206 protein-coding genes, 1 tRNA gene, 3 pseudogenes and 1 riboswitch are annotated in these 198,657 nt (G+C 70.9%); of the genes and pseudogenes, 106 read left to right on the top strand and 104 right to left on the bottom strand.

The annotated features are described in order from the left end of the window. Positions 1-596: 596 nt before the first annotated feature. From ABZT06_RS24420 to ABZT06_RS24405, 4 genes are read right to left on the bottom strand one after another with little or no spacing between them, the layout of a single operon-like run. Positions 597-1,334 carry a hypothetical protein gene (locus ABZT06_RS24420; RefSeq protein ID WP_355744550.1) on the bottom strand — a complete coding sequence of 246 codons (738 nt, stop codon included), beginning with the start codon at positions 1,332-1,334 and terminating at the stop codon, positions 597-599. Further along, positions 1,331-2,293, bottom strand: a complete 963-nt coding sequence (locus tag ABZT06_RS24415) for a hypothetical protein (RefSeq protein WP_355744547.1) — start codon at positions 2,291-2,293, stop codon at positions 1,331-1,333. The genes ABZT06_RS24420 and ABZT06_RS24415 overlap by 4 nt, the downstream gene beginning before the upstream one ends. Then, the gene (locus ABZT06_RS24410; protein ID WP_355744544.1) at positions 2,290-3,207 is read right to left on the bottom strand and encodes an ABC transporter ATP-binding protein; all 918 of its coding nucleotides are present in this window, start codon (positions 3,205-3,207) and stop codon (positions 2,290-2,292) included. Before ABZT06_RS24410 ends, ABZT06_RS24415 begins: the two co-directional genes overlap by 4 nt. Next, the gene (locus tag ABZT06_RS24405; RefSeq protein WP_355744541.1) at positions 3,204-3,596 is read right to left on the bottom strand and encodes a GntR family transcriptional regulator; all 393 of its coding nucleotides are present in this window, start codon (positions 3,594-3,596) and stop codon (positions 3,204-3,206) included. The genes ABZT06_RS24410 and ABZT06_RS24405 overlap by 4 nt, the downstream gene beginning before the upstream one ends. A gap of 111 nt (positions 3,597-3,707) precedes the next feature. On the opposite strand from ABZT06_RS24405, the gene ABZT06_RS24400 reads away from it, so the two are divergent. The 11 genes from ABZT06_RS24400 to ABZT06_RS24350 all read left to right on the top strand — a co-directional run bounded on the left by ABZT06_RS24400 (position 3,708) and on the right by ABZT06_RS24350 (position 14,394). Continuing rightward, entirely contained in the window at positions 3,708-4,250 is a 543-nt protein-coding gene (locus tag ABZT06_RS24400; RefSeq protein WP_355744538.1) for an RNA polymerase sigma factor, read from the top strand. A 115-nt stretch (positions 4,251-4,365) separates the two neighbouring features. Further along, positions 4,366-5,193 (top strand): zf-HC2 domain-containing protein, encoded by an 828-nt coding sequence (locus ABZT06_RS24395; protein WP_355744535.1) that lies wholly within the window; start codon positions 4,366-4,368, stop codon positions 5,191-5,193. Beyond that, positions 5,190-5,324: a hypothetical protein gene (locus tag ABZT06_RS24390; protein WP_355744532.1), complete on the top strand. Its 135-nt coding sequence runs from the start codon at positions 5,190-5,192 to the stop codon at positions 5,322-5,324. The genes ABZT06_RS24395 and ABZT06_RS24390 overlap by 4 nt, the downstream gene beginning before the upstream one ends. Further along, positions 5,321-6,184, top strand: a complete 864-nt coding sequence (locus ABZT06_RS24385) for an ABC transporter ATP-binding protein (protein WP_355744529.1) — start codon at positions 5,321-5,323, stop codon at positions 6,182-6,184. The genes ABZT06_RS24390 and ABZT06_RS24385 overlap by 4 nt, the downstream gene beginning before the upstream one ends. Beyond that, positions 6,181-7,725 (top strand): ABC transporter permease, encoded by a 1,545-nt coding sequence (locus ABZT06_RS24380; protein WP_355744526.1) that lies wholly within the window; start codon positions 6,181-6,183, stop codon positions 7,723-7,725. Before ABZT06_RS24385 ends, ABZT06_RS24380 begins: the two co-directional genes overlap by 4 nt. After that, the gene (locus ABZT06_RS24375; RefSeq protein WP_355744523.1) at positions 7,712-8,368 is read left to right on the top strand and encodes an ABC transporter; all 657 of its coding nucleotides are present in this window, start codon (positions 7,712-7,714) and stop codon (positions 8,366-8,368) included. Before ABZT06_RS24380 ends, ABZT06_RS24375 begins: the two co-directional genes overlap by 14 nt. A gap of 252 nt (positions 8,369-8,620) precedes the next feature. Next, complete coding sequence (locus tag ABZT06_RS24370) at positions 8,621-9,088, top strand: SseB family protein (protein ID WP_355744520.1); 468 nt, start codon at positions 8,621-8,623, stop codon at positions 9,086-9,088. Continuing rightward, a complete protein-coding gene (locus ABZT06_RS24365; protein WP_355744516.1) occupies positions 9,082-9,693 on the top strand; it encodes a hypothetical protein in 612 nt (203 codons plus the stop codon). The genes ABZT06_RS24370 and ABZT06_RS24365 overlap by 7 nt, the downstream gene beginning before the upstream one ends. Then, on the top strand, positions 9,693-11,477 hold the full coding sequence (locus tag ABZT06_RS24360; protein WP_355744513.1) for a putative T7SS-secreted protein: 1,785 nt from the start codon (positions 9,693-9,695) through the stop codon (positions 11,475-11,477). The genes ABZT06_RS24365 and ABZT06_RS24360 overlap by 1 nt, the downstream gene beginning before the upstream one ends. Beyond that, entirely contained in the window at positions 11,474-11,884 is a 411-nt protein-coding gene (locus ABZT06_RS24355) for a hypothetical protein (protein WP_355744510.1), read from the top strand. The genes ABZT06_RS24360 and ABZT06_RS24355 overlap by 4 nt, the downstream gene beginning before the upstream one ends. Beyond that, a complete protein-coding gene (locus ABZT06_RS24350; RefSeq protein WP_355744507.1) occupies positions 11,881-14,394 on the top strand; it encodes a type VII secretion system-associated protein in 2,514 nt (837 codons plus the stop codon). Before ABZT06_RS24355 ends, ABZT06_RS24350 begins: the two co-directional genes overlap by 4 nt. Before the next feature lie 32 nt (positions 14,395-14,426). Here the strand turns inward: ABZT06_RS24350 and mshD are convergent, their stop codons facing one another. After that, positions 14,427-15,353: a mycothiol synthase gene (gene mshD / locus ABZT06_RS24345; protein WP_355744505.1), complete on the bottom strand. Its 927-nt coding sequence runs from the start codon at positions 15,351-15,353 to the stop codon at positions 14,427-14,429. Positions 15,354-15,508: 155 nt separating this feature from the next. Between mshD and ABZT06_RS24340 the strand changes: the two genes are divergently transcribed. The 3 genes from ABZT06_RS24340 to ABZT06_RS24330 all read left to right on the top strand — a co-directional run bounded on the left by ABZT06_RS24340 (position 15,509) and on the right by ABZT06_RS24330 (position 20,870). Beyond that, positions 15,509-17,305, top strand: coding sequence for a bifunctional metallophosphatase/5'-nucleotidase (locus ABZT06_RS24340; RefSeq protein WP_355744503.1), 1,797 nt, complete (start codon positions 15,509-15,511; stop codon positions 17,303-17,305). Between the two features lie 59 nt (positions 17,306-17,364). Continuing rightward, positions 17,365-18,489: a DUF2993 domain-containing protein gene (locus tag ABZT06_RS24335; RefSeq protein WP_355744500.1), complete on the top strand. Its 1,125-nt coding sequence runs from the start codon at positions 17,365-17,367 to the stop codon at positions 18,487-18,489. A 596-nt stretch (positions 18,490-19,085) separates the two neighbouring features. Next, positions 19,086-20,870 (top strand): ABC transporter ATP-binding protein, encoded by a 1,785-nt coding sequence (locus ABZT06_RS24330; RefSeq protein ID WP_355744497.1) that lies wholly within the window; start codon positions 19,086-19,088, stop codon positions 20,868-20,870. A 54-nt stretch (positions 20,871-20,924) separates the two neighbouring features. On the opposite strand, the gene ABZT06_RS24325 is transcribed toward ABZT06_RS24330, so the two are convergent. The 8 genes from ABZT06_RS24325 to ABZT06_RS24290 all read right to left on the bottom strand — a co-directional run bounded on the left by ABZT06_RS24325 (position 20,925) and on the right by ABZT06_RS24290 (position 30,663). Next, positions 20,925-22,688 (bottom strand): immunity 49 family protein, encoded by a 1,764-nt coding sequence (locus ABZT06_RS24325; RefSeq protein WP_355744494.1) that lies wholly within the window; start codon positions 22,686-22,688, stop codon positions 20,925-20,927. A gap of 76 nt (positions 22,689-22,764) precedes the next feature. Further along, a complete protein-coding gene (locus tag ABZT06_RS24320; protein WP_355744491.1) occupies positions 22,765-24,807 on the bottom strand; it encodes a pectinesterase family protein in 2,043 nt (680 codons plus the stop codon). A 77-nt stretch (positions 24,808-24,884) separates the two neighbouring features. Beyond that, positions 24,885-26,342, bottom strand: a complete 1,458-nt coding sequence (locus ABZT06_RS24315; protein ID WP_355744488.1) for a HAMP domain-containing sensor histidine kinase — start codon at positions 26,340-26,342, stop codon at positions 24,885-24,887. After that, positions 26,339-27,073 (bottom strand): response regulator transcription factor, encoded by a 735-nt coding sequence (locus ABZT06_RS24310; RefSeq protein WP_355744486.1) that lies wholly within the window; start codon positions 27,071-27,073, stop codon positions 26,339-26,341. Before ABZT06_RS24310 ends, ABZT06_RS24315 begins: the two co-directional genes overlap by 4 nt. 108 nt (positions 27,074-27,181) lie before the next feature. After that, positions 27,182-27,379, bottom strand: a complete 198-nt coding sequence (locus tag ABZT06_RS24305; RefSeq protein ID WP_355744483.1) for a hypothetical protein — start codon at positions 27,377-27,379, stop codon at positions 27,182-27,184. 29 nt (positions 27,380-27,408) lie between these two features. After that, entirely contained in the window at positions 27,409-28,623 is a 1,215-nt protein-coding gene (locus ABZT06_RS24300) for a trypsin-like peptidase domain-containing protein (protein ID WP_355744480.1), read from the bottom strand. Between the two features lie 130 nt (positions 28,624-28,753). Beyond that, positions 28,754-29,776 carry a LacI family DNA-binding transcriptional regulator gene (locus tag ABZT06_RS24295; protein ID WP_355744477.1) on the bottom strand — a complete coding sequence of 341 codons (1,023 nt, stop codon included), beginning with the start codon at positions 29,774-29,776 and terminating at the stop codon, positions 28,754-28,756. Positions 29,777-29,895: 119 nt separating this feature from the next. After that, positions 29,896-30,663, bottom strand: a complete 768-nt coding sequence (locus tag ABZT06_RS24290; protein ID WP_355744474.1) for a response regulator transcription factor — start codon at positions 30,661-30,663, stop codon at positions 29,896-29,898. Positions 30,664-30,781: 118 nt separating this feature from the next. On the opposite strand from ABZT06_RS24290, the gene ABZT06_RS24285 reads away from it, so the two are divergent. From ABZT06_RS24285 to ABZT06_RS24275, 3 genes are read left to right on the top strand one after another with little or no spacing between them, the layout of a single operon-like run. Beyond that, positions 30,782-31,654, top strand: coding sequence for an alpha/beta fold hydrolase (locus tag ABZT06_RS24285; protein ID WP_355744471.1), 873 nt, complete (start codon positions 30,782-30,784; stop codon positions 31,652-31,654). A gap of 38 nt (positions 31,655-31,692) precedes the next feature. Further along, entirely contained in the window at positions 31,693-31,947 is a 255-nt protein-coding gene (locus ABZT06_RS24280) for a MoaD/ThiS family protein (protein WP_007382997.1), read from the top strand. Positions 31,948-31,949: 2 nt separating this feature from the next. Then, positions 31,950-33,023, top strand: coding sequence for a hypothetical protein (locus ABZT06_RS24275; protein WP_355744468.1), 1,074 nt, complete (start codon positions 31,950-31,952; stop codon positions 33,021-33,023). A gap of 213 nt (positions 33,024-33,236) precedes the next feature. Here the strand turns inward: ABZT06_RS24275 and ABZT06_RS24270 are convergent, their stop codons facing one another. The 5 genes from ABZT06_RS24270 to ABZT06_RS24250 form a co-directional block, all read right to left on the bottom strand. Then, positions 33,237-33,497, bottom strand: a complete 261-nt coding sequence (locus ABZT06_RS24270; protein ID WP_355744465.1) for a DUF3099 domain-containing protein — start codon at positions 33,495-33,497, stop codon at positions 33,237-33,239. Positions 33,498-33,572: 75 nt separating this feature from the next. Next, positions 33,573-33,860, bottom strand: a complete 288-nt coding sequence (locus tag ABZT06_RS24265; RefSeq protein WP_020122955.1) for a DUF1416 domain-containing protein — start codon at positions 33,858-33,860, stop codon at positions 33,573-33,575. A 60-nt stretch (positions 33,861-33,920) separates the two neighbouring features. Next, the gene (locus tag ABZT06_RS24260) at positions 33,921-34,760 is read right to left on the bottom strand and encodes a sulfurtransferase (RefSeq protein WP_355744461.1); all 840 of its coding nucleotides are present in this window, start codon (positions 34,758-34,760) and stop codon (positions 33,921-33,923) included. 410 nt (positions 34,761-35,170) lie between these two features. Then, positions 35,171-35,899, bottom strand: a complete 729-nt coding sequence (locus tag ABZT06_RS24255) for a DUF2993 domain-containing protein (RefSeq protein WP_355744458.1) — start codon at positions 35,897-35,899, stop codon at positions 35,171-35,173. Positions 35,900-36,055: 156 nt separating this feature from the next. After that, positions 36,056-36,418, bottom strand: a complete 363-nt coding sequence (locus ABZT06_RS24250) for a DsrE family protein (RefSeq protein ID WP_355744455.1) — start codon at positions 36,416-36,418, stop codon at positions 36,056-36,058. Between the two features lie 109 nt (positions 36,419-36,527). Between ABZT06_RS24250 and ABZT06_RS24245 the strand changes: the two genes are divergently transcribed. The 9 genes from ABZT06_RS24245 to ABZT06_RS24205 all read left to right on the top strand — a co-directional run bounded on the left by ABZT06_RS24245 (position 36,528) and on the right by ABZT06_RS24205 (position 45,051). Further along, positions 36,528-37,340 (top strand): hypothetical protein, encoded by an 813-nt coding sequence (locus ABZT06_RS24245; RefSeq protein WP_355744452.1) that lies wholly within the window; start codon positions 36,528-36,530, stop codon positions 37,338-37,340. After that, positions 37,337-38,137, top strand: a complete 801-nt coding sequence (locus ABZT06_RS24240; protein WP_355744449.1) for a hypothetical protein — start codon at positions 37,337-37,339, stop codon at positions 38,135-38,137. Before ABZT06_RS24245 ends, ABZT06_RS24240 begins: the two co-directional genes overlap by 4 nt. 482 nt (positions 38,138-38,619) lie before the next feature. Further along, positions 38,620-39,564: a hypothetical protein gene (locus ABZT06_RS24235; RefSeq protein WP_355744656.1), complete on the top strand. Its 945-nt coding sequence runs from the start codon at positions 38,620-38,622 to the stop codon at positions 39,562-39,564. 214 nt (positions 39,565-39,778) lie between these two features. Continuing rightward, positions 39,779-40,354, top strand: a complete 576-nt coding sequence (locus ABZT06_RS24230; RefSeq protein ID WP_355744446.1) for an FABP family protein — start codon at positions 39,779-39,781, stop codon at positions 40,352-40,354. A gap of 292 nt (positions 40,355-40,646) precedes the next feature. After that, positions 40,647-41,315 (top strand): hypothetical protein, encoded by a 669-nt coding sequence (locus tag ABZT06_RS24225; RefSeq protein WP_355744443.1) that lies wholly within the window; start codon positions 40,647-40,649, stop codon positions 41,313-41,315. 14 nt (positions 41,316-41,329) lie between these two features. After that, positions 41,330-42,928: an N-6 DNA methylase gene (locus tag ABZT06_RS24220; protein ID WP_355744440.1), complete on the top strand. Its 1,599-nt coding sequence runs from the start codon at positions 41,330-41,332 to the stop codon at positions 42,926-42,928. Then, on the top strand, positions 42,925-43,605 hold the full coding sequence (locus ABZT06_RS24215) for a restriction endonuclease subunit S (protein ID WP_355744438.1): 681 nt from the start codon (positions 42,925-42,927) through the stop codon (positions 43,603-43,605). The genes ABZT06_RS24220 and ABZT06_RS24215 overlap by 4 nt, the downstream gene beginning before the upstream one ends. Before the next feature lie 32 nt (positions 43,606-43,637). Then, positions 43,638-44,075 (top strand): transcriptional repressor, encoded by a 438-nt coding sequence (locus ABZT06_RS24210; protein ID WP_355744436.1) that lies wholly within the window; start codon positions 43,638-43,640, stop codon positions 44,073-44,075. Between the two features lie 10 nt (positions 44,076-44,085). Further along, positions 44,086-45,051 (top strand): folate-binding protein, encoded by a 966-nt coding sequence (locus ABZT06_RS24205; RefSeq protein WP_355744433.1) that lies wholly within the window; start codon positions 44,086-44,088, stop codon positions 45,049-45,051. Positions 45,052-45,076: 25 nt separating this feature from the next. On the opposite strand, the gene dtd is transcribed toward ABZT06_RS24205, so the two are convergent. Beyond that, positions 45,077-45,502 (bottom strand): D-aminoacyl-tRNA deacylase, encoded by a 426-nt coding sequence (gene dtd / locus ABZT06_RS24200; RefSeq protein WP_355744430.1) that lies wholly within the window; start codon positions 45,500-45,502, stop codon positions 45,077-45,079. Positions 45,503-45,671: 169 nt separating this feature from the next. On the opposite strand from dtd, the gene ABZT06_RS24195 reads away from it, so the two are divergent. Both ABZT06_RS24195 and ABZT06_RS24190 read left to right on the top strand, forming a co-directional pair. Then, complete coding sequence (locus ABZT06_RS24195) at positions 45,672-46,295, top strand: aerial mycelium formation protein (RefSeq protein ID WP_355744427.1); 624 nt, start codon at positions 45,672-45,674, stop codon at positions 46,293-46,295. 69 nt (positions 46,296-46,364) lie between these two features. Then, the gene (locus tag ABZT06_RS24190; protein WP_355744424.1) at positions 46,365-47,615 is read left to right on the top strand and encodes a GNAT family N-acetyltransferase; all 1,251 of its coding nucleotides are present in this window, start codon (positions 46,365-46,367) and stop codon (positions 47,613-47,615) included. Positions 47,616-47,822: 207 nt separating this feature from the next. Here the strand turns inward: ABZT06_RS24190 and ABZT06_RS24185 are convergent, their stop codons facing one another. After that, positions 47,823-48,008, bottom strand: a complete 186-nt coding sequence (locus ABZT06_RS24185) for a hypothetical protein (protein WP_355744421.1) — start codon at positions 48,006-48,008, stop codon at positions 47,823-47,825. A 184-nt stretch (positions 48,009-48,192) separates the two neighbouring features. Between ABZT06_RS24185 and ABZT06_RS24180 the strand changes: the two genes are divergently transcribed. Beyond that, complete coding sequence (locus ABZT06_RS24180; RefSeq protein WP_355744418.1) at positions 48,193-49,107, top strand: GntR family transcriptional regulator; 915 nt, start codon at positions 48,193-48,195, stop codon at positions 49,105-49,107. Positions 49,108-49,142: 35 nt separating this feature from the next. On the opposite strand, the gene ABZT06_RS24175 is transcribed toward ABZT06_RS24180, so the two are convergent. Next, positions 49,143-49,331, bottom strand: coding sequence for a hypothetical protein (locus ABZT06_RS24175; RefSeq protein ID WP_053851924.1), 189 nt, complete (start codon positions 49,329-49,331; stop codon positions 49,143-49,145). Positions 49,332-49,499: 168 nt separating this feature from the next. On the opposite strand from ABZT06_RS24175, the gene ABZT06_RS24170 reads away from it, so the two are divergent. The 6 genes from ABZT06_RS24170 (at position 49,500) to ABZT06_RS24145 (ending at position 57,167) form a co-directional block, all read left to right on the top strand. After that, positions 49,500-50,378: a GntR family transcriptional regulator gene (locus ABZT06_RS24170; protein ID WP_355744415.1), complete on the top strand. Its 879-nt coding sequence runs from the start codon at positions 49,500-49,502 to the stop codon at positions 50,376-50,378. Continuing rightward, the gene (locus tag ABZT06_RS24165) at positions 50,327-51,109 is read left to right on the top strand and encodes an HAD family hydrolase (RefSeq protein WP_355744412.1); all 783 of its coding nucleotides are present in this window, start codon (positions 50,327-50,329) and stop codon (positions 51,107-51,109) included. Before ABZT06_RS24170 ends, ABZT06_RS24165 begins: the two co-directional genes overlap by 52 nt. A 141-nt stretch (positions 51,110-51,250) precedes the next feature. Next, positions 51,251-52,138: a GntR family transcriptional regulator gene (locus ABZT06_RS24160; RefSeq protein ID WP_355744409.1), complete on the top strand. Its 888-nt coding sequence runs from the start codon at positions 51,251-51,253 to the stop codon at positions 52,136-52,138. Positions 52,139-52,551: 413 nt separating this feature from the next. Continuing rightward, on the top strand, positions 52,552-54,408 hold the full coding sequence (locus ABZT06_RS24155) for a phosphotransferase (RefSeq protein WP_355744406.1): 1,857 nt from the start codon (positions 52,552-52,554) through the stop codon (positions 54,406-54,408). Positions 54,409-54,449: 41 nt separating this feature from the next. Further along, positions 54,450-55,058, top strand: a complete 609-nt coding sequence (locus ABZT06_RS24150) for a TetR family transcriptional regulator (protein WP_355744403.1) — start codon at positions 54,450-54,452, stop codon at positions 55,056-55,058. A 63-nt stretch (positions 55,059-55,121) separates the two neighbouring features. After that, positions 55,122-57,167 carry an AAA family ATPase gene (locus ABZT06_RS24145; RefSeq protein ID WP_355744400.1) on the top strand — a complete coding sequence of 682 codons (2,046 nt, stop codon included), beginning with the start codon at positions 55,122-55,124 and terminating at the stop codon, positions 57,165-57,167. Between the two features lie 27 nt (positions 57,168-57,194). Here ABZT06_RS24145 and ABZT06_RS24140 read toward each other — a convergent pair whose 3' ends face one another. Beyond that, entirely contained in the window at positions 57,195-58,049 is an 855-nt protein-coding gene (locus ABZT06_RS24140; RefSeq protein ID WP_355744397.1) for a nitroreductase/quinone reductase family protein, read from the bottom strand. A gap of 157 nt (positions 58,050-58,206) precedes the next feature. On the opposite strand from ABZT06_RS24140, the gene ABZT06_RS24135 reads away from it, so the two are divergent. The 4 genes and pseudogenes from ABZT06_RS24135 to ABZT06_RS24120 form a co-directional block, all read left to right on the top strand. Then, complete coding sequence (locus tag ABZT06_RS24135; RefSeq protein WP_355744394.1) at positions 58,207-58,830, top strand: RraA family protein; 624 nt, start codon at positions 58,207-58,209, stop codon at positions 58,828-58,830. Between the two features lie 2 nt (positions 58,831-58,832). Continuing rightward, a pseudogene (locus ABZT06_RS24130) lies at positions 58,833-59,324 on the top strand (HAD domain-containing protein). 51 nt (positions 59,325-59,375) lie between these two features. Beyond that, the gene (locus ABZT06_RS24125; RefSeq protein ID WP_355744391.1) at positions 59,376-60,101 is read left to right on the top strand and encodes a class I SAM-dependent methyltransferase; all 726 of its coding nucleotides are present in this window, start codon (positions 59,376-59,378) and stop codon (positions 60,099-60,101) included. Positions 60,102-60,167: 66 nt separating this feature from the next. After that, positions 60,168-60,459: pseudogene (locus ABZT06_RS24120) on the top strand (carboxymuconolactone decarboxylase family protein); the annotation flags it as partial. 288 nt (positions 60,460-60,747) lie between these two features. Here ABZT06_RS24120 and ABZT06_RS24115 read toward each other — a convergent pair. From ABZT06_RS24115 to ABZT06_RS24100, 4 genes are all read right to left on the bottom strand, one after another. Further along, positions 60,748-62,499 (bottom strand): ankyrin repeat domain-containing protein, encoded by a 1,752-nt coding sequence (locus ABZT06_RS24115; protein ID WP_355744388.1) that lies wholly within the window; start codon positions 62,497-62,499, stop codon positions 60,748-60,750. A 122-nt stretch (positions 62,500-62,621) separates the two neighbouring features. Beyond that, a complete protein-coding gene (locus ABZT06_RS24110; RefSeq protein ID WP_355744385.1) occupies positions 62,622-63,362 on the bottom strand; it encodes a VOC family protein in 741 nt (246 codons plus the stop codon). Between the two features lie 50 nt (positions 63,363-63,412). After that, the gene (locus ABZT06_RS24105; protein WP_355744382.1) at positions 63,413-63,949 is read right to left on the bottom strand and encodes an NUDIX domain-containing protein; all 537 of its coding nucleotides are present in this window, start codon (positions 63,947-63,949) and stop codon (positions 63,413-63,415) included. Between the two features lie 137 nt (positions 63,950-64,086). Next, positions 64,087-64,653 carry a TetR/AcrR family transcriptional regulator gene (locus ABZT06_RS24100; protein WP_355744379.1) on the bottom strand — a complete coding sequence of 189 codons (567 nt, stop codon included), beginning with the start codon at positions 64,651-64,653 and terminating at the stop codon, positions 64,087-64,089. A 145-nt stretch (positions 64,654-64,798) separates the two neighbouring features. Here ABZT06_RS24100 and ABZT06_RS24095 point away from each other — a divergent pair, with 145 nt between their 5' ends. From ABZT06_RS24095 to ABZT06_RS24080, 4 genes are all read left to right on the top strand, one after another. Continuing rightward, positions 64,799-66,253 carry an MFS transporter gene (locus ABZT06_RS24095; RefSeq protein WP_355744376.1) on the top strand — a complete coding sequence of 485 codons (1,455 nt, stop codon included), beginning with the start codon at positions 64,799-64,801 and terminating at the stop codon, positions 66,251-66,253. Positions 66,254-66,398: 145 nt separating this feature from the next. Next, positions 66,399-66,974: a helix-turn-helix transcriptional regulator gene (locus ABZT06_RS24090; RefSeq protein WP_355744373.1), complete on the top strand. Its 576-nt coding sequence runs from the start codon at positions 66,399-66,401 to the stop codon at positions 66,972-66,974. 92 nt (positions 66,975-67,066) lie between these two features. Continuing rightward, on the top strand, positions 67,067-67,750 hold the full coding sequence (locus tag ABZT06_RS24085) for a hypothetical protein (RefSeq protein WP_355744371.1): 684 nt from the start codon (positions 67,067-67,069) through the stop codon (positions 67,748-67,750). Positions 67,751-67,894: 144 nt separating this feature from the next. Continuing rightward, positions 67,895-68,233: a DUF2516 family protein gene (locus ABZT06_RS24080; RefSeq protein WP_082319565.1), complete on the top strand. Its 339-nt coding sequence runs from the start codon at positions 67,895-67,897 to the stop codon at positions 68,231-68,233. A 154-nt stretch (positions 68,234-68,387) separates the two neighbouring features. Here ABZT06_RS24080 and ABZT06_RS24075 read toward each other — a convergent pair whose 3' ends face one another. The 3 genes from ABZT06_RS24075 to ABZT06_RS24065 all read right to left on the bottom strand — a co-directional run bounded on the left by ABZT06_RS24075 (position 68,388) and on the right by ABZT06_RS24065 (position 72,949). Then, entirely contained in the window at positions 68,388-69,686 is a 1,299-nt protein-coding gene (locus ABZT06_RS24075) for a SpoIIE family protein phosphatase (RefSeq protein WP_355744368.1), read from the bottom strand. Positions 69,687-69,960: 274 nt separating this feature from the next. Next, positions 69,961-71,040 (bottom strand): NlpC/P60 family protein, encoded by a 1,080-nt coding sequence (locus tag ABZT06_RS24070; protein WP_355744365.1) that lies wholly within the window; start codon positions 71,038-71,040, stop codon positions 69,961-69,963. A gap of 1,078 nt (positions 71,041-72,118) precedes the next feature. Next, positions 72,119-72,949 carry a class I SAM-dependent methyltransferase gene (locus ABZT06_RS24065; RefSeq protein WP_355744362.1) on the bottom strand — a complete coding sequence of 277 codons (831 nt, stop codon included), beginning with the start codon at positions 72,947-72,949 and terminating at the stop codon, positions 72,119-72,121. A gap of 276 nt (positions 72,950-73,225) precedes the next feature. Between ABZT06_RS24065 and mshA the strand changes: the two genes are divergently transcribed. Both mshA and ABZT06_RS24055 read left to right on the top strand, forming a co-directional pair. Then, positions 73,226-74,563 carry a D-inositol-3-phosphate glycosyltransferase gene (gene mshA / locus ABZT06_RS24060; protein WP_355744359.1) on the top strand — a complete coding sequence of 446 codons (1,338 nt, stop codon included), beginning with the start codon at positions 73,226-73,228 and terminating at the stop codon, positions 74,561-74,563. After that, positions 74,556-75,056, top strand: coding sequence for a YbjN domain-containing protein (locus ABZT06_RS24055; RefSeq protein ID WP_355744356.1), 501 nt, complete (start codon positions 74,556-74,558; stop codon positions 75,054-75,056). The genes mshA and ABZT06_RS24055 overlap by 8 nt, the downstream gene beginning before the upstream one ends. 15 nt (positions 75,057-75,071) lie before the next feature. Here ABZT06_RS24055 and ABZT06_RS24050 read toward each other — a convergent pair whose 3' ends face one another. Together ABZT06_RS24050 and ABZT06_RS24045 are read right to left on the bottom strand one after the other, a co-directional pair. Beyond that, the gene (locus ABZT06_RS24050; RefSeq protein ID WP_355744353.1) at positions 75,072-75,557 is read right to left on the bottom strand and encodes a hypothetical protein; all 486 of its coding nucleotides are present in this window, start codon (positions 75,555-75,557) and stop codon (positions 75,072-75,074) included. A 10-nt stretch (positions 75,558-75,567) separates the two neighbouring features. Next, a complete protein-coding gene (locus tag ABZT06_RS24045) occupies positions 75,568-76,404 on the bottom strand; it encodes an AraC family transcriptional regulator (RefSeq protein ID WP_355744350.1) in 837 nt (278 codons plus the stop codon). 49 nt (positions 76,405-76,453) lie between these two features. Between ABZT06_RS24045 and ABZT06_RS24040 the strand changes: the two genes are divergently transcribed. Next, positions 76,454-76,879 (top strand): DUF2000 domain-containing protein, encoded by a 426-nt coding sequence (locus ABZT06_RS24040; RefSeq protein WP_355744347.1) that lies wholly within the window; start codon positions 76,454-76,456, stop codon positions 76,877-76,879. Positions 76,880-76,904: 25 nt separating this feature from the next. Here ABZT06_RS24040 and ABZT06_RS24035 read toward each other — a convergent pair whose 3' ends face one another. Continuing rightward, the gene (locus tag ABZT06_RS24035; RefSeq protein ID WP_355744345.1) at positions 76,905-78,191 is read right to left on the bottom strand and encodes an MFS transporter; all 1,287 of its coding nucleotides are present in this window, start codon (positions 78,189-78,191) and stop codon (positions 76,905-76,907) included. 152 nt (positions 78,192-78,343) lie between these two features. On the opposite strand from ABZT06_RS24035, the gene ABZT06_RS24030 reads away from it, so the two are divergent. Next, positions 78,344-79,105, top strand: coding sequence for a phosphoglyceromutase (locus ABZT06_RS24030; protein ID WP_355744342.1), 762 nt, complete (start codon positions 78,344-78,346; stop codon positions 79,103-79,105). Between the two features lie 118 nt (positions 79,106-79,223). Further along, entirely contained in the window at positions 79,224-79,457 is a 234-nt protein-coding gene (locus tag ABZT06_RS24025) for a YozE family protein (protein ID WP_355744339.1), read from the top strand. 117 nt (positions 79,458-79,574) lie between these two features. Here the strand turns inward: ABZT06_RS24025 and ABZT06_RS24020 are convergent, their stop codons facing one another. The 5 genes from ABZT06_RS24020 to phoU form a co-directional block, all read right to left on the bottom strand. After that, on the bottom strand, positions 79,575-80,153 hold the full coding sequence (locus ABZT06_RS24020; protein WP_355744336.1) for a GNAT family protein: 579 nt from the start codon (positions 80,151-80,153) through the stop codon (positions 79,575-79,577). Between the two features lie 25 nt (positions 80,154-80,178). Then, a complete protein-coding gene (locus ABZT06_RS24015) occupies positions 80,179-80,898 on the bottom strand; it encodes a hypothetical protein (protein WP_355744334.1) in 720 nt (239 codons plus the stop codon). Between the two features lie 69 nt (positions 80,899-80,967). Continuing rightward, positions 80,968-81,180 carry a hypothetical protein gene (locus tag ABZT06_RS24010; RefSeq protein ID WP_355744331.1) on the bottom strand — a complete coding sequence of 71 codons (213 nt, stop codon included), beginning with the start codon at positions 81,178-81,180 and terminating at the stop codon, positions 80,968-80,970. A 201-nt stretch (positions 81,181-81,381) separates the two neighbouring features. Next, positions 81,382-81,630 (bottom strand): SCO4226 family nickel-binding protein, encoded by a 249-nt coding sequence (locus ABZT06_RS24005; protein WP_355744328.1) that lies wholly within the window; start codon positions 81,628-81,630, stop codon positions 81,382-81,384. A 442-nt stretch (positions 81,631-82,072) separates the two neighbouring features. Next, positions 82,073-82,762 (bottom strand): phosphate signaling complex protein PhoU, encoded by a 690-nt coding sequence (gene phoU / locus ABZT06_RS24000; protein ID WP_355744325.1) that lies wholly within the window; start codon positions 82,760-82,762, stop codon positions 82,073-82,075. 224 nt (positions 82,763-82,986) lie between these two features. On the opposite strand from phoU, the gene ABZT06_RS23995 reads away from it, so the two are divergent. Next, on the top strand, positions 82,987-84,243 hold the full coding sequence (locus tag ABZT06_RS23995; RefSeq protein ID WP_355744322.1) for an ATP-binding protein: 1,257 nt from the start codon (positions 82,987-82,989) through the stop codon (positions 84,241-84,243). Further along, complete coding sequence (locus ABZT06_RS23990; protein WP_007382946.1) at positions 84,240-84,920, top strand: response regulator transcription factor; 681 nt, start codon at positions 84,240-84,242, stop codon at positions 84,918-84,920. Before ABZT06_RS23995 ends, ABZT06_RS23990 begins: the two co-directional genes overlap by 4 nt. 91 nt (positions 84,921-85,011) lie before the next feature. On the opposite strand, the gene ABZT06_RS23985 is transcribed toward ABZT06_RS23990, so the two are convergent. Next, positions 85,012-85,674 (bottom strand): DUF461 domain-containing protein, encoded by a 663-nt coding sequence (locus tag ABZT06_RS23985; RefSeq protein WP_355744319.1) that lies wholly within the window; start codon positions 85,672-85,674, stop codon positions 85,012-85,014. A 588-nt stretch (positions 85,675-86,262) separates the two neighbouring features. Between ABZT06_RS23985 and ABZT06_RS23980 the strand changes: the two genes are divergently transcribed. From ABZT06_RS23980 to ABZT06_RS23950, 7 genes and pseudogenes are all read left to right on the top strand, one after another. Beyond that, positions 86,263-86,745 carry a CarD family transcriptional regulator gene (locus ABZT06_RS23980; protein ID WP_003953493.1) on the top strand — a complete coding sequence of 161 codons (483 nt, stop codon included), beginning with the start codon at positions 86,263-86,265 and terminating at the stop codon, positions 86,743-86,745. A 342-nt stretch (positions 86,746-87,087) separates the two neighbouring features. After that, the gene (ispD, locus tag ABZT06_RS23975) at positions 87,088-87,852 is read left to right on the top strand and encodes a 2-C-methyl-D-erythritol 4-phosphate cytidylyltransferase (protein ID WP_355744316.1); all 765 of its coding nucleotides are present in this window, start codon (positions 87,088-87,090) and stop codon (positions 87,850-87,852) included. Continuing rightward, positions 87,842-88,339, top strand: coding sequence for a 2-C-methyl-D-erythritol 2,4-cyclodiphosphate synthase (gene ispF / locus ABZT06_RS23970; protein ID WP_355744314.1), 498 nt, complete (start codon positions 87,842-87,844; stop codon positions 88,337-88,339). Before ispD ends, ispF begins: the two co-directional genes overlap by 11 nt. Before the next feature lie 48 nt (positions 88,340-88,387). Next, entirely contained in the window at positions 88,388-89,785 is a 1,398-nt protein-coding gene (gene cysS, locus ABZT06_RS23965; protein ID WP_355744311.1) for a cysteine--tRNA ligase, read from the top strand. Between the two features lie 90 nt (positions 89,786-89,875). Beyond that, positions 89,876-90,817, top strand: a complete 942-nt coding sequence (rlmB, locus tag ABZT06_RS23960; protein ID WP_355744308.1) for a 23S rRNA (guanosine(2251)-2'-O)-methyltransferase RlmB — start codon at positions 89,876-89,878, stop codon at positions 90,815-90,817. A gap of 85 nt (positions 90,818-90,902) precedes the next feature. Continuing rightward, positions 90,903-91,016, top strand: a pseudogene (locus ABZT06_RS23955) (TrmH family RNA methyltransferase); the annotation flags it as partial. Positions 91,017-91,134: 118 nt separating this feature from the next. Further along, positions 91,135-92,796 (top strand): DoxX family membrane protein, encoded by a 1,662-nt coding sequence (locus ABZT06_RS23950; protein ID WP_355744305.1) that lies wholly within the window; start codon positions 91,135-91,137, stop codon positions 92,794-92,796. A 208-nt stretch (positions 92,797-93,004) separates the two neighbouring features. Here the strand turns inward: ABZT06_RS23950 and ABZT06_RS23945 are convergent, their stop codons facing one another. The 3 genes from ABZT06_RS23945 to ugpC all read right to left on the bottom strand — a co-directional run bounded on the left by ABZT06_RS23945 (position 93,005) and on the right by ugpC (position 95,608). Next, entirely contained in the window at positions 93,005-93,736 is a 732-nt protein-coding gene (locus tag ABZT06_RS23945; protein ID WP_355744302.1) for a nucleotidyltransferase family protein, read from the bottom strand. A 60-nt stretch (positions 93,737-93,796) separates the two neighbouring features. Beyond that, positions 93,797-94,255, bottom strand: coding sequence for a hypothetical protein (locus ABZT06_RS23940; RefSeq protein WP_355744299.1), 459 nt, complete (start codon positions 94,253-94,255; stop codon positions 93,797-93,799). Between the two features lie 216 nt (positions 94,256-94,471). After that, on the bottom strand, positions 94,472-95,608 hold the full coding sequence (gene ugpC, locus ABZT06_RS23935; protein ID WP_355744297.1) for a sn-glycerol-3-phosphate ABC transporter ATP-binding protein UgpC: 1,137 nt from the start codon (positions 95,606-95,608) through the stop codon (positions 94,472-94,474). A gap of 216 nt (positions 95,609-95,824) precedes the next feature. Between ugpC and ABZT06_RS23930 the strand changes: the two genes are divergently transcribed. After that, a tRNA-Thr gene (locus ABZT06_RS23930) sits at positions 95,825-95,898 on the top strand. A gap of 15 nt (positions 95,899-95,913) precedes the next feature. Here the strand turns inward: ABZT06_RS23930 and ABZT06_RS23925 are convergent. Beyond that, entirely contained in the window at positions 95,914-97,026 is a 1,113-nt protein-coding gene (locus ABZT06_RS23925; RefSeq protein ID WP_355744653.1) for a HAMP domain-containing sensor histidine kinase, read from the bottom strand. 10 nt (positions 97,027-97,036) lie between these two features. Beyond that, on the bottom strand, positions 97,037-97,732 hold the full coding sequence (locus ABZT06_RS23920; RefSeq protein WP_355744294.1) for a response regulator transcription factor: 696 nt from the start codon (positions 97,730-97,732) through the stop codon (positions 97,037-97,039). 178 nt (positions 97,733-97,910) lie between these two features. On the opposite strand from ABZT06_RS23920, the gene ABZT06_RS23915 reads away from it, so the two are divergent. Beyond that, the gene (locus tag ABZT06_RS23915) at positions 97,911-98,948 is read left to right on the top strand and encodes an endonuclease/exonuclease/phosphatase family protein (protein WP_355744650.1); all 1,038 of its coding nucleotides are present in this window, start codon (positions 97,911-97,913) and stop codon (positions 98,946-98,948) included. Between the two features lie 18 nt (positions 98,949-98,966). Here ABZT06_RS23915 and ABZT06_RS23910 read toward each other — a convergent pair whose 3' ends face one another. From ABZT06_RS23910 to ABZT06_RS23900, 3 genes are read right to left on the bottom strand one after another with little or no spacing between them, the layout of a single operon-like run. Next, on the bottom strand, positions 98,967-100,001 hold the full coding sequence (locus ABZT06_RS23910; protein WP_355744291.1) for a DUF4037 domain-containing protein: 1,035 nt from the start codon (positions 99,999-100,001) through the stop codon (positions 98,967-98,969). Then, positions 99,998-100,474 (bottom strand): GNAT family N-acetyltransferase, encoded by a 477-nt coding sequence (locus ABZT06_RS23905; protein ID WP_355744288.1) that lies wholly within the window; start codon positions 100,472-100,474, stop codon positions 99,998-100,000. Before ABZT06_RS23905 ends, ABZT06_RS23910 begins: the two co-directional genes overlap by 4 nt. Position 100,475: 1 nt before the next feature. Further along, the gene (locus tag ABZT06_RS23900; protein WP_355744285.1) at positions 100,476-101,366 is read right to left on the bottom strand and encodes an aminoglycoside phosphotransferase family protein; all 891 of its coding nucleotides are present in this window, start codon (positions 101,364-101,366) and stop codon (positions 100,476-100,478) included. A 34-nt stretch (positions 101,367-101,400) separates the two neighbouring features. On the opposite strand from ABZT06_RS23900, the gene ABZT06_RS23895 reads away from it, so the two are divergent. Together ABZT06_RS23895 and ABZT06_RS23890 are read left to right on the top strand one after the other, a co-directional pair. After that, on the top strand, positions 101,401-102,054 hold the full coding sequence (locus tag ABZT06_RS23895; protein WP_355744282.1) for a rhomboid-like protein: 654 nt from the start codon (positions 101,401-101,403) through the stop codon (positions 102,052-102,054). Between the two features lie 11 nt (positions 102,055-102,065). Then, on the top strand, positions 102,066-103,463 hold the full coding sequence (locus ABZT06_RS23890; protein ID WP_355744279.1) for an FAD-dependent oxidoreductase: 1,398 nt from the start codon (positions 102,066-102,068) through the stop codon (positions 103,461-103,463). Between the two features lie 18 nt (positions 103,464-103,481). On the opposite strand, the gene ABZT06_RS23885 is transcribed toward ABZT06_RS23890, so the two are convergent. The 3 genes from ABZT06_RS23885 to ABZT06_RS23875 are packed head-to-tail and all read right to left on the bottom strand — an operon-like array spanning position 103,482 to position 107,191. Then, a complete protein-coding gene (locus ABZT06_RS23885; protein WP_355744276.1) occupies positions 103,482-104,963 on the bottom strand; it encodes an MFS transporter in 1,482 nt (493 codons plus the stop codon). A 44-nt stretch (positions 104,964-105,007) separates the two neighbouring features. After that, on the bottom strand, positions 105,008-105,988 hold the full coding sequence (locus ABZT06_RS23880) for a zinc-binding dehydrogenase (protein ID WP_355744274.1): 981 nt from the start codon (positions 105,986-105,988) through the stop codon (positions 105,008-105,010). 42 nt (positions 105,989-106,030) lie between these two features. Then, the gene (locus ABZT06_RS23875) at positions 106,031-107,191 is read right to left on the bottom strand and encodes an NAD(P)-binding protein (RefSeq protein ID WP_355744271.1); all 1,161 of its coding nucleotides are present in this window, start codon (positions 107,189-107,191) and stop codon (positions 106,031-106,033) included. Positions 107,192-107,320: 129 nt separating this feature from the next. Between ABZT06_RS23875 and ABZT06_RS23870 the strand changes: the two genes are divergently transcribed. Continuing rightward, positions 107,321-107,998 carry a pentapeptide repeat-containing protein gene (locus tag ABZT06_RS23870; RefSeq protein WP_355744268.1) on the top strand — a complete coding sequence of 226 codons (678 nt, stop codon included), beginning with the start codon at positions 107,321-107,323 and terminating at the stop codon, positions 107,996-107,998. A 384-nt stretch (positions 107,999-108,382) separates the two neighbouring features. Here the strand turns inward: ABZT06_RS23870 and ABZT06_RS23865 are convergent, their stop codons facing one another. Next, a complete protein-coding gene (locus ABZT06_RS23865) occupies positions 108,383-109,282 on the bottom strand; it encodes a phosphotransferase (protein WP_355744647.1) in 900 nt (299 codons plus the stop codon). A gap of 14 nt (positions 109,283-109,296) precedes the next feature. Beyond that, on the bottom strand, positions 109,297-109,797 hold the full coding sequence (locus tag ABZT06_RS23860; RefSeq protein WP_355744265.1) for a hypothetical protein: 501 nt from the start codon (positions 109,795-109,797) through the stop codon (positions 109,297-109,299). A 41-nt stretch (positions 109,798-109,838) separates the two neighbouring features. Here ABZT06_RS23860 and ABZT06_RS23855 point away from each other — a divergent pair, with 41 nt between their 5' ends. Then, positions 109,839-111,251: a M1 family metallopeptidase gene (locus ABZT06_RS23855; protein WP_355744263.1), complete on the top strand. Its 1,413-nt coding sequence runs from the start codon at positions 109,839-109,841 to the stop codon at positions 111,249-111,251. A gap of 10 nt (positions 111,252-111,261) precedes the next feature. Here the strand turns inward: ABZT06_RS23855 and ABZT06_RS23850 are convergent, their stop codons facing one another. The 4 genes from ABZT06_RS23850 to ABZT06_RS23835 form a co-directional block, all read right to left on the bottom strand. After that, positions 111,262-111,435 (bottom strand): hypothetical protein, encoded by a 174-nt coding sequence (locus tag ABZT06_RS23850; RefSeq protein WP_355744261.1) that lies wholly within the window; start codon positions 111,433-111,435, stop codon positions 111,262-111,264. 17 nt (positions 111,436-111,452) lie between these two features. After that, a complete protein-coding gene (locus ABZT06_RS23845) occupies positions 111,453-111,728 on the bottom strand; it encodes a hypothetical protein (RefSeq protein ID WP_355744258.1) in 276 nt (91 codons plus the stop codon). 5 nt (positions 111,729-111,733) lie between these two features. Continuing rightward, positions 111,734-112,258, bottom strand: coding sequence for a GNAT family N-acetyltransferase (locus tag ABZT06_RS23840; protein WP_355744255.1), 525 nt, complete (start codon positions 112,256-112,258; stop codon positions 111,734-111,736). 237 nt (positions 112,259-112,495) lie between these two features. Next, entirely contained in the window at positions 112,496-113,086 is a 591-nt protein-coding gene (locus ABZT06_RS23835) for a TetR family transcriptional regulator (RefSeq protein ID WP_355744252.1), read from the bottom strand. Between the two features lie 129 nt (positions 113,087-113,215). Here ABZT06_RS23835 and ABZT06_RS23830 point away from each other — a divergent pair, with 129 nt between their 5' ends. Together ABZT06_RS23830 and ABZT06_RS23825 are read left to right on the top strand one after the other, a co-directional pair. Beyond that, positions 113,216-114,643: a coniferyl aldehyde dehydrogenase gene (locus ABZT06_RS23830; protein ID WP_355744249.1), complete on the top strand. Its 1,428-nt coding sequence runs from the start codon at positions 113,216-113,218 to the stop codon at positions 114,641-114,643. Between the two features lie 233 nt (positions 114,644-114,876). Continuing rightward, positions 114,877-115,686 carry an SDR family oxidoreductase gene (locus ABZT06_RS23825; RefSeq protein WP_355744246.1) on the top strand — a complete coding sequence of 270 codons (810 nt, stop codon included), beginning with the start codon at positions 114,877-114,879 and terminating at the stop codon, positions 115,684-115,686. A gap of 83 nt (positions 115,687-115,769) precedes the next feature. Here the strand turns inward: ABZT06_RS23825 and ABZT06_RS23820 are convergent, their stop codons facing one another. Continuing rightward, the gene (locus tag ABZT06_RS23820) at positions 115,770-116,630 is read right to left on the bottom strand and encodes an AraC family transcriptional regulator (RefSeq protein WP_355744243.1); all 861 of its coding nucleotides are present in this window, start codon (positions 116,628-116,630) and stop codon (positions 115,770-115,772) included. Positions 116,631-116,887: 257 nt separating this feature from the next. Here ABZT06_RS23820 and ABZT06_RS23815 point away from each other — a divergent pair, with 257 nt between their 5' ends. Next, the gene (locus ABZT06_RS23815) at positions 116,888-117,670 is read left to right on the top strand and encodes an MBL fold metallo-hydrolase (protein WP_355744241.1); all 783 of its coding nucleotides are present in this window, start codon (positions 116,888-116,890) and stop codon (positions 117,668-117,670) included. Between the two features lie 19 nt (positions 117,671-117,689). On the opposite strand, the gene ABZT06_RS23810 is transcribed toward ABZT06_RS23815, so the two are convergent. The 3 genes from ABZT06_RS23810 to ABZT06_RS23800 form a co-directional block, all read right to left on the bottom strand. After that, complete coding sequence (locus ABZT06_RS23810; protein WP_355744238.1) at positions 117,690-118,283, bottom strand: Uma2 family endonuclease; 594 nt, start codon at positions 118,281-118,283, stop codon at positions 117,690-117,692. A 49-nt stretch (positions 118,284-118,332) separates the two neighbouring features. Beyond that, positions 118,333-119,181, bottom strand: coding sequence for a helix-turn-helix domain-containing protein (locus ABZT06_RS23805; protein ID WP_355744235.1), 849 nt, complete (start codon positions 119,179-119,181; stop codon positions 118,333-118,335). Between the two features lie 172 nt (positions 119,182-119,353). Further along, positions 119,354-119,878: an ATP-binding protein gene (locus ABZT06_RS23800; RefSeq protein WP_355744232.1), complete on the bottom strand. Its 525-nt coding sequence runs from the start codon at positions 119,876-119,878 to the stop codon at positions 119,354-119,356. A 157-nt stretch (positions 119,879-120,035) separates the two neighbouring features. On the opposite strand from ABZT06_RS23800, the gene ABZT06_RS23795 reads away from it, so the two are divergent. Both ABZT06_RS23795 and ABZT06_RS23790 read left to right on the top strand, forming a co-directional pair. Continuing rightward, positions 120,036-120,860 (top strand): helix-turn-helix transcriptional regulator, encoded by an 825-nt coding sequence (locus ABZT06_RS23795; protein WP_355744229.1) that lies wholly within the window; start codon positions 120,036-120,038, stop codon positions 120,858-120,860. Then, positions 120,857-121,060, top strand: coding sequence for a DUF397 domain-containing protein (locus ABZT06_RS23790; protein ID WP_355744226.1), 204 nt, complete (start codon positions 120,857-120,859; stop codon positions 121,058-121,060). Before ABZT06_RS23795 ends, ABZT06_RS23790 begins: the two co-directional genes overlap by 4 nt. 59 nt (positions 121,061-121,119) lie before the next feature. On the opposite strand, the gene ABZT06_RS23785 is transcribed toward ABZT06_RS23790, so the two are convergent. After that, positions 121,120-121,695, bottom strand: coding sequence for a TerD family protein (locus ABZT06_RS23785; RefSeq protein WP_164431372.1), 576 nt, complete (start codon positions 121,693-121,695; stop codon positions 121,120-121,122). Positions 121,696-121,864: 169 nt separating this feature from the next. On the opposite strand from ABZT06_RS23785, the gene arfB reads away from it, so the two are divergent. Together arfB and ABZT06_RS23775 are read left to right on the top strand one after the other, a co-directional pair. Continuing rightward, the gene (gene arfB, locus ABZT06_RS23780; RefSeq protein WP_078612777.1) at positions 121,865-122,302 is read left to right on the top strand and encodes an alternative ribosome rescue aminoacyl-tRNA hydrolase ArfB; all 438 of its coding nucleotides are present in this window, start codon (positions 121,865-121,867) and stop codon (positions 122,300-122,302) included. A gap of 156 nt (positions 122,303-122,458) precedes the next feature. Beyond that, positions 122,459-123,310, top strand: a complete 852-nt coding sequence (locus ABZT06_RS23775; RefSeq protein WP_355744221.1) for a sigma-70 family RNA polymerase sigma factor — start codon at positions 122,459-122,461, stop codon at positions 123,308-123,310. On the opposite strand, the gene ABZT06_RS23770 is transcribed toward ABZT06_RS23775, so the two are convergent. Further along, positions 123,307-123,777, bottom strand: coding sequence for a GNAT family N-acetyltransferase (locus ABZT06_RS23770; protein ID WP_355744218.1), 471 nt, complete (start codon positions 123,775-123,777; stop codon positions 123,307-123,309). The genes ABZT06_RS23775 and ABZT06_RS23770 overlap by 4 nt on opposite strands. A 42-nt stretch (positions 123,778-123,819) precedes the next feature. After that, positions 123,820-124,365, bottom strand: coding sequence for a flavin reductase family protein (locus ABZT06_RS23765; protein WP_355744644.1), 546 nt, complete (start codon positions 124,363-124,365; stop codon positions 123,820-123,822). Between the two features lie 322 nt (positions 124,366-124,687). On the opposite strand from ABZT06_RS23765, the gene cdgB reads away from it, so the two are divergent. After that, positions 124,688-126,343 (top strand): diguanylate cyclase CdgB, encoded by a 1,656-nt coding sequence (cdgB, locus tag ABZT06_RS23760; protein WP_355744215.1) that lies wholly within the window; start codon positions 124,688-124,690, stop codon positions 126,341-126,343. Positions 126,344-126,464: 121 nt separating this feature from the next. Further along, positions 126,465-127,427 carry a CBM35 domain-containing protein gene (locus ABZT06_RS23755; protein WP_355744212.1) on the top strand — a complete coding sequence of 321 codons (963 nt, stop codon included), beginning with the start codon at positions 126,465-126,467 and terminating at the stop codon, positions 127,425-127,427. 10 nt (positions 127,428-127,437) lie between these two features. Here the strand turns inward: ABZT06_RS23755 and ABZT06_RS23750 are convergent, their stop codons facing one another. From ABZT06_RS23750 to ABZT06_RS23740, 3 genes are all read right to left on the bottom strand, one after another. Further along, positions 127,438-128,367 carry a 1-phosphofructokinase family hexose kinase gene (locus ABZT06_RS23750; RefSeq protein ID WP_355744210.1) on the bottom strand — a complete coding sequence of 310 codons (930 nt, stop codon included), beginning with the start codon at positions 128,365-128,367 and terminating at the stop codon, positions 127,438-127,440. Positions 128,368-128,446: 79 nt separating this feature from the next. Then, a complete protein-coding gene (gene nagA, locus ABZT06_RS23745) occupies positions 128,447-129,685 on the bottom strand; it encodes an N-acetylglucosamine-6-phosphate deacetylase (protein WP_355744207.1) in 1,239 nt (412 codons plus the stop codon). Further along, entirely contained in the window at positions 129,685-130,629 is a 945-nt protein-coding gene (locus tag ABZT06_RS23740) for an ROK family protein (RefSeq protein WP_355744204.1), read from the bottom strand. Before ABZT06_RS23740 ends, nagA begins: the two co-directional genes overlap by 1 nt. 141 nt (positions 130,630-130,770) lie before the next feature. Here ABZT06_RS23740 and ABZT06_RS23735 point away from each other — a divergent pair, with 141 nt between their 5' ends. Together ABZT06_RS23735 and ABZT06_RS23730 are read left to right on the top strand one after the other, a co-directional pair. Then, on the top strand, positions 130,771-132,009 hold the full coding sequence (locus ABZT06_RS23735) for an extracellular solute-binding protein (RefSeq protein WP_355744201.1): 1,239 nt from the start codon (positions 130,771-130,773) through the stop codon (positions 132,007-132,009). A 33-nt stretch (positions 132,010-132,042) separates the two neighbouring features. Then, the gene (locus ABZT06_RS23730; RefSeq protein ID WP_355744198.1) at positions 132,043-132,276 is read left to right on the top strand and encodes a DUF3263 domain-containing protein; all 234 of its coding nucleotides are present in this window, start codon (positions 132,043-132,045) and stop codon (positions 132,274-132,276) included. A 3-nt stretch (positions 132,277-132,279) separates the two neighbouring features. Here the strand turns inward: ABZT06_RS23730 and otsB are convergent, their stop codons facing one another. From otsB to ABZT06_RS23715, 3 genes are all read right to left on the bottom strand, one after another. Further along, complete coding sequence (gene otsB, locus ABZT06_RS23725; protein ID WP_355744195.1) at positions 132,280-133,101, bottom strand: trehalose-phosphatase; 822 nt, start codon at positions 133,099-133,101, stop codon at positions 132,280-132,282. Positions 133,102-133,103: 2 nt separating this feature from the next. Further along, entirely contained in the window at positions 133,104-134,501 is a 1,398-nt protein-coding gene (locus ABZT06_RS23720; RefSeq protein WP_355744192.1) for a trehalose-6-phosphate synthase, read from the bottom strand. A gap of 95 nt (positions 134,502-134,596) precedes the next feature. Continuing rightward, positions 134,597-135,541, bottom strand: coding sequence for a glucosyl-3-phosphoglycerate synthase (locus tag ABZT06_RS23715; RefSeq protein ID WP_355744189.1), 945 nt, complete (start codon positions 135,539-135,541; stop codon positions 134,597-134,599). A gap of 148 nt (positions 135,542-135,689) precedes the next feature. Continuing rightward, positions 135,690-135,848, top strand: a riboswitch (SAM riboswitch). 17 nt (positions 135,849-135,865) lie between these two features. On the opposite strand from ABZT06_RS23715, the gene thrC reads away from it, so the two are divergent. The 6 genes from thrC (at position 135,866) to ABZT06_RS23685 (ending at position 143,611) form a co-directional block, all read left to right on the top strand. Next, entirely contained in the window at positions 135,866-137,146 is a 1,281-nt protein-coding gene (thrC, locus tag ABZT06_RS23710) for a threonine synthase (protein ID WP_355744186.1), read from the top strand. An 89-nt stretch (positions 137,147-137,235) separates the two neighbouring features. Beyond that, positions 137,236-137,511, top strand: a complete 276-nt coding sequence (locus ABZT06_RS23705) for a MoaD/ThiS family protein (RefSeq protein WP_123990075.1) — start codon at positions 137,236-137,238, stop codon at positions 137,509-137,511. 443 nt (positions 137,512-137,954) lie between these two features. Continuing rightward, complete coding sequence (locus ABZT06_RS23700) at positions 137,955-138,161, top strand: cold-shock protein (RefSeq protein ID WP_007382895.1); 207 nt, start codon at positions 137,955-137,957, stop codon at positions 138,159-138,161. Between the two features lie 726 nt (positions 138,162-138,887). Next, a complete protein-coding gene (gene groL, locus ABZT06_RS23695; protein ID WP_355744181.1) occupies positions 138,888-140,510 on the top strand; it encodes a chaperonin GroEL in 1,623 nt (540 codons plus the stop codon). Positions 140,511-140,870: 360 nt separating this feature from the next. Continuing rightward, positions 140,871-141,992 (top strand): NADH:flavin oxidoreductase, encoded by a 1,122-nt coding sequence (locus ABZT06_RS23690; RefSeq protein ID WP_355744178.1) that lies wholly within the window; start codon positions 140,871-140,873, stop codon positions 141,990-141,992. 89 nt (positions 141,993-142,081) lie between these two features. Continuing rightward, positions 142,082-143,611, top strand: coding sequence for a carboxylesterase family protein (locus ABZT06_RS23685; protein ID WP_355744175.1), 1,530 nt, complete (start codon positions 142,082-142,084; stop codon positions 143,609-143,611). 9 nt (positions 143,612-143,620) lie between these two features. Here the strand turns inward: ABZT06_RS23685 and ABZT06_RS23680 are convergent, their stop codons facing one another. From ABZT06_RS23680 to ABZT06_RS23650, 7 genes are all read right to left on the bottom strand, one after another. Next, complete coding sequence (locus ABZT06_RS23680; protein WP_355744172.1) at positions 143,621-144,190, bottom strand: hypothetical protein; 570 nt, start codon at positions 144,188-144,190, stop codon at positions 143,621-143,623. Positions 144,191-144,221: 31 nt separating this feature from the next. Beyond that, positions 144,222-144,473, bottom strand: a complete 252-nt coding sequence (locus ABZT06_RS23675) for a type II toxin-antitoxin system RelE/ParE family toxin (RefSeq protein WP_355744169.1) — start codon at positions 144,471-144,473, stop codon at positions 144,222-144,224. An 11-nt stretch (positions 144,474-144,484) separates the two neighbouring features. After that, on the bottom strand, positions 144,485-144,745 hold the full coding sequence (locus tag ABZT06_RS23670; protein WP_355744166.1) for a type II toxin-antitoxin system Phd/YefM family antitoxin: 261 nt from the start codon (positions 144,743-144,745) through the stop codon (positions 144,485-144,487). A gap of 68 nt (positions 144,746-144,813) precedes the next feature. Beyond that, entirely contained in the window at positions 144,814-145,629 is an 816-nt protein-coding gene (locus tag ABZT06_RS23665) for a hypothetical protein (protein ID WP_355744641.1), read from the bottom strand. Positions 145,630-145,891: 262 nt separating this feature from the next. Continuing rightward, positions 145,892-146,428, bottom strand: a complete 537-nt coding sequence (locus ABZT06_RS23660; protein WP_355744163.1) for a DinB family protein — start codon at positions 146,426-146,428, stop codon at positions 145,892-145,894. Between the two features lie 109 nt (positions 146,429-146,537). Beyond that, complete coding sequence (locus tag ABZT06_RS23655; RefSeq protein WP_355744160.1) at positions 146,538-146,738, bottom strand: DUF397 domain-containing protein; 201 nt, start codon at positions 146,736-146,738, stop codon at positions 146,538-146,540. Continuing rightward, positions 146,722-147,561 (bottom strand): helix-turn-helix transcriptional regulator, encoded by an 840-nt coding sequence (locus ABZT06_RS23650; protein ID WP_355744157.1) that lies wholly within the window; start codon positions 147,559-147,561, stop codon positions 146,722-146,724. Before ABZT06_RS23650 ends, ABZT06_RS23655 begins: the two co-directional genes overlap by 17 nt. Positions 147,562-147,676: 115 nt before the next feature. On the opposite strand from ABZT06_RS23650, the gene ABZT06_RS23645 reads away from it, so the two are divergent. From ABZT06_RS23645 to ABZT06_RS23635, 3 genes are read left to right on the top strand one after another with little or no spacing between them, the layout of a single operon-like run. Further along, positions 147,677-148,069, top strand: a complete 393-nt coding sequence (locus ABZT06_RS23645) for a hypothetical protein (protein ID WP_355744154.1) — start codon at positions 147,677-147,679, stop codon at positions 148,067-148,069. Between the two features lie 9 nt (positions 148,070-148,078). Next, the gene (locus ABZT06_RS23640) at positions 148,079-148,750 is read left to right on the top strand and encodes a class I SAM-dependent methyltransferase (RefSeq protein ID WP_355744151.1); all 672 of its coding nucleotides are present in this window, start codon (positions 148,079-148,081) and stop codon (positions 148,748-148,750) included. A 55-nt stretch (positions 148,751-148,805) separates the two neighbouring features. Continuing rightward, on the top strand, positions 148,806-149,444 hold the full coding sequence (locus ABZT06_RS23635; protein WP_355744148.1) for a dihydrofolate reductase family protein: 639 nt from the start codon (positions 148,806-148,808) through the stop codon (positions 149,442-149,444). Between the two features lie 5 nt (positions 149,445-149,449). Here ABZT06_RS23635 and murQ read toward each other — a convergent pair whose 3' ends face one another. Both murQ and ABZT06_RS23625 read right to left on the bottom strand, forming a co-directional pair. After that, entirely contained in the window at positions 149,450-150,385 is a 936-nt protein-coding gene (gene murQ / locus ABZT06_RS23630) for an N-acetylmuramic acid 6-phosphate etherase (protein ID WP_355744146.1), read from the bottom strand. Positions 150,386-150,452: 67 nt separating this feature from the next. Beyond that, positions 150,453-151,340, bottom strand: a complete 888-nt coding sequence (locus ABZT06_RS23625; RefSeq protein ID WP_355744143.1) for a MurR/RpiR family transcriptional regulator — start codon at positions 151,338-151,340, stop codon at positions 150,453-150,455. A 54-nt stretch (positions 151,341-151,394) separates the two neighbouring features. On the opposite strand from ABZT06_RS23625, the gene ABZT06_RS23620 reads away from it, so the two are divergent. Beyond that, positions 151,395-151,778 (top strand): hypothetical protein, encoded by a 384-nt coding sequence (locus ABZT06_RS23620; protein WP_355744140.1) that lies wholly within the window; start codon positions 151,395-151,397, stop codon positions 151,776-151,778. Then, on the top strand, positions 151,775-152,035 hold the full coding sequence (locus tag ABZT06_RS23615) for a DUF4031 domain-containing protein (protein WP_355744138.1): 261 nt from the start codon (positions 151,775-151,777) through the stop codon (positions 152,033-152,035). Before ABZT06_RS23620 ends, ABZT06_RS23615 begins: the two co-directional genes overlap by 4 nt. Before the next feature lie 3 nt (positions 152,036-152,038). On the opposite strand, the gene ABZT06_RS23610 is transcribed toward ABZT06_RS23615, so the two are convergent. Further along, positions 152,039-153,145 (bottom strand): GNAT family N-acetyltransferase, encoded by a 1,107-nt coding sequence (locus tag ABZT06_RS23610; RefSeq protein ID WP_355744638.1) that lies wholly within the window; start codon positions 153,143-153,145, stop codon positions 152,039-152,041. 35 nt (positions 153,146-153,180) lie between these two features. Beyond that, complete coding sequence (locus ABZT06_RS23605) at positions 153,181-153,825, bottom strand: hypothetical protein (RefSeq protein ID WP_355744135.1); 645 nt, start codon at positions 153,823-153,825, stop codon at positions 153,181-153,183. Positions 153,826-154,000: 175 nt separating this feature from the next. On the opposite strand from ABZT06_RS23605, the gene ABZT06_RS23600 reads away from it, so the two are divergent. Further along, entirely contained in the window at positions 154,001-154,699 is a 699-nt protein-coding gene (locus ABZT06_RS23600) for a copper homeostasis protein CutC (protein ID WP_355744132.1), read from the top strand. Here the strand turns inward: ABZT06_RS23600 and ABZT06_RS23595 are convergent. Then, positions 154,696-155,271: a hypothetical protein gene (locus ABZT06_RS23595; protein ID WP_355744130.1), complete on the bottom strand. Its 576-nt coding sequence runs from the start codon at positions 155,269-155,271 to the stop codon at positions 154,696-154,698. The genes ABZT06_RS23600 and ABZT06_RS23595 overlap by 4 nt on opposite strands. Positions 155,272-155,547: 276 nt before the next feature. Beyond that, entirely contained in the window at positions 155,548-157,533 is a 1,986-nt protein-coding gene (locus ABZT06_RS23590) for a UvrD-helicase domain-containing protein (protein WP_355744635.1), read from the bottom strand. A 409-nt stretch (positions 157,534-157,942) separates the two neighbouring features. Between ABZT06_RS23590 and ABZT06_RS23585 the strand changes: the two genes are divergently transcribed. Continuing rightward, positions 157,943-158,125, top strand: coding sequence for a hypothetical protein (locus ABZT06_RS23585; protein WP_355744127.1), 183 nt, complete (start codon positions 157,943-157,945; stop codon positions 158,123-158,125). A 15-nt stretch (positions 158,126-158,140) separates the two neighbouring features. Here ABZT06_RS23585 and ABZT06_RS23580 read toward each other — a convergent pair whose 3' ends face one another. Continuing rightward, complete coding sequence (locus ABZT06_RS23580) at positions 158,141-159,787, bottom strand: DNA repair helicase XPB (RefSeq protein ID WP_355744124.1); 1,647 nt, start codon at positions 159,785-159,787, stop codon at positions 158,141-158,143. Between the two features lie 160 nt (positions 159,788-159,947). On the opposite strand from ABZT06_RS23580, the gene ABZT06_RS23575 reads away from it, so the two are divergent. Further along, entirely contained in the window at positions 159,948-160,493 is a 546-nt protein-coding gene (locus ABZT06_RS23575) for a hypothetical protein (RefSeq protein ID WP_355744121.1), read from the top strand. A 25-nt stretch (positions 160,494-160,518) separates the two neighbouring features. On the opposite strand, the gene ABZT06_RS23570 is transcribed toward ABZT06_RS23575, so the two are convergent. Further along, positions 160,519-163,065, bottom strand: coding sequence for a helicase C-terminal domain-containing protein (locus ABZT06_RS23570; protein WP_355744118.1), 2,547 nt, complete (start codon positions 163,063-163,065; stop codon positions 160,519-160,521). Positions 163,066-163,221: 156 nt separating this feature from the next. Here ABZT06_RS23570 and ABZT06_RS23565 point away from each other — a divergent pair, with 156 nt between their 5' ends. Beyond that, complete coding sequence (locus tag ABZT06_RS23565) at positions 163,222-164,268, top strand: hypothetical protein (protein WP_355744115.1); 1,047 nt, start codon at positions 163,222-163,224, stop codon at positions 164,266-164,268. A 48-nt stretch (positions 164,269-164,316) separates the two neighbouring features. On the opposite strand, the gene ABZT06_RS23560 is transcribed toward ABZT06_RS23565, so the two are convergent. Continuing rightward, a complete protein-coding gene (locus ABZT06_RS23560) occupies positions 164,317-165,579 on the bottom strand; it encodes an acyl-CoA thioesterase/bile acid-CoA:amino acid N-acyltransferase family protein (protein WP_355744112.1) in 1,263 nt (420 codons plus the stop codon). A 108-nt stretch (positions 165,580-165,687) separates the two neighbouring features. On the opposite strand from ABZT06_RS23560, the gene ABZT06_RS23555 reads away from it, so the two are divergent. Then, positions 165,688-166,314 (top strand): haloacid dehalogenase-like hydrolase, encoded by a 627-nt coding sequence (locus ABZT06_RS23555; RefSeq protein ID WP_355744109.1) that lies wholly within the window; start codon positions 165,688-165,690, stop codon positions 166,312-166,314. Here ABZT06_RS23555 and ABZT06_RS23550 read toward each other — a convergent pair. Continuing rightward, positions 166,299-166,559, bottom strand: a complete 261-nt coding sequence (locus tag ABZT06_RS23550; protein WP_355744106.1) for a hypothetical protein — start codon at positions 166,557-166,559, stop codon at positions 166,299-166,301. The genes ABZT06_RS23555 and ABZT06_RS23550 overlap by 16 nt on opposite strands. 163 nt (positions 166,560-166,722) lie before the next feature. Here ABZT06_RS23550 and ABZT06_RS23545 point away from each other — a divergent pair, with 163 nt between their 5' ends. Further along, positions 166,723-167,106 carry a cold-shock protein gene (locus ABZT06_RS23545; RefSeq protein WP_007382863.1) on the top strand — a complete coding sequence of 128 codons (384 nt, stop codon included), beginning with the start codon at positions 166,723-166,725 and terminating at the stop codon, positions 167,104-167,106. Beyond that, on the top strand, positions 167,106-167,561 hold the full coding sequence (locus tag ABZT06_RS23540; protein ID WP_355744103.1) for a hypothetical protein: 456 nt from the start codon (positions 167,106-167,108) through the stop codon (positions 167,559-167,561). The genes ABZT06_RS23545 and ABZT06_RS23540 overlap by 1 nt, the downstream gene beginning before the upstream one ends. On the opposite strand, the gene ABZT06_RS23535 is transcribed toward ABZT06_RS23540, so the two are convergent. The 4 genes from ABZT06_RS23535 to ABZT06_RS23520 all read right to left on the bottom strand — a co-directional run bounded on the left by ABZT06_RS23535 (position 167,554) and on the right by ABZT06_RS23520 (position 170,994). After that, on the bottom strand, positions 167,554-168,405 hold the full coding sequence (locus tag ABZT06_RS23535; RefSeq protein WP_355744100.1) for a 1,4-dihydroxy-6-naphthoate synthase: 852 nt from the start codon (positions 168,403-168,405) through the stop codon (positions 167,554-167,556). The two genes, ABZT06_RS23540 and ABZT06_RS23535, sit on opposite strands and share 8 nt — an antisense overlap. Continuing rightward, on the bottom strand, positions 168,392-169,060 hold the full coding sequence (locus ABZT06_RS23530; RefSeq protein ID WP_355744097.1) for a futalosine hydrolase: 669 nt from the start codon (positions 169,058-169,060) through the stop codon (positions 168,392-168,394). Before ABZT06_RS23530 ends, ABZT06_RS23535 begins: the two co-directional genes overlap by 14 nt. A gap of 14 nt (positions 169,061-169,074) precedes the next feature. Further along, entirely contained in the window at positions 169,075-169,578 is a 504-nt protein-coding gene (locus ABZT06_RS23525) for a hypothetical protein (protein ID WP_355744094.1), read from the bottom strand. 72 nt (positions 169,579-169,650) lie between these two features. Then, the gene (locus ABZT06_RS23520) at positions 169,651-170,994 is read right to left on the bottom strand and encodes an MFS transporter (protein ID WP_355744091.1); all 1,344 of its coding nucleotides are present in this window, start codon (positions 170,992-170,994) and stop codon (positions 169,651-169,653) included. Between the two features lie 393 nt (positions 170,995-171,387). Between ABZT06_RS23520 and ABZT06_RS23515 the strand changes: the two genes are divergently transcribed. After that, positions 171,388-172,314: a DUF3027 domain-containing protein gene (locus ABZT06_RS23515; RefSeq protein ID WP_355744088.1), complete on the top strand. Its 927-nt coding sequence runs from the start codon at positions 171,388-171,390 to the stop codon at positions 172,312-172,314. A 13-nt stretch (positions 172,315-172,327) separates the two neighbouring features. Here ABZT06_RS23515 and ABZT06_RS23510 read toward each other — a convergent pair whose 3' ends face one another. Both ABZT06_RS23510 and ABZT06_RS23505 read right to left on the bottom strand, forming a co-directional pair. Further along, entirely contained in the window at positions 172,328-173,269 is a 942-nt protein-coding gene (locus tag ABZT06_RS23510) for a CU044_5270 family protein (protein ID WP_355744085.1), read from the bottom strand. Then, positions 173,262-173,879, bottom strand: a complete 618-nt coding sequence (locus ABZT06_RS23505) for an RNA polymerase sigma factor (RefSeq protein ID WP_355744082.1) — start codon at positions 173,877-173,879, stop codon at positions 173,262-173,264. Before ABZT06_RS23505 ends, ABZT06_RS23510 begins: the two co-directional genes overlap by 8 nt. Positions 173,880-174,050: 171 nt before the next feature. On the opposite strand from ABZT06_RS23505, the gene ABZT06_RS23500 reads away from it, so the two are divergent. Next, positions 174,051-177,167 carry a molecular chaperone Hsp90 gene (locus tag ABZT06_RS23500; protein WP_355744079.1) on the top strand — a complete coding sequence of 1,039 codons (3,117 nt, stop codon included), beginning with the start codon at positions 174,051-174,053 and terminating at the stop codon, positions 177,165-177,167. Between the two features lie 5 nt (positions 177,168-177,172). Here ABZT06_RS23500 and ABZT06_RS23495 read toward each other — a convergent pair whose 3' ends face one another. Beyond that, entirely contained in the window at positions 177,173-177,403 is a 231-nt protein-coding gene (locus tag ABZT06_RS23495; RefSeq protein ID WP_355744076.1) for a hypothetical protein, read from the bottom strand. Then, positions 177,400-177,645 (bottom strand): hypothetical protein, encoded by a 246-nt coding sequence (locus tag ABZT06_RS23490; RefSeq protein WP_355744073.1) that lies wholly within the window; start codon positions 177,643-177,645, stop codon positions 177,400-177,402. Before ABZT06_RS23490 ends, ABZT06_RS23495 begins: the two co-directional genes overlap by 4 nt. 92 nt (positions 177,646-177,737) lie before the next feature. Here ABZT06_RS23490 and ABZT06_RS23485 point away from each other — a divergent pair, with 92 nt between their 5' ends. Together ABZT06_RS23485 and ABZT06_RS23480 are read left to right on the top strand one after the other, a co-directional pair. Beyond that, entirely contained in the window at positions 177,738-178,595 is an 858-nt protein-coding gene (locus ABZT06_RS23485; RefSeq protein WP_355744070.1) for a calcium-binding protein, read from the top strand. Between the two features lie 133 nt (positions 178,596-178,728). Continuing rightward, complete coding sequence (locus ABZT06_RS23480; protein WP_355744067.1) at positions 178,729-179,529, top strand: hypothetical protein; 801 nt, start codon at positions 178,729-178,731, stop codon at positions 179,527-179,529. Between the two features lie 115 nt (positions 179,530-179,644). On the opposite strand, the gene ABZT06_RS23475 is transcribed toward ABZT06_RS23480, so the two are convergent. Both ABZT06_RS23475 and ABZT06_RS23470 read right to left on the bottom strand, forming a co-directional pair. Then, entirely contained in the window at positions 179,645-182,032 is a 2,388-nt protein-coding gene (locus tag ABZT06_RS23475; protein WP_355744065.1) for a cation-translocating P-type ATPase, read from the bottom strand. Positions 182,033-182,144: 112 nt separating this feature from the next. Beyond that, positions 182,145-182,429: a DUF2530 domain-containing protein gene (locus ABZT06_RS23470; RefSeq protein ID WP_355744062.1), complete on the bottom strand. Its 285-nt coding sequence runs from the start codon at positions 182,427-182,429 to the stop codon at positions 182,145-182,147. Between the two features lie 112 nt (positions 182,430-182,541). Here ABZT06_RS23470 and ABZT06_RS23465 point away from each other — a divergent pair, with 112 nt between their 5' ends. Further along, complete coding sequence (locus ABZT06_RS23465) at positions 182,542-183,936, top strand: NCS2 family permease (protein ID WP_355744059.1); 1,395 nt, start codon at positions 182,542-182,544, stop codon at positions 183,934-183,936. Positions 183,937-183,943: 7 nt separating this feature from the next. Here the strand turns inward: ABZT06_RS23465 and ABZT06_RS23460 are convergent, their stop codons facing one another. Beyond that, on the bottom strand, positions 183,944-184,126 hold the full coding sequence (locus ABZT06_RS23460; protein ID WP_031042922.1) for a hypothetical protein: 183 nt from the start codon (positions 184,124-184,126) through the stop codon (positions 183,944-183,946). A gap of 151 nt (positions 184,127-184,277) precedes the next feature. Between ABZT06_RS23460 and ABZT06_RS23455 the strand changes: the two genes are divergently transcribed. Further along, positions 184,278-184,715: a MarR family transcriptional regulator gene (locus ABZT06_RS23455; RefSeq protein ID WP_355744055.1), complete on the top strand. Its 438-nt coding sequence runs from the start codon at positions 184,278-184,280 to the stop codon at positions 184,713-184,715. Between the two features lie 97 nt (positions 184,716-184,812). Then, positions 184,813-186,087, top strand: a complete 1,275-nt coding sequence (locus ABZT06_RS23450; protein ID WP_355744052.1) for an MFS transporter — start codon at positions 184,813-184,815, stop codon at positions 186,085-186,087. A gap of 9 nt (positions 186,088-186,096) precedes the next feature. Here ABZT06_RS23450 and ABZT06_RS23445 read toward each other — a convergent pair whose 3' ends face one another. Continuing rightward, positions 186,097-186,627, bottom strand: coding sequence for a GNAT family N-acetyltransferase (locus ABZT06_RS23445; protein ID WP_355744049.1), 531 nt, complete (start codon positions 186,625-186,627; stop codon positions 186,097-186,099). A 26-nt stretch (positions 186,628-186,653) separates the two neighbouring features. On the opposite strand from ABZT06_RS23445, the gene thpR reads away from it, so the two are divergent. Continuing rightward, positions 186,654-187,223 (top strand): RNA 2',3'-cyclic phosphodiesterase, encoded by a 570-nt coding sequence (gene thpR, locus ABZT06_RS23440; RefSeq protein ID WP_355744046.1) that lies wholly within the window; start codon positions 186,654-186,656, stop codon positions 187,221-187,223. 202 nt (positions 187,224-187,425) lie between these two features. On the opposite strand, the gene ABZT06_RS23435 is transcribed toward thpR, so the two are convergent. Continuing rightward, positions 187,426-188,418, bottom strand: a complete 993-nt coding sequence (locus ABZT06_RS23435; protein ID WP_355744043.1) for an aldo/keto reductase — start codon at positions 188,416-188,418, stop codon at positions 187,426-187,428. A 121-nt stretch (positions 188,419-188,539) separates the two neighbouring features. On the opposite strand from ABZT06_RS23435, the gene ABZT06_RS23430 reads away from it, so the two are divergent. Further along, positions 188,540-189,469, top strand: a complete 930-nt coding sequence (locus ABZT06_RS23430) for a nuclear transport factor 2 family protein (protein ID WP_355744041.1) — start codon at positions 188,540-188,542, stop codon at positions 189,467-189,469. A 57-nt stretch (positions 189,470-189,526) separates the two neighbouring features. Here ABZT06_RS23430 and ABZT06_RS23425 read toward each other — a convergent pair whose 3' ends face one another. The 4 genes from ABZT06_RS23425 to ABZT06_RS23410 all read right to left on the bottom strand — a co-directional run bounded on the left by ABZT06_RS23425 (position 189,527) and on the right by ABZT06_RS23410 (position 192,174). Further along, positions 189,527-190,441, bottom strand: a complete 915-nt coding sequence (locus tag ABZT06_RS23425) for an RNA polymerase sigma-70 factor (protein ID WP_355744038.1) — start codon at positions 190,439-190,441, stop codon at positions 189,527-189,529. Positions 190,442-190,481: 40 nt separating this feature from the next. Then, on the bottom strand, positions 190,482-190,865 hold the full coding sequence (locus tag ABZT06_RS23420) for a DoxX family protein (protein WP_355744035.1): 384 nt from the start codon (positions 190,863-190,865) through the stop codon (positions 190,482-190,484). A 74-nt stretch (positions 190,866-190,939) separates the two neighbouring features. After that, on the bottom strand, positions 190,940-191,569 hold the full coding sequence (locus tag ABZT06_RS23415) for a 1,4-alpha-glucan branching protein (RefSeq protein ID WP_355744033.1): 630 nt from the start codon (positions 191,567-191,569) through the stop codon (positions 190,940-190,942). A gap of 17 nt (positions 191,570-191,586) precedes the next feature. Next, complete coding sequence (locus tag ABZT06_RS23410; protein ID WP_355744030.1) at positions 191,587-192,174, bottom strand: Uma2 family endonuclease; 588 nt, start codon at positions 192,172-192,174, stop codon at positions 191,587-191,589. Positions 192,175-192,263: 89 nt separating this feature from the next. On the opposite strand from ABZT06_RS23410, the gene ABZT06_RS23405 reads away from it, so the two are divergent. Continuing rightward, positions 192,264-193,025, top strand: a complete 762-nt coding sequence (locus ABZT06_RS23405; protein WP_355744027.1) for an aminoglycoside adenylyltransferase family protein — start codon at positions 192,264-192,266, stop codon at positions 193,023-193,025. A gap of 6 nt (positions 193,026-193,031) precedes the next feature. Here ABZT06_RS23405 and ABZT06_RS23400 read toward each other — a convergent pair whose 3' ends face one another. Next, positions 193,032-193,766, bottom strand: a complete 735-nt coding sequence (locus tag ABZT06_RS23400; RefSeq protein ID WP_355744024.1) for a helix-turn-helix domain-containing protein — start codon at positions 193,764-193,766, stop codon at positions 193,032-193,034. A 223-nt stretch (positions 193,767-193,989) separates the two neighbouring features. On the opposite strand from ABZT06_RS23400, the gene ABZT06_RS23395 reads away from it, so the two are divergent. Genes ABZT06_RS23395 through ABZT06_RS23385 form a run of 3 tightly spaced genes read left to right on the top strand, consistent with a single transcriptional unit; the run spans position 193,990 to position 196,424 of the window. Continuing rightward, the gene (locus ABZT06_RS23395; protein ID WP_355744022.1) at positions 193,990-194,658 is read left to right on the top strand and encodes a DUF4097 family beta strand repeat-containing protein; all 669 of its coding nucleotides are present in this window, start codon (positions 193,990-193,992) and stop codon (positions 194,656-194,658) included. A 27-nt stretch (positions 194,659-194,685) separates the two neighbouring features. After that, complete coding sequence (locus ABZT06_RS23390) at positions 194,686-195,642, top strand: ATP-binding cassette domain-containing protein (RefSeq protein WP_355744019.1); 957 nt, start codon at positions 194,686-194,688, stop codon at positions 195,640-195,642. Beyond that, positions 195,639-196,424, top strand: a complete 786-nt coding sequence (locus ABZT06_RS23385) for an ABC transporter permease (protein ID WP_355744016.1) — start codon at positions 195,639-195,641, stop codon at positions 196,422-196,424. Before ABZT06_RS23390 ends, ABZT06_RS23385 begins: the two co-directional genes overlap by 4 nt. 110 nt (positions 196,425-196,534) lie before the next feature. On the opposite strand, the gene ABZT06_RS23380 is transcribed toward ABZT06_RS23385, so the two are convergent. Next, complete coding sequence (locus ABZT06_RS23380) at positions 196,535-197,212, bottom strand: SGNH/GDSL hydrolase family protein (protein WP_355744013.1); 678 nt, start codon at positions 197,210-197,212, stop codon at positions 196,535-196,537. A 133-nt stretch (positions 197,213-197,345) separates the two neighbouring features. On the opposite strand from ABZT06_RS23380, the gene ABZT06_RS23375 reads away from it, so the two are divergent. Continuing rightward, entirely contained in the window at positions 197,346-198,326 is a 981-nt protein-coding gene (locus ABZT06_RS23375) for a WD40 repeat domain-containing protein (RefSeq protein WP_355744010.1), read from the top strand. Positions 198,327-198,657: the final 331 nt, after the last annotated feature.

Here is a 198,657-nt window from a genome sequence, read left to right as displayed (position 1 = left end):
TGCGTGTCGGTGAAGAGGGCGGGGGCTGGGAGCGGGGTGTGGGCGCACCTGGACTGCCCGAGTTGCACTTGTGCCGGGGGTGCGCGGGTTGTGGGCGCGGGCCTCGCGTCCCGCGGTCCGGGGTGGGCGGTTTGGTTGGGGCCGGCCCCGGAGGTGGCGGTGGCTGTGAGGGGGTGTGCGTGTCGGTGAAGAGGGCGGGGGCTGGGAGCGGGGTGTGGGCGCACCTGGACTGCCCGAGTTGCACTTGTGCCGGGGGTGCGCGGGTTGTGGGCAGGGGCCTCGCGTCCCGCGGTCCGGGGCGGGCGGTTTGGTTGGGGCCGGCCCCGGAGGTGGCGGTGGCTGTGAGGGGGGTGTGCGTGTCGGTGAAGAGGGCGGGGGGCTGGGGGCGGGGTGTGGGCGCACCGTGGCCGCGCGGCCTGTATCCGCGCTGCTGTGGCGCAGGCGTCCGGCGGTGCCGGTCTTGGGGTGGGGCCCGGTGAGGACGCACTGGGGCCGCACGTCCCGCGCACCTGGTCCGGGGCGGGCGGTCGTCTCCGACGGCGGCGTCCGCTTCCGGGGCCGCACGTCGCTCACTGTTGCCGACGTGCGGGCACGGGTCAGGCGGTGCGGCGGTGCAGTACCCGGAAGGACGCGGCGGTCGCGAGCGCGGCGACCGTGAGGGCTAGGCCGGTTTCGGTGAGGTGGGCGGCCCAGAAGGGGGAGGTGGGGAGTGGGTCGGGGCGGTGGCTTCCCAGGGAGCGGTTGAGGAGCGTCATCACGGCGACCGAGACCGCCAGGGCGGGCAGTGTGCGGCCCAGCAGCAGGCCGGTGAGCGTGCCGACCGCGAGGGCGCACAGGCCGTAGGCCACCACCAGCGGGCCGTGTACGGCGAACACGTCCGGGTGGAAACGGTTGTCGCCCATCAGATCCCGGTGCGCCGACCAGGCCCAGCGGTACACGGGGACGAACACGGCGCCGCCGAGGACGAGGGCGAGCGCGGGCAGGGTGAGCTTGGCGGCGAGCCAGCGCGCCGGGGAGACGCCCTGCGACCAGGCCAGCCGCGCGGTGCCGCTCTCCAGCTCGCGGCCGACGAGCGCGCCGCCCGCCCAGGCCGCGACGGCCCAGAAGCTGTAGTACAAGAACGTACTGGTCCAGCCCATCCCCGTGCTGTAGGTGTACGCGGCCCCGAGTCCGCAGGCTTCGCCCCTGGGGCAGGCGTCCAGGGTCGCGTACGCCGAGTCGGCGGTGACCTCGGTCAGCCACACCAGGTAGCCCACCGAGCCGAGGACGAAGGCGCCCCACACGATCAGCGCCGTGCGGTGCAGTCGCAGCACGGTCCAGGAGAGGCCGCTCATCCCGCGGCCGCCCGCCGGCGCAGGACGGCGAACGCGAGGGCGACCGCCACGGCGGTGAGGGCGAGCAGGACGCCGGTCTCCAGGAGCTGGCGGGGCCAGTAGTCGGGGGAGGGCAGGTACGTGCGGGTGAAGCGGACGACGTCGTGCTTGGCCAGGCAGGCCTTGTCCGTGTAGCACCCCGGGTCGGAGATCTCCGACCCGGTGGAGGTGAACGCGGAGCTGCGCGAGCTGATCTCCGGTTGCTGGTAGCGGCCCTGGAAGGGCCAGTGGTTGCCGCGGAAGGCGTAGACCAGGAAGTACGCGAACCCGCTGAAGGCGAGCGCGGGCAGGGTACGGCGGACGGCGAGGCCGATCAGGGTGCCGAGGGCGAGACCCAGCAGGGGCGCGGCGACGGTGGCCGGGCCGAGGGAGAAGTAGAGGGAACGGGGGCCGATGCCGGCGATCAGCAGATTGCTGTGGGCGGACCACAGCTGCCGGTAGAGCAGGGTGAGCAGGCCCGTTCCGGCGACGACGAAGGCGGCCGGCACGGCGAGCTTGGCGGCGAGCCAGCGCGCCGGGGAGACCGACTGGGTCCAGGCGAGCTGGGCGGTGCCGCTCTCCAGTTCACGGGCGATCAGCGGGCCCCCGGCGAACAGGGCGACGGCGAAGGAGCCCAGGGTGATCAGGGTGTCGGGGTCGTAGAAGAGGTTGTTGTAGGCGCCCGAGGTGAAGTACAGGAGCGTGTCGCCGGAGTACGCGGCCTCCAGGACCCCGCCGCCGTAGCCGAACCGCTCCAGCTGCCGGGCGGTGGCGTCGGCGCCGGGGCCGGTCAGCCACAGCAGCAGGCCGGCGGTGAACGCCACGAAGGCGAGCCAGATCCACAGGGCGGTGCGGTGCAGTCGCAGGACGGTGCGGAGCAGGCCGCGGGGGGCGGCGCGCACCGCGAGGGCGGGGGCCTTGTCGAGGGTCGTGGCGCTCATGCCGTCACCGCCTCGGCGGTCGCCGTGGTGCCCGGGGTGAGCAGCGCGGGTGCCTCAGGGGCGCGGAGGTGGGCGAGCACCAGCTCCTCCAGCGAGGGGTCCTCGGTCGCCCAGCCCTCGCCCACGGGGCCGTCGCGGCGGATCAGGGCGGTGAGGCCGCGACCCGCGGCACGGGACTCGATCACTGCGTGTGGGGCCAGGTCGGCGGGGGTGCCGCGGCCGGTGACCAGGGTGTGCGCGGCGAGCAGGTCGTCGATGCCGCCGCCGAGCCGGACCCGGCCGCCGCCCAGGAGCAGCAGGTGGTCGCAGGCGTCGGCGAGCTCGGCGACGATGTGCGAGGACATCAGCACGGTGGTGCCGTGCTCGGCGGCGTCCGCCATCAGGGTGCCCATCAGTTCGTGCCGGGCGAGCGGGTCGAGGTCGGCCATCGGCTCGTCGAGGAGCATCAGGTCGGGCCGCTTGCCGAGGGCGAGGGCGAGCGCGACCCGGGTGCGCTGACCGCCGGAGAGGCCGCGGATACGGGACTTCGGGTCGAGGTCGCCCTGCTCGACGATCCGGGCGGCACGGGTGGCGTCCCAGCGGGCCGGGTTGAGTTCGGCGCCCATGCGCAGGGTCTCCGCGATGGTCAGCTGGGGGTACAGCGGCTTGTTCTGGGCGAGGTAGGCGATTTGGTCGCGGGTCTCGCCGGGCGCCCGGCCGAGGACGGTGAGCGTGCCGGAGGTGGGCCGCAGCAGGCCGGCGGCCATGGCGAGAAGGGTGGACTTCCCGGCGCCGTTGGGGCCGACCAGTGCGCTGATGCGGCCCGCGGGCAGCCGGAAGGAGCAGCCGTCGAGGGCCGCGGCCCGTCTGCCGTACCGCTTGCCCAGGCCGGACGCCTCCAGGGCGACGGCCGGGGTGGTACTGGTGGAACTCACTGGTCCCCCTTCGGGAAGTGCTCGTCGAGTACGGCGGTGAAGAGCGCGTCGACGTCCTCGCGGCCCAGGCCCGCGGACCGGGCGCGCCTGGCCCAGTCGTCGAGCTCGGCGCGCAGGGGCGTGTCGGCCGCGTGGGCGCCGGCGCCGAGCGTCCTGCGGACGAAGGTGCCGAGACCGCGGCGGGCCTCGACCAGGCCCTCGCGTTCCAGTTCGCGGTAGGCCTTGAGCACGGTGTTCGGGTTGATGGCGGTGGCCTCCACGACCTCGCGGGCCGTGGGGAGCCTGTCCCCGGGTTCGAGAAGGCCGAGCCGCAGGGCCTGCTTGGTCTGCTGGACGATCTGCACGTAGGTGGCGACGCCGGAGCGCCGGTCGATGCGGTACTCGACCACGCGGACAACCACCCTTTCACTAATTGAGTAGTGAAAGGGTGGTGGAGGATGGTCCTGAAAGTCAAGCGTGCTGGTGTGAACCGGTCGGCGGGGGCCGTCCGATGAAGGGGCGTGAGGGAAACGAGAAGCGACGGGGATCTGCTGCGGGCCATCGCGGCGGACGGTGACCGGCGCGCCTTCGAGGAGCTGTACCGGCGGTACGCGCCCTGGCTGCTCGCCCGGCTGCGCGGCCGGTGCGCGGACGCGAGCCTGGTCGACGACGTCGTACAGGAGACGTTCCTCGCGGTGTGGCGGGGGACCGCGCGCTATCGCGAGGAAGGCGATGTGGCCGGGTGGCTGTGGCGGATCGGCTCGCGGCGGCTGATCGACGCGCTGCGCGGTGACGGGGCGCGGGGCCGGCTCAGGCAGGCATTGTCCCGGCTGCGGCACCGGGACGAGGTGTCCGCTGAGGAACGCGTGCTCGCGGGGGTGGAGCACGGAGACCTCGCGGGCGCCCTCGTCCGGCTCTCGCCGGAGCTGCGGGCGGTCCTGCAGGCGACGGTCATCGACGGACTGACCACCCGCGAGGCCGCCGTCCTGCTGGGCATCCCGCCCGGCACGGTCAAGACCCGGGCGATGCGGGCCCGCAAGCAGTTGAGGGAGGCGCTGGCATGACCACCGGCCGAGGACCGTGGACGCGATCGGAAGCGGGGGCGCCGGCGCCGGAACAAGCCGCGGCGAAGCCGTCGGCAGGGACCGGAGTGCCGGTGCGAGTGAAGGAGGTGGCGGCATGACCTGGCATGTGGCCGAAGAAGATCTACGGGCTTATGCCCAGGGCGAGTTGGCCGCCCCCCTGCTCTGGTCCGCCGACACCCATCTCGCCGCGTGTGGCCCGTGCCGCGGGCTGCTCGCCGACGTCAGCGACCGGGTCGCGCTGGACGCCGGGTGGGAACGGCTGGACGCCGAGCTGGACGCGCCCCGGCCGGGGTGGTTCGAGGCGCTGCTGACGCGGGTCGGGATCGCCGACCACACGGCACGGCTGCTCGCGGCCACGCCGGTGCTCAGGCGCTCCTGGCTGGCGGCCGTGGTGTTCCTGCTGCTGGTGACCGTGGGCGCGGTGCGCACGACCGAGTCGCCGACCCTGTTCCTCGCCCTCGCCCCGCTGCTGCCGTTGGCCGGCGTGGCGTTGTCGTACGGCCCGGCACTCGACCCGACCTACGAGATGACGGTCGTCGCACCCACCCACGGCTTCCGGCTGCTGATGATCCGTACGCTCGCCGTGCTGGTAGCGGGCCTCGGCCTCAACGGGCTCGCCACCCTCGCCCTGCCCGGCTACGGCCTGCGCGCGCTGGCCTGGCTGCTGCCCGCGCTCGCCCTCACCGCGACCGGCCTCGCCCTCACCCCGAGGCTCGGCCCGGTCCTCGCCCCGTCCCTGGTCGGCGGCGCCTGGATCGCCGTACTGCTGTCCGCGCAGGCCGCGCAGCACGCGAACGCCGATGCGCTCGCGCCGTTCACGGCGGCCGGGCAGGGCGTGGCCGGCGCGCTCACCGCGCTCGGTGCCGGGCTGCTCTTCCTCGTCCGTGACCGCTTCGATCTCTTCAATGGCAGCGCCGAATGACCGCCGCCACGGTCGCCGGTCGCGGGCTGCTGTCCGCGCCGGCCGGGCAGGGCGTGGTGGCAGTGGTCGCCGTCGGGCTGCTCTTTCTTCTCCGTGACCGCTTCGATTCCTTCAACGGGAGCGCCGAATGACCGCCACCGTCTCCGCCTCCGGGCTTCATCTCCGCTACGGCGGCACCCGCGCCCTCGACGACGTGTCGTTGCGGCTGACGCCGGGGGTGACCGGGCTGCTCGGGCCCAACGGGGCCGGGAAGACCACCCTGTTGCGGGTGCTCGCCACCGCCGTGCCCGCCGACCGGGGTTCCTTCACGGTCCTCGGGCACGATCCGGTCAGCTCGCGAGGCCGGCAGCAGGTCCGTCGTTCGCTCGGCTATCTGCCGCAGACCCCGGGGTTCCACCCGGACTTCAGCGCCTTCGAGTTCGTCGACTACGTGGCGATCCTCAAGGAGCTCACCGACCGCACCGCACGCCACCGCGAGGTGCGGCGCGTGCTGGAGGAGGTCGACCTCGGGGACGTACGCGCGCAGCGCATCAAGAAGCTGTCCGGTGGGATGCGGCAGCGGGTCGCGCTGGCCGCCGCCCTCGTCGGCGACCCCGGTTTCCTCGTCCTCGACGAGCCGACCGTCGGACTCGACCCCGAACAGCGCATGCGGTTCCGGGAGTTGATCGCGCAGGCGGGGGAGGGGCGGACCGTGCTCCTGTCCACCCATCAGACCGAGGACGTGGCGATGCTCTGCCACCGGGTCCTCGTCATGGCCCGCGGCCGCATCCTCTTCGAGGGCACCCCCGCCGAACTGACCGCACGCGCGGCCGGCCGGGTGTGGAGCAGCACGGAACGCGCCCCGGACGCCAAGGCGGGCTGGCGCACCGGCACCGGCTCCTTCCGCAACGTCGGCGACCCGCCCACCGGCGCCGATCTCCTCGAACCCACCCTGGAGGACGGCTACTTGCTCACCCTGGACGACGCGGCCGCGGAGGTGGCGGCCGCATGAGCCTGATGACCGAGACGACGGCCGAGCCCGCCGCCGTCCACGAAGACGATCCGCGACGAGCCTGGGCCGCCGTGTTCGCCCTCGCCCGTTTCGAGGCACGCGACCTGCTGCGGTACATCCCGGTGCTGGTGACGCTGCTGCTGTACGTCGGCTACACCGCCTGGACGCTGTTCCACCAGCAGGACGGCATGGACGCCTTCCCGGCCCTCCAGGACGTCGACCGCGGCACCCAGACCGGGCCCCTGCTGCTGGGGATCGCCCTGTTCGTGTGCGTCAACCGGTGCACGCTGCGCTCCCGAAAGCGCGGCACCGACCGGCAGTTCGACGTCCTGGTCATGGAGCCGTGGCGGCGGACGGTCGCGCATGTGCTGTCGGTGGTGCCCTTCGCCGCCGTCACCGCGCTGGTCGTGCTCGGCGAGTTCACCCGGCAGGCCCTCAGGGCGGGTGCGGTGGGCCACGGCTCACTCGCCGAGCTCGCCGTCGGCCCCCTGTACGTGCTGCTGTGCGGCGCCTTCGGGGTGCTGCTCGCCCGGCTGGTCCCGTCCACGTTCGCGGCACCGGTCGGCGTGGTCGGACTCTTCGTCCTCAGCGTGTTCCTCACCGCGGGCACCAGCGACGCCGAATGGTCGCGGTGGCTGTCCCCGATCGTGGGGGAGGCCGCCGGCAACACGGTCCTCCCCTCTGACCTCGTCGGCCGTCCGGCGGCCTGGCACGCCCTGTATCTGACCGGGGTGATCCTGCTGCTGGCCCTCGTCGCAATCCTGGCGAGCGGCGGCCGGACGCTGTCGCTGAAGGCCGGGGCGGCGGGTGCGCTCGCGCTGACGCTGGCCGGCGCGGTGGGCCAGTCCGGGGGCGTGTCACCGGAGTTGGCCGCCGCCCGCGAACAGGTCACGGTCTCCCCGCAGCGGGACCAGTCGTGTGTGCGGCACGGCGGCTCGACGTACTGCGCCTTCCCCGAGTGGACCGGCCGGGCGGGCGCCTGGGCGGACGTCGTGGACCGCGTCCAGTCCCTGGCCGGTGGTACGGCCGCCCGGCAGCCGCTTCTCGTACGGCAGCGGGTCGAGGCCCGGTACGGCCTGAGCGGCGACTCGGCGATCGAACCGCTCACGACCCCGCACCAGGTCACCGTCGGCACGCGGTGGGGCGGCAACCGGGTTCCCGAGTTCGCCGTCGGCGTCGCCTATGTGCTGGTCGCCGGTGACGAGTCGAAGGGCGGCGAGCTGTGCGACGGGCGGGTGGTCACCGCGATGTGGCTGGCCCTGGGCGGCGACGCGCACCCGATGGCCGACCTCGCGAATGTCCGCATCGACGACAGCGTCACCGGGTCGGCGAGTGTCCTCGCCCCGACCAGCGGGCTGTCCATGACGGCCGGACAGACCGATGTCGTACGGGAGTTGCTGAGCCGGCCGCGCGGTGAGGTGACCGCCTCAGTGAAGCGGCACTGGGCCGAGCTGACGAGGTCGGGGGTTTCGACGGACCGGGTGGCGCGGGTGCTGGGGACCGAGGCGCCGAAGGGGGAGCAGGACTGTGCGCAGGAGTGACGGGGGCGCCCGAGGGGCGCTCGTGGTGGCCGTGGCGCGGACCGTGCCGTGGCGGGCTGTCGGCGCGGGGGCGGCCGTGGGCCTGCTGGTCGCCGCTCTGCCACGGCTGCTGTCCGGGTCGCCCGACGCCTGGCTCGGCCTGAACCTTCTCCGGGCCGCCGCCCTCGTCTTCGCCCTGGGCCTGGCCTTCCTCCTCGACGACCCGGCCCGCCGGCTCACCGCCCCTGTCCCCACCCGGCGTTGGGTCCGCACGGGGCTGCGGGTCGCGCTGGTCGCCCCGGTCGCCGCGCTGTGGTGGGCGGCGGCGCTGGCCCTGCTGCCGAGGCAGGCACGACCGCCCCTCGGCGCGGTCACCCTGGAGGCGGCGGCGACGGCCTTCCTCGCGCTGGCCGCGGCAGCGGTGGCCGTCCGCTTCACCGACGAACCCGAACCCGGCCCCTCGGTGGCGGCCGGCGTGCTGACCCTGGCCCTTCTCGCCCCTCTCCTGCTCCCCGCCCGCTGGGCCCTGTTCGTCGCGGCGGGAGACCCGGAGTGGGGGGCGGCGCATCTGCGGTGGGCCGTGGTGCTGGCGGGCGCGGTCCTGCTGGCAGCGGCGTGCGCGGTGGAGCCGGTGCGCGGCCTCAGGTCACGCCTGGCGTCCTGACCGTACGGCGTCGCCGTACCGGCCCACCGGGCAGCACCACGGCCCGCCCGCCGGGTCCGTCCGGACCGCGACCCCGCCCAAGGTGCCGCCGCTGGAAGGCGGGTGAGGTCCCCTTCGCTGGTGCCGCAGTCGCCGGGCTAGGCTCTTCCTGCTCATGCCGTGGGGCTGCTGTCATGCCGAGATGCCTGGTGTGCGCTGAAGTCGTGACAGGTCGAGGCGAACGGGGTGCGCAGCCGGATGGGTGGAGGCGGGATGCCGTCGACAGGGACGGCCGAACTTCGGGCGCACATGGGCGCGTTCCTGCGCGGCGAAGGGGATCCGCGGGCCCTGGTCGAGGCGGTGCGGGGCGCGGAGCTTCTGCTTCCCCTGCTCGGTGAGGGTGCCGTGTGGACATCGGATTCGGATGGCATCCGCTGGCTGTTCGCGTTCACCGGCACCCGCGAGATGCACACCTTCCTGCAGCAGAAGTGGGAGGCCGCCGAGCCGGGCGAACTGCCCGCCGAACTGGCCCGGTACGCACGCTATGTCGCCGTGAACGGTGAGGAGTTGCTGCACGAGCTGCTTCCCGCCTGGGTGGGGCGGGACCGGGTGCCGATGGGGGTCGTGGTGGACGTGTCCTCCGCATCGCGCGCCTTCCTGCCACCGGTGTCCGGGATCGTGCCGGACGGGATCGCGCTCGACCAGCAGCCCGTCGCCGACGAGGAGGTTGCCGCGTGGTGAGCGGTGGTGGTTACGGGGTCGACCCGCAGATCCTGAAGCAGGTGTCCAAGGGCATCAACGATGCGCTGGACGAGCTGAAGAAGATCACGGACGCGACCGGGGCGACCACGGGTCAGGGATTCTCCGATCTGTCCCTGCCCCCGAACGCGATGGGCCACTCCGCCGCCTCCCAGAGGCTGGACGACTTCGCCGAGCGCTGGGGCTGGGAGGTCCAGGCGCTCCTGGACGAGGGCAACGAGGTGGCCGGGACGCTGGATCTGAACGCCGGCTACTACCACGAGGCGGAGGAGTACGGCATGGGCGTCGTCAAGGACGTCGCGCTGGCCGGGACCGCGGACCCGACGCTGACCTCGCAGGACGCGGAGAAGATGTCCTGGAGCCAGGTGGGGGACAAGGCCGGTGACACCTACCGCCCCGACTACTCCATGGCCAGTTTCGAGAACGCCTCCGAGGAGAGCCGGAAGAACCTCTCCGCCACCTGGACCGACGTCACCGAGACCGGCACGGTCGGCACCGAGATCGGGGCGGTGAGGGCCGCTGCCTCCCCGGCCTTCGGCGGTGACGACGACGGGCAGGACTCCGGCGTCGCGGCGAAGGGCAAGTGATGGGCTTCCTCGACAACTTGGACGGCGCCACCCAGGGCCTCCGCGACACCTTCGCCGACGGGGCGCAGACCCTCACCCACGGCACGTCCGAGCTGCTCGACGCGGCCGGCGCACACGGCTGGGCGGACAAGGCCGACGGAGCCGGCTCCTGGGTGGCCGACCAGCTGGGCGCCGGCACCCGCGAGCTGGAGCTGGACGAGACCGACGACCCCGCCCTGCTGGTGCACGGGGACGCGGGCCGGATCCGTGCGTCCGCGGCGCAGCTGAGGAAGCTGGGGGCGGCCTTCGAGCGCACCGGTCTGGCGCTGCGGAAGATGGACCCCGCGGACTGGCACGGACAGGCCGCCGACCGCTTCCGCGAGAAGGTGCGGACCCACCCCAGGCGCTGGCTGAAGGCCGCCGACTCGTTCGAGAACGCGGCCGCCGCGCTGGACCACTACGCCCACACCGTCGAGTGGGCGCGAAGGTCGGCCCGCGAGGCGGTCGAGCGGTGGAAGCAGGCCCAGCGGCAGACCGAGGCGGCCAGGGAGCAGTACCGGCGCGAGGCCGATGACTACGCACAGCAGATCCTCGCTCTCCAGGTCGCGGGTCTGTCCGGCGGCAAGGACGGGCAGCGGCCTCCGCAGCAGCCGGGACCGTTCCACGACCCCGGGGCCGAGGGCCGCGACTCGGCGGAGCACCTGCTCAAGGCGGCCCGCAGGGAGCGCGACAGTGAGGGCGCCCAACTCGCCGAGAAGCTCGCCCGCGGCACGGACCAGGCGCCCGCAGAACCCGAGGGCCTGGACCGGCTCAAACGCGAACTCGGCAACACGCTGAAGAACCAGCTGGTCGGCGCCGAGCACAAGCTGGGCGGCGTCATCAAGACCGGCACCGGGATGCTGCGCCTGGCCCGCACGGTCAACCCCCTGGACCCGTACAACCTGACGCACCCGGCCGACTACAGCACCAACCTCACCGGTGTCGCCCGCGGCCTGGTGCACTCCGCCAACCACCCCACCGAGCTGGTCAAGGGCCTGGTCGGCGAGGGCTGGAGCACCGACCGCAACCAGGCCATGGGCGCCTTCGCGACCAACTTCATCGGCGGCGGGGGCGCCTTGGGCAAGGCCGGCGCCAGGTCGGTCGCCCACGGTATGGAGGGCGCCGTCGCCACGGACACGGCTAAGACCGTCGCCACGGACACCGCCAAGACCGTCGGCCAGGACCTCGCCGAGGACACCGCCGGAGCCGTCAAGCAGGTCGACGACGCCTCCGAGGCGGCCGGGAAGCTTGACCCGGACGACCCGCGCAGTCTGCCCGCGGCCGTCGAGAAGAACATCGACATCGACGGCATGACGCACAAGCCGGTGTGGCGCGAGACCCACGAACCGCTGTACCGCAACGACAACCGTCATCCCACGGAGATCTTCGAGCAGGGCTTCCATCCATGGGACTCGTCCAACAACGACCTGTTCGGCTACGTGGAGGGCAACCACAAGTCGGCTTTCGTGGGCACCACCACGGATCCGGACGCGAACTGGGTGAAGGCCTACCGGTACGAGATCGACGCTCCCGGCGGGATCGACGTCAACCAGACCCTGCCGAACAACAAGTACGCCGACACCGACAAGGAGATCGCCTTCGCCGGAGGCATCGACCGCAAGCACATCAAGGGAGCCTGGGAGATCGCCCGCGACGGGACCAAGGGAGAATGGGTGCCCAACCCCCACTACGAGCCGCACGTCCCCCGGACTCCCACCCCCGAACCACCGCCCGCCAGTCGACTGCCCCAAGGATGGACCCGATGAGTGGCCTTGTCCCCGACCACTTCGAGATCCTCGCCTTCAACGGCACCTGGCAGACCGACGCGGTGCTGCGCTGGGAGGGCGACGACCGCGAGCACGACTACACCGTGACCGCCGAAGGCCCCTGGGGGCGGTTCTCCGGCCGGGCGGGTGACTGCTTCGAGGCGCTCGTCCGCGTCCGTGAGCAGCTCGAACCCCTGAGGTGGTTCCTGGGGGTCAACGGTTCCCGACGCGACACCTGGCCTTCCGGGATGTGCCGTGGCATGGGCGGTTTCCTGGTGTACCGCCTCAGCCTCGTCGCGCCTCTCACCAGCGCCGACCGCATCCAGACGTTCCACCCCGCACCCCGCGAGACGCTGGCCACCATCGCCGAGCAGACCGCCTTCGAGAAGTACTGGCAGACCCTGTGACCATTCCGCCCGGTTCCGCGCCCGCCGTCCCTCCGGTCACCCCGGCCCTGCGCGCCCAGGCCGCACGGCAGCGCGGCGGCTACGTGTACGCGATCGACCCGTACTTCGACCCCGCCGGCGCGGTTCCCCCGTACGGCATCGTCGGCGGCTGGTCCGTCGACCACGCCGGGCAGCTCGTCTCCTTCACGCACAACCCGAAGTACCGTCCGTCGCCGGCCGCGCTGGAGTTCCCCGCTCCGCTCACCGCCCTGGACGCCGCCGTGCAGCGAGCGGTCACCGGATACGGCAGCGAGGCGGAACTGCTCGCGGCCTTCCGCGACGCCACGCTCCTCCTGTTCGCCCAGGAGGGGCAGGACGGGCTCTACACGGTGGTCGACGACGACGGCAGCCGCTACATCCCGGCCTTCACCCACCCCGACCACACCCCCGACGGCTGGCACCAGTGGCGGCAGGCCACCGGCCACTTCCTCGCGGCCGCCGGCCTTCCGGTCAAACTCAACCCAGGACACCGCATCAGCCTGACCATCCCGGCCGAGGCCGGGAACGCAGCCGGTGCGGAGAACGCAGGCCCCGGCTCGTCGTCTCCCACACCGTCGTCTTCCACCTCGTCCCCCGGTCTCCCCGAGGCCCTCGTGGATGCGCCGCTGCTCGCCGCCGGTCTGCTCGCGGCGCTCGGCCGCCGACGCCGTACGGCCCTGTGGGAGTCCGCGATGAGCGCCGAGGGCCACCGCACCCCGGAGCCTGCCCGGCCGACGGGTGCCGCCGCCGATACCCACGATGCGCTGATCGTCGCCGCCGACCCGCAGGCCGTACGCGATCTCGACCGTGCCCTGCGGGGACTGGCCGCCGCACTGACCGCGCAATCCCGCAGCCTGCCGACCGTTTACGCCGCCTGGCTCACCGACAGCGAGCTCAGCCTCCAGCTCGCTCAGCCGGCGCAGCAGCCCCCGGCGCCGTGGCAGCCCGGCCGGAACGACACGTTCTGGCGTGTCCGGCTGGCCGACCTCCCAGCACACGAAACGGACACCGGCGCCACCGCCCCCTACCCCGGCCTGGTCAGCCTCGGCACCCACGGCCGTGCGCGGCTGCTGCTGAACCTCGAAGCCCTGCCCGGACTCGTCTCGCTGACCGGCGCTCAGACGGACCGGACGGCAGTCCTCGCATCGGTCGCCGCGGAACTCGCCACCAGCGGCTGGGCGGACCGGATGACCCTCACCCTCGTGGGCCACGGCGCGGAACTCGCCGAGCCGGCCCCCACCCGGGTCCGCCAGGTCGACGACATCGACGAACTGCTGGAAGCCATGGCGGCCGAGACCGGCCGGCGACGTGACGCCCTCGCCATGGCAGGCCACGACTCGGTACTCACGGGCCGCACCGGTCTGTCCCGGGAAGCCTCGTGGGCACCCCACCTGGTGCTGCTCGCCGTCCGGCCGAGCGAGGACCAGGCAGCGAAACTCGCCGAACTCGCCGCGGACTCCGGTCGACTGGGCATCGGCTACCTGGCCGCCACCGGGGACAAGGGCCTGCCGGGCACCTCCTGGGAACTCGAAGCCACCTCCGACGGACGCCTCCTCGCCCCACCGCTCGGTCTGGACCTCCAGGCACAGCTCCTGCCGCAGGACCAGTACGAAGCCGTGATCCGGCTCTTCGCGGGCGCCGTGTCCGACGCCGACCGCGCCCCGGACCCCGGCCCCCCGCCGTTCCGGGTCGACCTCACCCCCAGCGGACAACCCGCGGTGTACGCACGGCTGATCGGCACCTACGAGATCATCGGCCTCGGCACACCCGACGCCGAGCACGGCCCGCTGCTCCACGAGGCCCTGGCCATGCTCCTGCTCCACCGCGAGGGAGTGCACCCGCGGGTGCTGGCCTCCGGCCTGTGGCCCCGTGGCGTGACCGAGGACGTCCGCGACGCCTTCCTCGCACGCCTGCGAACCTGGCTGGGAACCGATCCCGACGGAACCCCGCGGCTCGGCATCGGCACCACCGGGCGGCTGAGCCTCGCGCCCTCCGTCGTCTGCGATCTCGACGTCCTGCGCACGCTCCACCACGAGGCCACCGCGGGCAGCGGATCGGGCGACGCCCGGATACGGGAGCGTCTGCTCGACGACGCCCTGGCACTGGCCCGCGGCCCCCTGCTGGCCGACCGTCCGAAGGACCGCTACACCTGGCTCTCCCACGAGGTCGTGGAGACTCAGCTGTCCCTGCTGGTGGCAGACGTGGCGCTGGCCCTGTCCGACCACCACCTGGAGGCCGGCAACCCCGGACCGGCGCTCGACGCCCTCGACACGGCCTTGACCGACGCACCGGCGGACGAGCGACTCTGGAACGCACTCCTACGCGCCACGCACGCCACGGGCGACACGGCCAGGCTCCAATCGACGGCAGCAGCCCTGATCGCCCGCCATCACGAGCTCAATGGCGGCGCCCGCAGCCTCCCTCCCCGCACCGAGGCGCTGCTCGACAAGCTCCTGCCGGCCTGGCGTGAGGCCCAAAGCACCACCGACTGACTCCCCTTGCCCTCAGCCGCGGGTCCGACTCGTCACGTCTCCGTGCGGTACATCAGGTCCGTCTCGTACGTTGTGAAACCGAGCCGTTCGTAGACCGAGACCGCCGCCTTGTTGTCTGCGTCGACGTAGAGCATCGCCGTCGGCAAACCCTGGGCGGCGAGGTGGCGCAGGCCGATCGTGGTGAGGGCCTTGCCGAGGCCACCGCCCTGGGTGCCGGGGCGGACGCCGAGGACGTAGACCTCGCCGAGCTGTTCGGCCGCGTGCACCTTGGTCCAGTGGAAGCCGACCAGTTCGCCGTCCCGGAAGGCCAGGAAGAAGCCCTCGGGGGCGAACCAGGCCTCGGACTTGCGGTCGTCGAGGTCGCGCTGGGTCAGGGAGCCCTGCTCGGGGTGGTGGGCGAACGCGGCCGCGTTCACCGCGAGCCAGGCGGTGTCGTCCTCGCCGGGGACGAACGCGCGGACCGTCACGTCCGCCGGGAGCACCGGGTCGGGCAGCTCCAGGCCGGTCAGGGGGCGCCGCATCTGCCGTAGCTCACGGAAGAGGGTGAGGCCGAGGACCTGGGCGAGATGGCGCGCGGCGCTGTGGCCGCCGTGGGCCCACACCCGCAGCCGCTTGCCGGAGGCGGCGAGGAGCGCCGAGCCCAGCGCGCGGCCGTGGCCGTGGCCGCGGTGGGCGGGGTGGACGACCAGCTCCGCCGCCGGGGCCTCCACCGGGTCGGTGTCCTCCAGCTGGGCGTAACCGGCCAGTTCCTCACCGACGTACAGCAGCAGGTGGGACACGCCCTCGCGGGCGCCGCCCCGCAGCTGCAACCGGCCCTGTTCGGACACCGCTTGCTGGCCGTCGTCGTGCGCGGCCTCGGCGAGGAGCCCGAGGACCGCCTCGGTCTGTTCCGGCGAGAGTGCCGCAAGGGTCTCGATGGAGCGGGAGAAGCCGGGGCGTGCGATGTCGTCGCTGGTCATGGCTACGAGGGTAAGGGGAGGTTCGGGCAAAGCGGCGGCAAAGAAGCAACCAGGATGTAACCACGAAACCCCTGTCGCGCTACGCGCGTTGACCCTAGGCTGCGCCGGAACGGGGCCACTCCCACCACTCTCACATCCGGAACTCAGGGGGGCGTATGCCAGCCATCTCCCAGCAGCAGAGCCACAGACGCATGTACCGACTCGTGGCCGCGGCCGCCGGTCTCGCCACCGTCGGCGCCCTCGCCGCCGCGCTGCCCGCGGGCGCCCACGACAACGGGCACGGCAAGCCGCTGCCGAGCCGCTACCAGGACGTCCAGCTGCTGTCCTTCAACGACCTGCACGGCAACCTGGAGCCCCCGTCGGGCTCCTCCGGCCGGGTCACCGAGCTGCAGGCGGACGGGACGACGAAGACGATCGACGCGGGGGGCGTCGAGTACCTCGCCACCCATCTGCGAGAGGCCCGCAAGGGCAACGCGTACTCCGTCACCGCCGCCGGTGGTGACATGGTCGGTGCGTCTCCGCTCATCTCGGGTCTCTTCCACGACGAGCCCACCATCGAGGCGCTGAACAAGCTCGACCTCGATGTGACGAGCGTCGGCAACCACGAGTTCGACGAGGGTGCCAAGGAACTGGCCCGCCTCCAGAACGGCGGCTGCCACCCCACCGCCGGCTGCTACACCGACAAGAAGTTCGAGGGCGCCGACTTCCCCTACCTCGCGGCGAACGTGCTGGACGAGAAGACCGGCAAGCCGATCCTCAAGCCCTACTGGGTGTGGAAGAAGAAGGACGTCAAGATCGGCTTCATCGGCGTCACCCTGGAGGACACCCCGGGTGTCGTCTCCGCCGAGGGCGTCAAGGGCCTGAAGTTCAAGGACGAGGTCGAGACGATCAACAAGTACGCCAAGGTGCTCCAGAAGCAGGGCGTGAAGTCGATCGTGGCCCTCATCCACGAGGGCGGACAGCCCGCCTCGGGCTCGTACAACTACAACTGTGACTCCCCGGGCGCCGGCGACGGCATCTCCGGCCCGATCGTCGACATCGCCAAGAACATCTCGCCGTCCGTGGACGCGCTGGTCACCGGCCACACGCACGCCGCGTACGTCTGCACCATCCCCGACCCGTCGGGCAAGCCCCGCATGGTCACCTCGGCCGCCTCCTTCGGCCGCCTCTACACGGACACAACGCTGACGTACGACCGCTTCACCGGCGACATCGCCCGTACGGCCGTGAAGTCCGCGAACCACGTGGTCACCCGGACCGTCGCCAAGGCGCCCGACATGACCCAGCTGATCGGCAAGTGGAACACCCTCGCGGCGCCCATCGGCAACCGCGCGGTCGGCTACATCTCCGCCGACGTCCCGAACACCGGCACCGAGTCCCCGATGGGTGACCTGATCGCCGACGCGCAGCTCGCGTACGGCAAGGGGCTCGACCCGGAGACGGACCTCGCGCTGATGAACCCGGGCGGGGTCCGGGCGGGCCTGACCTACGCCGCCAAGGGGACCGAGGGCGACGGCGTGGTGACGTACGCCGAGGGCTTCACGGTGCAGCCGTTCTCCAACACCGTGAACCTCCAGGACTTCACCGGGGCCCAGCTGCTCAAGGTGCTCCAGGAGCAGGTGAGCGGCAGCAACGCGGCCTCACCGAAGGTGCTGCAGCCGTCGGCGAACCTCACCTACACGCTGGACCTGACGAAGACGGGCGCGGAGCGGATCGTCCTCGACTCCGTGAGGCTGAACGGCGCGGCCGTCGACCCGGCGGCCACCTACCGCGTCGCGACCAACAGCTTCCTCGCGGGCGGCGGCGACGGCTTCACCACACTGGGGCAGGGCACGAACGACCTCGTCGGTGGCGACGACCTCGCCGCTCTCGTGGCGTACCTGACGGCCAACTCGTCGGCCGGCAGCCCGATCGCGCCGCCGGTGGCGAACCGGATCACCGTCGTGAGCTGAGTCGCAACACCCCGGGTGGAGGTTGCGGGCGGGGGGTCCACGCATGATCGGATGGATCGATGCGTTCCCCCCACCCCATACCCACGCATCCCCACCCACATGTCGTACCCCCGGCCCCGCCGACCACCCACCGCCGCACCGGGCGGAGGCGTCGGCGGGGCCGTTTCACCGGCCTGCCCTTCGTACTGAAGACGGTCGCCTCGCTGCTGGTGCTGGCCGCCTTCCTCACGCTCGCCGACCGCTGGGCCGTCCTCTACGCCGAGCACGAGGCCGCTGACACCCTCAAGGACCGGCTGCGGCTGACCGCGGCGCCCGAGGTGGAGATCGACGGCTTCCCCTTCCTGACCCAACTCGTCGGCAAACGCCTGGACTCGGTGAAGGTGACCGTCCCGGACGTGGCCGCCGACCGGGTCACGCTGGCCGCGGTGTCGGCGACCGCCCACGACATACGGCTCGACGGCGACGGGCCGACCTCCGTGCGCGGGGCACGCGTTCCCGAGTTGCACGGTGACGTGCTGCTCTCCTTCGCCGACATGAACCGTGAACTCGGCGCGTCCCAGGTGACGTTCAGGGGCGCGAGCCGTGACCGGGTCGCCGTGCGCGGCACGCTCCCGGTCGCCGGGCACGACCTGCGGCTGCGGGCCGACGTACGCGTGGCGCGTGACGGGCAGCGGGGCGTCGACACCCGGATCGGCGGGATGCGCCTGGACATCGGGGACCTGGCGACCTACCGGCCGGGCACGCGCCCCGCGCAGGGCCTGCATCTGACCCGTACGTCCGCCGCCGCCCTGGCCCGCGAGACGCGCAGGGCCCGTGCCGTGCTGGCGGTCCCGTCGGTGGTGCGCGCGCTGGGCGTGCCCGACTCCGCCGTGCGCGAGGCACAGCGCTCCGACACGGCGCTGTCCCGTCTGACCGGCCGCCCGGAGTTCGTACGGCAGGCCATGCGCCTCAACCTCCTCGACCTCGCCCTGGCCCACCCCGAACTTCTGGACCGGTTGGGTCTGGACCCGGCGCTCCTCGGCGCGCTCTCCCGTCTGACCCGTCCGGTCCTCGCCGACCGCCTCTCCCTCGGCTTCCGGCTGCCCGAGCCACCCAGCGGCGAACTGCGCCTGCGGGACGTGCGCGTGGTGAAGGACGGCATCCGGGTGCGTGTCGAGGGCTCCGGACTGGCGGTCGGTCAGTAGATGTCCGGCCTTAAATTCTGTGTCAGCCTTTCGATTCTCAGGCGATGCACATCCAGTCTTATTGAGGTCTAAGGCGGAATGGCTTTTTCGGCCGCGGGAATGCCGTAGTGTTTTCCATGTCGACAGCGAACGACGCAAACGCAAAGGAGAACAAGATGAGCTTCCATAAGATCGTCCCCGTCAAGCCGCCCGTCAAGCCCGCTCCGGCCCCGAAGAAAAAGGCGCACAAGAAGCACACGCCGAAGCGCCGCCCGATCGCCCACAAGGACTGACACGGAATTCACTGAAGTAAATCAAATTCATTCATAAGTAATTGCAGCAGATCGGTAGAGGAACTGTTGCAGAACCAGGACAGTGAGGGATTCGGACATGAGCTTCCACAAGATCGCCCCCGTCAAGCCGCCCGTCAAGCCCGCTCCGGCCCCGAAGAAGAAGGCGCACAAGAAGCACGCGCCGAAGCGCCGCCCGATCGCCCACAAGGGCTGAGGCAGCACGCCACGAGGCGGGGCCACCGGTCAGCGAGCGCGTCTCGCGCCGGCGGCCCCGCCTCGGCCGTCTCCGCCGCCCGCCACCGCCGTACCTGAAAGGGAGTCGTCATGAGGGAAGTCCGCGAGGCCTTCCGCCGTTTCTGGCCGCTGACCCGCGGCGACCGCAAGTGGCTGGCGGCCATCGTCGCGTGCGTGGTGGTGTCCGCGCTCGCCGAGACCGCCGCGATCCTGCTGTTCGCGCAGCTCACCGACACCGCCCTCAAAGCCGGTTCGCTCGCCGCCTTCTGGGGCCCGGCCGGCGCCTGGCTCGGTGTCGCCGCGCTCGGCGCGCTCGTCGGCTACCTCGGCAACTCGCTGGCGACCTGGACCGCGGAGAGATTCGTGCTGCGGCTGCGCGCGAAGGTCTTCCGGCACATCCAGGACCTGCCCCCGCACTTCTTCCAGAGGCACCGCCAGGGCGACCTGGTCGAACGCCTCACCGGTGACGTCGAGGCCATCGAGCAGATGGTCGTGTCCGGCGTCGTCGGCACCGTCGCCGCCGCCTTCTCAGCCGTCTTCTACTCGGTGGCCGCCCTGTACCTGCGCTGGGACCTGGCGCTCGCCACCTTCGTCCTCGCGCCCCTGTTCCTGTTCGCCGCCCGCCGCTTCTCCGGCCGGATCAAGGAGGCCTCGCAGGACGAGCGGGTCGCGGACGGCGCGATCACCTCCGTCGTGGAGGAGTCACTCGGCAATGTCGTGCTGACCCAGGCGTACAACCGCCGCCGCGACGAGGAGCGGCGCCTGGACCGCGAGGCCCGCGCCTGGATGAAGGCGTCCGTGCGCGGGGCCCGGTTGAGCGAGATGTACGAGCAGTTCGTCGAGGTCGTCGAGACCCTGTGCGTCCTCGCCGTGATCGGCCTGGGCGTCTGGGAGATCTCGGCCGGCCGGATGACGCTGGGCCAACTCCTCGCCTTCGCCGCCTTCATCGGCTACCTGTACCCGCCGGTCCGCAACCTCGGCCAGCTGGGTCTGACCCTCACGGCGGCCACCGCGGGCGCCCAGCGCCTGAACGAGATCCTGGACACGCAACCGTCGGTCGGCGACCCCGCCGAACCCGTCCCCACCTGGCCCGTCCACGGCTGGGTCGGCTTCCACGGCGTGCACTTCCGCTACCCGGGCGCCCACCGCGACTCCCTCACCGACGTGTCCTTCTCGGCGGCCCCCGGCGAACTGGTGATCATCACTGGCCCGAGCGGCGCCGGCAAGTCCACCCTGGCCAAGCTCCTCACCCGCTTCTACGACCCCTCCGCGGGCGTGATCACCCTGGACGGTGTCCCGCTCACCCACATGGGCCTGGAGTTCCTGCGCCAACAGGTCGCCCTGCTCCCGCAGGAGACGCTGATCCTCAACGGCACGATCCGCGAGAACATCGAGACGGGCCGCCCCGGCGCGAGCGACCAGGAGATCGAACAGGCGGCCCGCGCGGCCGCGGCCCACGACTTCATCACGGCCCTCCCCGAGGGCTACGGCACCGAGATCGCCCCCGGCACCGCGGCCCTGTCCGGCGGCCAGCTCAAGCGGATCACCATCGCCCGCGCGATGCTCCGGGGCGCGCCCGTCCTCGTCCTCGACGAACCCACCGCCGGTCTCGACTCGGTGGCCGCCCGTCAGGTCGTCCAGCCCCTGCGCCGCCTGATGTCCGGCCGAACGACCATCATGATCACCCACGATCTGAGTCTGGCCCCGGACGCGGACCGGATCCTGGTGGTGGACGGCGGAGGCCTGGTGGAGGCGGGCACCCACGCGGAACTGGTGGCCCGCCGAGGCGCCTACGCCCGTCTGCTGGGCCCGCTCCCGGAGGACACGATGATCCTGCGGACGCTGGCGGACGACACGGTGGTGCTGCGCCGCTGACCGCACCCCCGTCCCCGTCGGCCCCGCCGGGAATTGTCGGAACCGAAGCCCTTGTCAGAACGGCACCGCCGCCTCCACGATCCGCGTCGGCAGATACGGCGACCGCACCCCGATCTCCCACCCTCGCCGCCGCGCGTGGCAGACCAGGGCCAGAATGTCGAGGCTGATCGCGGCGTCCGGGTCGGAGGGGCGGTCGGCGACGGCGTAGTGGTCGCGGTGGGCGGTGAGGGCGTCCAGGAGGGCGAGGTTGAAGCTCTCCTCGTCGCCCTCGACGAGCTGGGAGAAGAGCACGGCCGGCGGGGGCGGGAAACCCTGGTCCCGGGCCTTGCCCGCGTCCCGCAACGCCAGGTCGGTGGCGGGCTCGGGGTCCTCGCCGCGCAGGTAGTCGTGCAGGGCCCGCCGGTAGGAGGCCGACACGGAACGGTCCGGGCCGACGCGCTCAGGTCCCGCCAGGACCAGCGGCGCCAGATGCTCCCGCCGCCCCGTGATCAGCGCGAGGTGCACCGCCCGGTGCCAGGCCCCCGGCCCGGCGTCCTCGTCCCGGCAGGCGGGGTACGTCACGGTCCTGCCGTCGATCGTGACCGGTACCTCGGTGCCGGGCTCCGCCAGCGTCGTACGGAACAGCGCGGCCCCCAGCTCCGCGGCCAGCCGCAGGTTCTCCAGCTGGGCGTCGCTCGCGTCGGGTGTGTGCGCGGCACGGGTCCGGAAGAGCAGCTCCTGATAGGTGACGGCGTAGGCCAGCTCGAACGTGGTGAGCGACTTGCCTGGCATCGGGGTGACGGCGTCCCGGGTGTACCGCTCGAACTGCTCCTCACTGTCCGGGTCGAGGGGACGCGGCTCCAAGGTCCGCCCGAACTCCACGACCCCCGTGCCGAGTTCGGCCACCGCGTCCGGGCGGCGGTCCCGGCCGTACGCCCCGACCCGCGGCGGGGTGGCCTTGAACCCGGTGACCAGCGCGTCCGGCAGATAGTCGCTGTCGGCGGCCGGCGGCCAGCCCTCGTCCCGGTACGCCAGCGCCGTCAGGGCGATCGGCAGGAGCGGGAGAAGACTGCCCGGCCGCGCTCCGGGCCCGGTCGTGCCGGTCAGCGGCCTCAACAGCCGTACGACCGCCTCGCCGAACCCCTCCCGGTCGCCCGCGGTCAGCGCGCGCAGCGCCCGCAGCCCGATGCCGTACGGCTGGTCGGCGAGCCGGCGGCCGGTCTCCGTCTCCAGCGCCCGGACCCGGTCCAGCGCCGCGTCGAGCGCGGTGAGCTTCCGCTCGCGGGAGGGCGGGTAGGTGTCGTCGTCGTCCGCGGTGTCCCCGATGACGTACGCCATGAAGCCGTTGATCAGTTCGGCGTCGGGGTGTCCGGAGCGGCCCTGCTGGGGGGCCTCGCGCGCGAAGTGGAAGGCCTCGCCGTGCCATTGGGTCTTCTCGACGAGGATCGCCAGGCAGAAGGCGTCCAGCCACTTCACGGCCGTGACCGGCTCCGGGGTGCCGCCCGGCTCGCGGTCGTAGACCAGGCCCCAGTTCGGGTAGGTGAGGAAGACCTCGAAGTGGTCGCGCGGGAAGTACGCCGCGTACGCCACCGCGCCGACGGCCGCCTCGGCCGCGTCCTCCAGGACCGCCTTCGCCTCGGGGGAGTGGAGATCCGGGGTCTCCACCGAGAGTGCGCCGAGATACTCGACGAACTCCTGGGCGATCAGCCACCACTCCCACGCCGTCACCGGGCCGGCCTTGGACATGGAGTGGACCTGCGAACCGATCCTGTTCGCGAAGTCCTTCCGCACCGCCGATACGGCCGCCTCGCCGACCCGATGCCTTTCGATACGCACCATTGTTCCGCTCCCCCGTCCGACTTCCTGATCTGCGAAACCAGCCTAGATCGAGGGTCTGACAGAGGAGCGGACCAGATCAGGCCGCGCTGGGCGTCCAGTCGCCCAGCCAGTCCGCGACCTCCTGGCCGGCGGCCTGCGCGTCGCTCAGCTGGGGCCGGTTGCTCGAAGCCGCGCCCGAGCCCGCGCCGGTGTTCTTGTACTCCGCGAACCGGTCGTCCTTCCAGGAGAACCCGCTCATGTCGGTCCACGGCGTGGACCTGACCGCGGCGCTCAGCGAGGTGTTGCGGACCGTCGCCTGCGGGTCGAGGCTCGCGTCACCGCCCGCGTGCCAGGGGCGGCCCAGGTAGAAGCTCGCGGCCGAGACGTCCCCGTTCACCGTCGAGTTGGCGATGAGGATGCCCTTGCGGTTCGCGGCGGTGCTGGGGGCGGTGACGTAACCGGCCGAGCTGCCGTCCCAGCGCTTCTTCAGCGTGATGACGGACTTGTCGATCACCGCGGTGGCCCGGCCGAAGATGAAGTCGACGTTGCCGACGACGTAGGAGTTCCTCATGTAGACGCGGCCCAGTTTGTCCTTGGACGCGGTGTCCACGAGCAGTGTGTCCTGGTCGCCGGTGACGATGACCCCGTCGAGGAACACCTTGTCGGCGGCGGTGCGCAGGGCGACGGCCTGCTGGGCGATGTCCTGGTGCGCCTTCTCGTCGAAGTCGTTGGAGACCGTCAGGTTGCGGGCCTGGAAGTCGTCGGCCTCCACGGCGACGGTGGCGCTGCCGCCGGTGCCGTAGGTGCCGGAGCCGTCCGGCTTGGGCGTACCGGACGCGTTGTTGTAGACGATCACCGTGTCGCCACGGCTGGATCCCGTGCCCTGGATGGTCACGTGCGGCTTGTTGGACGGCACCTTGACCAGCTCGCGGTACGTCCCCGGCTTCACGGAGATCACCACGCGGGAGGCGTTGTTCGCCGGTACGGCGTTCACCGCGGCCTGCACGGTCGAGTACTGCCCGCTGCCGTCCTTGGCGACGGTGAGCGTCGTGGCCGCCGCCACCCTGGTGGTGGCTGTGGCCGTCGTGCCGATCGAACCGCGCGGCCCCGCGCCCGACTTCAGCAGCGCGGGCACATCGGCCGTCTTGTCGAGCGTGTAGGCGTAGTAGGTCTTCGGATCGAAGGCGGTGCCCCCGCTCTCGTTCCTGCCGCTCGTGCCCACGAAGGTGTTGCCCTTCTGGACGATGCTCGCGGTGCTGTCCTTGATGACCGGGTTCTTGAAGCCCTGGAACCAGGAGTTCTCCAGGACCATCTTCGTCGCGCCGCGCGAGTAGTTGCCGTAGGAGGAGTTGATGTCCGTCCCGGCCACGTCCTCGAGGAAGTTGTTGTAGAGGTGGGCGTGGGCCGCGTTGTCGGTCGAGGGGTTGCGCTGCTCGGTCTCGCGGATCCAGTTGTGGTGGATGGTGATGTCGGTGACGACGTTCTCCGTCCAGCCGATGCCGAACGCCTTGTTGTCCTGGCTGAGTTTGTTCCAGGAGACCGTCACATAGGTGCTGTCCTTGCGGACGTCGATGAGTCCGTCGGCCATGTGCCGCAGGTCGTTGTGGTCGATCCACACGTGGTGGGCGCCGTCCATCTGGATGGCGTCGAAGTCGTGTTCCTTGTCGTTCCAGACCCCTTGGTAAGCGTCCCGGATGGTCAGGTTCCGGATGATGACGTTGTGCACGCCCGCCCCGAGGAAGAAGCCGCCGCCGACGATCTGCCCGGAGGTGCCGGACCCGACGATGGTCTTGTTCGACTGGACCTTGATCTCTTTCCCGACCGGGTCCATGTCGATGGTGGCCGCGACGACGATGACGTACGGCGCGCTCGCGGTCGCGTACTTCTCCAGGTCGGCGAGCGTCTTCACGGTGACGATCTGACCGTCCCGGCCGCCGTAGGTCCCGTTCTGCCCGAGCGCGTCGACGGAGGCGAAGCCGTCTGCGGCGGCGGTGGCCCAGGCGGGGGCGGCGGTGGTGGCGGCGGACGCCCTGGGCTGGGCGCCGGGGAGAAAGCCGTAGGCGAGCCCTCCGGCGGCCGTCAGGGCGAGCGGAACACCGAGGGCGAGAGCGGTGGTTCGGCGTCGGCGATGCTGGGCCATGGGGTCATCCGTTCCGTGCGGGGGGTAGGGACCGCAGTGCAGTCGCCGCCCCGACGCGGAAGGTTGCCGCGCCCGTTCTACGGCGCGGGGGTCTCCGGTGGCGGAGTCGGCGCCCCCGGCAGTCGTACGGTCGCGATGGTGCCGCCGCCTTCGGCGTGGTCGAGGGTGACCTCGCCGCCGGACTGCTGGACCGTGCGGGCCACGATGGACAGGCCGAGGCCGGAGCCGGGCAGGGCGCGGGCGCTGGGGGAGCGCCAGAAGCGGTCGAAGACGTGCGGGAGTTCCTCGGCGGGGATGCCGGGGCCGTGGTCCCGGACGGTCAGAACGCCCTGGGTGAGCTGGACGTCGATCCTTCCGCCCTCGGGGCTGAACTTCACCGCGTTGTCGAGGATGTTGACCACCGCGCGCTCCAGAGCGGCCGGTTCCGCGCGGGTGTACCAGGGCTCCAGTGAGGCGTTGATGGTGAGCTCCGGGCCCCGCAGCCGTGCCCGGCGCAGGGCCGCGTCGACGGTGTCCTCCAGCGAGACGACCTGCACGCGTTCGCCGCGCTGGCCCTCCGAGCGGGACAGCTCCTGCAAGTCTCCTATGAGAGCGGCCAGTTCGGTCATCTGCGCCTTCACCGAGGCGAGCAGTGCCTTGCGGTCGGCCTCGGGGAGGGGGCGGCCGGTCTCCTCGCTGCGGGTGAGGAGTTCGATGTTGGTGCGCAGGGAGGTGAGCGGGGTGCGCAGCTCGTGCCCCGCGTCGGCGATGAGCTGCTGCTGGAGCTCGCGGGAGCTGGCGAGGGAGCTCGTCATCGAGTTGAAGGAGCGGGAGAGCCTGGCGACCTCGTCCTCGGCGTCGTCCTCGACGGGGATGCGGATGCCGAGGTCCTCCGTCCGGGCCACGTGTTCCACGGCCTCGGTGAGCTTGTCCACGGGGCGCAGGCCCGCGCGGGCGACGAAGAGACCTGCGGCACCGGCACCGAGGACTCCGACACCGGAGACGAGGAGGAGGATGAGGGCGAGGTCGTTGAGGGTCTTCTCGGTGCTGTTCAGCGGGAGGGCGATGAGAATGGCCGCCTTGGAGGTGGCGCCCGTGTCCTTTTCCGTGACCGTGTATCCGGGCAGTGCGAGGACACGTACGTTGTTGCCGTCCCCGTCGGTGCTGTTGTGGATGACACCCTGACCGGGCTGCCCGTTCTCGATCAGGTCCTTGTCGGCCTGGGTGACCTTGACCGCGCCGAGGGAGTAAGGGAAGACACAGGTCTTGCCGCTCTCCGCGACCACCTGGAAGTAGGTGTTGCGGGGGCCGTCGGTGTTCTGCGAGGAGGTCTGTGTGGTGCAGTCGCCGACCGCGGCGTTGGCCTGACCTTCCAGCGCCGGCCCCCGCACCGACTTCTGGAGGTCGTTGTCCACCTGGTCGTACAGCTTCCCCTGCACGATGAACCAGCACGTCACCGACACCGCCGCCACCGCGAACGCCACCGCCGCCGCCACGAGCAGTGCCAGCCGTGACCGGATCGGAAGGGACCGGTACCGCCGTACGACCCTGTTCACTCCGCGCCGCCCTGCCGCAGCACATACCCCACGCCCCGCACCGTGTGCACGAGCCGCGGCTCACCGCCCGCCTCGGTCTTGCGGCGCAGGTACATGACGTAGACGTCCAGCGAATTGGAGGACGGCTCGAAGTCGAAGCCCCACACCGCCTTCAGGATCTGCTCGCGGGTCAGGACCTGGCGCGGGTGAGCCATGAACATCTCGAGCAGGGTGAACTCCGTACGGGTCAGCTCCACCGGCCGCCCCGCGCGCGTGACCTCACGCGTCGCCAGGTCCATCCGCAGGTCGGCGAAGGTGAGCGCCTCGTCGTCCTCCACGGCCGCGCCGGCGGCCGCGGCGTAGGAGCTGCGCCGCAGCAGCGCGCGGACCCGGGCGAACAGCTCGTCCAGCTCGAACGGCTTGACCAGATAGTCGTCGGCGCCCGCGTCGAGCCCGGTGACCCGGTCGCCGACCGTGTCGCGGGCCGTCAGCATGAGGATGGGGGTCGTGTCGCCGGCGCCGCGGATGCGCCGGGCGGCCGTGAGTCCGTCCATGCGGGGCATCTGGATGTCGAGGACGACCAGGTCGGGCCGGTACGCCGTCGCCTTGTCGAGTGCGTCGGCGCCGTCCACGGCGACCTCCGTGTCGTAGCCCTCGAAGGCGAGGCTGCGCTGGAGTGCTTCGCGCACCGCCGGCTCGTCGTCGACGATCAGGATGCGCTGGGGGTCACGGTCGCCTTCGGCGGGGCTCATGGCTGGGGATTCCTCGGGTGCGGTGGGAAGAACACGGGACTGAAGGTGATGAACGCTTTCAGCCTCGCATGGTTCCCTGCTGGCGCTGAAGGACGTGCTCGCGCGGGCTCAGCCGCGTGCGACGCTGCGGCGGCGGCTGCGTGCGGCGCCGGCCCCGCGGCGGGCCACCGCCGTGGACGCCACCGCAGTGGACGCCACCTCGGGGGCCCGGGGCGCCGGGGCGTGCAGTGCGTACGCCACGTCGAGGGCCAGGGCGAACCCGGCCGGGTCGGTACCGGCCACCGTGTGCGAAACCTGCTTGATCATGACGTACTCCTCGCGAAGGTCAGGGGGTGTCAGCTGTCGGTGCCGCCGGCCCGCAGCGTGGCCAGGTCGGACTTGACGGTGTTGATCGGGATGGAGAAGCCGAGGCCCGCGCTGCCTGCCGTGGACGAGTCCGAAGTGGCCGAGTACATCGCCGAGTTGATGCCGATGATGTTGCCGTTCATGTCGATCAGCGCACCGCCGGAGTTGCCCGGGTTGAGGGACGCGTCCGTCTGGATCGCCTTGTACGTCGTGGTGGACGAGCCGGTGTCGCCGTTGAACTGCCGGCCGCCGAACTCGAACGGCCACTGGCCGTTGCCGCCGCTCTGGCCCTGACTCTGACTCTGGCCCTCGTCGGTCGCGACGGTCACGTCCCGGTTCAGGGCCGAGACGATGCCGCTGGTCACGGTGCCGGTCAGGCCCTCGGGAGAGCCGATCGCCACGACCTGGTCGCCGACCTGGACGCCGTCGGAGTTGCCGAGGGTGGCCACGGTCAGACCGGAGGCGTTCTCCAGCTTGATGAGGGCGAGGTCCTTCTTGCTGTCGGTGCCGACGACCTTCGCGGTGTACGTCTTGCCGTCGCTGGTGCTCACCTTGACGGAGGTGGCGCCGGAGATGACGTGGTTGTTGGTGATGATCTCGCCGTCACTGGTGATGATCACGCCGGAGCCGGTGGACTCGCCGGCGTTCGAGGTGGCGTTGATCTCGACGATGCTCGGGCTGACCGCCTTGGCGACCCCGGCGACCGTGCCCTTGGCGGAGGACGGCACCACGCTGGTGCTGGTGCTGCTGGAGGCGACCGTGTCGTTGCCGGTCAGCTCCTGGATGCCGTAGGCGGTGCCGCCGCCTATCGCCGCGGCGACGATCGCCACGGCGGCGAGCAGGGCGAGGGGGCCGCGGGCGCGCCTCTTCGGAGCGGGGGCCGGTGCCCCGGGCTCCGTGGGGGCCGCGGTGAGGAGAGCGGTTCCGCCGCCGTTGCCGTCGCCGCCGCCGTACGCGCCGGCGCCCTCGGAGGCGAAGGCGGCGGGCTGAGGCTGCGTGTGCGCCTGCTGCCGGCCCGGCCACACGGTCGTCGGCTCGACCGGCTGCTGGACGGGTGCCGCGGGCTGCGGGGGAGTGGCGGGCGGCTGGGCCGGCGGGGGCGGCCACTCGGGGTTCACGGGCGACGAAGCGTGCTGCTGCTGGGCGCCCTGGAAGGGGTTGTCGTACTGCTCGTACTCGCCGTCGCGGCGGAAGCTCTCGGTCATGACAAAGAGCTTGTCCCGCGACCATGAGAGCTTGCTGAGTGCTCCCTGAGAAGCCCGGCAGAACCTCGTATGCCCGATATAAAGCCGCCGCTGGCCTCCGGCCGGGTGTTCTCAGACGGTCCTCAGAAACTCACTCGCAGCCGCAGGACCGGCGCACGACCAGCTTCGACGGGAACACCTTCAGCCGCTCCCGTCGGGAGCCCGCCACCCGCAGCCCGTCGTCCAGCACCAGGTCCACCGCGGCCCGGGCCATCGCCGAACGGTCCGACGCCATGGTCGTCATCGGCGGGTCCGCGAGCGCGGCTTCCTTGATGTCGTCGAACCCGATGACCCCCAGCTCGCCCGGCACGTCGATGCGCAGCTCGCGCGCCGCCCGCAGCAGGCCGATCGCCTGGTCGTCGGTGGAGCAGAAGATGGCGGGCGGCCGATCGGGCCCGGAGAGCAGCCCGAGCGCCACCTGATACGCGTCGTAGCGGTTGTACGGCGCCTCGAAGAGCCGTCCCTCGGTGGGGAGCCCGGCCTCCTCCATGGCCCGCCGCCAGCCTTCGACGTGATCGGAGACCGGGTCGCCGACGGAGGGGGTGTCGGCGGTGCCGCCCATACAGGCGACGTAGGGGTAGCCGTGGCCCAGCAGATGCTCGACGGCGGTCTTCGCGCCGGAGAGGTCATCGAGGACGACGGCGACGTCGTCGATCGCCTCGGGCCGCTCGTGCAGCAGGACGACCCGGGCGTCCCAGGCGTCGATCTCGGCGGCAGCGTTGTCGTTCAGCGCGTGCGAGACCAGGATCAGCCCGGAGACCCGCATGCCGAGGAACGCCCGCAGGTAGTGGACCTCGCGCTCGCCGATGTAGTCGGAGTTCCCGACAAGGACCATCTTCCCGCGCTCGGACGCGGCCTGTTCGACCGCATGCGCCATCTCCGCGAAGAACGGCTGGCGCGCGTCCGGCACGATCAGGCCTATGAGATCGGTGCGCCGGGACGCCATCGCCTGGGCGACCCGGTCGGGCCGGTACCCCAGCTCCTTGATCGCGGCGAGGACACGCTCGCGCGTGGCCGGGGCGACCGGCCGGGGTCCGTTGTTGATGACATAGCTGACTACGGCGGTGGACGTTCCCGCCAGCCGCGCCACGTCATCCCTGGTTACCTTGGCCACGCGCGGAGTCTACGCGGATGGACCGCCTCTGGGCAGGGCGTGAAGGAGGTCCCCGTACTCCCGCGGTGGGCCATGCGGGGGTACGTCGGTGCCGGAGCCATGCCCATGTGCGGGACCCGCTATGCCTCTACGTCTTCGAGGGCGGCACTCTCGTCCGCATCCTCCGCCTTTGCCTGGTCGGCCTTGGCCTTCGCCTCGTCGGTGACCCGGTCGCCCTTCTCGGGCGTAACGAATCGATAACCGACGTTCCGGACGGTCCCGATCAGCGACTCGTGCTCGGGTCCGAGCTTCGCGCGCAGCCGTCGTACGTGCACGTCGACCGTCCGGGTGCCGCCGAAGTAGTCGTAGCCCCAGACCTCCTGCAGCAGCTGCGCGCGCGTGAAGACGCGGCCCGGGTGCTGGGCGAGGTACTTGAGGAGCTCGAACTCCTTGAAGGTGAGGTCGAGGACCCGGCCCTTGAGCTTCGCGGAGTAGGTCGCCTCGTCGACCGACAGGTCGCCGTTGCGGATCTCCATGGGGGAGTCGTCGTTGACGATCTGCTGCCGGCCCATGGCCAGCCGCAACCGCGCCTCGACCTCGGCCGGACCGGCGGTGTCGAGGAGCACGTCGTCGATGCCCCAGTCGGCGGTGACGGCGGCGAGGCCGCCCTCGGTCACGACGAGGATGAGCGGACAGCCGGGCCCGGTCGAGCGCAGCAGCTGGCACAGGCTGCGGACCTGGGGCAGGTCACGGCGTCCGTCGATGAGGATGACGTCGGCACCGGGGGTGTCGACGAGTGCGGGGCCTTCCGCCGGCGCCACGCGCACGTTGTGCAGGAGCAGGCCGAGGGCAGGCAGCACCTCCGTCGACGGCTGGAGGGCGTTGGTCAGGAGCAGCAGAGAACTCATATGTCTGGTTCCTCCTCGGTCCCGCGAGGTCATGGCTCTCGTATACAGGGGTATCCGAAAGCACAAAAGGACCCGGGGGCTGCGTTGCCCGAGTCCTCTTCCGACGAGAATAGCCCACATGAGCATGGAGCAGGCAGGTCGTGTGGTGCGTTCCACGGGGAGTCCGCACTCTGAGACGCCCACATCCCCACCTATACGGACGTTTCTGCACACTGACGACGGTGTGACGATCGATTCCGTATACGATCCGCCCTCCTTCGTATACGACGCCTCCCGGTCACCCGCGCGTGACCTGGTGTTCGTGATCGCGCACGGTTTCACCGGCGACGTGGATCGCCCTCATGTTCGCCGGGTGGTGGAGGCGCTCACGCGGTACGGCGGCGTGGTCACGTTCTCCTTCCGCGGCCACGGAGCCTCCGGCGGGCGCTCCACCGTCGGCGACCGCGAGGTGCTGGATCTCGCCGCGGCGGTGGCGTGGGCCCGCGAACTCGGCCACACGCGTGTGGCGACCATCGGCTTCTCCATGGGCGGCTCGGTGGTGCTGCGGCACGCGGCGCTGTACCGGCCAGAGACCGGCGGTGGCGCGTCCGGGCACGTGGACGCGCACGCGGACGCGGTGGTCTCGGTCAGCTCACCGGCCCGCTGGTACTACCGCGGCACGGCTCCCATGCGCAGGCTCCACTGGCTGGTGACCCGCCCCGCGGGCCGCCTGGTGGGCCGCTACGGATTCCGTACCCGCATCCACCACCGGGACTGGAACCCCGTCCCCCTCTCCCCGGTGGAGGCGGTCCCGGGGATCGCCCCCACCCCGTTGCTCATCGTCCACGGCGACCGCGACGGCTACTTCCCGCTCGACCACCCGCGGATGCTCGCGGAGGCCGCCGACGGCCACGGCGAGCTGTGGATCGAACCCATGGGCCACGCCGAGCACGCGGTCGGCGACGAGCTGCTGGGCCGTATCGGGGACTGGGCTGTCACAGCGGGCCGCTAGCCTGGCCCCTGTACACCACCGATCGATTGAGGAAGCGGATGCCAAAGGTCACGGTGCGCTACTGGGCCGCCGCGAAGGCCGCGGCCGGGATCGCCGAGGAGCCGTTCGACGCGGCCACGCTCGCCGAGGCGCTGGACGCGGCGCGCGAGCGACACCCCGGCGAACTCGTGCGCGTCCTGCGGCGATGCTCGTTCCTCGTCGACGGTGACCCCGTGGGCACCCGCGGACATGAGACGGTACGGCTGGCCGACGGCGGCACGGTCGAGGTGCTCCCGCCGTTCGCAGGAGGGTGACGATGACGAACCAGCCGTACGAGGGCTACGACCCGTACCCGCAGCAGGGCTGGCCGGCCCAGCAGGGGTACGACGACTCGCAGGCCGCCCAGCAGTACACCCAGCAGTGGCAGGGCCAGACCTGGGAGACCCAGGTCGGGACACCGGCCGCGTATCCGCCGCCCCAGCAGGCGTACGACGCGGAGCCTCAGGGGTACGGCGCGGGCGCGGGGCAGCAGGGGGGCGCCGCTCCCGGCCCCGGCGGTTACGGACCCCCGCCCGCCGCCCCCGGATCCGACTCCTCCGACTACGGCCCGGCCACCCTCGCCGGCAACGCCCGCGTCACCGACGCCCAGCGCGCCCGTCTCGAGGGCCGGTCCCCGGTCATCGAACCCGGCATCCAGCCCGCCGCGCTCACCGCGCTGCTCGGCCTGCTGCTCGCCGGTACGGCGGCGATCGGGTCGTACGCCCTCCTCGTGCCCCTCGTCGTCCTCCAGGCCGTCACCGCGGCCGGCTGGTTCCGGCTGAACGGCATGTGGCCCGCCCGCCAGGGCATCGCGCTGGCGTTCCTCGGCGCGCTGGTGGCGGACGCGGCCCTGCTGACGGCCGGCCGGGAGAACGCGCCCGCCGCGATCCTCGGCACCCTCGGCGTCTGGGTCCTGCTCAGCCTGGTGATACAGCTCCGCTCGCACGCCGACCCCGACGAGCGGATGTACGGCCTGATGGCGACCGTCGCCTCGGCGGCCCTGGCGATCGTGGCCACCGGCCACCTCGCGGCGGACCCGGACGCGGTGACGGTCGGCGCGGCCGCGGTGGCCGTGGCGGTCCTGGCCCGCGCGCTGCCCCTGCCGACCCCGGCCTCCGTCGTCGTCTCCCTGCTCGCCGCGGCGGGCGCGGGCATCGCCGTCGGCGGGATGACGGGCCTCGGCGCGAAGGGCGCCCTGCTCGGCGCGGGCGCCGCGGTGTGCGCGCTGATCGGCCACCGGGTCGCGAGCTACGACTACCCGTCCCGCTTCGTGCACTTCACAGCCGGCGTGGCCCTGCCCCTGGCCGCGGCGGCCCCGGCGGTGTACGTACTGGGCCGGGCGATCGGCTAGACCGCCGGGCCCGTGCCGGTCCACAGAGTCGGCGGGCGCGACCTCAAAGAGGCCCAGAGCCGCGTGTGCCCTGTTTGCGGTAAGGGGAGTCGGCGGTACGTGGTCGGTGCCGGGCACCTTTCAGCCCGCCCGGCGTTTGAGGGCGAGGCCGACAAGGGCCGATGGGGGGTCCGGGGCGCAGCCCCGGTTGCGGTCAGGCCAGTGCCGGGACGGTCACTGCCGCCGCTTCTTCCCGTCCAGCTCGTCCCACCACTCGTCGGACTTGGGGTCGCCGGAGGGGTCGTCCCACCAGCGGTCGTCGGGGCCGCGCCGGTTGGCGACCATCGCGGCCAGCGGCGGGATCACCATGGCTACCACGCACATCCCCACGGCCACCGGCATCGACCAGAGCCGCACGACCCCCCAGGCCAGGACGAACAGCCCGATACAGGTGCCCATCATGGCGAAGTAGACATGGCGCCGTCGTGCCAACATGCATCCAGCGTAGGACGAGAAGGCTGAAGGGCCGTACCCCGGGGGTACGGCCCTTCAGCCGGTCAGGCAGGTGCCTCAGACGGCGATCGCGACCTCGGCCAGGCCGCCCTGCTGGGCGACGACCGTGCGGTCGGCGGTGGCGCCCGGGACCAGGGCGCGGACGGTCCAGGTGCCCTCGGCCGCGTAGAAGCGGAACTGGCCCGTCGCGGAGGTCGGGACCTCCGCCGTGAACTCGCCGGTCGAGTCCAGGAGGCGGACGTAGCCCACCACAGGCTCGCCGTCACGCGTCACCTGGCCCTGGATGGTCGTCTCACCGGGCTTGATCGTCGAGGCGTCCGGGCCGCCGGCCTTCGCTCCACACATGTCTTTCTCCAAAGAGGGGTCTGACCGGAAGGAAGGCCGGTCGGGTCGGAACTGGGTTTCTTACTTGTTGGCGCCGAGCTCGATCGGAACGCCGACCAGGGAGCCGTACTCGGTCCAGGAGCCGTCGTAGTTCTTGACGTTCTCGACACCGAGCAGCTCGTGCAGCACGAACCAGGTCAGGGCCGAGCGCTCACCGATACGGCAGTACGCGATGGTGTCCTTGGCGAGGTCGACCTGCTCCTCGGCGTAGAGCTCCTTGAGCTCCTCGTCCGACTTGAAGGTGCCGTCGTCGTTGGCGTTCTTCGACCACGGGATGTTGCGCGCGGACGGGACGTGGCCCGGACGCTGCGACTGCTCCTGCGGCAGGTGGGCCGGGGCGAGCAGCTTGCCGGAGAACTCGTCGGGGGACCGCACGTCGACGAGGTTCTGCGAACCGATGGCCGCCACCACGTCGTCGCGGAAGGCGCGGATGGAAGTGTTCTGGGCCTTCGCCTTGTAGTCGGTCGTCGGGCGCTCGGGCACCTCCTCGACCAGCTCGCGGGCGTCCAGCTCCCACTTCTTGCGGCCGCCGTCGAGAAGCTTGACGTTCTCGTGGCCGTAGAGCTTGAAGTACCAGTAGGCGTAGGACGCGAACCAGTTGTTGTTGCCGCCGTACAGGACCACCAGCGTGTCGTTGGCGATGCCCTTCGCCGACAGGAGCTTCTCGAAGCCCTCCTGGTCGATGAAGTCGCGGCGGACCGGGTCCTGCAGGTCCTTGGTCCAGTCGATCCGAATGGCATTGCGAATGTGGTTCTTCTCGTAGGCGGACGTGTCTTCGTCCACCTCCACGATCGCGATGTCGGCGTTGTCGAGGTTGGCCTCGACCCAGTCGGCGTCGACCAGGACGTCGCTGCGGCTCATGCTCGTTCTCCTCCGGGGCAGTTGCGGCGGGGCGTGCGTAAGGGTGCGCGGGGCGCACGGATGCCTGAGAGTCCAGGCAGGGGGATGCGGAGGTCGGTGCCGTCCGCTCAGAAGGGGCGACAGAGCATGGCGGCGACGCGGCACAGGTCTACTGCCCGCCGCTTCGTGAGATCCGCCTGTCGCTTCATAGTGGTCGATCGTAGGGACGGACATACCGGCATGTCACCGGTGTGTCGCATGCTGAGACGCGATCGTCCGGGATGTGGGACCAGAAAGCCGCCCGGGCCGTGGTCGTACGGTTCCCGGGCGGCTGTAGCCGTCATCACATCTACGGGGCGGACGTCACCGTCTCGCCTGTCGGACGTGCGGCACACGGCGCGAGGCGTCCGGCGCCCGTCCCGACGCTCGACCTACCCGGCGAGCTTGACGTCCGAACCCTTCACCGCGATCTCCACACCGTTCGCACCCGCTTCGACCTTGTCGAGCTTGATGCCGCCCGGCAGGCCCTCGATCTTCTGGTCGAAGTCGGCGATCGAACGGAAGTCGGAGTCGGCGAGGGTGATGTTGCCGAAGCTGGGGATCGAGTCGGCGTGCACCCGGACGGTGTCCCCGTCGACGACGGAGACGGTGCTCAGCACGGTGACGGGCTTCTCCAGGGCGCTCACCTTGATGTCGACCTTGATCTTGCCGTTGCCGCCGTCGGAGAGGCCGACGACCTTGGCGGTGACGCCCAGCGGAAGCTGGGTCTCCTGCGACTTGGCCGCCTTCAGCAGCTGGTCGTAGGCGATCGCCGCGGTGCCGGCGGCGTCGGAGGCGGTGGCGGAGCTGTAGTCGCCGGAGAACGCGACGCCCTTCATGGCGGCGTTCAGGTCGTCGATGCGGATCGTGCCCCCGCTGGTGCCGGTGTCCGCGGCGTAGTCCTTCATCCCGACCTCGACGTCGTCGAGCTCACCGCCGGCCACCTGGGTCAGGAACGGGAACCCCTTGATGTCCACGCTCGGGGTCGTGGTCAGCCCCTCCTGTGTCTTCAGCCGGTCCGCGACCTCGCCCTCCGCGAAGTGGACCGCCAGACGGTCGGCGGCGACGAACAGCCCGCCGAGAATCACGGCGGTGATCAGAAGTATTCGCAGGGCGCGCATGCGGTGGATCCCCCAGAGCGGCGGTGTTGTCGACGGACGGGTGGCCGTCGAGCGTGAGACTAACCGTGCCGGGTAAGGGGACCGCCGGATTGTCGATCAGCTGTGACAGTCCTCGGGTCCTGCCGGTACCCGCCCGGTACCTGCCCCGGGATCCGCTCAGTAGACGAGCGCCTGCGTCTCGTCCCCCAGCGCCTCCTGCACGAACACCTGGGCCCCCGCGATCCGTACGCCCTCGATGACGTCCTTCTCCGTGATGTCCCGGCGGGCCGCGCACTGGGTGCACAGGGTGATCCGGCCGCCCGCGAGGAGCGACTCGAGCAGGTCGGGCAGCGGTGCCGCGTGCGGCAGCTCGAACTCCGCGGCCCGGCCGGGCAGCGCGAACCACGCCGACTCCCCGGTCAGCCACAGCGAGACGTCCACCCCACTGGCCACGGCCACCGCCGCGACGGTGAACGCCTGCGAACAGCGCTCGGGGGCGTCGGCCCCGGCGGTCACCTTGATCACGAGCTTCTTCGCCATGGCCGAATCGTAACCAGCGCGGGCACAACCGCGGCCGTTGACCATGAGTCACCTGTGCGCGTGTATATGGCATGCGCGCTTCAGGTTGGGTGTGAGGGAAGACTTGCAAGTGCCCGAAGTAGCAGAACAAACAGGGGAAGCGGCTCGGGCCGGGGAGGAGCCGGTCGAGCCGGCCGCCCCGGTCACCGAGGCCGACCCCTCGGCCGTGAGCCGGTTGCCGCGCCGCCGTGGTCGTACCACGGCACTGATCGGGGGTGCCGCCGTACTCGGCGTCCTCGCCGGCGGCTGTACCGGTTATCTGATCCAGGCCGACCGCGAGCCGACGAAGCTGTCCTCGCTCTCCCAGCCGACGCTGTCCCAGGCCGAGGGACCGGCGCCCGAACCGCTGTCCGCCGCCCAGGACCGTCGGGTGAAGACCGACGGTGACCTGCGCAAGCTGCTGCTGAAGAAGCCGGCCGGGGCCAAGGTCGCGGACTGGGCGAGCCACGACAGCTGGATGACGCTGGGCGACCTGGCGGAGCTGGGCGACAAGCCGGACGAGACGTTCAGCGACCTCGTCTCCGAGGAGTTCCGCCGCGCGGCCGACACGGGCTGGGAGATCGGCGGCACGTACAGCGTGGAGGTCCGCCTGGTCCAGTTCAGGCAGGAGGAGGCGCTGAACGCCTCCGACTCGGCCGACAGTGAAAACTCCTACCAGGAGTCCCGGGACGGAACGAAGAGCTGGGCGGTTCCGGGAAGCGACAACGGCATGGTGTACGCCGACGCGAAGCCGGAGACCAAGCCGGGCTATCTGCCGCTGTACAACGCCAAGGCCGTCGCCTGGCGCGGGGACATTCTCATGCTGATCTTCGTCTCGGACACCAAGCCCATACCGAAGGCGAAGATCATGGATCTGGCGGAGCGGCAGGTGAAGAAGCTGTGAGCGAGACCGAGCTCATCGCCTCCGGTGAACCGGCGAAGAAGCCGGTGCGGCGGGGCCGTATCGCCGCCGTGGCCGCGTCCGTGGTGCTGGCTGTGGCGGTCGTCGCGGGGGTCGGCTACACGGTGATCACCGTCGTCGGCGCGGAGCGTGACGCGGGCGCCCCCGTGTGGAAGTTCCCGAAGGGCAAGGGCGCCAAGGAGCAGGCGCAGGCGGTCGCCCTGCAGGGGCTGTCGGCGATGCTCGTGCCGTACGGCGCCGACGGGTGGAACCGGGGGCCGGACATCGGGGAGTACGGGTACGACGCCCGGCTCAGCGGTGCGCAGGCCACGGCGCTGCGCAAGGAGCCGTTCAGCAGGCTGCCCCGGACCCAGCGCAAGGCGGTGGAGAAGCAGATCGACAAGCAGCGCATCACAGGGATGGCGATGCGCAGTTACCTGAGCACCGAGGAACTGTCCTCCGTCTACACGGACCAGGCCTCCACTGTGACCATCGAGCTTTCGCAGCTGGACAACAAGGCGGCGGCGCGGGGGATCGCGGAGGCCGGGAACGAGTTCCTCGACGTCCTCGGCGATGCCGGGCGTCAAGGGCCGCGGATCCAGGGCCACAAGGACGCCCGCTGCGTCCTGCTGCCGACGGACGCCGACGAGAAGCTGGACGCGATGTTCTGCGCGGCCCGGCAGGGCAACGTCCTGGTCAGCCTCACCGCGGAAAGCGCCAAGCCCATGCAGCAGACGGCTATCGCGATGCTTCTGCGCGAACAGCTCGACCGCATCGCGGAACCGGGGGAGTCGGTATGACCGAGCAGACGGAAGAGAAGCCCACAGGCTCCGCGGCAGCGGAACCGACAGCAGGTCCCGAGAAGGCCGAGGCGACCGTCCCGCACGCCGAGACCGAGCAGCCTACGGCGCCGGGGCCGGTCGGCGAGGTCGAGGCGGTTGGGAACTCGGCGTCGGAGATTGCCGTTCCCGGCGAGACCGAGCAGGATCACCAGCCGTCCGTGCCCACGCAGGGGCCCGTCCCCGCATCCGAGCCGGAGCCCGCGGCGGCGCTCCTGTCCGAGCCCTCACCGGTCCCGGCGGCCGGACCCGCCTCGGTGTCCGTGCCCGCACCCGCGCCGGCCCCCGAGCCGCAGTACGTGCCCGAGGCCGCGGCGCTGCAGGCCCCCGTATCCGAGCCGGAGCCCGCGGCGGCGCTCCTGTCAGAGCCCACACCGGTCCCGGCCGTCGGACCCGCCTCGGTGTCCGTGCCCGCACCCGCGCCGGCCCCCGAGCCGCAGCACGTGCCCGAGGCCACGGCGCTGCAGGCCCCCGCATCCGAGCCGGAGCCCGCATCCGAGCCGGAAGCCGCGCCCGCCCCCGAGCCGCAGCACGTGCCCGAGGCCGCGACGCTGCAGGCCCCCGGACAGGGGCCCGACCCCGCAGCCGCCCCGGATCCCACCCTCACCCCTGACCCCGCCCCCAGGAATCGCCGAGCCCTCCGGGCGACCCTCCGCTGGACCGCCGCTGTCCTCACCTTCGCCGCGTTCGGTGCCGGGAGCGCGTACGGGATCGCCGGGATGGAGCGGACGGACGTGCCGGGGCTGGCGACGGTGTCGGACGGGCGGTGGGTGTATCCGACGCTGACGAAGGCGCCGTTGCCCCCCGGGAGTCCCGGGCCGCTCGACGCGGAGAACAAGGCCGGCAGCCACTACGCCGATCTGCGTGCGCTCGTGCTGCCCGCGCCCGAAGGGGCGACCGTCGACAAGGCGCTCAGCGGTACCGACGGCTGGCTGCCGACGAAGGACCTGCTCTCGGAGTACGCCGAGAAGGAGGACCGCGACGAGCTCGGGACCAAGCTCTCCGAGAACGGCCTACGGCACATCGCGGCCCGCGGCTGGACCACCCCCGACGGCACGCACACCCGGATCTACCTGCTCCAGTTCGACACCGCGGCCGTCGTGGACGACCTGTTCGGCCGGGACATCGCCCCGTACGGCAGCCCCGGTCACGAACTGCGCGACGCCCCCGACTCCGTCTCCGACGAGGCATTCCCGGACGCGGCCCGGATCCAGGACATCACCGCGTCCGTCTACGTCGAGTCGAAGCCGTACGGCAAGGAACAGGCCCGCCACGCCTACATCAGCGCCGGCGACGTACTCGCCCTGGTCGTCCAGTCCCGCGAGGGCACCGCGAACCCCGTCCCCTTCCAGCAGACCGTGACCCTCCAGAGCCAGCTGCTGGCGTGAGGAGACCCGCACGGTCCCCCGGGCCCCGGCCGCGTAAGCTGGGGCCCGGCCCGTGTACATGCACCGCACCACGCTCATCCGAGGAGCACCCCGTGGAGATCTTCTTCGAAGCCCTGCTGGTCCTGGTCTGCGTCGGCGTTCTCGCCTTCGCCGGACTGACCGTGAAGAAGCTGTACCAGGGCCAGCGCTGACCCCCCTCTAGGAACCGCCACTCATGATCGAGATCCCGTCCGAGCTCCACAAGGACCTCGTCCCGCTCGCCTTCCTGCTCGGCAACTGGGCAGGCGCCGGCGTGCACGACTTCCCGGGCTCGGAGAAGTGCAACTTCGGCCAGGAGGTGACCTTCAGCCACGACGGCCGGGACTTCCTGGAGTACGCGTCCCACACCTGGGTCCTGGACAACGACGGCAACAAGGTCCGCCCGCTGGAGTCGGAGCACGGCTTCTGGCGCATCGACGCCGACCGCAAGGTCGAGGTGACGATGGTCCGCGACGACGGTGTCGTCGAGATCTGGTACGGCGAGATGGCCGACCAGAAGCCCCAGATCGACCTGGTGACCGACGCCGTCGCGCGCACGGCCGCCTCGGGGCCGTACAGCGGTGGCAAGCGCCTGTACGGCTACGTCAAGAGCGACCTCATGTGGGTCGGCGAGAAGCAGACCCCCGAGGTCGAGCTGCGCCCCTACATGTCGGCCCACCTGAAGAAGGTCGTCACCCCGGAGGAGGTCGAGCGCTGGGCCAAGGCCCTGCCCGACGACATGCCGGACGACGGGATCGCCTTCTTCAAGTAGAGCAAGTGTTCTAACAGGGCCTCGCGGACCTCGCGGGGCCCTGTTTCGCACCCTCGGAGGGGTTAACAACTTCAGATGCACTGCAATGCGCTTGCAGTGCACTCGCGTGGTGGCTAGAGTGGCGACGTCTTCATGGGGGCGGTTTCGGCAGCATCACGAAACGCGGAACCCCGGCCGCAATACCGCTGCGGCCGGGGTTCCGGAAGCCGTGCTCTGGGCGGCATGCGAAGCAGAGGCGGACCCAGGGCGTACGCCCATGACTTTAACACAGCGCACGAGTGATGGGGGAATCGTGACCAATGACCTACCCGAGTGGCTCCTGAAGGCCTTCTCGAAGCCGCGTATGGCCGCGTACCTCGCGGCGGCGGGCGGTGACGGCATGGTGGCGATGCGTCTGTACTGGTGGAACGTGGCAGCGTCGGCAGCGCTCTTCGGACCGTTGCACTGCCTCGAGGTCACGCTGCGCAACGCCCTCCACGACGTACTGGTACGCGAGCACGGCAGGCCGGACTGGTGGGCGAGCGCACCCCTGAACCGCAACGGCCTCAGGCTCATCGATGAGGCGCGTGCGAGGGGCGAGCGCGACGGGAGGGCTCCCGCGTCGGCCGACGACATCGTCGCCGAGCTGTCCTTCGGCTTCTGGATCTCCCTGGTGAGCGGTGCGCGGGGTTACGACCGCGGATTCTGGGTGCCGACCACGAGGAAGGCCTTTCCCTGCTACTCCGGCCGACGCGCCGACCTGCACGACAGCCTGCTGTCGCTGGTCCGTTTCCGTAACCGGATCATGCATCACGAGCCGGTCTTTCACCGGCACCTGGCCGCAGACCATGCCAAGATCTACCGCGTGCTCGGCTACCTCAGCCCCGAGCTGGCCAAGGAAGTTCAGGCCATGGACCGGTTCCCGGCCGTCCTCGCAGACCGGGGCGATGTGCTGCGCGGTGTCAGGCCGCCTCAGTTCTGAAGGTGGGAGACGCCGTGATCGACAAGGAGCTCGCCGGGATCTTCGTCTCCAGGCCCGACATCGCCCGGCTGGCCGGGGTGAAACGTCCCGCTGTCAGTAACTGGGAGCGGCGCTATCCCGACTATCCCACCCCGGCGCCCCGGGCCGAGGAGAGTCCGGAGCCGGAGGTCTTCCGCGCCGACGAGGTACTGGCCTGGCTGTCCACGCGGACCGTTCCCGCGAACGCCCTGCGACCCGGCGAACCGGTGGGCACCACCTACGGCGACCGGTTCCGGGCCGGACTGACCGGGAGGAAGGCCGGGGGACTGCTCGCGGCGGTCAGGGAACTCACCGGACCGGCGGCGGAGCGCATGCGCGGGCCGATGCCGTTGCGGAGATACCTCAACTGGCTGCTGCACCATGTCTTCGTCGCTGTCGTGACACCCGATGGGGGAGCTCAGGACCGGACGGCGTGGGACGGGCTGGAACAGAACCCGGACCTCGTGTTTCGTGAGGAGACGTACCCGCGCGGCCTCACGACCGCTCTCCAGGAACTCCTCGACCGCAACCCTCCGGGCTCCGCCGAGGAAGGGCGACAGGCGTTCGACCTCGTTCACACCCGCCTGCGCGACGCCGAAGCACAGGAAGGCGGGGACTTCCTCACCCCGCCGTCCGTCAGCCGGGTCATGGCGGGCGCTCTGCACGCCGTCACGCCCCCCGGCGCGGTGCCTCTCGACCCGTACTGCCGGACCGGAGAGCTGCTGACCGCCTACCTCGACACCGTCGCCACGCACGGCGGGAACAGGACGGGGCGGGGACGGGTCCTTGGCGGGGTGCTGCACGAACGCGCGCGGCGGATCGCGTACATGAACATCCTGGTGCATGGCGGGGACGGCAAGGGACTGGGCGATGGTCCGGTCACTCCTGCCCTCTCCCAGCATTACCGGGGAGGTTTCGACGCGGTGATCACCAACCCCCCCTTCGGGGGCAAGATCCCCGGCGACCTCTCACCCCCCGACTACTGGACATACGGGCCGTCGCGCCGGACCGAGTTCGACTGGCTCCAGTACGTCGTCTCCCTCCTCGCTCCCGAGGGGCGGGCCGCGGTTCTGATGCCGGCCGGGGCGGCCTTCCAGGAAGGGGCCACCCGGAACATCCGGGAAGGCCTGATCGCCGACGGGGTGGTCGAGTGCGTGATGGCGCTGCCTCGGCAGCTGTTCGAACTGACGGCGATCCAGACGCACATCTGGTTCCTGCGCGCACCTCGAGGATCGGCACACGACGTGCTGTTCGTGGACGGTGAGCACCTCGGGCACAGCGTGACCCGTACTCGGCAGGCACTCTCCGACCATGACATCGCCGCGCTGGTGCAGGAGTTCGTCTCCTACGACCGCGCAGGGGCGCAGAGCGCGGGGCTGAGCCGTGCCGTGCCCCCCGGCGAGATCGCCGCTCAGCACCACCGGCTCGATCCGGCCCTTTACGTACGGCCCACCGGACTCGCCACGACCGCTGCCGACCCGGCGGACACACTGGTCCGGCTGGCCCGGATCGCCCAGGACGTCGAAGAACTGCACATCCGTGCCCGGGCCGCCGACGACGCGGTGGCCGAGCACCTCAGGAGGTACGGATTGTGAGGGCGAACGAACACCCACCCGCGGACCCGCGAGGTGGTTCCGCCCTGCCCCGCGGCTGGCGTCCGACCCTGCTGAAAGACCTCTGCGTGTCACTCCAGACCGGCCCGGCGGCACACGCACAGGACAAGGGGCACACCCGGGCGGACGGCGGGGTGCCGATTGTCCTTCCGCGTGACCTGCGCGGCCAACGGATCGTCTCCGTCGCAGACCCGGCCGCCGTACCCGCCATGTCCTGGGCGCGGGCGCGGGCGCGTGAGCAGTACCTGCTGACGGCGGGGGACATCCTCCTCACCCGTACCGGCACGGTCGGCCGCGTCGCCCTCGTGACCGGGGAGCACGACGGCTGGCTCTTCCACCCCAACCTGGTCAGGCTCCGGCTCCCCGACGACGGTGCCGCGCAGCCCGCGTACCTCGCGGCCTACCTGAGCTCTCGCAGCGCTCAGGCCTGGATGGACACGCGGGCGGCCGGTGCGGTGATTCCCTCCGTGAGTATCCGGACGCTGGGCGAACTGCCCGTGCCGCTCCCGCCGGCCGCCGAGCAGCGGACCATCGGCGCGACCCTCGCGGCGCTCGACGACAAGATCCGGGCGCACTCCGAGCTCGTCCAAGCGACGGGCGAGTACCGGGACGTGTTGGCCGAGGCGCTGCTGACCGGTGCGCTGGCGGCCGAGCCGTGATCCCCTCCCGCACCGGTCCTACACTGGGCCACGTGGTGAGCACCGACTGGAAGAGCGACCTCAGGCAGCGCGGCTACCGGCTGACGCCGCAGCGCCAGCTTGTCCTCGAAGCTGTGGACACCCTGGAGCACGCGACCCCCGACGACATCCTCACGGAAGTGAAGAAGACGGCGTCGGGGGTCAACATTTCCACGGTCTACCGGACCCTGGAGCTCCTGGAGGAACTCGGGCTGGTCAGCCACGCCCATCTCGGGCACGGGGCGCCGACGTACCACCTCGCCGACCGCCACCACCACATCCACCTGGTCTGCCGCGACTGCCAGAACGTCATCGAGGCGGACGTCAAGGTGGCCGCCGACTTCACCGCGAAGCTCCGGCAGGAGTTCGGCTTCGAGACCGACATGAAGCACTTCGCGATCTTCGGCCGCTGCAAGGACTGCTCTCTCAAGGCTTCAACTACCGAGTCGTAGGCTTGGTCATATGAAGAGCCCCCTGCTGTCCCTGCCCGGCGCCGTCCCCGCCGAGGGCGTGGACGAAAGCGTCGCCGCGCACTACGGCGACCTGTTCCGCGAGCAGCGTGCCCTCGCCGAAGGCACCGGATTCGTCGACCTCTCGCACCGCGGGGTCGTGTCCGTCACCGGCGAGGACCGCCTGAGCTGGCTGCACCTGCTGCTCACCCAGCACGTCAGCGACCTGCCCACGGGCCAGGCCACCGAGGCCCTCATCCTCTCCGCGCACGGGCACATCGAGCACGCGCTGTATCTCGTCGACGACGGCACGACCGTCTGGGCGCACGTCGAACCCGGCACCCAGGGCGCGCTGATCGCGTACCTGGAGTCGATGAAGTTCTTCAACCGGGTCGAGGTCGCCGACCGCACGGACGAGTTCGCGATCGTCCACCTTCCCGCCGGTTCCATCGCCGAGGTGCCGCAGTGGGTCGTCGTACGCGAGACGCCGTACGGCCGTGATCTGTTCCTGCCGCGTGCGGACCTGGAGTCGTACGCCGAGAAGTCCGGTCCCGCGGCCGGTCTGCTCGCCTACGAGGCGCTGCGCGTCGAGCACCACCGCCCCCGCCTCGGCTTCGAGACCGACCACCGCACCATCCCGCACGAGCTGGGCTGGATCGGCACCGCGGTGCACCTCCAGAAGGGCTGCTACCGCGGGCAGGAGACCGTCGCCCGCGTGCAGAACCTCGGCAAGCCCCCCCGCCGCCTGGTCTTCCTGCACCTGGACGGCAGCGAGGTGCACCTGCCGCCCGCCGGCGCCGACATTCGGCTCGCGGACGAGGGGCCCGACGGCCGCAAGATCGGTTTCGTGACGACGTCCGTACGGCACCACGAGCTCGGCCCGGTCGCGCTCGCCCTGGTCAAGCGGAACGTCCCCCTGGACGCGCGGCTGATGGCCGACAGCACGGCGGCCGCCCAGGAGGTCGTCGTCGAGCCCTAGGACCTCACCCGGTGGAGTCGGGGGCTCACATCTCCAGCAGGACCGTGAACGGGCCGTCGTTCGTCAGGGACACCCGCATCTGCGCACCGAAGCGCCCGGTGGCCACCGTCGCGCCCAGGGCACGGAGCTGGGCGACGACCTCGTCGACGAGGGGCTCGGCGATGTCGCCGGGGGCGGCGGCGTTCCAGGTGGGGCGGCGGCCCTTGCGGGCGTCGCCGTACAGGGTGAACTGGCTGATCACCAGCAGCGGGGCGTCGATGTCACTGCACGACTTCTCGTCGTGCAGCATCCGCACCGACCAGAGTTTGCGGGCCAGTTGGGCCGCCTTCTCCTTGGTGTCCTCGTGAGTGACCCCGACGAGGACGCACAGTCCCTCGCCGTCGATCCCCCCGACCGTCTCACCGTCGACGACGACGCTCGCGCCGTCCACCCTCTGCACCACTGCACGCATGCGCCCCATCATGCCGGTCCCGCGAGAAGGGGCCGTGTTCGGGTTTGTATGTGATCCTTAACCCCCCATCTGGGGCCGTTCGGGGCCGTTCGGGGGCTCTCGGTCACATAGCGGCCACTTGGGGTGGCACGATGCTTGCACACGCCGGTCGAGGGGACGGTAGAGGCGCATGAGCACACCGAGTACCGGGCAGCACTTCGGGCCCGTCCGCGTTGCCCACAGGGCGGAGCCGGAACCACCCCGGCCGCCCACGCAGCGTACGGACAGCCCCCTGCTGCCCTCCGATCCACCCGAACAGGACCTCGCCACGCTGAGCCTGCCCGAACTGCGCATCCTGCGCCGGGACGCCCAGCGGGACGAGGCCGACCTCAGCTACCTCCGACGGCTGCTGCAGGGCCGTATCGACATCCTCCGCGCGGAGCTGCTCCGCCGGTCCCCGACGGGCTCGGTGCCCGAGCGGCTTCCGGAGGCCTCGGTCTTCGAGCGGCTCCCGGAGATCCTCACCGACGCCCCGGCCCGCCACCGCTCCTCGGCCCGCCACGTCAGGCTGGGCACCCCGCACAGCGAGGAGTACCGGCTGCTGGCCGCCGAGATGCTCGCCGAGGTCGAGCTCTCGGACCTCTGCGCGCGGACCGACCTGGAACTGAGCACCGCGATGGGCCGGCTCGTGCGGTACGAGCAGCAGGTGTCGGGGCGCCGGCAGCGGCTGCAGCGCACGGCGGACGAATGCAGCGGGGAGATCGCCCGGCGGTACCGGGAGGGTGAGGCGCAGGTGGAGGACCTGCTGACCTAGCAACCGTGCGGCCGTCCGGGGTGCGGAAAACAGCGCGACACCCCCACCCCGCCCGCCTACCGTGGCCCCATGAGTGCCCCCGCCGACATAGACGTCCGCCCGATCACCGAGGCCGAGTACCCGGAGTGGCTGCGTGCCGTGCGGGCCGGATTCCTGCGGGAGCCCGTCGTGACGGCGGCGGAACTGGAGGCCCGCAGGGGGCAGTTCGAGCCCGGCCGGTTCATCGGGGCATTCGACGGGGACCGTTGTGTGGCGACCTTCCGTTCCTTCGCGCAGGAGGTGACGGCGGTCGGGGGACGACTCGTGGCCGCCGACGCGATCTCCGCCGTCACCGTGACCGCCACCCACCGCCGGCGCGGTCTCCTGACCCGCATGATGAGCCGGGACCTCGCCGCCGCGAAGGAACGCGGAGACGTCCTGGCCACGCTGATCGCCGCCGAGTACCGGATCTACGGTCGTTACGGCTTCGGCCCCGCCACCTCGGGCACGGAGTGGACGATCGACGTCCCGCGCTCCGGCCTCGACCCCCGTGGCCCGGATCTGGACGGCGGCCGTATCGACATGGTGGACCCCGACGACGTACGCAAGCTCGGTCCCGAGCTGCACGACCGGATGCGCCGGGCCACGCCGGGGGCGATCAGCCGGGACGACTGGTGGTGGCGGCTGAACACGGGTGCCGTGCGCACCGACCCGGCGTGGACCGAGCCGTTCTTCGCGGTGTACCGGTCGGCGGACGGCACGGTCGAGGGGCTGATGGCGTACGACGTCACCGACAAGTGGGCCGACACCATGCAGCCGTCGAACACGGCGAGCGTGCGGAGCCTGATCGCCTCGACCCCGGCCGCCGAGCGCGCGCTGTGGCACTACCTGTGCTCGATCGACTGGGTCATGCGGGTCAAGAGCGGCTGGCGGGCCCCCGACGACCTGCTCCCGCACCTCCTGCCGAACCCCCCGGCGGCCGGGATCACCATGCACGCGGACTGGCTGTGGGTGCGGATCCTGGATGTCGTACGGGCTCTGGAGGCGCGGACGTACGAAGGCGAGGGGGCACTGGTGCTGGAGGTCGTGGACGGGTCCGGGACGGCCGGTGGCCGCTATCGGCTGGACGCCTCGCCCGACGGGGCGTCCTGTACGACGACCACCCGGAGCGCCGATCTCACGCTGGACGTGCGGGAGTTGGCGACGCTGTGGCTCGGGGACGAGTCGGCGGTGCGGCTCGCGGCGCTGGGGCGGGTGCGGGAAGAACGAGTGGGCGCCGGCCGGGGGGCCGACGCCCTGCTGCGTACGTCCAGGCGGCCGTGGTGCCCGGACATGTTCTGACGCTCCTTTCCGGCGGGACGGTGGACGGTGTTCCGGTGGTGCTTTCGCATCCGTAGCGAGCTGTTCAGTTGTGGCTGTGCGGGTGTGTGCGGCTGACGCCGCTGTTCAGTTGTCGGTGTTCAGTTGTGGCTGTGCAGACCGACCGGGCTCCCGGCTCCCCTCCAGGGGGGAGCCCGGTCAGCCGGATCCTGGCCCGGCGGGCGGGCGTCATCCGGACTGGGCGAGCAGCATCACGAGGATGACCGCTCCGATGCCGCCGATCGCGACGTTCTTCGACTTGACACCGATGGTCAGCGCGAGGAGCGCGATGATGCCCATCGCGCCCCACTTCCACTGGACGAGCGCTTCGAAGCCGACAGCGAGGGAGGCGATGGCGACAGCGATGAACGGCATGACGGTCCCCCTTCGGGACGGTGGCTCCTGTCGACCGCCGAGGTGGCCAACCCTGTGAAGCTTTGACCATGTTTCTCAAGGTTGACCAAGTTGGCGACCAACTTCACTGTACTTATCTCCGCTTGGATGCGTCTCATAACCACCTTCCAGTGAACTGCCCAAAGATGGCGGGAAGTTGTAGTGTTTGGTCGTGGACCCGAAACACGCCTCCGTCAATGGACGGAAGAGGTCGCAGCGGCCACAGAGGACACATCGCGAGGTGGCCGACGAGCTCCGCGCCCGGATCCGGTCCGGCACGCTGCGGGCAGGTCAGCGCATGCCCACCCAGGCGCGGCTTGCCGACGAGTTCGGCGTCGAGCGGGGGGTCGTACGGCAGGCGCTGTACCTGCTGCAGACGGAACGCCTGCTCACCAACGTCTCCAAGGGAAGTCCGGCGACCGTCGCCCCCGACCTGGGGCTCAGCAGGGCGATCGCCGGCGCCGGGGCCGCGCCGCAGCCCACGATGGTCACCCTCGGCCCCCGGATCGCCGCCGCCTTCGCCGCCCCGCACGTCGAGATAGACGCCCTGTGCCTGACGTCGGTCTCCCTCAACCTCGCCATCGGGGAGGGGCTGCGTGAGATCCACGCCGGACGACTGAATCCGGCCAAGATCGACGTCCGTGTCCTGCTGCCGGGCCGGGACGTCGACCTCGCCTTCCCGGTGCGGGTGGACGGCCGCGACGGCGACCCGGTCCACGAGCGCTGGCTGGCCCATCGCAACGCACAGGGGCAGGTCCTCCAGCACAACCTCCTGGCCCTGCGGGCCACGCATGGCATCGACGTCCGCGTCTCCTTCCGCGCCCTGCCCTTCACGCCACCGGTGAAGCTGTACCTGCTGAACGGCACGGAGGCGCTCTTCGCGTACTACACGCTGACCCGCCGCAAGGAGGAGATCGACGACGAGTACATGGAGTTGTACGACTCCGAGGGCACTCAGTCGATGCTGTTCGCCTTCGAGCAGGGGGCCGGCCTGCGGGACACCACGTTCGTGGAGCAGTCCCACCTGTGGTTCAACGCACTGTGGGAGACGATCAGTTCGGAGCTCGCGCTCACGAACTGAGGTCTCCCACAGGGGTGGATCCCGGTGTGCTCGGGTCATAGGGCAGGCCCTGCGACCAGCAGAGCGAGCACCACGGCCCCGGTCGAACTGATCGCGGGGTTCTTGGCCTTGATGCCGATGGTGAGCAGGAGCATCCCGATGATGCCGCTGGCACCGTACTTCCATTGCAGGGTCTGTTCGACGCCGACGACGAAGACGGCGGAGAGGAGGGCGAGGGCCGGCATGGTGGTTCCCCCTTCGGGCATCGGGCGGGCGAGGCGGGCAGTGCGGAGGCAAAGCGTCCACCAACTCAACCAAGTTGGCAACCAACTCTAACTATGTTGTCCCCACTTGGTGGCAGTTGATAAACAACTTCGGAACAACTCCCCATAGATGGATTGGAGTTGTAACGTTTGGTCGTGACCCAGGAGAACGTGGCAGTGAACGGCAGCAGAAGCTTCTCGCCCCAGGAAATCGCCGACACCCTGCGGGAACGCATCCGCACGGGTGACCTCAAGGCCGGAGACCGCCTCCCCACGCAGGCCGAACTCGCCGAGGAGTTCGGGGTGGAACGGGGCGCGGTCCGCCAGGCGCTGCGCGCACTGCAGGAGGACGGGTTGCTCAGCAACGTGAGCAAGGGGAGCCCGCCGCGGATCGCGGAGGTGCCGGTCACTCAGGGGGGGCCGCAGCCGACAATGGTGGCCCTGGCGCCCCGCCTGGCCGAGGCGTTCGCCAGCCCGCAGGTCCGGATCGACGCGGCCTGCCTGACGGCGGAGACGCTGATGGTGGCCCTGAGCGAGCCGGTCCGCCTCATCCACGAGGGCCGGATCCACCCCGATTCCATCGACGTCCGCATCCTGCTGCCCTCCAGGGACATCAACCTCGCCTTCCCGGTCCCGGTGGAGACCCCGGACGACGACAACCCGGTCCACCAGCGCTGGCTGGAGATGCGCAACGCCCAGGGTCACGTCCTGCGCCACAACCTCCGTTCCCTGCGCTCGTCCCACGGGATCGACGTCAAGGTCACGTTCCGCGCGCTGCCGTTCACGCCGCCGGTGAAGCTGTACCTGCTCAACGGCGTGGAGGCGTTGATCGCGTACTACATGGTCGCGCGCCGGGAGGAGGCCACCGACGCGGGAATGCTCGACATGTACGACGTCCTCGGCACGGAGTCCCTGCTCTTCTCCTTCGACAAGAACGCCGGCCAACGCGACGCCGCGTTCGTGGAGCAGTCCCAGAAGTGGTTCGACGCCCTCTGGGCAACCATCACGACGGACCTGACACTCTCCTAGTGACTCCTGAGACGACGCACACTGAACCAGTGACAGCAGAGACAGCACGACTCGCATCACTGGTCGCCTCCGCTCGGTATGTGCTCTGGGACATGGACGGGCCGATCTGCCAGTTGTTCTCGGGGTATCCGGCGCACCAGATAGCCGGTGAGCTGATCCACAAGATCGACCAGTTGGGCATGGGCGGACTGCTGACCGAGCAGGAACGAATCAGCAACGACCCCCAGGAAGCCCTGCGTGGTGTTCATGAACGACACCGGGGAAGTGACCTGGTTCTCGAGTTGGAGGAGTGGCTGACTCGGCGCGAACTGACGGCTGTTGCCACGGCGATGCCCACGCCGTATGCGGATCCGTTGATCAGGACGTGGTGGTCATACGGCGTCAGGTTTGCGATCACGACCAACAACGCGGCGGTCGCGGCATCGTCGTATGTCGAGAGCCGTCAACTGACGGACTGTTTTCCTTATGTCTACGGCCGTACGCCGAACCTCGACCTGATGAAGCCGAACCCGTACTGCCTGGAACAGGCCATCAAGGCCATGGGGGCTGTGCCCTCGACCACTTTGATGATCGGTGACACTCCCACAGACCTCGAGGCAGCGCAGCGGGCCGGGGTCGCGTTCCTGGGCTACGCGCGTAATAAGGGCAGGGAACAGATTCTGAAGGAAGCGGGCGCCGAGGTCGTTGTGGGCTCGATGGCGCAGGTGCTGAACGCCTTGCGCAGCACATGACCGATCCACAGAGCCCTCATCTCCCCGTCCACTTCGATGGGCCTGAGCAGCTTGCGGTCCCATGGGACTGCTTGTTGCAGAACTGGTTGCCTCTGACTGCTTGATGGGTTTCGTGACCGATGAGGAAGGTACGGTCGCGATGTGCGCGAAGAACGCGGCAAGGGACCCACGATCCTGGCAACGCTGCGGTCCCGTATCGCCGTCAGCGAGTATCCAGTGGGCTGCAACCTGCCCCCGCAGCGTGCGCTCGCCGAGGAGTTCGAGGTCTCGCGCGACACGATCCAGCATGTCCTCAAGGAGCTGACGTCCGAGGGCCTGATCGAGTCCCGACAGGGCAGCGGCTCGAAGGTCCGGGTGAGGCTTCCCCCTCACGTGACAACGCAGTCGAAGGTGTCCCCTGGCCGTACAGCGCTCGGGCCCTTCGTCGACCGTGCCTTTGCCCGACGAGTCGTGGAACTGGACGTCTTCACGTTCACGTCGGAGAGCCTCGACACCCACATGCGGCTCCAGGCCGAGAAGATCCGCAACCGACAGATCGCCGCACCGGAGCGCATCACGCTCCGGATACTGCTGCCTTCCGACACGACCGAGCTGCCGTATCCGCGGGCCAGGACGTCGCGGGACTCCCCCGCCTCCGAAGCGCAGGAACTGGACCGGATCCTGCAGGCACGGACACGGGAGATCATTCGGAGGCACACCTCCTGCCTGCGCGATGCAGTGCGCAACCTCAAGACGGACGGACTGGTGCCCGATGTCGAGGTGCTCGTCCGTGAGGTGCCCCTCGTGCCGACGCACAAGCTGTATCTGCGCCGTGGAGTCGAGGGGCTGATCGGGCCGTACAAGATCGTGGCGCGCACGATCCTGATGGACGACGACACAGAGATCGACGCCTGGGATGTGCTGGGACTGGGCTCGACCTTGATACACCTCGTCGATGAGGAGGGTGACCCCAACGCCGTCGGCTCCGTGTTCATGCAGAGCTGGCAGGAGTGGTTCGACTCCTGCTGGCACCGGTACGACCGCGGGTGAGCATCGGGAGCTGGACCGATGGAGGCGGCCGGAAGTCCTGGGAAGTGAAGAGCGCCCTGCTCGCCGACAACTCGACGACGGAACCACTCTGGACGTCGTCGTTCGACTCGACGTGGTCACTGCCGGCGACGTAACGAAGTGGGCACGCGGGCGTTAAGAACTCCGGCACCTCACAGACATGTCCGACAGATCTCGCTCCAAAGGACGCATCTCGGCCATGTGGAGGGGCGCAAGCCGCTATCGTGTGCATCAATTTTCTCAGATGCGCACTGCTTTCGATTTCTACAACTAGCGTTTCAGGAGCACGGGTGCCGATCGGGGCTTGGCCTGACCGCGGGGGCGAAGTCCGGGATGCCGTTCTTTCGGCGTTTCGCCGGAATGGGTATGTCCGAGAGATCTTCACAGGAGTACTGGTGGAATCCCCCGGCACAGGGGGCGAAGGACTGGCCGAGAGCTGTCCCGCCGGCAAGCCCGTCGACTCCGTGGCCGTCGGCGCGCTGGCCCGGTTTCTCGCACAGCTGACGCTTGTCCGCAAAGAGGCCCTGCCCGCGCTGCCCGCCGAGTGGTCGCGCAACGAGAGGGACAGCAGGGCCTATCTGGACACCCTCGTGCGTCACGCCAAGCGGCGGATGCTCGACCCCAGCTGGACTGCGATTGGTGGGCTGTTCGCCGTACTGGGTGTGCCGGGTGACAGGCTGGTCCGGTTCGCCGAGCAGGTTCCCGCCATGTCCCGCCGGCCCTACGGTCTCCTGCTCACGAACCTTGCCCGGGACAACGTCACCGTCCTGGAGGGCCCCAAGCTCGCGACAGCCGGTCTCGACTGGACCTCGGCCTCGTACGGTGACCCGCTGCACGGTCTCGCCGGTCACGTGGTGCGGATGCGTTACCCCGAGGAGCAGGTGGACGAGGTCGTCCAGGCGTGGGCGGACGAGATGCGGCGCACCAGGCCCCTGGCCGTCAGCGGTCTCGGTCGCGACCTCCCGTACTACGTCGACTTCGAGCGCATCCACGCCGCGTACGACGAGGTGATCCGCGCGGCGAAGTCTCTCGGTGACTCGGTCGAGGACCGCCCACTGCTGGCGGCGGCCGCCGATATCGCTACGGCTCTGCAGCGTGCCGCCGGCCTGCTCGACATGTCCGAGGTCCCGCCCGAGAAGGAGATCGCGGACGCCCTGTTCCGATGGCAGGCCGCGCGCCTCGCGCGGGAGGCCGAGCGGGTGCCGGACACGCTGTTCCAGTGGCGGTGCGACGAACGAGTCGCCGAGCGGGAGGACTTTCCGCTGAGCCTGGTGCGCAGCGCCTTGGCGGTGGAGGGCCTCGCCCCCGCCGACCATGTCTTCCGCGGGACGGCTCACCTCAACACTGTCGTCCGTCTCGAGGGCTACCCGGACCCCGTGGTGGTCCGTCGCGAAACCGCGGCGGCTCCGCGCCGTGAGCAGGGGCTCCTCCCCGAACACGCCGTACTGCAGGTGATCGAGGAGTTCGGCGTGCGGGTCCGGGCGCCGCGCATCCTGGCGCTGGGGTACGACGACCGCGGGCGCCACGTCGCGATCCACACGTACGAGGGTCCCGACGGCCGGGCTCCGCAGCATCCCGTGAACGGGCTGCTGCCCGCCGAGGCGGATGAACTCGTCGACGAACTCGCCGCGCTCGCGACGGTGGATCACTCGTCCCTGCCGTCCGACGAGCCGGAGGGGGGCTTCTACCGCTGGCTGGCCGAACGGCTCGCCGACTTCGTCGCCGCTCTTCCCGCCGAGACTCTGCGGGCCGCCAACCAGCGGGGCCTGCCGGACGACGACCTGCTCCGGCAGATCCTCGGCCGCTACGAGGTGACCGAGCGCACCCCCGTTCTGCTGCACGGCGATCTCAACCCCTGGAATCTCGTGCGGGCCGGGCGCCGGGGCGGGCTGACGATCATCGACTGGGAGATGGGGATGATCGGCGATCCCCTGTACGACCTCGTACGCCATCTGCACCTGACGCCGACGCGGACGGAGATGCGGATGCGCATGTTCGACCGCTGGAGCAGGAAGCTTCCTGCCGGGTGTGTCGTGGGGTGGGATCGGGACTGGCGCGTCTACCGCTGGATCGAGCAGATCCGCTCGGCCTACGTCGACCTGGACCGGATGACGACGGGGGCCGCACTGAGCACGCCGAACGTACGGCGGGCCGTCGACACGTACGAGATGACCCTGTCCGCCGCCAAGGGCTCTCTGGGACTGCGCAGGCGGGCCGTTCCGAAGGCGCCCGCCTCACTCAAGGCGTCCTGACTCCCGAACCCGGTGCGTGGACAGGTGCGTAGGCTCACCCCATGACCGCCCCCGGCCTGCGCCAGCGCAAGAAGCAGCGGATGTACGAGACCGTGTCGGAGATCGCCATCCGGCTGTTTCTCGAGAAGGGCTTCGACGCCGTCTCCGTCGCCGAGATCGCCGCCGCCGCCGAGATCTCCAAGCCGACCCTCTTCCGGTACTTCCCGGCCAAGGAGGACCTCGTCCTCCACCGGATCGCCGATCATGAGGATGAGGCCGCGCGGGTCGTGGCCCAGTCGGACGAGGCGCCTCTTGTCGCCCTGCGCCGGCATTTCCTCGAAGGGCTGGAGCGGGACGACCCCGTCACCGGGCTCAATGATCACCCGGGTGTTCTCGCCTTCCACTCGCTGCTCTACGGCACCCCCGCCCTCGTCGCCCGGGCCCACGGTCACCTGGAACGGCAGGAGGCCGCGCTCGCCGAGGTGCTCGGGGGTGATCTCGACGCGCGGCTGGCCGCGGGGCAGATCATCGCCGTGCGGCGGATTCTCGCGATGGAGAACTGGCGGCGGATGGCCGAGGGGGAGCGGATCGAGGACGTGCGGGGGGATGCCGTGGCCGCGGCCGAGCGGGCGTTCGGGGTGTTGGCGGACGGGCTGCCCTGGCTCACCTGAGTGAGATCAGAGTCAGGGTAAAAAATTTAACCCGGTCTCAATTTTTCGCGTACCCTCGTCCCCATGACCTCAGTCGGCCCCGCTCCGCATCCCGCCCTGAAAGAGTCCCTCCGCCGCGAGCGCGTCCATCACGACCGTTGCCGTGCCGCTCTCGCCGCCATGGTCGACGGGGCCCAGGAGCGGGTCGTCGTCGGTGAGGACGTCTCCGCCTCCGGGGCCGACGCCGAAGTCCTCGGGTACCAGCTGCGCAGTCAGGCCAAGGAGATGCGGGAGCTGCCCGAAGGGCCTCTGTTCTTCGGGAAGCTGGAGTTCGACCGCGGCGACCACGCCGGGCAGGCGTATCACCTGGGCCGGCTGCGGATCACCGAGCATCCCGCCGCCCCGCCCCTCGTCGTCGACTGGCGGGCGCCCGTCTCCCGCGCCTTCTACCAGGCGAGCGCCCGCGATCCCCAGGGGGTCGCCGTGCGGCGGCGGTTCGGGTGGGCGCCGGGGAGCAAGGGGGACTCCGCCGATCTGACCGGGCTGGAGGACGAGCATCTCCGGGACGGCGGGCCGCCGCAGGTCAGCGACATCGTCACCCGGGAGATCGAACGGCCGCGCGTCGGGCCCATGCGGGACATCGCCGCGACCATTCAGCCCGAGCAGGACGAACTCGTACGGAGTGACCTCGCCGTCTCGGTGTGCGTGCAGGGCGCTCCCGGGACCGGCAAGACCGCCGTCGGGCTGCACCGGGCCGCCTATCTCCTCTACACCCACCCGCAGCGCATGCGGCGCGGCGGGCTCCTCGTCCTCGGGCCCAACCGGACCTTCCTCTCCTACATCTCCCAGGTGCTGCCCGCGCTGGGTGAGACCGGCGTTCGGCAGTCCACGCTCCAGGACGAGATCGCCCGCCACCCGGTCACCGCCGCCGACGCCCATCCCACCGCCGTCCTCAAGCACGATCCCCGGATGGCGGAGGTGCTGCGCCGGGCGCTCTACGCCCGTGTGTCGACCGCGCCGGTCGACTCCCTGGAGATCAAGGACGGTTCCTACAGCTGGCGGGTCGGCGCCGGTGAACTCACCCGGATCGTGGCGGACGTACGGCAGGAGGAACCGCCGTACGGGATCGGGCGGGAGCGGGTGCGCAGTCGGGTGGTCCGGAGTGTGCAGTTGCAGGCCGAGCGGCGGGCCGGGCCGCAGAACGGCGCCTGGGTGCAGCGGGTGTCGCGGTCCCGGGTGATCGGGGCGTTCCTCGACACCGTGTGGCCCAAGGCGCGACCGGAGGAGGTCGTGTCCGAACTGCTCGGTGACGGTGCGGGGTTGGCGGTTGCCGCCGCCGGGATTCTCGACGCCGGGGAACAGCGGAACCTGTTGTGGGCGAAGCCGCCGAGGTCGTGGAAGTCGGCGCGGTGGTCGGCGGCCGATCTGGTGCTGCTCGACGAGGTGGCCGGGCTGGTGGAGCACCCTGAGGGGTACGGCCATCTCGTCGTCGACGAGGCGCAGGACCTGTCGCCGATGGAGTGCCGGGCGATCGCCCGCCGGGCCCGTTTCGGGTCGGTCACCGTGCTCGGTGACCTGGCGCAGGGGACCACGCCCTGGGCGGCCCGCTCGTGGCACACCGTCCTGCGCCATCTCGGCAAGCCGGACGCGGCCGTTGTACCGCTGACCATCGGCTTCCGGGTGCCCCAGGCCGTCGTCGGGCTCGCCAACCGGCTGCTCGCGCAACTGGATGTGGAGGTGCCCGAGGGGCGATCCCTGCGTGGGGACGGGGAGTTGAGAATCCGGCCCACCTCCCTGGACGCCTTGCCGGGCGCGGTCGTGGACGCCGTCCGCGAATCGCTCGCGCACGAGGGGTCCGTGGGGGTCGTAGCCGCCGACACCGACGTGGACCGCGTACGGCAGGCCCTCGACGCGGCCGGGATCGCCGCCGCCGGGCCGGACGAGCTGGGGGCGCGGGTGAGTGTGGTACCGGCCGGTGTGGTCAAGGGGCTCGAGTACGACCATGTCGTGGCCGTCGAGCCGGCGGCGATCGCCGAGGCGGAGGAGCGGGGGCTGCACCGGCTGTACGTCGTGCTGACCCGGGCGGTGTCACGGCTGGTGGTGGTGCACGGGCGGCCGCTGCCGTTCTAGCGCGGTGGCGGCCGCCCGGCGGCTGGGTCAGGCGCGGTCGATGAGGGGGTCGATGAGGGGGATCAACTGCTCCTCCTCGTACGTCAGATGGGCTTCCAGCTCGGCGGTGAGGCGGTCGACCTCCGTGCGGACGGATGCGAGGTCCGTGCCGGAGAGCGCCTCCCGCAACTCCTCGACCAGCGCCGCGATGTGCTCGTGCTCGGTGCGCAGGCGGTCGATGGCCGGAGCCGCCTCGGGGTGGCGGTCGGCCAGGAAGGGGAACATCGCCACGTCCTCACCGGTGTGGTGGTTGTGCAGACCCTGGCAGAACGTCAGGCAGTTGACGCGGAGCTGGGGACCGAGGGTGCCGGCCCCGGAAGACAACTCCGTCCGGATCAGGTTGAGTTCGCGACGGAAGGCGTCGTGGACGAGACTGAGGGCCTCGCTGGGGGAGGAGGCGTTGATGTTCGGCGGGCCCGGGCGGGCGATCTCGTGCAGGGCGATCACGGGGAGGACGCGGTCGGTCTTCTCCTGGTACACGGCCCAGCCGCGGTCCGACTCCACGGCCCGTGCGAAGGCCCGGTCCCGCTCTTCGCCCGACAGGACGACCGCCTGCGCCTCGTAGGTGAACACCCCGTTCTCCACGGTCACTTGAGGGTGGGCGACGAGGTTGCGGTACCAGTCGGGGTGGCGGGGCGAGCCGCCCGCCGAGGCGATCACGAGGATGCGGTCGCCGCCGTCGGGGAGATAGCCGACGGGGGTGGTGTGCGGGGTGCCGGTGCGGGCGCCGGTGGTGGTGAGGAGGATCAGGCGGCCGCCCTCGAAGGGGCCGCCGACCCGGCCGTGGTGCGCGCGGAACTCGTCGATGATCTGCTGGTTGAAGTCCTGGACGGAGTGGGTCACTCTCTCTGCTCTCTCTGGTATCCGGTCATTTCCTGGACGACTCAGAGAAAGCGGCGGGCTTCTCGCCCGCCCTGACCTCATTCAGAGGCCGGGCACCCTACTCGCTCACGGCACAAGGCCGACCCGGCAGTCATACACGCACGGTAACGTCCGGGGCATGACCGAGACCACCGAGTTTGCGGACATTCCCACGACCACCCTGGCCGATCTGCTCGGTCGTGACCGGGTCATGGACATGGGGGTCCGGCCGTTGTGGGGGCCGGTGCCGAGGGTCGCGGGCCCGGCATTCACCGTACGGTGCCCTCCCGGCGACAACCTGATGCTGCACGCGGCGATCCACCGGGCACCCGCCGGCTCGGTCATCGTGGTCGAGTCGGGCGACCTCGACCACGCCCTGGCCGGCGGCAACGTGTGCGCGGTCGCGCAGCGGCGGGGGATCGCCGGGTTCGTCCTGGACGGGTTGATCCGCGACCTCGCCGAGGTACGCGAGGCGGCTTTCCCGGTGTTCGCCCGAGGGGTCATTCCGATCCCGGGCACGAAGAAGGCCGTCGTGCCGCTGGGCGGGGGCGTGCGGTGTGGCGGCGTGCGGGTCGAGGCCGGGGACATGGTGGTCGCCGACGAGGAGGGGGTCGTCGCGGTCCCCGCCGCGCGGCGGGCCGACGTCCTCGTCGCCGCCCGCGCCAAGCTGGCGAAGGAGGCGGCCGAGACGCTCGACGCGTGGGAGGCGGCGCATCGGGCCCGTATCGACGAGATCCTCGCGGAGGGCGGGTTCGAGGGGTGAGCGTGCTTCTCTTCCTGGACGTCGACGGGGTGCTGCTGCCGTTCGGGGCGGCGGAGGCGTATTCGCTGTAAGAGCCCGCTTTCCCGTTGCCGGACGCCGTCGCCGGCCATCCGCTGCTGACCCGTGTGGACCCCGCGCTCGGCGCCCGCCTGGCATCGCTGGGCTGTGCGCTGGTGTGGGCCACGACCTGGGGCGAGGACGCCGACGCCGTTCTGGCGCCCTGGCTCGGGCTGCCCCCGCTGCCGCGGGTGGACTGGCCCGACTCGGACGACGACGGAGCGGCCGGCCTGCACTGGAAGACCCGCCCGCTGGTCTCCTGGGCGGCCGGACGGCCGTTCGTCTGGGTCGACGACGAGATCACGGACGCCGACCGGGCCTGGGTGGCGGACCATCATCCCGAGCGGGCACTCCTGCACCGAGTGGATCACCAAGTGGGGCTCACCGAAGGGGACTTCGCTGTGCTGGAGGAGTGGCTGACGAGAGGAGAGCGGTGACCGGACGATATCGAGTGGTCCGCAGAGCCCGCTCCCTCTACGGTCGCCCGCATGGCTGACGAAGGCTTCACCCATCCGCGGCTGGCCGCGATCTACGACGTGCTCGATCCCGATCGCAGCGACCTCGACGCGTATGTCCGCATGGTGGAGGAGTTCGGGGCCCGTCAGGTGCTGGATGTCGGCTGCGGGACAGGGGTGTTCGCGCTGCTGCTCGCCGGTCGGGGCGTCGAGGTCGTCGGGGTGGATCCCGCCCTGGCCTCGCTCGACGTGGCCCGGGGGAAGCCGGGGAGCGAACGGGTGCGTTGGATCCATGGGGACGCGTCCGAACTGCCTCCCGTGCAGGTCGACTTGGTGACCATGACGGCCAACGTCGCCCAGCAGATCGTAGAGGCGGATGCCTGGCGGGACACGCTGCGGGGTGCCTGTGCGGCGCTACGGCCCGGTGGGCGACTGGTCTTCGAGACGCGGGACCCGGTGCGGCGGGCCTGGGAGGAGTGGAACCGGGAGGCGTCGTACGCCGCGACGGAGGTGCCCGGGGTCGGAGTGGTGGAGAGCTGGGTCGAAGTGACCCGCGTGGACGGCCAGTTGGCGACCTTCCGGTGGACCTATGTGTTCGCCTCGGACGGGCAGACGCTGACCTCGGACTCGACGTTGCGCTTCCGGGAGCGGGAGGAGGTCGAGGCGGAACTGGGCAGGCGGGGGTTCGTGGTGGAGGACGTCCGGGACGCGCCGGACAGGCCGGGCAAGGAGCTGGTCTTCGTGGCGCGGCGCCCCTAGGGATGTCACCTGCGCGAGCCCGCCGGTGCCTTCACGCCGAACGGGCGATCGTCCTGGGACGACACCATGGCGCTACGCGTACCGAAGGCGGTACCCCCACCGACGTCACGGAAAGCGTGATCACGGAGTTCGGTGTCGTGCCGGAGCCGGTCGAGGTGAGAGGGACTCAAGACGTTCGCTCACATGGCGGCCGCGGCCCGGGTCGGCTGCAGGTGTTCGCTCCGCTGGAGCGGGACGTGCTGGAGTACGCCGAGGTCATGACCGGCCCCCCGCCGACGAGCTCTCGGCGCGACTGCTCGACCGGCTCGGTCCGGCGGCGCTGGTCGAGCTCACCGTGGTCATCGCCGTCGCCGACCTGGGGGACTGGTGGCTGCCGCGCTCGTCCTGGTCCATGGGGTCGACGTGGTGGCGAAGCTGCTCGCGGGCCAGCCGGGTGGTGACGGCTTCGAGGCGACGGTGTGGCTCAAGGGCGCGCCCGCGGGACGGCTCGACTTCGACGGCGAAGCGGCCGCGGTGAGCCTCGCGGTGGACGGGCGGATCACTCGGATCCACGTGCTGGATGAGGCGGTCTGCCTGGTCCCTCAGGCGAGGTGGGCCATGTGGGTCGGCCAGGCAGGAACCGTCGAGCTCTCGGTAGGTCTCGTGGTCAGCGCTGGAGTCGTGTCGGCAGGGCCACCCAGCGGCGGGGGGCGCGGACGTCGACCGCGTCCCGCCCGTCGCCGATCCGCAGACCGGCCGCGGCGCAGCAGTAGGCGAGGATGTCGGCGCCGTAGGGGAACGCGTGCGCGCGCTGCCAGAAGCGGAAGGTCCAGTAGGCCGCCGGGTCCGAGTCGTGCGGCCCGATGCCGATCTCCTCGGACGCGACGACCTCGCCGTCGCGGGCCAGGGCGCCGAACGTGCCGCCCTTCGGGTTGAAGTACACCCCGTAGGCGGTGGTGCCCGGCGATATCGCCCGCAGCACGGCGTCATCGCTCGGCATGTATCCCTCCTGGGTGATCACACAGCCGCCGGGGGTGCCGTCGACGCCTGTGACGCCCACATAGTGCAGGGACTCGTCGTAGTCGTCCGCGTCGAAGGGCGCGTGGTCCAGGTCGGTCCTCGGGCAGTGCGCGGGATCGGCACCGAGGCGCCGTATCAACTCGTCCTCACCGAGGCCCTGTACGAAGCAGACGCCGAGCCCTTCGGTCCACATCGGCTGGGTGCCGAAGGCCGCGATGAGCGCGTCCGCGGCCTGCTGGGCGGCGACCTCCTCGGACGGCAACTGCACTGCCCCCGGCAGACGTTGGACCAGCGGGGCGAGTGGAGTGGTCAGCAGCAGCCGACCCGGCGACCAGGGTTCCGCCTGCGGTGTCCACACGTCCGCCCCGGCGTCGATCAGTGCGCGCACGGTGGCCTCGTCCATGCTGTGGACGGCGTACCAGAGCGGAGTGTGTCCCTCGTCGTCGCGTACGTCGACGTCCGCGACGTGAGGCAGGAGCGCGGCCACCGCTTCCGCCGAGCCCTGTTCCGCCGTGAGGTGCAGCGGGGTGGTGCCAAGCCAACCGACGCGGGCGTCGGGCGGGGCGCCTCCCGCCAACCGGGCTCCGACCAGGGCCGCGTCGCCCCATTCGCCGTATCCCATGCGCTGCCAGTCGGCCCGCGGTACGTAGCGCTGGCGGGCCTCCTCCGCACGGCGTAGTTCCTCGCGCTGACTTCGGGTGAGGGGTGGTGCCAGAAGCGCCGGCGGTCCGCTGACCTCCATGGTCGCGAACGACGCCGGTGGCGCCTCCTCCGGTGGCTCGAGTCCGGGCCAGATCTCGAACGCCCGGCGTGCGGCGGCACGCAGCGCGTCCGCGTCCACTGTGGTCCGGGTCTCGGGCACGCCCTCGTCCGGCCACTCGACCACCAACTGCGCCTCCCCGGGCGGGGGGAGCTCCGGCAGATACAGGTCGACGTCCGTCTTGAACAGGGATCTGTGGGAGTGGTGCAGGCCCGGATCCAACGGGATCAGCCCGACCGCCTGCTGGGTCGCCGCCTCCCGCACCTCACCCTGCGGTCCTGTGATCGGGATTCCCCGCGTCACCGTGCCGTCCAGCGAGGTCACCCGCCGGCCGTCGGAGAACAGCAGTCCCACCCGCAGCCCGGACTGCCGCCGCCGGCCCCCGCCCTCTCTGCGGACCTTGCGGAACACAGCCAGGTGCAACGTGACCGACCCCGACCACACGGACCACCCCGTCACCAGGACCCGCGCCTCCGCCCCCGCACCGACCACTTCCAGCTGCGGCAAGAGCGCGGGCGCGAACCGGTCGACGGGCGGCGCATACCGTCCCTCGTCCTCTCCCGGCGGCGATAACCGCAGCAGCACGGCCTGCTCGACGGCCGGTTCCTCAGCAAGCACCAGATCGTCAAAGAACCCCATGCGCCGAGCGTCGCACACGCCACTGACAACGCCCGGCGCCCCGGGATCAGCCGCTTGATGCGGAGCCGGTCGGTCCGCGGGGGGCGGCTGCTCGCGGGCCCGACCCGGCCCCATGCTTCACGTCAGGTCAGGGCGAGAACGCAGAACTCGTGGCCCTCCGGGTCGCAAAGACACGTCCACGGAACGTCACCCTGACCGAGGTCGAGGTCGGTGGCGCCCAGGGCACGCAGCCGGGCCACCTCCGCGGCCTTGTCGTCACCGGGGTACGGCAGCAGGTCGAGATGGACGCGGTCCGGCACGGTCTTCACGCCGGGAGTACGGAGGAACTCGAGATAGGGCCCGGTCCCCGCGGCGGAACGCAACACCGCCTGGTCGTCGGTCACTTCGTGCACGGTCCAGTCCATCGCCTCGCCCCAGAACCGGGCCATGGCCCGCGGATCCACGCAGTCCACCACCACGGCGGCGATCGGCCCGGTGTCCCGGTAGACCTCCCGGGGCTCCAGCACGCAGAACTCGTTGCCCTCGGGGTCGGCGAGGACCGTCCACGGCACGTCGCCCTGACCGACGTCGGCGGGCGTCGCTCCCAGCGCCTTGAGCCGCGCGACCAGCTCCGCCTGATGGGCGGTGGACGTGGTGGCGATGTCGAGATGCAGACGGTTCTTCGTCGCCGTCTTGGCTTCCGGGACGGGAACGACGTCGATCCCGAGGGCGACCGGGTCCGGCCACACGAGGCCGCCCGCGGGGCCGACGTAGGTGGTCACACCGGGACGGTAAGCACTCCAGCCGAGCGCCTCCGCCCAGAACCGTCCGACCGCCGACGCGTCAACAGCCTTGATGTTCACCTGAACCGGTCGCAGCGCCATGGCGACGATCCTATGCACCGCCCCGAAAACGGCTCCGTGTCCAAGCCACGTCAGGACTGCGCGGTCCGGAACGCGAGATACCGACTGAAGGCTTCGTGGCTGTCGGGGGTGAAGCGCCACTCCGACAGGGCCGAGCCGAGCTCCGGCTCGGTCAACCAGTCGTGCCAGGCGACCTCATCGGGACTGGGGACCACGGCGTCCGGCACCACGGCTTCGTGCACGCCGAGCCAGTGAGGGCTCAAACCGCTGCGGTTGATGAAGGTGAACAGCAGGCGCGGCAGCACCCGGATGCCCAGCTCTTCGTCCAGCTCCCGCGCGGCGGCCTGTTCATAGGACTCACCGGCGGCCGCGGCGCCACCGACCACGACCTCATGGAGCCCGGGGAAGCGCGACACCTGTTCCGACCGCCGGTGCACGAGGATCCGGTCACGGTCATCACGACACAGCGTCACGGCGACCCGATGCAGCCAGCCCTCCCGGACGGCCTGCCGACGGCTGACCACCCCCAGCACGCGATCCTGACCGTCGACACGTTCCACCCATTCATCCACGACGCACACCTTGGCAGAGCCCACCGACAACGCCATGTCCCGAGCTGGCGGGCGCCCGCCGGGAAGCACCTCACGGAGCCAAGCACCTCACGAAGCCAAGCACCTCACAGAGCCCTGGCAGGGCGTCCGAGGGTCGGCGCCTTCGTGCTCTGATCCCGTGGACCAGGTCGAGGTCACAGCAGTCGGTCGACCAGCCCGTCGACGTAGTCCGGGGTGAGCGGGCCCACGCCGAGCAGGACGCGGACATACATCGGGGCCAGGATGTGGTCCAGCACGCCGAACGCGTCGGGTGCGTGCTCGCCGCGTTCGCGGGCGCGGTCGAGCATGGACTGCAGTTGCCGGGTGCGTTCGGCGAGGAGGTCGTCACCTGCCTGCCGGCCCTGCTGACCGCTGCTCGACAGGGCGACGGCCAGGCGCAGCAGCGCCAAGCCGTCGGGTCCGGTGATCTCGCGGGCCACTTGGGCCGCGTAAGTGCGCAGGTCACCGGCCAGGCTCCCGGTGTCGGGCATCGGCGACCGTTCATTGAGGCGGGTGAGCGCCACGTCGGTGAGCAGGTTTTCCAGGCTGCCCCACCGGCGGTAGATGCTGCTGTCGGCCACGCCCGAGCGGGCCGCGACGTCGCCGACGGAGAACTTGCCGTAGCCGCGCTCGCTGATCAAGTCGGTGACGGCCTGGTGCACCGCCGCGCCGACGCGGGCGCCGCGCCCGCCGGGTCGCCGGGCTCGCTGTCGCTCCTCCATGCATTCACCTTAACGCAGTTGGGGCTTGCGTTTGCGGGAGAGTCTCCTTACAGTCACCTAACGCAGTCATTGACTGCGTTAGGGCGCCCAGGGGCTGACCGCGTCGGCCGTGGAGAGGCGCAACCACCGAGGGAGAGGAATCCGCATGGCTGCATCGCCTGCGGCCTTAGGCAGTCGACCGAACCGGGCTGTGCTGCTCACGGTGACCTGCCTGGGTCAATTCATGGTGCTGCTCGACAACACGATTGTCGGAGCAGCGCTGCCCGATATGCAGCACCGGCTGCACACTCAGCTGACCGGTCTGCAGTGGATCGTCGACGCGTACGTGCTGCTGGTCGCCATGCTGCTGCTGTCCGGCGGTATCTTCGCCGACCGGTTCGGCCGCAAGCGGGTGTACCTGACCGGCGTGACGGTGTTCACCGCCGCATCGCTGCTGTGCAGCCTCGCGCCCACGGTCGGCTGGTTGATCGCCGGCCGGATGCTGCAGGGCATCGGGGCCGCGGCGCTGAGCCCCGCCTCGCTGGCCCTGCTCGCCGCCGCGTATCCCGTGCCGCAAGAACGAATGAAGGCGATCGGGCTGTGGGCCGGATTCAGCGGAATCGGTCTGGCCGCAGGCCCCGTGGCCGGCGGCGTGCTGACGGATGCCTTCGGCTGGCCCGCCATCTTCCTGGTCAATCTGCCCATCGGCGTGGTCCTCCTGCTGGTCGGACTGCGCAGCCTTGAAGAGGCCCGCAATCCGAGCGCCCCCGCGATCGACATCCCGGGGACGGTGCTGTCCGCTCTGGGGGTGGGGGCGCTGACCTACGGGCTGATCGAGGGTGGCGCCCGCGGCTGGACGTCCCCGGTGATCCTGGGCAGCTTCACCGCCGCGGTGATCCTCCTCGCCGCCTTCGTCGCTGTCGAGGCGCGTCGTGCCGCTCCGATGCTGCCGCTGTGGCTGTTCCGGCAGCGGCTGTTCACCGTGTCGAACACCGCCATGGTCGTGGTGGGGTTCGCGCTCATGGGCTCGTCGTTCTTCTTCTCCCAGTTCTTCGTGTACGTCCAGGGCAGCTCGATCCTGCGCGCCGGCCTGCAGACCCTTCCCACCTCACTCGCCATGGTGATCGTCAGCCCGTTCGCGGGCCGGCTCGCCGCCCGGTACGGCTTCCGAGTCGTGGTGACCATCGGCCTGGCCCTGGCCGGAGGAGGGCTGCTTGCGCTGGGCATGGTGCACGCCGATACCGGTTACGGGAACGTGTGGTGGCGGCTGGGAGTCGTCGGCATCGGCTTCGCCCTGACCATGTCCCCGCTGACGGGAGCCGCCATCCAGGCAGTCAGCCCGCAGGAAGGCGGCCTCGCATCAGGCATCAGCAGCACCACTCGGCAGATCGGCGCGGTGCTCGGCGTGGCGGTACTCGGAGCCGTCGTCCGCACCCGGCAATCCGGCGGCGCCTCCTTCGAGACCGGTCTCGACAGCGCCTTCCTCGCTGCCGGCACCGTCACTTTGGCCACCGCCGTGCTCACCGGGCTGTGGCTGGCGAGGTCCGGGCCGGCGGAAGGCTCGGCGGTGCCGCACCGTTCCACCGATCCAGATGCGGTCACCACCTCGAACAGCCGTTGACGGCGACACCGACCTTGGCGGGGAGACGTCCCGCCGGATGATCCGCACCCGACAGGCAGGAGACCGCTCCGCCGTCCGAGTGGCGTGGCGCACTATTGCAAGCGGCTGCTTGCAATAGTTAGCGCGGGTGGTGCACAGTGGACGCATGGCATCGCTCAACGTCGGCAATCTCGGTGACTATCTGCGTGAGCAGCGGCGCACTGCGCAGCTGTCGCTCAGGCAGCTCGCCGATGCCGCCGGGGTGTCCAATCCGTATCTGAGCCAGATCGAGCGCGGGCTGCGCAAGCCGAGCGCGGAGGTGTTGCAGCAGGTCGCCAAGGCCCTGCGGATCTCCGCCGAGACGCTGTACGTGCGGGCCGGCATCCTCGACGCCGAGCGGGACCGGGACGACGTGGAGACGCGTGCGGTCATCCTCGCCGATCCCACGCTCAACGAGCGGCAGAAGCAGGTGCTGCTCCAGATCTACGAGTCCTTCCGCAAGGAGAACGGCTTCGAGATCGCCCCGCCGGACGCGGCTCCCGCGCCGGGCGACGGGCAGAGCGACCGCCCGGACGACCGTACGGGCGACAGTACGGCGGACGCCCCGGAGGACCTTCGGGACGGCGACGTCCCGGACGGCACCGCGATACGGGCGGCCCGCCGGCCCCGCAAACCCCGCACCACCCGCAAGCCCCCCAAGACCGACGGCAGCGACGCCGACCCGCAGCAGACGGCCAGTTGAGCCCGACACGGCTCAACCCGGCCCGGCACACGCCGAACCGCGCCGCGGGACCCAAAACCCTCATCTGAACGCGACCCGGGAGGACCATCACCATGGCCATCACCGACGACATCCGCAAGGCCGTCAAGGACCCGACCCCGCTCTACTTCCTCGCCGGCGCCGGTGACCTGGCCTTCCAGGAGGCCAAGAAGGTTCCCGGGCTGGTGGAGCAGCTGCGCGCCGAGGCGCCGGCCCGTATCGAGGCCGTACGCGGCACCGACCCCAAGGCGGTCCAGGAGAAGGCCCAGGCCCGTGCCAAGGAGGCCGGCGCCAAGGTCAAGGAGACGCAGGAGACCCTGCAGTCCAAGGTCGGCGAGTTCATCACCAGTCTCGACGGTGACCTGAAGAAGCTCGGCACCACGATCGACGCGGACCTGAAGAAGCTCGGCGAGTCCGCCCAAGACCTCGCCCTGCGCAGCGTCGGCGTCGCCGCCGAGTACGCCGTCAAGGCCCGCGAGACCTACGAGAAGGTCGCCGAGCACGGCGAGCAGGCCGTCAGGACCTGGCGTGGCGAGGCCGCCGAGGAGATCGAGGAACTGGCCATCGTCGTCGAGCCGAGCGCCGAGTCGGCCGAGGTCAAGGACCAGGCGCCCGTGACCCCGGTTGCGACCCCGGCCGCGAAGCCGGTCACGCCCGCCGCGGCGGCCCCGGCGACGAAGACGGCGACCGCCAGCACCGCCAAGAAGACCACGCCGCGCAAGACCACCACGGCGAAGAAGACCCCGCCCGCCAAGTAAGGCACCGCGGGACAGTTCACGGCGACGGGCCGGGCACTTACCGAGTGCCCGGCCCGTTGTGCGGGTAGCGACCTTGCGGGAACGGGTACGGTGACCGCGTAATCGCGAATTGACGAGCCGAGTCGGGTGGTGGACGTTGTGCTGATGCAGGGGTTCGCAGGCTTCATGTGGCTGCTGAGCATGGCCCTGATCGTTTTCAGCGGCTTCGCGCTCTTCGACGCGGCCATCCGCCGTGAGGACGCCTACCGCGCGGCCGACAAGAAGACCAAGCCCTTCTGGCTGATCATCCTCGGGCTCGCCTTCGTGGTGAACCTGATCTTCAACATCCTGTCGTTCCTGCCGATCATCGGTCTCGTCGCGACGATCGTCTACATGGTCGACGTACGCCCGGCGATCCGAGCCCTCCCGGGTGGCGGCCGCAGCGGCCGGGGCAGGGGTTCGAGCAGTGACGGCCCTTACGGCCCGTACAACGGGGGCCGCTAGAAGCGCGTCCCTCAGGGGCAGGAGTGCGGGGCCGTAGCGAGGTGCGGCTCCGCCGCGTGGGCGTGGGCGCCGTCGCCCGGGCCGCTACCACCTCCGTGGGCGGCCGACTCCGGCAGGCACCTCGGCATCCACTTCCGCGAGCCCCGCTCGACCGTCACGCCTCCCGGTCGAGGAGCAGTACCGCCACGTCGTCCGCCAACTCGCCGCCGTTGAGCGACCGCACCTCGTTCACCGCCGCCCGCAGCAGTGCCTCCCCCCGCAGCCCCTCGGACAGCTGGCGACGGATCATCGACACCATGCCGTCCTGTCCCAGCCGCTCCCCGCCGTCCCCGACACGGCCCTCGATCAGCCCGTCGGTGTAGAGCATCAGACTCCACTCGGCTCCCAGCTCCACCTGCATCCGAGGCCAGCGAGCCCCCGGCAGCAGACCCAGCGCGGGCCCGTTGTTGTCGTACGGCAGCAGTCGCGCGGGCCGCCCCGGCCGGGCCACCAGCGGTGACGGATGCCCGGCGAGACACAGCCCCGCCCGCCGTCCGTCCGGCGCGATGTCCACCGTGCACAGCGTCGCGAAGATCTCGTCGTCGGAGCGCTCGTGCTCCAGCACCTCCTGCAGCGTGCCGAGCAGCTCGTCCCCGCAGAGCCCCGCCAGGGTCAGCGCACGCCAGGCGATCCGCAGCTCCACGCCGAGCGCCGCCTCGTCGGGGCCGTGCCCGCAGACGTCACCGATCATCGCGTGCACGGTTCCGTCGGGGGTGCGTACGACGTCGTAGAAGTCACCGCCGAGCAGCGCGCGCGAGCGGCCCGGCCGGTACCGCGCGGCGAACCGCAGCGACGACCCCTCCAGCAGCGGTGTGGGCAGCAGCCCGCGCTCCAGACGCCGGTTCTCCTGCGCCCGTACCCGTCCCTCGGCGAGTCTGCGCTCCGCCGTGTCGGAACGTTTCCGCTCGACCGCGTACCGGATCGCCCGGCTCAGCAGCCGGCTGTCCAGCTCGTCCCGGAAAAGATAGTCCTGGGCACCCACCCGCACAGCCTCCGCACCGCGCTCGGCGTCGCCGGACGCGGTGAGGGCGAGGACGGCGTGCCGGGGCGCGAGCTCCAGGACATGACGGAGTACGGCGAGCTCGTCGTCGTCATCCAGGCGGCCGGACGCGGGCAGCGCGAGGTCGAGCAGGATGCAGTGCACGTCGTCCGTGAGCAGCCGCTCCGCCTCGGTGAGGTTGCGGGCGGTGCGGACGCGGATCGGCTTGCCGGCCGAGTCGAGGAGTTCGGGCACGACCGTGGACCCGCCGGGATCGTCCTCGATCACCAGCAGGCTCAGTTGGGTGGCGGCGTTGTTGTCGACCGTGGCTTCCTTGCGCGGGGCTTCCTTGGAGGGGTCGTCCTGGGGTACGGCCGGCGCCTGACCACTTTCCACGGCCGGGATCGCTCGCTGCCGCGGTATGGGTACGGGCATGGTCTCGGATTCCTTCCCTCCCCCCGAGGGCATGGTGGAGCGAGGGGTCTCGATCCACCGACGGGGACCATAGCGGGTGCCGGGCCGGGAAAGGAATGGCGTAAGACACGCTGCTTGGCCGGTAGCCGCTGTCATATGCCGCGTTATCCACCGCAGTTGGACAGGTGGCGGGTGTCGCGGGGATGACGAACGTCACGTTCCCGGCAGGTTTGCGGAGGCGTCAGGCGTGCCCCGCATCACATGCCCCAGGTCTCACTCGGTCGCCCGGCGACGCTCACGCGTCGGGCCGCACGACTCCGAGTATCGGCATCGAACCCGCCCCGGCGATCGTCACCGTCCGTCCGGGACGCGGCGCGTGCACGATCGCGCCGTCGCCGAGGTACATCGCCACATGGCTGGCGTCGTCGAAGTAGATGATGAGGTCGCCGGGCCGCATGTCCTTGACGTCGACGTGCTCGAGCTGCTTCCACTGCTCCTGCGAGGTGCGCGGAATGGGCTTGCCGGCGCTCGCCCAGGCCTGTGAGGTCAGTCCGGAGCAGTCGTACGAGTCCGGGCCCTCGGCGCCCCATTCGTACGGTTTGCCGATCTGGGACGTCGCATAGGCGACGGCGGTCTTCCCGGCCGCGCTCGCCCTGCCGCCGATCTCGTCGAGGACGCCGGAGTCCAGCCAGGCGGTCTGCGCCTGGTGGGCGGCCTGTTCCTCCAGTTCGGCGAGGCGCTTCTTCTCCTTCTCCTCCAGCTGGGACTCGAGCTTCTCGGCCGCCGCGATCTGCTGCTCGACCCTCTTCTTGGCGGTCGCCTTCGCCTTGCGGTTCGCCTCCAGCTTGGTCCACTGGGCGGAGGCGTCTTCGGCGTACTGCTTCAAGTCCTGCTGGGTTTGGGTCAGTTCCGCGATGAGCGACCTGGTGGCGCGCTGGCCCTGGAGGATGCGGCCGGTGCCGTCCAGGAACTCCTGCGGATCGTCGCTCAGCACCAGCTGGGCCCCGTCCGGCAGGCCGTTGGTGCGGTACTGGGCGGCGGCCGCGGCGCCCGCGCGGGCCTTCAGCTTCTTCAGCTTCTCCTGGCCCTTGACGATCTTCTGGGCCAGCGCGACGATCTGCGCCGACTGCCGCTCGGCCTTCTCCTCGGCGGCGTTGTAGGCGTCGGTGGCGACGGCCGCGTCGTGGTAGAGCGCGTCGAGCTGTTTGCGTACGGCTTCGATGTCCTTGTTGGTCACGGCGGTCGGCGAAGCCGTGGGGGTGGGGGTGGGGGTCGGACTCGGGGCGGCGAAGGCGGTGCCCGGTGCTGCCAGCACGGCCACCGCGCCGATCACGGTCACGGCCGTAGCGATCAGACCGCGCTTGCCCGTCCCCATACCCTTGCCCCCAAAGCTGATTTACCGTCAGTAACTTACGGCGCTCGGGGGATCGTGCCACGTCATGGCCGAAAGCGACAGAGGCAGGCCTTCCTGGCGCATCTCTTCGCGTCCTGGCACTTCCCGGTGCATCCCCCTCTCCCCGCCCCCCGAAGACGATCTCCCCGCCTTTGTGACGTACGACTCACAGAGATCGTTCCCGACGGGTGCCCCCGGAGCGGTTTCAGCCGTACGGCGGGCCGGTGTTGACGTGACCGGGGCGGGGCGGGGCGGTGATGTGAGCAGCGTTCTGTGCGGCGCGTGGGTGTTGGTGTGCGCAGCCGACGGGTGGTGATGGGGTGGCCCCGCCGCCGGGTGCACCGGCGTTCGTGCGTGCGGCATGCCGAGCGGTGCGCGGGTGTTCGTGTGAGCTGCGTTCTGCGCGGAACGGAGGTGTTGGAGCGAGTGGCACCCTGCGGGGTGCATCGGCGTTCGTGTTGGCGGTACTTCGAGCGGTGCGTGGGTGTTGGTGCGAGCGGCGCTCTGCGCGGCCGGCGCCGGTGGTGACGTGGGCGGGACCCTGCCGGGTGCACCGGAGTTGACGCGAGCGGCGTGCCGAGCGGCGCGCCGGACTTCACGGGGCCGCCGCCCCTCCCGGTGGAGACGAAGGAGGCACCGTCCGAGCCGGAGGGCAGACAGACGTCGCCGTCCCCGTGTCCACGCGACCGCACCCCCCGTGCAGCCCCGCAGTTCACATGACGCAAACCCCCTGCGGTGCCCCGGACTTCACGCGCCCGCCACCCCCTGCGGTGTCCCGGACTTCACGCGACCGAAACCCCCCGCGGTGCCCCGGACTTCATGTGCCCGCCACCCCCTGCGGTGTCCCGGACTTCACGCGACCGAAACCCCCCGCGGTGCCCCGGACTTCACGTGATGCACGCCCCCTGCGGTGCCGCGGACTTCATGTGCCCGCCACCCCCTGCGGTGCCGCGGACTTCACGCAACCGAACCCTCCGCGGTGCCGCGGACTTCACGCGACCGAACTCCCCGCGGTGCCCCGGACTTCACGCGCCCGCCACCCCCTGCGGTGTCCCGGACTTCACGCGACCGAAACCCCCCGCGGCGCCAACGCCCCCCACCCCACCGTCACTTCCCCCTGCCGCCACCGTGAAGGCCCGTCCATCACCGGCCAGTCGGTCGTCAGGTGCCGCGCGGTGCGGATCCACCGCTGTCGGGCGCCGTACGAGGCGTAGGGCGCGGCGGCCGCCCAGGCGCGGTCGAAGTCGCGGAGGAAGGAGTGCACCGGCTCGCCCGGTACGTTGCGGTGGATCAGTGCCTTCGGCAGTCGTTCGGCGAGGTCGGAGGGGCGATCCAGCGAGCCCAACCGGGTCGCGAAGGTGACCGTCCGCGGCCCCTCCGGACCGAGTGCGACCCACACATGCCGGCGTCCGATCTCGTCGCAAGTGCCCTCGACGAGCAGCCCGCCGCGCGACCCCCGCGCCGGGTCGGCCGGAGCCAGCCGGGCACACAGCCGCTCCCATACGCCGGCCACCTCGCCCTCGTCGTACTGGCGCAGCACATTGGCCGCCCGGATCAGCAGCGGTCGTCGGGGGAGCGGGATCTCGAACCCGCCGTGCCGGAAGACGAGCCCCTCGCGTTCGTACGGCTTCGCGGCCGCCACCCGGGCCGGTTCGATCTCGACGCCGACCACGCGCGTGCGGGGCGCGTTCTCGCGGAGCCGGGCGAGCAGTTCCACGGCGGTCCAGGGCGCGGCACCGTACCCGAGGTCGACGGCAACCGGGTCGGCGGCGCGGCGCAGCTCGGTGCCGTGCGTCGCCGCGATCCAGCGGTCCATGCGGCGCAACCGGTTGGGGTTGGTCGTCCCGCGCGTGACCGTGCCCACAGGGCGGGACGCGGCGCGGGATGTCATGCCTAAGAGGGTATGCGGCGGGGACCCGGCTCACCGCGGGCGAGCCGTCCCCCGCACCATCGCGCCGCCCCCGCATCGCACGGCCCTCACCACACCGCACCCTCACCCCACCCGGCACGGCTGACGCACCCACTCGTCGAACGGTTGAGCGACCCCCGGTAATACCTCGGCAAAAACCACCCCGCCCGGAATGGGAATGCCACCCTCCGGTGTTGCCTCCCTCGGAGGGGCTCCACGCCCTCCGTCCGGCATGCCCGCTGCAAGGAGGAACGCCACGTGAGCCAGTACGTCAGCAGGCTCCAGCGTCGCTCCCAGGCCGCACCGCACCGGTTGCGCCTGCACCGCCGCCCCCGCCGCGTCGCCATGCTCTCCGTGCACACCTCACCGCTCCACCAGCCCGGCACCGGCGACGCGGGCGGCATGAACGTCTACATCGTGGAGCTCGCGCAGCGCCTCGCCGCGATCAACATCGAGGTCGAGATCTTCACGCGCGCCACGACGGGCGGCCTCCCGCCCACCGTCGAGATGGCCCCCGGCGTCCTGGTCCGCCACATCGACGCGGGCCCCTACGAGGGCCTCAACAAAGAAGACCTCCCCGCCCAGCTGTGCGCCTTCACGCACGGCGTGATGCAGGCCTGGGCCGGTCACCGCCCCGGCTACTACGACCTGGTCCACTCGCACTACTGGCTCTCCGGCCACGTCGGCTGGCTCGCCGCCCAGCGCTGGGGCACCCCCCTCGTGCACGCCATGCACACCATGGCCAAGGTCAAGAACGCCAACCTCGCCGACGGCGACACCCCCGAGCCCGCCGCCCGCGTCATCGGCGAGACCCAGATCGTCGCCGCCGCCGACCGCCTCATCGCGAACACCGCCGAGGAGCGCGAGGAACTCGTGCACCACTACGCCGCCGACCCCGCCAAGGTCGCCGTCGTCCACCCCGGTGTGAACCTCGAGCGCTTCCGCCCGGCGGACGGCCGTGCGGCGGCCCGAGCCCGTCTTGGTCTGCCCCAGGACGCCCTGATCCCCCTCTTCGCGGGCCGCATCCAGCCCCTGAAGGCCCCGGACATCCTCCTGCGGGCCGTGGCGGTCCTGCTCGACCAGCGCCCCGACCTGCGCTCCCGCATCCTCGTCCCGGTCGTCGGCGGCCTCAGCGGCAGCGGCCTGGCCAAACCCGAGGGCCTGCAGAAACTGGCGTCCCGCCTCGGTATCGCGGATGTCGTACGGTTCCACCCGCCCGTCGGCCAGGAGCAGCTCGCCGACTGGTTCCGGGCCGCGTCCGTGCTGGTCATGCCCTCCTACAGCGAGTCCTTCGGTCTGGTCGCCATAGAGGCCCAGGCGGCCGGCACCCCGGTGCTCGCGGCGGCGGTCGGCGGGCTGCCGGTGGCCGTGGCCGACGAACGGACCGGGTTCCTCGTACGCGGACATGATCCGGCCGCCTACGCGCGCGTGCTGCGCGACTTCGCTGACAACCCGGCCCTCACGCCCAGCATGGGCGAGGCGGCCGCCCGGCACGCCCAGTCCTTCGGCTGGGACACCGCGGCGGCGGCGACGGCGGACGTGTACGTGGCCGCGGCGCAGTCGTACCGGCGTCACGTACGCTCGCTCCATGGCTGAGGCAGAGAAGGCAGCGCAGGTCATCGAGGGTGTCCTCAAGGACGCCGAGGTCGAGTGGGAGAGCCCCGCACCCGGCAACTACGTCGTCCAGCTCCCCGGCACCCGCAAGCTGAAGACGACCGTCTCGCTCCTCGTCGGCCGCCACTCCCTCTCCCTGAACGCCTTCGTCATCCGCCACCCCGACGAGAACGAACCCGGCGTCCACCGCTGGCTCCTGGAGCGCAACCTCAAGCTGTACGGCGTGAGTTACGCCGTCGACCGGCTCGGTGACATCTACGTCGCCGGCAAGCTCCCCCTCGCCGCGGTCACCGCCGACGAGGTCGACCGCCTCCTCGGCCAGGTCCTGGAGGCGGCCGACGGCAGCTTCAACACCCTGCTGGAGCTGGGTTTCGCCACCGCGATCCGCAAGGAGTACGAGTGGCGGGTGGCCCGGGGCGAGTCGACGCGCAACCTGGACGCGTTCGCGCACCTGACCGAGCGCTCGCAGGACTGAAGCAGCGCCCGCGGCCTACGACCCGCTGGGCGGCAGGGAGTCGGTCGGCTGCGGGTCGTCGGTCGGCTCGTGGCTCTCGCCGGGATCCCCGGGCGTGCCAGGCTTGTCCAGCTGATCCGCCATGGCCCGTAGCGCGTCGGCCAGTTCCTTCTTGGTCGGCAGCTCGTCGACCTTCCTGTCGAGCTCGGCGATACGCCGGTTGAGCTCCTCCAGCTCGCTCGGTGCGGAGGGTTGCGCGGTGGGCTCCTCGGTGGGTTCGTCCGGGGAGGTGGGGCTCAGGCTGGGGTCGATGCCCCCGGTGGTGCCGCCGTCGCCGCCACCGCTGCCGCCGACCGTGCCTTCGTCCGGCGGGACGCTGGCCGACACGCTCGGCTCGGCGCCGGGCTCGTCGTCCGAGCTCGCGGCGATGGCGCCACCCACGCTGAGGGCGACCAGGGCGGCCGCACCCGCGACGGCCACGGAGAGACGTCTGAACGGTAAGGAGTTCTGTCTGTCATCCATGCCGGGGACGCTAACCCGCGCCGATCACCGGACGGATGCCTTCCGTCGATCTCCCGACGCCGGTGCGATAGCGCCCCGGCGTCACTCCCACCAGCCGCTTGAAGTGCCGGGTGAGATGGGCCTGGTCGTGGAAACCGGTGAGCGCGGCGACCTCGGCGGGACCGCGCCCGGCGAGCAGCAGACGCCGGGCCCGGTCGACACGGCGGGAGGTGAGGTACTGGTGCGGCGCGATGCCGTAGGCGGCACTGAACGCCCGGACGAGATGCGCCGGATGAGCCTGTACGACCCCTGCCGCCTCCTCCAGCGACAGCCCCTCCACGACCCGCGCGTCGAGGAGCTCGCGCAGCCGGCGGGCGAGGACGGGGTCGCGGCGCGCGGGCCCGTCGTACAGCGGCGGCCGCAGGAGGGTCCTGAGCCGGTCGCCGATGAGCGTCAGCCTGCTCTCCGCCTCGAACTCCTCGCCGGGCCTGGTCAGCGCCGTGTGCAACTGCCCCACCCGCTGCCGCAGTACGGGATCACGCAGATCGGGACCGTCGACGGCGGGCCCGATGAGCTCGTGGCCGAGGTGGGTGTGGTCGAGGTAGAGAACCCGCTTGCGGAAGCCGCCGGGTGTGGCGGGCGAGCCGTTGTGCGGGACGTGCGGCGGCAGCAGCGACACGGTGTCGTCCGGCGTGCCGTGCTCATGCCGGTCGAGGTCGTACCGTACGGCCCCGTCGTCCACGATGAGCAGCGTCCACGCCTCGTGGACGTGCATCGGATACGCGTACTCCGTGAAGTGGGCGTGGAAGACCTCGGTGACGCCCGGGACGGTGGGACGCCACGCGGTGACGTTCTCCCGGGTGGCCATGCAAAGAACGTACAAGACGAGGTCGTACGACGCCCGGCAGTCTCATTCCATGAGTACTGAACCCATCCGCTTCGACACCAAGATCGCCGTCCTGCTGCGTGAGGACCTGGAGACCTGGCAGCGCCTGAACGTCACCGCGTTCCTCGTCAGCGGTCTGAGCACCCAGGCCCCCGAGGTGCTCGGCGAACCGTACGAGGACGCCGACGGTGTGCCCTACCTGCCGATGTTCCGGCAGCCCGTGCTGGTCTTCGAGGGCACGAAGGAGACGCTGACGGCGGCCCACGCGCGCGTGCTGTCCCGTTCGCTGCCGCGCGCGCTCTTCACGAGCGACCTCTTCGCGACGGGCAACGACCGGGACAACCGCGCGGCGGTACGGGCGGTGTCGACGGGGGACCTGGACCTGGTGGGACTCGCGGTCCACGGGCCGCGCAACGCGGTGGACAAGGTGCTCAAGGGCGCGCGGATGCATCCCTGACGGGACGGGCGGTCGACTCGACGGGTCAGGCGGGGCTGACCTCGGTGGCGGCGGACTTCTCGAACTTCTCCGACTCCTCGGACTTCTCGGTTACGGCGGTCTCGGCGGCCGTCGCCGCGGACAGGTGCCGCATCAGTGCCGCGTACCCCACCGCCGCCACCGTTCCGACGACCGCACACAGCCCCCACAGCCATTCCGCCCCGAACCGGTCGATGACGAAACCGGACATCAGGGGCGCCACGAGGGCGGCGACCGACCAGGACAGCGTGTACATGCCCTGGTAGCGGCCGCGGCCGTGGGCGGGGGAGAGGCGGACGACGAGCCCGGTCTGGGTGGGCGCGTTGATCATCTCGCCCAGGGTCCACACGCACACGGTGAGGGCGAAGAGGCCGACGGACCCGGCGAAGGCGGTGAGTCCGAAGCCGTATCCCGCGAGCAGGGACGAGACGACGAGGAGCCGTTGGGGATCCCGGTCCTGGATGAAACGGGTCACCGGGATCTGCAGCGCGACGATCAGGACGCCGTTGAGGGCGATGGCCAGTCCGTAGTCGGCGGGCGTGAACCCCGCCTCGCCCATCGCGACGGGCAGCCCGATCGACCCCTGCTGGAAGATGACGGCGACCAGGAAGGACAGCCCCACGACGCTCATGAACCGCCCGTCGCGCAGGACGGTGCCGAGGCGGACGTCGTCGGTCGTGGCGGTGGCCTTCTCCGTCCCGGGCCGGGACTCGGGCAGCTTGAGGAAGACGACGACCGCGCAGACGGCGGTCATCCCGGCCTCGATCAGGAAGCCCGCGAGATAGCTGTACTCGGCGATGAACCCGGCGCCCATGGAGGAGACGGCGAAACCGAGGTTGATGGCCCAGTAGTTGAGTGAGAAGGCCCGGATCCGGTCCTCGGGCCGCACGATGTCGGCCATCATCGCCTGCACGGCCGGCCGGGAGGCGTTGGAGGCCATGCCGACCAGGAAGGCGACGGCGGCGATGGCGACGGGGTGGTGCATGAACCCGAGCAGCGCCACGGAGGCGGCGGTGGCGGACTGCGCGACGAGGAGGGTGGGCCGCCGCCCGAGCCGGTCGGTCATCACCCCCGCCCCGATCGACGAGACCACTCCGCCCAGCCCGTGCAGCGAGGCGACGAGACCGGCGTAGGAGGCGGAGTAGCCGCGGTCGAGGGTGAGATAGAGGGCCATGAAGGTGGCCACGAAGGCACCCAGGCGGTTGACGAGGGTGCTGGTCCACAGCCACCAGAACTCGCGGGGGAGCCCGGAGACGGTTTCGCGGGTGGCGCGTCTCAGGGTGGCGAGTGGCATGGCAGGTCCCCCGTTTGTGTAAGTGGCTCGGACGGCGAGCACAACTTACGAACCCGAGGTGGCCGGGGGCCACTCAATTAACAGATCCCGTCAACCGTCCGTCTGTCGAGCGGGCACCACCCGGACCGAAGGCGTGGATTACGCTCATACGCATGGCCGACGCACCGTACAAGCTGATCCTCCTCCGCCACGGCGAGAGCGAATGGAACGCGAAGAACCTGTTCACCGGCTGGGTGGACGTCAACCTCAACGAGAAGGGCGAGAAGGAGGCAGTCCGCGGCGGCGAACTCCTGAAGGACGCCGACCTCCTCCCCGACGTGGTCCACACGTCCCTCCAGAAGCGCGCGATCCGCACCGCCCAGCTCGCGCTGGAGTCCGCGGACCGCCACTGGATCCCGGTCCACCGCAGCTGGCGCCTGAACGAGCGCCACTACGGCGCCCTCCAGGGCAAGGACAAGGCCCAGACCCTCGCGGAGTTCGGCGAGGAGCAGTTCATGCTGTGGCGCCGCTCCTACGACACCCCGCCGCCCCCGCTCGAGGACGGCACGGAGTTCTCCCAGTCGGACGACCCGCGCTACGCCACGATCCCCCCGGAGCTCCGCCCCCGCACGGAGTGCCTGAAGGACGTCGTCGTCCGCATGCTCCCGTACTGGTACGACGGCATCGTCCCGGACCTCCTCGCCGGCCGCACGGTCCTGGTCGCGGCCCACGGCAACAGCCTCCGCGCCCTGGTCAAGCACCTGGACGGCGTCTCCGACACCGACATCGCGGGCCTGAACATCCCGACGGGCATCCCCCTGTACTACGAACTCGACGCGTCCTTCAAGCCGGTGACCCCGGGCGGCAAGTACCTGGACCCCGAGGCGGCCGCGGCGGCCATCGAGGCGGTCAAGAACCAGGGCAAGAAGAAGTAGGTCTGATGATCATGCCTCCCATCTGCGCATACGGTGCGGATGGGAGGCATTTTCATGTGCTGGGACCTCACGTTCCCATTGTGGGTTAGCCCCGCTACGACGACGGAAGGATGCGGACATGCCCAAGCCGACGAGCTTTACCGCGTGGTTGCAGACCCATGCCGATCAGCGCAACGCCATCGGGGATCTCGCTCGGGATGTCTCCACTGATCCGGACTGGCCCTCCCACAAGGGAAGGCAGGGCCAGCTTGACTACCTTGAAGAGTGCGGTGCCATTGATGCGGCTATCGAGACGCTCGAACGCGCCTGGGCGCAGTACGAGGCATACCGGGCAGCGCAGGGCGATGGCTGAGCGGCCGGGAAGCTTCGTGGCCCCTGACGGGAACTCCGGGCGATAGCAGCCACGGGCCCTCCGGGCAGCCCGCATCGGGCCGCTTCCGGGGGCCGCGAGGACCAGCCGCTGTCTTTGTCAGCGGGCGGGAACCGGCTCGGACGACGGCAGCCACTCCCTCCTGATCAGCCCGTAGACCCACGAGTCGGAGACCTCGCCGTTGACGACGCAGTCTTCCCGCAACGTCCCTTCACGCACGAAGCCGAGCTTCTCCAGCACGCGGGCAGATGCCACGTTGCGGGTATCGGTCTCAGCTTGGACGCGATTCAGGTCCAGCGTGTCGAAGGCCCACCGCAGCACGGCGCGCGCGGCCTCGGTCGCGTAGCCGTGGCCCCACACCGCATCGTCGAAGCAGTAGCCCAGCGACGCGCTGCGGTAGTCCGGATTCCACCTTTTCAGGCTGCACCAGCCGATGAACGCTCCGTCGGAGACACGATCGACGGCCAGCCGCGCCCCGGTGCCCTCCCGAGCCATCTGCCCGCAAGCCGTGATGAACTGCTCGGCGCGCACGCGTTTGCTCCATGGTGGCGCGTCCCAGTAACGCAGCACGTGGGCGTTGCTGTGCAGCGCGAAGAGGGCGTTCGCGTCCGCGTCCTCGAAGGCACGCAGTCGAAGGCGAGCTGTGTGCAACGAGGGGGTGGGCAGCAACTTCGTCATGTTCCCTCTCCTGATCGGTGGCCGATCACGCCCCCGACCCCTGCCGAGGAGGCGGAGCGGGGGCGTTTTCGTTCAGCCACGTCTTCCAGACGTGCCGGGTGTTCGGGATCTCGGGGTGGTCCAGGAGCCGCAGCACGTAGGCCGCGTGGAGCCGAGCCCAGGGGGCCGGGGAGTCACGGGCCGCGGTGAGTCTGCCGCGCAGGTCGGGGCCGTCCACGGCACGGGCCACCCGTACGTACTCGCGGTCCTTGCAGCGGTATGACCGCCGTACGACCAGATCGACGAGGTCGACCAGCTTCGCCCGCGTCCCGGTGTCGTGGTCGACGGTCGCCAACTGCCGTATCAGGGACTCTTTTACGCCCCACATCTTCGCGTGCCGTGTCCACTGCTGTGGATAGCGGGCCTCCCACTCCAGGTAGAGCACCGCGTACGGCAGGCCCGGCCACCTGCGGAGGTCGGCGTCGTGTCTGGTCCACAGGGCCTCCGGCAGGGAGCGGCTCGCGGCCTCGTCGAAAGCCTGTCTCGCTGCCTTTCGTTTCCTGGGGTGCGGGCCGAACCGGCTGGCCGTTCTCCAGACCTCGTTGTAGTGGGCTATCGCCGCCTCGGTCTTCGCGCGGGCACGGTCCAGTCGGTCGAGGGCGACGGCACGTTCGGCGGGATCCGCTGCGATCAGGTGATACGCCCAGTCCAGGCGCTCGTTCCACGCGCGGGCGTCGTCGACTCCCGGGACCGTCCTCTTCGTCATGCGACCGATCATCCATGGACCGAGCCGCCGACGCGATCAAAAAAAGTCCGAGCCCGGGAGCCCGTGGCGTCATGAGAAGAAGCCGGCCCAGTACTCGTCGGGGCCGCACACGAAGTCGTCCGGGCGGTCTCTCCTCAGTGCCTCATAGCGTGCGCTGAAGACGTCCAGTGCCTCCTGGAGCGAGCAGCCGAGGTGTTCGCGGAGTGCGCTGAGGCCGAGGATGATCCGATTGTTCAGGATCTGGGCGTCGGCGATGTCCACCGCGGCGCGGTCTGCCGTCACTTCTGCTCCGCAGACCGTCGTGCGGAGTCCGTGCCACCAGGCGGCCGGGGGACGTCCCTGCCAGGGCCGCGACCTGCTGGACGTGGGCCCTGGGGCCGCCGGTGACTCGGGGCGTCGTGACGGTCGTGCCACTTCTGCCTGTCCATGTGCGGACCCTATGGCGGTCCAGTCGCCGCTCCAACCGAATTTCGTGCGGTCGCGTCAGACCGACAGCGGCACCGGGTGGATCTCGTCCGCCTTGTGACCCGTCCGTTCGTGGACGCGCTGGACCGCTTCCGGCGACGGTGCCTCCGAGAGGCAGTACACGAGGCCGGACTCGGGGTCCGCCCAGGCGCGCTCGAAGTGCACGCCCTCTTCGTTCTTTATCGCGAGGTCGGCCTGGTGGGCCTCCATCAACTGCTCCGCCGTGATGCCCTGCATCCCACGGTGTACGTCCATGAACCGTGCCATGGCCTCCACCTCCCTGCCATCCCCGAGCCGTACGGTCCCCCCGCGCCTGCGCCTCTCATGCTCCCCCTCCCCGCCCGCCCCGAGACGACGAGGGGCCCCGGGATCACCCGGGGCCCCTCGCCGTCGTACGAGAATCAGCCGCACTGGCACGGACTGCCCGACTGGCACCCGCACCCGCATCCCGAACCGCAGCCGCACGCGCCGATGACCGTCAGGGTCCTGATCGCGGCGGGCTGCTCGGTCGGGCGTTCCTGCGTGGGGTCGGGCTGGGGGGTGCTGGGGGATTCGGCCATGGGTCCCTCCTCGAGGCGAGAGCCAGAACGTGCCGACTGCCGGACCGACTGTCGGATCAGGCCCTGTGCCCATTGCATGCCCGCCTCCGTGGGCGCATCAACGGCGCACGGAGGCTCGCGCACACCCCGGATCGACCCCGGGCGCCGGTTCAGGCCCCCTCGACCCCCGTCACCGGCTGGATCTCCGACTGGAGCTCGTCCGCGTGCTCACCCGTCACCAGGTAGACCACCCGCTTGGCCACCGACACCGCGTGGTCGGCGAACCGCTCGTAGTAGCGGCCGAGGAGGGTGACATCCACCGCCGTCTCGATGCCGTGCTTCCACTTGTCGTCCAGCAGGTGCTGGAAGAGCGTGCGGTGCAGCAGGTCCATCGCGTCGTCGTCCTGCTCCAGCTGGAGCGCCAGGTCGACGTCCTTGGTGATGATGACCTCCGCGGCCTTGGCCATCAGGCGCTGCGCGAGCTGGCCCATCTCCAGGATGGTCGCGTGCAGGTCGTGCGGGATGGCCTTCTCGGGGAAGCGCAGCCGGGCCAGCTTCGCCACGTGCTGGGCGAGGTCGCCGGAGCGCTCCAGGTCGGCCGACATGCGCAGGGAGGTGACGACGATACGGAGGTCCGTCGCCACCGGCTGCTGCCGCGCGAGCAGCGCTATCGCCCTGGCCTCCAGGTCGTGCTGGAGGTCGTCGACCTTCTGGTCGGCCTCGATCACGCTCTCGGCCAGCTTCAGGTCGGAGTCGAGGATGGCCGTGGTGGCGCGTCCGATCGCCGAGCCGACCAGCCGGGCCATCTCCACCAGACCGTCGCCGATCGAATCAAGTTCCTCGTGGTACGCGTCCCGCATTGTCGGTTCCCTCTCGTACGTCATTCCTGTGGGTTCCAGGGGCCAAAACCGGCCGTGAAACCGGTGCTGCGTACCCCACGCTCCCACGTTCAGCCCCCTACGCGTCCGTTTCCGCCCTCCCAAATGAACCAACACTGGCTCCAAGGTGAACTCTGGGCGACGAGTGTTCGAGCTCGCACTCGGACGGCTGTGGCCAGGACCGATCCCATGCCTAACCTGGAGGCATGGACGTGAACGCGGCGGTCGCCGCAGCGGCAGCGATCGCCGGTGTGCTCACCGGTGTCATCGCCATGCTGGCGTTCCGCTGGAGCGAGCGGGAGCAGAAACGCCCCACCCGCACCTCCCTGCACACGGACCCGGTGCTCCCGCCGGGCGTGGACACCGTCCTCTCCGTGCTCCGCTCCTCGGCCGTCGTCCTCGACGAGGCCGACGCCGTCGTCAAGGCGAGCTCCGCCGCGTACGCCCTCGGGCTGGTCCGCGGCGGCAAGCTCTCCGTGGAGCCGATGCTCCAGATGGCGCGGGACACCAGGAGGGACGGGGAGATACGCCAGGTCGAGCTGGACCTGCCGAGGCGGGGCACCGGACGTGGGGAGGCCCTCGCGGTCTCCGCGCGCGTGGCGCCCCTCGGCTCCCGGCTGGTCCTGCTCCTGGTGGAAGACCTCACCGAGGCCCGGCGGATCGAAGCGGTACGACGCGACTTCGTCGCGAACGTCAGCCATGAGCTCAAGACCCCGGTCGGCGCTCTCTCCCTCCTGTCCGAGGCGGTCATGGACGCCTCCGAGGACCCGGAGGCCGTGGAGCGCTTCGCCGGCCGTATGCAGATCGAGGCCACCCGCCTCACCAGCCTCGTCCAGGAACTCATCGACCTCTCCCGGGTCCAGAACGACGACCCGCTGGAGGACGCCGAGCCCGTCCGCGTGGACGAGCTGGTCGCCGAGGCCATCGACCGCTGCCGGCACCAGGCCGGCACCAAACAGATCACCATGGCCGCCGCCGGCGCGGCCGACCTGCGCGTCTGGGGCAACCGCGGCCAGCTCGCCGCCGCCCTCGGCAACCTCGTCGAGAACGCCGTCAACTACTCACCCGCCCGCACTCGCGTCGGCATAGCCGCCCGCCGGGTGTCCGTTCCGGGCGGCGACCTCGTCGAGGTCGCCGTCACCGACCAGGGCATCGGCATCTCCGACAAGGACAAGGAGCGCATCTTCGAGCGCTTCTACCGCGTCGACCCGGCCCGCTCCCGCCAGACCGGCGGCACCGGTCTCGGTCTCGCGATCGTCAAGCACGTGGCCGCCTCGCACGGCGGGGAGGTCACGGTATGGAGCTCGGAAGGCCAGGGCTCCACGTTCACCCTCAGACTGCCGGAGGCGGGCGCGGCCCGCGACCGCGCGCTCCAGCACCCCGACCTCGACGACGAGGACGGGCATTCCACCCCCGAGTCGGCTTCTTACGACCCGCTTCCCGCCCCGGAGGTCCTTCCGTGACCCGAGTGCTCGTCGTCGAGGACGAGGAGTCCTTCTCCGACGCCCTTTCGTACATGCTCCGCAAGGAGGGCTTCGAGGTCGCCATCGCGGCCACCGGCCCCGACGGACTCGACGAGTTCGAGCGCAACGGCGCCGACCTCGTCCTCCTCGACCTGATGCTGCCGGGCCTGCCCGGCACGGAGGTCTGCCGCCAGCTGCGCGGCCGCTCCAACGTCCCCGTCATCATGGTGACTGCCAAGGACAGCGAGATCGACAAGGTCGTCGGCCTGGAAATAGGAGCCGATGACTATGTCACCAAGCCGTTCTCCTCGCGCGAGCTGGTCGCCCGTATCCGCGCCGTCCTGCGCCGGCGCGGCGAGCCCGAGGAGGTCACCCCGGCCGCCCTGGAGGCCGGTCCGGTCCGCATGGACGTGGACCGCCACGTGGTCACGGTCTCCGGCTCCAAGGTCGACCTGCCCCTCAAGGAGTTCGACCTGCTGGAGATGCTGCTGCGCAACGCAGGGCGCGTCCTGACCCGCATGCAGCTCATCGACCGCGTCTGGGGCGCCGACTACGTCGGTGACACCAAGACCCTCGACGTCCACGTCAAGCGCCTGCGCGCCAAGATCGAGCCCGACCCGGGCGCGCCCAGGTACCTGGTGACGGTGCGGGGCCTCGGCTACAAGTTTGAGCCGTAAAGAGCCGTAAAGAACAGCTGCCGTACGCCGAAGGGCGGGACCTCCGAGGAGGTCCCGCCCTTCGGCGTCGTACGACGTGTCGTACGGCCGCTCAGTGGCTCGCGGCCGACTCGCCGGCCGTCGCGCTCGCGGACGCCGCGTCGGTCGGCGTGGCGGAGCCGCTCGGGGTGGCCGAACCGGTCGGGGTCGCGGAACCGGCCGGCTTCGGCGAGGTCTGCGGCGCCGACGGGACGGCGCTCGGGCCCCACTGGGTGTAGTAGCTGTCGGCCGGGACCACGAAGGCGCGCAGGCTCACCGCACCGGTCGTGCTGAAGGTGAAGGTGACCTTCTGGGCGTTGCCGTTCTTGACGCTCGCGCCGAGTTCGCTCACGGCGGCGGAGGCGTTGCCCTTGCCGCCGAGGATGACGGAGCCGTGGGCCGGGACGGGCACGTCGCCCTTGCCCTTGGCGGGCGTGATCCGGGCGCTGCCGCCGCCGTCGACGCTCACGGAGTCCAGCGTCTGGGGCTTGTCACCGTTGTTGAAGACGGTGGCGGAGACCACGGCCGGGCCCTTGGTCTCGCCGGAGGCCTGGGTGGACGGCTGGGTGATCACCACGACGTTCTGGAGCTTGATGTCGCCCACGCGGGTCTCCGCGTTGTCCGGCTTGACCTCCAGGGTCTGGGCGTCGCTGCCGGCCGCACACGCGGAGAGCGCGGCGAACGAGAACGCGATGGCGGAGGCGGCGAGGGCGCCGCGTCGAAGGCTGCTGCTCACGGGGGCGGCAACTCCTTGACTTGAGCGGGGCGGCCCGTAAAGCCGCGCTAAGTGTCTGTCAGCGGCCTTAGGTTACCGAGCCGTTCCCGTGGCGCCGCACCCGACCCTCCCCAAGAGCGTGTCACTCCGTTCACAAGTGACTCGTGAGTCACTTGTGCCCCGCACCCCGGCGCTCGTCCGGCATTCACATAAGAGCCTTCGGCATCCAGTAGCAAAACTTCCGTGAAGGAATGTGCGATCATCCCCGGAATTGATCACCACCTGATCAGCCGACCGCGCGTGATCAATTCCGGATTCGACAGGGAAGTGACTCCGGACACCGAACGGAGTAGCGGAAGTCGCACACCTGGAACCGGACATTTGGGGATGTTAGCCCGCTCGGAGGAGCCTCCGGATGTGTGTAACGTACGCGTTTCACCTCGCCCGGAGAGCCGCTCCGACCTGCGAATTCCTTCTTCCGCTCGGCCTGCGCAGCACGTTCCTGTTGCTGTTGTCAAGCCCCGAGATATGCCCTGACCTGCGAAAACGCCATTCAGAACCCGCAGTTTCCGTGTTACCCTGGATAGCCACGGAAGGGGTACCTGTCACATGACGTTCAAGGTTGGCGACACCGTGGTCTATCCCCATCACGGGGCCGCGCTGATCGAGGCTATCGAAACTCGCCAGATCAAAGGCGTGGACAAGACCTACTTGGTGCTGAAGGTCGCCCAGGGTGACCTGACGGTACGTGTGCCAGCGGACAATGCGGAGTTCGTCGGCGTGCGTGATGTGGTCGGTCAGGACGGGCTGGACCGGGTCTTCGAGGTGCTGCGCGCGCCGTACGCCGAGGAGCCCACTAACTGGTCCCGTCGTTACAAGGCAAACCTGGAGAAGCTCGCCTCCGGCGATGTCATCAAGGTCGCGGAAGTCGTGCGTGACCTGTGGCGTCGTGAGCGCGAGCGCGGACTCTCCGCAGGTGAGAAGCGCATGCTCGCCAAGGCTCGGCAGATCCTGGTGAGTGAGCTCGCCCTCGCGGAGAACACCAACGAGGACAAGGCCGAGGCGCTGCTCGACGAGGTTCTCGCGTCCTGAGCGTCTCTGTGCAGGCACCTTGCCCGCTCAGCTCAGCACACTCTGAATCTGAATTGCCGCACTGAAATGCCGCGGTGCCCGATGACGCAACAGCTGTCGCCGGGCGCTGCGGCATGTCTGTCTCCGGAATCAAATGTTCTGATGCCGGACCTGTCACGCCCCGGAGTGCCGCGCGTGTGACCTCGCGCGTGTTCCTCTCGGAGAAAGATCCCCCGATACTTGGCGTGCCGGGCCCGGGCAGCAAGCTCGACCGGTGTCACGGAAGGGTCCGGTCAAGGCGTCGCGCCCGGCACGCTGTCTCCGTACCCACGTTGGCCGAGCACACAAACCTGACAGGAACCGATGTCTGACGTTTCGCGTCCTTCGCCCGCCGAAGCACGTGCGAAGGCCCGCACCGCGGTGGTGATTCCGGCCGCCGGACGGGGCGTACGCCTCGGTCCGGGCGCCCCCAAGGCGCTCCGCGCGCTGAACGGCACCCCCATGCTGATCCACGCGATCCGCGCGATGGCCGCCTCCCGTGCCGTCTCCCTGGTCGTCGTCGTGGCCCCGCCCGACGGCGCCGGCGAGGTCAAGTCCCTCCTCGACGCGCACGCGCTGCCCGAGCGGACCGACTTCGTCGTCGTCCCGGGCGGCGACTCCCGTCAGGAGTCGGTCGGCCTCGGCCTGGACGCCCTGCCCGCCGACTTCGACATCGTCCTGGTCCACGACGCGGCCCGCCCGCTCGTCCCGGTCGACACCGTCGACGCCGTCATCGAGGCCGTACGGGAGGGCGCGCCCGCCGTCGTCCCGGCGCTGCCCCTCGCGGACACCGTGAAGGAGGTCGAGCCGGCGAGTGCCCAAGGTGAGCCGGAACCGGTGGTGGCGACCCCGGTCCGCGCGCGCCTGCGTGCCGTGCAGACCCCGCAGGGTTTCGACCGGGCGACCCTGATCCGCGCCCACGAGACGGTCACCGAGGACGTCACCGACGACGCGAGCATGGTCGAGCAACTCGGGCTCACCGTCATGGTCGTGCCCGGCCACGAGGAGGCCTTCAAGGTGACCCGCCCGCTGGACCTGGTCCTCGCGGAGGCGGTCCTGGCCCGCAGGAGGCTCAACGATGGCTTCTGAACAGCCCGTGATCCTGCCCCAGGTCGGCATCGGCACCGACATCCACGCCTTCGAGGAGGGCCGCGAGCTGTGGTGCGCGGGCCTGAAGTGGGAGGGCGAGGGCACCGGCCTGGCCGGCCACTCCGACGCGGACGTCGTCGCCCACGCCGCCTGCAACGCGCTCTTCTCCGCGGCCGGCCTCGGTGACCTGGGTCAGCACTTCGGCACCGGCCGCCCGGAGTGGTCGGGCGCGTCCGGCGTCACCTTGCTGACGGAGGCGGCCCGGATCGTCCGCGAGGCGGGCTTCCGGATCGGCAACATCGCCGTACAGGTGGTGGGTCCGCGCCCGAAGATCGGCAAGCGCAGGGACGAGGCGCAGAAAATCCTGTCGGAGGCGGCGGGCGCCCCCGTGTCGGTGTCGGGGGCGACCACGGACGGCCTCGGCTTCCCCGGTCGCGGCGAGGGTCTGATGGCGGTGGCGACGGCCTTGGTCGTAAGGCAAGGGTGACAAAAGGACTGCTCCACGCACCCCCTTCGGCCCACTACGCTAGGTCCCGTGACTATTCGCCTGTACGACACCAGCGCCCGGCAGATCCGTGACTTCGCCCCGCTCACGCCGGGCTGTGTCTCGATCTACCTCTGTGGCGCCACGGTGCAGGCGGCCCCGCACATCGGCCACATCCGCTCCGGCCTGAACTTCGACATCATGCGCCGCTGGTTCGAGTACCGCGGCTACGAGGTCACGTTCATCCGCAACGTCACGGACATCGACGACAAGATCATCGCCAAGGCGGCCGAGTACAACCGCGCCTGGTGGTCGATCGGGTACGAGAACGAGCGCGCGTTCAACGACGGCTACACCGCCCTCGGCTGCCTCCCGCCCACCTACGAGCCGCGTGCCACCGGGCACGTGACCGAGATGGTCGAGATGATGCAGGGCCTCATCGAGCGCGGCCACGCCTACGAGTCCGACGGCAACGTCTACTTCGACGTGCGCTCCTTCCCGGGCTACCTGGAGCTGTCGCGGCAGGAGCTGGACAACCTGCTCCAGCCGTCCGGCGACGGCGAGACCGGCAAGCGCGACCCGCGTGACTTCGCGATGTGGAAGTCCGCCAAGCCGGGCGAGCCGACCTGGTCGACGCCGTGGGGCCCTGGCCGCCCCGGCTGGCACCTGGAGTGCTCGGCGATGGCCCACAAGTACCTGGGCACCGCCTTCGACATCCACGGCGGCGGCCTCGACCTCATCTTCCCGCACCACGAGAACGAGATCGCCCAGGCCAAGGCCTACGGCGACGACTTCGCGCAGTACTGGGTGCACAACGCCTGGGTCACCATGGCCGGCGACAAGATGTCCAAGTCGCTGGGCAACTCGGTGCTCGTGTCCGAGATGGTCAAGGAGTGGCGGCCGATCGTGCTGCGCTACTACCTCGGCACCCCGCACTACCGCTCGATGATCGAGTACAGCCAGGACGCCCTGCGCGAGGCGGAGTCGGCGTTCGCGCGGATCGAGGGCTTCGTACAGCGCGTCGTGGAGAAGGCGGGTGACGTGCAGCCGGCCGCTGAGGTGCCGCCCGCCTTCGCCGAGGCCATGGACGACGACCTGGGTGTCCCGCAGGCCCTCGCCGTCGTGCACACCACCGTCCGGCAGGGCAACAGCGCGCTCGCGGCCGACGACAAGGAAGCCGCGGTGGCCCGCCTCGCCGAGGTGCGCGCCATGCTCGGCGTCCTCGGCCTCGACCCGCTCGACCCGCACTGGGCCGGCGACGAGAGCCGCGGCGAAGACCTGCACGGCGTGGTCGACAGCCTCGTACGCCTGGTCCTCGACCAGCGGGAGGCGGCCCGCGCCCGCAAGGACTGGGCCACCGCGGACGCCATCCGCGACCAGCTCGGCCAGTCGGGACTGACCATCGAGGACGGCCCCCAGGGACCGCGCTGGACGCTGGGTCCCCGCTAGCCCCTTTCTTGATCGATTGTGCCGCCCGGCCCTCCGGGCGGCACACTGCATAGACGCACGCGTATTTCACCGACGTAGAACAGGTAGGTCATGGCAGCCAACAACCGCCGCATGTCCGGCAAGAAGGGCGCGCAGGTCGGCAGTGGCGGCCAGCGGCGCAAGGGCCTGGAGGGCAAGGGTCCGACCCCGCCCGCCGAGGCGCGCAAGGGCCACAAGAAGAACCGGATCGCGGGCGCCCAGGCGCGGCAGGCCGTACGCCGTCCCGCGCCGCGCGGCCGCGGTGGCAAGGGCACTTCGGAGATGGTCGTCGGCCGTAACCCCGTCGTCGAGGCGCTGCGCGAGGGCGTGCCCGCGGTGACGCTCTACGTCCAGCAGTTCATCGACAACGACGAGCGGGTCCGCGAGGCGCTCCAGCTCGTCGCCGACCGGGGCGGCGTCCACCTCATGGAGGCCCCCCGCCCCGAGCTCGACCGGATGACCAACGGGCTCAACCACCAGGGCCTGGTCCTCCAGGTCCCGCCGTACGAGTACGCCCACCCCGAGGACCTCGCGAACGGCGCCTACGACGAGGGCCAGGACCCGCTGATCGTCGCCCTCGACGGCGTGACCGACCCGCGCAACCTCGGTGCCGCCGTCCGCTCCGTCTCGGCCTTCGGCGGCCACGGCGTCCTCGTGCCCGAGCGGCGCGCGGCCGGCATGACCGCCGGTGCGTGGAAGTCGTCCGCCGGTACGGCCGCCCGCACCCCCGTGGCCCGCTGCACCAACCTGACGCGCGCCCTGGAGGCGTACAAGAAGCAGGGCATCGCGGTCGTCGGCCTCGCCGCCGACGGTGAGCACGAGATCGGTGACCTGGAAGCCCTCGGCGGCCCCGTCGTCATCGTCGTCGGCAGCGAGGGCAAGGGCCTGTCCCGCCTGGTCGGGGAGACCTGCGACTACCGGGTGCGGATCCCGATGCCGGGTGGCGCCGAGTCGCTGAACGCCGGTGTGGCGGCGGGGATCGTGCTGTACGAGGCGGCTCGCCGACGGGGCTGAGGGCAGTCGGCGTGGGCAGGCGGATCTCGTCGGCCGGAGGCCGGCGCAGCCGTCCGAAGCGCGAAGCTGCGAGGGCGGCGGACAAGGGGGGTCCTGCGACTACCGGGTGCGGATCCCGATGCCGGGTGGCGCCGAGTCGCTGAACGCCGGTGTGGCGGCGGGGATCGTGCTGTACGAGGCGGCTCGCCGACGGGCCTGAACGACTGTTCGGCGCGGTCACCCACACGGGGTGTTCCCGGCGTACGGGACAAGCTTGACGGGGTCCGGACAGATCCGGCCGGTCAAAGCAGTGTCCTAACCACACGTCACTCGGTTAGATGCGTGTGGACACCAGAAAACCCCGTACACCCACGGGGGGCCGCTCGTCGGGATTCGATACCGGGCTCGATGACGCTCCCGCGCTGAGCATGGTGAAGGTGCCGAGCGATCCGGCGCAGATCATCGTCAACCACGCCAGCTTCCGCGTCCAGTTGGGCGCGTCGTCCCGGCGCACCGCCCAATCCCAGCGCATCGCACGGCACTTGAGCGCCGCCGAGGACACCGCGCGCATCGCGGCCGTCGGCGCCACGGCGGTCAGAGCCGGCGTGGCCCCCGCCGCGGGGCGCCGTCGGCCCGTCGTGTGGAGCGGCAGGTCGGACCCCGACGACACCGGCGCCCACCGCCTCCTGCAGGCCGTGCGGGGCGGCAGCGTCGGCCATGCCGAGCCGCCCGCCGCCAACGCCGGAGCCACCCAGGTCATCCCCCGCGTCGATGTCGACCACGGTTACCAGGCCGACTACGGCGACGAGTCGGCCCAGACCATGGAGACCCCGGTCATCGGCGCCCAGCGCACACCCGACGGCGACGGCACCCGACTCCTGCCCCACATGCGCACAGTCGGCAGCGCGTACGACGAACCCGCCTACGACGGAGAGGAGTTCGACGACGGCTTCGACGAGGCCCGTGCCGACCGCGCCACCAAGCGACAGGGCGACGAGGCCGCCCGGCACGCCTACTACCCGAGCCGCCGCATGAACCTCGGCGTCGTCCTCCTCCCACTCCGGATCTTCCTCGGCTTCATCACCATCTACGCCGGCATGGGCAAGCTCTGCGACCCTGTCTACTTCGACGGCGGCAAGCGCGGCTCCATGGTCAAGTGGCTCAACTCCCTGCATCCGTGGGAAGTGGCCGAACCACTGCGCCAGTTCGCCCTCCAGCACCCCGTCGGCTCCGGCCTCGTCATCGCCTTCTTCCAGGTCATCGTCGGCGTCCTCACGATCCTGGGCTGCTGGCAGCGCGTCGCCGCGGTCGTCGGCGCCGGCCTCTCCGCCGCGCTCCTCGTCACCGTCAGCTGGAAGAGCGTCCCCGCCTACGACACCCCCGACATCATCTACCTCGCCGCCTGGTCCCCGCTGATCATCGCCGGCGCCCCCGTCTACTCCATCGACGGCCGCCTCGCGGGCGGCGCCTGGCGCCGCCTCGGACCCCACTCCGACATCTGGGAGCTGCGCAACTACGTCCTGCGCCGCGGTGCCCTCGTCACGGCCATCGTCACCGGCCTCACCCTCCTGATCGGCTCCGTCCTCGGCGGTGCCGTCCGGGACGCCGACCGGGTCATCGTCCCCGGCCCCGGCGAGGCCCCGCGCAACGAACTGCCCGGCTCCCCGCTCCCGCAGGACTCCGTCAAGGCCCGCAAGCAGAGCCCGTCGGCGTCCACCCGGCCCAGCCAGCGCGCCACCAGCGGCCCGTCCGCCGGCACCTCGGCCACCCCAGGCACCACCCACGACACGGGCGCCACCGCCGGCGGCTCGCCCAGCCAGACCCAGGGCACCACCGGCCAGACCTCGCCCCAGCAGTCCTTCCCGGCCCAGCAGGCCCCCAGCACCACCTCCGGCCCCACCGGCGGCGGCACGAGCACCTCCGGCGGCTCGACAGGCGGCTCCGGCACCGGGGGCTCCGCCTCCGGCCAACCGGGCCTGGTGGGCGGCCTGTTGGGGTAGGCGGGCCGGTGGGCGACGTACTGGGCAACCCCACCGGCTGAGCGACACCGCCCGTACAGACAGAAGGTCCCGCACAGAGGATGTGCGGGACCTTCTTGATGCGGGAGACCTGAAGCGCCTTCAGGGGCGGGCGCGGCGCTGTATCAATGTGCGGCTCCGCCACGCGGGCGCGACCAGCCACGACGGCCTCGCAGCCTGAACGCGACCGTCATCTCCCCAACGCGGCCAGTTCCTTCGCCGCCTCGGTCAGATCCTTCGCCGTGTCGATGGCCCGCCAGTACGCCCCCTGCGGAATCGGGAACCCGGCCAGCCGCAGCTCACGCGCCAACGTGGGGAACGTCGTCCGCTCATGATCCCCCCGCTCCGGCAGCAACTCCGCGAACGCGGGCGAGAACACGTACACACCGGCGTTGATCTCGAACGTCGACGGCGGCGCCTCGATGAAGTCCGTGATGTGCCCGAACCCGTCCGTCTGCACCGCCCCCCACGGAATCCGCGGCCGCGCCAGCGCCAGCGTCGCGACCGCGTCCCGCTCGGTGTGGAAGTCCGCCATGTCCCGCAGCGAGAACCGCGTCCAGATGTCACCGTTCGTCGCGTACCACGCCCGGTCCGGGTGCGGCAGATGCGCCGCCGCGTACTTCAGACCGCCACCCCGGCCGAGCGGCTCCGCCTCGATGACCGTCCGGACGCGCAACGGCAGGTCGGCCGTCCTCAGCCAGTCCTGGAGCACCTCCGCGAGATGCCCGCAGCTGACCACCACGTCCGTCACGCCCTCCTCGGCGAGCCAGACAAGCTGATGGCCGATGATCGGAGTCCCCGTACCGGGGATCTCGACCATCGGCTTGGGCCGGTCGTCGGTGTAGGGACGCAGCCGGGAACCCTGGCCGCCGGCCAGGATCACGGCTTGGGTGGGACGGGACGCGGCGTTCGGATCGGTCATGACCGGAACTGTACGGCGCGCCCCTCACCCGACCTCGGCGGGCATCCCCTCTCGCGGCGGTCAGCTGTGTGCCGCCGCCACACCCGTCGCGTAGGACGTGTCGCAGACGGGACGGGCGTACGACTGCGCCCGCGTGGGCCCGTACACACGGACCGCGGCGCGCCCCAGGGCCCTCGCGATGGAAGCGCAGTGTCTGGCGAGCGACGGGCGCTCGTTCACGGCCTCCTGGAGGTGCGTGAGGGCGATGCCCGGGTTCTTCTCCTGGAGCTCGGTCAGGAGCTGCTCGCGCAGGGCGTCCTGCGGGGCCAGGGGGGCGCTGCGCGGCTTGCTGTCCGAGATCGTCGCGTCCGAGGCGGTGAGCACCGAGGAGCTCGAGGGATCCCCCGACCAGTTGACTCGGGTGACCGCGAGGGTCCCGGAGAGCACCAGGACGACGGGCAGGACAAGGGCGAGGGAGCGGCCGATACGGCGGGCGGGGCCCCGGCCGCGTCGCGTCTGTTGGCAAGTGGAGTGCTTCACGCGTGTGAGGGTAGCGTGCGGTAATGATTTGGCGACATTTAGTCACCGGTTCGGGGGACGGGATGGTGCCGATTTCTGGGTAGGGGGTTGACGCACACTGCTCGAAATGACCGGTGTGCCGGGGTATTCATCGATCGCCTCCAGGTGCGAGAAGGGCCCCGCAGATGGTCTGCGGGGCCCTTCTCGTCAACCTGGGTGATTTCGTGCGGTTCGTCCTCAGTCGGTGAGGCGCTCGCCCGTGGAGGTCGAGAACACGTGGGTCTCGCCCGGACGCGGCACGACGTGCAGCGTGGCGCCCTTCTCCGGGACCGCGCGGCCGCTCACGCGGACGACCAGGTCCTTCAGCTCACCGTCGACCTTGGCGGAGCCGTAGACGTAACCGTCGGCGCCGAGCTCCTCGACCACGTTCACGGAGACCGCGAGACCGGCCGGGGCGTCCTCGGTGTCCTTGGACAGGGCCGAGGCGGCGGCGCCGTTGTGCTCGACGATGTCGAAGTGCTCGGGGCGGACACCGACGGTCACCGTGGTGTCACCCTTGTCGGAGGCGGCCTTGAGAGCCTCGCGGTTGACGGGCACCACACTGTTGCCGAACTTCACACCGCCGTCGGTGATCGGGACCTCGACGAGGTTCATCGCCGGGGAACCGATGAAGCCGGCGACGAAGAGGTTCGCCGGGCGGTCGTACATGTTGCGCGGGGAGTCGACCTGCTGGAGCAGACCGTCCTTGAGCACGGCCACACGGTCGCCCATCGTCATGGCCTCGACCTGGTCGTGGGTGACGTAGACGGTGGTGATGCCGAGACGGCGCTGCAGCGACGCGATCTGCGTACGCGTCGACACACGGAGCTTGGCGTCCAGGTTCGACAGCGGCTCGTCCATGAGGAAGACCTGGGGCTCACGCACGATGGCGCGGCCCATCGCGACACGCTGGCGCTGACCGCCGGAGAGGGCCTTCGGCTTGCGGTCCAGGTACTCGGTGAGGTCGAGGATCTTCGCGGCCTCCTCGACCTTCTGCCGGATCTCCGCCTTGTTGATGCCGGCGATCTTGAGCGCGAAGCCCATGTTGTCGGCGACCGTCATGTGCGGGTACAGCGCGTAGTTCTGGAACACCATGGCGATGTCCCGGTCCTTCGGCGGCAGGTGCGTCACGTCGCGGTCACCGATGCGGATGGCGCCGCCGTTGACGTCCTCGAGCCCCGCCAGCATGCGGAGCGAGGTGGACTTGCCACAGCCGGACGGGCCGACCAGGACGAGGAACTCGCCGTCCTCGATGTGGATGTCGAGACCGTCGACGGCGGGCTTCGTGGAACCCGGGTAAACGCGGGTCGCCTTGTCGAACGAAACAGTGGCCATGGCTCAGAGGCCCCCTTCTACCGGCAGGAACGTGCCGGACGATCCGTTGTAGGAAGGTGGTGGTGTAGTCCACACAGGTGGACAGGCTCAGGACGGTACCCGGCGTTCACGCGTATGTCAGTACCTGGAGGACTGTGAACTTCGCGGAAATTTTCGACGGGCCCCCGCAGCGACCTGGGTACACTGCTCGGGCGCACCCCCGCGGAAGCGGTGCACGCCTCCTTAGCTCAGATGGCCAGAGCAACGCACTTGTAATGCGTAGGTCGTCGGTTCGAATCCGACAGGGGGCTCCCATGAAGCCCAGGTCAGATCACGTCTGACCTGGGCTTTTGTGTTGCCGGGGGCTCTGCCGGGAGTTCCACGGTGATGCGGAGGCCGCCACCGGGGCGTGGGGTGAGCGTGAGCGTGCCGTCGTGGGCCTGGGTGATCGTCTTGACGATGGCGAGGCCCAGCCCGACGCCCGCGTGGTCGGTGTGGATGCGTTCGGTGCCGCGCTGGAAGGGTTCGGTGAGGGTCGGGATCAGTTCGGGGGTGAGCTGGTCGCCGGTGTTCTCAACGGTGAGGACCACCGTCCTGGGGCGGACGCCGGTGGTGATCCGGACCGTGCCCTGCTCGGGCAGGTTGTGGACGATCGCGTTGTGGACGAGGTTCGTGGTCAGTTGGAGCAGGAGCGCCTGGGAGCCGGTCGTCGGGGCGATGTCGCCGTGGGCCTCGAGGGTGACGCCGTTCTTCTCCGCGAGGGGCAGGAGGGTTTCGGTGGCTTCCTCCGCCAGCAGGGACAGGTCGACGGGTTCTCGGGTGAAGGACCGCTGTTCGGTGCGGTTGACCAGGAGCAGTGCCTCGGTGAGGGCGATCGCCCGGGTGTTGACGGAGTGGAGGCGGTCGAGGAGTTCGCCGGTGTCCTGGCCGGGGTCGGTGCGGGCCACGTCGATGAGGGCCTTGGTGATGGCGAGCGGGGTGCGCAGTTCGTGGGAGGCGTTGGCGGCGAACCTGCGCTGTTCGGCGACGTGGGCTTCGAGGCGGGCGAGCATCGCGTCGAAGGCGTCGGCGAGTTCGCGGAACTCGTCCTTGCGGCCCGGTAGCCGGATGCGGTGGGAGAGGGAGCCGCTGGTGGCGGTGCGGGTGGCGTCCGTGATGCGGGTCAGGGGGGCGAGCATGCGGCCGGCGAGGATCCAGCCGCCCAGGAGGCCGAACACCAGAACGAAGGCGAGTACGGCGGCTGCTCTCGGGGCGAACACGGCCAGCAGGGCGGAGCGGATGGGGAAGACGCCGTCCGTGGGGCTGTCGTCGGGGTTGTAGAGCATCGCGCGGTTGGGGACGTAGCGCAGGAGGAACACCCAGACCGCTGTGAGCAGCAGGATGCCGGCGAACATGAGGAACCCGGCGTAGCTGAGGGTGAGTTTGAGGCGAACGCTCAGACCGGGTGCCCTATCCACGTCCGCCTCCGTCATGTGCGTCGTCCGATCTCGTGGCCATGCGGTATCCGACGCCGGCGACGGTGGTGATGATCCGGGGTTCGCCGAGGCGCTTGCGCAGGGCGGAGACGGTGATGCGTACGGCGTTGGTGAAGGGGTCGGCGTTCTCGTCCCACGCGCGTTCCAGGAGTTCCTCGGCGCTGACGACTCCGCCGTCGGCGGCGACGAGGACTTCCAGTACGGCGAACTGTTTCCTGGTGAGGGCGACGTAGCGGCCGTCGCGGTAGACCTCTCTGCGGAAGGGGTCGAGGCGCAGGCCGGCGATCTCCCGTACGGGGGGCCGGTTGTGCGGGCGTCTGCGGTCGAGTGCTCTGAGTCTGAGGGCGAGTTCGCGCAGTTCGAAGGGTTTGGTGAGGTAGTCGTCGGCGCCGAGTTCGAAGCCGGAGGCCTTGTCGTCGAGGCGGTCGGCGGCGGTGAGCATGAGGATGGGCATGCCGCTGCCGGAGGCGATGATGCGTTGGGCGATGTCGTCGCCGGAGGGTCCGGGGATGTCCCGGTCGAGGACGGCGATGTCGTAGGTGTTGATGCTCAGCAGTTCCAGGGCGGTGTCGCCGTCGCCCGCGATGTCGGCGGCGATCGCTTCCAGGCGCAGGCCGTCGCGGATGGCTTCCGCCAGGTAGAGCTCGTCCTCGACGATCAGCACACGCATGTCTTCGATGCTACGAGTGGGCGCGTATCGCGGGCGTATCGAAATCCGCATACGTGCCGGCAACACCGTGCTGTCTTCACTGGTGGTGGATGTGTGCCGACCCCATTCAGGATCCGAGGACGACTCAGTGAGCAGGACAGTGACCGGCGGTGAGCGGGACCAGGCTCGAGGCCAGGTGATGGCGCGTGTGGACAGGGCGGAGTCCGGGCAGGAGGGGCCCGTCCGCCGGATCGTCCGTGTCGGCCTCCGCCCCGGCTTGTGGAAGCGCGGTCCGGTGCTCGTCGTGCTGGCGCTGCTGCTCGGCCTGCTCATGCTGTTGCACGCGCGGATCCCGGACTACGGGGGTCTCGGCAGCCTGGTGGAGACGTTCCTGCCGTGGTTCGGGCTGTTCGTGCCGGTGCTGCTGGCGGGGGCGTTGTGGCGGCGTTCCGCGTTCGCGGTGGTCGCGCTGGTGTTGCCGGTCACGGTGTGGCTGAGCCTGTTCGGGGGGCTGATCGGCGACAGGTCCGGGTCGGGCGGTGATCTCGTCGTGGTCGGCCACAATGTCGGCGCGGGCAACTCCGACCCGGTGGGCACGGCTCGCGACCTGGCGGCCTCCGGGGCGGACGTGCTGGGGCTGGAGGAGATCACCCCGCAGGCGGTGCCGGTGTACGAGAGGGCTCTGGCGAGGGCGTATCCGTATCACGTGGTGCTGGGCACGGTCGGGCTGTGGAGCAGGTTGCCGCTGTCGGACAGCCGCCCGATCGACACCGGGATGGACGCCGGGCCGCTGGGGGCCGCCAAGTCGGCCGCCGACAAGCTGCCCTCCAACCGGGCGCTGCGTGCCACGGTGGCCACCGAGCGGGGTCCGCTGGCGGTGTATGTGGCCCATCTGGGGTCCGTCCGGGTGATGCCGAGGATGGGGTTCTGGACGAGCATGCGGGACCGTAACGCCGATGCGCTCGCTCGGGCGGTAGCCGCCGAGCCGAACGGGCGGGTGGTGCTGCTCGGTGACCTGAACGGCACCACGGACGACCGCGGGTTCGCCGGCCTCACCTCGCGGCTGCGGTCGGTCCAGGACGAGGCGGGTGACGGCTTCGGTTTCACCTGGCCTGCAAAGTTCCCGGTGGCGCGGATCGACCAGATCCTGGTGCGCGGTGTGGAGCCGGTGGGTTCCTGGGTGCTGCCGGCCACGGGCAGCGATCATCGGCCGGTGGCGGCCGGAATCAGCTGGTGACCTGCACGCAAAGGCTCTCTACGGCTGCTCGGCGTCGTCCGGTTGCGGCAGCGGCAGTTCCCGGACGGCCGGGTCGGTGACACGGGCCGTCAGGGCCTGTGCGAACCGGTCCGCGCGCAGGACGCGGAAGGGGCGGGAGTGGTACGGCCTCGTCTTGGGGTCGATCCGGTCGGTGAGGTGGTGCTGGTTGTGCAGGCCGGCGACCGTTTCGTAGGCGGTGGCGAGGTGGGTCTCGCGGGTGCGCCAGTCCTTGGCGGTCAGGGCCGCGGTGAGGACCGGGGTGAGGCGGTCGCCCGCCGTGGTCCGGGCGAAGGCGCTGCCGAGCCATTTGCCGTACGGGGGGTAGCGGCGGTCCATGAGGAGGCACAGGCGCATCAGGTGGCGGGTCAGGCGGGCGGCGATGACGGCCGAGCCGAGTTCGTCGCCGACTTCTCCGCAGCGGCCGACGAAGGCCTCCTCGTGGGCGATGCGCTGCCACTGGCAGGCGAGGACGTACAGCCAGAGGTCGTGCGGGTACCAGCGCAGGGCGGCGCGGGCGGGGGTGAGGGCGTGCAGGCCGTCGTGGAAGACGGCGCCGGCGGTGACCTCGGCGAGGCGCTGGGTGGGGGTGCCGAGCCAGTGGGCGGGGGTGATCGGGCGGGTGGGGTCGAAGCCGAGCGTGTCGGTGAACCACGAGGAGACGTGGGTGATCTCGACGCGGTGGTGGACGGGGCCGTCGGTGGCGCGCATGACGCGGATGTCGCGGGTCTCGCCGGTGGGTGCGAAGTGGGTGGGGTAGCCGTGGAAGGTCTTCGGGAGGCGCTCGGCGAGGGCGTGGGCGATGCGGCCCGCGTGGTGGGGGACGTCGCTCGGGTGGAGGAAGAGCTGGAGGCGCGGGCCCCATTCGTGGTCGGCGGAGCGCGGGGTGTCGTAGCCGAGGACTTCGGAGCCGGGGCCGATGCGGGCGGCGGAGTGGGGGATCCCGGGGGCGGTCTCCGCCAGCAACGGGGCCACCGCCTCGGTGTAGAAGCGGCGGGCCAGTTCGAGGCCCGGGACGAAGGAGGGGGTGGTCACGCGGTGCCGGAGGCCTTCGTGAGGGCCTCGTCGGTGAGGCGGTAGACCGTCCATTCGTCCTGGGGGCGGGCGCCGAGGGAGTCGTAGAAGCCGATCGCGGGGGTGTTCCAGTTCAGGACGGACCATTCGAGGCGCTGGTATCCGCGTTCGACGCAGATGCGGGCGAGTTGGGTGAGCAGGGCCTTGCCGTGGCCGGCGCCGCGGGCCGTGGGGCGGACGTAGAGGTCCTCCAGGTAGATGCCGTGGACTCCGCGCCAGGTGGAGAAGTTGAGGAACCAGATGGCGTAGCCGACGACCGCTTCGGTGTCGTCGGTCGCCACGTGGGCGTGGGCGGCGGGGTCCTGGCCGAAGAGGGCTTCTTGGAGTTGTTCCTCGGTCGTGCGCACCTCGTGCAACGCCTTTTCGTAGTCGGCGAGTTCGCGGATGAGCGCGTGGATCGCGGGGATGTCGGCGGGGGTCGCGGGGCGGATCACGTCAGGCTCCTGGGGTGCGCAGGCGGTGGGCGATTTCGAGTTGGCGTTCTTGGACGGGGCGGCCGTCCTCGATGTCCCAGAGGGCGTTCTGGAGGAGCCGTCCCAGGGTCCAGGCACGCGCGCGTGCGCGGTCCAGGCCGAGGATGTCGGTCATGGCGTCGAAGCGCCAGGTGATCTCGTCGGCGTCGAAGCGGTTGTCGAGGGCGGGCCACAGTTCGAACCCGGGGTCGCCGGCGAGGGGTTTGGGGTCGATGGCGAGCCAGGGGGCGCGATCCGATGCGAGGACGTTCTCGTCGTGCAGGTCCCAGTGCAGGAGCCGGTCGCCGGGTTCGTCGGCGACCTCGCGTACGGCGGCCGCGCAGTCGGCGACGGTTCGGCGGGTCTCCGGGTCGGGGATGCGGTTGAGGGCTTCGGGGGTCCGGTCGAGCATGGCGCGCGCGATGTCGCCGAGCCGGCGCATCCCGGTGGGGGCGGGCCCCGCGGTCAGGTGGGCGAGCAGGCCGGCGATGACGAGGACCGCGTCGCGGGTGCCGGGCAGGGTGGAGAGCATGCGGGTGGAGTCGAGGCGCTCCAGGAGCATGGTGTGGGTGGCCGGGTCGTGGTCGAGGAGGCGGACCGCCCCGTCGCCGTCCCATCGGCGCAGGGCGACGGGTTCGCCGGCGCTCTCGTCGTCGAGGAGCTGGAGCTTCAGGACGGCCGGGGTGCCGTCGCTGCGGCGGACGACCGGCAGGACCAGGGCGGCGACGCCGTGCATGGGGGAGCCGTCGGGTCTGAGGTCCCAGCGCTCCAGGAAGTCCTCGATCAGTGTCGGCAGTCCGGCGATGAACTCCCGGCCCCGGTCGCCGTGGTAAAGCTCCTGTGTCGCCGCCAGTTCCTGCGGGATGTCGATCACGTGCCGGACCCTACCGGCGTGCGTGAATCGACTCATGCGAATTAACCGGGGTCTCCACAGGGTGTGGGCGTACGTCCGCAGCGCCCCCGGCACCTATGTGTGGCTGTCGGTCCTGTTCGTGTCGACGGTGGCGTTGCACCACATGTCGCCGGATTTCGAGGAGCAGTTCCTGCGGCAGCGCTCGACCAACATCCATGAGCTGTCGAGCAATCCGGTGCGGGTGCTGGTCTCCAGCGCGATGTGGATCGACGGCGGGCACTGGCTGCCGTACGTCGTCCTCTTCTCGGTCTTCCAGGCGCCGGCGGAGCGGTGGCTGGGGACCGCGCGGTGGCTGGCGGTGTGCGCGGCGGCGCACGTACTGGCCACGTTGATCAGCGAGGGGGCGCTGCTGTGGGGCATCCGGCACGCGATGGCGCCCGCGTCCGCGGTCAACACCCTGGACATCGGGGTGAGTTACTCCCTGGCCGGAGTGATCGCCGTGCTCGTGTACCGGATTCCGGCGCCCTGGCGGTACGTCTACGGCTTCGCGGTTCTCGTCGTGTACGCGGTGCCCCTGGTGACCGGGCGGACCTTCACCGATCTCGGGCACTTCACCTCGGCGCTGATCGGGTTCGGGTGTTATCCGCTGGTCAGGGGGCGGGAAAGAGTACGGATTCCGAAGGAGACAGCGGGCGCGTCGTCGGGCTAACGTCCCAGGCCATGAGCAGCAGGGTCGTGAACGGCGGCATCTCCTTCTGGTACGCGGACGACGGCTTCCCCGAGGCGCGGGAGCCGCTCGGCGGTGACGCGTCGGCGGACGTCGTGATCGTCGGCGGCGGGTACACGGGACTGTGGACGGCGTACTACCTGAAGAAGGCCGTGCCCTTTCTGCGGATCACCGTCCTGGAGCAGAAGTTCTGCGGCTACGGCGCTTCCGGTCGCAACGGCGGCTGGCTGTACAACGGCGTCGCGGGTCGCGACCGGTACGCGCAACTGCACGGCCACGAGGCCGCCGTACGTCTCCAGAAGGCCATGAACGACACCGTCGACGAGGTCGCCAGGGCCGTCGGCGAGGAGGGGTTCGACGCCGGGCTCCACAAGGGTGGCGTCCTCGAAGTCGCCCGTACGCCCGCGCAGTTGGCCCGCCTGAGGGCCTTCCACGAGCACGAACTGTCGTACGGCGAGAAGGACCGTGAGCTGTACGGCGCCCGCGAGACGGCCGAGCGGATCCGGGTCGCGGACGCGGTCGGGTCGTCGTGGACGCCGCACGGGGCGCGGGTGCATCCGGTGAAGCTGGTGAAGGGGCTGGCGGCGGCCGTCGAGGCGCTCGGCGTGACGATCCACGAGCAGACGCCGGTGACGGAGATCCGGCCCAAGCACGCGGTCACTCCGTACGGGACCGTCCGCGCGCCCTATGTCCTGCGCTGCACCGAGGGCTTCACGGCCGCGCTGAAGGGGCAGAAGCGGACCTGGCTGCCGATGAACTCGTCGATGATCGCCACCGAGCCGCTGACCGACGAGCAGTGGGCGGTGATCGGCTGGGAGGGGCGGCAGACGCTGGGGGACATGGCGCACGCCTACATGTACGCGCAGCGCACCGCCGACGGGCGGATCGCGCTGGGCGGGCGCGGGGCGCCGTACCGGTTCGGTTCGCGCACCGACAACGACGGGCGGACGCAGGCCGAGACGGTCGAGGCGCTGCGGGAGATCCTCGTCGGGTTCTTCCCGATGCTGGCCGGGACGCGGATCGAGCACGCCTGGTCGGGGGTGCTGGGCGTGCCGCGTGACTGGTGCGCGTCGGTGACGCTGGACCGTTCGACGGGGATCGGCTGGGCGGGCGGTTACGTCGGCTCCGGCGTCGCGACCGCCAACCTGGCTGCCCGGACCCTGCGGGACCTGGTCCAGCAGGACTCCGGACAGGGCGGTCGGACCGAGCTCACCGAACTCCCGTGGGTCGGCCACAAGGTACGCAGGTGGGAGCCGGAACCGCTGCGCTGGCTGGGCGTGCAGGGCATGTACGCCACGTACCGGACGGCGGACCGGCGCGAGCGCACCAGCCACAGCCCCCAGTCGTCCCGGCTGGCCCGGTGGGCGGACCGGGTGGCCGGGCGGCACTGAGCTTCCGGGAGGCCGGGTTCAGGTGACCGGCTCCGGGACCGGAGCCGCGGCGGGCGCCCCGTGTTTCGGGGGCTTCGCCGTCACCATCAGGCCCGCGATCAGGCCGGCCAGGAGCATGATGCCGGCCGCCCACCAGATGGCGACGGTGTAGCCGTGCACGACGCCCTCCTTGATGATCAGGGCCTTCTTCGACGGGTCGGTCAGGTGGGCGCTGACGTAGGCGGTGCTGCTGGTGGTGGCGATCGTGTTGAGCAGGGCCGTGCCGATCGAACCGCCCACCTGCTGCGAGGTGTTGACGGTCGCCGAGGTCACCCCGGAGTCCTGCGGGGCGACGCCCGCGGTGGCGGTGGAGAACACCGGCATGAAGGTGAGGCCCATGCCGAGGCCCATGAGGAGCAGGGCGGGCAGGATCTCGGTGGCGTAGGAGCTGTCGACCGTCATCCGGGTGAGGATCAGCATGCCGCTCGCGGCGAGGACCATGCCGGGGACCATGAGCATGCGGGGCGCGACGTGATTCATCAGCCGGGCGGAGATCTGGGTGGAGCCGATGATGATCGCGGCGGTCATCGGCAGGAAGGCGAGCCCGGTCCGCACGGGTGAGTAGGCGAGCACGACCTGCAGGTAGTAGGTCATGAACAGGAACAGCCCGAACATGCCGATGACGGCGAGTCCCATGGTCAGGAAGCAGCCCGCGCGGTTGCGGTCCTTGACGATGTGCAGCGGGAGGAGGGGGAAGGGGGCCCGGGACTGCCACCACACGAAGGCCGCGAGGAGTACGACGCCCCCCGCGATCAGGGTCAGCACCAGGGGGTCGCTCCAGCCCCGGGGCTGGGCCTCGCTGAAGCCGTAGACGATCGCGACCAGGCCGCCGCAGCCCAGCAGCACGCCGGGCACGTCGAGGCGGGCGCCCGTGTGGCCGGGGCGGTCGTGCAGCAGGGCGAGGGCGCCGAGGACGGCGGCGACGGCGATGGGCACGTTGACGTACAGGCACCAGCGCCAGTTCAGGTACTCGGTGAGCAGCCCGCCGACGATGAACCCGATCGCGGAACCGGAGCCCGCGAGGGCGCCGTAGATCCCGAAGGCCTTTCCGCGTTCCTTGGGGTCGGTGAAGGTCGTGGTGAGCAGGGACAGCGCGGAGGGGGCGAGCAAGGCCGCGAACGCGCCCTGGAGGGCGCGGGCGGCGAAGAGCATGCCGGGGCCGGTGGCGGCGCCGCCGAGTGCGGAGGCGGCGGCGAAACCGACCAGACCGATCACGAAGGTGCGCTTGCGGCCCACCAGGTCGGCGATGCGGCCGCCGAGCAGGAGGAGACCGCCGAAGGCGAGCGTGTAGGCGGTGATCACCCACTGCCTGTTCGCGTCGGACATGCCCAGGTCCTGCTGTGCGGAAGGGAGCGCGATGTTCACGATGGTCGCGTCGAGGACGACCATCAGCTGCGCGAGGGCGATGACCACCAGGCCCCACCAGCGGCGCGGATCCTCATCTGTCCGGGTGACGCTCACCTGGCCAGAGGACCATGAGTCGGTACGAGTCGCATCTGGGCGTGTCATGGCTCCAGGACCACCTTTCCGGTTGTGCCGCGGGTCTCCAGCGCCCGGTGGGCGGCGGCGGCCCCGGCGAGCGGGAAACGCTGTACGGCAGGGGTGAGTCGGCCCGCGGCGGCTTCGGCGAGGGCGCGTAGTTCGAGGGTGCGCAGGGGGTTCGGGCCGCCCGCCTTCCGGGCCATGACGGGCCCGAGGACCTGTTCGGAGACGCCCTCGACGAGGTACGGCCGGCCGTCGCGGATGCCTTCGCCGGACCAGCCGAAGACGAGGTGCTGCCCTTGGGGGCCCAGCAGGCCGACACACGCGCGGGCGACGGCTCCTCCCACCCCGTCGAAGACGACGGTGGCGGTGCGGTCGCCGAGGAAGGCGCGGACCTTCCCGGGCCATGCGGGGTCCTTGTAGTCGACGGCGAGGTCGGCGCCGTTCTTCTCGGCGAGGCCCACCTTGTGCGGGCCGCCGGCCAGGGCGACGACCGTGGCCCCGGCGTTCTTCGCGTACTGCACGAGCAGCGTGCCGATGCCTCCGGCCGCCGCCGGGATCACGGCCACGGAGTCCGGACCGAGCTCGGCGAACTGGACGATCCCCATCGCCGTACGGCCCGTGCCGATCATGGCGACGGCCTGGGCGAAGTCGAGGTTGCCGGGGATCTCGTGGACGCGGTCGACATCGGTGACGGCGAGTTCGGCGTAGCCTCCGGGGGCGAAACCGAGGTGGGCGACCACGCGCTTGCCGAGCCACAGGGCGGCGACCCCCTCGCCGAGGGATTCGACGACTCCGGCGACCTCGCGGCCGGGGACGGTGGGCAGGGCGGGCGGCCGGGGTGCCGGTCCCTGCTGCCCCTCGCGCAGGGCGGTGTCCAGGAGGTGGACTCCGGCCGCCCGTACGGCGATACGGACCTGGCCGGGGCCCGGTACCGGGTCCTCGGTCTGTTCGTAGGTGAGGTTCTCGGCGGGGCCGAAGGCGTGCAGGCGGATGGCGTGCATGAGGAGAACTCCCTGTGTCGTCAGGGGCCCCACTCTTCGACCTCAAGCATGCTTGAGGTCAAGAGCGTTCCGGCCGAGTGCCAGCGAGACGGCGGTGAGCGCGCTGTTGAAGGACACCTCCGAGAGGACCCCGGGCGCCGCGACCTGGTCGCCCGCGAGATAGACGCCGTCGCCCCGGTCGACGGCGGGCCGGTCGCGCCAGCTGGTGCCGGGCAGGTCGACGGCTCCCGTACGGCCGTTCGCGACGGACTCGCGTCGCCAGGTGACGCGCTCGCGCCAGCCGTCGAAGGCGAGGTCGAGCAACTGTTCCGCGCGCACGATCCCGTCGGCCCTGGTCTCGTGCGGGGCGATCGGGATCTGGCCCTGGAGGAGCTGTTCGCCCTCGGGTGCCAGGGTGCGGTCCTGGGCGGTGAACCGTTCGAGCCAGCCGGGGGAGTCGAGGTCGGAGACGGCGAAGGCGTCGCCGCGCCGGGTGCGCAGCGCGAGGTCGAGGAGGGCCGTACGGCCGCTCGGCCAGGCCAGCGAGTCGTCGCCGAGGAGCCGGCGGGCCGCGTCGAGGGAGGTGGCGACGACGACGGGGGTGTCGGTGGGCAGGGTGTCCACGCGGGCCAGGGTCTCCATCCGGACGCCCAGGTTCCAGGCGCGGGCGGCCATCCGGTCGACGACGCCGGCCCAGCCGCCGCGCGGGTAGTGCGCCTCGGGCGGCAGCTTGGTGGCGCGCCGGAGCCGTTCCTGCACGAACGCGGCGGACAGGGCGCCGGGGTCGTGGTGGAAGAGGGCGACGGCGGAGTAGTGGGCGGCGGCACGGGCGCCCTCCTCGCCGGCCAGCCCGGTGGCCCAGGACATGAAGTCCACGTCGATCGGGGCCTGTTGGGCAGTGCGGCGCAGCAGTTTGAGCATCGCGAAGGGCGGGGTCCGGCGCAGTGCGCCCCTGTGCCGCAGGCGCAGCCGGGCCGCCTCCAGGGGTGGCAGCGGGGCGAGCGGTCCGATGAGGTCGCGCTGCTGGAGCCAGGACCAGTGCGGGCCGCCGCTGTAGAGGGCGTGCGGGCCGTCGTTCGTGCGGTACGGCCCCTCGGCGGTCCTGGCCCGGCCGCCGAGGGTGTGATGGGCCTCGTACACGGTGACCTTGGCGCCCGCCTCGGCGGCGGTGATCGCCGCGGTCAGCCCGGCGAGGCCGCCGCCGATGACGGTGATGCGGTGCATGGCTGGGGTCTCCCTCTCCTCGGGGTGGGTTCCGTCGTCGGTATGACTGCTCGAGGGCACCGGAATGTGACATGGGGCCCGTCGGCGCAGGTCAGGGCGGTTGTCAGTGGCGGGGTGCAGGATGGGGGCATGGTGAGTCGAGGGACGGGTGCGAGCAGGGTGAAGGGGGCGCGGCGGCCCGAGCTGCGGCTGCCCCCGCTGGAGCCGCACGGGGGAGCGGAGCTGGAGCCGGACGGGGACTACGACGGCCTGGAGTTCCTGGAGACGGACTTCGTGGGGCAGGACGGGGCGGGGGCCCGTTTCATGGACTGCGCGCTGAGAAGCTGCGCGCTGGACGAGACCCGGCTGCACCACGCCCGCTTCCTCGACTCGGTCCTCACCGGCATCCGGGGCGTGGGCACCGACCTCGCGGAGTCGACCCTGCGTGACGTCGAGCTGATCGACGCCCGGCTCGGCGGAGTGCAGCTGCACGGCGCGGCGCTGGAGCGGGTCGTGATCCGGGGCGGCAAGATCGACTACCTGAACCTGCGCACGGCCGTCCTGAAGGACGTCGTCTTCGAGAGCTGCGTCCTGGTGGAACCGGACTTCGGCGGTGCCCGCCTGGAGCGCGTGGAGTTCGTGGACTGCGCCCTCAAGGGCGCGGACCTCACGGCGGCGACCCTCAAGGACGTCGACCTGCGCGGCGCCGCGTCACTGGAGATCGCCCGGGGGATCGACCGCCTCGCCGGGGCGGTGATCACCCCGTCCCAACTGCTGGATCTGGCACCGGTGCTGGCGGCGGAGGTGGGGATTAGGGTGGAGGGCTGACGGGAGGCGCCGGCCCGCGCGAGCTGTCCTGCCGAAGGGGAGTCCTGCTCTCTCGTGGCCCCGCGCGAGCGGTGGCGGCGGTCGGCCGGAGTGCGAGGTCGGTCGCGTGCGTGAGGTCGGTCGGAGGGGTGCCGGGGCTCACCGCGGGATCGGTCGCCTTCGGGGCCTTCGGGTGGGTCGGCCGGTCGGCTGGTGGTGTGAGGGCGGTTGGACGAGTGCCGGGACGTGCCGCGGGGTGCGGTCGTTCGGGTCGCCTTCGGCCGGTCGTGTGAGGTTGGTGAGCCGTCGGTCAGTGTTCGCCGTGGGGGTGCGGTCGTCCGGGTCGCCTTCGGGTCGGTCGGCCGGTCGGCCGGTCGTGTGAGGTTGCCGGTGGTGTGAGGTCGGTCAGCCGTCCGCCAGTACCCGCCGCAGTGCCGCTCTCCCCGCCGTCCCCCAGGTCGGTTTGCCGCCGGGGAGGCCCTTGTCGCCGGCCTGGCCGATGGCGAGCAGGCCGAGGGTGCTGCGGACCGCCCAGGCGCGGGCGCGCTGGATCAGGGGCTGGTCGTCGGTGCCGTAGGACTTGAAGAAGCGAGGGGCCGCGCCGTCCGGCAGGAGGAGCCAGGCGGCCGCGAGGTCTGTCGCCGGGTCACCGGCGCACAGTTCGCCGAAGTCGATCACGCCCGTGAGCGTGCCGTCCGCCACGACGACGTTCGCGGGATGCAGGTCCCCGTGCAGCCACAGCGGGGGCTCCTGCCAGGCAGCGGCGGCGAGGCCCGCCTCCCACACCCTGCGGACGTCGTCGGCGGCGAACTCGCCGAGGTCCATGGTCCGCAGCGCCTTGTCGACCCCGGCCGCGTGGGCGGCGAGCGGCACTCCCCGGTCGGGGTTCGCCGGTGCGTCGGCGGGCGCCGGGCGGTGCAGGGCACGCAGGAAGTCCGCGAGGGCGTCGGCCGCGTGGTCGGCGCGGGTGACCGGGACGCGGTCGGCCGGGTCGCCGGGGACCCAGGCGACCACGGTCCAGGGGGCGGAGAAGTGGGCGGACGGCCGGCCGAGCCGGTGCGGCGTGGGCACGGGGAGCGGGAGCAGCGGAGCGAGGGCGGGCAGCCAGCGGTGCTCCTTGAGAAGGAGGCCCGGGGCCCGGGGTGTGCGAGGCAGACGTATCGCCAACTCCTCGCCCAGGCGCCAGAGTTCGTTGTCCCAGCCCCGGACGGCCGGTCCCAGGTCCAGGTTCGCGAGATCCGGGTGCTGCTCCCGCAGCAGGGACCGCAGAAGATCCTCGTCGACCGAGATGTCGCCGCTCTCCATACTCACTTCACCGCTCACTTCATCCTCGGGAACCGCGCCTGGAGCGTCCAGATCGCCGGGTTCTCGTCCAGGTCGTCGTGCAGATCGCTCAGGTCCGCGATCAGGTCGTGCAGGAAGTCGCGGGCCTCGCGGCGCAGGTCCGCGTGGGAGAAGGTGAGCGGCGGTTCCTCCACCGGCATCCAGTCGGCCTCGATGTCCACCCACCCGAAACGGCGCTCGAAGAGCATCCGGTCGGTGGACTCGGTGAAGTCGAGCTCCGCGTACTGGGGGCGGGAGGCGCGGGAGCCCGCGGGGTCGCGGTCGAGGCGTTCCACGATGTCGCACAGCGCCCATGCGAAGTCGAGCACCGGCACCCATCCCCAGGCTGTGGACAGTTCCCGGTCCTCCTTGGTGTCCGCGAGGTAGACGTCTCCGCAGAACAGGTCGTGCCGCAGCGCGTGGACGTCCGCGCGGCGGTAGTCGGTCTGCGGGGGGTCCGGGAAGCGGTTGGAGAGGGCGTAGCCGATGTCGAGCACGTAGGCGATGGTGTCACGCGGGTCCTCATAGGATCACGGGCGTGCCCCGATCCGCGCCGCTCCTCCCCACGCCGCTCGTCCCCACCGCCCTGCTCCTGGCGGGAGCCCTCGCCCTCACCGCGTGCGACGGCGGTGTGCACGGCACCCCGGGCGGCTCCGGCCTGCGCGACCCGTACTTCCCGAAGATGGGCAACGGCGGCTACGACGTCACCCACTACGCCCTGGATCTCGCCTACGACCCGGACGCGAACCGGCTCTCCGGCACCGCGACCCTCACCGCCCGCGCCACCCAGGACCTGACCGCCTTCGACCTGGACCTCGACGGCCTGGACGTGGAGAAGGTCACCGTCGGGGGCAGAGCGGCCCGCTGGAACCGCGCCGGCCAGGAGCTGACCGTACGCCCGCACGACGACCTCGAAGAGGACCGCGTCTTCCGCGTGACCGTCGCCTACTCCGGCACGCCGAAGACGATCACCGACCCGGACGGCTCGAAGGAGGGCTGGCTGGAGACCGAGGACGGCGCGGTGGCCCTCGGCGAGCCGACCGGCTCGATGGCCTGGTTCCCCGGCAACCACCACCCCTCCGACAAGGCGTCCTACGACCTCACGATCACCGTACCCAAGGGCCTCCAGGCCGTCTCCAACGGCGAGTTGACGGCGAGCCGGACCAGCGGCGGCCGTACGACCACCACGTGGCACACCGCCGAACCCATGGCCGGCTACCTCGCCACCCTCGCGATCGGCGACTACGACGTCCACAGCTCCACGACCGCCGACGGCCTGCCCGTGTACACGGCCGTCGACCCGGCGGAGGCGGCCGCGAGCCGGAAGGTCCTGGCGCAGATCCCCGCGGTGATGAAGTGGGCGCAGGACACCTTCGGCCCGTACCCCTTCTCCTCCACCGGCGCGATCGTCGACCGCGCGGGGGACGCCGAGTATGCACTGGAGACCCAGAACCGCCCCTTCTTCCCCGGCGCCCCCGACACCGAGACCCTCGTCCACGAACTCGCCCACCAGTGGTACGGCGACTCGGTCACCCCGAAGACCTGGCGGGACATGTGGCTCAACGAGGGCTTCGCGACCTACGCCGAGTGGCTGTGGGACGAGGACCACGGCGGTGACAGCGCCCAGAAGACCTTCGACGCGCTCTACGACCACGGCGAGGACGACTACGACGACCTCTGGGACTTCCCGCCGGGTAAGCCGTCCAGCGCCGCGCACCTCTCCGACAGCCCCGTCTACCAGCGCGGCGCGATGGTCCTCCACAAGATCCGGCAGCGGCTCGGCGACACCGCCTTCCGCGCCCTCCTCCGCGACTGGCCCACCACCCACCGCCACGGCAACGCCGACACCGAGGACTTCACGTCGTACGTCGAAGACCTCGCCCCCGACGAGGACTTCGGCCCGGTCTGGGAGCAGTGGCTGTACGGGGACGGGAAACCGGCACAACCCTGAGGGGGAGAGGTCAGGACCCCTGCCCGAGATCCCGCCGCATCGCCGCCCGCGCCGCCCGGATCGCCTTCGCGTGTCTGAGCCGGTGCTCCTGCAAGGCCGGTGAGCCGAGGGGCACGTCGTCGGCGGCGAGCACGTCCTGGAGTTCGCGCAGGGTGCCGTGGACGGCCTCGATCACGTCCGACATCTCCTGCGGGGCGCAGATCAGCGCCGACTCGCGTATCTCGTCGCAGCCCGACGCCCGGAACGCCTCCCAAACGGCGACGTCGAGGGGACCCCGGCCGGGGGCCGGAGCGCCGCAGCGTACATGTCCTCGTTGGCCTGGCGGTACTTCGTCAGACAGGCCACGTAGATCTCCTTGCGTTCCTGCCGGGTCCGCTCGGTCACGTCGCGCCGCCGGCGGACCCGGTCGGCGAGCAGGGTCGAGCCGACCCCGACGATCGCGCCGAGCCCGGTTCCGGCCAGGGGCGTCCACTCCATCCCGGTCAGTCCCGCTCGGTGAGCGTTTTGCGCAACACCGCGCAAGGGCGCGCGTGTTGGCGGTCCCGGCGGTGGTCGATGACCTGATAGCCGAGGGCGGTCCAGAAGGCGAGAGCGCGGTCGTTGCCGTCGAGGACGGCGAGGCGTACGGCGGCACGGCCCTCGGTGCGGAAGCGGTCCTCGACGAGGGCGGCGAGGCGGCGGCCGTAGCCCTGCCGGTGCACCTCCGCGTCCACCATCAGCAGCCCGATCCACGGGTCCGGGTCAGCCGGGTCCGGGTGCTGGGCGAGCGTGATGGCCACCCCGACCAGCCGCCCCTCACTGCGGGCCAGCAGCACTTCCGCGTCCGGGTGAGCGAGCTCCTCGGCCAGCGCCGCCGCCACCTGCTCCGGGCGGATGTCCTCCGGGTCCGGGAAGTCACCGCTGAGCGCGAAGAACTCGCGGTTGGCGGCGTAGAGGGCGGTGAGCTCGGTCAGGAGCGGGGCCGGGATGTCGCGGTCGGGGGTGAGGGGGAGGGAGGTGAGGAGCATGCGGGGCACAGTAGTTGAAGGCCCTGCCGTGACCCCGGACGCAGTCTTGCGGAAGCCGTCGGCGTTGCAGGCGACGCTGGGCGGCCGGCCTGTACGTGCCGACGCTGAGCTGAGCGAGCGGGATCAGCGGAGGCGGTGACGACCGCGTGCCGGGTCCTGCCCGCCACACCCTCCACGACCGATGTCGCCCCCGGCGCCCCACGTCGGCGAGCGTGGTGGAGCCGGCTGCGGCCGGTTTCAGGTGGGGCGGCGGACGGCCTGTACGGCGGTGTCGTAGAGGTCGAACATGTCGGCCTGTCCGCCCAGGCGTACCCATTCCTCGTTGGCCGCCTGCATGCAGACGATCGCCGCGGCCGCGATCGCGCGGGCCTGCAGGGTGCGGTGGTCGGAGTCGGGCAGTCGCGGCTCGATGTGCGGAGCGAACAGGTCTTGCCAGCGGGCTTGTTTCTCGGCGTGGCCGGCGCGCAGGGAGTCGTTGGCGAACAGCAGCGTGATGAACTCCAGGCGTCCTTCGGCTGTTATGTCGATCTCCTCGAGCACCTGGAACGCCGCGCGCAGGGCCGTCCAGGCATCCTCGTCGGCCGGGCGCTCGGCGAGGCGTGCGGCGATCAGTTCGCCCTGTTCGTCCAGGCCGCTGAGGGCGAGGTCCTCCTTGTTGCGGAAGTAGTTGAACAGGGTCCGCCGGGACACACCCGCGGCGGCGGCGACCTCGTCGAGGGTCGTGTTGTCGAAGCCCTTGGCGCCGAACAGCTCGATGGCGGTCCGGGCCAGCAGTGATCGGACCACGGAGCGGGTCTGTTCCCGGATGGGGGCCGGTTTCTGAGTCATGCACCGATGGTACTTCACATCACACGATGCACTTACTTGCACTCAGTGCAAAGAGGTGCGTAGAGTGAATGCCATGAGCGACGTCGACTCCGTCCCCGCCGCCCTCACCAACAGTTAAGGAACCCCGTCATGACCATCACCGACGTCACCACGCAGCCCACCGACGCGGAGCGCTTCCTTCACATCCTCCAGACCCAGCGCGCCGCCTACCTCCGCGACGGAGCGCCCTCCCTGGAGGCGCGGCGCAGGGATCTGGCCCGGTTCAGGGCGGCGCTGATCGCCCGGCGTGGCGATATCGAGGAGGCGATCGACGCCGACTTCGGTCATCGCTCGCGTCACGAGAGTGCGCTGATGGAGGTGGTGGGGGTCGTGCAGGGGATCGACTACCTGCGTCGCAACCTTCGCCGGTTCATGCGCCCGACCCACCGCCACATCGAGCTGCTGCTGCGCAACGGCAGCAACCGCATCGAATACCAGCCGCTCGGCGTGGTCGGCGTCATCTCGCCGTGGAACTATCCGGTCAACCTGTCGCTCATGCCCGTCGTCACCGCGATCGCCGCCGGCAACCGCGTCATGCTCAAGCCGTCGAAGCTGACCCCGGCGACGAACGCGGTGCTCGCGTCGATGCTCAGCGAACTCTTCCCGCCGGAGCAGGTCACGATGGTCAGCGGCGACGGCTCCGCGTTCTCCTCCTTGCCGTTCGACCATCTCGTCTTCACCGGCAGCACCGAGGTCGGGCGGGCCGTGATGAAGGCGGCCGGCGACCACCTCGTCCCCGTCACGCTGGAGCTCGGCGGCAAGTCCCCGACCATCGTGGCCAAGGGGCACGTGCGGGACCAGGTGGTGTCCGACATCGTCTTCGGCAAGCTTCTCAGCGGCGGGCAGACCTGCATCGCCCCCGACTACGCGCTGGTGCACGAATCCGAGATCGACGCCTTCGTCACCGCCTACGACAGACTCGTCAAGGCCGCCTACCCCGACGGCCCCACCAGCGACGACTACACCTCGATCATCGACGACAAGCAGTACAGGATCCTCACCGACCTGATCGAGGACGCCCGTGCCCACGGGGCGCGGATCATCGAGGTCGGGCACCGGCCGGGCGACGCGGCCCGCCGTCCGCACACCCTCGCACCGACCGTCGTGCTCGGTGTCACGGACGACATGCGCATCGCCCACGAGGAGATATTCGGCCCCATCCTGCCGATCTTCGGTTACCGCGACATCGACGACGCCATCACCTACGTCAACGCACGGCCGCGGCCGCTCGCGCTCTACTACTTCGGCGACAACGGCCCCGAGCGGCGCAGGGTCCTCGACCGCACGACCTCCGGCAACGTCACCGTCAACGGCACCATCATGCACGTCGCACAGGACGACCTCCCCTTCGGCGGCGTCGGCGCCAGCGGGATGGGCAAGTACCACGGCATCGAAGGCTTCCGCACGCTCAGCCACCCCAAGGGCATCTACGTACAGGGACGCTGGAACGCCACCCGCATGCTGCGCGCCCCCTTCAACAAGCGCACCGAGGCCCTCCTCGACTTCCTGCTCCGCTGACGGAGCCATCCCCGGCGCCCGCCGGTCCCGAGCACCCTCACCCACACACGTGCGGCCGCCCGTTCGTCGACATCGAAGGCCACCGACGGCTGATCACGACCTCGACCCTCGCCCAGGCGGGCTCCGAGCCCGCCTCGGCAACACATGAGCACCAGATGACGGTCACAGACCGTCGCAAGGATGGAAAGGAGAAGGGGCGGAGGTCCCGCGAGGGCACCGTGTCCCCGACTGCCATGAACAAGATCGACTACCGCACCCAGACCACATTGATCACCGGTGCGAGTTCCGGCCTCGGCGCGGAGTTCGCCCGACAGTTCGCCGCGCGTGGCTCCAACCTCGTGCTGGTCGCCCGCCGCGCGGACCGGCTGGAAGCCCTGGCCGACGAACTGTCCGCGAAGTACCGGATCACGGCCACGGCGGTGCCTTTCGACCTCACCGTGCCCGGCGCGGGCGATGCACTGGCCCAGGAGGTGGCCCGGCGCGGGATCACCGTGACCAGCCTCGTCAATAACGCAGGCTTCGGCACCCATGCCCCGTTCCGCGAGGAGGACCCGGAACGCGTCCGGCAGGAGATCGGCCTGAACGTGACCAGCCTGGTCGACGTCACCAGGGCGTTCATCGGCCAGCTGACCGGCGTCCTGGTCAACACCGCCAGCTCACTGGGGTACCAGCCGTGGCCGAACGCCGCCGTCTACGGGGCGACCAAGGCCTTCGTGCTGAACTTCACCGAGGCGCTGTGGCAGGAATCGCGCGGGACCGGCCTGCGCGTGCTCGCCCTCTCCCCGGGCCCCACCCGCACCGAGTTCTTCGACGCGGCCGGCTCCGACGACATGGCCCGCGGTGTCCGGCTGCAGACCCCGAGCCAGGTGGTCACCACCGCACTGCGCACGCTGGACCGGCGCAACCCGCCGCCCAGCGTCGTCTCCGGCACCTTCAACTGGGTGATGACCCTGACCTCACGCTTCACCACCCGCCGAGCCAACGTTCTGGCCTTCGGCGCTGTGACCCAGTGGCAGAGGCGCTCGAGTGGGCCCGGCCACTGACCAACTACCCGAGGAGCCGGGGGTGCCGCCCGAGGGTTTCGGAGGCTGACCCGGAAGTGCCCACCTTGCAGCCGGCTGGGCGATTACGCAGGCGGCGATGGACTCTGGGAGGCGCGGAAGGCCAGGGGGGTATGGCCGGTGTGGCGTTCGAAGAACTTGCCGAAGTGGGTGGCGCTGGTGAAGCCGAGGTGGGCTGCGATGGTGGAGGCGGGTTCGGTGCCGTGGGCGAGGAGCCGCTTGGCTTCCAGGACGAGGCGCTGGTCGAGGTAGTCCTTGGCGCTGAGGCCCGCCGCGGCCTGGGTGGCGCGGGTGAGGGTGCGGGTGGAGTAGCCGAGCTCGCGGGCGTAGTCGTCGATGCGATGAGTGTGGGAGAAGCCTCGTTCGACCGCGTCGTGGAAGCGCAGGAAGGGCTCGGGGGCCGATTCAGCGGCCTGGCCGTGCTGCCGCAGGTGGGCCAGGCGCAGGAGTACGACGTCGAGCAGGCGGTGCAGCAAGGCGGTGTGGACCGGCAGCGGCTGGCGGTCGGACTGGGAGAACTCCGCGGCCAGTTGCTCGGCCGCAGCTGCCAGCGCGGGGGCCTCCGAGGGATCGGGGCTGTACAGGGGCATCGGGGCAGTGCCGGTGCCCAGTCCGGCCAGTTCCGCGGTCTCGGGGGCGACGAAGTCCTCCTGGAAGAAGATCAGGACGGCCTCGACCTGGTCAAGGTTCTGCCACTGGTGCACCTGGCCAGGCCGGATCCACAGCCAGGAACCGGGCGGCAGTACGTACCCGGTGAAGTCGACGCGGTGGCGCAGGGTGCCGGCGGTGACCAGCATCAGGGTGTGGAAGTCCTGCCGGTGCGGGGTGGCGATGTGCCAGGGCCAGTCACGGATGCGGTCGCGGAAGTCGGCCAGGGTCATGACCTCCACGCCCGCCGGGGCTCCGGCCGGAGGCTGGAAAGCCACCCTCGGCAGTCCCTGCTCCCGCCGAGCGGGCTGCGGCCGTGCTTGTCGCCTGTGGACCATCACGAGACCGCAGCGTACCTCGCGGGACCTCCGGTTCCGTCCCAGTATGGAGGTGTTCCAGGGGCGCGGGCCCGAGAGAGTGGGAAACCGGCGGTGTCCGTTGCGGCCGATGACCGGTCGTGAGCCGGTCATCAACGATCCGCCCCTTCCCGCGTCCCCTCATCACCGCTCATCCCCATTCCGACAGGAGCACAGCCATGCACGGCACCCTCACGGTCATCGACAAGGGCCACGTTCGCATCCACAGCTACGTCTCGCCCGAGGACGGCCTGGGCGTGACCACCCAGCTGATCGAGACCCCATCGCGGATCATCGCCGTCGACGCGCAGTTCGTCCTGGCCTACGCCGACGAGGTCGTCGCCTACGCCAAGAGCCTCGGCAAGCCGCTCGACCGCCTCGTCGTCAGCCATGCTCATCCGGACCACTACCAGGGCGCGGCCCGCTTCGGCGTCCCCGTGCACGCGCTGCCGGAGACAGTCGCGGAGATCGTCGCCATGGGTGCCAAGACGGATCTGCCCACCGGCGCCGCGATCCCGCTCGCCGACATGACTCCGACCGTGGAGATCACCCCGGGCACCGAGGTCATCGACGGCATCCCGTTCGTGTTCGAGAAGGTCACCGGCGGCGAGATCCACACCACCCTCGTGATCAAGCTCCCCGAGCAGGGTGTCCTGGTCGCTCAGGACGTCGTCTACAACCAGACCCACCTGTGGTTCCTGGACAAGGACTTCGACGGCTGGCAGGCCAACATCGACCGCTTCGCAGCCCAGACCGAGTACGACACCATCCTGCCCGGCCACGGCGAGCCGACCACCCCGGCCGTCTGGGCCCAGCTCACCGACTACGTCAACGCCGGCCGGGAACTGCTCGGTGACGACGGCGACGCGTACAAGAAGGCCATCACCGAGCGCTACCCCACCTACCAGGGCGCGGCTCTCATCGACGTCGCCAACGCCTACATGTTCGGCCCCGGGAACTGAAGTCCGCTCCCGACAGACCCTAGTCCTTGTAACGCGGCAGGCCGTCCGTGGAGATCGTCCAGTCGCCGATGGTGACATCCTCGCCGTAGACGAAGTCCTTGCGGGTGGCGTAGCTGGGGCCGTCGGGGGTGGGGTGGATGTCGGTGAGGACGGCGCCGGTGCCGGTCCGAGGGTCGAAGATCGCGTAGACGGGGATGCCGATCAGGGGGTAGTCGCGCATCTTGGTGACCCAGTCGTTGTCGGGGTTGGAGCGTGAGACGACCTCGATGGCGGCGACCAGGGTGCGGGGATCGAAGGACCCGGGGACGTCCATGTCCGGCATGGCGATCACCATCACGTCGGGGCGGCGCAGAATCCGTTCGGCGCCGTCCTCGACGTCGGGCTCGCCCGTATGGGCCACGATCTCTTCCGGCATCACCTTTTCCAGGCGCCTGCGAAGGTGCAGTGTGGTCAGCTCGTGCGGACCGACGGGCGCCATCATGTCGTGAACGATCCCTTCCTTGGTGACCTCGAACTTGCCGGGCAAGGTGTCTTCCACCGACTGAACGAAGTCCCGCATGGCCCGGTAGCGGTGGGAAGCACTCTGGCGCGCGTCGTCTGGTGCGATGGTCATGGCGCTCGCTCCTCGTCTGTGCCCGCGGGCAAGGATCGTCGCTTTCATGCTAGGCGGCCTCCAGGGGATCGCATCGGCAGTCGCGGCAGCGGCCTGGTTCGGGGGCACGGAAGGCGCGGTCGCAGCCGTCGCAGGTCTGGAGGGGGTGCCGGATGTCCGGGGGCGGGGTGGGCGGCCGGTACGGGGGCAGGGGTGGCAGCTGGGCGGTGAGGCGGTGGGCCAGGAGGGCCGCCGGGCGGTGCAGGGGTTCCATGGGGAGGCGCGCGGTCAGGGCGTCCCGTACGGCGGTGGGGGTCAGGTCCCGTTCCAGCCAGGCGGCGACTCCGGGGGCCAGGTGTTCCGTGTCCGTGGCCGACAGGAGCAGGCGGGGGTCGTGGCGGCTGAGGGTGGCGAGGAGCTCGATGGCCCGCTGGATGAGCGCGGGGGCCGGGTAGCCCGGCTGCGGTACGGCGGGCAGGAGCTTCTTGCGGGGAGGTTGCCGTTTCTTCGGCGGCCCGGGGGCTTGGTCCTCACCGGTCCGGCCGCGGTGACCCGGCCGGTTGCAGGAGACCGTGCGGGTGACGATACGGCCGCCGGGGACGCGTTCGCGGGTGCGGCGCAGGTAGCCGTGGGTCTCCAGGTCCCGCAGGGCGGCGGCGATACGGTCCCTGCCCTCGGGGAAGCGGGCCGCGAGCGTCTTGATGTCCACGCGGGCGCCGGCGGGGAGGGACTGGATGTACAGGGCCAGCCCTCTCGCCACGAGCGAGAGCTCGGGGTGCTGGGCGAGGTGGTTGCCGATCACCGTGAAGCGGGTGGTGTGCCGGGCGTTCTCGTGAACGAGGCCCCCCGCGTGGGAGTGGTTTTTGCCCGCGTCGCGGGACCGGGCGCGCGAGGGCGCGCTAGGGTTTTGGGGGTCCATCGGGAAGCGACTTTCTTCCTTGGTGGGCGCCACCGGGAAGGTGCTTCTTCCTTGGTGGTCAGGCCCTCGCATCGGGATGCCAGTCCCGGCGAGGGCCGTTGCATGTCTGCGGTTGTGTTGCGCCGACTGTAGGGCAGGCAACCGGGGCGAAATCCAGCTGAGTTGGCGATGTTCACCCGCCCGGGTGAGCTGCGCCGCGAGGCGGGAGGAAAGGTGGGGCTTGGTCTGGGTTCTTTCTCTTCGGGGTTCTTTGGGAAAGGCCGCCCGCGCCACCGATGTACGGGTTTCCGGGTTGCGGTGACAGGTCGATTTCCGCCCACACCGTCTTGCGCGGACGGGGCCCCGGCGCCACGCCCCAACGGTCGGCGAGCGCGTCCACCAGGACCAGGCCCCGGCCCGACTCGGCGTCCGGTGCGGGGAGTTCGGCGCGTGGCAGACGGTCACCCCGGGTGTCCGTGACCTCGATGCGCAGGGTGCCGCCGACGACGTAGAGCGTCACGCGGAAGTCGCGTCCCGAGACCCGGCCGTGTGTTGACGCGTTCGCCGCCAGCTCCGCCACGATGTGCTCCGCGGGGTGCAACGGGAGGCCCCACTCGCGGAGTTGCTCCGTCGCCAGGAGTCTGGCCAGGCGGGCGCCTCGCGGTGTCGGGGAGAGCAGGACGCTGAAATTCCTGATGACGGCGGTTTCTTGATTCACGTCACTCAGCGTGGTGGCGCTCGCTTACCGTGAACAGTGATGGAGCCGATACGTACGGTGACTGTCCGGAGCCTGTCCGGTCGTGTCCGGGCTGTCGGAGGCCGACGCAGGGATAGGGGCGACGCGGGTACGGACGTACACGGCGGAGGGGCGCGGGATGAGTGTGGATGGCGAGACGGTCGACCCGGACGACGAGTGGGGTGTCGCGGTCATCGCGACGGTCGGGAGGCAACTGAAGCTGCGACGCGAGGCCGTGGGGATGCGGGCCGCGGAGTTCGGGGAGGCGGTCGGGTACGGCGAGGACCTCGTCTACAAGATCGAGGGCGGCAAGCGGATTCCCCGGCAGGAGTATCTGGACAGGGCGGACGAGGTGTTGGGGGCCGGTGGGCTCATCTCCGCGGCTTGGGAGGACGTCAAGAAGGTCCGGTACCCCAAGAAGGTGCGGGAGCTGGCCAAGTTGGAGGGGCAGGCCGTCGAGATCGGGGTGTACGAGTGCAACATCGTCGCCGGGTTGTTGCAGACGCCGGAGCATGCGCGGACCGTCATCTCCGCCGCCCAGCCGCCCTATTCGCCGGACGACGTGGAGCGCATGGTGAACGCTCGGCTGGCCCGGCAGTCCGTCTTCGAGCGCGATCCGGCGCCGTCCATCCACTTCGTGCTGGAGGAGGCCGTCCTGCGTCGTCCCATCGGAGGCACAATGGTGTGGCGACGACAGCTCGAACACCTGCTGGAGGTGGGGCAGCTGCACAACGTGGTGCTTCAGGTGATGCCGCTGAACACCGAGGTCCACTCCGGTCTGGACGGAAGGATCGAGGTGCTGAAGTTCCCGGACGGTACGGCGGTTGGGCGTTCCGACGGTCGTGCCACGTCGGATCCGAAACAGCTGCGCATCCTGGAACTGCGGTATGGCACGATCCGCGCGCAGGCTCTCTCACCAGGGGAGTCGTTGGTCCTCATCGAACAACTGCTGGGAGCAACATGATCCGCAAGTCCGCTGCCGGGGACGTCTCCGACCTGGCGTGGTTCAAGAGCAGCTACAGCGGGGGCAACGACGGCAACTCCTGCGTCGAGATCGCGGTAGCACCCCGCGCTGTCCATGTCCGCGACTCCAAGAACGACACCATCGGTCCCCGCCTGGCCTTCACCCCGGCCAGCTGGACCGTGTTCGTGTCACAGACCTGACGCCGGAGCCCCCGGCCGGTACGGCCAGGGGCTCCCGCTCAGCTCAGCGCGGCGACACGTCAGACGTTGACGCCGAAGTCCTGGGCGATGCCCACCAGGCCGGAGGCGTAGCCCTGGCCCACCGCGCGGAACTTCCACTCCGCGCCGTTGCGGTACAGCTCGCCGAAGACCATTGCCGTCTCCGTGGCCGCGTCCTCGGAGAGGTCGTAGCGGGCGATCTCGGCGCCGCCGGCCTGGTTGACGATGCGGATGTAGGCGTTGCGGACCTGACCGAAGTTCTGCGAGCGGTTCTCCGCGTCGTAGATCGAGACCGGGAAGACGATCTTGTCGATGTCGGCCGGGAGGCCGGCCAGGTTGACGTTGATCGCCTCGTCGTCGCCGGCGCCCTCGCCGGTGCGGTTGTCACCGGTGTGGACGATGGTCTGGTCCGGGGTCTGCTTGTTGTTGAAGAACACGAAGTGGGCGTCGGAGTAGACCTTGCCCTCCGTGTTGACCGCGATCGCGGAGGCGTCGAGGTCGAAGTCCGTGCCGGTGGTGGTGCGGACGTCCCAGCCGAGGCCCACGGTGACGGCGGTCAGGCCCGGAGCCTCCTTGGTGAGCGAGACGTTGCCACCCTTGGACAGGCTTACAGCCATTGTTGGGAGTCCCTTCCCTCGTTAAGTAACGGGCACGAAGCTACAGCTACCTCTATGAACGCCGCGAGCGGTGTCGAAGGTTCCCCGCTTCTTTACTTTCTTTACCCAAGCCCGCACCGTTGGCGGCCAGGCGATATTGGGGTGACGTGGACCGGTCAGGGGCGGGAACATGGACCCCATGTCCGGTCCCCACGTCATCCGCGGCTCCGTCTCCCTTCCCGAGGCCGAGCTCATGTGGCGTTTCTCGCGCTCCTCCGGCCCCGGCGGCCAGCACGTCAACACCAGCGACTCCCAGGTGGAGCTGCGCTTCGACCTGGCCCGCACCGAGTCGCTGCCCGACGTGTGGAAGCAGCGGGCCCTGGCCAAGCTGGCCGGGCGGCTCGTCGACGGGGTCGTCACGGTCCGTTCCTCCGAGCACCGCTCGCAGTGGCGCAACCGGGAGACGGCGGCCGTGCGGTTGGCTGCGCTGCTTGCCGAAGCGACGGCGCCGCCGCCGAAGCCACGGCGGGCGACCCGGATTCCTCGCGGGATCAACGAGCGGCGGCTGCGGGAGAAGAAGGCGCGGTCGGACACGAAACGGGGGCGGTCGGGGCGCGACTGGGGGTAACCGGCCGTCTGTCGGGTGCGGGTCCGTCGTGGCTGGTCGCGCCCGCGCGGCGGAGCCGCACATTGATACAGCCCCGCGCCCCTATAGGGCGCGTCACATTCTCCCCGTCTCATCCGTCAACTCATCGACGGCGGACGACGACGAGAGCGGTGACCCATGCGTGACGACGACTTCCTGGCCGAGCGGTTCGAGGCGCACCGGGGGCGGTTGCGGGCGGTGGCGCAGCGGATGCTTGGGTCGGTCGCCGAGGCCGAGGACGCTGTCCAGGAGGCGTGGGTGCGGATGAGCCGGTCGGACACCGCACACGTCGACAACCTCGGAGGCTGGCTGACGACGGTCGTCGGGCGGGTCTGCCTCGACATGCTCCGCTCCCGCAGGTCCCGTGCCGAACAGCCCCTGGAGTCCGAGGCGCCGGTCCCGGTCACCGTCCCCGGTCCCGAGCAGGACGCCCTGCTCGCCGACTTGGTCGGCAGCGCCCTCCTCGTCGTACTCGACACCCTCACCCCCGCCGAACGGCTCGCCTTCGTCCTGCACGACCTCTTCGCCGTCCCGTTCGAGGAGATCGCCGACGTCATCGGCAAGTCCCCGGCGGCCACCCGCCAGCTCGCCAGCAGGGCCAGGCGCCGGGTGCGGGGCACGCGGAACGAGGACACCGATGCCGTCACCACCGCCCGCCGGCGTGAACTGGTCGACGCCTTCCTCGCCGCCGCGCGCGACGGCGACTTCGACGGGCTGCTGGACGTCCTCGACCCGGATGTCGTGGTGCGCACGGAGGTCGGCGTGACGACGGGGGCCCTCGCGGTGGCCAAGGGGGCGGCGAGTTACTCGCGGCACATCGCCGGTGTCGCCGTACCGGCTCTCGTCGAGGGCCGCACCGGCATCGTGCTGCTGCGGGACGGCCGGGTGGAGCGGACGCTCGCGTTCACGTTCGTACACGACCGGATCGCCGTGATCGACATCACCACGGACCCGGCGCGGGCGGCACAGGCGGACGTCACCCTGCTCTAGGCGAGGTCCAGGACTCCCACCGTCTCTCCCTCGCTCAGCTCCCCGGTGCGGCGGAAGCCGAGCTTCAGGTAGAACTCCGCCGGGCCGTCCGGACCCTCGTGCCAGGTGACGTACAACTCCTTCGTGCCCCGGCGGCGCAGCTCCGCGGCTACGGACTCGACGGCGAAACGGCCGTAGCCCCTGCCCTGGGCATCGGCCGCGATGTTCAGCCGCCACAGGCCGGAGCGGCGCACGGTGCCGCCGGGGGCGCGCCAGTCGATGTCGAGGAAGGCCATGAGGAACCCGACCGTGCGGTCGCCGTCGACGATCAGACGGGGCCAGGCGACGCCCGCGGGATGCACATAGGCCTCGGCGAGGGACTGCATGACCGGGGAGACCGCGAATTCCTGCTCGGGGCGGACGCGTATGCCCGTCGCGGTTTCGAAATTCCCGGGTGTGACCTCTTCGAGGCGCGGTGCGAATGTCATCGGGGGACCTTAGGACGAGTCAGTGGCGCGCGGCCACCGAATTCATCCCAACTGCCGGTACCGGCCGCGGAAATACGTGAGTGGCCCGCCGTCCGCACTGGGTACGTCGGCCGTCAGGACGCGGCCGATCACCAGGATGTGGTCGCCGGCCTCGACGCGCTGCTCGGTGCGGCACTCCAGGGTGGCGAGGGCGCCGCCCACCAGAGCGGCGCCGGTCGCGGAGCCGCGGACGTACGGGATGTCCTCGAACAGCAGCCGGTCGCTGATGCGGCCCTTCATGGCGAAGCGGCCGGCGATGTGCCGCTGGCTCTCCGACAGGACGGACACCGCCCACAGCGGCTGCTCGTCGAGCAGGTCGTCCATGCGGGAGCCCGTACGCAGGCTGACCAGCACCAGAGGCGGCTCCAGGGAGACGGACAGGAACGCCGTGGCCGTCATGCCGACGTCCTCGCCCCCCGGTCCCTCGGCGTCGAGCGGGGGCTCGAACGCGGTCACCAGGACCACGCCCGCGGCCAGCCGGGACATGGCGGCCCGGAACTCGTCGTTGCTCACCCCCACAGCATGCCCGGAAGCGGGCGGAGGGATCATCGGCGCGGTGGTGGGGAGAGTGTTCGGCACGCCGGAAACGCTAATGTCCGCTCCGGGCGCGCCGCATCGGGCCTTCGTCCGAGGCCGGACCTAGGTCTACCGGCGGAGATGCGCACAGCGTGCGCAAACACCCGAAGTTTGTGCTCAGTAAGCACACAGGAAAAACGCAGAAACACCGTTCAATTGCTCATCTTTCGCTGTGACTTGAGTCACAAGAGATACCAATTGTTGACCCTGTGTACCGAGCGGGCAGCGCGCTGTGATTCAGTGGCTGGACAGATGACCCTTGATTCGCTGCGAGGTCTCGGGGGGAGGGCAAGCAATGGAGAGCGAGTCGGAGCCGTACGTCCGTCTTGCGTCCCTGCGACAGCTGCACCAGGTCATGGCCGACATGAACACGGCCCGCAGCCTGGCCGACACACTGCAGACCGTCGCGAACGGCGTGGTCACCGCACTCGGCTACGAACTGGCGTGCGTCAATCTCGTGCGCCCCGACGGCGACCTCGTGGTCGCCGCCTTCTCCGGGAACCAGGCCGCCGAGGCGCTGATCACCGGCCGGGTGGGCTCCCGCGAGTCCTGGGAGCGCCGGCTGGGCATGGGGGAGACCTGGGGTGACCTGGTCTTCATACCGCACACCGAGGGCTGGGTCCTCGACGACGACGACGTCCCGCAGTGGTACACCGACGGGCCCGCGCCCCGCTTCGAGGACGAGTGGCACCCCTCCGACCGGCTGTTCGCGCCCATGTACACGCCGGGCGTGCAGGGCGGTCAGTGCGGCGAGCTGATCGGCGTGCTCTCCGTGGACCGGCCGCGCAACGGCCGCAGGCCGGGCGCATGGGGCCGCGAGGCGCTCCAGATGTACGCGTTCCAGGCCGCCATCGCGATCAGCAACGCACGCCTGCGATCGAACATGCAGCGCGCGCTGGTGAGGCTCGAAAGGGAACAGCAGGCCCTCAGAGCCAGTGAAGAGAGCTTTCGGCAGGCCTTCGAGTACGCCCCCTCGGGCATGGCCATCGCCGAGATGGGCGGCGACCAGCACGGCCGGATCCTGCGCACCAACGACGCCCTGTGCCGACTCCTCGGCCGCCCCGCCTCCGCGATGCGCCGCTACTCCTTCTCCGACCTGGTCCACCCGGAGGACATAGGCACCCTGCTGCGGACCTCGGCGGAGGGCGGCCGGGCCGAGCTGCGCCTCGGGCGCCGGGACGGCACGTACGTCTGGGTCTCCCTGCGCAACTCCGTCGTCGCCGACGCGGCCGACGGCCCGCGCTTCCTGCTCACCCACGTCGAGGACATCGAGGAGCGCAAGCGCCGCGAGCTCCAGCTCGCCCACCGCGCCTCCCACGACTCGCTGACCGGCCTGCCGAACTCCGCCGAGCTGCGCTCGCGGCTGTCCTCCCGGCTCTGCCAGCGCCCCACCCACACCGGCGCCCTGGAGTCCGTCGACGCGGCCTTCGGCCACCCGGCCTTCGACGCGGACGGCCACGGCTTCGACTTCCGGCAGGGCGGCGCCGCGGCGTTCGACGCCTTCGACCACCATGTGCACACCGTCGCCCCCGAGGGGGAGCGCGACGACGGCTCCAAGGGGCTCGCGGTGCTCTTCTGCGACCTCGACGGCTTCAAGTCGATCAACGACCGGTTCGGGCACAACGCGGGCGACGCGGTGCTCATCGAGGTCGCCCGGCGGCTGTCCCAGTGCGTCCGCGACGGCGACACCGTGGCGCGGCTCGGCGGCGACGAGTTCGTGATCCTCGCCGACGGGCTCGGCAAGGCCGACGCGGCCGACCTCGCGGTACGCCTGCGCAACGAGATCATCCAGCCGATCCGCGCCGAGGGACGGGCCGTGCGGGTCGGTGCCAGCTTCGGTATCGGCTGGGCGCACTGCGGCATGACCGCGGACGAAGTGCTGAAGTCGGCCGACGAGCGGATGTACGTCGAGAAACGATCTCGTCCCAAACAACACAGACGCGCGGGCTGAGCCCCAGGTCAGCGAGCTGATGCGATCCGAGTCACCCGTTTGGGCCATCAGGAGCGGGTAGGCTCGCCATTCTGACTCCACGTATCGCATCCGATCCGCACCTGTTGAGGAGTACCAAGGGATGACGTCCGGCAACAACGGCGCAAGCACGCCCGAGGACGAAGACCCGTTCGGCTACCTCTACGCCGACGGCCAGGCCAACGGCGCCCAGCCGCCGTCAGGCGGCGGCTACGGCTACGGCTACCCGAACTCCGTCAACCGGACGCGCTCGGTCGGCCAGCGGCAGTACGGCCAGCAGCAGGCACCGGCCGCGCCGAACGGCCCGTACGGCCAAGTCCCGCAGCAGCAGGCCCAGACCGGCTACGGCCGGCCCAGCGCCCACTACCAGGCCCCCGAGACCCTCCCGGGCGGGGCCCCCACCAGCCAGCAGCCCATGCCGGGCCACAGCGGTGGCGGCCGGTCCGGTGGCCCCAACACCAAGGGTCTGCTGATCGGCGCGATCGCGGTGGTCGCCGCGGTGGTCATCGGCATCGCCATCGCGATGGCGGGCGGCGACAAGGACAACGACAGCGGCAGCGAGGCGTCGGCAACCCCGAGCACGTCGCAGAGCTCGGAGCCGAGTCCGTCGAGCAGCGGCGAGGCGGACGTCAAGGAGCTGCCGAAGACCGACGCCAAGGCGCTGGCTCTGGGCGGCTCCGCCGCGCTGACCTCCGACGTCAAGGGGGCCAAGGCGGATGGCGGCATCTACGTGAGCGGCTTCAATCAGGTCGGATCCTCGGTCACCTGGACCGTCAACGGCATCCCCAAGAGCGGCAAGTACTCCCTGTACACGGGCTACAGCGTTCCCGGCAAGGACGCCACCGCCACCCTCACGGTCAACGGCACGGCCTCCACCACTCCGGTCGGCATGGACAACTACGCGCACGCGAAAGAGGGCGACTACGAGAAGGGCTGGACGCAGACCTACAACTACATCCAGCTCAGCAAGGGCACGAACACGATCAAGGTGTCCTGTGAGCAGGGCAACCAGTGCGACGCTCTCATCGACCAGCTGTGGCTGGTGAACGGCTGGGTGAAGTCGTAGTCGGCCGGCCCTACGCGGCACTGGCCTCCTGGGTCACGGTGACCCGGTCCAACAGGTCCTCGTAGGCCATTCGGTCGAACTCGCCCGCCACCGGGGACCGTACGGTCGCCGCCGAGAGGGCGATCGCGCGGGTCAGGCGGGCCGGCCAGGGGAGTTCTTCGACCAGGCCCGACAGCAGGGCCGCCGCCACGGAGTCGCCGGCGCCCGTCGGGTTGCCGTGGACCGCGGTGGGCGGGGCGGCGCGCCAGCGGCCCTCCGGGGTCGCGGCGAGGAGGCCCTCCTTGCCCAGGGAGGCGACGACGGCCAGGGCGCCCCGGCGCCGCGCGTCCTGGGTCGCGCGCAAGGGCTCGTGGGAGCCGGTCAGTTCGGACAGCTCGTCGGCGTTCGGCTTGACGATGTCGGGGCGGGCGGCGATCCCTCGGCGCAGTGCCTCTCCGCTGGTGTCCAGGAGCACCGGGACCCCGGCCGCCTTCGCCGTGCGGATCAGGCCCGCGTACGCCCCCACCGGCACCCCCGGCGGCAGACTCCCGCACAGGGCCACCGCCGCGGCGGACGGGACGAGATCCTCGTACGACTCCTGGAAGGCGGACCACTCCGCGGACGTCACCGTCGGGCCGGGTTCGTTGAGCTGGGTGGTGTCGCCGGACTGCTCGTCCGCCACGGCGATCGTGCGCCGGGTCGGCCCGCCGACCGGGACGAGCGCGTCCACCAGGCCCGGTACGGCGGTGAGCCGGTCCTGGACCGTGCGGCCGGTGGCGCCGCCGGTGAACCCGGTGACCGTCACCTCGTGGCCGAGCGCGGCCAGCACCCGGGCCACGTTCAGCCCCTTGCCGCCGGGGCGTTCGGTGACCTCGGTGACCCGGTGGCTGGTGTGCGGGCGCAGTGACCGTACGCGATAGGTGATGTCGAGAGCGGTGTTCAGCGTGACCGTGAGGATCACCCGGGCCGACCTCCCCCGAAAGACGAAAATGTGCCCCTCCAGTCTCCCAGGACGATCCCGGCCCCAACAGCGGGACAGATCACCCCAGTTGGGGATCGACCACCCATTCACCCCGGCGCATGACGCCCTTGAGGTCGAATTGATGGTCCAGGAGGACCAGGTCGGCGTCCTTGCCCGGCTCCAGCGAGCCGATCCGGTCGGACATGCCAAGGAGCCGGGCCGGGTTGGCGGAGATCGCCGCGACCACGTCCTCGACCGGCAGCCGGTCGACGGTCACCGCCCGCTTGAAGGCGCGGTCCAGGGTGAGCGTCGAGCCCGCGATCGAACCGCCTTCCACCAGCCGGGCTACTCCCTCGCTGACCTCCACCTCCAGGGGGCCGAGCATGTAACGCCCGTCGCCGAAGCCCGCCGCGTCCATGGCGTCCGTGATGAAGGCGACCCTCTTCGGACCCGCGTGGTGGAACGCGAGTTGCAGTGCGGCCGGGTGGAGGTGCGTGCCGTCGTCGATCAGCTCGACCGTGATCCGCTCGTCCTCCAGGAGCGCGGTGATGGGACCGGGGGTGCGGTGGCCGAGGGGAGGCATCGCGTTGAAGAGGTGGGTCGCCACGGTGGCGCCCGCCTCGATGGCCTCGACGGTCTGCTCGTAGGTCGCGTCCGTGTGGCCGACCGCCGCGATGACCCCGTGTTCGGCGAGGAGCCGTACCGAGTCGATGCCGCCGGGGAGTTCGGTGGCGAGCGTGACCATCTTCGCCTGTCCGCGAGCCGCGTCGACCAGCTTGCGGACCTCCGCCGGGTCGGGGTCGCGCAGCAGGTTCTCCGCGTGCGCGCCCTTGCGGCAGGGGGAGATGAACGGGCCCTCGAAGTGGATGCCGGCGATGTCGCCCTGCTCGGCGAGTTCGGAGAGGAGACCGGCTCGCTGGGCGAGGAAGTCCATGTCGCCGGTGACGGTGGAGGCGACGAGGGTGGTGGTGCCGTGGCTGTGGTGCGTGGCGATGCCCTTGAGTACGTCTTCGATCGTGCCTGAGGTGAAGGAGGCTCCGCCGCCGCCGTGGTTGTGGAGGTCGACGAAACCTGGGACCAGCCAATGGCCGGTTACGTCGATGACCTGGGCGTTCTCCGGGGCGGCGCCGATGATTCGGGTGCCGTCGACGATCACCCGGCCGTGATTGACGGCTCCGGTGGGCAGGACGACCGTTGCGCCGGACAGGACGAGGGGCGACGTGCCGGTTGCGGGGTGCGGGTTCGTCGTGGCTGGTCGCGCCCGCGCGGCGGTAGCCGCAAATTCAGCGCTGTCCCGCGCCCCCGGGTGGGCTGCCATCAGGGCGTTACCTCCATACCGTCGGTCTTCTTCAGGAGGTCCCAGGCCAGTAGCCCGGCACCGAGGCACCCCGCCGTGTCGCCCAGGGCCGCCGGGACGATGCTCGGCGGTTTCTGGAACGTGATCCGCCGCTGGACCGCCTCCCTCAGCGGTGTGAACAAGGTTTCCCCCGCCTCCGCCAGGCCGCCACCGATGATCAGGGTGCGGGGGTCCAGGAGGGTGAGGCCGGTGACCAGGCCGTCGGCCAGGGCTGCCACGGCGTGCTGCCAGATCTCCCGGGCCTTCGGGTCCTCGGCCTCGACCGCCTTCGCGCAGTCCGCCGCGTCCGCCTCCGGGTTTCCGGTGGCCGCGGCCCAGGCCTCGCTGACGGCCGCCGCGGAGGCGTACCGCTCCAGGCAGCCCCGCTGGCCGCAGGGGCAGGGCAGGCCGTCCGGGCGTACGACGATGTGGCCGATCTCGCCCGCGAAGCCGTGCGCGCCCGCCTCCACCCGCCCCGTGATGCCGATCGCGCCGGCGATGCCGGTGCCCAGGGCGACGAAGAGGAAGCGGTCGGCGCCCCGGCCGGCTCCGATGCGGCCCTCGGCGAGGCCCCCGGTGCGGACGTCGTGGCCGAGGGCGACCGGGATGCCGCCGAGACGCTCGGCCAGTCGTTCGCGCAGGGGGACGTCCCGCCAGCCCAGGTTGGCGGCGTAGGCGGCGATGCCCCGGTCCTCGTCGACGATGCCGGGAACGGCGACACCGGCCGCGGCCGCGGGGGCGCCGAGGTGCTCGGTGCCGTACGCGCGCAGTTCGGCGGCGAAGTCGAGGATGCCGTCGACGACCGCCTCCGGTCCGCGCTCGCGGCCGGTCGCCCGGCGGGCCCGGTGCAGGAGTGCGCCGCCCGCGCCGACCAAGGCCGCCTTCATCCCGGTGCCGCCCACGTCGAGGGCGATGACATGTCTCACGGGGACAGTGTGGCCCTTGGACCCGCAAGAGGTCTAGTCCACTCACGTGGTGTAGACCTTAGTTCTGAGATATGTATGACTTTTCGAAAGATTTCGAACGTGAGTTTGAGGCGGTTGTCGGTGCGGCGGCGTAGGACGGGAATGATCGCGGCGGTGTCCGCACTGGGTATGACGGCAGTCCTGGGTGGCTGCGGGCTGGGCGGCGGTGGGTCGGACGAGGTGACTCTGAAGCTGGTCGCCGCCGACTACGGAGACAGTTCGGCCGACAGCTCCCAGAAGTACTGGGACAAGCTCGTCAAGGAGTACGAGGCCGACCACTCCGGCGTGAAGGTCGACGTCAGCGTGTACTCGTGGACCGACGTCGACCGCAAGGTCAAGGAGCTGGTCGACGCCGGGAAGGCGCCCGACATGGCGCAGATCGGCGCGTACGCCGACTACGCGGACAAGGGGCTGCTGTACAAGGCCGACGAGCTGATCGGGATCCGGGAACAGGCCGACTTCGTCGCGCAGCTCGGCTCCGCGGGGCGGATCGACGGGATGCAGTACGGGATGCCGTTCGCCGCGTCGACCCGGCTGCTCTTCTACAACAAGACCCTCTTCGCCGACGCCGGGCTCACCCCGCCGACGACGTGGAAGCAGCTGGCCGCCGACGCCGCGGCACTCGAGGCGGACGGGGTGAAGTACCCGTACGCGCTGCCGCTCGGTCCTGAGGAGGCGCAGGCCGAGACCATGCAGTGGCTGCTGAGCGGAGGCGGCGGATACGTCGACGACGTCGGCACGTACGGCATCGACTCCACCGAGAACGTCGCCACGCTGAGCTGGCTCAAGAACGACCTCGTCGGCAAGGGCCTGACCGGTCCCGTCGCGCCCGAGAACCTGAACCGGGCCGCAGCGTTCTCGGCGTTCGCCGCCGGGGACGTCGGGATGCTCAACGGGCACCCCTCGCTGATGAAGATCGCCGCCGACAAGGGGGTGAAGTTCGGGATGGTCCCCATGCCCGGCGTCGACGGGCCGACCAGGAACTCCATGGGGGTCGCCGACTGGATGATGGCCTTCAGGCAGAACGGGCACGCCGAGCAGGTCGGCGACTTCCTCGACTTCGTCTACAGCGAGAAGAACGTCCTCGCGTTCTCCCGGGAGTACGACCTGCTGCCCGTGACGAACTCCGCGTCCGAGGTCATGAGCAGTGACTCCCGGGACGCCGACCTCAAGCCCTTCCTCGACGCGCTGCCCAGCGCGGAGCTGCCCCCGGTGGGCAAGACGTCCTGGGCCTCCGTCAGCGCGGCCGTGAAGCAGCGGATCGGCTCCGCGGTCAGTTCCGGCGGGGACCCCACCGAGGTGCTGCGCGCGTTGCAGCTGACCGCGCGGAACGCCGAGTAGTCGCTGTCGGTGGCGGGCGTTACGGTTCCGGGCATGGAGCATGCGGAACTCGACCGTCGTGAGCGGGACATCCTCGCGCTGGAGCGCCGCTCCTTCGCGGGGCCCGGCGCGAAGGAGCGGGCGATACGCGAGGAACTGGGCCTGGCCCCGGTCCGCTACTACCAGTTGCTCAACGCCCTGCTGGACGACGCACGCGCGCTGGCCTTCGACCCGGTGACGGTGAACCGGCTGCGGCGCGTGCGTCAGGCCCGGCGTTCGGAGCGCTGAGGGTCAGGCGAGGTGTTCGGCCAGGCCCCGCAGCAGGCTCACCGTGCCGGCCGGGCCGTCCACCACCAGGTCGGCCCGCTTGCGCAGCTCCGTCACCTCGTCGCTGCCGCTGCACACCAGAAGGCCGGGGGTACCGGTGGCGCGGAGGTCGTCGACCGCGGAGAAGGCGGGCAGGTCGCCCAGGTCGTCGCCGCCGTAGAGGACGGACGTGGCGGACAGTTCGCGGACGTGGGTCCGCAGGGCCACGCCCTTGTCCATGCCCGGCGGGCGCAGTTCCAGGACCAGCCGGCCCGGTTCGACGATGAGGCCGTGGCGGGTGGCCAGACCGGTCAGCGGGGCGCGGAGGGCGTCGAAGGCGGCCTGCGGGTCCGGGGCCCGTCGGGTGTGCACGGCCACCGCCCGGCCGCCCTTCTCCTCGATCCAGGCGCCGGTTCCGTCGAGGAGCCGCGGCAGCTCGGCCCGGACCGCGGCCACGCCCGGATGCGGCTCGGGCGCCGTGACCTGGCCCGTCGCCGCGTCCCAGCGCTCCGCGCCGTAGTGGCCCAGGACCGTCAGGTGCTCCAGGCCGGGTACGTCCGCGAAGCCGCCGTAGCGGACCGCGATCTCGGCCGGGCGGCCGGTGACCACCGCGACGGAGGCCACCTTCGGCGCCAGGGCGGCCAGGACGGCCACCGCCTCGGGGTGCGCCCGCGCCTGCTCCGGATCGGCCACGATCGGCGCCAGCGTCCCGTCGAAGTCGAGCCCGATCACCGCGCGGCGCGGCTCCGCGAGAATCGCCCGCAGCCCGTCCCGGCCGGCGGCGGTGGTGGGGGTGGGAAGGCTCATGGTCACCCGTTCAGTGCGTTCAGCTGGTCCAGGAACCACTGCGCCGGCGGGAGCGCCGTCGCCGCCGCGGCGAGCCGCTTCGCGCGTTCGGCCCGTTCGTGGGGCGGCAGCGTCAGGGCCTCGTGCAGGGCCGCCGCCGTCTGCTCCACGTCGTACGGGTTCACCACGATCGCGTCCTCGCCCAGCTCCTCGTACGCCCCGGCCTCCCGCGACAGCACCAGCGCGCACCCCTCGTCGGAGACCACCGGCACCTCCTTCGCGACCAGGTTCATGCCGTCCCGGATGGGGTTGACCAGCGCCACGTCGGCCAGCCGGTACGCGGCGAGGGAGCGCGCGAAGTCGTCCTCCACGTGCAGCAGGACCGGTGTCCAGCCGGGCGTGCCGAACGCGTCGTTGATCTCCTCCGCCACTCGCTGCACCTCGGCCGTGTAGTCCCGGTACACCGCCAGGTCCTGCCGCGACGGGTACGCGAACGCCACGTGCACGACCCGCTCCCGCCACTCCGGCCGCGACTCCAGCAGCCGCCGGTAGGCGTGCAGGCCCCGCACGATGTTCTTGGACAGCTCGGTGCGGTCGACCCGGACGATCGTCCTGCGGCCCTCGCCGATCTCCTCGCGGAGAGCGCCGATGCGCTCCTCGACGTCGGCCTCGTGGGAGCGCGTGCGCAGGAAATCGGCGTCCGCGCCCAGCCCGTGCACGCCGATACGCGTTTCGCCGAGCCCGCCCGCGAACTCCGTGCAGCAGGCCGTGAAGGCGTCCGCCCAGCGGCGGGTGAGGAAACCGAGCCGGTCGGCGCCCAGCATGCCGCGCAGCAGCTGCGAGGCGATGTCGTCCGGCAGCATCCGGAAGTAGTCCACCGGTGCCCACGGCGTGTGCGAGAAGTGGGCGATACGCAGGTCGGGGCGCAGCTCGCGGAGCATCCCCGGCACCAGGCACAGGTGGTAGTCCTGCACCAGGACCGCCGCCCCCTCGGCCGCCTCCTCGGCGAGCGCCTCGGCGAAGGCGCGGTTGTACGTCTCGTACGACGCCCACTGCCGCCGGAACTCCGCGTCGAAGGACGGCTCCAGGGGAGTCTGGTAGAGGAGGTGGTGGACGAACCACAGGACCGAGTTCGCGATGCCGTTGTACGCGTCCGCGTGCACGTCGGCCGGGATCGGGAGCATCCGGACGCCGTCCTCGCCGACCCCCTGCCGTACCGCCTCGCGGTCACCGTCGGACAGCGCCGAGCACACCCACAGCGCGCCCGCCTCCGGACCGATCGCCGACAGACCCGAGACCAGTCCGCCGCCACCCCGTCTGGGTTTCAGCGAACCGTCCTCCTGGACCTCGTAGGAGACCGGGCCGCGATTGGACGCGACCAGTACCTGGGCAGCACCCTGCACGGAAGACGTGGAAGCCATACGCCTCAACCTAGCCCGGCCCCCAAACGCTCAAACGTACGGATGCGCCCAGTGGGCGGACGTATACGGAACGCTCCGTTCTGTTACCTGGACCGTCACGCGACCTTCCGCTCCGCGTACTCCGCGATCTCCACCATCGGCGGCCGCTCCTCCGTGTCCACGGAGTACGTACGCGGCTCGAAGCCGTCCCGGCCCCGCTCGAACTGGGTGAGGGAGGGCCGGATCAGATGGCCGCGGGCCAGCCTCAGCTGGGCGGTGCGGTAGATCGCGGCGGACATCCGGCCCAGGGCCTGCCCGTCCTGGTGGCGGTGCTTGCGCACCCCCACGTCGACCTGGGCGAGCGCGTCCAGGCCGACCAGGTGCAGGGCGTCGACCAGCATGCCCAGCTCAACGCCGTAGCCGACGGGGAACGGCAGCTGCTCCAGCAGCGAGCGCCGGGCCGCGTACTCGCCGCCCAGCGGCTGCACGAAACCGGCCAGCTGCGGCCAGTGCATGTTCAGCAGCGGGCGCGCCATGAGCTCGGTGACCCGGCCGCCCTGTCCGGCGGCGCCGCCCAGGGGACGGTCGTACATGCCCTTGACCAGGTCGACCCCGGGGTCGGTGAGCAGCGGGCCCACGATGCCGGAGACGAAGTCCGAGGAGAACTCCTTCAGGTCGGCGTCGATGAAGCAGACGATGTCCCCGCTGGTGGCGAGCAGGGAGCGCCACAGGACCTCGCCCTTGCCGGGCACGGCGGGTATGCGCGGGAGGATGTCGTCACGGTGGACGACCCGCGCGCCGGCCGCGGCGGCGACCTCGGACGTGCGGTCGGTCGATCCCGAGTCGACGACGACGATCTCGTCGACGAGCGGGACCTGCTGCATGAGGTCATGACGTATCACGGCGACGATGTCACCGACCGTCTCCTCCTCGTTGAGCGCGGGCAGGACGACACTGACGGTCTGACCCGAGTTCCGCTTCGCGGCCATGATCCGGTGGAGCGGGCGATCGGTCACGGACCAGGAACGGGTGGCCAGCCAGCGCTCGACTTCGTTCAGCACAGTGCGCGGCTCCTCTGCGTGTGATCTGCGGGTGATCCATCTCGCGGTTCGGACGACTCTCTCAACTGTCCTGGTCGTCGGTTACAGTCTTGAACAACGCGGATGACCATCGCATGTCCAGGTTGGCCCGCCGTTCACAACTTCATACCGCTCATCCAGAGGGGCAGAGGGATACGGCCCGATGAAGCCCCGGCAACCCTCCAGTCGGTTCTCGTAGCGATCGATGACGATCGTCTCCGCGAGGCTCCCGACTCGGGAAGGTGCCAAATCCGTCTCACGGCGAAGTGCGTCGTGAGGAAGATGAGGAGAAAGGGCCTCGCCTCCATGGCTGCGCAGACTGTTGCAAGCACCACGAACTCCGTCGATCTGGGTCCCGCCGCGGCGCTGAGCTGCCGCGAATGCGGCCACCGCGTCCCGCTCGGCCCGGTCTTCGCCTGCGAGGAGTGTTTCGGCCCGCTCGAGATCGCGTACGACTTCTCGGCCTACGACACCGAGGAGCTCCGCAAGCAGATCGAGGCGGGTCCCGCGAACATCTGGCGTTACGCCCCGCTGCTGCCCGTCCCCGCGGACGTGGCGGACAAGCCCAACATCAACCCTGGCTGGACCCATCTCGTCAAGGCCGACAACCTCGCCCGTGAGCTCGGGGTGACCGGCGGCCTGTACATCAAGGACGACTCCGGCAACCCGACGCACTCCTTCAAGGACCGGGTCGTCGCGCAGGCCATCGAGGCCGCTCGCGCCTTCAACTTCACCACCCTCTCCTGCTCCTCCACCGGCAACCTCGCCGGCGCCGTGGGTGCCGCCGCCGCCCGGGCCGGCTTCCGTTCCTGCGTGTTCATCCCGCACGACCTGGAGCAGGGCAAGGTCGTCATGGCCGCGATCTACGGCGGCGAGCTCGTCGGCATCGAGGGCAACTACGACGACGTGAACCGCTTCTGCTCCGAGCTGATCGGCGACCCGGCGGGCGAGGGCTGGGGCTTCGTCAACGTCAACCTGCGGCCTTACTACGCAGAGGGGTCCAAGACCCTGGCGTACGAGATCTGCGAGCAGCTGGGCTGGCGGCTCCCCGACCAGCTGGTCGTGCCGATCGCCTCCGGCTCGCAGCTCACGAAGATCGACAAGGGTCTCCAGGAGCTGATCAAGCTGGGGCTCGTCGAGGACAAGCCGTACAAGATCTTCGGCGCGCAGGCCGAGGGGTGCAGCCCGGTTTCCGTCGCGTACAAGGCGGGGCACGATGTGGTCCGGCCGCAGAAGCCGAACACCATCGCCAAGTCGCTGGCCATCGGCAACCCCGCGGACGGGCCGTACGTCCTGGACATCGCGCGTCGTACCGGCGGTGCGGTGGAGGACGTGAACGACGAGCAGGTCGTCGACGCGATTCGGCTGCTCGCCCGGAGTGAGGGGATCTTCGCGGAGACCGCCGGTGGGGTGACCGTGGGTGTGACGAAGAAGCTGATCGAGAACGGCGTGCTGGATCCCTCGCTGACGACCGTTGTGCTGAACACCGGGGACGGTCTGAAGACGCTGGACGCGGTGGCGGGTACGGGTCTGACGGCGACGATTCGTCCCAACCTTGATTCGTTCCGCGAGGCCGGCCTCGCATAAGAGGTCGTTGTTCGTCTGCGGGCCTGCGGGGGCTGGTCGCGCAGTTCCCCGCGCCCCTGGGTGCGTTTACCTGACCGGAGGTCTTGAACATGAGCGTTTCCGTCCGTATCCCCACCATTCTGCGCACCTACACCGGCGGGCAGGCCGAGGTGCAGGCCGAGGGTGGGACCCTCGCCGAGGTCATCGCCGATCTGGAGAAGAACCACACGGGTATCGCCGCGCGTGTTCTCGACGACCAGGGCAAGCTGCGGCGGTTCGTGAATGTGTACGTGAACGACGACGATGTGCGGTTCGAGCAGGGGCTGGAGACGGCGACGCCCGACGGCGCCGGCGTCTCCATCATCCCGGCGGTCGCCGGCGGGTGACCGTATGACTGGTCATTACCTTCGGTAACAGTAATTACCGAGTGTTCATCTGATTGCCCTCTCCGCGAGAGAAGCGGAGGGGGCAATTCTCTATGGTTGAGCACGGTACAGTTGGGGAAGCTGCGGCTCTCTTCATGCCGCACGCATATGAGTTCTCGCTTCGCGGGCGATGAGAAGTAGCCAAAGTGTGCGCGTCTTATGTGCCTTATGTGTCCTTTATGGGGCCCGACTTGCCCCGAATTCAGGCGAATTCTCGCTACATTCCGGACCCCTTCCGTCCAGAATTCTCGTCCGATTGACCTGTTGCAGACGGCAGTTGGACAGATACATTCAGCCGCGGTCGACGCGTTCCGGCGCACGCCCCCAACCATGTGGGGGGTGAGGTCTGACCCGGATCCATGAAGTGTGGGTCCGTGCAAGGGCCAGTAATAGGGGAGTTAGGCATGGCTCAGGGCACCGTCAAGTGGTTCAACGCGGAGAAGGGGTACGGCTTCATCGCGGTCGACGGTGGTGCGGATGTATTCGTCCACTACAGCGCGATTCAGATGGACGGCTACCGCACCCTTGAAGAGGGCCAGCGGGTCGAGTTCGAGATCTCGCAGGGTCAGAAGGGGCCGCAGGCGGACATGGTTCGTCTCGCGACTGGCTGAAGCACGCGCCGGGTAACAACAGCGTCGTTCTTCGTTCTTCTTCGGAGGGCTCGTACCCCATGGGGAGTCATGGGTACGGGCCCTTCGGCATGTGCCTCCGGCGGTTGAGCGGGGGGTTGTGCGGGTGTGGGTTCGTTGTCTTGTGCGGGTTCGGTCGGGGCGGGCCTTTTGCGCAGTTCCCCGCGCCCCTGATGCGTTGGCCTGCGGCGGCTGGGCGGCTGGGCGGCTGGGCGGTCGGGCGGCTGCGGGGTCGGTGGGGGCGGGCGTTTTTGCGCAGTTCCCCGCGCCCCTGGGTGCCTGCGGCGCAGCTGCGGGCCCGGTGGGGGGTTGTGTAGCGCCTGCGGTAGGTCGGGGCCGGGGTGGGGGTGTCCGTCCTCGGTCCGGCGGCTCGGTCTCTTGAGCAGGGCCCCGTGACGGACGTCGGCTGCTGCGGGCGGAGACCCCCCACCCCATCCCCTGCCCGCCGTGCGCGGCTCGCGGGTCGTGGGCTGACCGGGCCTCTGGCGGGTGGGCCGGGGGCTCGATACGCGAGAGGCGCTTGCACTCGACCATGCCGAGTGCTAATCATTGGCGTTAGCACTCTGAAGGTGAGAGTGACAAAGATGGACCGGGTCGGTGAGGCCCGCAGGCCATGTGGGGCAAGGATCCACAGGCCGGCGAGCCGTCCGTCGCGGGCGCGGGCGCGGTCCGAAGGAATCACCCCCAGTCCTGGAGGGACCACTTCACATGGCCAAGATCATCGCGTTCGACGAGGAGGCGCGGCGCGGCCTCGAGCGCGGCATGAACCAGCTCGCGGACGCCGTGAAGGTGACGCTCGGCCCCAAGGGCCGCAACGTCGTCCTCGAGAAGAAGTGGGGCGCCCCCACGATCACCAACGATGGTGTCTCCATCGCCAAGGAGATCGAGCTCGAGGACCCGTACGAGAAGATCGGCGCCGAGCTGGTCAAGGAAGTCGCCAAGAAGACGGACGACGTCGCCGGTGACGGTACGACCACCGCGACCGTGCTCGCCCAGGCCCTGGTCAAGGAGGGCCTGCGCAACGTAGCCGCCGGCGCCAACCCCATGGCCCTCAAGCGCGGTATCGAGAAGGCCGTCGAGGCCGTCTCCGCCGCCCTGCTCGAGCAGGCCAAGGATGTCGAGACCAAGGAGCAGATCGCCTCCACGGCCTCCATCTCCGCCGCCGACACCCAGATCGGCGAGCTCATCGCCGAGGCGATGGACAAGGTCGGCAAGGAAGGCGTCATCACCGTCGAGGAGTCCCAGACCTTCGGTCTGGAGCTGGAGCTCACCGAGGGTATGCGCTTCGACAAGGGCTACATCTCGGCGTACTTCGCCACCGACATGGAGCGGATGGAGGCGTCGCTCGACGACCCCTACATCCTCATCGCCAACTCCAAGATCGGCTCCGTCAAGGACCTGCTCCCGCTCCTGGAGAAGGTCATGCAGTCGGGCAAGCCGCTGCTGATCATCGCCGAGGACGTCGAGGGCGAGGCCCTGTCGACCCTGGTCGTCAACAAGATCCGTGGCACCTTCAAGTCCGTCGCCGTCAAGGCCCCGGGCTTCGGTGACCGCCGCAAGGCCATGCTCGGCGACATCGCCATCCTCACGGGCGGCGAGGTCATCTCCGAGGAGGTCGGCCTCAAGCTGGAGAACGCGACCCTGGACCTCCTGGGCCGCGCCCGCAAGGTCGTCATCACCAAGGACGAGACCACCATCGTCGACGGTGCCGGTTCCTCGGACCAGGTCAACGGCCGGGTGAACCAGATCCGCGCCGAGATCGAGAACAGCGACTCGGACTACGACCGCGAGAAGCTCCAGGAGCGCCTGGCCAAGCTCGCCGGTGGCGTCGCCGTCATCAAGGCCGGTGCCGCGACCGAGGTCGAGCTCAAGGAGCGCAAGCACCGCATCGAGGACGCCGTGCGCAACGCCAAGGCGGCCGTCGAGGAGGGCATCGTCGCCGGTGGTGGCGTGGCGCTCCTCCAGGCCTCCAGCGTCTTCGAGAAGCTGGACCTCTCGGGTGACGAGCAGACCGGCGCCAACGCCGTGAAGCTCGCGCTGGAGGCCCCGCTCAAGCAGATCGCCGTCAACGGTGGTCTCGAGGGTGGCGTCATCGTCGAGAAGGTGCGCAACCTGCCCGTCGGCCACGGCCTGAACGCCGCGACCGGTGAGTACGTCGACATGATCGCCGAGGGCATCATCGACCCGGCGAAGGTCACGCGCTCTGCCCTGCAGAACGCCGCCTCCATCGCCGCGCTCTTCCTCACCACCGAGGCCGTCATCGCCGACAAGCCGGAGAAGGCCGCCGCGCCCGCCGGTGGCGGTATGCCGGGCGGTGACATGGACTTCTGATCGACCTCTGGTTGATCCGCGTCCTTGCCGAGGGCGGCACCACCCGGAAACGGGGTGTGCCGCCTTCGGGTTTTTCTGCGCTATGCTTGATCACGAGCCGCCCGACGTGAACTCCCGTCGGCCGACTACGCGTTGGTGGTCCAAGGAAAGACGCCCCGCTTCCTGCGGGGAAATGCAGGTGCAAGGCCTGCCCAGCGCTCGACAGGAAGCCCGTCCCACGGTCGTGGGGCGGGCTTCTTTCATGCGTGGCCACACCCTGCGTGGTCGGTGTCACAGCGCGCCGGGAAATCCTGAGGCCGATGACGCGGTTGGCACCTGAGTAGTGTCCATGCGTATGCACATACCGAGGAGTACCCACACGTGACCGCCCCCGCCACCTCCCGTGCCGCCGACATCCTCTCCCGTCCGGTTCACATCAACGGCCTGACCGTCCCGAACCGCATCGTGATGGCGCCCATGACCCGTTCCTTCTCCCCGGGCGGCATCCCCGGCGCGGACGTGGCGTCGTACTACTCGCGTCGCGCGGCCGCCGGAGTCGGTCTGATCGTCACCGAGGGCACGTACGTCGGCCACGAGTCGGCCGGGCAGAGCGACAGCATCCCGCGGTTCCACGGTGAGGAGCAGCTCGCGGGCTGGGCGAAGGTCGCCGAGCAGGTGCACGCGGCGGGCGGCACCATCGTCCCGCAGCTGTGGCACATCGGCATGGTGCGTGAGCAGGGACAGCCGCCCTACGCCGACGCCCCCGCCGTCGGCCCCTCCGGCATCCGCCTCGGCACCGACGAGCCCGCCGGCAAGGCGATGACCCAGCGCGACCTGGACGACGTCATCGGCGCGTTCGCCGAGGCCGCGGCCGCCGCCGAGCGCATCGGCTTCGACGGCGTGGAACTGCACGGCGCCCACGGCTACCTCCTCGACCAGTTCCTGTGGGCGGGCACCAACCGCCGCACCGACGCCTACGGCGGCGACCCCGTCGCCCGTACGAAGTTCGCGGCGGAGATCGTGGCGGCCGTACGCGAGACGGTGTCGCCCGAGTTCCCGGTCATCTTCCGGTACTCGCAGTGGAAGCAGGAGGCCTACAAGGCACGGCTCGCCGAGACCCCGGAGGAGCTGGAGGCGATCCTCGCCCCGCTCGCCGCGGCCGGTGTCGACGCTTTCCACGCCTCCACCCGCCGGTACTGGCTCCCGGAGTTCGACGGCTCCGACCTCAACCTCGCCGGCTGGACCAAGAAGCTCACCGGCAGGACCACCATCACCGTCGGGTCGGTCGGCCTCGACGGCGACTTCATCCGCGGCTTCATGGGCGAGGGCTCCCCGGTCAAGGGCATCGACGACCTGCTCGACGCCCTGGAGCGCGAGGAGTACGACATGGTCGCCGTCGGACGGGCACTGCTCCAGGACCCCGAGTGGGCCGCGAAGGTGCTGGCCGGCCGCTTCGACGAGCTTGCGCCGTACGACGCGTCCGCGCTGAAGTCGTTGAGCTGACGGCACAAGGACCCTCGACTTGGTTGACTCAGGCAAGGGACGTGGGCTGGAGTGAGCGAAGCAGCCCCGACCTGTGAGGAGTTCGACCGATGACGTCAGCCGAGGGTCTCGAAGTGCGTACCGCGGCCGGTGCCGTGCGCGGGCGGGCCGAGGACGGACTGGTGGTCTTCCGGGGGATACCGTTCGCCGAACCGCCGGTCGGCGAGGCGCGGTTCCAGGCACCGCGGCCCGTCAGGAGCTGGGAGGGGACCCGGGAGGCGTACGCCTTCGGGCCCCCGCCCCCGCAGGAGGCCGGCTTCCAGGGGCGCGCGGGTGTGGTGGAGACGCCCACCGGCGACGACTGGCTGACGGTCAACGTCTGGACCCCCGGCACGGACCCGGCGGCCCGCCGCCCCGTCATGGTGTGGATCTACGGCGGCGCCTACAAACTGGGCCACACCGGCAGCCCCGGCTACGACGCCCAGCACCTCGCGCGCGCCGGTGACGTCGTCGTCGTGACCCTCAACTACCGCGTCGGCATCGAGGGGTTCGCCCTGCTGGAGGGGGCGCCCGCGAACCGGGGCCTGCTCGACCAGGTCGCGGCGCTGGAGTGGGTCCGGGACAACATCACGGCGTTCGGCGGGGACCCCGGGCAGGTCACGGTGTTCGGGGAGTCGGCGGGCGCGGGATCGGTCGCCTCGCTGCTGGCGATGGAGAGCGCGCGGGGCCTGTTCGGGCGGGCCGTCGCGCAGAGCGTGCCCGGCACGTACTTCTCCGCCGAACTGGCCCGGGACATAGCGGTGGAGATCGGCAAGGAGGCGGGGCTCGCCCCGACAGCCGCCGCGCTGTCCGCCGTGGACCCGCGTGAACTCCCGGCGGTCGGCGAGCGGTTGAGCCTGCGCATGCGTGAGTACGACGACCGGTGGGGGCAGGTGGCGCCCACCGTCACCCCCTTCTCGCCGGTCGTCGACGGCGAGGTACTGCCGTGCACGCCCTGGGAGGCGCTGGCGGCGGGCGCCGGGCGGGACGTGGAACTGCTCGCCGGGCACAACCGGGACGAGTACCGCCTCTTCCTCGCCCTGGGTGATCAGCTCGGCAGGATCACCGAGGAGCAGACGGCCGCGGCCCTGCGGATGTTCGCACCGGGCCCGGACGGTGAACGCGCCTACCGCGAGGCATTCCCCGACGCCACGCCGACCGAACTCTACGAACGCGTGCAGACCGACTGGCTGTTCAACATGCCGTCCCAGCGGCTGGCGGAAGCGCAGGTCGCGGGCGGCGGCCGGGCCCACCTCTACGAACTGACCTGGCCCGCCCCGGGCCTCGGCGGCGCGCTCGGCGCGTGCCACGGCCTGGACATCCCGCTGCTGTTCGGCACCTACGACGCCGACCTCGGGGCTCTGCTGTTCGCGGGGACCGGCGTGCCCGACGAGGCCAGGGCGCTGACCGCGCTCTTCCAGTCGGCGTGGACGGGGTTCGCGCGGACCGGGGACCCGGGGTGGCCGGCGTACGACGCCGAGGGCCGCCTGACGCGGGTGCTGGACGGGGCGGTGGCGGCGGAGGTACGGCCGTACCCGGAGGAGGTCTCGCGGCGGCTGTGGGAGGGGTACGAATTCCCGGCGCTGCCCCTGCTGAAGTAGGCGGCGCTTCTAGAGGTTGCCGAGCGGCTCGATGTCCACCCGCACCGGGGTGCCCCACACCCGCAGCACCTCGTAGTCGGTGAACTCGTGGACGAGCCGGTACGCCATCGCGGCGCGCGGCGCACGGCGCTGGGCGGCGATGTACAGCTCGGCCTCGTGCCGGTCCCGCCTCGGCGTCCCGCACAGCTGCCACTCCTGGCCGGTCCACTGCTCCGGCAGCCACCGCTGCTGGGGCTGCGGACGGTCCTCGCGCACCCCGTACCGGGAGGGGGCGGGTTCGGTCGAGCGGGGGCGCGCGGAGGGGCCGTTGATCTCGGCGCGGCGGGCCGCCCTGCGCCGGGTCTCGCACAGCAGGCACAGGTCGGGGGCGTTCTCGTCGACCGGGCCGTTCGGGTGTTCGGCGCAGCGGGTGGTGGGGGCGGCGGTGGTGACGCTGTCCTCCAGCAGGTCCAGCGCACGCTTCAGGTCGGTCCTGACCTCGTGCAGCTTGGCGTCCGGCGCGTCGGCGGTGAGCGAGTCACCGTGCTCGCCGAGCACGCGGAGGGCACGGCCTAGGGCGGTGAGCTGGGCGTGGTTCATGGGGTGGCTCCGGTTCTTGCTGGGGCCCGGGTTAGGTGCTGCGGCCGACCTTCAGCACATGGATGGTGATGGTCTCGCCGTCCGGCTGGTACAGCACGCGCCACGTTCCCACGTGCAGGCGGTAGAAGCCGGAGGTGCCCAGAGGGCGGGCAGCCTCCGGGGTGGGCTCGTCGGCGAGTGCGCGTACTGCCACGGCCGTTGCCTTGGCGCCGACGGGGTCGATGACGCGCAGACGCCGGAACTCGTTCATGGCGGCGTTCTCCCACACCACTGTGTGGGTCACGAAGCGGCCTCTTAAGTGTCTTCTTCCTCCAGCTGTGCCATGAACTCGTCGTGGGACATCGAGGGGCCGGTCGGAGCTGCCTGACGAGCGCGCGCTTCAGCGATGTCAGCCTCGTCCCGCAGCCGCTGAAGCTCTTCGAGCTCGCTTATCGGGATGAGCGCAGCGGCGGGCTTGCCGTACTCGGTGATCAGGATCTGTTCTTGGCCGTGCCGGACACGGCCGACCAGTTGACCGAGCTGGTTGCGAGCCTCTACGAGGGGATACGTGTCCACGCGAAAACTGTACACACCTGCAAGTGTGTGCGCTGACAGCAGGGACTGAGCAGAGGGTGTGCACTTCGTCATGTGCGCATGCTCTCTTCTCGTCTCCGGGACATCGCAGCCCGGATCTCGTCCACGCGGGCGTGGATCTCGGGGGCGGGCAGGAGTGCGGTGGGGCGCGCGGGGGCGTGTGCGTCCCGGCAACCTCCGCAGACGCCCCCTGGCAGGGCCTCCGGACGCCCTGGTACTCCACACTCCGCGCACTCCAGGATCCGGCGGGGCGCTTGGGGACGCGGGAGCTCGGGGGGGAGCTTGTCGGTCAGGCGGCGGCGGAGCAGGGCGGCCGGGTGGTGGACGGGGGTCGGCAGACCGCTGGTCAGGGCGTGCCGTACGACGTCCTCGGCGGCTCCCCGCGCGAACCACTCCGCCACCAGCGGGGCGAGGGCCGCGCAGTCGGCGGCGGAGAGGGACAGAGGAGGGGTCTCGCGGCCCAGCGCGGCGAGGAGGATGTGGGCGCGGGATCGGGTGGGCGGGCGGTCCGGTGCTTCCTGCGGTACGTCACCCCGCGTGAAGGCGGCCCACCAGTCGTCATTGCGTGCGGTACGGGAGAACCACGATCGGGTGATCCAGCGGGTACTTCCGGTATCGGACTCCAGGCGTTCGCGCCCCCGGCGCAAGTGGCCTGCCTGTTGGAGGCGGTTGAGGGCGGTGCGGAGAGCGCACTGTCCATACGGCAGCGTCTTGGCCAGCGTCTTTACGGAGATGTCGGCGCCGTCCGGGAGGCGGTCGACGTACGCGGCGATGGCGGCTTCGCGGGGTGGGAGGTCGGCGAAGTCGTGCGCGGTGCGGGGGTGTTGGTCGGGGGCGCTGCGTTTGCCGTATCCCGGGTTCGCCATGGGATGCGCGGGCAGGAAGGGAGCACTAAACTCGGCGTCAGCCACGGGATCGACTCTCATTCGATCTTGCAGGTCAAGCCCCCGCAGGTGTTGGTAGCACCTGGCGGGGGCTGTTCGTTCTGCGGGCACGGTAGACGATCGTGACTGTGCGTGGCAAACCGGTCGCTTCGCGTCAACTCGCGGGGAGGGTGGGTGGGTTGAGGCCCGCCATCCATTCCTTGAAAAGGGGTCTCGGAGCTGGACGCTTGAGCTTCGGGGGCGGTCAGCCCATGCTCTTGGCGCCGTCCAGGGACTCGCGGATGATGTCGGCGTGGCCGGCGTGCTGGGCGGTCTCGGCGACGATGTGCAGCAGCACCCTGCGGGCCGACCACTGAGCCTCGGCCTCGAACCACGGGGCCTTGGGCAGCGGATGGGCGGCGTCCAGGTCGGGCAGGGTGGCGACCAGTTCGTCCGTCCGGTCGGCCGTCTCCGCGTAGTCGGCCAGCACGCCGGCCAGGGTCTCGCCGGGCAGCATCCGGAACTCGTCGGCCCGCCGGGCCCAGTCGTCCTCGGTCATGGCGGTGAAGTCGCCCATCGACGACGGGCCCTTCTCGATGAAGCCCACCCAGTTGCGTTCCACCGACGTGACGTGCTTGATCAGGCCGCCGAGACACAGTTCGCTGACGGTGGTCCGCTGCCCGGCCTGCTCGTCGGTGAGGTCACGGGTGGTGAAGCGCAGGAAGTGCCGCTGCTTGGCCAGCGCCTCCAGCAGGTCGGCGCGCTCGCCGGTGGGCAGGGTGGTCTTCGTGGCGGTGGTCATGGTGTGGCCCTCCGTGGATTGCTGTTCCGTCGACAAGTCACACGTTAGGAGGCATGTAGGTCAGATCCTGACCTCTTGGGGGAGGGGGGTTGTCCAACAGCGCGGGCCGTTACCCGGTCCAGTGGTCGCGGGCGGTGGCCTCCACGAACGCCGACCACGCCTCCGGCCGGAGCATGAGCTTCGGGCCGTGGGGGTTCTTGGAGTCGCGGACGGGAACGGCGGTGGGGTGGCCGAGGGCCACTTCGAGGCAGTTGTCGCCGCCACCGCCGCTGTACGTCGACTTGTGCCAGGTCTCAGGGTTGTTTCTCATGGGCGTAATCCTGCGCCAACGCCTCGATCAGGGCCAGGGAGTTCTCCGGTGAGAGCGCGGAGGCCACGAGGAGATCGAACGTGAACCTCAGCTGGGCGACGGTAGCCGGGTCGTCCTCCATCCGTCCGGTGCGTACTCCCTCGTAGTAGACCAGCGGAGGGGCGTCTTCGAACTCCATCAGTTTCATGGCGCCTTGCATCGCCGCGTGTGCTCCCGCGCTGAGCGACAGCACCTGCATCATGACCCGGCTCCGGCGCGCCAGGGCGGCGAGGTGGCGCAGAGCCTCGGCCATCACCGTCCGGCCACCGGTCTCCCGACGCAAGGCGGCCTCGTCAAGCACTGCCCACAACAACGGCTTTGTTGGATGGTCGAGCAAGCGGGTTCGCTCCAACCGGCCGTTCACCCACTCGTCAATGGTTTCCTTCGGTGCTGTGGGGTCGTACGCACAGTTCACGGCTCGTGCGTACGCGGGCGTCTGCAGCAGTCCGGGGATCAGGAGTGGCGTGTACTCCCTGATCACCGTGGCCTGGGCCTCAGCCTCGGCCACCTCCGAGAAGTGCTCCGGGTACCTGGACTTGGCCGCCGCCGCGCAGTTCCGCTGGAAGAACCCGTCGGTCCCCAGTACCTCGTCCAGCAGCCGTGCGACATCCCGCTGCATCCTCCGCGTACCCGCCTCCAACTGCCCCACGAACGACCCGCTCACGAACAGCCGTTGCCCCAGCTCCTCCTGGCTGAGCCCCGCCTTCTCCCGCGCGTGCCGCAGCTCCGCGCCCAGCAGTGCCCTCGGTGACGACGACGGGTCCAGATCCTTCGGTCCTGCCATGCGTGACTCCCGATCCACCAGCCGCAGTTGTTGGGTCGCCCTGTCTGGCCAGGTTAGATCCGTAACCGACACGCTGTGTTGTGAATCACCAACCCAGCGTGCCGATGGAGGAAGCGTGCGGTCCACCCAAGAAGTCCTGGAGTCTCTGCGAGAGGCACTCACCGGCGTCGGCGTCGTGCTGCCGTCCCTCGCCGTCGACCCCCTCACGGGCGCCGGTGACGAGCCGTTCCCGCTGGTCGACCTCGGGCGGTGCAACGTACGCACGGCTGAGCGGCTGGCCTCGGTCCTGCGCGGGGAGCGGCCGCCGGTCGGGGCGTATGTCGTGGACGTACGGGACGGGCGCGTGGGGGAGGTGAGGGGGCACCTGGCCGGGAGGGTGCAGCTCAGGCCCCTCGGGGGCGGCCGGGAGTGGGACTGCCCACCGGAGTCCACCGGGCCCGCGCCGCAGGGTGAGGTGTTGCGGGCGAGGGTACGCAAGGCCAACAGGGAAGGGCGGATGCCCTGTTGAAATGGGCCCATGCCTCTCCTGGACGCCCTCGCCCGCTTCAACGACGCCCACCCGTGGAGCCACAACGCCCACTTCCACCCGTGGATCATGCGCCAGTTGCCCGCCCGCTTAGACCGTGCCCTCGACGTCGGCTGCGGTTCCGGGGACCTCGCCCGGCTGCTGGCCACGCGCGCGAGGCAGGTCCACGGCATCGACAGCGACGAGCGGATCATCGGCGAGGCGAGGGAGTCGACCCGTTCCGGGCTCCCCGTCGACTTCTCCGCCGCGGACGCGCTGTCGTACGACGAGGGGGGCCGTTACGACGTCATCACCTGTGTCGCCGTACTCCACCACCTGCCCCTGACCGAGACCCTCAGCCGTTTCCGAGAACAACTGGCCCCCGGCGGAATCCTGGTCGTCGTCGGCCTGACGGAGGAGGACACCCACGTCCAGACACTCCTCGGCCTCGCGTCCGTCCCACTCAACCTGGTCGCCGGGTGGGTCAAGAACAGGGGACGTACGCCACCACATCCCCCCGTCGCGATGACCGCCCCGACCCGCCCGGCCGACGTCCCCTACACCGCGTTCGTCTGCGAAGCCCGCCGCATCCTCCCCGGCGCCCGTGTCAGGCACCGGCTCTTCTGGCGCTACAGCCTCGTCTGGAAAAAGGTGCGCGCCGATGTCGATCCAGGCACGCTCTGAACGACGCAGAGGTGAGAGCACGACACCGCACGACACCACGCGAGAGGCCAAGACCATGCCGAAGGTCCGTGTACACAACGTGACGATCTCCCTCGACGGCTTCATGGCCGGTCCGAACCAGCGACTGGACACCCCCTTCGGCGACGGCGTCGGCTGGGGCGACGACCTGCACCGCTGGTTCATGTCCGCGTCGGAGGAGGCGGCCGCGGGGAAGTCCGGGATCGACGTCGACTATTTCGTCCGCGGGGACCAGAACATCGGCGCCACGATCATGGGGCGGAACATGTTCGGCCCGCAGCGCGGGCCCTGGGAGGACGAGTCCTGGCAGGGCTGGTGGGGTGAGAACCCGCCCTACCACCACGACGTCTTCGTCCACACCCACCACCTGCGCCCGGCACTGGAGATGGCCGGCGGAACCACCTTCCACTTCACGGACGAGCAGCCGGAGGCGGTGCTCCGGCGCGCCTTCGACGCCGCAGACGGCAAGGACGTGCGGATCGGCGGCGGGGCGGCGGTCATCCGGCAGTATCTGCGCGCCGGGCTGATCGACGAGGTCCACCTGGCGATCGCGCCGCTCCTCATCGGACGCGGGGAGCGGCTGCTCGACGACCTGGGCGACGGGATCGCCGGCTACCGGGTGTCCGAGCTGGTCAGCTCGCCGAACGTCACCCACGCGGTGCTCGTCCGCAGCTGAGCCTGCTAGCGGGTGGCCGCCGCCAGTGCCGCGCGCAGATGGCCGTCGGACTCCTCCAGGAGACGCGCCGCCGTGGGGCCGTCCACGTCGGCCAGGATGGTCAGGATGGCGTTCTTCACCTCGCCGTCCGTGGCGGCCAGGGCCCCCTCGACCTCCTCCTCACCGGCGCCGGTGGCGAGGGCGACGATACGGCGGGAACGGGCGCGCAGCTTCTCGTTGGAGGCGCGGACGTCGACCATCAGGTTTCCGTAGGTCTTGCCGAGGCGGATCATCGTGATCGTCGACAGCATGTTGAGGACGAGCTTCTGGGCGGTCCCGGCCTTGAGGCGGGTGGAGCCGGTGAGCAGTTCGGGGCCCACCACGACCTCGATGCCGTGGTCGGCGGCCGCGGCGAGCGCGCTGTCGGCGTTGCAGGACAGGCCCACGGTCAACGCCCCTTGCGCGCGGGCGTGTTCCACCGCGCCGACGGCGTAAGGGGTACGACCGGACGCGGACACCCCGACCACCGTGTCCACGTCCGTCACCGCGAGCCCGTCCAGGTCGGCCCGCGCCAGCTCCGCGGAGTCCTCGGCCCCCTCGACGGACGTGACCAGGGCTTCCGGGCCGCCCGCGATCAGGCCCACGACCTGCGCCGGGTCCGTGTTGAAGGTCGGCGGGCACTCGGAGGCGTCCAGCACACCGAGGCGTCCGGCGGTCCCGGCACCGGCGTAGATCAGCCGGCCGCCCCGGGCCATCCGCTCGGCGATCGCGTCGATGGCGGCGGCGATGCGCGGCAGCTGCCGGGACACCGCGGCGGGCACGGAGGCGTCCTCGCCGTTCATCAGCCGGGCGATGTCGAGGGTCGGCAACCGGTCGATGTCGGCGAGCTCGGGCCGGAACGCCTCGGTGGTCAGCGTCTCCAACTGGGCTTGCAGATCACGGGGGTCGGAGGAGGAGGTCATGGAGGAGTGGCTCTTTCTTCGTGACCGACGTCTACCGGGTGACTCGTCTCTACCGGGTGTCTCGTCCCTACCTGCGGTGCCGATGCGCCAGCGCCTCGTAGGACGCGGCCAGCGCGGGCGCCGCCGTCTCGTACGTCCGTTGCGCCACCCCCACGAACAGACAGTCCACCACCAGCAGCTGGCTGGTCCGCGACGACATCGCCGCGGGCCGCAGCTCGCTCTCCCGGGCCGTGGACGTCGTCAGCACCTGGTCGGCGTACTGCGTCACCGGCCCGTTCGGCCGTCCGGTGATGGCCACCGTGGTGGCCCCGTGCTCGAACGCGACCCGCAACGGCTCGATGACGTCACCGGTCGCACCCGAGTGCGTGATCGCGATCGCCACGTCCCCGGCCCGCAGCTGCACCGCGTTCGTCACGGCCAGGTGCGGATCGCTGTGCGCCTGCGCTATCAGCCCTATCCGCAGCAGCTTCTGCGTGAGGTCCTGCGCGACGAGACCGGAGGCCCCCACCCCGTACACGTCGATCCGCCGTGCCGAGGCCGTCGCGGCGACCGCCGCCCCCAGCTGCACGGTGTCCAGCCCGGCCGCCGTGTCCGCGAGGGTCTGCTGCTCGTCGTAGGCGAGCTTGGCGACCACGTCCGCGATCGGATCGTCCACCGCGATGTCCGTGGTGATCGCCGGCGCCCGCCCGGACTGCTGCTGCGCGGCCAGCCCGGCGAGGGCGAGCCGCAGGTCGCGGTATCCGGGGTACCCCAGCAGCCGGGCCGTCCGCACGACCGTCGCCTCGCTCGTCCCGGTCAGTTCGGCGAGGCCCGTGACGGTGAGCGCCGCGCACCCCGCGGGGTCGGCGGCCACGGCCTCGGCGACCCGGTGCATGGAGCGCGTCATGGACGGACCCAGCGTGCGCACCTTCGCGGCGAGAGCGCTGCCGAAAATTTCCTTCACTTCCTGGGGCACGAATGAAAGATATTTTCGGCTCGGTTCGTGGTCAAGTGCCCGCACAATGGCTCCATGGAGTCCATCGGTCCACTTGAGCAGTCCCTGCACACGGCACGCGCCCTCGTACTCACCGACCTGGCCGCGAGCCAGGTCGCCGCCGCGGACGTGGTGTCGATGGTCGAGGATTCCGTCGTACAGCGGCGCTGGTGGGTGGAGCAGTGGCCCGAGGGCGCGGAGTTCGTGGCGGGCCTGATCGCCCAGGACGTCCAGGACGCCCTCCTCGAGCGTTACGGCCGCTGGCCCCTGTGCCCGGTGTGCGGCTCCGGTGACCCGCACGCGCTGGAGGTCGAGCCCGAGCTGGGCCCCGATCCGCACTGGGTGTGCCACCAGGCGGGCGTGAAGGTCGCGCCGATCGGCTCGCTCGGGAACGCGATGGGCGGGGACTTCTCCTCGTGACCGTCTACATCGACCCACCCACCTGGCCGGGCCACGGCCGCATGTGGTCCCACCTGATCAGCGACGTCTCCTTCGACGAACTGCACGCGTTCGCCCAGGAGCTGGGGGTGCCCCCGCGGGCCTTCGAGCGGGACCACTACGACATTCCCTCGCACCGGTACGCCGACGTGGTCGCGGCGGGCGCGGTGGAGGTGAGCAGCCGGGAGGTCGTGCGGCTGCTCACGGGGGCGGGGTTGCGGCGACCCAAGGGCCGCTGACCGCTAACCGGTTCGGCCGGGAAGGACGTACATCCACAGCCCCGGTTCCGCCTCCCCGTACGCGTGCTCCTCCTCCACGGTCGCCCGCGCGAACCCGGCCCGCGCGACCACGCGTTGGGAGGCGGCGTTGTCGGGCTCGATGGTGGCGCAGAGGCCGCGCACGTCGTCGCGGGCCAGCGCCCAGTCGCTCAGTGCGCGCAGGGCCTCCGTGGCGTAGCCCTGGCCGCGGGCGCTCTCGGCGAGGTCGTAGCCGACCTCCGCGCGGCCGTCCTCGTCGGGGGCGCCGTGGAAACCCATGCCGCCGATCGCACGGCCGTCCTCCCGCCGTACCAGGACGAAGAGGCCGAACTCCGGGCGGTGCACCCCGGCCTCGTATGCCTTGATGGTCATGCCGGCGGCCTCGCGGGTGCCCTCGAAGGGGCCGTCCTCGACCCACTCGAAGTCGCCGTCGCCGCCCGCGGCCAGTTCGGCGGCGGACGCGGGCGTGACGCCCTGGAGGGTCAGGCGCTCGGTGGGCAGGACGAGGTTGTTGCTCCAGCGCCACCCGGTGCGCGGCGCGCGGCCGGGCAGGTCACCGCGGCCGGTGGCCCACAGGAGGGTGCGCCAGGGGTCGGGGCCCGGCTGGACGTCGGGGAAGATCCGGGTCAGTACGTACTCGGGGAGCCGGGCGGGCGGTTCGTACGCCAGGTCCAGGCCGTCCGCGATGTCGTACGTGTGCAGCAGCACCTCGGCGACGCCCATCGCGGCGAAGCCCACGCGGTTCGCGCTGCGGAAGGGATACGGGTGGTAGGCGCGGACCTCGCGCGGGGTGGTGCGGAGCGTCGCCGCGAGCAGCGTGCCGGCCGTCTCGATGACCTGGAGGGCGCCCTCGGCGTCCGTGTCGTCCTCCAGGAAGATCTCGAAGGGGACCCACTTCTCCTGTGCCCGGCCCGCCAACTGCCCGGCATACGCGATCAGATCGCCCGCGATGTGCTCGGCCGTCTTCAGACAGCTCCACTCCACCCGGCCGGCCGGCACCCCGGCCCAGTCCCGGTCCACCGCCGTCCGCAGCGCCGCCACCGCGTCCGCGACGGCCTCCGTCAGCCGTTCCGCGCCCAGGTCTTCGCCCATGTCAGCCATGCGGGCAGGCTATGGCGCCGGGGGCTTCAGAGCGACAGCATTTCCAGCTCCGAGGTGAGGTTGTAACGGGCCGTGGCCTCCCACTCCCGCTCCCCGTACGGCGTCCTGAACAGCCGGGGCAGATCGAGCAGTTGGCGCAGGATCGCGGACCGGCCCTCGCGGAAGGCGTCGCTCGGGACGAAGCCGTACTCCTCGCGGACGGCGGCCGTGTAGGCGGCGTACGCGGAGGGCGGGGCCGCGAGGATCGCGAGATCGGCGTCGCACAGGACCTGGCCGTCGCGGTCGTCGTCGGCGGGGTCGTGGGTGGTGGTGAGCCGGACCAGGCGGGCGACCTCGGCCGTCGCGGCCGCCGGGACTCCGGCTTCGGCGAGGGCGCGTTCGGCCAGACGGGCGGAGCGTTCCTCGTTCTCCGAGCGGTCCGGGAGGTAGACCGCGTCGTGGAACCAGGCCGCGAGCCGGACCAGGTGCGGGGCGTGCGCGTACTCCTCCAGGACGTCGATGTGGTCGAGGACCGCCGTCAGGTGGTGGACGGTGTGGTACCGCCGCTGCGGCTCCTGCCAGCGGACGAGGAGGCTGTCGGCGTACGGCGCCGGGTCGGGGCCGTCCGTCCCCGGGCGGGCGCCCTCCAGTGCACGGGCGAAACGGTCGCGGAGGTCGTCGAGATCGGCCATGGCCTCATTGTCCCGCGTGCCACCCCCTGGGGCGGGCGTACGAGCTCGCGGGGGTGGAGGCCAAGGAGCTGAACATCTTCGGCTGAGACGCGCCGGTGAGGCCGACCCCGCGGCGGCGTATTCTTGAATTGGACTAGACCTGTAGCCGCCCGAGACCGTCGACGAATGGGGTCCCATGAGCAAGCGTGCAGTCCTGGAGGTGATCGCCCTCGACACCGAGGACGCGATCGCCGCCCAGGCCGGAGGCGCGGACCGGCTGGAACTGGTGACCGACATGGCGGCGGACGGTCTGACGCCGACGGTCGCCACGGTCACCGCGATCCGGGCCGCCGTGGACATCTCCGTGCGGGTGATGCTGCGGTTGTCGGACGGGTTCGCCGCGGGCGAGGTCGCGCAGGTGGCCCGTGCGGCCCGGGAGCTGCGGGCCGCCGGGGCCGACGAGTTCGTGCTGGGGTTCCTGGACGCGGGCGGTGAGGTGGATCTGGGGGCCGTGGAGCGGGTGGTGGCGGCGCTGGACGGCTGCCGCTGGACCTTCCACCGGGCGATCGACCACGCCGCCGACCGGGACGCCCTGCGCAAGCAGCTGGCCGATCTTCCGGGGCTGGACACCTACCTCACGGCGGGCTCGGCGGCCGGGGTCGACGAGGGGCTTCCCGTGCTGCTCGCGGAGGCGGCGCGGGTGGGGGAGCCGGGGTACGAGCAGCAGCTCCTGGTGGGTGGCGGCCTGCGGCTGGAGCACGTACCGGGGCTCCGGGCGGCCGGGATCGACGCCTTCCACATCGGCGGGGCGGCGAGGCCGGACGGGTGGGAGTCGCCGGTGTCGGCGGAGGCCGTGCGGGAGTGGCGGCGGGTGGTCGACGAGGTGCGCGACTAGCCCTTCAGCGGCCGCAGGCACAGGGCCGTGTTGCCGTCCTCGCTGTACTCGAGGTAGGCGTAGTAGTCGCCGGACTCGCACGACACGGCCGGCTCGTAGACGCGGTACTGCGCGACGGAGGAGTCACAGGCCTCGGGCCTGAGTTCCTGTTCCGGCCAGGTGGCGTCGTTGCGGGCGCAGGAACCGGACGTCAGGGTCGGGGTGTCGGCATCGCGGGCACCGGCGCCGGCACTGTCGTCCCCTGGTCCGACGATCAGCCCGATGACAAGAAGCGCGGTGAACGCGAACACCGCCAGGCCCAGCAGTCCCACCGGCATCAGCGCCAGGATGCCCGCCGGCCGCTTGAACACCGGCTTGCCGGGGTCCAGCGGCGGCCGGAACCCCGGCGCGACCGGCTCGGGAATGCGCTTGATGCCGGACAGCGCGCCGAGGTTGGTCAGCAGGGTGAAGGGCGTGATCAGCACCGACAGCGGCCCCCACCAGCCCAGCACCATCGTGTCCGCCTGCATGTCCCGGAAGCTCGCCAGCGCACAGGTGCGGCAGAACACGCCCTCCCGCCGCAGAAACCGCATGATCACCAGCATCCCCTGATGGCCCCGGACCGTCACCGGGGCGGCGGGGGCCGCTCCACAGATCTGGCAGGCGGCAGTCGGCGGGTAGGGGCCCGAAGCCTGCGAGTACGGCCCGGGAGCCGGCTGGTACTGGTACGGGCCCGGAGCCGGAGTCTGCTGATACGGCCCCGAAGGCGGAGGGTAGGACCCCGAAGTCGGCTGGTACGCGGGGTGCGAGGGCGGCGGCGTGCTCAACGGGGGCCTCTCCGGGGGGACATGTCGGAACGGAGCAGCACCTTACTCGGCGAGCGCCGCGGGCAGCGGTGCCGCGTGCGTCACGATCAGGCCCGACACCGCTCGGGTCAGGGCCACGTACAGCCGGCGCAGCCCGGTCCGTTCGTCCGGTTCGCCGTCCACCACCGCCTGGGGCTCGTCCAGGACGACGTAGTCGTACTCGAGACCCTTGGCGAGGGACGCCGGGACCAGGGTCAGCCGGGCCTCGGCCGTGGTCTCCTCACCCGGGGCGAGATACGGGATCCCTGCCGCCGTCAGCGCCTCCGCGAGGGCCGGTACCCGCGCGTCCGCCGCGATCAGGCCGGTCGAGCCCTCGTTGCGCAGCAACTCCTCGCAGGCGGCGACCACTTCGGCCGTACCGGAGGTCTCGCCCGAGGTCTGGCGCAGGTCGAAGAACCCCGGGTTCTCACGGACCGACGCGACCGGCGTCAGGCCCGGCGCGATGTGCGGCAGGAGCCGGGAGGCGTAGGTGATGACGTCCGTCGGCACACGGAAACCGGCCGTCAGCTCCTCGATCACCCCGTCGGACTTGCCGAGGTGGACCAGCGCCTCGTCCCAACTCCGCGTCGCCCACGGCGTGGTGCCCTGCGCGAGGTCGCCGAGCACGGTCGCCGAACCGGTCGAGCAGCGGCGGCCGACCGCGCGGTACTGCATGGGGGACAGGTCCTGCGCCTCGTCGAGCACCACATGCCCGAGCGAGTGCGTGCGCTCCACGAGGTCCGTCGCCTCGTCGATCAACACCGCGTCCGCGGAAGACCACTTGGCCGACTTCACCGACCGCACCGGCTTCGCCCACAGGATCGTCTTCTGCTCGTCCTCGTCGAGGATCCCCTCCGCGTGTTCGGCGAGGAAGTCCGCGTCCGTCAGCAGACGGAGCACCAGTTTCGCCGGATCCACCGGCGGCCAGATCGCCTTCACCGCCGCCCTCACCGCCGGGTTGCGGGCCACCGCGTCCTGCACCCGGTCGTCCGGAGCCTCCCCGGACCGCTCCATCTGCACCAGCACGGCGTGCGCGATGCGCTGCGGGAGCGCCTCGCGGGCGGCGCCGTAGCGGATACCCCGGTCGAGCAACTCCCTGACGATCTCCTCGACCTCGTACGCCGGGACCCGCCACCTGCGTGACCCGCGGACGACCATCACCGGCTCGGCGGGCATGGTCACGTGGGAGTAGACGGCCCGCCTGAGCACCTCCGCCATCCTCGCGTCGCCCTTGAGGACGGCGGCGGGTGCCTCGTCGGTGCCGCGCACCTCCAGGCCCGCGGCCACCAGGTCGTCGACGGTGGCCTGCTTCACCGTCAACTCGCCCAGCGCGGGCAGCACCTGCTCGATGTAGTGCAGGAAGGACCGGTTCGGTCCGATGACCAGCGTCCCGGTGCGGGCGAGCCGCTCCCGGTGGGCGTAGAGGAGGTACGCGACCCGGTGCAGGCCCACGGCGGTCTTCCCGGTGCCGGGGCCTCCCTGCACGCAGACCGTGCCGCCGAGCCCGGACCGTACGATCTCGTCCTGCTCGGGCTGGATCGTCGCCACGATGTCGCGCATCGGGCCGACGCGCGGGCGCTCGATCTCCTGCTGGAGCAACTTGCTGGTGGCCGCAGACGGCTCTGTCGGGTCGGAGAGGTGCTCGTCCTCGTAGGCCGTGATGTCCCCGCGGGTGTACCCGAAACGGCGGCGCAGCCCGACGTCCATCGGGTCCTTCTTGGACGCCCGGTAGAACGGCTGCGAGACCGGCGCCCGCCAGTCGATCACCATCGGGTCGCCGTCGTGGTCGTGGACGTGCCGGCGCCCGATGTAGAAGCGCTCTCCCTCCGCGCCCTCGGCCCGGTCGGCGCCGGGGGAGTGCAGGTAGTCGAGGCGGCCGAAGAACAGCGGGGTGTCGCTGAGGTCCGCCAGCGCCTTGATGCGCTCGTCGATCTGGCGGGCCAGGACCTCGGCGTTGACCCAGTTCGCGGTGACGTCCTTGATGTCCAGCGACTCGACGTCCTCACGCATCGCGCGCAGTGCGGCGCGGGAACCGGCGAGGTGGGAGCGTTCGCGGGCGAGGGGGTCGTCGATGGGGGCGGGCAGGGCAGACAAGGGGGTGCCTCCGAAGGTGCTGCGGGGTGGTGGCTGCCGGGTGGGTGGCAGCGAGGTGCCGACCGGTTTCCGTCCGGGCGGCGGCACTCCGGGAGGGAGGCGGGCAGGAGCGGAGATCCTAGAGCAGGGCCTCGGCAGGGCGCCAACCGTTTTTCCGCCCCCTCCGCCCCCTCCGCCCCTCCGACTCCTCGCGCCCCGCGTCCCCTAGGGGGTCACCCCTCCACCCGCTAGGGGAGGCTCCACCCCCAGGGTGTACCCAGGTAGCACAAGAAGTGGCTACCTGGGACCGATGCCCTCCTTATGCCTCGAAAGCCACTATGGAGGCATGAGCGCAGCGACCTTCACCCCAGCACCCGGTCGCCCGTCCGGGGCGACTCCCCTCTCAGGTACCCACAGCCCCCACCGCCTGGGCAACGCCCTCCGCGCGGTCCGCGTCTTCGCCGGCGCCGCCTTCGACGTCGTCATACTCGGCGAGTACGGCGAGGAGGCCGGCGTCCGCCGCCGCTGAGCACGGGGCGACGGATCAGGCCCCGTCCGCCAGCAGCTCGTCCGCGTCCACGATCCGGTAGGCGTACCCCTGTTCCGCCAGGAAGCGCTGGCGGTGCGCGGCGAAGTCCTGGTCGATGGTGTCCCGGGCGACCACGGAGTAGAAGTGGGCCTGGTGACCGTCCGCCTTCGGGCGCAGGACCCGCCCGAGCCGCTGGGCCTCCTCCTGGCGGGAGCCGAAGGTGCCCGAGACCTGGATGGCGACCGTCGCCTCCGGCAGGTCGATGGAGAAGTTCGCCACCTTCGACACCACGAGCACGCTGATCTCGCCCTCCCGGAAGGCGTCGAAGAGCTTCTCCCGCTGGGCGTTGGAGGTCTCGCCCTTGATGACGGGGGCGTTCAGGTGCTCACCGAGTTCGTCGAGCTGGTCGATGTACTGGCCGATCACCAGGATCTGCTGCCCCGCGAAGCGCTTGACGAGCGCCTCCGTGACCTTCCGCTTCGTCGCGGTCGTGGCACAGAAGCGGTACTTCTCCTCCTGCTCGGCCGTGGCGTAGGCGAGCCGCTCGGAGTCGGTCAGGTTCACCCGTACCTCGACACAGTCGGCCGGCGCGATGTAGCCCTGCGCCTCGATCTCCTTCCACGGCGCGTCGAACCGCTTGGGCCCGATCAGCGAGAAGACGTCTGACTCCCGCCCGTCCTCCCGGACCAGGGTCGCCGTCAGCCCGAGTCGGCGCCGGGCCTGGAGGTCGGCGGTGAACTTGAAGACGGGCGCCGGAAGCAGGTGCACCTCGTCGTAGACGATGAGCCCCCAGTCCCGTGAGTCGAAGAGCTCCAGGTGCGGGTAGACGCCCTTCCGCCGGGTCGTCAGCACCTGGTAGGTGGCGATGGTGACGGGCCGGATCTCCTTCCGCGTCCCGCTGTACTCGCCGATCTCCTCCTCCGTCAGCGAGGTCCGCTTCACCAGCTCGTGCTTCCACTGCCGGGCCGAGACGGTGTTGGTGACGAGGATGAGCGTGGTCGCCTTGGCCTGCGCCATGGACCCGGCGCCGACCAGGGTCTTCCCTGCGCCGCAGGGCAGCACCACGACCCCGCTGCCGCCGTGCCAGAAGTTCTCCACGGCCTGCTTCTGGTAGGGCCTGAGCGCCCACCCGTCCTCGGCCAGCTCGATCGGATGCGCCTCGCCGTCCACGTACCCGGCCAGGTCCTCGGCGGGCCAGCCCAGCTTCAGCAGCGTCTGCTTGATCTGCCCGCGCTCGGAGGGGTGCACGGCCACGGTGTCCGGATCGAGCCGCGCCCCGACCAGCGGGATGATCCGCTTCGAGCGCAGGATCTCCTCGAGGACCGGCCGGTCGGTGGTGGTGAGCACGAGCCCGTGGACGGGGTGCTTGCTGAGCGTGAGCCGCCCGTACCGGTCCATCGTCTCGGCGACATCGACGAGCAGGGCGTGCGGCACCGGATACCGGCTGTACTGCACCAGCGCGTCGACCACCTGCTCGGCGTCGTGCCCGGCGGCCCGCGCGTTCCACAGGCCCAGCGGTGTCAGCCGGTAGGTGTGGATGTGCTCGGGCGCCCGCTCCAGTTCGGCGAACGGCGCGATGGCCCGACGGCACTCGTCGGCCTGCTCGTGGTCGACCTCGAGCAGCAGGGTCTTGTCGGACTGGACGATGAGAGGACCGTTCACGTACATGCATCCTTCCGCACGGGCCAAACGTCCAGTGTGCCTCAACCAGGGACGATCAAGGGAGGCCGAGGGAGGCCGAGGACGGCCGAAGAGGTCTCCCGGGGCAACCCCGGCCCCCGCTCGTGTGTCTTGACTGGCGGGAACGGGGCGGGGAGGACACATGGGGATGTCTGCGGGCGGCTGGGCGGTCGGCGGGGGCGCCGTCGTGGTGCTGGTGGCGACCGGTGCCTGGGCGGTGCGGCCGGTGGGCGCCGACACCCACCTGTGGAACCAGGTGCGGCCGGTCATCGAGGCGCGGCTCGTGGACCAGTCGCGCGGCGCCGGGTACGGGGAGAGCGAGCCCGGACTCGCCGCGCGGTGGTTCTGCCGGGCGCAGGAGGTGGACCTCGAGGAGCGGGACGGACTCGTGCGGGCCGGTGTCAGCACGTTGTGCCTGGAGTACGGGGTGCGCGCGGGGCGCCTGGTGGAGTGCGGCGGCGCCGAGGTGCCGCAGGTGCTGCGGCTGCGGCGGGAGGCCGACGGCGACTACGTGGTCGTGTCGCAGGAGGAGCCGCCCGACGGTGCGGGCGGCGCGGAGTGGCTGACGTCCCACTTCGGGCACGCCACCACCGCCGCGTTCGACGACGCCGTGCCGTCGACCACCCTGGAGTCCGCGGCCCGGACCCACTTCGGCCTGCCCGCGGACTCCCCGGTCACGGAGTGCTGACGCGGACCCGGGCTGTCCAAGAGGACTACTCCTCCGCCAGCTCCGCCACCCCGGTCACCCGGTGCAGCGGATACGTGCGGACCTCGTCCGCCGTGTGGTCGTACGCCGTCACGAAGCCGCCCTCGACGCGGACGGGGGCGATGACGCGCTGGCTCGCGGCGCCCTCGGCGTTGACGTAGCCGATCCACAGGGCCTCGCCGGTGAGGACGGCGGCCTGCATGGTGGCGAGGGTCTCGGCGGAACTGGTGCGGGGGAGTTCGCCGGTGGTGGGCAGGGACCGGTCGGTCTGTCTGCGGGGGGTCGTCGAGGCCAGGTCACCGGCCCTGATGGCCCGGATCGCGGCCGACAGGAGGGTCGCGTCGGGGATCGGGGGGCCGTCCGGGACGGGCTCCGGGGCCGTGCGCGGCGGGGTGCGGTGGGCGTGGGCGCGGGTGATCAGGACATCGCCCTCCGCGGACTCGGCGGCCGGGGCGAAGCCCATCGCGCGCAGGCCCTCCAGCAGGGCCGCCGGGTCGGCCTGCGCGGCCAGCACGGTGGGGGCCAGACGGCGCAGCCGCAGGCCCGCGGCACGCTTGTCGGCGAGGATCTCGTTGAGCACGGCGTCGTCGTCGCAGCGGACGTACGCGGAGGCCGCGCCCACCCGCAGGTGGCCGTGTCTGCGCGCCACGTCGTCGATCAGGTACGTCAGCGGCTGCGGCACCGGCGTGCGCGCGTGCGCGGCGAGGAAGGCGTGCAGGTCGGAGGCGGACTGGCCGGCGTCCAGGGCCCGGCGTACCGAGGCGGGGGTGAAGCGGTAGACCGTCGCCCCGCCCTTCGACTCCACGTCGGCCAGCACGTCCAGCACCTCGGCCAGCGACCGCTGCAGGGGACCGGGGGCCACCGCCGTCAGGTCGGCCTGGAGCAGCACGTGGTCGAGCGGCTCGGGCAGGAGCGGCGCGAGGAGCCGGACGGCCGCGGCGGACGCGGTGGCCTGCTCGGCCGGGGAGAGGGGTTCCGTGACGGCGGGGCCCTGCTGCACGGGATCGACGGGGGAGCGGTGGTGCACGGGAAGCTTGTCGCCGGGGCCCTCCGGCGCCTTGACCGGCGTCCTCGGCGCGGCCGCGCCCAGCAACGCCCGCCCGTGCCCCGACAGCGCCCCCCGCCCCGTCACGCCCAGCAGCTCCGCCTCCGCCAACGTCCACTCGGCGAGCCGGGACCGCAGATCGTCCTCGCGCTGCGGCCCCCGCAGCGGACGCTCCCACCGCAGCCGGGCCAGCACCGACTCCCTCGACGGCGCCGCCCCCTCCGGCAGCCCCGCCAGCAGCGTCAGCACCCGGTGCCGTACCTCCGGCGCCGCGCTGCGGTCGAGCCCAGGGCCCAGCGTCGACAGCGTGCGGTCCTTCGCGTCCCGGCCGCCCACCAGGCCGGACACCCGCGTCGCCGTCAGCCACGCCTCCGCCAGGCGGGCCCAGCGCTGCGCGGGCGGCTGCTCCAGCCACTCGTCGAGGGCCGGGGTCGCCGCGTACCGCTCGTCCGCCTCGCCGTCGGAGGCCAGCAGGCCCGCCGCGTACGCCAGCTCGACCCAGAACGCGGCCACCGGCTCGGCCACGTCCAGGGCGACGGCCGTGCGCTTGAGGTCGCGCACGCTCAGGCCGCCCGCCCGCAGCACCGCGGGCCCGCCCTCGTCCCAGTCCTTCAGCAGCTCCTCGACCGTGGCCAGCGCGGTGTACGCCTGCCCGGCCGCCGTCGCGTCCACCACCTGCGCCCGGTGCGTCGCCGCGGGCTCCACGGCCGGCGGCAGCGGCTCCACCTCCCGGTGTGCACGGCCGCCGCGCAGATGCAGGGCCACCTCCCGGGGGAGTACGACCGTCCCGGGCGCCGTCGGCACCAGCAGCCCCACATCCAGCAGACGGCGCAGATGGGCCGCCGGCTCGGCGGTGACCTGGCCGTAGGGCGGACCCCACACGAGCCGTGCGAGCACCTCCCGCGACTCCTCCGGGAGCCCCGCGAGCAGCGCCGACATCCGCTCGCGGTCGGTGAACAGGGCCGTGAGCGACGCCACCGCCGACACGGCGTCATGGGTCGAACCGAGCCCCGCCGCCGCGACGATGTCCTGGATACGCCCCGGCGACATCCCCGCCGTGGCCTCCTGCACGGTCGGCCCGAGCCCGGTCGGCGACGGATGCTGCGGCGAGGGCGCGAGCAGCTCACGGGCCGTGCGGACCAGCCGCAACCGGTCGTCGTCGCCCCACACCAGGGCCTGCTCCCGCAGGGTGCCCAGGGCACGCGGGAGCGCCGCCGAGACGACCGGGTCGCCGCCGTCGCCGGTCAGCAGCGCCAGCAGTTCGCCGTAGGACGCCGGGTCCGCCGCCACCGCCAGCGCCTCCGCCGTCCGGAGCGCGAAAAGGTCCAGCCGCTCCAGCGCCCGCACCACCGACGCCCGCGTCCCGGCCCGGGTCGCGAGCTGGGTGAGGTCGGTCGGCACGGGGGTGATGAGGTCGGGGCGGGCACGCAGAAGCGCGGCCAGGGAGACGTCGTCCCTGGCCCGGAGCGCTTCCGCGAGGGAGCGCGGCGGTACGGCCGGGTTGCTCATCCGACCAACGGTAGCGGGTGGCGGGCCGGGCCAGGGGCGATGTACCCCGCCCCCGCGGAACCGTCCCCGTCGGCACCGGGGCCCCTCCGATCGGCGGCTGCCTGCGCTAACGTCGTCGCACGGGGTATCCAACGCACCCGCCCCGGAGGGGACTTCGTGGGTATCGAGAGCGACCAGGTCGTCTACGAGTATCTGAGCCGCGTCGGCGATGTCGCGCAGCAGCGGCAGTTGCCGTCGTCCACCCGTATGCGGCTCGTCTCGGAACTGCGCAACGAGATCGACCGGCGGCGCGCCAAGGTCACCGTGGACTCGCCCGCCGCCGTCCGCCGGATCATCGCCAAGCTGGGCAGCCCCGACGAGGTGGTCACCGCCGCAGGGGGCACGGCGGGCAGCGCCCCGCAGGCGCCGGTCGTCGCCATGCCCGTACAGCGGGACCGGGAACCCGAGGAGACCGAGCGGCCCAAGGGGCTGCGCAAGGTCGTCCCCCGGCCGCGCCCCGGCACCCCGCCGCGGCCCGCCCCCGCCGGCGACCGCGACACGTCCCACGGGCCCCACCAGGCCGGCCTGGACGAACTCGGCGACAGCGCGGCGCAGCCCGACTGGTGGCGGGTCGACAGCAGCCCCTTCGGCGTCGGCGACAGCGTGCCCGGTTTCGTGGGCGGAGTGGAGATCCCGGAGCTGCTGAAGCCACCGCCGCCCAAGGAGGAGCAGAAACCCGAGCCCGTGCCCGCGCCCGCCGTGGAGCAGGCTCCGGTGGTGAAGGCCCGTACGGCCTGGTGGAGGCCCAGGACGGCCGCCAAGACCAAGGTCGCCGAGCCGGTCGTCGAGGCCGCCCCGGCCCGTCGGCGCCCGTTCTCCGGTCCCGGGAGCTGGAGCAACCCCCTTCTCCTCCTCGCCGCCGCCCTTCTCGTCGCCGGCGCCGTGCTCGGCAACCTGCTCGTCCTCATCGTCGGCTGGCTCATCGCGTGGGCCTCGCGCCGTCTGTCCGACGCCGAGACCAAATGGGCCGTCGTGTTCCTGCCCAGCCTCTCCCTCACCGCCGGGATCGTCTGGCTGTGGGGGCGCCACGAGGGCCGCTGGGGCGAGCCCATCGCCCAGGGCCACATGAACGACGCGGTCGCCGAGACCTGGCCATGGGTCGTGCGGGGGGCGGCCGTGGCATCGGCTCTGTTCCTGGTGTGGCGCTCGCAGCGGCAGCGGTAGGTCTGGTTTCGCAGGCGAAGGCCGGCAACAACTGCCGACTGCTGTAGATCATGGCCCGAGGAGTTGCAGCACGTGTGGCCAGCTGTCCGCCCTGGCTCGGGCGTTCGCTGTGCGGGTTCCGCCCAGGTGGCGGCCTCTGCCGCCGGGGAGGTAGGGGAAGTCCGCGACGGCGTGCCCGGCCTTCGGATAGAGCAGGGCCTGGTGCCGGCGACCGCTCGCGTTGCGTTCTTGTGCGATCGATTCGGCGGACGGGAGCGAGCCCCACACCGGGTCGTCGCCGCCGGCGATGGCCAGCACAGTGCCTCGGACGCGGTCGAGCGGAATGGGGATGAGCTGCAGGCCCTTGCCATGCCTGGTCCATGCGGCCTGCCCTCGCCCGCAGCTGTAGCAGCCGCGGTAAAACGCTCTGTTGGTGTTGCGGCTGGGCATGTAGACCACGGCATCGCGGACGAGGTCCGGGTAGTACTGGGCCATCAGCTGGGCTGCTTCGGAGCCGCGGGAGCCACCGATCACCACGAGACGCTCGGCATCGGCCTGCGGCTGGTCGCGCAGAAGCCGGGCGGCGGTGGCGAAGTACTCCAGGGGGATGGCAGCCAGGTTCTTGGGCCGTCCCTGGCAGTCGAAGTAGCACAGGGCAAGGGCGGGGTGGCCGCGGGAGGCCAGCAGGGTCCCTGTGAGCCGGAAGCCGAGGCCGCCCTCCGAGCCCCCGACAAGCAGGACCGGCGCACGCCGGGGCCCGTGCGAGGGAGGCAGGAAGAGTTCCCCGCGCAGCTTGTCGTGGGCCACGGTTAGCTCCTTGCGGTGCACTCCGGGAGTGGCCCATGTGCGGGTGAGCCGTCGCTCCGCGATGGTGCGGCCGCCTGCTTCGACTGCGAGGCGTACCTCGTAGGAGGCCGCCTTCTGCGGGTCGTTCGTGCGGAACCAGCTCTTGTCGGGATCGCTCGCGGCGGGGGTCATGGACCAGAACAGACCCATGCCGTCGGCTCCCCGGTAGGTGCCTGCCTTGGGCTCGGCGTGATCCAGATCCACGATGCCCTTGTCGTCGGCGTCAAAGACGGCGCGCCCCGTCCAGGTCATGCCGTCGGCATCGGTGGCGCGTGCTGTGACGGTGATCTCCTCGCCGGAGGTGAGCCCGCTGATCCGGGTGTGCACTGGTTCGTCCGCCAGGCCGACGGGCTTGTCCAGGTGAAGGACGGCCGCCCGGCTGTGTGCGACGTCCGCGTCGCGGCCCCCGGAGCAGCCTGCGCCGGCCAGCAGGACCAGTGCTAATGCTGCCGCGTAGGCCGGGGTTGGTCTTCTTGCCCTCTGCATGCGCTCAGTGTGATCGTCGGAAGTCTTCGTGGGTAAGGGGAGAAACAAGCCCATGGGGCACCGGAAATCGTTGTCCCGCGACCGGTCCGCTTGGGCACAATGGCTCATATGGCCTCTACAAGCACCTCCGCGCCGACCGTCGGCTTCGACCTCGACATGACGCTCATCGACTCCCGGCCCGGCATCCGTGCCTGCTGGGTGGAACTGTCCGAGCGGACCGGGACGTACGTCGACGCCGACCTGGTGGTCACGCGGCTCGGGCCGCCGCTGGCGGAGGAGATGGCGTACTGGTTCCCGGCGGACCGGGTGCCGGCGATGTCGGATCTCTACCGCGAGCTCTACCCGTCGTACGCCGTCAGCGGCAGCCTGGCGATGCCCGGCGCCCGCGAGGCCATCCACGCCGTGCAGGCGGCCGGCGGGCGGGCCATCGTCGTGACGGCCAAGTGGGAGCCCAACGCCAAGCTGCACATGAAGCACCTGGGCATGGAGCCCGACGCGGTGATCGGCGACCTGTGGGCCGAGCAGAAGGCGGACGCGCTGCGCGAGCACGGCGCGAGCGTGTACGTCGGCGACCATGTCGGCGATGTCCGCGGGGCGCGCAGGGCCGACGCGCTGTCGGTCGCGGTGGCCACCGGGCCGTGCAGCGCGGCGGAACTGACCGAGGCCGGTGCGGACGTGGTGCTCACCGACCTGACGGAGTTCGGGGAGTGGTTTTCGGACTACGACGGCTGCTGACGTCCGGTCCGCGCCTGACGCCTTCCCGCCGCCACCGATTGCAGGACGCCGGCACCGGCCATCAAGAACCCGACGGCCATGAGCATGCTCAATCCGAACATGTATGTCGGAAAAGGCGTCGTTCCGAGCAGGAACGGGGCCACGGTGACCAGAGTGGCCACCGCACCGACGAAGAACACGATGACTCCGGCACGGATCAGTCGGTCACCGGGAGCGGCGGAATTCGTTTGGGTTTTGTCACGCACCGGACCAGGGTAGTTCCCTGCGCGAAGGAACAACCGGGCGACGTCTTGTCACCGGCCTGAAGACCATTAGCCTTGGTACCGGCGGGTCCCGACGACCCGCCCCAGTGCTATCAAGAGCCGTTTCAGAAGCAGTTTTCCGACGAGTACGAGGACGAGGACAGACGTGCCTACCGGCAAGGTCAAGTGGTTCAACAGTGAGAAGGGCTTCGGCTTTCTCTCCCGCGACGACGGCGGCGACGTCTTCGTCCATTCCTCGGTCCTCCCCGCCGGAGTCGAGACGCTGAAGCCCGGGCAGCGGGTGGAGTTCGGAGTGGTCGCCGGGCAGCGGGGTGACCAGGCCCTCTCGGTGGCCATCCTGGACCCGACCCCCTCGGTCGCGGCGGCGACGCGCAAGAAGCCGGACGAACTCGCCTCCATCGTGCAGGATCTGACGACCCTCCTGGAGAACATCACGCCGATGCTGGAGCGCGGCCGTTATCCCGACAAGGCCGCCGGCGGGAAGATCGCCGGTCTGCTGCGAGCGGTCGCCGACCAGCTCGACGTGTAGTGAGCGACATACGGGCCGAGGCGCCGTCCCCCCAGCTGCTGGAGCACATCCGGCGGCAGCGGCGCCACACCCTGGAACTGCTGACCGTCTGCGCCGTGGGTCTGGTCCCGTGGACGGTCCTGCTGGCCTTCACGCTGCCCAGCGGGTACACGGTCCGGCAGTGGCGCACCACCTGGGTCGGCTTCGACGTGCTGCTTCTCCTCGCGATGGCCGCCACGGCCCTGCTCGGCTGGCGCCGCCACCGGGGGGTCGTGGTGGCGGCCGTGTCGACGGGTGCCCTGCTGGTCTGCGACGCGTGGTTCGACGTGTCGCTGGCTCTGGGCACCCCGGAGGTCTGGTGGTCGGTGGCATTGGCGGTGTGCGTGGAACTCCCGCTGGCGGGCTTCCTGATCCACCGGGTCCTGGGAATGTTGAAACTGGCCCAATGGCCGGTCGCCCCGAAGGGCCTCAGATAAACGACAACGCGTCGGGCTTCAAAGCCGGCACAAGACCTTCCGCGGCCGCCCGGGTCAACAGCCCTCGAATCGCCGCATATCCGTCTTCTCCGAGGTCCGCGGTGAACTCGTTGACGTACAGACCAATGTGCTGATCGGCGACCGCGGGGTCCATCTCCTGCGCGTGTTCCATGACATAAGGCCGGGAAACTTCGGGCTCGTCCCAAGCGGCCCGCACGGACGTACGGATGGACTCGGCGAGCAATGACAGCCGTTCCGCGCCCAGCGACCGCTTCGCGATGATCGCGCCGAGCGGAATGGGCAGCCCGGTCGTCGACTCCCAGTGCTCGCCCATGTCCGCGAGCTTGTGCAGACCGTAGTTCTGGTAGGTGAACCGGGCCTCGTGGATCACGAGCCCCGCGTCCACGCGACCGTCCCGCACGGCCGGCATGATCTCGTGGAACGGCAGTACGACGATCTCCCCGACCCCGCCGCTGACGACGTCCGCCGCCCACAGCCGGAACAGCAGATACGCCGTCGACCTCTCGGACGGCACGGCGACGGTACGCCCGGTCAGGTCCACGCCGGCCTCCCGGGTCAGCACCAGCGGCCCGCATCCCCGCCCCAGCGCTCCCCCGCACGGCAGCAGCGCGTACTCGTCGAGGACGTACGGCAGCACGGCGTACGACACCTTCAGCACATCCAACTCACCGCGCTCCGCCATCCCGTTGGTGATGTCGATGTCGGCGAAGGTCACGTCCAGCGCGGGCGCCCCGGGCACCCGGCCGTGCGCGAGGGCGTCGAAGACGAACGTGTCGTTCGGGCAGGGGGAGTAAGCGATCTGCAGCGGCTCAGTCGTCGTCATGGTGGTTCCAACTCTCCAGTACGGGCGTCAGCTTCCCGAACCCCTCCGTGAGGGCCGCGAGCGCGTCGCCGATGCGCCAGGCGGCCCGGTCGCGCGGACCGACCGGGTTGGACACGGCCCGGATCTCCAGCACCGGCACGCCGTGCGCCCCGGCCGCCTCGGCGACCCCGAAGCCCTCCATGGCCTCGGCGAGGGCGGTGGGGTGGCGTTCTCTCAGGGCGGTCGCGCGGGCGGCCGTACCGGTCACCGTGGAGACGGTGAGCACGGCTCCGGCGCGCCCCCCGGTCGCGGCCACCGCGGCCCGTACGAGTGTTCCGGGCGGACGGTGGGTGACGGTGCCGAAGCCCAGCTCGGTCACCGGCACGAACCCGTCGGCGGTCTCGGCCCCGAGGTCGGCCGCGGTGATCTCGTCGGCGACGACGAGGGAGCCGACCGGCGCGTGCGGCAGGAAGCCGCCCGCGATCCCGGCGGAGACCACGAGGCCGTAGGGAGCGCCCTCCAGGGCGGCCCGGGTGAGCGCGGTGGCGGTGCGGGCGGCGGCGAGGGCGGGGCCGACCCCCACGGCGAGGACGTCGACGGCCGGCGCCGGGCCGGGGAACGCACGGGCCACCGCGTCCCGTTCGACCGGGACGGCGGTGGCCACGAGGATGCGCATCGGGATACGGCGGATCAGTAGTCGGAGTTCTCCAGCTTGAAGTTCCACACGCCCTTGAACGCCTTGCTCTGGCCGGAGGACTGCTTGTCCTGCTCGACGATGCTGATGTACAGCGTCTTCTGCGGGGCCTGGCCCTGCTGCTGGGCGAAGAGGTCGACGCCGTCGAAGGAGTAGTAGGTCTTCTTGTACGCGTACGTCATCTGCTGGCCGTTGATCCACAGCGCCCAGCCGGTGTCCGCGACCTTGGGATCGACGCCGACGCGCAGGGTCTCGCTCTGCTTGACCTTGATCGTCTTGACGTCGGACTTCTCCAGGGCGCACTTGGCGGCCTTCGCCTTGCCGAGGTCGTTGCCGTCGTCGTAGCAGACGGCCTCGGAGCTCACCGAGGTCGAACCGACCGTGACGGTGACGCGCGGCGTCGGCTTGTCGCAGGCCGACAGGACGAGCAGTCCGGCGGAAACGAGGCCGGCGGCGGCGACGGCGCGGCGGCGTCGCACAGCGGATTGCAGCGTGGTCATGGCGGAAGGCTATCGGGCGTGCCCTGCGGTCCCTTTATGCGGGGTACGGCGTGCCGTGCGTCGGGGGCCGGGTTAGGCCACTCGCGCCGTGGAGGCGCTGCCGTGCCGGGCCGAGTTGAGCAGCCCCCTCGCGGTGGCCAGCCAGCCCGCGGCGACGACCGCGGCGGCCACCGAGAGGCCGAGGTAGCCGTTGAGCGGCATCACGATGCCGACCGCGCCGCCGAACACCCAGGACACCTGGAGCAGCGTCTCGGAGCGGGCGAAGGCGGAGGTGCGGACCAGTTCGGGCACGTCCCGCTGGATCAGCGCGTCCAGGGACAGCTTGGACAGGGCCTGCGAGAACCCGGCGACCGCCGTCAGACACGCCACCAGGAACGCCCCGAAGAAGATCGCCGCCGTGATCGCCGCGCCCAGCACGATGGCCACCACGGTCAGGATGATGATCTCCGGCGCTCTCGACCTGAGCCAGGCACCGACGGCCGTGCCGAGCGCATTGCCCACGCCTGCGGACACGGCCACCAGGCCCAGGGAGACCGCCGCGCTCTCGCCGGTCAGGGGGTGCTCGCGCAGCAGGAAGGCGAGGAAGAAGGTGAGGAAGCCGGAGAGCCAGCGCAGGGCGGCGTTCGCGCCGAGGGCGTGGGTGACGGCGGTGCCGACCGTGCGCAGCCCGGGCCGCTTGACCTCCTTGCGGTGCGGTCCGTGCAGGTGCTCCTCGTCGGCGGCGAGCAGTGCCACGTCCTCGCCCTTGGCCGAGTCGACCTTCGGCGGCAGCGAGAAGGACAGGAACATACCGGCGATGAAGATCACGAAGGCGCCGTAGAGCGGCCAGCGCGGTCCGATGGCCTGGAGCCCGGCGCCGATGGGAGCCGCGATGCCGGTGGCGAGGAGGCCGCCGAGGGTGACGCGGGAGTTGGCCTTGACGAGGGAGAAGCGGGGCGGGAGCAGACGGGGCACGACCGCGCTTCTGACGACGCCGTACGCCTTGGAGGCCACCAGGACGCCCAGAGCCGCCGGATACAGCTCCAGGCTGCCCGTGGCGACCGCCCCGGCGATGATCAGCGCGAGCATCGCCCGGGCGAGCATCGCGCCCGCCATGGCGGCGCGGCGGCCGTGCGGGAGGCGGTCCAGGAGCGGGCCGATCACGGGCGCGAGGATCGTGAAGGGCGCCATGGTGATCGCGAGGTACAGCGCGACGCGCCCACGGGCCTCGTCGGTCGGCACCGAGAAGAACACCGTCGAGGCGAGGGCGACGGTGATCATCACGTCCCCCGCGCCGTTGACGGCGTGCAGTTCGATCAGCTTGCCGAGGCCGGACTCGCCCGCCCCGTGCGCATGGGTCGCCTTGCGGATGCCGCGGGCCGTACCGGTGAACGGGAAGTGCAGGGCACGGCCGACAGCGCGCACGGACCCTGTCATCCGGCCCGTACCGCCACCGATCCCGGTGGCTCCCTGGTGTGTCCTCGAGGCTGCCACCCCGTCATAGTGCCCCGAGAAAGCTGTGAGTAGTGCGGTTACCGCGCGTATGAACGCATATGAAGTGTCACCGCGGGCCTACTGGAGGCCCACCGGAGGCAACGAACCATCACGTCGGTGTAGGCCGAGCGGCGACGAACAGGTAGCGTGCGTAGCGCGCCGTGGCGAACGTTCTCGGCCGCGCGCCTCTCCGGCATCCCGCAGAATGGATGGGAGCAGGTGCGCCCGAGCGCGATCGGGCGCGGACGTCGACGCGGTCCTCCGGTCCGCTCCGTCCGCACCCACCGCCTTCAGGCCGGCGCACCCGAGTGACGGCGTAGGAGAGAAGCGATACCTGTGAGCGCAGCGACAACGCGAAGCCGCACCCCCGACCGCCTGTGCGCCGAGGCCGTCGACCTCGCCCGCGCCGCCGCCGAGGAGGCCGCCGCCCCCGGTGTGGTGGGCGAGCACTCGGGCCTGGTCTCCGAGGGAGACCGTGTCGTCACGCACTTCTTCGAGTGCAAGGAGCTCGGGTACCGGGGCTGGCGCTGGGCCGTGACGGTGGCGCGCGCCTCCCGGGCGAAGCTGGTGACGCTGGACGAGGTCGTCCTGCTGCCCGGCCCGGACGCGCTGCTCGCGCCGGAGTGGGTGCCGTGGAGCGAACGCCTGCGGCCCGGCGACATGGGCCCCGGCGATCTCCTGCCCACCGACGCCGAGGACCTGCGCCTGGAGCCCGGCTACACCGGGGAGGACGAGCCGCTGCCGAGCGCGCCCGTCTCCGAGGAGATGGCCGAGCTGGTCGAGGCGGAGGACGCGGAGCTCACGGCGGGCACCGTCTCGAACCTCCCGGTGGCCCCGACCCGCGGCTCGATCGCCGCGGTCGCCGAGGAACTGGGCATGCGCCGGGCCCGGGTCCTGTCCCGCTACGGCCTCCATGTCGCCGCCGACCGCTGGGAGGAGTCCTTCGGCGCGAAGACGCCGATGGCCCAGGCAGCCCCGGCGCCCTGCGTCAGCTGCGGCTTCCTGGTCCCGCTGGGCGGCTCGCTGGGCCAGGCGTTCGGCCTGTGCGCCAACGAGTTCGCCCCCGCGGACGGCCGCGTGGTCTCCCTGTCCTACGGCTGCGGGGGCCACTCCGAAGCGGCCGTCATGCCCAAGCCCCCGCAGCCGCCCCCGCCGGTGATCGACGAGACCCGAGTGGACCCGTTCCCGCTGCGCCCGGCACCGGACTCCGGGTCGGTGCCTGTCCTCGCGGACGAGGACGCGGCGGAGCTGGGTCACTCGTAGGGCGGGCGCCCCCTCAGGGGCGCTGCATCACCCGGTCCACCACCCCCTGGGCGGTCACGTGCTGCCACTGGTCGTACGACGTCCCCCCGGACCTGACCCGCTCCCGCAGCCCGAGGTACTGGTACGACTTCGCGTCGAACAGCAGCACCCGCCCGCCGGACGCCCACGGGGTACCGGCCGGGCCCACGTACCGGACGCCGATGGCCTGGTGCCCGTCGACCTCGGTCCGGCCCGGCAGCACCTTGACGCCGGGGACGGCGGCGAGCGCCTCGAACGCCGCGGAGCGCAGCCCCTTCGGCAGCACGGGATGGCGCAGCAGGCCGGAGATGAAGTACTGGACCATCGGCCACTCGTCGGCCTTCGTCGGTCGGCCGTACTCCGGCTTCGCACCCATGTCGCGCAGGGTGATCGTCAGCCTGCCCGGCTCGACGGGCAGTTTCTCCAGCTCCGCCCACCTGCGCGGCGGCCAGCTGCTCTCCCCGGGACGGGCCACCGGCACCCACTGGGTGTGGCCCAGCTCGCTGACGTAGGACTTCTTGGAGCCGTCGACCGAACTCCAGCTCTCGTCGACGTACGTCTTCGACGGGCCGCCCGAGACCGGCGTCCGCTCGATGACCTCCTTGGTGTAGACGAACTGGTCGTCGCGCGGGGCGAGCGGCTTCTCCGACCGCAGTGTCTGGGCCGCCGCGCCCCGCAGCACGGTGGTCGCGCTCACCGTCCGGGTGCGGGGCGCGTGCTCCCCGGTGTTCTGGGCGACCACCACGGTCGCGGTGACCGCGGCCGCGGCGGTGCAGGCCACGGCGATCCGCAGCAGCGGACGGCGGCCCACGACGGCGGGTGCGGCAGCAGGGGCCTGCATCGCCTGGTGCAGGCGGAAGCGGGCGCGGGCGCGGGCGGTGTCCGTGAGAGGGGGCGCGTCCGCGTCCCACTCCCTCAAAAGCTCGATCTCATTCATCGTCGGATTCCTCTCGGAGAGCGGTCGGATCGGATCCGCCCAATGCCTCACGAAGTTTTCTGCGAGCCCTGTGCAGCCTCGACCGGACCGTCCCCACCGGTACGCCGAGGGCGGCCGCGACCTCCTCGTAGCCGAGGTCGGCCCAGGCGACCAGCAGCAGCACGTCCCGGTGCCGGGCGGGCAACCGGGCGAGGGCACCGGCGAGTTCGCCGCTCACCGCCTGTGCGGTGACCCGCGCCGCCACCCGGTCCGCGACCGTCTCCTCGGCCTGTCCGCCGGGGGTGGCCGAGGGCAGCCGGCCGAGTGTCCTCAGCCGCCGGGCCTCGGCGCGCCGGTGGCGGCCGATGAGGTTGGTCGCGATGCCGAACAGCCAGGGGCGGGCGTCGGAGGCCTCCGTGCGGTACCGGAAGCGCTGCTGGAACGCGGTGGTGAAGGTCTCCGCCATCACGTCCTCGGCGGCTTCCGTACCGAGCCGGCGGGCCGCGTAACGGTGCACCGAGTCGGCGTGTCGGTCGAAGAGCACGGCGAACGCCTCGGGCTCGTCCCACGACCGTTCGATCACCGAGGCGTCGCTGTCCTGCCCCATTCTGACGCCCGGTTCGACGGTCATCGGGGCTCCTTTCGTCGCTGTAGCGCTGTGAAGCTCGGGCTTTCACCCGTACTTCGCCGCTCGCGGCAATCGGGTTCCCCACGGTGACCCGACCCGGGGCCGCAGGGGCGGAGTTTCCCTCTCCGCTCGTCGCGGTACCTTCATCGTCACGCCGACGAGGAGAGTGTGAACGTGAGCAAGTTCGTGCGGCCCGCAGCCGAGGGTGCCGACCCGTTCGGGACCGCCCGCCTCAGGCGAGGCGTGCTGGACGCCTGGGCCACCAGCCCCGCCCGGTTCCGGGAGGACGCCAACGCCGAGGAGGACCTCGTCCTCGGCGGCTACCGGGACCGGCTCGTCGTCGAACTCGCGCAGAACGCGGCCGACGCGGCGGCCAGGGCGGGCGTGGCGGGAAGGCTGCGGCTCACCCTCCGCGAAGGCGTCCTGTTCGCCGCCAACACCGGCGCCCCGCTGGACGCGGCCGGTGTCGAGTCTCTCTCCACGCTGCGCGCCTCCGCCAAGCGCGACAACGCGGACGGCTCGATCGGCCGCTTCGGCGTCGGCTTCGCCGCCGTGCTCGCCGTCACCGACGAGCCCGCCGTCGTCGGCCGCCACGGCGGGGTCCGCTGGTCCCTCGCCGAGGCCCGCGACCACGCCGCCGACACTGCCCGCCACAGCCCGGGCCTCGGCGACGAGATCCGCCGCCGCGACGGCCATGTCCCGCTGCTGCGGCTCCCGTTCGCCGCCGAGGGCAGCGCGCCCGACCCGTACGACACCGTCGTCATCCTCCCGCTGCGCGACACCGCCGCCGCCGACCTCGCCGAGCGGCTCCTCGACGCCGTCGACGACGCCCTCCTCCTCGCCCTCCCCGGGCTCGAGGAGGTCGTGATCGAGACGGACACGATCCGCACGATCAGCCGCCGCACCGAGGACGGCCTCACCGTCGTGGAGGACTCGCGAGACGGTACGACCCGGTGGCGTACGGCGTCCGCGCACGGGCCGCTCACCCCCGAACTCCTAGCCGGCCGGCCCGTCGAGGAGCGGCTGCGGCCGCACTGGTCGCTCACCTGGGCCGTGCCCGCCGACACTGACGGCACCCCCGCCCACCCCCGCACCAGCCCCGTCGTGCACGCCCCGACGCCCAGCGACGAACCGCTCGGCGTGCCCGCGCTGCTCATCGCGTCGTTCCCGCTGGACACCACCCGCCGGCACGCGGCGCCCGGCGCGCTCACCGACTTCCTCGTGCAGCGCGCGGCGGACGTGTACGCCGAACTCCTCGCCGGCTGGCGTCCGGTGAGCGAGGGGATCATCGCGCTGGTGCCCGGCCCGCTGGGCAAGGGCGAGCTGGACGGGGCGCTGCGGCAGGCGATCCTGGACCGCCTCCCGCGCACTGCGTTTCTCCCGCCCGCACTTGAGCCGGGCGACGACTCGGAACTGCCCGAGGCCCTGCGCCCCCGTGAGGCCGAGGTCGTCGAGGGCGCGGGCGCCGACACGGTACGGGTGCTCGCCGAGGTGCTGCCCACGCTGCTGCCCGCCGGTCTCGAACGGCGCGTGGAGCTGCGGACGCTGGGTGTCGCCAGGGTCCCGCTGACCGAGGCCGTCGACCGGCTCGCGGGCCTGGAGAAGGAACCGGAGTGGTGGCAGCGGCTCTACGACAGTCTCGCGGGCGTCGACCCCGACCGGCTGTCCGGGCTTCCGGTACCGCTCGCCGACGGGCGTACGACCGTGGGGCCCCGGCAGGTGCTGCTGCCCACCTCGGACGGGCCCGCGATCGACGCCGAGATCCTGGCCCGGCTCGGCCTCAAGGTCGCCCACCCGGACGCCGCCCATCCGCTCCTGGAGAAGCTGGGCGCGCTGCCCGCGACGCCGCGCGCGGTGCTCACCACGCCCCAGGTACGGGCCGCCGTGGCCGCCTCCCTGGACGACGACGGGGGCCTGAGCTGGGAGGAGGACACCCCGGACGCCGAGGAGTTGGCCGACACCGTCCTCGCGCTCGTCCGGGACGCGGGTCTGGAGCCCGGCGACGAGCCGTGGCTGGGCGCGCTCGCCCTGCCCGACGAGGAGGGGGAACTGGTCCCCGCCGGTGAACTCGTCCTCCCCGGCAGCCCGTTCGCGCAGGTCATGCGCGAGGACGAACTCGCCTACGTGGATGCCGAGCTGGCCGGGAAGTGGGGCGAACAGCCCCTGGCCGCCTGCGGGGTGCTCGCCGACTTCGCCCTGGTCCGGGCCACGGACGTGGTCCTCGACCCCGACGAACTGGAGCCGCGCGAGGGCGACTTCGCGCAGCCGGACGACGCCGGACTCCTCGACGCCGTGGACGTGTGGTGCGAGGACATCCTCGACCGCTTCCCGGACACACCGGTACCGCCGGTCGCCACCGAACTGGTCGCCGTACGCGATCTCGACCTGGTCGACGAGGACAAGTGGCCCCAGGCCCTCGCCCTGCTCGCCCGGCCCCCGCTGAGGGACGCCCTCACCCAGCAGGTCCGCATCCTCCTGCCGGACGGCACACACGAGGTCGTACGGCCGTACACCGCCTGGTGGTTGCGCGGGAACCCGGTGCTCGACGGCCGCCGCCCCGCCGGCCTGCTGGCGGCCGGGGGAGACCCCCTGCTCCGCGGCCTGTACGACGAGGCGGACGCGACCGGGTTCGACGACGAGCAGGTCCTGCGGGCGCTGGGCGTACGGACGTCGGTGGCCGCGCTGCTGGAGGAGCCGGGGGGCGCCGCCGAGCTCCTCGACCGGCTGGCCGACCCGGAGCGGCCGGTGTCGTCCGGCCAACTGCACGCCCTCTACAGCGCGTTGGCCGACCTGGACCCCGAACAGGTCACCCTGCCCGACGAGCTGCGGGCCGTCACCGACGGCCGGGTCGAGGTCGTGGACGCGGCCGACGCGGTGGTCGTCGACTCGCCCGACCTGCTCCCCTTCACACAGGGCGTACCCCTTCTCCCCGTCCGGCCTTCGCGGGCGGGGGAGTTGGCCGAACTCTTCCAGGTCCGCCGCCTGAGCGAGTCGGTGACGGGTTCGGTGGACTCCGAGGGCACGGAGCACGAGGTCCCGGAGTCGGTACGGATCCTGCTGGGCTCGGGCACCCCGTCCTCCTACGTCGAACACGAGGAACTGGTCGTCGACGGCGTGGAGATCGACTGGCGCCTCACCAACGACGGTGTCCTGCACGCGGCCACCCTGGAGGGCGTGGCCGCGGGCCTCGCCTGGGCGGCCCGTCAGTGGCCCCGGCGCTTCGAGGTGGCGGCGCTCCTGGAGGACCCGACCCGCACGGAGGAACTGGCGCGGGACCGCTGGTTCGACTGAGCGGCTCAGTCGGCGTGGGGGTCGAGGAAGTAGTCGTAGTTCTCCACGTCGAGCGTGATGCCGGTCAACTGCCGGACGCGCTCGGCGTGTTCCTCGGTCAGCGGCACATCGCCGACGATCTCGGCGGGAGCGATCCCCACGAGATCCGCGAGGACGTCCACGCCGACCGCGGTGACATCGACGGACGAGTCGAGGAACTCGCCGTCCTTCGGGAAACGGGAGACGGAGACTCTCATGCGGAAGGGTCCCACCCCGGCTCCAGGAAGTACTCGTAGTTCTCCAGGTCGAGCGTGATGCCGGTCAACTCCCGGACTTGTTCGGTGTGTTCCCGGGTCAGGGGATAGACGTTGACCAGCTGTTCCAGCGGGGTCGCCAGGAGGTCCGCCCAGGCCTGACCGCCGGCCGCGGTGACGTCGACGGTCGAGTCGAGGGAATCGCCGTCCTTCGGGTAGCGGGAGAGGGTGTAGAAGATGCTCACACAAAACTCTTACCAGTCGTGCAACCTTTCGCCCCACTCGTTTATCTGATCAGACGAGTCACACAGACTCACTGATCTCACGTGGGGAACACATGCGTATTCGTGCCACCGTGGCCGCCGTCTCCGGCGCCCTGGCTCTCTCCGCCCTCGCCGTGCCGGCCTCGCAGGCCGCCGACGGAGGTTTCGACAAGACCACCGCCGCCGAGCGCTTCGGTGTCTCCCGTGCGGCGATGAGCACCGCCGCCGCGGCCGACGAGGAGCTGCCGGTCGTCTCCAAGGTGACGATCAACGGTGCCAAGGACGTCGTCGTCGGAACGACGGCCGCCAAGAAGTTCACCGTGTCCCTGACCGCCAGCCACTCCGCCGGCATCCTGGACGCCTACATCGACCTGTGGCACGGCAAGGACCTCGACCACATCGACGGCCTGCTCCCGCCGAACGAGGAGGTCGCCTCCTGCACCGCGGTCAACGCCACGACCTCGACCTGCAAGCTCACCGTCACGGCCGTCCCGGGCAGCGACCTGTACATGAACTCGCTGGCCGGCACCTGGCACGTCACCGCGGGTGTTCTCGCCAACGACGAGGCCGGCAGCATCTACTGGAACGACTTCTACGGCACCCACAGGGTCCAGCGCCTCTCCAAGCTCACGGTCAACGCCTCCCCCGAGCCGGTGAAGAAGGGCAAGACCATCACCGTCACCGGCAAGCTGACGCGCGCCAACTGGGAGACCCGCACCTACGCCGGTTACTCGACCCAGCCGGCGAAGCTGCAGTTCCGGAAGAAGGACTCCAACACCTACACCACCGTCAAGACCGTCAAGACCAACACCAAGGGCGATCTGAAGACCACGGTCAAGGCCACGGTCGACGGCTTCTTCCGCTGGAGCTTCGCGGGCACCTCCACCACCCCGGCGGTCAACGCCGCGGGTGACTTCGTCGACGTCAAGTAGGTCGAAGAGAAGTAAAGCGTTGCGCATGTGCGGTCAAAATAATGCCCCACCCGTACAACCAGTCCCCTGAGTCACGGATCTACGCAGTGAGTCAGCAGACTCCGAGATCCTTCTCTCCTCATGGGGAACGCACATGCGCATACGCGCCCTCGTCCTCGTCGCCTCCGGCGCCGTGGCACTCTCCGCCCTCGCCGTGCCGTCCGCCTCGGCCGCCACGGGCGGGCCCGCCGTCACCTTCTCCAACCTGAAGGTCAACAGCGGCAAGAACATCGTGGTCGGATCGACGACGACGGTCACGGTCTCGGCGACCTACACCGTGACCAAGCCCGCGAACCTGAGCGCGAGTTCCTTCCAGACCGGGCCCGTCCTGTACCGCGGTGCCACGCTCAGCGAGAACTCCGACGACATGCTCCTCGGTGACGACGCGGGCACCTGCACGGCATCCTCCTCGACGGTGCTGAAGTGCTCCGCGAAGATTCAGTTCCGCCCGAAGGGCACCGACGAGACCGGCGACCTGATCAGCACCGAGGCGGGCACCTGGAAGCTCGGCGCCCTCGCGGTCAACGCCGACGACGGCCTCACCTGGCAGGGCGACCTCGGCACCACCCACCTCCAGCGCAAGGCCACCCTCACCACCGACGCCTCCCCGGAGCCGGTGAAGAAGGGCAAGACCATCACCGTCACGGGCAAGCTCGCCCGCGCGAACTGGGACACCAACACGTACGCGGGCTACTCGACGCAGCCGGTGAAGCTCCAGTTCCGCAAGAAGGGCAGCAGCACCTACACGACCATCAAGACCATCAAGACGACGTCCACGGGCGCTCTGAAGACGACGACCACGGCGACGGCCGACGGCTACTACCGCTACAGCTTCGCCGGCACGACGACGACGTCGTCCGTGAGCGCGGCGGGCGACTTCGTCGACGTCCAGTAGTCCATGCCCTTAGGGGCGCGGGGCGGAGTCGACAGGGGCTCCGCCCCGCGGGCGCGACCGGTCGAGACGGCGCCGCACTCGATACACGGCGGCTCCTTCTCGGCTGAAGCCGGCGCTAAGCGGAACCGCGGCGGTCGATCCACCTCCACAGGAGTTCCAGGACGGCCGCCGCCACCACCGAGATGCCGACGGCCATCCACGGCATCGTCACGCCGACCAGCTTCAGCGCGAAGAAGTCCTGCAGCCAAGGCACCGCGAGGACCAGCACGAACCCGAGGCCCATCGCCGCGACCAGCGCGAGACGCCACCAGGTGTACGGGCGGGCGATGATCGCCAGCACCCACATCGAGATCAGGAACAGGGTCAGGGTCGCCGCGCTGGTCTCCGCGTCCAACGACCCCGCACCCGTGTAGTGGTGACGTGCGATCAGATACGTGACGAAGGTCGCGACCGCCGCCACCACCCCGCCCGGGATCGAGTACCGCATCACCCGCCGCACGAAGTGCGGTCGCGCGCGTTCCGTGTTGGGCGCGAGGGCCAGGAAGAAGGCCGGGACGCCGATCGTCAGCGTCGACAGCAGGGTCAGGTGCCGTGGCAGGAAGGGGTATTCGACCTGCCAGCACACCACGAGGACGGCCAGCAGCACCGAGTAGACGGTCTTCACCAGGAACAGCGTCGCGACCCGGGTGATGTTGCCGATGACCCGTCGCCCCTCGGCGACGACGGACGGCAGCGCCGCGAAGCTGTTGTCGAGCAGCACGATCTGCGCGACCGCCCGCGTGGCCTCGGACCCGGAGCCCATCGCGACCCCGATGTCGGCGTCCTTCAGGGCGAGCACGTCGTTGACCCCGTCGCCGGTCATCGCGACCGTGTGCCCGCGCGACTGCAGGGCTCCCACCATGTCCCGCTTCTGCTGCGGGGTGACCCGCCCGAACACCGTGCCCTCGTCGAGCGCCTTCGCCATCCCGTCCGGGTCGGCGGGCAGCTCACGCGCGTCCACCGTGCTGCCGTTCAGCCCCAGCTTGGCCGCCACCGCCCCGACCGACACCGCGTTGTCCCCGGAGATGACCTTGGCGCGGACGTCCTGTTCGGCGAAGTACCGCAAGGTGTCGGCCGCGTCGGGGCGCAGCCGCTGTTCGAGTACGAGGAGGGCGGTCGGCCGTGCTCCCCGGGCGACCTCGGGATCGTCGAGTTCACGGGAGGCGTGGGCCAGCAGCAGCACCCTGAGGCCCTGCTCGTTGAGCCGCCCGGTCTCGGCGAGGGCGGGGTCGTCGGGGGCCAGGAGCACGTCCGGCGCCCCCAGCAGCCAGGTACTGGACTGGCCGTCGCCCTCGCTGAAGGTGGCCCCGCTGTACTTGCGGGCGGAGGAGAAGGGGAGCGACTCGGTGCAGCGCCATTCCTCGACGTCCGGGTAGGCGTCGATGATCGCCTGGAGGGAGGCGTTCGGCCGCGGGTCCGACTCGCCGAGGGCGCCCAGGACCTTGCGTACGTACGACTCGTCGGCGCCCTGCAGCGGCCTGAGCCCGGTGACGTCCATGCCGCCCTCGGTGAGCGTGCCGGTCTTGTCGAGGGCGACCGTGTCGACGCGGGCGAGGCCCTCGATGGCCGGGAGTTCCTGGACGAGGGCCTGTTTCCGGCCAAGCCGGATGACACCGATGGCGAAGGCGACCGAGGTCAGGAGGACGAGCCCTTCCGGGACCATGGGCACGATTCCGCCGACCGTCCGGGCGATGGAGTCCTTCAGGTCGTTGTCCTTCACGAACAGCTGGCTGACGACCAGGCCGATCGCGGTCGGGACCATCATCCACGTCACGTACTTGAGGATCGTGGAGATGCCGGAGCGCAGTTCGGAGTGGACCAGGGTGAACCGGGATGCCTCCTCGGCGAGTTGGGCGGCGTAGGCCTCGCGGCCCACCTTGGTCGCCCTGAAGGCGCCGCCGCCGGCGACCACGAAGCTCCCGGACATCACCTGGTCGCCGGGCCGCTTCACCACCGGGTCGGCCTCGCCGGTCAGCAGGGACTCGTCGATCTCCAGGCTGTCGGCCTCCACGACCACCCCGTCGACCACGGCCTTGTCGCCGGGCCCGATCTCGAGGAGGTCGTCGAGGACGATCTCCGAGGTGCTGACCGCGGTCGCGGTCCCGTCCCGCCGTACGGTCGGCCGGGCCTCGCCGATCACCGCGAGCGAGTCCAGGGTCTTCTTCGCCCGCCACTCCTGGATGATGCCGATCCCGGTGTTGGCGAGGATGACGTACCCGAACAGGCTGTCCTGGAACGGCGCGACGAACAGCATGACCAGCCAGAGCACACCGATGATCGCGTTGAACCGGGTGACGACGTTCGCCCGGACGATCTCCGCCAGGGTCCGGCTGCTGCGCACCGGAACGTCGTTGACCTGGCCCCGCGTCACCCGCTCGGCGACCTCGGCGGCGGTCAGCCCGGTCACCGCCGGGGGCCGGGCCGTTGTGCGGTCGAGTTCGGCGCCCGCGTCGGTGTGCGTCATGCATTCGACGGTACGTGCGGTTATGCGGCTTCACCCGCCGAGTGACCGGAAGTTCCGACCTGGGGAGGAGACGGGAACGGGCGAGTGATGCCGTGGTACTAGGGGGTGCTCGTCACTCGGCAGCAGGGGCGGCCGCGGAGTCCGGGCCGGCCGCCTTCCTGATCGCCGCGTCGCGCTTGCGGACGTACCAGGTGCCGTACAGCCCGAGCACGCCCCCGGCCAGGCAGGTCCACAGCCACCAGGTGTGGTCGTGGTCCGCGAACCAGCCATAGAAGGGCAGCTGCACGAGGAAGAGCACGAACCAGAGGATCGTGCCCCCGGTGACGGTGGCGACCACGGGGCCCTCCAGGGGCTCCGGAGCCTCGTGCTTGATGGGTCCCGAAAAAAAGCCGGCCATGGGTGACAGCTTACGAGGCGATCACATCTACGCGCGGAGATGGCTCCACCGGCCTTATACGTTCATACTGAAACAGTTTGTGTCTGTCCACTTCTGCTCGTAGGAACATCCAATGCCGACCGCCCTCGACCGCTACTTCAAGATCTCCGAGAGAGGCAGCAGCCTGCCTCGGGAGATCCGGGGCGGCTTCGCCACGTTCTTCGCGATGGCCTACATCATCGTGCTGAACCCGATCATCCTCGGCAGCGCCAAGGACATGTACGGCCATCACCTGGACAACGGCCAGCTGGTCACCGCGACCGCCGTCACCGCGGCCTTCACCACCCTCCTCATGGGCGTGGTCGGCAACGTCCCGATCGCGCTGGCGGCCGGCCTCGGAGTGAACTCGGTCGTCGCGCTCCAGCTCGCGCCCCGGATGTCCTGGCCGGACGCGATGGGCATGGTGGTCCTGGCGGGCTTCATCGTGATGCTGCTGGTCGCCACCGGCCTGCGCGAGCGCGTGATGAACGCGGTGCCCTTCGGCCTGCGCAAGGCGATCTCCATCGGTATCGGCCTGTTCATCATGCTGATCGGGCTCGTGGACTCCGGCTTCGTCTCCCGCATCCCGGATGTCGCCCAGACCACCGTCCCGCTCCAGCTCGGCGGCGACGGCCACCTCAACGGCTGGCCTGTCCTCGTCTTCATCCTGGGCACCCTGCTCACCCTCGCGCTCATCGTCCGCAAGGTCTCCGGCGCGATCCTGATCTCGATCGTCACGATGACCGTCGTGGCGATGATCATCGAGGCCGTCGCCAAGGTCCCGTCCTGGGGACTCACGGCCCCGAAGTGGCCCGGCAACCCGGTCGCCACCCCCGACTTCGGCCTGCTCGGCAAGGTCAGCCTCTTCGGCGGCTTCGGCAAGGTCGGCGTGCTGACCGGCATCCTCTTCGTCTTCACGGTCCTGTTGTCGTGCTTCTTCGACGCGATGGGCACGATCATGGGCGTCTCCGACGAGGCCAAGCTCACCGACGCGCAGGGTCAGATGCCCGGCATCAACAAGGTCCTCTTCGTGGACGGCCTCGCGGTCGCCGCGGGCGGCGCCAGCTCCTCGTCCGCCACCACGGCCTTCGTGGAGTCCACGGCCGGCGTCGGTGAGGGCGCCCGCACCGGCTTCGCGAACGTGGTGACCGGCGGCCTCTTCACCGTGGCCCTCTTCCTGACGCCCGTCGCCACGATGGTCCCGTCGCAGGCCGCGACCCCCGCGCTGCTCGCGGTGGGCTTCATGATCCTCGCCAACTCGGTCACGGACATCGACTGGGCCGACTGGACCATCGCCATCCCGGCCTTCATCACGATGGTGATGATGCCGTTCACCTACTCCATCACCAACGGCATCGGCATGGGCTTCATCACGTTCGTGGTGCTGCGCCTGGCGGCCGGACGGGGCCGGGAGGTCCCGGTTCCGATGTACGTCGTGGCCGCGGTGTTCGGCTTCTACTACCTGATGCCGGCGCTGGGTCTCACGTGACCCGCTCTCACGTCACCCCGTAGAACTTCTCGGTCTCGTCGACGGCGCTCTGGAACCGCTCGTCGAAGTCGTCCCGGATGAGCGTTCGGATCACATAGTCCTGGACGCTCATCCCCCTTTTGGCCGCATGGTCGCGGAGCCGCTCGAGCAGCTCCCCGTCTATCCGCAGGCTGAGCACGCTGGTCCCCATGGAGACGAGGGTCGCCGCCCGCGGTGAGCGGCGTTCACGTTCCGCCGCCGACTCACTCGTATGGGTGAAGATCGGGTTTCAGTGGCCGGAGTCACGGGAATCCCCGTGCGCGCCAGCTTGTTTAGCGAGAGTAATGAGTTACGCTAAAGAGATGCCGGACCTAACCCATGGCGACGACGCTGCCGCCGTGAACTCCCTGCGATCAGCCGTGATGCGACTGTCCCGTCGGCTCAAGCACCAGCGGGTCGACGAGTTGCTCAGCCCCACCGAGATGTCGGTGCTGGGCACCCTCTCCCTCTGCGGCAAGGCCACCCCGGGTGAACTCGCCCGCAAGGAGCACGTCCAGCCGCCGTCGATGACCCGCATCGTGGCGCTCCTCGAGGCCAAGGGACTCGTCCGGCTGGAGCCGCACCCCGAGGACCGGCGCCAGAAGGTCGTCACGAAGACCGAGCAGGCCGAGACCATGCTCGCCGAGTCCCGCGCCAAGCGGAACGCCTTCCTGGCCACCCTGGTCGACGGCCTCGACGAGGACGAGTGGGCGAAACTGCGCGCCGCCGCCCCCGTGCTGGAGAAACTCGCACACCTGTAAGCCACGAAGAGGAGGCGAACGCACTTTGAGTACGGGACCCGGAGCACACTCCGCCCCCGCACCGATCCCTTCTACCGCTGCGCCCCGCACGTCATCCATGTTCAGCTCGCTGAAGGTCAGGAACTACCGCCTGTTCTTCCTCGGCCAGGTCGTCTCGAACATCGGCACCTGGATGCAACGCATCGCCCAGGACTGGCTGGTGCTCAGCCTCACCGGCTCCGCCACCGCCGTCGGCGTCACGACGGCCCTGCAGTTCCTGCCGATGCTGCTCTTCGGCCTCTACGGCGGTGTCCTCGTCGACCGGCTGTCCAAGCGCCGCGCGCTGCTGTTCACCCAGTCCGCGATGGGCATCACCGGCCTCGCGCTCGCCGTCCTCACCCTGACCGGCCACGTCCAGGTCTGGCACGTCTACCTCGCCGCCTTCGCCGCAGGTCTCGCGACCGTCGTCGACAACCCGGCCCGCCAGTCCTTCGTCTCCGAGATGGTTGGCCCCGACCAGCTGCAGAACGCGGTCAGCCTGAACTCCGCGAACTTCCAGTCGGCCCGCCTGATCGGCCCCGCCGTCGCGGGCGTCATGATCACCGGCGTGGGCACGGGCTGGGCGTTCCTCGCCAACGGCCTCTCCTTCGTCGCCCCGCTCGTCGGCCTGCTGATGATGCGGGCACGTGAGCTGCACGTCGTCGAACGCGCCCCGCGCGGCAAGGGCCAGCTGCGGGAGGGCCTGCGGTACGTGGCCGGGCGGCCGGAGCTGATCTGGACCATCGTCCTGGTCGGGTTCGTGTCCACCTTCGGCTTCAACTTCCCCGTCTACCTGTCCGCCTTCGCCGACGACGTCTTCCACGCGGGCGCGGGCTCCTACAGCCTCTTCAACACGGTGATGGCGGTCGGCTCCCTGGCCGGCGCCCTGCTCGCGGCCCGGCGCGGCACCGCCAAGATGCGGGTCCTCGTCGTGGGCGCGGTGGCCTTCGGCACGCTGGAGATCGTGGCCGCGATCGCCCCCTCGCTGTGGCTGTTCGCCCTGCTCATGGCCCCGATCGGGATGTTCGGCATGACGGTCAACGTCACGGCGAACACCAGCGTCCAGATGGGCACCGACCCGGCCATGCGGGGCCGCGTGATGGCCCTGTACATGATGGTGTTCATGGGCGGCTCCCCGATCGGCGCGCCGATCGCCGGCTGGATCACCGACGCGTACGGCGTCCGCGCCGGCCTCGCGGTGGGCGGTGCGATCGCCGCGGTGGCGGCCGTGACGATCGGCCTGGTCCTGGCCCGTGTCGGCAACCTGCGGCTGTCGGTCGGCTGGAACCGCGGCCACCCGCACGTCCGGTTCGTGCCGCGCGAGACGCGGGAGCGGCTGGCCGCGGCGGCGTGAGCGCCACGGCTAGGGCCGTACGCGCATGGCCAGCACCTGGCCCGGCCAGTCGTTGTTCGCCCCGGCGGTGTACGTGTCCGTCGGGGTGAAGCCGTTGGCCTCGTAGTAGGCGACCAGCTTGCGGTCGTCGCCCGCGTAGCAGTCCACCCGCAGCAGGGCGACGCCCGCGCGCCGGGTCTCCTCGGCGGCGTGCGCGAGGAGGGCGCTGCCGACGCCGTGGCCCTTGAAGCGGCGGTCTGAAGCGAGCCAGTGGATGTACCGCTCGGGCTCGCCGGGCGACGGGAGATGGGCCAGGTAGGCGCCGGGCGCGTCGGTGATCGTCAGGGTCGCGGCCGGTACGCCGTCGGCCTCGGCGACGAACACCCTGCCCTCGTCGATGTACCGGGCGACGGACTCCACGGTCCTCGGGCTCCCCGACAGCGGCTTCGTCCCCCACTGGCCCGGACGGCCCTGCGCGACCAGCCACTCCACACAGCTGTCGAGCATGCCGAGGATCACGGGTATGTCGTCGGGGCCGCCGTCCCTGATGCTGATCTCCATGCCCTCATGGTGACAGGCTGACTCCCATGAGACTCTTCGCCGCGGTGCTGCCCCCGCAGGAAGTCACCGAGGAACTGGCCGCCGTGGTCGCCGAGTTGAGGAAGCTGCCCGGCGCGGAGGGGCTGCGCTGGACCGGTGTCCCGGGGTGGCACTTCACGCTCGCGTTCTACGGCGAGGTCGACGACGACGTCGTACCGGAGCTGTCGGAGCGGCTGGAGCGGGCGGCTCGGCGGACCCCTTGTTTCCCGCTGGCCGTGCGCGGTGGTGGGCAGTTCGGGCACGGGCGGGCGCTGTGGGCGGGGGCCTCCGGCGGAGTGACGGAGCTGAGGTTGCTCGCCGATCGGGCGGAGGCGGCTGGGCGGAAGGCGGGTCTGGCGGGGGAGCACAGGCGGTACAAGGCGCATCTGACGGTGGCGCGGAGTCGGGCGGCGGTGGATGTGGCGCCGTATCGGGAGGTGCTCGACCGGTTTGTGAGCCGGACCTGGAGCGTGGACGAGCTGGCGCTGGTCCGGAGCAATCTGCCGAAGTCGGGGGTGCCGGGGGAGCAGCCCCGCTACGAGGTGGTCGGCCGTTGGGCGCTGGGCGGGGCCGGTTAGGCTCGATGCGTGGACCCGAAGACACGGAACCGGATCATGGCCGGTGTGCTGGTGATGATGTTCGTTGTTGTGGCGTTGGCTGCGGTGCTCGGCAGGTAGGGGGAACTGCGGCCCGTCTTTCGGCTGTCGCGCCGTCGTGGCTGGTCGCGCCCGCGGGGCGGAGCCCCAAATCGACTCCGCCCCGCGCCCCTGCGGGGCGCTCCTACCAGGCGAAGGCCTCCGGGGACGGCCCCGGCCCCGGGAAGATCTCGTCCAGGCCCGCCAGGACCTCCTCGCTCAGCTCCAGCTCGACGGCCCTGATCGCCGACGCCAGCTGCTCCGCCGTACGCGGGCCGACGATCGGGCCCGTGACGCCGGGGCGGGTCAGCAGCCAGGCCAGGGCCGCTTCGCCGGGCTCCAGACCGTGCTTCTCCAGCAGGTCCTCGTACGACTGGATCTGGGCCCGCTTCGCCGGGTCGGCGAGGGTGTCGGCGGCACGGCCTGAGGCGCGGCGGCCGCCCTTGGCCTCCTTCTTGATGACCCCGCCGAGCAGACCACCGTGCAGCGGGGACCAGGGGATCACGCCGAGGCCGTACTCCTGGGCGGCCGGGATGACCTCCATCTCGGCGCGCCGCTCGGCGAGGTTGTAGAGGCACTGCTCGCTGACCAGGCCGATGGTGCCGCCCCGCCTCGCGGCGACCTCGTTGGCCTGGGCGATCTTGTAGCCGGGGAAGTTGGAGGACCCGACGTAGAGGATCTTGCCCTGCTGGACGAGGGTGTCGATCGCCTGCCAGATCTCCTCGAAGGGGGTGGCGCGGTCGACGTGGTGGAACTGGTAGACGTCGATGTGGTCGGTCTGGAGCCGCTTGAGCGAGGCGTCCACGGCACGGCGGATGTTCAGCGCCGAGAGCTTGTCGTGGTTGGGCCAGGCCTCGCCGTCCGCGGCCATGTTGCCGTAGACCTTGGTGGCGAGGACGGTCCGGTCGCGGTGGGCGGCGCTCTTCGCGAACCAGTTGCCGATGATCTCCTCGGTACGGCCCTTGTTCTCGCCCCAGCCGTACACGTTGGCGGTGTCGAAGAAGTTGATGCCGGCGTCCAGCGCCGCGTCCATGATCGCGTGGCTGTCGGCCTCGTCCGTCTGCGGTCCGAAGTTCATCGTGCCGAGGACCAGGCGGCTGACCTTGAGTCCGGTGCGTCCGAGCTGCGTGTACTTCATGACCCCCTAGCCAACGACGTGGAGTGCGCTCTAGGCAAGGAACCTTGACGCTAACTACGAGTTAGTGCTTTCCTGTGGGGCGTGTGAGCTTGAAGTTTCAATATAAGCCTCAGGAGATCCCGTGCCCCCCACCACGCCCGTCCGCAGGACCCTCGCCGCCCTCGTCGCCTCCGCCGCGCTCCTCGGTGCCGCCGCCGTACCGGCCGTGGCTACGCCGCACGCCGCTCCTTTCGTGCAGGCCGGCTACGGCGACTCCGCCCGCCTCGGCTACCAGAAGGCCGTCGCCGTCCAGGTGCTCAAGGGGGTGTTCGAGCGGGGCGACACCCAGGTGGTGGACCGTTTCGTACGGCCCGACTACATCCAGCACAACCCCCTCGCGCCCGACGGCGCCGAGACGCTGAAGAACCTCGGCACGATCGTGCACCAGCAGTTCCCGGACGCCGAGTACCGCGTCCAGCGGGTGATCTCCGAGGGTGATCTCGTGCTGGTGCACTCCAACGTGGTGATGACGCCGGGGACCCGGGGGACCGCTGTCTTCGACATCTTCCGCTTCCAGGGCGGGAAGATCGCCGAGCACTGGGACGTCGGGCAGAACGTGCCGGACACCACCGCCAACGGCAACGACATGTTCTCCACGGTGAGTTGGCCGCGGACCTCGCAGCCCGGCCCCGGTTTCCTCACCGCGTACAACAAGAAGTTGGTGGTCGCCGCCTTCGACGAGCTGTTCCTGAAGAAGGACCTGTCCGCGCTCGACCGCTACTGGGCGCCCGGGTACGAGCAGCACAACCCGGCCATCGCGAACGGGTTGTCCGGGGTGAAGGCCGGGCTCGGGGCGTACTTCAAGGCGGTGCCGCAGCTGAGGGTGGAGCCGAAGCGGGTCATCGCCGAGGGCGACCTCGTGGCCGTCCACAGCCACTACATCCCGGCGCCGGGGGAGCGGGGACAGGCGATCGTGGACCTGTTCCGGGTGGTGGGCGGGAAGATCGTGGAGCACTGGGACGTGATCCAGGACGTGCCGGCCACCTCGGCCAACGACAACACGATGTTCTGACGGTCTCCGTGGCCCGCCCCCCTGGAATCGGCCGGCGCTCGGGGTGACGTTCATGGCTCACGGGCGGCTCGACCGGACCTCCCGGTCGATCGCCCACGCGTCCGCCACCGGGCCCAGGTGGCGGAGCTTGTCGGGGTTGATCACCGTGCGGATCGCGTGGATACGGCCGTCGCGGACGTCGAGGGCCAGGGTGTGGAGGACGTTGCCGGCGCGGTCGTAGAAGACCGCGCCCGGTTGGCCGTTGAGCTCCTGCGCCTCGAAGGTCACCTCGATCCGGGCCATCCTCGGGTAGACCGAGCCGAGCAGCCGGGCCACGTTCGACGCGCCGACGACCGCCCTCGCCAGCTGGGGCGCCTTGCCGCCGCCGTCGCCGACCACCGAGACGTCGGCGGCGAGGAGGCCCTGGAGCCCGTCGACGTCACCCTCGCGGAGGGCGTCGAAGAAGCGGGACGCCAGTTCCGTCCGCTCCTCCCGGTCCGCCTCGAAGCGGGGGCGGCCCGCCGCCATGTGCCGCCGGGCCCGCGACGCGAGTTGACGGCAGGCCTGCTCGGAGCGGCCCACCGCCGACGCGACCTCGGGGAAGCCGAAGTCGAAGACCTCCCGCAGGACGAACACCGCGCGCTCCGCCGGGCTGAGCCGCTCAAGGAGCAACAGGGCCGCCATCGAGACCGAATCGGCCAGTTCCGCCGCCCGCGCGGGGTCGTCGTAAGGGTCGTCGAGGAGCGGCTCGGGAAGCCAGTCGCCGACGTACTGCTCACGGCGGACGCGCGCCGAGCGCAGCACGTCGATCGCGATCCGCGTCACCGTGGTCGACAGGTACGCCTTCACCGACCTGGGCTCGGTCTCGGTGGACTCGTAGCGCAGCCAGGTCTCCTGGACCGCGTCCTCGGCCTCGCCGACACTGCCGAGGATCCGGTAGGCGATCGAGAACAGCAGCGGTCGTAGCTCCTGGAACTCCTCGGTCCTGGTCATCCCTGTGCCTCGGTCGTCGCGGGTCAGCGGTCGTCGTGGGTCAGCCGGTGAAGGACTCGGGGCCGAAGCGGCCCCACGCGATGAACACCGCGAGGGCCAGGTAGGCCACGTTCAGCGCGACGAGCGCCGACTCGCCGCGGCGGCCGTGGGTGATCATCGCGCCGATCATCAGGAGGATCCAGCAGACTGCGGTCACGGGGACCAGGACCGGCGCGATGTCGAGCGCGGCGGACAGGACCAGGCCTGCCGCGGCGAGGAGTTCGAGGACGCCGAGGCCCTTGACGAAGGCCGTACTGACCTCCCCCGTCCAGCCTCCGCCGTGCACCGCGGCCAGCTTCTCCCGGGGCACGAAGGTCTTGGTGACACCACCGGTCAGGGCCACCGTGGCCAGCAGTCCGGCGGCGATCCACAGCGCGAGGTTCATCGTCCACTCCTTGATCGAGGCTTGCCTGCACCTCTCGGGACGAGACAGCCGCCTCCGCTGTGACATCCCCCGTGTCAGGGGGTGTGCAGGCTCGCGAACACCGCTCGGGCGCGGGTGCCGTCCGGTGCGTCCCAGGCGCCGGAGACCTGGCCGGTCGCGCCCTCGGGGGCCGTGGCTCGCAGGCGCCGGTGCAGGCGCAGGACCGTGCCGTCCGGGAGGGAGAGAGCGGTGCCGTCCTGGTCGTCGGTGACCTCGGCGGAGCCGGTGGGCAGGCCGGGGCCCGTGTAGGCGTGGGTGACTTCGTCGTCCGGGGTGTCGCTGATGCTCTGGGCCATGGCCTGGGCGCGGCCCTCGAACAGGGCGAGGAGTTCGGCGCGCAGGACCGGGTCGTGGCTGCCGTCGTAGGTCCAGCGGGGGCCCAGGACGCCGTGTTCCATGGTGCCGACGAGGGCGTGGTCCGCGCCGGGGAGCGGGGCGGCACGGTAGGTGAGGGGGGCCAGATAGGCGACGGGTTCGGGGCCGGAGGAGTCGACGGCCACCATGAACTCGATCCCCACCTCGCCCTCCGGGTCGTCCAGCCGGAAGCCGCCGGCCTTGGTCAACTCGGGTGTGGCGGAACCGGCGTACCAGGGGCGGGTGGGCAGCCAGGTGGTGAGCAGTTCCAGCTTGGTGGGCTTGAGCGTGGTGTGGTGGATGATCGCCATGCGGCGGATTGTGTCAGTCAGTCGCGGGGGAAGTCGTCGGTTTTCAGGACGAGGCCGACGACGGTGCCGGTGAGGTCGAGGTCCTTGCCGAAGGGCACCCTGGTCTCGACCTCGTAGTCGCTGCCCTTGGGGTCGGTGTAGACGTGGCACCGCCCTTGATACGGATCCGCGATGACGTAGACGGGGACTTCCGCCGTGGCGTACGCGGCCTTCTTCGGGCCGTAGTCATTGGCCGCGGTGCCCTTGGAGATCACCTCGGCGACGAACTCGACGTCCTCGTAGGACCAGTGGCCGCCCTCCGCCTTCGCGGCCCCTTCGGCCATCACCGTCACGTCGGTCGCGAATCCGTTGAGGTGTCCCGGGTAGTCGATGCGCACGTCGGACTTCACGCGCTTGCGCGGGTACTTGGTCCGCAACTGCTCGACGAGATCCAGGATGATCTCCCAGTGGGTGTCCCGCTGCGGCGACATGTAGACGGTCCCCTCAACGATCTCGACCTTGTATCCCTCGGGGACGGGCATCGTCTCGAGCCGCTCGAACATCTCGTCGAGCGTGCTCGTGTTGTCGCTCTCGGCCATCGCGATCCTGTCTTCAAGGACGGTCATCGTGGCGCTCCTCCCCGGCTGCCCCAGGGACGAGTGCAGCCGCGCGGTACAACGATACGCACGGTGACCAGGACACGGAGGGACATGTCATGTCGGAGGACCACGGCGCCGCTCACCTCGTCCCCCTCCTCCACCGCACCCTCGGCGACAACATCCTCGGCGTCTGCCTCCACGGCTCCGCCGTCCTCGCCGGGCTGCGTCCGCACAGTGACATCGACGTGCTGGTCGTCGTACGGAGGTCGCTGACCGAGGATGAACGCCGGGTCTTGGTACGGGAGTTGATGCAAGTGTCCGGCGCTCCGGGGGTCCGGCCCGTCGAGCTGATCGTCGTCGTGCAGGACGAGGTACGGCCCTGGCGGTACCCGCCCGTCTGCGACTTCCTGTACGGAGAGTGGCTGCGCGAGGAGTACGAGCGGGGTGTCCTTCCCGAGCCCGGGTCCACCCCCGATCTCGCACCCCTGCTCACCATGACCCTGGCCGGGGACACCGCCCTGTACGGGCCTTCGCCCGCCCAACTCCTCGACCCCGTACCGCTCGTGGACCTCAGGCGCGCGATCGTCGCCGGGGTTCCGCAGCTCATGGCGGACCTGGACCACGACACCCGCAACGTCCTGCTCACCTTCGCCCGCATCTGGACCACGCTCGCCACGGACACCATCCGTTCCAAGGACGCCGCCGCCGACTGGGCCGTCGAGCGGCTGCCGTCCGGGCACCGGGCCGTGCTCGCCCACGCCCGGGCCGTCTACCTCGGGGACGTGGAGGAGCGGTGGGACGACGGGCTGCGGTCCGGCGTCCGGCCCTGCGCGGACTTCCTCGTCCAGGTCATCGGGCGTGCGTACGAGCGGAGTTGAGCGAGCTCAGTCCGGGGCGTCGGGAGTCTGCTCGGGCTGGGTGTAGAGGACGTCACGGGCCTGGTCGGCGGCGCGGATGATGCTCTCGGAGATGAAGTCGAGGAAGCGGGAGATGTTCTCGAGGCGGACGGCGGCCGGGGTGCCGGGGCCGAGGACGCCCACGCCCTGTCGCGCGGTCTCGGCGAGCTCGGTGGTGCCGCGGGCGCTGGCGATCATGGACTGGTACCAGACGTCGTCGTCGGAGACATAGCGCTCACGGCGGCGTTCGTCGCGTTCGCGGCGCACCAGGCCCTGGCTCTCCAGGAAGCTGATGGCCTTGGAGATGGACGCCGGGCTGACCTGGAGGCGCTCGACGAGTTCGGCGGCGGTCATGCTGCCGTTGTCGGTGGTGTAGAGGCAGGTCAGCACCCTCGCCATCATCTTGGGCGTACCCGCCTGCATGAGGACGGTCGTGAACGTCTCCTCGTACTCGCGCACCGCCTCGGGGTCGCGTCCGTGCGCGAGTTCGGGTGTCCCCGGCGCGCGGGGCGTGGTCTGGCGGCGGCGGTGGGCCCGGCGTTCGGTGGCGCGGTGGGCGAGGTCGGCGCGGTAGCCGTTGGGGCCGCCGTTGCGCATGACCTCGCGGGTGATGGTCGAGGTGGGGCGCTCGAGGCGGCGGGCGATCTCCGCGTAGGCGAGGCCGTCGGCCACTCCCAGCGCGATCTGCTGACGTTCCTGCTGGGTGAGCCTGCCTCCCGGCATCGCGGTCTCCTTCGTGGTTCCTGGTGCCCGCAGCATAGCGTTCACCTCGGATCTATTGCAACGAGCGGGTGACTGACGTTGCGTTACTTTCAGGGCTGTTGCAATGAAACTACTGCAACTACCTGTGGTGATAGCGATTATGCGCAACTAAGGTGTTGCCGAGATTGTGAATGCAACGTAGCTTTTCGTTCATCGGAAACAGCGACGAACGCAGGAGCACCTGATGCAGAAGTTCGACACCACCGCCCCCGTCACCGCCGTCATCGACCTGCCCGCCGGGCGCGTCCAGGTCATCGCCGCCGACCGCGCCGACGCCACCGTCGAGATCCGGCCCGCCGACCCCGCCAAGAGCCGCGACACCAAGGCCGCCGAGCAGTTCCATGTCACCCACGGCGACGACGGTGTCCTGCGGATCACCGCCCCGGCCGCCAAGAACCAGTACTTCGGACCCTCCGGCGCCGTCGAGATCACCGTCCAGCTGCCCGCCGGCTCCCGCGTCGAGGCCAGGGCCGCCGCCGCCGGGTTCCGGGCCGTCGGACGCCTCGGCGACATCGTCTTCGAGGGCGCCCACGGAGCGGTCAAGATCGACGAGGCCGCGAGTCTGCGCCTGACCGTCGCCGATGGTGACGTCACCGTCGGCCGTCTTTCCGGACCCGCCGAGATCAGCACCCAGCGCGGCGACATCACCGTCAAGGAGGCCGTCACCGGCGCGGTCGTACTGAGCACGAAGAAGGGCGACATCGCCCTCGCCACCGCCGCCTCCGCCTCCCTGGACGCCGGCACCTCCTACGGCCGCGTCCACAACTCCCTCAAGAACACCGAGGGTTCCGCCGCCGCCCTGACCATCCGCGCCACCACCACCCACGGCGACATCACCGCCCGCAGCCTCTGACCCGCAGCCTTCCAAGGAGCACCCACCATGACCGACCTGGCCATCGCGGCGAACGGGCTGCGCAAGTCCTACGGTGACAAGACCGTCCTCGACGGCATCGACATCCAGGTGCCGGCCGGCACGATCTTCTCCCTCCTCGGGCCGAACGGCGCCGGCAAGACCACCGTCGTCAAGATCCTCTCCACGCTGATCTCCGCCGACGCCGGACAGGCCCGGGTGGGCGGCCACGACCTCGTCGCCGAGGCCCAGGCGGTACGGGCCTCGATCGGTGTCACCGGCCAGTTCTCCGCGGTGGACGGCCTGATCACCGGCGAGGAGAACATGCTCCTCATGGCCGACCTCCACCACCTCCCGCGCGGCGAGGGCCGGCGGGTCGCCGCCGAACTCCTGGAGCGCTTCGACCTCACCGCGGCGGCGAAGAAGCCCGCCTCCACCTACTCCGGCGGTATGAAGCGCCGCCTCGACATCGCCATGACCCTGGTCGGCAGCCCGCGGATCATCTTCCTCGACGAGCCCACCACCGGCCTCGACCCCCGCTCCCGGCACACCATGTGGCAGATCATCAGGGAACTGGTCGCCGGCGGAGTCACCGTCTTCCTCACCACGCAGTACCTGGAGGAGGCGGACGAACTCGCCGACCGCATCGCGGTGTTGAATGACGGCAGGATCGTCGCCGAGGGCAGCGCCGAGGAGCTCAAGCGGCTCGTCCCCGGCGGGCACGTACGGCTGCGCTTCTCCGACCCGGACGCCTACCGCGGCGCCGCCCGCGCACTGCGCGAGGTCTCCCGGGACGACGAGGCCCTCGCCCTGCAACTCCCTTGCGGAGGCGGCCAGTCCGAGCTGCGCGCCCTCCTCGGCCGGCTCGACTCCGCCGGCATCGAGGCCGACGAACTGACCGTGCACACCCCCGACCTCGACGACGTGTTCTTCGCCCTGACCGGCGGCGCCGACCTCACCGACCAGACCAAGGAGACCGTCCGATGAGCACCCTCGCCCTCGCCGTACGCGACTCGTCCACGATGCTGCGCCGCAATCTCCTGCACGCCCGGCGCTATCCCTCGCTCACCCTGAACCTGCTGCTCACGCCGATCATGCTGTTGCTGCTCTTCGTCTACATCTTCGGCGACACCATGAGCGCGGGCATCGGCGGCGGCGACCGCTCCGACTACATCGCGTATCTCGTCCCGGGCCTGCTGCTGATGACCATCGGCTCCACCACGATCGGCACCGCGGTCTCCGTCTCCAACGACATGACCGAGGGCATCATCGCCCGCTTCCGGACGATGGCGATCCACCGGGGTTCGGTGCTCGTCGGGCACGTCGTCGGCAGTGTGCTCCAGTCGGTCCTCAGCGTGGTCCTGGTCGGAGCGGTCGGCGTGGCCATCGGCTTCCGCTCCACCGACGCCACCGCCCTGGAGTGGCTCGCGGCCTTCGGACTGCTCGTGCTCTTCGCCACGGCGCTGACCTGGATCGCGGTCGGCATGGGCCTGATCAGCCCGAACGCCGAGGCCGCGAGCAACAACGCCATGCCGTTGATCTTCCTGCCGCTCATCTCCAGCGCCTTCGTCCCGGTCGACGCGATGCCGGGCTGGTTCCGGCCGATCGCCGAGTACCAGCCCTTCACCCCGGCCATCGAGACCCTGCGCGGCCTCCTCCTCGGCACCGAGATCGGCCACAACGGCTGGCTCGCCGTCGCCTGGTGCCTCGGCCTCGCGGTCCTCGGCTACCGCTGGTCGACCGCGAAGTTCCACGCCGACCCGAAGTGACCGCGATGACAGCGCGGACCGGCCCCCGCACCCCGCCCCCACCCCGTTCGTACGGGAGGGTGTGGGGTGCGGGCGTGCGGGCGCGTGGACGTGGGGCGCCGGGTGCCGGGTCAGCCGGAGTGGTAGGGCGCGCCGAGGCCCCACGCCTGGTACATGGCCTCCGCGAAGGCCGCCGCGATCTTGTGTTCGCCGCTCGCGTTCGGGTGGGTGCCGTCGTAGGTGTCGTGGTTGATGTCGTACGACGACGGGGGCGACGCCGGCAGCAGCGGGGACCGGGGCTCGTCGAGGTCCGCGATCGCCTTGGCCAGAAGCTCGTTGAAGCGGGTGACCTCCGTCGCGAAGGGCGCGTCCGACTCCGCCCGGACGTTGGGGATCACCGGGAGTACGACCATCCGGATCCGGGGGTTGGCTCCGCGGGCCCCGGCGACGAAGGCGCGGAGGTTCTCCGCCGTCTGTTCCGCGTTCGTGTAGAAGCCCAGGTCGATCAGGCCCAGAGACACCAGGAGCACGTCCGCGTGGTGGGCCCGTACCGCCTCGCCGATCAGCGGGGCCATGTGCAGCCAGCCCTCGCCCCAGCCGGCCAGGTGGGCCCGGGGGAAGTCGGGATCGGCGTACGCGTACGACGTCGGGGCGTCGGCCGCCTTGTCGTACAGCGTCTCGCGCGGGCCCACGAGGGCGAAGGGGCCGCCGTATGTGTCGCGCAGGTGCTGCCACATCCGATAGCGCCAGGTGTGCTCGCCCGTGCTCCCGATCGTCATGGAGTCGCCGACCGGCATGAATCGCAGCATGCGCTCATCATCGGTGATTCTTACCGGCGGGTAATAGATCTCGGGCAACCCGGTGCTGTGAAGATGGCCACGCGCCGGGGCCGGCTCCGCCCGCCCGGCCCGCCCGGCGGAGCCGGATGGCAGGCTTGGGGGCATGCGTCGACCCTTCGCCCTGCTCGCCGGGATCCTGCTCGTGGGGGCCTTCACCCTGCCCGCCTCCGCCGCCGACGGGGACGGGAAGGGGGATGAAAGCTTCACCATCAGCGACCCCCGGATCACCGAGTCCAGCGGGCTCGCCGCCTCGCGGCAGCACCCGGGGATCTACTGGACCCACAACGACCAGGACACCGGCGCGTACCTGTACGCCGTCGACAGCGCCACCGGAAAGACCGTCGCCAGGATCACCATGATCGGCGTGGGCACCCCACGGGACGTCGAGGCCATCTCCATCGGACCCGACAACCAGATCTGGGTCGGCGACATCGGCGACAACGACGGGGTCACCTGGCCCTACGTGTGGATCTACAAGCTGCCCGAGCCGAAGGTCCTCGAGGACCAGTCGGTCAAGGCCACCCAGTACGTCGTGAAGTACACCGACGGCTCGCGCGACGCCGAGTCGATGGTCGTCCATCCGAAGACCGGGCGCGTCTACATCATCGACAAGCACGAGGACGGCGGGCACCTCTACGCGGGCCCCACCACCCTCTCCTCCTCCGGGACGAACGTCTTCAAGCCCGTCAAGGCCGTCGATCTGTGGGCCACCGACGCCGCGTTCTCGCCCGACGGGCAACAGCTCGTCGTACGCGGGTACTTCGGCGGTGTCTGGTACGACTGGAACGGCGGCGACATCAAGAAGCAGGGGCGGATCAGCGTGCCCCTCGGCCAGGGGGAGTCCGTCTCCTACTCCCCGGACGGGACCAAGATCCTTCTCGGCATGGAGGGCACCGCCAGCGAGGTGGAGGCGCAGGACGCGCCCGGTGACAGCGGCTCCAAGTCGTCCTCGGGGAGCGGGAGTTCCTCGGCCTCCGGAAGCGACGGCGGCGGGAACTCCAACGGCACCATCAAGCTCGGCGCCCTCGCCCTGGGTGCCGTCGCCGCCTTCTTCGGACTCCGACGGCTGTTCCGGCGCTCGTGAGCCGCGGCCATGGGCCGGCGGCCTGACGGCGGGCTCGATTGCCTCGCCGCCTGCGGGCCGCCGCGGGGCCTTCCTGGCGGTGTCGGGGGTCATGATGCTTCCCGCGGTGGTCATGGGTTGGCGGCCGGGCGGCGGGTTTGCTTGCCTCGCTGCGTGCGGGCTGCCGCGGTGGGGGCTACCGGGCTTGCCTTGGGTGCCGTCGTCGTCCGTCCTCTTCAGGTTCCTGTGAGCTGTCGGGGCCTTCCTGGCGGTGTCGGGGGTCATGATGCTTCCCGCGGTGGTCATGGGTTGGCGGCCGGGCGGCGGGTTTGCTTGCCTCGCTGCGTGCGGG

Source organism: Streptomyces sp. NPDC005483 (genome assembly GCF_040606035.1).
Classification (GTDB): domain Bacteria; phylum Actinomycetota; class Actinomycetes; order Streptomycetales; family Streptomycetaceae; genus Streptomyces.
This window is presented reverse-complemented; position numbering and strand designations above follow the sequence as displayed.

What these genes read in the sequence shown, in the direction of transcription:
- ABZT06_RS24420 (WP_355744550.1), bottom strand. Translation starts at nt 1,334, where the DNA reads ATGAGCGGCCTCTCCTGGACCGTGCTGCGACTGCACCGCACGGCGCTG.
- ABZT06_RS24415 (WP_355744547.1), bottom strand. Translation starts at nt 2,293, where the DNA reads ATGAGCGCCACGACCCTCGACAAGGCCCCCGCCCTCGCGGTGCGCGCC.
- ABZT06_RS24395 (WP_355744535.1), top strand. Translation starts at nt 4,366, where the DNA reads ATGACCTGGCATGTGGCCGAAGAAGATCTACGGGCTTATGCCCAGGGC.
- ABZT06_RS24390 (WP_355744532.1), top strand. Translation starts at nt 5,190, where the DNA reads ATGACCGCCGCCACGGTCGCCGGTCGCGGGCTGCTGTCCGCGCCGGCC.
- ABZT06_RS24385 (WP_355744529.1), top strand. Translation starts at nt 5,321, where the DNA reads ATGACCGCCACCGTCTCCGCCTCCGGGCTTCATCTCCGCTACGGCGGC.
- ABZT06_RS24380 (WP_355744526.1), top strand. Translation starts at nt 6,181, where the DNA reads ATGAGCCTGATGACCGAGACGACGGCCGAGCCCGCCGCCGTCCACGAA.
- ABZT06_RS24370 (WP_355744520.1), top strand. Translation starts at nt 8,621, where the DNA reads ATGCCGTCGACAGGGACGGCCGAACTTCGGGCGCACATGGGCGCGTTC.
- ABZT06_RS24360 (WP_355744513.1), top strand. Translation starts at nt 9,693, where the DNA reads ATGGGCTTCCTCGACAACTTGGACGGCGCCACCCAGGGCCTCCGCGAC.
- ABZT06_RS24355 (WP_355744510.1), top strand. Translation starts at nt 11,474, where the DNA reads ATGAGTGGCCTTGTCCCCGACCACTTCGAGATCCTCGCCTTCAACGGC.
- mshD (WP_355744505.1), bottom strand. Translation starts at nt 15,353, where the DNA reads ATGACCAGCGACGACATCGCACGCCCCGGCTTCTCCCGCTCCATCGAG.
- ABZT06_RS24340 (WP_355744503.1), top strand. Translation starts at nt 15,509, where the DNA reads ATGCCAGCCATCTCCCAGCAGCAGAGCCACAGACGCATGTACCGACTC.
- ABZT06_RS24335 (WP_355744500.1), top strand. Translation starts at nt 17,365, where the DNA reads ATGCGTTCCCCCCACCCCATACCCACGCATCCCCACCCACATGTCGTA.
- ABZT06_RS24330 (WP_355744497.1), top strand. Translation starts at nt 19,086, where the DNA reads ATGAGGGAAGTCCGCGAGGCCTTCCGCCGTTTCTGGCCGCTGACCCGC.
- ABZT06_RS24325 (WP_355744494.1), bottom strand. Translation starts at nt 22,688, where the DNA reads ATGGTGCGTATCGAAAGGCATCGGGTCGGCGAGGCGGCCGTATCGGCG.
- ABZT06_RS24320 (WP_355744491.1), bottom strand. Translation starts at nt 24,807, where the DNA reads ATGGCCCAGCATCGCCGACGCCGAACCACCGCTCTCGCCCTCGGTGTT.
- ABZT06_RS24310 (WP_355744486.1), bottom strand. Translation starts at nt 27,073, where the DNA reads ATGAGCCCCGCCGAAGGCGACCGTGACCCCCAGCGCATCCTGATCGTC.
- ABZT06_RS24305 (WP_355744483.1), bottom strand. Translation starts at nt 27,379, where the DNA reads ATGATCAAGCAGGTTTCGCACACGGTGGCCGGTACCGACCCGGCCGGG.
- ABZT06_RS24300 (WP_355744480.1), bottom strand. Translation starts at nt 28,623, where the DNA reads ATGACCGAGAGCTTCCGCCGCGACGGCGAGTACGAGCAGTACGACAAC.
- ABZT06_RS24290 (WP_355744474.1), bottom strand. Translation starts at nt 30,663, where the DNA reads ATGAGTTCTCTGCTGCTCCTGACCAACGCCCTCCAGCCGTCGACGGAG.
- ABZT06_RS24285 (WP_355744471.1), top strand. Translation starts at nt 30,782, where the DNA reads ATGAGCATGGAGCAGGCAGGTCGTGTGGTGCGTTCCACGGGGAGTCCG.
- ABZT06_RS24280 (WP_007382997.1), top strand. Translation starts at nt 31,693, where the DNA reads ATGCCAAAGGTCACGGTGCGCTACTGGGCCGCCGCGAAGGCCGCGGCC.
- ABZT06_RS24275 (WP_355744468.1), top strand. Translation starts at nt 31,950, where the DNA reads ATGACGAACCAGCCGTACGAGGGCTACGACCCGTACCCGCAGCAGGGC.
- ABZT06_RS24270 (WP_355744465.1), bottom strand. Translation starts at nt 33,497, where the DNA reads ATGTTGGCACGACGGCGCCATGTCTACTTCGCCATGATGGGCACCTGT.
- ABZT06_RS24265 (WP_020122955.1), bottom strand. Translation starts at nt 33,860, where the DNA reads ATGTGTGGAGCGAAGGCCGGCGGCCCGGACGCCTCGACGATCAAGCCC.
- ABZT06_RS24260 (WP_355744461.1), bottom strand. Translation starts at nt 34,760, where the DNA reads ATGAGCCGCAGCGACGTCCTGGTCGACGCCGACTGGGTCGAGGCCAAC.
- ABZT06_RS24255 (WP_355744458.1), bottom strand. Translation starts at nt 35,899, where the DNA reads ATGCGCGCCCTGCGAATACTTCTGATCACCGCCGTGATTCTCGGCGGG.
- ABZT06_RS24250 (WP_355744455.1), bottom strand. Translation starts at nt 36,418, where the DNA reads ATGGCGAAGAAGCTCGTGATCAAGGTGACCGCCGGGGCCGACGCCCCC.
- ABZT06_RS24230 (WP_355744446.1), top strand. Translation starts at nt 39,779, where the DNA reads ATGATCGAGATCCCGTCCGAGCTCCACAAGGACCTCGTCCCGCTCGCC.
- ABZT06_RS24205 (WP_355744433.1), top strand. Translation starts at nt 44,086, where the DNA reads ATGAAGAGCCCCCTGCTGTCCCTGCCCGGCGCCGTCCCCGCCGAGGGC.
- dtd (WP_355744430.1), bottom strand. Translation starts at nt 45,502, where the DNA reads ATGCGTGCAGTGGTGCAGAGGGTGGACGGCGCGAGCGTCGTCGTCGAC.
- ABZT06_RS24195 (WP_355744427.1), top strand. Translation starts at nt 45,672, where the DNA reads ATGAGCACACCGAGTACCGGGCAGCACTTCGGGCCCGTCCGCGTTGCC.
- ABZT06_RS24190 (WP_355744424.1), top strand. Translation starts at nt 46,365, where the DNA reads ATGAGTGCCCCCGCCGACATAGACGTCCGCCCGATCACCGAGGCCGAG.
- ABZT06_RS24185 (WP_355744421.1), bottom strand. Translation starts at nt 48,008, where the DNA reads ATGCCGTTCATCGCTGTCGCCATCGCCTCCCTCGCTGTCGGCTTCGAA.
- ABZT06_RS24175 (WP_053851924.1), bottom strand. Translation starts at nt 49,331, where the DNA reads ATGCCGGCCCTCGCCCTCCTCTCCGCCGTCTTCGTCGTCGGCGTCGAA.
- ABZT06_RS24150 (WP_355744403.1), top strand. Translation starts at nt 54,450, where the DNA reads ATGACCGCCCCCGGCCTGCGCCAGCGCAAGAAGCAGCGGATGTACGAG.
- ABZT06_RS24145 (WP_355744400.1), top strand. Translation starts at nt 55,122, where the DNA reads ATGACCTCAGTCGGCCCCGCTCCGCATCCCGCCCTGAAAGAGTCCCTC.
- ABZT06_RS24135 (WP_355744394.1), top strand. Translation starts at nt 58,207, where the DNA reads ATGACCGAGACCACCGAGTTTGCGGACATTCCCACGACCACCCTGGCC.
- ABZT06_RS24125 (WP_355744391.1), top strand. Translation starts at nt 59,376, where the DNA reads ATGGCTGACGAAGGCTTCACCCATCCGCGGCTGGCCGCGATCTACGAC.
- ABZT06_RS24115 (WP_355744388.1), bottom strand. Translation starts at nt 62,499, where the DNA reads ATGGGGTTCTTTGACGATCTGGTGCTTGCTGAGGAACCGGCCGTCGAG.
- ABZT06_RS24110 (WP_355744385.1), bottom strand. Translation starts at nt 63,362, where the DNA reads ATGGCGCTGCGACCGGTTCAGGTGAACATCAAGGCTGTTGACGCGTCG.
- ABZT06_RS24105 (WP_355744382.1), bottom strand. Translation starts at nt 63,949, where the DNA reads ATGGCGTTGTCGGTGGGCTCTGCCAAGGTGTGCGTCGTGGATGAATGG.
- ABZT06_RS24100 (WP_355744379.1), bottom strand. Translation starts at nt 64,653, where the DNA reads ATGGAGGAGCGACAGCGAGCCCGGCGACCCGGCGGGCGCGGCGCCCGC.
- ABZT06_RS24095 (WP_355744376.1), top strand. Translation starts at nt 64,799, where the DNA reads ATGGCTGCATCGCCTGCGGCCTTAGGCAGTCGACCGAACCGGGCTGTG.
- ABZT06_RS24090 (WP_355744373.1), top strand. Translation starts at nt 66,399, where the DNA reads ATGGCATCGCTCAACGTCGGCAATCTCGGTGACTATCTGCGTGAGCAG.
- ABZT06_RS24085 (WP_355744371.1), top strand. Translation starts at nt 67,067, where the DNA reads ATGGCCATCACCGACGACATCCGCAAGGCCGTCAAGGACCCGACCCCG.
- ABZT06_RS24080 (WP_082319565.1), top strand. Translation starts at nt 67,895, where the DNA reads ATGCAGGGGTTCGCAGGCTTCATGTGGCTGCTGAGCATGGCCCTGATC.
- ABZT06_RS24075 (WP_355744368.1), bottom strand. Translation starts at nt 69,686, where the DNA reads ATGCCCGTACCCATACCGCGGCAGCGAGCGATCCCGGCCGTGGAAAGT.
- ABZT06_RS24070 (WP_355744365.1), bottom strand. Translation starts at nt 71,040, where the DNA reads ATGGGGACGGGCAAGCGCGGTCTGATCGCTACGGCCGTGACCGTGATC.
- ABZT06_RS24065 (WP_355744362.1), bottom strand. Translation starts at nt 72,949, where the DNA reads ATGACATCCCGCGCCGCGTCCCGCCCTGTGGGCACGGTCACGCGCGGG.
- ABZT06_RS24055 (WP_355744356.1), top strand. Translation starts at nt 74,556, where the DNA reads ATGGCTGAGGCAGAGAAGGCAGCGCAGGTCATCGAGGGTGTCCTCAAG.
- ABZT06_RS24050 (WP_355744353.1), bottom strand. Translation starts at nt 75,557, where the DNA reads ATGGATGACAGACAGAACTCCTTACCGTTCAGACGTCTCTCCGTGGCC.
- ABZT06_RS24045 (WP_355744350.1), bottom strand. Translation starts at nt 76,404, where the DNA reads ATGGCCACCCGGGAGAACGTCACCGCGTGGCGTCCCACCGTCCCGGGC.
- ABZT06_RS24040 (WP_355744347.1), top strand. Translation starts at nt 76,454, where the DNA reads ATGAGTACTGAACCCATCCGCTTCGACACCAAGATCGCCGTCCTGCTG.
- ABZT06_RS24035 (WP_355744345.1), bottom strand. Translation starts at nt 78,191, where the DNA reads ATGCCACTCGCCACCCTGAGACGCGCCACCCGCGAAACCGTCTCCGGG.
- ABZT06_RS24030 (WP_355744342.1), top strand. Translation starts at nt 78,344, where the DNA reads ATGGCCGACGCACCGTACAAGCTGATCCTCCTCCGCCACGGCGAGAGC.
- ABZT06_RS24025 (WP_355744339.1), top strand. Translation starts at nt 79,224, where the DNA reads ATGCCCAAGCCGACGAGCTTTACCGCGTGGTTGCAGACCCATGCCGAT.
- ABZT06_RS24020 (WP_355744336.1), bottom strand. Translation starts at nt 80,153, where the DNA reads ATGACGAAGTTGCTGCCCACCCCCTCGTTGCACACAGCTCGCCTTCGA.
- ABZT06_RS24015 (WP_355744334.1), bottom strand. Translation starts at nt 80,898, where the DNA reads ATGACGAAGAGGACGGTCCCGGGAGTCGACGACGCCCGCGCGTGGAAC.
- ABZT06_RS24005 (WP_355744328.1), bottom strand. Translation starts at nt 81,630, where the DNA reads ATGGCACGGTTCATGGACGTACACCGTGGGATGCAGGGCATCACGGCG.
- phoU (WP_355744325.1), bottom strand. Translation starts at nt 82,762, where the DNA reads ATGCGGGACGCGTACCACGAGGAACTTGATTCGATCGGCGACGGTCTG.
- ABZT06_RS23995 (WP_355744322.1), top strand. Translation starts at nt 82,987, where the DNA reads ATGGACGTGAACGCGGCGGTCGCCGCAGCGGCAGCGATCGCCGGTGTG.
- ABZT06_RS23980 (WP_003953493.1), top strand. Translation starts at nt 86,263, where the DNA reads ATGACGTTCAAGGTTGGCGACACCGTGGTCTATCCCCATCACGGGGCC.
- ispD (WP_355744316.1), top strand. Translation starts at nt 87,088, where the DNA reads ATGTCTGACGTTTCGCGTCCTTCGCCCGCCGAAGCACGTGCGAAGGCC.
- ispF (WP_355744314.1), top strand. Translation starts at nt 87,842, where the DNA reads ATGGCTTCTGAACAGCCCGTGATCCTGCCCCAGGTCGGCATCGGCACC.
- rlmB (WP_355744308.1), top strand. Translation starts at nt 89,876, where the DNA reads ATGGCAGCCAACAACCGCCGCATGTCCGGCAAGAAGGGCGCGCAGGTC.
- ABZT06_RS23950 (WP_355744305.1), top strand. Translation starts at nt 91,135, where the DNA reads ATGCGTGTGGACACCAGAAAACCCCGTACACCCACGGGGGGCCGCTCG.
- ABZT06_RS23945 (WP_355744302.1), bottom strand. Translation starts at nt 93,736, where the DNA reads ATGACCGATCCGAACGCCGCGTCCCGTCCCACCCAAGCCGTGATCCTG.
- ugpC (WP_355744297.1), bottom strand. Translation starts at nt 95,608, where the DNA reads ATGGCCACTGTTTCGTTCGACAAGGCGACCCGCGTTTACCCGGGTTCC.
- ABZT06_RS23920 (WP_355744294.1), bottom strand. Translation starts at nt 97,732, where the DNA reads ATGCGTGTGCTGATCGTCGAGGACGAGCTCTACCTGGCGGAAGCCATC.
- ABZT06_RS23915 (WP_355744650.1), top strand. Translation starts at nt 97,911, where the DNA reads ATGGCGCGTGTGGACAGGGCGGAGTCCGGGCAGGAGGGGCCCGTCCGC.
- ABZT06_RS23895 (WP_355744282.1), top strand. Translation starts at nt 101,401, where the DNA reads ATGCGAATTAACCGGGGTCTCCACAGGGTGTGGGCGTACGTCCGCAGC.
- ABZT06_RS23890 (WP_355744279.1), top strand. Translation starts at nt 102,066, where the DNA reads ATGAGCAGCAGGGTCGTGAACGGCGGCATCTCCTTCTGGTACGCGGAC.
- ABZT06_RS23880 (WP_355744274.1), bottom strand. Translation starts at nt 105,988, where the DNA reads ATGCACGCCATCCGCCTGCACGCCTTCGGCCCCGCCGAGAACCTCACC.
- ABZT06_RS23875 (WP_355744271.1), bottom strand. Translation starts at nt 107,191, where the DNA reads ATGCACCGCATCACCGTCATCGGCGGCGGCCTCGCCGGGCTGACCGCG.
- ABZT06_RS23870 (WP_355744268.1), top strand. Translation starts at nt 107,321, where the DNA reads ATGGTGAGTCGAGGGACGGGTGCGAGCAGGGTGAAGGGGGCGCGGCGG.
- ABZT06_RS23865 (WP_355744647.1), bottom strand. Translation starts at nt 109,282, where the DNA reads ATGGAGAGCGGCGACATCTCGGTCGACGAGGATCTTCTGCGGTCCCTG.
- ABZT06_RS23850 (WP_355744261.1), bottom strand. Translation starts at nt 111,435, where the DNA reads ATGTCGGACGTGATCGAGGCCGTCCACGGCACCCTGCGCGAACTCCAG.
- ABZT06_RS23845 (WP_355744258.1), bottom strand. Translation starts at nt 111,728, where the DNA reads ATGGAGTGGACGCCCCTGGCCGGAACCGGGCTCGGCGCGATCGTCGGG.
- ABZT06_RS23840 (WP_355744255.1), bottom strand. Translation starts at nt 112,258, where the DNA reads ATGCTCCTCACCTCCCTCCCCCTCACCCCCGACCGCGACATCCCGGCC.
- ABZT06_RS23835 (WP_355744252.1), bottom strand. Translation starts at nt 113,086, where the DNA reads ATGACTCAGAAACCGGCCCCCATCCGGGAACAGACCCGCTCCGTGGTC.
- ABZT06_RS23830 (WP_355744249.1), top strand. Translation starts at nt 113,216, where the DNA reads ATGACCATCACCGACGTCACCACGCAGCCCACCGACGCGGAGCGCTTC.
- ABZT06_RS23825 (WP_355744246.1), top strand. Translation starts at nt 114,877, where the DNA reads ATGAACAAGATCGACTACCGCACCCAGACCACATTGATCACCGGTGCG.
- ABZT06_RS23815 (WP_355744241.1), top strand. Translation starts at nt 116,888, where the DNA reads ATGCACGGCACCCTCACGGTCATCGACAAGGGCCACGTTCGCATCCAC.
- ABZT06_RS23810 (WP_355744238.1), bottom strand. Translation starts at nt 118,283, where the DNA reads ATGACCATCGCACCAGACGACGCGCGCCAGAGTGCTTCCCACCGCTAC.
- ABZT06_RS23805 (WP_355744235.1), bottom strand. Translation starts at nt 119,181, where the DNA reads ATGGACCCCCAAAACCCTAGCGCGCCCTCGCGCGCCCGGTCCCGCGAC.
- ABZT06_RS23795 (WP_355744229.1), top strand. Translation starts at nt 120,036, where the DNA reads ATGAGTGTGGATGGCGAGACGGTCGACCCGGACGACGAGTGGGGTGTC.
- ABZT06_RS23790 (WP_355744226.1), top strand. Translation starts at nt 120,857, where the DNA reads ATGATCCGCAAGTCCGCTGCCGGGGACGTCTCCGACCTGGCGTGGTTC.
- ABZT06_RS23785 (WP_164431372.1), bottom strand. Translation starts at nt 121,695, where the DNA reads ATGGCTGTAAGCCTGTCCAAGGGTGGCAACGTCTCGCTCACCAAGGAG.
- arfB (WP_078612777.1), top strand. Translation starts at nt 121,865, where the DNA reads ATGGACCCCATGTCCGGTCCCCACGTCATCCGCGGCTCCGTCTCCCTT.
- ABZT06_RS23775 (WP_355744221.1), top strand. Translation starts at nt 122,459, where the DNA reads ATGCGTGACGACGACTTCCTGGCCGAGCGGTTCGAGGCGCACCGGGGG.
- ABZT06_RS23770 (WP_355744218.1), bottom strand. Translation starts at nt 123,777, where the DNA reads ATGACATTCGCACCGCGCCTCGAAGAGGTCACACCCGGGAATTTCGAA.
- ABZT06_RS23765 (WP_355744644.1), bottom strand. Translation starts at nt 124,365, where the DNA reads ATGATCCCTCCGCCCGCTTCCGGGCATGCTGTGGGGGTGAGCAACGAC.
- cdgB (WP_355744215.1), top strand. Translation starts at nt 124,688, where the DNA reads ATGGAGAGCGAGTCGGAGCCGTACGTCCGTCTTGCGTCCCTGCGACAG.
- ABZT06_RS23755 (WP_355744212.1), top strand. Translation starts at nt 126,465, where the DNA reads ATGACGTCCGGCAACAACGGCGCAAGCACGCCCGAGGACGAAGACCCG.
- nagA (WP_355744207.1), bottom strand. Translation starts at nt 129,685, where the DNA reads ATGGCAGCCCACCCGGGGGCGCGGGACAGCGCTGAATTTGCGGCTACC.
- ABZT06_RS23735 (WP_355744201.1), top strand. Translation starts at nt 130,771, where the DNA reads ATGATCGCGGCGGTGTCCGCACTGGGTATGACGGCAGTCCTGGGTGGC.
- ABZT06_RS23730 (WP_355744198.1), top strand. Translation starts at nt 132,043, where the DNA reads ATGGAGCATGCGGAACTCGACCGTCGTGAGCGGGACATCCTCGCGCTG.
- otsB (WP_355744195.1), bottom strand. Translation starts at nt 133,101, where the DNA reads ATGAGCCTTCCCACCCCCACCACCGCCGCCGGCCGGGACGGGCTGCGG.
- ABZT06_RS23720 (WP_355744192.1), bottom strand. Translation starts at nt 134,501, where the DNA reads ATGGCTTCCACGTCTTCCGTGCAGGGTGCTGCCCAGGTACTGGTCGCG.
- thrC (WP_355744186.1), top strand. Translation starts at nt 135,866, where the DNA reads ATGGCTGCGCAGACTGTTGCAAGCACCACGAACTCCGTCGATCTGGGT.
- ABZT06_RS23705 (WP_123990075.1), top strand. Translation starts at nt 137,236, where the DNA reads ATGAGCGTTTCCGTCCGTATCCCCACCATTCTGCGCACCTACACCGGC.
- ABZT06_RS23700 (WP_007382895.1), top strand. Translation starts at nt 137,955, where the DNA reads ATGGCTCAGGGCACCGTCAAGTGGTTCAACGCGGAGAAGGGGTACGGC.
- groL (WP_355744181.1), top strand. Translation starts at nt 138,888, where the DNA reads ATGGCCAAGATCATCGCGTTCGACGAGGAGGCGCGGCGCGGCCTCGAG.
- ABZT06_RS23685 (WP_355744175.1), top strand. Translation starts at nt 142,082, where the DNA reads ATGACGTCAGCCGAGGGTCTCGAAGTGCGTACCGCGGCCGGTGCCGTG.
- ABZT06_RS23680 (WP_355744172.1), bottom strand. Translation starts at nt 144,190, where the DNA reads ATGAACCACGCCCAGCTCACCGCCCTAGGCCGTGCCCTCCGCGTGCTC.
- ABZT06_RS23665 (WP_355744641.1), bottom strand. Translation starts at nt 145,629, where the DNA reads ATGGCGAACCCGGGATACGGCAAACGCAGCGCCCCCGACCAACACCCC.
- ABZT06_RS23660 (WP_355744163.1), bottom strand. Translation starts at nt 146,428, where the DNA reads ATGACCACCGCCACGAAGACCACCCTGCCCACCGGCGAGCGCGCCGAC.
- ABZT06_RS23655 (WP_355744160.1), bottom strand. Translation starts at nt 146,738, where the DNA reads ATGAGAAACAACCCTGAGACCTGGCACAAGTCGACGTACAGCGGCGGT.
- ABZT06_RS23650 (WP_355744157.1), bottom strand. Translation starts at nt 147,561, where the DNA reads ATGGCAGGACCGAAGGATCTGGACCCGTCGTCGTCACCGAGGGCACTG.
- ABZT06_RS23640 (WP_355744151.1), top strand. Translation starts at nt 148,079, where the DNA reads ATGCCTCTCCTGGACGCCCTCGCCCGCTTCAACGACGCCCACCCGTGG.
- ABZT06_RS23635 (WP_355744148.1), top strand. Translation starts at nt 148,806, where the DNA reads ATGCCGAAGGTCCGTGTACACAACGTGACGATCTCCCTCGACGGCTTC.
- murQ (WP_355744146.1), bottom strand. Translation starts at nt 150,385, where the DNA reads ATGACCTCCTCCTCCGACCCCCGTGATCTGCAAGCCCAGTTGGAGACG.
- ABZT06_RS23620 (WP_355744140.1), top strand. Translation starts at nt 151,395, where the DNA reads ATGGAGTCCATCGGTCCACTTGAGCAGTCCCTGCACACGGCACGCGCC.
- ABZT06_RS23610 (WP_355744638.1), bottom strand. Translation starts at nt 153,145, where the DNA reads ATGGGCGAAGACCTGGGCGCGGAACGGCTGACGGAGGCCGTCGCGGAC.
- ABZT06_RS23605 (WP_355744135.1), bottom strand. Translation starts at nt 153,825, where the DNA reads ATGGCCGATCTCGACGACCTCCGCGACCGTTTCGCCCGTGCACTGGAG.
- ABZT06_RS23600 (WP_355744132.1), top strand. Translation starts at nt 154,001, where the DNA reads ATGAGCAAGCGTGCAGTCCTGGAGGTGATCGCCCTCGACACCGAGGAC.
- ABZT06_RS23595 (WP_355744130.1), bottom strand. Translation starts at nt 155,271, where the DNA reads ATGCGGTTTCTGCGGCGGGAGGGCGTGTTCTGCCGCACCTGTGCGCTG.
- ABZT06_RS23590 (WP_355744635.1), bottom strand. Translation starts at nt 157,533, where the DNA reads ATGCGTGAGGACGTCGAGTCGCTGGACATCAAGGACGTCACCGCGAAC.
- ABZT06_RS23585 (WP_355744127.1), top strand. Translation starts at nt 157,943, where the DNA reads ATGAGCGCAGCGACCTTCACCCCAGCACCCGGTCGCCCGTCCGGGGCG.
- ABZT06_RS23575 (WP_355744121.1), top strand. Translation starts at nt 159,948, where the DNA reads ATGGGGATGTCTGCGGGCGGCTGGGCGGTCGGCGGGGGCGCCGTCGTG.
- ABZT06_RS23570 (WP_355744118.1), bottom strand. Translation starts at nt 163,065, where the DNA reads ATGAGCAACCCGGCCGTACCGCCGCGCTCCCTCGCGGAAGCGCTCCGG.
- ABZT06_RS23560 (WP_355744112.1), bottom strand. Translation starts at nt 165,579, where the DNA reads ATGCAGAGGGCAAGAAGACCAACCCCGGCCTACGCGGCAGCATTAGCA.
- ABZT06_RS23555 (WP_355744109.1), top strand. Translation starts at nt 165,688, where the DNA reads ATGGCCTCTACAAGCACCTCCGCGCCGACCGTCGGCTTCGACCTCGAC.
- ABZT06_RS23535 (WP_355744100.1), bottom strand. Translation starts at nt 168,405, where the DNA reads ATGACGACGACTGAGCCGCTGCAGATCGCTTACTCCCCCTGCCCGAAC.
- ABZT06_RS23530 (WP_355744097.1), bottom strand. Translation starts at nt 169,060, where the DNA reads ATGCGCATCCTCGTGGCCACCGCCGTCCCGGTCGAACGGGACGCGGTG.
- ABZT06_RS23525 (WP_355744094.1), bottom strand. Translation starts at nt 169,578, where the DNA reads ATGACCACGCTGCAATCCGCTGTGCGACGCCGCCGCGCCGTCGCCGCC.
- ABZT06_RS23520 (WP_355744091.1), bottom strand. Translation starts at nt 170,994, where the DNA reads ATGACAGGGTCCGTGCGCGCTGTCGGCCGTGCCCTGCACTTCCCGTTC.
- ABZT06_RS23510 (WP_355744085.1), bottom strand. Translation starts at nt 173,269, where the DNA reads ATGAATGAGATCGAGCTTTTGAGGGAGTGGGACGCGGACGCGCCCCCT.
- ABZT06_RS23505 (WP_355744082.1), bottom strand. Translation starts at nt 173,879, where the DNA reads ATGACCGTCGAACCGGGCGTCAGAATGGGGCAGGACAGCGACGCCTCG.
- ABZT06_RS23495 (WP_355744076.1), bottom strand. Translation starts at nt 177,403, where the DNA reads ATGAGAGTCTCCGTCTCCCGTTTCCCGAAGGACGGCGAGTTCCTCGAC.
- ABZT06_RS23485 (WP_355744070.1), top strand. Translation starts at nt 177,738, where the DNA reads ATGCGTATTCGTGCCACCGTGGCCGCCGTCTCCGGCGCCCTGGCTCTC.
- ABZT06_RS23480 (WP_355744067.1), top strand. Translation starts at nt 178,729, where the DNA reads ATGCGCATACGCGCCCTCGTCCTCGTCGCCTCCGGCGCCGTGGCACTC.
- ABZT06_RS23475 (WP_355744065.1), bottom strand. Translation starts at nt 182,032, where the DNA reads ATGACGCACACCGACGCGGGCGCCGAACTCGACCGCACAACGGCCCGG.
- ABZT06_RS23470 (WP_355744062.1), bottom strand. Translation starts at nt 182,429, where the DNA reads ATGGCCGGCTTTTTTTCGGGACCCATCAAGCACGAGGCTCCGGAGCCC.
- ABZT06_RS23465 (WP_355744059.1), top strand. Translation starts at nt 182,542, where the DNA reads ATGCCGACCGCCCTCGACCGCTACTTCAAGATCTCCGAGAGAGGCAGC.
- ABZT06_RS23460 (WP_031042922.1), bottom strand. Translation starts at nt 184,126, where the DNA reads ATGGGGACCAGCGTGCTCAGCCTGCGGATAGACGGGGAGCTGCTCGAG.
- ABZT06_RS23455 (WP_355744055.1), top strand. Translation starts at nt 184,278, where the DNA reads ATGCCGGACCTAACCCATGGCGACGACGCTGCCGCCGTGAACTCCCTG.
- ABZT06_RS23450 (WP_355744052.1), top strand. Translation starts at nt 184,813, where the DNA reads ATGTTCAGCTCGCTGAAGGTCAGGAACTACCGCCTGTTCTTCCTCGGC.
- ABZT06_RS23445 (WP_355744049.1), bottom strand. Translation starts at nt 186,627, where the DNA reads ATGGAGATCAGCATCAGGGACGGCGGCCCCGACGACATACCCGTGATC.
- thpR (WP_355744046.1), top strand. Translation starts at nt 186,654, where the DNA reads ATGAGACTCTTCGCCGCGGTGCTGCCCCCGCAGGAAGTCACCGAGGAA.
- ABZT06_RS23435 (WP_355744043.1), bottom strand. Translation starts at nt 188,418, where the DNA reads ATGAAGTACACGCAGCTCGGACGCACCGGACTCAAGGTCAGCCGCCTG.
- ABZT06_RS23425 (WP_355744038.1), bottom strand. Translation starts at nt 190,441, where the DNA reads ATGACCAGGACCGAGGAGTTCCAGGAGCTACGACCGCTGCTGTTCTCG.
- ABZT06_RS23420 (WP_355744035.1), bottom strand. Translation starts at nt 190,865, where the DNA reads ATGAACCTCGCGCTGTGGATCGCCGCCGGACTGCTGGCCACGGTGGCC.
- ABZT06_RS23415 (WP_355744033.1), bottom strand. Translation starts at nt 191,569, where the DNA reads ATGGCGATCATCCACCACACCACGCTCAAGCCCACCAAGCTGGAACTG.
- ABZT06_RS23410 (WP_355744030.1), bottom strand. Translation starts at nt 192,174, where the DNA reads ATGACCGTCCTTGAAGACAGGATCGCGATGGCCGAGAGCGACAACACG.
- ABZT06_RS23405 (WP_355744027.1), top strand. Translation starts at nt 192,264, where the DNA reads ATGTCGGAGGACCACGGCGCCGCTCACCTCGTCCCCCTCCTCCACCGC.
- ABZT06_RS23400 (WP_355744024.1), bottom strand. Translation starts at nt 193,766, where the DNA reads ATGCCGGGAGGCAGGCTCACCCAGCAGGAACGTCAGCAGATCGCGCTG.
- ABZT06_RS23395 (WP_355744022.1), top strand. Translation starts at nt 193,990, where the DNA reads ATGCAGAAGTTCGACACCACCGCCCCCGTCACCGCCGTCATCGACCTG.
- ABZT06_RS23390 (WP_355744019.1), top strand. Translation starts at nt 194,686, where the DNA reads ATGACCGACCTGGCCATCGCGGCGAACGGGCTGCGCAAGTCCTACGGT.
- ABZT06_RS23385 (WP_355744016.1), top strand. Translation starts at nt 195,639, where the DNA reads ATGAGCACCCTCGCCCTCGCCGTACGCGACTCGTCCACGATGCTGCGC.
- ABZT06_RS23380 (WP_355744013.1), bottom strand. Translation starts at nt 197,212, where the DNA reads ATGCTGCGATTCATGCCGGTCGGCGACTCCATGACGATCGGGAGCACG.
- ABZT06_RS23375 (WP_355744010.1), top strand. Translation starts at nt 197,346, where the DNA reads ATGCGTCGACCCTTCGCCCTGCTCGCCGGGATCCTGCTCGTGGGGGCC.